The sequence below is a fragment of the Mesorhizobium sp. CA6 genome, assembly GCF_020165035.1.
Classification (GTDB): domain Bacteria; phylum Pseudomonadota; class Alphaproteobacteria; order Rhizobiales; family Rhizobiaceae; genus Mesorhizobium.
The window spans coordinates 230,687-460,605 of the sequence record NZ_JAIUHI010000002.1 but is presented as its reverse complement, the minus strand read 5'-3'; the positions used below and the strand labels follow the sequence as shown (position 1 = coordinate 460,605).

The window sequence follows — 229,919 nt, the reverse complement described above, 5'->3', positions numbered from 1 at the left end:
GACCGGCTGAGCCGCTTCTGCCCCGGTATGGTCTTCCTCTATCTCAGGATCGATCGGGAGACCGCATGGCGACGGGTCGCCGATCGCAAAGGCCATTTCATGCCCGCCAGCCTCGTCGATAGCCAGTTCGCCACTCTGGAGGAGCCTGCGTCGGACGAACGAGCCGTGACGGTCGACGGAACGCGAAGTGTAGCGGGAATCCTGCAAGAGATCATCCGCTAGATCAGTTGGTAATCAGGCTTCGTCGTTGCCGATCGCGGCTTCGGCTGGCTGCTCTGTCAGCCGCACGGCGCTCGACCAGGCCATCATCTGCTCAGGACAGAGCTTGAGCGTCTCCAGCATCCGGTCGCGCTTCGACAGGATAAATCCCGCCTGAACGACGAGGTTCTTCCCTGTCATGTCCTTGGCAGGCGATGCTGGCGCCCCTGTGGTCGCGCTCAGTTCTTTGACGATCGCCCTATACTCGCGAAAGGGCGCTATCTCGATGGTCGCCATATGAAACAGCGCAGCGCCGGCGCGCGCGGCGAAATTTGCCGGCGCCGAGGCGAGGTGGGTCCAGCCGCGCTCGCCCATGGCGGCCTCGGTGAAGGCGGAGCCGGCATAGACGGTGTTGGTCATCAGCACCACGCCGTTTGCTTTCAGCACCTTCTGGATACGCGTGGTGACCTGATAGGCGTCGGTGCGCTCAAAGACGATCCGGCTTTTCAGGAAGCGGTTCTCGAGCCTGACCAGCGGCGGGTTGATCACGCGCAGGCCGAACATGCTCGGCGAGAAGCCGTGGTAGCGCGCGCTCACCTGATGGGCATCGACGCCGGCCTCATGCAGGGCGCGCTTGCCCATGATCGTCTGCGCCGTGAACTGGTCGCACCACACGATGGCGCCGCGCCCGTTGCGCAGGGCTTGTTGCAGAGCCTCGAGGCCTTCGAGCCGGATCGCCGGCGACCAGCGCCAGCCGGCGACGAGATGCGCCGCAAGCGTCAGCCGCCGGCGGTGAACGGCGGCGAGTTGCGCCTCGAACATGCTTTTCGTGTCGACGGTATTGCCGAGCACGGCCTTCACCGCGACGTCGTACCGGGCAAACTCCTTGCGGAAGTGGCGCTTGCGCCTGAGCCTGGACACCCAGCCGCAGATCGAGCTCCACCAGGAGACCGGCAGCATCGCCGCGACGCCGAGATAGAAACAAGACAACAGGCTCTCGCGCGGATCCCGATTGGTGAAGCGACGCAATTTGCCGGGGCGCACAACCTTGCGGCTGAAGAAGCGAACGGACTCGCCGCGCTCCGGCACGTGCACGTCGGCCGTGATCTCGGTATGATAGATGTCGTTCGACGATGGTTGCCGGCTGGCCATACGGGAATTGCCAAGCCAAGGCAGCCTCATGCGTCAGAGCCCCGTTTCATCCTCCAGTCGCTTTACTGCGTGGAAAGCAGACAAGCAACCGACGGGACTGCCGTCAGGGCCGGGTCGCTTCAAATCTGAGACGTGAGCTCCGCCGGGAAATCGTCGTTGTCGGCGTCGCGCATGGCGGCGAGGCTGCGGTTGTCGAGCACCTCGGCGATCGCCTGGCGCACTTCCAGCATCATGTGGCGGACCTGGCAGGTTGCCTCATCGCAATCCTCGCAGCGCTGGTATTGCGTGCGGCTGGCGCAAGGGATCGGCGCCAGCGGCCCGTCGAGCACGCGCACGACATGGCCAATCTTGATCTCGGAAGCGGGACGGGCAAGGCGGTAACCGCCTTCCTTGCCCTTGCGGCTCTGGACGAAACCGGCATTGCGCAGCTCGCCCAGGATCGCATCCAGGAATTTCTTCGGGATGTTGTTGGCGACGGCGATGTCGTTGACGAATGCAAGCTGGCCAGCCGGCAGGCCGGAAAGATGCACGAGGGCCTTGAGGCCGTATTTGCCTTTTTTGGTCAGCATGCCCGATTCAGTTCATCAACCCCAATGCGCCTGCATCTGGCGGTTGTTTGTGTGCAAATCATGACAGTTTGACCGCCTGACGCCGCCTGGCCCAATAATTCGCACCACAGCTTAGGCACAAACGCGTTGATTCTTCGTAACGTTTTTCACATTGGGGTTGGGATTTCCCCGCGAACTCATGCAGCCCCGCTTACATGAAGAAAGCCGGCAAAGCCGGCTTTCTTGCTCTTTCTGATTGCGGAGCTTTTCAACGGCTGCCGTAGGCCTGATCGAGCAGCCCGCCGGCGGCGAAATGCTCCTTCTGCACCTTGTCCCAGCCGCCAAAGACGTCCTCCACGGTCAGCAACCGGACATCGGGGAAGTCCGCCTTGTGCTTGGCGGAGACCGTCGCGTCGCGGACCCGCAGGCCGTTCCCGGCGGCGATCTCCTGGCCCTCGGGCGTATAGAGGAAGTCGAGATAGGTCTTGGCGAGATCGCGGCTGCCATGCTCGTCGGCAACCTTGTCGACGACCGCTACGGGGAACTCGGCCAGCAGGCTGACCGAAGGCGTGACCTGCTCGAACTTGTCGTCGCCATACTCCTTGCGAATACCGCGCGTCTCCGACTCGAAAGTGATCAGCACGTCGCCGATTTCGCGCTGAACGAAAGTTGTGGTGGCGGCGCGGCCGCCGGTGTCGAAGATCGGCACGTTGCTGAAGAGCTTGGTGATGAACTCCTTCACCTTGGCGTCGTCGCCCTTGAAGGCTTCCTTGGCGTAGGCGGTGGCGGCGAGATAGGTGTAGCGCGCATTGCCTGATGTCTTCGGGTTCGGGAAGATCACCTGCACGTCGTCGCGCACCAGATCGTTCCAGTCCTTGATATGCTTGGGATTGCCGGCGCGCACCAGGAAGGACGGCAGCGAATAGAAGGGCGAGGCGTTGTCCGGGAAATCCTTCTGCCAGTCGGCCGAGACGAGGCCCTTCTTGACCAGGAAGTCGACATCGGTGACCTGGTTGAAGGTGACGACATCGGCGCCAAGGCCTTCGGCGATCGCGCGCGCCTGCGCCGAGGTGCCGGCGTGCGATTGGTCGATCGCGACGCCGGGGTGCTTGGCGATGAAGGCCTTGTTGATGTCGGCGAACAACTCGCGGCCGACATCATAGGATGCATTCAAAAGCTTGTCGGCCGACCAGGCTTGGGAGGATGCGAGGACGAGACCGGCAACAGCCGCGATGCCGAGCAACAGACGCTTCATGAAAACGGGCTCCTTGGAAATAAGATCGAAGCTAAGGCGCAACCCTAGTCGTGAAAGCCTGGTGCGAGGAGGCACGGGCTCCGGAAGGCGAGCGATGCTCTGGAAAATATATCGCCAAAACAATCCTTTTCTAGGATCTTCTTCCAAGCAAATTCGTAGATGGCGCCAGGCTCGGGCGCTGGCGTCGGGGTGAAAGTCAGCTCAGGAAGCCGGAAAAAGCTTCCAGCGTCGCGGCCTGAAAGCCACCCGGCTCTTCTGCGCCGCGGGATGGTCGACCGGCAGCTCGATCTCGACGCGCTGGCGCTCACCGCCGATCTCGAGCTCGACGCGCCTGGTGCCGGCGACGCGGCGGCTGGCGGCAACCGTGCCGGCGATGCAGCCGCTGCAGCCGTCGACCAGGTCGACGTCATGCGGACGGAAGTGGAGCACTGCCTCGCCGGACGGCGCGTGCGGCGCCGAGAGCCCGATCGGCCGGTCGGCGATCCACACCTCGCCGTTCTCGACCTTGACCGGCAGTGAGCTCGACTCGCCGATGAAGGAGTAGACGAAGGGCGAGTTCGGCGTGTCGTAGATATCGTCGGCGGTGCCGACCTGCTCGATGCGGCCCTGGCTCATGACGACGACGCGGTCGGCAAGCTCCAGCGCTTCTTCCTGGTCATGCGTGACGAAGACGGTCGTGTGGCCGGTGCGGTCGTGGATCTCGCGCAGCCAGCGGCGCAGCTCACGGCGAACCTGTGCGTCGAGCGCGCCGAACGGTTCGTCGAGCAAAAGCACCTTGGGCTCGATCGCCATGGCGCGGGCGAGCGCGACGCGCTGGCGCTGGCCGCCTGAAAGCTGAGCGGGGTAGCGTTTCTCCAGGCCCGACAGCTGGACGAGATCGAGCAATTCCAGGGCCCGGCGGCGGATTTCCTGCCCCGACGGCCTTGCGGCGCCGTGCCGGACCTTCAGGCCGAAGCCGATGTTGTCGGCAACCGTCATGTGGCGGAACAGCGCGTAATGCTGGAAGACGAAGCCGACATTGCGCTCCTGGATCGACTTCTGCGAGGCGTCCTCGTCGCCGAAGAAGATCGCGCCCTTGGTCGGCCGTTCCAGGCCGGCGATCAGCCGAAGCAGCGTCGTCTTGCCGGAGCCGGACGGCCCGAGCAGCGCGATGAGCTCGCCAGACCTGATGTCGAGCGATACATCATGGAGCGCTGGAAACCGCTCGAACTCCTTGCGCACGTTGACGACGCGAACTTCCATGCAAATCCCTCGGTTCGTTGATGCTGTCGGTGTTCCCAAACTGCCAGGCACTCTCGGGCGACAGGTAGTGTTCAGTGTCCGCGTGTCGCGGCAAGCTCGGCGCCGTAGCGCATCTCCAAAAGCGTTTTCAAGACCAGCGTCACCAGCGCCAGGCCGGCCAGCAGCGAAGCGACGGCAAAGGCGCCGACGGCGTTGTATTCGTTATAAAGGATCTCGACATGCAGCGGCATGGTGTTGGTGAGGCCGCGTATATGGCCCGAAACCACCGAGACCGCGCCGAACTCGCCCATAGCGCGCGCATTGCACAGAAGCACGCCATAGAGCAGTCCCCATTTGACGTTGGGCAGCGTCACATACCAGAAGGCCTGCCAGCCGCTGGCGCCCAGCGAAAGCGCCGCCTCTTCGTCGCCATTGCCCTGTTCCTGCATCAGCGGGATGAGCTCGCGGGCGACGAAGGGGAAGGTGACGAAGATGGTGGCCAGCACGATGCCGGGCACGGCGAAGAGGATGACGATGCCATGCGCCTTCAACCAGGCGCCGAGCAGCCCCTGCGCGCCGAAGAGCAGCACATAGACCAGGCCGGAAATGACCGGCGAGACCGAGAAGGGCAGGTCGATCAGCGTGGTCAGGAACGCCTTGCCCTTGAATTCGAACTTGGCGATGGCCCAGGCGGCAGAGATGCCGAAGACGACGTTGAGCGGCACCGAGATCGCCGCCACAAGCAATGTCAGACGGATGGCGGAGCGCGTATCGGGGCTGGAAAGGGCTTCCGTGTAGGCGCCGATGCCTTTGGCAAGCGCCTCATGAAAGACGACGATCAGCGGCAAAAGCAGGAAGACTGCAAGGAAGGCGAAGGCGATAGCCATCAGCACGGCCTTGACGGGCCGGCTTTCGGTCACCGCGGCCGACTGGCTCTCGTGATGCGGCTCGTAGGATTTGATCTCGGGATCAGCCATAGCGCTTGCGGCTCCATGTCTGGACGAGATTGACCACCAAAAGCATCACGAAGGACAGCGCCAGCATGATCGCGGCGATCGCAGTCGCCGCCTCGTAATTGTATTCCTCGAGCCTGATCACGATGAGAAGCGGCGCGATCTCGGACTTGAAGGGCAGGTTGCCGGCGATGAAGATGACCGAGCCGTATTCGCCGACGCCGCGCGCGAAGGCTAGCGAGAAGCCGGTGATGATCGCCGGCGCCAGGCCTGGGAAAAGCACGCGGGTGATGATCTGGAAACGGCTGGCGCCTAGCGTGGCGGCTGCTTCCTCGACCTCCTTGTCGATCTCTTCCATGATCGGCTGTACCGTGCGCACGACGAAGGGCAGGCCGATGAACACCAGCGCGACGACGATGCCGAGCGGCGTGTAGGCGACCTTGATGCCGAGCGGCATCAAAAGCTGGCCGATCCAGCCGTTCGGTGCATAGAGCGTGGTGAGCGCGATGCCGGCGACGGCCGTTGGCAGGGCGAAGGGCAGGTCGACCATCGCGTCGGCGATGCGGCGTCCAGGGAAGCGGTAGCGGACCAGCACCCAGGCGACGATGGTGCCGAACACGACGTTGACGACAGCCGCCAGGAAGGCGGTGCCGAAGCTTATCTTCAGCGCGTTGAGGGTGCGTCGGTCGACGGCGATCGCCCAGAAATCGGCCCAGCCGAGCGCTGCCGAACGCCAGACCAGCCCCGAAAGCGGGATAAGGATGATGAGCGTGAGGTAGGCAAGTGAGAAGCCGAGCGTCAATCCGAACCCCGGAATGACACTCGGCTGCTTGAATCGCCACCCCGCCTTGGCGGGTGCTGTGGTCATGCTGTTCTGGATCGTCCCTTCTATTCAAACCAGAATGGCTTTGCGCAGTTGCAGTCCGCCGGCATGCCCGAGGCTCACCGGCCGTCCGGCCTCACTGCGCCGGCTTGTAAATCTGGTCGAATATACCACCGTCGCCGAAATGGTAAGGCTGCGCTTTCTTCCAGCCGCCGAACTGCGGGTCGTCGATGGTGACCAGCTTGATTGCCGGCAGCTTGGCAAGGTCCTCGGCCGGCACCAGGTCGGGCTTGGCCGGGCGATAGTGGTTCTTGGCGATGATGGTCTGCGCTTCCTTGGAATAGAGCCAGCCCAGATAGGCCTCCGCGACCTTGCGCGTGCCCTTGGCGTCGACATTGGCGTCGACGACCGCGACCGGCGGCTCGGCCAGGATCGAGGTCGGCGGGTAGACGATGTCGAAATTGTCGGCGCCGAATTCGTCGAGCGCGAGATAGGCTTCATTCTCCCAGGCGATCAGCACATCGCCCAGGCCCTTCTGCGCGAAGGTCACCGTCGAGCCACGCGCGCCGGTATCGAGGACCGGGACGTTCGCATAGAGCTTGCCGACGAACTCCTTGGTCTTGGCTTCATCGTTGCCGTCATTGGCGTTTGCGTAGGCCCAGGCGGCAAGATAGTTCCAGCGGGCGCCGCCGGACGTCTTCGGGTTCGGCGTGATCACCTGGACGCCGTCCTTCACCAGATCGCTCCAGTCGTGGATGCCCTTGGGATTGCCCTTGCGCACCAGGAAGATGATGGTCGAGGTGTAAGGTGCCGAGTTGTTCTCGAACTTCGAGCGCCAATCCGGGTTGATCTTCTTCGTCTTCGAGACGATGGCGTTGATGTCGCCTTCGAGCGCCAGCGTGACGACGTCGGCGTCGAGGCCGTCGATCACCGCCCTGGCCTGCGCGCCGGAACCGCCATGCGACTGCTGGATGGTGACGGTTTCGCCGGTCTCAGCCTTCCAGTGCGCGGCAAACGCCTCATCATAGGCTTTGTAGAGTTCACGTGTCGGGTCATAGGACACATTCAGAATGGTCGTGTCGGCAAACGCGAAACCGAGTGTGCCGAACTGGACAGACGTGGCGACCAGCGCGCCGAGCAGTTTCCTGAAATGAGGTTTGGTCATTCCGGCCTCCGTTGAACTGCTGCGAACTCTACCGAGTTTATAGAATTTAGATGCATTGAATGTTGCCTTTTTCGTCTCCTCGAAGCAATTTTTCGCCGAGCTTAGGCCGGTTGAGGAAATAACTTCCTCAGCCAGCGGCCGCAGGGCTTCATCCGCCGGCCCTAATTAGAAGCGGTCAGGGTGATGACAACCCCAGGGCGCCTCAATTGGCGTTAACCGGGAAATCGAAGCGCTGTTTTGGGAAAGGCTCTTTGGCCAGGGTGAAGTGCCACCATTCGCGCGCATAGTTGCGAAAGCCGGCGGCGCGCATTGCGATCAGCAGCGTCTTGCGGTTTGCGGTGGCTTCGGCGTCGATCAAGGCGCTGGCGGTTTCGCTCTTTGGGTCAAAGCAATCGAAACCGGTGCCGAAGTCGAGCGTGTCGCCGTCCGGCGCACCGCAGGCCGGATGAACCGCGCTTTTATTGCCGGGCTCGGCGATGGCAAGGTCCACCGTCGAACCTCGAGAATGGCTGGAGAACTCGCCGATATAGCCTTTGGCGATGAGATCGCCACGCTCGGCGGTCGGATACCATTGCGGGTCAGGCCGGCCGCCTTCTCTTGTCCACCTGCCCATATCGGCAACCGCTCGCGCCGGGCGGTAGCAGTCGAAGACGACCAGCGTCAGGCCTTTGGCGGTCATGGCTTTCTGGACGCTGGAGAGCGCCTTCGCGGCCTGCGCGGTCAGGATGCAGACCGGCGCCTCATAGCCATCGGCTTTGCGGTGCAGGAAATTTTCCAGGCCGGCGTAGCGGATATCCTGGCGAATGGTCGGGTCGATGTCGGCCAGCCTGACGAAGCCGGCGGGGAGGGGATCGGCGCGGGCTGAGAGAGGGCTCGCGATTGCTAGCGCAAGCGCTGAGAAGAATGCTCTCGACAAAAGTCGGCGCGAGGCACCCCCCTCTGCCCTGCCGGGCATCTCCCCCTCAAGGGGGGAGATTGGCAGTTTCGGCGCTGGGCCCGCCTTTCCAACTTTGAAGACTAGCGAAGGCCACGAAGCGAATAATCTCCCCCCTTGAGGGGGAGATGGCCGGCAGGCCAGAGAGGGGGGCCTCGCGCCGGACATCACGCTGAGAATCGCAATCCCCTGAATCGTTTGCCGCATCCTATTCAACGAAAACCTTCACGCTCGCGGCTCGGCCCACAGCGTCGATCACCGTCAGCGTCGAATAGCCGGTGCCGTCGGGTTGCCAGGTCGCCGTGCGGCGGCGGTCGATGCCGGCGAGCAGCTTGCCGTTGGCGAGCCAGCGGAACGGCGCCCGGCCGCCTTGCAGCTTCAGCACCAGCGGCGTGGCCTCGGCCGAATTGGTGCCGAGGTCGACGCGGGCGCCGTTGGGCGGGAAGATGATGGTCGGCGCCGGCTCGGTGGCGGTGGCCTGCACCAGACCGTCGGCGCCGGCGCCGAAGCGGGCGAGCGTCACCGGCAATTCCTCGCGCTTGGGGTTGAAGACGCCCGGCGGCCGGCCGGGCAGCGGCACGCCGGCAAGACCGGAACGGACGAAGCCTTCGAACAGGATGGGTGCTGCCGAGACATAGCCCGACAGGCCGGGGATCGGGCTGGCATCGGCGCGGCCGACCCACACACCCAGCACGTAGCGGCCGTCGAAGCCGAGGGACCAGGCATCGCGATAGCCGTAAGAGGTGCCGGTCTTGTAGGCGATGCCGCGCTGCATGGCGCCTTCCGGCGGCTTCACGCCGGACAGGATGTCGTTGATCTGCCAGGCCGCCTGGTCTTCGAGGATGGTGGCGGTGATGCGCTCGGCGTCGGCCGGCTCGGTGCCGTCATGCAGCGTGTGCATCTTGCCGCCATTGGCGAGCCCCGTATAGAGCTGCACCAGGTCGCGCAAGGTCACGCCGACACCGCCAAGTCCGATCGCCAGGCCCGGCGCTTCGTTGACCGGCAGGATCGGGTTGACGCCTGCCTGGCGAAAGCGCGCCGTCAGTCGTGCCGGACCGACGGCGTCGAGCACGCGGATCGCCGGCACGTTGAGCGACAATTGCAGCGCCTGGCGGATCGACACGTCGCCCTGGTAGCCCATGTCGAAATTCTTCGGACGGTAGCCGCCGAAATCGGCGGGGCTGTCCTCGATGATCATCTCCTGCGCCACCAGCCCCTGCTCGAAGGCCAGCCCATAGATGAAGGGCTTCAGCGTCGAGCCGGGTGAGCGCACCACCTTGGTCATGTCGATCCAGCCGGAGCGGCTGGCATCGAAGAAATCGGCCGAGCCGACCTCGCCCAGAATGTCGCCGGTGCGCGCATCGGCCATGACCATGGCGACGGAAAGTTTCGGCCCGAGCTTCCTGGCGGCATCCCTTGCCACCTGTTCCAGCCCCTGCTGCACGCTTTTGCGGATGGTGAGCTGCAGCGGCTTGCCTGGCACGGCCCTGGGCAGCATGGCATAGGAAGCATGCGCGGCCAGCGCCGGCAATTTTCTGCGCAGGCCGGAGACGTCGTCCAGCGCGGCGCGCGCGGCTTCGCGTTCGCCGAGCAGGCCGGCCGAGACCATACGGGTGAGCACGCGGTCGCGCGCGGCATGAGCAATGCCGAGATTGCGGTCGGGCCGGCGCTTCTCCGGCAATTGCGGCAGCGCGACGAGCAGGGCGGCTTCCGAAACCGTAAGCCGCTTCGGCTCCTTGCCGAAATAGGCGAGCGATGCGGCGCGCACGCCTTCGAGATTGCCGCCATAGGGCGCCAGCGTCAGGTAGCGTTCGAGGATTTCCTGTTTGGTGAGCCGCCGCTCGATCTGGATGGCGCGCAGCATCTGCTTGAGCTTGGAGCCAAGGCTGCGGCTGTCGCGCGGCTCGATCAGCCGGGCAAGCTGCATCGACAAGGTTGAGCCGCCGGACACGATATGCCCGCTGGTGACGAGCTGGCCGGCGGCGCGGCAGAGCGCCAGGAGGTCGACGCCGCGGTGGTCCCAGAAGCGCTTGTCTTCATAGGTGACCAGCATGTCGACGAATTGCTTGTCGACCTGGTCGAGCCGGGTCTCGAGCCGCCAGTAGCCGTCGGGCGTGGCGAAGGCGCGCAGCAGCTGACCGTCGCGGTCCTGCACCTCCGTCGAGACCGTCAGCTTTGCCGGCAGCGGCGGCGGGAAGGCGCGGTCGAGTTCCCAAAGGGCAGCGACTGAAAGCGCCGCGAAGCCGGCTAGAGAAATCCCGGCGATGGCTGTTCGACGCAGGAATTTCCTCGAGAGCATGGCGCTGCCCCTCATTGCCCTGCCGGGCATTTCTCCCCGTATAGTGACGGGGAGAAAGGGGCCTGCGCAGAGGCTTTCGCCAATTTCCAACGCTGCAGGAAAGTGGCCAACAATCGTGACGGTCCCCTTCTCCCCGTCACTACAGGGGGAGAAGGTGCCGGCAGGTGGATGAGGGGCAGCGCCATCGTCCGGTCTATATTTCCTCGGCTCCTTACTCGGCCTTCACCTCCATCACGCCGGTGGCGGTGCGGGCCGAGTATTGCGGCCGGTACATGTCCTCCACCGTCGCCGCCGGATGGGCGTAGGTGCCCGGCGTCACGGCGCGCACGACATAGGCCAGCGTGATGTTGCGGTCGCCGTCGCCTTCGTTCGGATTGAAAGCGGCGACGAAGCGGTCGTTGCGGAACTCCAGATGCGCGGCGTCGGTTTGCGCCAGCCAGGAGAAGTTCGACAATTGCGCGCTGGAAACCAGGCTCGGATTGTCGATCTCGAAGCCGGCCGGCAACAGGTCGGTGATCAGGAGCCGCGACGGCCATTTGTTCTGCTCATAGACCTTGAGCACGACCACGTAGCGCTCGTTCTGCTTGGCCTCGGTGACGTTGGCCTCGGTACCGTCGAGCTTGTAGTAGGTGCGCGCGATGGTGAAGCCGTCGCCGCCGGCCGGCAGCGGCTCGACCGGCGCGGCGACCGCGGTCACCACCGCCTGCAGCGGCGTCGCGCCGGTATTGGCGATGGTGAGCGGGCTGTCGACAAGCTCGCTGCCGGCGACCTGGTCGGAATAGCCGCCCGAATGCGGCGCCCCGTTGACGGAAAGCGTGATGGAATCATTGCCTTCCTTCAGCGCCCGCGCGGCGAGCAGCATCCAGGATTCGTCCTGAGTGCTCGTCCAGCGGGCGTCCGCGCGTGCCACGCCCACCAGCTTGATCAGCTGCGGCATGATGCTCGGCACCGGCTTCGATTCTGCCGCCAACGCCAGCATCGCCGCGCCGTCACGCAGCCGCGAGCCGTAGTCCGAGCGGTAGTAGTCGTAGTCGGTTTCCGACTGCGCCAGCCTGAGCGCCGTCTGGAAGGTGGCTTCCGAACGCTGCGCGTCGCCGTAGAGCGCCAGGCTCGCCGCCAACTGGGCGACGGCCATCGGGCTGGAGAAGGCTTCGAGCTGCGTGTCGGCATAATAGCGCAGGTCGCCGATCGAGGCCTTCTTGTTGCGGGCGAGCACGTAGAGCGCATAGGCGATCTCGCTGCCCTTGTCCTGGACGTCCTGGTCGTAGCCGAGTGCGTTCTGCAGGTTGTTGAGCGCCTGGTTCATGGCCAGCGCCGGCACATCGTACTTCTGCTCACGCGCCCGGGTCAGGAACTCCGTGACATAGGCGTCGAGCCACAGATCGCCGGAGCCGGGGCCCCAGAGGCCGAAGCTGCCGCTTGCCGCCTGGTAGGACAGCACCTTGTAGATGGCGTCTTGGATGCGGCCATGCAGGTCCGGATCGCTCTCCATGCCGATGCTCTTGGCCATGTCGTTGACATAGAGCAGCGGCATGGTGCGGCTGGTGGTCTGCTCGGCGCAGCCATAGGGGTAGCGGTCGAGCGACATCAGAAGCGACGGGACGTCGAGCGCGGACGACTGCGAGACGCCGACGCTGACCGAAGCGCCGTCGAGCACGCTTGCGGCAAGCAGTTCCTTGTCGACGCGCAGCGAGCCGCCGTTGGGCTTGAGGTCGACAACCATGCGGTTGGTGACCGGAAGCTGCGCCGGGCGCACCGGCAAATAGAGCGTCTGCTCGACTTCCGTGCCATCGGCATGCGCGAGCTTGACCGTGACCGAAGCGTCGCCCGCGGTCTTGGCGACCAGCGGGAAGGAGAGCGACTGCCGCTTGCCCTGGGCGAGCGTCAGCTTCTCGGGCAGTGGCTTGTCGCCGGTCGACAGGTCGCCGGTCGTGGTGACCGAAAGTGCATAGTCGCCGGCCGGGCCGTCGGTGTCGGCGATGTCGAGGCGCATGGTCGTCGCATCGCCCGGCGCCAGGAAGCGCGGCAGGCCGGCGGTGATCACCACCGGATCGCGCACGATGACGTCGGTCTGGGCATGGCCGACCGCATCCTTGGTCCAGGCGACGGCCATGATGCGCACGGTGCCGTTGAACTGCGGGATGTCGAAATCGACCCGCGCCTTGCCATTGGCGTCGAGCTCGACCGGGCCGGAGAAGAAGGCGACCAGCTTTTCCGTCGGCGGGCTGCCTTGCGCCTGCATGTTCGCCCCATCACCGCCGGTGCGTATCTTGCCCATGGTGCCGAGCGAGCCGTCGATCAGGCGTCCGTAGAGATCGCGGATCTCCAGCCCCAGCATGCGCTGGCCGAAGAACCAGTCCTCGGGATCGGGCGCCTTGTAGTTGGTGAGGTTGAGGATGCCGACATCGACGGCAGCCACCATCACATAGGCATTGCTGCCGGCCTGGGCGCCGTTGACGGCGACCGGGATCGACAGCTGCTGGCGCGGCACGGTTTTTTCCGGCGGCGTCAGGCTGACCGCGAGCTTCTTCGAGCCCGGATCGACCGACAGCCATTGGATGCCGATGGCGCGGGCAGGCATGCGCGATTCCTGCGCATCGCCGGGCCGGAACAAGGTCGCCGTGACATAGGCGCCGGCGCCCCAGTCGTCGCCGACGGGGATGTCTACGGTGCTGCCGCCAGCCGGCACCGAAGCGGTGACGGTCTTCAGCAGCTTTTCGGCACCGATGGTGACCAGAAGCTCGCCGGCAAAATGCGGCGAGACCTTCAGCTTGGCGACTTCGCCGGGGGCATAAGCATCCTTGTCCAGCGCGATCTCCAGGCCGTCGGGCGTCTCGGTGGTGGTGGAGGCGACATACCAGCCGGCATCGAACTCATAGCTGGTGGCCGGACCGTCGGGATCGGCCGTCTCGACCTCGAGCCGGTAGCGGCCCCAGTCGACGGGCAGCGACACCGTCGCCTCGCCATCGGCCTTGAGGTCGACCGCGCCGTTGGCGACGGCCTTGGTGAGGCTGACCGCTTCGTAGTTCCACGAATTGTTGGAACGGTACCATTGATAGTTGCGCTCGACCTTGACCAGCGACCACTGCGCGCCTTTCAGCTCCTCGCGCTTGCCGTTGGGGTCGACGGCGATGATGCTGAACTTGGCGGTGCCGCCCTGCGGCACCTCATCGCCCTCGAAATCCGGGCGAATGCCGATGACATCGCGCTGCGGGCGAACGCCGATGTCGAGCGAGCGCTCGACGGCGCGGCCGCCGGCCTCGCGCATGCGCACGGTGACCTTGGCGTTGACCAGCTTGGTGGTCGACGGCAACTGGTCGATCGTCACCGGGAAAGTCGCCTTGCCGTCATCGCCGACCACCGGAAGGTTGGCGAGAGGCGTCACGGTCGGCTCGCCCGACTGCTCGTCGGCCAGGCCGAAGGTGAAATCCTTGAAGCTGTCCCAGGTGCTTGTGGTCGACAGCGTCAGCTCGCCTTCCAGCGCGAGGCCCGCGGCCGGCGCGCCATAGAGGAAGCGGCCGTCGACGGTAGCGTTGGCGGTCTCGCCCTGGGCGATCTCCTTCTTGTCGGCGGTCAGGTCGAATTCGATGCGATCCGGCACGAAATCCTCGACCAGGAACATCTGGCTGGCGACCGGCGACTGCTTGGGGTCGGTGTAGATCGACACCGTCCAGGTGCCGCGCATGGCGTTGGCCTCGAGCGGCAGGTCGACGGCGTGGCCGCCGGCGGACTCGCCATTGCTGATTATGCGGCGGTTCTCGACCCCGTCTGGTCGTGTGAAGATGAAGGTCAGCGGCAGGTTCTCGACCGCTTTTGCCGCGCCGTCGCGGGCGAGGGCCGCGACGTGAACGTCCTCGCCGGCGCGGTATATGCCGCGCTCCGTCCAGGCATAAACGTCGAGGGCGCCTGGCGAGGCGCGCCCCTCGACGCCGCGATCCGACAGGTCGAAGCCGGCCTTGCCCATGTCGAGGAAGACGAAGTCGTTGTCGCCCTGCTTGGCCATCAGCACGGCCGGCACCATGCCGTTCTCGCCGCGGGTGAGGCCCGGATTGAAGACGGCGTGACCCTCGGCGTCCGTCGTCGCCGTGCCGAGAATCTCGTTGTTCCTGGCAAGCAGCGCCAATTCGGCGCCGGAGATCGGCTTGGCCGAGCCCAGCGAACGGGCAAAGACGTTGAGGCCGTCCTGGCCGGTATAGGTGGAAAGGCCGATATCGGAGACGACGAACCACTGCGTGGCGCGTGAACCATAGTCGTCGCTCTTGTCGTCGACCGGCTGCGCGGTCAGCACATAGACGCCGGGCTTGCGCTGCGGGATCGCCTCATCCACCGGGAACGAAGTGGTAACCTCCTTATTGAGATCATTGGCGATTTCGAGCGTGCCCGACCAGACGGGCGAGCCCATTTGGTCGGAAATGGTGGAAATGTCATAGCCGTCGAGCTGATGCAGGAACTGATAACCGGACAGGAGCTGCGCCAGCGAACGATCGCCAATGCGGTAGAGCGTCATCTTGGCGGCGTTCATGTTGACAGTGACGACCGGGATGCCGCGGCGCGCCCCGGCCGGCAGCACGAAGCTGTCGCCGGTGAAGCGGGCGGAGGGAGCGCGGTCCTGGACGTAGATCGACAGCACGACGGGCGCGGCGATCGTCTCGCCGATCGCCGACGGCAGGCCGGCGCGGAAGGTCACGTCATAATGCTGGCCGTGTTCCAGGCCTTCGACGCAGATCTGCTTGTCCTTGGCCTCGACGGCCTTGGGCGCGGCGTTGTCGACCGTCACGAATTGCGAATAATCGACCCCGGTCTTGACCAGTTCCTCGGAAAACTGGGCGCAGATGCGCGGCGAGGAGGAATCGGCATCAACGGTGTGCTCGACGACGCGAAAACCCTTGCGCGCCTTGAGGTCGGCATAGTCGGCCTGGACGGCCGGCGAGCTCACCAACGCAAGGCTTGCCTCATAGGCCTGCAGCGAGGGCCGGTAGAGGTCGCGCTTGTCGAGGCCGGCGCCAAGCAGCGCCAGCGCCTCGGCACGGGTCTTTGCCGTGCGCACCAGCTTGTAGGCGTTGAAGGCCGCCGAGGTGACATTCATCGGCAAAGTCGAAGGTTCGGTGGTGTTCGACGCCGGCTGCACGGCCAGCGTCTCGCGCGCCAGCGCCAGCCACAGCGCGCCGTCATCGGGCAGCACCGAGACCGCGGCCTGGTATTTCTGCATGGCAAGGCGATGGTCGCCGGTAAGCGATGCCTGCTCGGCGGCGGCCTGCAGGGCGGCAAGCCCTTCGGTCGGCTTGTCATAGGCCGGATCGGTCAGCTTGTTGCGAAACTGCTGGGCCTGGTCGGCCATCCAGTTGGGGAAAAAAGCCAGTGCCGGCGGAGCGCCGATATCGGGATCGCCGTCGACATTGGCGACCTTGCCGGCGACTGCGCCGGTGAAGGATTTCAACTGGTTATAGTCGGATTTGAGAAAACACCATTTGGCCTTGGTGTTGTAGGTGAAGGCGCGGCAGGCCGGATCGCCGAGACATGCGGTCTTGCACTGGTCGAGGCTGACATTCTGCTCCGACCTCAGGTCGAAGCCGAAATAGTCGGAATTATCGATCGTCACGATTCGCCGGGCTTCTGCCGCAAAGGCCGCCCCGCCCAGGGCGAAAAAGACAAGGAGAAGGAAGAAGAGACCACGAGCCGCGCGCATTGCCATACCACCCTCCAGACATCGCCAGCGTCCGGGCATGATCAAGCTTCGTGCAGGCTTGTCAACGCCGGAGCGCCGCAGGTTTATCACCCGCGAACGGTTTCCATGCCGGCCAAAGGCCGGTATTTCGACAGAACCTCTGTGAGACGGATCACACTTTCTTGCGAAATCGCAAAAGGTGTGAATTCCAAGCCCGGTCTATTTCAGACAATTGGATTGTGGCCCCTTTACGAACGTTGCGGAACTTCATTCCAATTTTAGTTTTGTCGACTAGGTTGTCTTAATGCCGGCGCATGAAACGCAGATGTCAAAGGGGATCGCGCCAGGGCGCGGGCTTCCGCGCGCCCTGCTTTTCGCGCTCATCTGCTCGACTGTGCTGGCCACAGAGGTGCGGCAGGCGGCGGCTTTCGAGATTTTCGGCATCAAGCTTTGGGGCTCGTCCAAGGACGAGGATGCCGACATCGTCGATCCGCTGCGCTACTCGGTGACGATCAATGCGCCTGACGCCGACAAGGATTTGGTCAAGAGGCTCGAAAATGCCTCGGCGCTGAAAAATGACGAGGATCATCCGGTATCGGGATCGCTCGGCCTGATGGCCAAGGCACGCGGCGACCGCGAACAGCTCGTCGCCGCCCTCTACGCCGATGCTCGCTACGAAGGCGTGGTCACCATCACGATCGAGGGCAAGTCGATCGACGAATTGCCGCCGGATGCCGAATTCAAGGGGCCACAGCCCATTCCGGTGGTCATAACGGTTTCCCCCGGGGCGAAATTCACGCTTGGCAACATCCGGCTGAAGGGCGATGCGGCGGGGTTGGCGGCAGCCGATTTCGGCCTGATCGCCGGCGGCGATGCCGGTTCAGGCGCAGTGCTCAAGGCCGAACTGCTGATCGTGCGGGCGCTGAAGGAAGAGGGCAGGCCGCTTGCCAAGGTCACGAACCGCGAGATCGTCGCCGAGCACACCAGCTCGACGCTGGACGTGACGTTGACGGTGGCCGCCGGCCCGGTCGCCGGCTATGGCGACACGACGGTCGAGGGCACGGAAAAGGTCGATCGCGACTTCACCGAATACATGACCGGGCTGAAACGGGGCCAGCAATATTCGCCGCAGGAGATCGACGATGCGCGCGACCGGCTGCTCGGGCTCGAGGTCTTCAACAGCGTGACGATCAAGGAAGGCGACAGGCTCGACGCCAACGGCAACATTCCGATCGGCGTCCAGGTGAGCGAGCGCAAGCCGCGCTATTTCGGCGTCGGCGGCAGCTTCTCGAATACCGAAGGCCTGGGGCTCGAAGGCTACTGGGGCCATCGCAACCTGTTCGGCCAGGCGGAGAAGCTGCGCATCGACGGATCGATCAGCGGCATCGGCAACAACAGCCTTTCCGCGCTCAACTACAACGCCGGCGTCATGTTCGAGAAGCCGGGCGTGCTCGGGCCGACGTCGAAATTCTTCACCGGCATCAAGACGGTGTTCGAACACCCCGATGCCTATGACCATTTCTCGGTCAAGGGCGACGTCGGCGTTTCCTACGATCTCGACAAGAAGCAGAGGGTGTCGGCCGAATTCGACCTCGATTATTCGAGGATCACCGACGCCTTCGGCAAGCATACCTATCTGATCGCCAGCGTGCCGCTGCAATATGTCTATGACAGCCGCGACAACAAGCTGAACCCGACCAGGGGATTCCGATTCTTAGCCTATGCCGAGCCGAGCTACGACATATTGAACGGCGCGACGTTCCTGAAGCTGAAGGGCGAGGGCTACACCTACCAGTCGCTCGACACGGCAAGCCGGTTCGTGCTCGCCGAGCGCGCGACGCTGGGCTCGATCGTCGGCACCGGGCTGCAGAACGTGCCGGCCGACCGTCGCTTCTATTCCGGCGGCGGCGGCTCGGTGCGCGGCTATGCATATCAGGGCATCGGCCCGAAGGATATCAACGGCCAGCCGATCGGCGGTCTCTCCTTCTTCGAAACCTCGGTCGAGATGCGCATCGGCGTCACCGACACGATCGGCATCGTGCCCTTCGTCGATGCCGGCACCGTCTCGACCAAATCCTTCCCCGATTTCTCGAATGTGAAGGTCGGCGCCGGCGTCGGCCTGCGCTATATTACTCCCTTCGGGCCGTTGCGCATCGACGCTGCCGTGCCGCTCAACCGCGATCCGGGCGATCCGCATTTCGGCATTTATGCCGGCATCGGCCAGGCGTTCTGACGATGAAGATGGTCTGGCGCATCCTCCGTATCTGCCTCTACGCGCTGCTTGTGCTGCTCGTGGTGGCGATCGGCGCGCTTGTCGTTCTGACCGGCACCGAAGGCGGCCGGCAGAATCTTGCCGGCCTGATTTCGAAGGTGGCTTCGAGCGAGGACCGCAAGGTGACGGTCAGCGGCATCGAAGGCATCTGGTCGGGCGCGCTCAGGGTCGACCACATCGTGCTGGAAGACCGCGCCGGCCCCTGGATGGTGGCGCGCAAGGTAGCGCTCGACTGGTCGCCGGCGGCGCTGCTGTCCTGGAATTTCAATGCCAATCACTTAGCCGCCGAGCGCATCGAGCTGGCGCGGCTGCCGCAACCGAGCCAGCAGCCATCGCAAGGTGGCTCGTCCAGCCTGCCGGTGTCGATCGACGTGAAGCAGATCGACCTGCCGGAGATCGCGCTTGGACAGGAGCTTGCCGGCAGCGGCATCGCCGAACTGGCCGCCAAGGGTTCGCTCAAGGCCGATCCGTCGCCGCTGGCGATCGAAAGCGTGCTCAACGTCAGCCGCCATGACGGCAAGCAAGGCAATGTCGACGCCAAGATCCACTTTGCGCCGGCCGACAACAAGCTCGACCTCGACCTCAAGGCGTCGGAACCGGCCGGCGGCATCATCGCCAATTTGCTCAAGCTGCCGGATGCGCCGCCCGTCAACATCGTCGTTTCCGGCGGCGGGCCTTTGGCCAACTGGAGCGGCGTCGGCACCTTCATGGTCGACGGTCGGATCGTCAGCCAACTGACCGGCCGGCACCAGCTCACTGACAAGGGCCACCGCATCGAGGCCAAGGGCGACGGCCAGTTCGAAGAGTTCCTGCCGGAGAAGATAAAGGCTTTGTTTGCGGGTAAGACGAGCTTCGACCTTGCCGGAACGGCGACCGCGTCGGGTGGGATCGATATCGAGCAGGCCATCATAGAGAGCGATGCGGTGCACGGCACTGCCACCGGCAATGTCGATCCGAAGGGCGCCAGCGACCTGGCGGTCGAGCTCTCCGCCAAGGACAAGCCGGTCACCGTCGATGTCGGCAACAGCGCGGTTCCGATCCTGGTCGCGGTCGAAAAGGCCACGGTGCGCGCCTTCGGCGACGGCAAGGCGCCGATGGTCGATATCGGCACGTCGCTTACTTCGGTCGCCGTCGGGGGCACGCAGCTCAACAATATTACGGGCGAGATCCATTCCGACGGCTTCGATGTCGAGACCCTTAGCGGCCCGGTCGCCATCAAGCTCGCGGCCGCCGGCCTGAAGACCGATGTGGCGACACTGGCGCCGCTGGTGACCGGCAAGCTCGCCGCGGACCTTTCCGGCACGATCAGCCGCGAGACCGTGACCATCGACAAAGGCACCTTGCGCAGCGATGCGCTCAATGCCGGGCTGACGGCAAATGTGGTGCTGGCCGACCTTTCAATGACGCTGAAGATGAATGCCGACACCGTCTCGAAGGCATTGCCGCCGCAGATCAGCTCGCTGCTTGGCGAGCGGGTGAAATTCTCGGCCACCGCCACGCGCGATCCGCAAGGCGCGTTCGCCGCCAATTCGCTGGAGATCAGTTCCGGCTCGCTCAGCGCCAGCGGTACCGGCAGCATGCAAGGATCGGATATCCAGGCCAGCGTCAAAGGCACGTTGGGCGATGTCTCGCCACTGTCGTCGCTCGCCGGCACGCCGCTTGCCGGCGGGGTCAATTTCGCGCTGACCACGAGCGGCCCGCGCTGGGCGCCGGATTTCTCCGTTTCAGCAGACAGCGCCAGCCTGACGGCCGCCGGCCGCACCGTGAACGACATCAAACTCTCGGCCAAGGGCAAGGCCGACATCGCCAACCCGTCCGCCGAAATCTCGCTGACGGGCAGCGCCGAGGGGCAGGCGCTGGACATCGAAGCCTCGCTGGTGACGGCCGACGGCAAGCGCTCGATCAGGGGTCTCAGCCTGGCGCTGGGCGACAACAAGGTCTCGGGCGATCTCGCGCTCGACGACAAGTTCCTGCCGCTCGGCACGCTGACGCTTGCCGTGCCCGACATCGGACCGCTCGCGGTGCTCGCAAATCAGAGCGCGACCGGCGATATCAACGGCACGATCGCCTTCGCCAAGGACGGCGAGGCACCGACCGTCACCATAAATGCGGCCAGCACGTCGATCGCGCGCGGCGATCTGGCGGCGAAAGCCATCACCGTCAACGCGCTGATCGCCAACTACCTGAAAGGGCCGGCGATCTCTGGCACGATCAAGGCCGGCAGCGTGACCTCCGGCGCCACGGTCATCAGCGGCATCAGCATCGATTTGAAGCGCGACGGCGATTGGACGAACTTTACCGGCGGCGCCACGGCGTCCGGCATTCCGGCCACTGCCACCGGCCGCGTGAAGATCGCCAACGGCACGACAAGCGTGGAAATCGCTTCCGGCGAGGCGACGGTGCGCGGCATCAAGGCGGCCATCGCCGAGCCTTCCAGCCTCTCCATCGCCAATGGCGTGACCGCCATCGAGAAGCTCGCGCTCAATCTCGGCGGCGGCTCGGCAACGGTTTCCGGGAGCGCCGGTCAGGCCCTGGACCTGACAGCAAACCTCGCTAACCTCCCGTTGGCGCTCGCCAATGATTTCGTGCCCGGCCTCGACGGGGCCGGAACGCTGGAAGGCACGGCACACGTCACGGGTCCATCGTCCAATCCCGACATTCAGTTCGACGCGAAGTTGGCGGGCGCCGAGACCAGCCAGACCCGGCAGGCGGGGCTCGGGCCGCTGGATCTGGACGCTGCCGGTACCTACACGCTGGCGGGCGGCGTCGCCCTGGACCACGCCACGCTTTCGGGCGAAGGGATTTCAGGCAAGGCCGCCGGCACTCTCAACCCGAACGGCGCCAGCGATTTCTCTCTCGATCTTACCTCATCCGGAGCCAGCCTGCCGTTGACCGTCGGCAGCGCCCAAAGCCCGGTCAAGATCGCCGTCCAGTCCTTGTCGGCAAAGATGGCGGGCGAAAGCACGCAGGCGCGGCTCGATGTGTCCGCGATCCTTCCTTCCATTGCCGCCAGCCAGGCGACGGTCGACGGCCTCATCCTGGCGCTGCATTCGGATGCCTTCGACCTCAAGGGGCGGGCAGGTCAGGTTTCCGGCACGGTGTCGGTGGACAGGATTGGCCTCGACAATCCGACGATCGCGCCGCTGATCGCCGGCAAGGTCACCGCAAAGGTCAATGGCCGCCTGACGACCGATGCCGTTGCCGTCGACAGCGGCTCCTTGAGAAGCGATGCGCTCAACAGCCAGGTCGCCGGCCGGATATCGCTGGGCGACGGTTCGGTCGACCTCAATATGAACGCCAATGTCGCCTCTTCAGCCTTACCGGCGGCGGTGCGCGGCATGCTTGGCGAGAGCGCTGCGTTGAGCGCCTCGCTGAAGCGCGATGCCAATGGCAATGTCAATGTCGACAGGCTGAAGCTGAATTCCGGCGCGCTCAGCGCCGACGGGCAGGCGAGCCTTGCCGACGGCAGGTTGGCCGCCGGAATCAGAGGCGCCTTGAGCGATGTTTCGGGGCTGTCGAAAGACGCCAAGGGCGCCATCGCCTTTGTCTTGAACGCGCAAGGCCCGGTCACCACGCCGGACCTGTCGATGACGGTGAGCAGCGACCGGCTTTCCGTGGCGGCGCGCGAGATCACGGGACTGAAGCTTACGGCCAGCGGCAAGGCCGATGCCGCCAATCCGGCGGCCAATGTTGAGCTCACCGGCAATGTCGCCGGGCAGAATCTGCAAGGCAGCGCGGTGCTCGCCACGACCAATGGCAGCCGCGCGATCAATGGGCTTTTGCTGTCGCTCGGTCCGAACAAGATTGCCGGCGATCTCGCGCTCGACGATGCCTTCGTGCCGGTCGGCACCGTTTCGCTCGACTTGCCCGATATCGGGCCGCTGGCCGCGCTGGCGCTGGAAAAAGCCGAGGGCAATGTGCGCGGCACGATCGCTTTTACCAAGGCAGCCAACGGGCCCAATGTCGCCGTCAAGGCGAACACCTCCGAGATCAAGCGCGGCGATCTTTCCGCCAGGAATGTCGCCATTGACGCGCAGATCGCGAATTACATGGCAGCACCGGTCATTGCCGGTACGGTGCGCGCCGAGAGCGTGACTTCCGGCGGAACCGCCATCACCGGCATCGATGTCGATCTCAAGCGCGACGGCGACTGGACCGGTTTTTCCGGCGGCGCAACCGTCAAGAACATCCCGGCGAAGGCAGCCGGCCGGGTGAGGATCGCCAACGGCACGACGACGGTCGAGCTCGCGTCGGGCCAGGCGACGATGCAGGGCATCAAGGCCGCGATCGCGCAGGCCTCGACCGTGACCATCGCCAACGGGGTGACGACGCTCGACCGGCTGGTGCTGAATCTCGGCGGCGGCACGGCGACGGTGACGGGCAAGGTCGCGCAGACGCTCGACATCAACGCCAATCTGGCTCGGGTGCCGGTCTCGCTCGCCAACAGTTTCTCGCCGGGTCTCGACGCGGCCGGCTCGGTCTCGGGCACGGTCAAGGTCACCGGCGCGCCGGCGACCCCATCGGCCGCCTTCAAGATCGATGCCGCCGGCGTGCAGACCTCGCAGACGCGCGGCGCCGGCCTCGGCGGCATGAATGTGTCGTCGTCGGGAACCTTCGTCGGCAACAAGCTCGCCTTCGATGCCGACATCAGCGATGGCGCCGGCCTCGGCCTCAAGGGCGGCGGCACGGTGGCGACGGCAGGCACGCCCACCTTGGCGCTCGACTTCAAGGGCAAGGTGCCGTTTTCCTTCCTTGCCGCCAAGCTCGCCGCGCAAGGTCTGGCGCTCAACGGCACTGCCAATGTCGATGTGCAGGTACGCGGTCCCGCATCCGCGCCGGTGATCAGCGGCAAAGTCACGACATCCGGCGCGCGCCTTATCGATGCGCGTTCCGGCCTGGCGGTCAACGATATCGACGCCGACGTTTCGATCGGCGGCGGCGTCGCCAGGATCAATCGCTTGACCGGACAGCTGTCGACGCGCGGCAGCCTGTCGGCCAGCGGCACGGTGGGCATCACGCCGGCGCAAGGCTTTCCGGCCGACCTGTCGATCAAGCTCAGCGATGGCCGCTACACCGACGGCCGGGTGGTGACCGCCAATCTTGGCGGCGACCTGACCGTCAAGGGGCCGCTGGTCTCGGCACCGGTGATCGCCGGCACCATCAATCTGGCGAGGACGGTCATCACCGTTCCGGACAAGCTGCCCGGGTCACTCTCGGAACTCAACGTCAAGCACAAGAACGCGCCACGCGCCGTGCGGGCACAGGACAAGGCGCTGCGCCCGCCAACGTCCAGCGGCAGCAGCAAGGGCGGCAGCGGCCTGATCCTTGACGTGACGGTCAACGCGCCGAACCAGATCTTCATCCAGGGCAGGGGCGTCGACGCCGAGCTCGGCGGCTCGCTCAAACTAACCGGCCCGGCGTCGTCACCGCAGGCTGTGGGCACTTTCACCTTGCAGCGCGGACGGCTAACGATCCTTGCAAAACGGCTGACATTCACGGAGGGCACGGTCGGGTTCCAGGGATCGCTGGTGCCTTACCTCAATCTCACCGCGACCACCACGACAAGCAGTGCCACCGTGACAATCGTGGTTTCCGGCGAGGCGACCGATCCGAAATTCAACTTCTCCTCGGTGCCGGCGCTGCCCCAGGACGAGGTCCTGGCGCAGCTCATCTTCGGTCAATCCATGTCCAGACTGTCACCGCTGCAGATCGCCCAGCTCGCCGACGCCGCCGCGCAATTGGCAGGCGCCGGCGGCACGACCTCGCTGCTCGACAACCTGCGCAACGCAATCGGCGTCGACGATCTCGACGTGACGACGGACGAGAAGGGCGGCACCGCGGTTTCGGCCGGCAAATACCTTAACGACCGCACCTATGTGACCATACAGAAGGGCGACAAGCCGGGCTCCGGCAAGGCCACGATCGACCTCAATGTCGGTCGCGGCGTGAAGCTGCGCGGCGAGGCCAATGATGCCGGCGAAGCCAAGGGCGGCGTCTTCTACGAACGCGAATATTGAGGCCGCGCCGGCGCTTCTGTGTCTGCCCAGCAGGCTGGCCGCCGCGGGGACGGGGCCGTTATCCGTATAAAATGTATTGATTTAATCGCCCGCAACGATTTTTTGGGAAATCCGCCTCGCGATAACAAATTTGCGTCAAGACTGTCGCTAACGCGCGAACCGGGTTGTAGCCAAAGATGCACATTCCCTGGCATGTTCCTACTCCACACCGTGTTTTGACATCACGGTCTGGATGCGGAATGTTAAAAGGCGGAAAGCCAACAATGGGAGTAAGTCATGGCAATCTATAAGAGCAATGGTGATCGTGTTCCCGATCACATCCTGAAAATGGCTGAAGAAGCCAAATCGGGCGGTGTGGACCGCCGCGAATTCCTGGCTATGGCCAGCGTCTTCGGCGCATCGACGGCAATGGCCTATGGCATGCTCGGCCTCGCCGCGCCGACCCCGGCCCGGGCCGAGGACGTGCAGGGCAAGAAGGGCGGCGTGCTCAAGGTCGCGATGTCGATCAAAGATCCGAAGGATCCACGCACCGCCGACTGGTCCGAAATCTCCAATGCCGAGCGCCAGGCGCTCGAGCCGCTGGTGAAATACACGAAGGAATATACCTTCGCGCCGTATCTGCTGGCGAGCTGGGACATCAACGACGACGCCACCGAATACACGCTGCATGTGCGGCCGGGCGTCGAATGGAACAACGGCGACAAGTTCACCGCCGACGACGTGATCTACAATTTCACGCGCTGGGCGGATAAGGGCGCGGAAGGCAACTCCATGCCTGGCCGCCTCGGCAGCCTCGTCGACGACACGACCAAAAAGCTGCGCGAAGGCTCCGTCGTCAAGGTCGACGACATGACCGTCAAGCTCAAGCTGACCAAGCCCGACATCGCCATCATCCCGAACCTTTGCGACTATCCGGCGCTGGTCGTGCACAAGACCTTCGACGAGAAGGGCGCGAACTTCAAGAGCTGCCCGATCGGCACCGGTCCGTTCGAGCTCGTCTCCTACGACGTCGGCCAGAAGGTGGTCTACAAGCGCCGCGAGACCGGCAAGTGGTGGCAGGGCGAGGCCTTCCTCGACGGCGTCGAGTTCATCGATTACGGCACCGATCCGGCCGCGACCGTCTCGGCCTTCGAGTCGGGCGAAGTCCAGACCAACCACGAAACGACCGCCGACTACATCAAGATCATCGCCGACGTCGGCGCTCCGGTCTCGGAAGTCGTGACGGCTGCCACCGTGGTGTCGCGCTTCAACATCACCCACAAGCCCTATGACGACCAGAAGGTTCGTCAGGCGATGTTGCTTGCCGTCGACAACGCCACCGTGCTGCAGCTCGGCTACGGCAATGCCGGCACGCCGGCCGAAAACCACCACGTCGCGCCGATCCATCCGGAATACGTCAAGCTGCCGGAGGTCAAGCGCGACATCGCCAAGGCCAAGCAGATGCTGACGGAGGCCGGCGCGATCGATTTCGAGCACGAGCTGATCAGCAACGACGAGGACTACCACAAGAACACCACGGACGCGATCGCCGCCCAGCTGCGCGAAGCCGGCATCAAGGTGAAGCGCACCGTGCTGCCGAGCTCGACCTTCTGGAACGACTGGACGAAGTATCCGTTCTCGGAAACCAACTGGAACATGCGCCCGCTGGGCATCCAGGTGATCGCCATCGCTTACCGCACCGGTGAAGCTTGGAACGAGACGGCCTACGCCAATCCGAACTTCGACAAGAAGGTGAACGAGGCGCTCGGCATCGCCGATGCGGAGAAGCGCAAGGTTGTGATGAAGGATATCGAGCAGACCCTGCAAGATTCCGGCATCATCATCCAGCCTTACTGGCGCAAGCTCTACATCAACATCAAGCCCGAGGTGAAGAACCACTCGATGCACCCCACCTACGAGCACGACTTCGGCAAGGTCTGGCTCGAGCAGGCATGATCCATAGCACGATGGATACGAGGGGCCGCGGCCCCTCGTATTTGCAGCTTCGTCGCCGTTGCATATCGTGCAGCGGCGGCGGGGCGTCATCCGCTTTTCGAAACAGGGTTGAACGTATCTGACCCCAACCCGGCCGGCAGGGGGGCACATGTTCTCATTCATCGCCAGACGCATCGGCACGATACTGCTCACGATGCTGTGCCTGACGCTGGTCGTCTTCTTTCTCGTCAATCTCGAGCCCAATCTGAAGAAACTGGCGATCAGCCAGACCGAGATGCACACGCCAGCCGACCAGCTCGAAAGCTGGCTGGTCAATCATGGCTACCGGCAGAACTTCTTCGTGCGCTACGGCCAGTGGCTGGGTGTCCTGCCGAAGCATCCGATCACCGATCCGGCGACCGGCAAGACGACGCAACGCTTCTCCTTCTGCAACGACCCGGCCGAGCCGACATTCTCGGGCGTCCTGCAAGGCGATTTCGGCTGCTCAACCAAGTTCAAGACGACGGTCGCGGCCAAGCTGTTCCCGGCCCTCGGCGCCACCGGATTGTTGATGTTCTGGGTGCTGGCGGTGATGGTGCCGATCTCGCTGCTGATCGGCATTCTCGCCGGCATGCGCGAGGGCTCGCGCACCGACCGCGTGCTGTCGGTGGCCTCGATCGCCTCGACGGCGACGCCCGAATATGTGTCGGGCGTCATCTTCACCGTCATCTTCGCATCCTGGCTCGGCTGGCTGAACGGCTCGGCGGCGTCCGCCAGCCAGGGCATCACCTTCTACAATTTCACGCTGCCGGTGATCACGCTGGCGATCTACGGCATCGGCTATATCGCGCGCATGACACGCGCCTCGATGGTCGAGGTGATGACGCAGCAATATATCCGCACCGCCCGGCTAAAGGGCCTGTCCTTCAGCAGCGTGGTGATCAAGCATGCGTTGCGCAACGCGCTGATTGCGCCCTTCACCGTCATCATGTTGCAGTTCCCGTGGCTGCTCACCGGCGTCGTCATCGTCGAGGTGATGTTCCGCTACCAGGGTTTCGGCTACACGCTGGTCGAGGCCGCCGGCAACAACGACATCGACCTGCTGCTCGGCTGCTCGCTAGTCTCGGTGTTCATCGTGCTGATCACGCAGCTGATTTCCGACGTCGGCTACGCGTTTCTCAATCCGCGTATTAGGGTTCAGTAGGGGCAGGGGCCGATGCAAACCGAATATATCAGCGCCTTCAACGTGGTTATCGGCGTGCTCTGGCGGTTCTGGCCGGTGTGGGTCGGGCTCATCCTGGTGATGGGCGCCAGCTTTACCTACAAGAAGCGGCTCGGGCTCTACGGCCAGCTCTTCGACAGCGGCGTCGGCATCGCCGGCGTCTTCATCTGCCTGTTCTGGCTGTTCACGGCGATCTTCGCCTCCACCATCTCGCCCTTCGATCCGCTGGCACAGGTCTCGGTGATGAAGGACACGCTGCCCGGGGCGATCGAGCCGGCGTCGAAGCTCGTCTATTATTTCGGCGGCGACAAGCTTGCCCGCGACGTGTTCTCGCGCATGGTCTATGGCAGCCAGATCGTGCTGATCATCGCGCCGGCCGCCACCGGCTTCGCGCTGATGGTCGGCATCACGCTCGGCCTGCCGGCCGGTTATTATGGCGGCAAGATCGACACGCTCTTGTCGTTCCTTGCCAATCTGGTGCTGGCCTTCCCGGTCATCCTCTTGTTCTACCTGCTGGTAACGCCGGGCATCATGGACACGCCGATCCCCTATGGGATGGCGGGACTGTTCTTCCTGTTCCCGATCATCTTCTTCTGCGTGCTGTTCTGGACCCGCTACAAGAACCGGCCGGACCGGCTCTATATCCTGCTCGGCATCACGCTGGTCCTAGGCGGCTGGATCTATACGGGCCTCGTCTTCGACAAGGATCCGCTGCGCATCGTCCATATCGATCCCAACCAGCTCAACATCTTCGTGGCGGTGGTGTTCGCCTCCAGCCCGGGCGTGTTCCGCATCGTGCGCGGGCTGACCATGGACATCAAGACGCGCGACTATGTGGCGGCGGCGCAGACGCGCGGTGAATCGCCCTGGTACATCATGCTGTGGGAGATCCTGCCCAATGCGCGCGGTCCGCTGATCGTCGATGCCTGCCTGCGCATCGGCTACACGACGATCCTGCTCGGAACGCTCGGCTATTTCGGCCTGGGCCTGGCGCCGGAAAGCCCCGACTGGGGCACCGCGATCAAGGACGCCAGCCGCCTCTTGCGGTCCTTCATCCACCCGGCGCTGCCGCCGACGATTGCGCTGATGTCGTTCGTGCTGGGGCTGAACCTGTTGGCGGATTCGCTGCGTGAACAGTCGATGAAAGATTGATGGCGGGGTTTTCGACCCCATCTTCCAAGGACCAAGGATTGGAGCGACCCATGAACGAGGCAGTTCGAGATCCAGCCAAGGCGACCAGTCAGCCGATCATCGAGATCGAGAACCTCTCGATCTCCTTCTTCACCCGCAAGGGCGAGATCCCGGCCGTGATGGATTTTTCCTGCACGGTCATGCCCGGCGAGGCGATGGGCATCGTCGGCGAGTCCGGCTGCGGCAAGTCGACCGTGTCGCTCGGGATCATGCGCGACCTCTCCAACATCGGGAAGATCGTCGGCGGAAAGATCAAGTTCCAGGGCAAGGACATGGGCGAGCTCTCCGAGGATGAGCTGCGCTCGATCCGCGGCAACAAGATCGCCATGATCTACCAGGAGCCGATGGCGAGCCTCAATCCGGCGATGAAGATCGGCCAGCAGCTGATGGAAGTGCCGCTGATCCACGACAAGGTGTCGAAGGAAGAGGCCTACAACCGCGCCCTGGAGATGGTGCGGGCGGTGAAGCTGCCCGATCCGGAGCGCATGATGCGCTCCTATCCGCACCAGCTGTCGGGCGGGCAGCAGCAGCGCATCGTGATCGCCATGGCTCTGCTTTCCAAGCCGGCGCTCTTGTTGCTCGACGAGCCGACGACGGCGCTCGACGTCACCGTCGAGGCCGGCATCGTCGAGCTGGTCAAAGGTCTGGGCGAGAAGTTCGGCACCTCGATGATCTTCGTGTCGCACAATCTCGGCCTTATCCTCGAGACCTGCGACAAGATCACGGTGATGTATTCGGGCGAGGCGGTCGAGACCGGCAAGATCGAGGACGTGTTCGACCGGATGCGCCATCCCTACACGCAAGGGCTGTTCCGCTCGATCCCGCTGCCTGGCGCCGACAAGAACTCGCGGCCGCTGATCTCCATTCCTGGACAGTTGCCGCTGCCGCATGAGCGGCCGAAGGGCTGCAATTTCGGGCCGCGCTGCCACCATTTCGTCGAGGGCGTCTGCAACGCCGCGGAAATCCCCATGATCCCGGTCGAGGGCCATGAGGGCCATTTCTCGCGCTGCGTGCGGTTCAACGAGATCGACTGGGAGGCGCTGCCGCCCGGTGCCAAGAAGGTCAACGAAAAGGTCGAGCCCGGCGCGCCGGTGCTCAAGATCGACGATCTCAAGAAATACTACAAGGTCGGCGGCAGCGAGGTGTTCGGCTCCAGCGAAGGCCGCGTCGTCAAGGCCAACGAGACGATCTCGTTCACCGCGCGCGAATCCGAGACGGTGGCGATCGTCGGCGAATCCGGCTGCGGCAAGTCGACGCTCGCCAAGGTGTTGTTGGGCCTCGAGACCGCAAGCTCCGGCACCGTGACGCTGGGCAACAAGGAGATCCAGTCGACCGGCATCGAGCGCCGCAATGTCGAGACGGTGTCTTCGATCCAGATGGTGTTCCAGAATCCGTTCGACACGCTGAACCCCAGCCACACGGTCGGCTCGCAGATCATCCGCACGCTGGAGAAGTTCAAAGTCGGCAGGACAGTCGCCGAGCGGCGCCAGCGGATGCTGGAACTGCTCGACCTGGTGAAGCTGCCGCGCGCCTTCGAAACGCGCAAGCCGCGCCAGTTGTCGGGCGGGCAGAAGCAGCGTATCGGCGTCGCGCGCGCCTTTGCCGGCGACGCCAAGGTGGTGGTGGCCGACGAGCCGGTCTCGGCGCTCGACGTCTCGGTGCAGGCGGCGGTGACCGAGCTGTTGATGGACATCCAGCGCAAGAACAAGACCACGATGCTGTTCATCAGCCACGATCTGTCGGTGGTGCGCTACATCGCCGACCGCGTCGTCGTCATGTATCTCGGCTACATCGTCGAGCAAGGCACGACCGACCAGATCTTCTCGCCGCCTTACCACCCCTATACCGAGGCATTGCTGTCGGCGATCCCGATCGCCGACACCAGCGTGGTCAAGAAGCACATCGTGCTGGAAGGCGACATCCCGTCGGCGATGAACCCGCCGACCGGCTGCCCGTTCCAGACGCGCTGCGGCTACAAGAAGCTGGTGCCCGACAATCTGTGCGAGACCAAGGTGCCGCCGGTGAAGAATCTCGGCAACGGCCATATGAGCCTGTGCTGGCTCTCGGACGATGTCCTGGCCAAGATGGAACCGGTCATCAAGTTCGACAAGGAACATGCCGAGCGTGAAGGCGTGCCGGATGATGCGCCGCACGGCGAGGGGCCAGGCTTTGCCGGTTCGCCGCCGCAGCGGCCCGACGGCAAAAACGCCAGCGCGGAGGCCGATGCGATCGGAAAGGGCGTCGAGGAGAACGACCAGGTGCTCAAAGCCCGTCGCCACGAAGTGCGCGACGAGGATTCGGAAACCGGTGTCTCAAGGCCGAAGGACACGACAAGGCGGCACTAGACCCGGTTCCTTAACATAGAAGTTTTGACGGGTTGGCTATGTCTGCGTTGGCAAAGCCCATGCCTTGGCGATTGGCCGAGACGCCTATCGCGATCGTCATCCACGGGCGGAGCAAGGAGCATAGCGACGCGCGCAGACCCGAGGATCCATGCCGTGACATGGAAGCGCCGCGGCGGCCCAGAAATTCTGCACCGTTGCACACTTCGGTCTAGGTAACGGAATGGATTCTAGGGTCTGCGCGCGTCGCTACGCTCCTTGCTCCGCCCTAGAATGACGAGGTTCAGGAGCCTTCAGCTCATCGCCAGCGTTTGTGTTGATAGCCTTGCCCGACAAGCCTTCAATCTTTCAAAATCACCGTGTTGAGGAACTAGTTGCCGCACTGCCGCATCTGCGCGGCGTAATCGCGCGCCATCTGGTCGGTGGCGCGCGCGTAGTTTTGAATGCCGCCATCGCCGCGGTTGCCGCGGCCATAGGCGGTCCAGCCGAGATAATAGGCCAGATAGAGATTGTAGGTGTCGTTGCGGGCGACGCCGAACGTGTCGGCCGTCTTTGAGTGGTACCAGCCGACGAAATCGATGGCGTCGGCAAAGCGCGTACGGCGCGCCGCCCAGTTGCCGGTCTCGCTTTGATATTGCGACCATGTGCCGTCGAGCGCCTGCGAGTAGCCGGTGGCGCTCGAGACATGCGTCCACGGGATGAAGCCGAGCAGTTTGGTGCGCGGCGGGCGGGCATTGCTCTTGAAGCCGGATTCCTTGCGCACCGTCGCCATCAGCACGGGGACGGGAACGCCGTATTTCCGCTCGGTCCGTTCGGCGGCGGACTGCCAGTTGTCGAACCAGCCGTCATTCTGGTCGAAGACCGCGCAGACATTGTTGATGTGACTGGGCGCCGTCGCGCAGGCCGAAAGCGCCAGCAGCACGGAGACAGCGACAATTTTACTAAAACTCGACCTACGCATTGGAAGACGAATAGGCCGAAATCATAAAAGGAGTGTTGCGCGCTTTCTTAACGAGGGGTGGGAAGCGCGAAAAGCTAAGTATCGATATCACGACTACTCGTGTCGCTATTCTTTTCCTCAATTTTGAAAAATGCCGCCTTGGCTAAAATCACGCCGGCAAATGGCGAATTCCTGACAGCTCGCATGCGATGCCGGCGCTCTGATGCGCGCATGAGCGAACCAAGACGCAAGCGCGGCGCCGAGCGCACCAGCAACCGGGGACCAGCCGCCATCCCGCAACTGCCGGCGCGGCGGGTGGAGAATCCCTATCCGCCGATGGCGCTGCTGTCGGCCGAGCAGATCGAAGCCATCCACCAGGCATCGATGCACATACTGGAGAATTTCGGCATCGAGGTGATGAGCGCACGCGCCCTGTCGCTGTTCGAGCGCGCCGGCGCCAAGGTCGACCACGGCTCGATGAATGTGCGCATCGATCGCGGCATGGTCGAGGAGGCGCTGAAGTCGACGCGCTCGGCCTATACGCTGACGCCCCGAAACCCAGACCACGCCATCCATCTTGGCGGCAGCACCGTCAACTTCACGCTCGTCGCCGGGCCGCCCAATGTGCATGACATGGAACGCGGCCGCCGCGCCGGCAACCTTGCCGACTACTCGGACCTCGTCCGGCTGGCGCAGCATTTCAACTGCATCCACATGCTGGGCAACCAGGTCTGCGCCCCAGTCGAGCTGCCGGCGAACAACAGGCATATGGATACCTATTTCGCCAATCTGACGCTGACCGACAAATGTTTTCATGTCTCGGCGATCGGGCGGGGCAGGGCGCTGGACGGCATCGAGATGATGGCGATCGCGCGCGGGCTGACGCTTGAGCAGATGGGAGAGGATCCGGGCGTCACCACCATCATTTCGGTCAACTCGCCGCGCCGCTTCGACGAGATGATGGCCGAAGGGCTGATGACGATGGCCGAATACGGCCAGTCGGTGGCGGTGACGCCGTTCACGCTGATGGGGGCGATGAGCCCGGTGACGCTGGCCGGCGCGCTGGCGCAGCAGAACGCCGAGGCGCTGTTCGGCATCGTACTGACGCAACTCGTGCGTCCGGGTGCGCCGGTGATGTATGGCGCCTTCACCTCCAATGTCGACATGAAGTCGGGCGCGCCCGCCTTCGGCACGCCGGAGAACGCCAAGGCCAACATCGCTTCCGGGCAGTTGGCGCGGCGTTACAAATTGCCTTACCGCACGACGCCTGGCTCGGCCTCCAACGCCGCCGATGCGCAGGGCGCCTACGAGACGATGATGGCTCTGTGGGGCGCGGTGCTCGGCCACGGCAATCTCGTCTACCACGCCGCCGGGTGGCAGGAAGGCGGGCTGACGGCGTCGTTCGAAAAGCTCATCATCGATGTCGAGATGATCCAGCACATGATGGAGTTCCTGCGGCCGATCGTGGTCGACGAGGCGGAGCTTGCGGTCGAGGCGCTCGGCGCGGTGCCTACCGGCGGCCATTTCTTCGGCGAACCGCACACGCTGGAGCGCTACGCCACCGCCTTCTACCAGCCGATGCTTTCCAACTGGCAGAATTACGAGGCCTGGCAGGAGGCGGGTGCGCTCGACACGACGGCGCGCGCGACGCGGCTGTGGAAGAAGGCGCTGGAGGAATATGTCCAGCCGGCCATGGATCCCGCGGTGCGCGAGGCGCTCGAAGCCTATATGGCGCGCCGCAAGGAAGCGATCGGGCAGGGTGAGCCGTGAGGGAACAGCTTCCCATCCTGATTCATTTCAATCTCTCAACTTACTGAACCAACGAGAAAAGTCCATGAAGTCGCATGCAAAGGTCGTGGTCATCGGCGGCGGTGTCGTCGGATGCTCGGTGCTGTTCCATCTTGCCCGCCATGGCTGGACCGACGTCGTGCTTCTGGAGCGCGACGAGCTGACGTCCGGCTCGACCTGGCATGCGGCCGGCGGCATGCACACCATCAACGGCGACCCCAACGTTGCCAAGCTGCAGAAATACACGATCTCGCTCTACAAGGAGATCGAGGAACTGTCGGGGCAGGCCACCGGCGTGCACCTCACCGGGGGCGTGCTTCTGGCCGCGACCGAAGCGCGGCTCGACTGGCTGCGCGGCGTGGTGTCCAAGGGCCGCTATCTCGGCATCGACCTCGAAGTGATATCGGCCAAGGAAGCGGCGGAACTGATGCCGCTCATCGATCCCAGCCAGTTTGTCGGCGCCGTCCGCAACAAGGAGGACGGCCATCTTGACCCGTCCGGCGCGACGCATGCCTATGCCAAGGCGGCGCGGAAACTGGGGGCCGAGATCGAGCGCTTCACCAAGGTCGAGGACATCGTGCGCCGTCCCGACGGGCTGTGGCGGATCATCACCAACAAGGGCGATATCATTGCCGAGCACGTCGTCAATGCCGGCGGTCTGTGGGCGCGCGAGGTCGGCCGCATGGTCGGGCTCGAGCTGCCGGTGCTGGCCATGGAGCACATGTATCTGATCACCGAGGACATGCCGGAGGTCGCCGATTGGAACAAGAAGACCGGCACCGAGATCATTCATGCCGTGGACTTCGACGGCGAGCTCTATCTGCGCCAGGAGCGCGGCGGCATGCTGATGGGCACTTACGAGAAGGCCAACAAGGTCTGGTCCGAGTTCCAGACACCCTGGAATTTCGGCCATGAACTCCTGGAGCCGGACATCGACCGCATCGCGCCGTCGCTCGAAGTCGGCTTCCGCCATTTCCCCGCTTTCCAGAAAACCGGCATCAAGCAGATCATCAACGGCCCCTTCACCTTTGCGCCGGACGGCAATCCGCTGGTCGGCCCGGTGCGCGGCCTGCCGGGCTTCTGGGTCGCCTGCGGCGTCATGGCCGGATTCAGCCAGGGCGGCGGCGTGGGGCTCGCGCTCTCCAACTGGATGATCGAGGGTGATCCGGGCGCCGACATCTGGGCGATGGACGTGGCGCGCTACGGCGACTGGGCGACTATGGCCTACACCAACGCCAAGGTACGCGAGAATTATTCGCGCCGTTTCTCGATCCGCTTCCCGAATGAGGAACTGCCGGCCGGTCGGCCGCTGAAGACGACGCCGGTCTATGACACGCTGTCGGCCAAGGGCGCGCAATGGGGCGTGTCCTATGGGCTCGAAGTGCCGCTCTGGTATGCGCCGGACGGCGTCAAGGACGAGTTCTCGTGGCGGCGCTCGACCGACTTCGAGCATGTCGCCAAGGAAGTCGCGTCGGTACGCAACGGCGTCGGCCTGTCGGAGATTTCGAACTTCGCCAAATACAAGGTGACGGGCGAGGGCGCGGCCGCCTGGCTCGACCGCATGCTTGCCTGCAGGCTGCCAAAGCGCGGCCGCATGACCCTGGCGCCGATGCTGAAGGACGACGGCAGACTGATCGGCGATTTCACTTTGGCCAATATCGACGACGCAGAGTGGTTCATCGCCGGCTCCGGCATCGCCGAGCAATACCACATGCGCTGGTTCGAGGCGCATCTGCCGAAGGACGGCTCGGTGCAAATCGAGGCGCTGGGACAGAAGCTCACCGGCCTTGCGATCGCCGGGCCGAAGGCCAGGGAAGTGCTCGCCAAGGTCACCCGTGCCGATGTCTCCAACGCGGCGTTCCCTTTCATGGCGGCTGCGCGGGTGGATATCGGCATGGCACCGTGCCTGGTAGGCCGCGTCAGCTACACCGGCGATCTCGGCTACGAGATTTGGGTGGCGCCCGAATATCAGCGCGCCGCATACCAGGCGCTGCTGGCCGCGGGCGAAGCGTCAGGCATCGGCCTGTTCGGCTCGCGCGCGCTCAATGCGCTGAGACTCGAGAAGAACTATGGCTCATGGGCGCGCGAGTACCGGCCGATCTATGGGCCGCTTGAGGCCGGGCTCGACCGCTTCGTCGCCTATGGCAAGGAGGCTGATTTCATCGGCAAGGAAGCAGCACTTACCGAGCGCAAAGACGGCGGCAAGCTCAGGCTGCGCAGCTTCATCGTCGACGCCACCGATGCCGATGTGATCGGCGACGAGGCGATCTGGCATGACGGCGTTGTGCGCGGCTGGGTCACCTCGGGCGGCTATGCGCATCACTCGAAGAAGTCGGTCGCTATGGGCTATGTGCCCAAGGAGATCGCCGACAGACCGGACGGTTTCGAGATCGAGATCCTCGGCAAGCGCCATGCGGCGCGCATCCAGGCGGCGCCGCTGTTCGACGCCAATTTCGAGCGGATGCGCGGCTAGAGCAGGATGACGTTTCGTTGAATCGTCATCCTGCTCTAACTCTTTGTTGGAGCATGATCTTTTCCGAAAACCGGTTCCCACTTTTCGGGATCATGCTCTAGAGCAATTCCAGGAAAATTGCGAAGCGGTTTCCGATCCGGAATTGCGTCAAAACAAAAAGCCTCCAGGCGCGCACCCTTCGATGCTTCAGGCGCTGCGGCGGTTATCCAGCGCGAAGGCGCCGGCCCCGGCGAAGATCAGATAGAGGAAGATGAAGCAGAAGGAGATCGCCGAGTCGCCGCCGTTGTTGACGGGGAAGAAGTCGCGCGGCATGTGCGCCATGAAATAGGCGATCGCCATTTCGCCGGCCAGGAGGAAAGCGACCGGGCGGGTGAAGAGGCCGAGCGCCAGCAGGATGCCGCCGGCGAATTCGAGAATGCCGGCAGCCGTCGTCAACCCGGTGAGGGCATGTGGCTCGGCAGCGGCCGGGAAGTTGAACAGCTTCTGCGAGCCATGTTCGATGAACTGCAAGGCGGTCATGATGCGCAACACGCCCAACGCTTGCGGACGGTACTGGGCAAGGCTTTCGAAAAGCTTCATCTAAAACTCCATTGTACGCCGCTCGGGCCTTAAGTTATCGCCCGGCGACGGACCACTCACTTCCCATGGCCTGCCATCAACAATCGGTGAGTGGAAATGACTTCAATCCCCATATTTCTTCTCTCTATGGTTGCATACATATCCTTATGGTTGTATTACTAAGGGTGACGCATCAAACCAGGCAGGTCCCTTAACCATGAGAAAAGTCGTCATCAGCCTATTCGCAATCCTTGCGGGCACCAGCTTCGCCGCAGCCGCAGACACCGGCTGCGACGCCTTCAAATGGCCGGTTGAACGTGAGCAGGCCCTGTTTCCGGCCGCGCCCGCCGCCCAGTCCGGCGCCACCTTGACGGTCGGCCAAGCGGTGGATTTCTCGCTCGCGGCTGTCGACACGGTCAGCTTTGAAGTGCCGCCTGACCGTGCACCGAAAGCCGGCACCTTCGGCGCGACGGCAAATGTGACGGTGCCGCCTGAAGGCGAGCTGCAGTTCAGCTTGTCCGACGAGGCTTGGATCGATGTCGTGCAGGATGGCAAGATCGTGAAATCGGCGGCTTTCAGCGGCGTGAAGGCCTGCCCGGGCATTCGTAAAAGCGTGCGTTTCAAGCTCCAGGGCGGAGCGGCCGTCGTCCAGCTCAGCGGCGCCAAGAAAGCCGATCTGAAGCTGGCGGTGCTGACGCCGGAATGATCCAGCGCCAGCCCGCCGAGTGGTGCTATTACCGAACCGGTGCCAGCAGCGCGAAATGCGCGCCTTGCGGGTCCTGGCACTGGATGATCCACTGGCCGCTCGGCACGTCCATCGGACCCATGATGACTTTGCCGCCATTGTCGGTGACGCGCTTGGCGGCGGCGTCGATGGCGTCGACGTTGAAATAGAACTGCCAGACGGGAACCGGGATCTGCGGCGGCTTGTTCATGATGCCGCCGCCGGATTCGGGGCCGGCGCCAAAAGTCTGGTAGATGCCCATCTCGCCCATGTCGAACTGGCCGGCGCTCTCCCAGCCGAACTGGCTGGAATAGAAATCGAAGGCGGCTTTCCAGTCCGATGTGTAGAGCTCATGCCAACCGACATGGCCGGGCGTGGTCGCCGGCACCGGCGGCTGCTCGGCCTGATTAGGCTGCAGGAACATGAAGGAAGCCCCTTGCGGGTCCGCAACGACCGCGAAGCGGCCAACGCCCGGAATGTTGTCCGGTGCGCGGTGGACGGCGCCGCCGGCGTCCTTGAGCGCTTGCGTCGAGGCGTCGACATCCTTGGTGTAGATGTAGCCCATCCAGGCTGGCGGCATGCCCATCTTGGCGGGCTCTTCCGGCATCGTCATAAGCCCGCCGACGCCGCGCATGGCGGAGTTCACGACGATGTAGCGGGGCATGCCGGGCGCCTTGTCGAAGGGCTCGGCCCGCCAGCCGACAACGGCGGTGTAGAAAGCCTCGGCGGCGTCGAGGTCGGTGGTCATCAACTCGTACCAGAAGAAAGGTTGCGGGGATTTCGGCATGGTCGGTCTCCTCACCGGTTCGGGCAGCGATCGTTGTTCGATCCATCCTAAGGTATGTTGATGTCCAGGTGATGCCGGCCTGCAAACGGCGGTTTCCTGCGCTTCCGGTGCTCACGTACTTGAGTACGCTCCGCTCCGGTTCTCGAAACCCCCCGTTTCGGCGCGGCCTGACCTGAATCTCAACACACCCTAGGACGATCCTGACGACAGGAATCCGACATCTGGGCCAGAATTCGAGGACGGCAAGCGGCTTAAATCGCGTCGCGCTGAAACGGATTCAGGCGGCGCGCTTTGAGTCCTTGTCTTGATGCATGTCGTTGTCACCCAGAACCGCTGCACACTTCTCGGTGACATGCATTAGGCCCACGATCTTGCGTATCCGGCGCTTTTCGACTTTGCTGGCCTCAAAGAGGGGGCTGTCTTCATGCGTCGAATGTCACTCACGCCTGAGCTCGTGGCCTTGTGCCATCGCGACGAGGTCGACCCTGGTCCCGATGGCAGCTGGACACAGCTAAGCGATGATGATTTCCGGACGCTTGCTATGCGCCTGTCCGGCGAAGCCGACGACGGTCCGCTGTGGGTGTTCGCCTATGGCTCGCTGATCTGGAAGCCGGCCTTCGAATCGGTCGAGCAAAGGCGCGCGGCCGCGCATGGCTGGCATCGATCGTTCTGCCTCGACATAAAGCGCTGGCGCGGTAGCCGCGAGCAGCCTGGATTGATGATGGCGCTGGAACGGGGCGGGCGCTGCGACGGGGTCATCTATCGTTTGCCGGAGGGCGCGAAACCAGCCCAGATCGAGCGATTGCTGCGGCGTGAAATCGACGACCACGAAAGCGTCAGCTCGGTCCGCTGGGTTCCGGTAAGAACGGCGCAAGGGTCTTTGCGGGCGCTCGGCTTCTGGGTCGGCGTGACCGGCAAGGGCACTTCGCTCGGGCAGCCGCTGGAAAGCGTGGCGAAGATACTGGCACGCGCCTGCGGCCATGTCGGCTCCGGCGCCGAATATCTCTACAACACCGTCAGCCACCTCGAGACCTTTGGCATCCATGACCGCAATCTGTGGCGGCTGCAGGAACTGGTGGCGGACGAGATCCGGTCCATCCATGGCCACAGCGTCACAAGCCATGACACAGCAAAGGTTGCCGAGCCGGCTATAACATGACTACATTAATCATGTTTTTGCGCAAACAATACAGTGGCTTGGCCGAAAATTGACCAATTGATAAAAAAATAAAACGTGCTAGCCTTCCCCAAAACGACAACAAGGGGAACTGGAATGGCGACTGGTCATTTCATCGAAGGCATTGCCGGCGGCCGGCTGTCTTCCGAGCAATATGCCGACAATTTTTCCGACCTACATCCGCCGCTCGATCATCACGAGGCGCTGGTCGAGTCCGATCGCTGCTACTTCTGCTACGACGCGCCGTGCATGAACGCGTGCCCTACGTCGATCGACATCCCGCTATTCATTCGGCAGATCGCGACGGGCAATCCGCTGGGTTCGGCCAAGACGATCTTCGACCAGAATATTCTCGGCGGCATGTGCGCCCGCGTCTGCCCGACCGAGACGCTGTGCGAAGAGGCCTGCGTGCGCGAGGTGGCCGAAGGCAAGCCGGTGCAGATCGGCCGGCTGCAGCGCTATGCCACCGACGTCGCCATGAGCGAGAACAAGCAGTTCTACAAGCGCGCCGAACCGACCGGGAAGAGCATCGCCGTGGTCGGCGCCGGCCCGGCGGGGCTGGCGGCGGCGCATCGGCTTGCCCGCCACGGCCATGACGTAACCATCCTCGAGGCGCGGCCGAAGGCCGGCGGGCTCAACGAATACGGCATCGCCGCCTATAAGAGCGTCGACGATTTCGCCCAGGCGGAAGTGGACTATATCACCGCGATCGGCGGCATCGACATCCAGAACGGCAAGGCGCTCGGCCGCGACTTCCAGCTTGCCGACCTGATCCGCAACTATGATGCGGTTTTCCTCGGCATGGGGCTTGGCGGCGTCAACGCGCTGCGCGCCGATGGCGAGGACGCCGACGGCGTCGCCAACGCGGTGGAATTCATCTCCGAACTGCGCCAGGCGAGCGATCTTTCCAGCCTGCCGGTCGGCCGGCGCGTCGTCGTCATCGGCGGCGGCATGACGGCGATCGACGCCGCGGTGCAGTCGAAGCTGCTCGGCGCGGAAGAGGTGACGATCTGCTACCGGCGCGGCCAGGAGCACATGAATGCTTCGGAGTTCGAGCAGGATCTGGCCGCCGCCAATGGCGTCACCATCCGCCACTGGCTGCAGCCGAAGCGCGTCATTGCCGAGAACGGCAAGGTGTCGGCCATCGAGCTCGAATACACCGCCATGAGCGGCGACAAGCTTGTCGGCACCGGCGAGACGCTGCGGCTCAATGCCGACCAGGTGTTCAAGGCGATCGGCCAGAGCTTCGTGCCGGCGCATCTCAACGGCAGCGCGGAACAGATCGAGCTCGAAGGCGGCCGCATCAAGGTCGATGCCGAAGGCCGCACCTCGCTGGCCAAGGTCTGGGCCGGCGGCGACTGCATCTTCGGCGGCGACGATTTGACTGTCTCGGCGGTGGCGCAAGGGCGCGACGCGGCCGAGAGCATCCACCGGGCACTGACCTCTAACGGGAGGGCATGAGCATGGCAGACATCCGCAACAATTTCGTCGGCATCAAATCGCCCAACCCGTTCTGGCTGGCCTCGGCGCCGCCGACTGATAAGGCCTACAATGTCGAGCGCGCCTTCAAGGCCGGCTGGGGCGGCGTGGTATGGAAGACGCTGGGCGAGGAGGGCCCGCCGGTCGTCAACGTCAACGGCCCGCGCTACGGTGCTATCTGGGGCGCCGACCGCCGCCTGCTTGGCCTCAACAATATCGAACTGATCACCGACCGCGACCTGCAGACCAATCTGCGCGAGATGAAGCAGGTGAAGATGAACTGGCCGGACCGAGCGCTGATCGCCTCGATCATGGTGCCGTGCGTGGAGGAGAGTTGGAAGGCGATCCTGCCGCTGGTCGAGGAGACCGGCGCCGACGGAATCGAGCTCAATTTCGGCTGCCCGCACGGCATGAGCGAGCGCGGCATGGGCTCGGCGGTCGGCCAGGTGCCGGAATATATCGAGATGGTCGTGCGCTGGTGCAAACAGTACACGCGCATGCCGGTCATCACCAAGCTGACGCCCAACATCACCGACATCCGCAAGCCGGCGCGGGCCGCACATGCCGGCGGCACCGATGCTGTGTCGCTGATCAACACCATCAACTCGATCACCGGCGTCGATCTCGACAATTTCGCGCCGCAGCCGACCATCGACGGCAAGGGCTCGCATGGCGGCTATTGCGGCCCGGCGGTGAAGCCGATCGCCATGAACATGGTGGCCGAGATCGCGCGCGATCCGGAAACGCATGGCCTGCCGATCTCAGGCATCGGCGGCATCACCACCTGGCGCGACGCCGCCGAATTCATGGCGCTCGGCGCCGGCAACGTGCAGGTCTGCACGGCGGCGATGACCTATGGTTTCAAGATCGTGCAGGAGATGATCGCAGGGCTGGAGAACTGGATGGACGAGAAGGGTCACGCCTCGCTCTCCGACATCATTGGCCGTGCCACGCCCAATGTCACCGACTGGCAGTATCTCAACCTCAACTATGTCGCCAAGGCGCATATCGACCAGGATGCCTGCATCAAATGCGGCCGCTGCCACATCGCCTGCGAGGACACCTCGCATCAGGCGATCACCAGCATGGTCGACGGTGTCAGGCATTTCGAGGTGATCGAAGCCGAATGCGTCGGCTGCAATCTCTGCGTCAATGTCTGTCCGGTGGAGGGCTGCATCACCATGCAGCCGCTGGCCGCCGGCGTGCTGGACCAGCGCACCGGCTTGCCGGTGTCGCCGGTCTACGCCAACTGGACGACGCACCCCAACAATCCGATGGCCAAGGTGGCCGCGGAATAAAGCTTGGGTTCCGCGCCCCACGAAGTGGGGAGAGGTGGCCCGGCGAAGCCGGGACGGAGAGGGGCTTTCGCGGCGGTTGCACACCGCTGAGGCCCGTGATTGTCTTTTATCTTTCTTGCGCCTAGTCCCTGACCGGTATTGGCTTCACAAGGCGTCCCCCTCTCCATCCCGGCTTCGCCGGGCCACCTCTCCCCCGCTTTGCGGGGTGCGAGGAACCCAAGTCCCGCGAAGCGCCAATTCTCCCTCACTCTGTCATTGCGAATCGGCGGGCAACCTTCATTTTTCTATTGCAGATAAAAATTATCCATGATAAAAGATATCCATGATTAGGAGATCGGCACGATGAAGCTCGGCGATGGCGTTGAGGCGGCAATCCATTGCGCGGCGACGCTGGCCAGCGTCGATGGCAACAGCACCATGCCGGGCGCGGCGCTGGCTGAGCAATTTGGTCTGTCGCCGAGCTATCTCCTGAAACATCTCAATCAGCTCACGGCGGCGCGCATCATGGAATCGGTGCCGGGACCGGCGGGCGGCTACAGGCTGGCGCGGGCGGCCGAGCGCATCACGCTGCTCGACATTGTGCTTGCAGTGGAGGGCAGGGAGCCCGCCTTCCGTTGCGGCGAGATCCGCCAGCGCGGCCCGGTCAAGATCGACGCCTCGGCCTATGTGAAGCCTTGCGGCATCAATGCCGCGATGCTCAAGGCCGAGCGCGCTTATCGGGCGGCACTCGCCGAAGTGAAGCTGTCCGACATCGTGGCGGACTACGCGGCCGAAGGCGATCCGCGATCCTATGCCGCGAGTTGCGCCTTCGTCGAGCGTCACCAGCGGCGCCAGAAATCCGCTTCACCGAAGCAGATTTGAACCTCTGACCCCACCAAAAACCCGGAAGGAAAAGACGATGAAACAGAGACTGCAGTTCTTTGCCAAGGCGCCGGAAATCATGAAGGCGGTGTCGGCGCTCAACAAGGCCGTCGACGAATGCGGGTTGGAAGTGAGCCTGCTGCACCTGATCAAGCTCAGGGCCTCCCAGATCAATGGCTGCTCATATTGCGTCGAAATGCACAGCCGTGAGGCGAGGCGCGACGGCGAGACCGAAACGCGGCTCTATCTCGTCGCGGCCTGGAAGGAATCGCCGCTGTTTTCCGAGCGCGAGCGCGCCGCCCTTGCCTGGACCGAAGCCGTGACGCTGATCGCGAACAATGGCGTATCGGACGAGCTCTACGCCCGCACGCTCGAGCATTTCTCGGAAGAGGAACTGGTCAAGCTCTCGGTCGCGCTCGGCATGATCAATACCTGGAACCGGCTGTGCATTCCCTTCCACGCCATCCATCCGATGCCAGCCGCCAAGGCTGCCTGATCGAACGGCTTGGCGCGCGGATAAGAGATCCGCGCGCCTGTTCACGCAGCAAAGCGCAGGCCTCCGTCGCAGGTCAGCACCTGGCCGGTCATGAAGCTGTTCGAAACCAGGAAGGCGATCGCTTCGGCGACGTCCTCGGCGCGACCGATACGGCCGACCGGCGTCTTGCCGGCATATTCGGCAAACACTGCCTGCCGCTGGTCATTCGGCAAAAAATCCCACCAGGGCGTTTCGATGACGCCGGGCGCCACGACGTTGACACGCAAAGGCTTCAGCTCGACGGCCAGGATCGGCGCGACGGTCAAAAGCATGCCGTTGATGGCGCCGATGCCGGCGACGCCGGGCGCGGCGATCTGCGCCGACACGGCCGAGATGAAAGTCACCGATCCAGCTTTATTCAAGGTCGGCAGGGCCGCCTGCAGGCAGGAGAGTTGCGGCCGGATCTTTTCATCGACGCCGCTGCCGATGTCGGCGAGGTCGAGCGTCGCGAACGGTCCCAGTCCCTTGCCGCCGCTGGCGGCGAGAACAAGGTGATCGAACGGCCCGAGACGCTCGAAGAAATTCCGGACCTCGTCCGGCTTGGTGGCGTCGAACGCTGCCTTGCCGACGGTGCCGCCAAGCGTCTTCCATGCGCCTTTGAGTTTCTCCTCGTTGCGGCCGGTGATGGTCACTTTCATGCCGGGGCCGACCAGCCGTTTGGCCGTGGCGAGGCCGATGCCGGATGAGCCGCCGACGATGACGCAGTGTTCGGTGGTCTCGCTCATGAATGCTTTTCCCTGGATGTTGCGGAAGATTGTCCGATCAGCTCGAGGCTAAGCGCGCGCAACCGGCGGCGGGCTTTCTCGTCATAGGCCTGCGGGTCGGCGCGCGATTCGCGCTGGCCGTCGAAATAGAGGCCGCTGCGGCCTTCGAGCGCCGGCGATGTTGCCAGGTTGAGAATGGCGTCGGCGCCGGTCTCGACCGAGCTCCATGGCGTGACCCCGGCCTGCCGCACCATCGTTGTGTCCATGTAGCTTGCCGGGTGCAAAGCATTGACCGTGATGCCGGTGCCGTCGAGCTGCTCCGCCAGATCGACGGTGAACAGGATCTGCGCCAGCTTGCTCTGGCAGTATGCGCGCACGCCGCTATAGCTATGCGTCAGCATCACGTCGTCGAAGTCGATCGCCTGCTGGCCGGCCGAGGCGACATTGACGATGCGCGCCGGCGCGCTTGCTTTGAGCAAAGGCAAGAGCTCCGACGTCAGCAGGAAGCCGGCGAGATAGTTGACGGCGAAGCGCAACTCGTAGCCGTCGGCGCTGACCTGCCGGCTGGCGGCCTGGCCGCCGGTGCCGACGCCGGCATTGTTGATCAGGACGTCGAGCCGATCGGTCCTGGCGCGCACCGCTTCGGCGAGGCGGCGCACTTCGGCAAGCGAAGCGAGGTCGGCGGCGAGGAATTCCGCCTTGCCACCTTTTGCCTCTATGGCGGCCACAGTCGCCTTGCCGCGGCTTTCGTCGCGGCCATGCACCAGCACGTGGGAGCCGCCGGCGCCGAGCCGCTCGGCGACCACGCGGCCGACGCCATCGGTCGAGCCGGTGACGAGAATTGTCTTGTTCCTGAGTTCCATGTCCGGAGCCTCCTTGCGCTGCTCTGAATGGAAAGATGGGACATCGCGCGGGACGCAAACAGTTCAAACTTTATCCTGGTATCGGTACTGCTATAATAGGCGCATGGATGCCATCGCCCATTCTCCCGAAGATCATCGTCGGCGCGAACTCGGCGCCTTCCTGCGTTCCCGTCGCGAGCGGCTTTCGCCTGATACCGCCGGCATCGCCTGCGGCGCGCGGCGGCGCACGCCGGGCCTGCGGCGTGAGGAAGTGGCGATGATCGCCGGCGTCGGCACGACCTGGTACACCTGGCTGGAGCAGGGCAGGGACGTGCGGCCTTCGGTCGAGGTGCTGTCGGCTCTCTGCCAGGCGCTGCGGCTCGACGCCGCCGAGCAGCGGCATCTGTTCACGCTCGCCGGCCGCCAGCAGCCGGAGCGGCGCCGCATCGTGCAGGGCAAGGTCGAGGGGCCGCTGCTGCACATGCTGCAGAGCTTGGTCCTGCAGCCCGCCTATGTCGTCGGCCCGCGCTGGGACGTGCTGGCATGGAACGATGCGGCCGTCGCGATTTTCGGCGATTACGGCCTGCTGGAGGGCGACGCCCGCAACATCATCCACGGCGTGTTCACCGATCCGCGCCGGCGGCACCTGCTGGTGGATTGGGAGCAGCTGGCGCGCGCGACCCTTGCCGCTTTCCGCGCCGAAAGCGCGAAATACACCGGCGATCCGGATTTCGAGCGGCTGATCGAGTTGATGATGCGCTCAAGCCCCGAGTTCCGCGAATGGTGGCCGCAGCGCGATGTGGTGCATCGGCTCTCCGGCCTGAAGCATCTGCGGCATCCGATCGCCGGCGCGATGACGTTCGAGCATATGAGCCTGTCGATCGACGACGGCTCGGACATGCGGCTGATCGTCTACACGCCGCTGGCGGAGCAGAACTCGGTGGTGAAGCTCAAGAAGCTGCTTGACGACCTGCCATCCGAGCGTCGTAGCGCGTGAGGTTAGTAGGTCGCAGGCCCCTCAACTTCGTCATCCACGGGCGGAGCGGGAGCGAAGCGGACGCGGAGACCCGAGGATCCATTCCGTTACCTTTGCCGTGTGTGCCAGCGGTGCAGAATTCTGGATTGTCGCGTCGCTTCGAGGTCACGGAATGGATCCTCGGGTCTGCGCTGCGTCGCTTCGCTCCTTGCTCGGCCCGTGGATGACGAAGTGATGGGCGCCGCGGCCAATCTCCAAGGTCAGCAAAAACAACACGGCGGACAAGTTGGCCCCACATACGGGTCCACCTGCTAAGCCATTTTGTCGACGCTAGCCCTTCGGCTTCAGCCCATCCAGGAACAGCTGCTCCAGAAACCGCGCTGCGTCCTCGAAGCGGCCGTCGCCGCCGCGGTCGGCGCCGAGCACGGCGCGGACCTGAACGTCGAAATCGGCATAGTGCTGCGTCGTCGCCCAGATCGAGAAGATCAGGTGCCAGGGATCGGTGCGGGCGATCTTGCCGGCGCGCATCCAGCCCTTGATGACGGAGGCCTTCTCGTCGACCAGCGTCTTCAGCTCGCCCTCCAGCATCGGCTTGATGCGCGGCGCGCCCTGCAGGATCTCGTTGGCGAACAGCCGGCTTTCGCGCGGAAAATCGCGCGCCATCTCCAGCTTCCTGCGGATATAGCTTCTGAGCTCCGTCAGCGGATCGCCGATGTCGTCCAGCTCGCGCAGCGGCGCCAGCCAGGTGTCGAGCAGGCGCTGCATCAACGTCTCGTGAATGTCTTCCTTGCGGCGGAAGTAATAGAGAAGGTTGGGCTTCGACATGCCGGCGGCTTCGGCGATCTGGTCGATTGTCGAGCCGCGAAACCCGTTGGCGGAGAAGACTTCGAGCGCGGCTTCCAGGATCAGCTCGCGCTTTTCCTGCTGGATGCGGGTGCGGCGGGGAGCGGAGCCTTCCATCGCCGCCGTCATCCTGGCCGACCGTCTTCGCGCCGGCTCTCTGGACCAATTGTCTGGACCAGTTTTTCCTTGGGCTGTGGAGCGCGCTTTTTATGCCGCATTTCCGCTAGTAATCCCCTGACCGCCGACAGGCGGTGCTAACGTTTGTCCAACCGGTCAAAAATTTGCGTAGCACGAAAACGCAGCAAAGACCAAGCGTTGGCCGCACCGAAACACGCTTACAAGGGGAAGTCCTGGTCATGTCCAACCGGCTGAAAGTCACGCCGAACGATCTCAGCGCATTCTGGATGCCGTTCACGGCAAACCGCCAGTTCAAGCAGGCGCCGCGCATGTTCGTGTCCGCCAAGGACATGCACTACACCACCAGTGACGGCCGCAAGGTGCTCGACGGTACCGCGGGCCTATGGTGCGTGAACGCCGGCCACTGCCGGCCGAAGATCACCGAGGCCATCCAGAACCAGGCTGCCGAGCTCGACTACGCGCCGGCTTTCCAGATGGGCCATCCCATTGTCTTCGAGCTGGCGAACCGTCTGGTCGATATCGCGCCCAAGGGCATGGACCATGTCTTCTTCACCAATTCCGGATCGGAATCGGTGGACACCGCGCTGAAGATGGCGATCGCCTATCACCGCGTTCGCGGCGAGGGCTCGCGCACCCGCCTGATCGGCCGCGAGCGCGGCTATCACGGCGTCAATTTCGGCGGCATCTCGGTCGGCGGCATCGTCTCCAACCGCAAGATGTTCGGCACGCTGCTCGGCGGCGTCGACCACCTGCCGCACACGCATCTGCCGGAGAAGAACGCCTTCTCGAAGGGCGTTCCGGAACATGGCGCGGAGCTCGCGAACGATCTCGAGCGGCTCATCGCGCTGCATGACGCTTCGACCATCGCGGCCGTCATCGTCGAGCCGGTCGCCGGCTCCACCGGCGTCATCCTGCCGCCGAAGGGCTATCTGCAGAAACTTCGGGAAATCTGCACGAAGCACGGCATATTGTTGATTTTCGATGAAGTGATCACCGGCTTCGGCCGCCTCGGCGCGCCGTTCGCGGCGGACTATTTCGGGGTCACGCCGGACATCATGACCACCGCCAAGGGCGTCTCCAACGGCGTTATCCCGATGGGCGCGGTGTTCGTCAAGAAGGAGATCCACGACGCCTTCATGACCGGCCCGGAGCACCTGATCGAGTTCTTCCACGGCTACACCTATTCGGGCAACCCGATCGCCTGCGCCGCGGCGCTCGGCACGCTGGACACCTACAAGGAAGAGGGCCTGCTGACCCGCGGCGAGGAACTGGCGCCTTACTGGGAGGACGCGCTACATTCGCTCAAGGGCGAGCCGCATGTCATCGACATCCGCAACATCGGCCTGATCGGCGCGATCGAGCTGGCGCCGATCGCCGGCAGCCCGACCAAGCGGGCCTTCTCGGCCTTCGTCAAGGCGTTCGAACGCGGCGCGCTGATCCGCACCACCGGCGACATCATCGCGCTGTCGCCGCCGCTGATCATCACCAAGGGCCAGATCAACGAACTCATCGACCATGTGCGTGAGGTGCTGAGGTCGATCGACTGACAAGCCGGAGCGGACACTCTGCCGTGGAGGGAGGGTGTCCGCGAAGCCGCCGGCTGAGGTCGACGCCGCAGCGCCGACCTTCGGTGCGATTCAGGCCGGCTGCGCGCCAATGCCGGTCAGGATCACCCGTTTGATGTTTTCCTTGGCTTCCCGCCATTGCCGGTCGGAGAGCGACTTGCCGCCGTTCAGCGTCTCGATCTGGTGGCCGAAATCGGCGTAATGCTGGGTCGTGGCCCAGAGCATGTAAAGCAGATGACGCGGGTCGACCGGGTCCATCTTGCCCTCCTCGATCCAGCGCCTGATGATCTCGACGCGACCGTCGGTCCATTCGCGCAGCGTCGATTCCATATAGTCCTGAAGCACGGGCGCGCCGTGCATGACTTCCGAGGCCCAGACCTTCGAGCCGTCCGGGTGGCGACGCGATATTTCCATCTTGGCGTCGATGTAGGCGCTGATGCCGTCTACCGGGCCGCGCGCCGCGTCGAAGCAATTGGCCGCCTGCAGCCAGATCTCGAAAATGTTCTGGACGACGGACCGGTAGAGCTCTTCCTTGGTGGCGAAATAGTAGTGGAGATTTGCCTTTGGCAGTCCCGCCAGATCGGCGATCAGCTGCATCGTGGCGCCGCCGAACCCGGCTTCCGCAAACACCTTTTCGGCGGCGAGCAGAATTGCTTTTTCATTCTCCCGCCTTATGTCCTGTCGCCGCATGGGACGGGTGGATTCGCTCATGTCTCCCCCAAGATTCTCGTTGACCGCTTGGTCAGCTTGTGTAGTCTGAAAGCTGACCATACGGTCAGGATGCAAACCACTCAAGGGGCGACAAGACCCCTGGTGAAAATGGGAACCGCAAATGGCCGCACCTGGTGAAAATCTGCGAGTGAATTCAGACCGCTTGTGGGATTCCATCATGGAGATGGCGAAGATCGGCCCCGGCATTGCCGGCGGCAACAATCGTCAGACACTGACCGATTCCGACAAGCAAGGCCGCGAGCTGTTCAAGTCCTGGTGCGATGAGGCCGGGCTCACCATGGGCGTGGATCAGATGGGCACCATGTTCATGACGCGGGCCGGCACCGATCCGGACGCGCTGCCGGTCTATGTCGGCTCCCATCTCGACACCCAGCCGACCGGCGGCAAATATGACGGCGTGCTCGGCGTACTTTCCGGCCTGGAGGTGGTGCGCTCGCTCAACGATCTCGGCATCAAGACCAGACATCCGATCGTCGTCACCAACTGGACGAACGAGGAGGGCGCTCGTTTCGCGCCGGCGATGCTCGCCTCGGGCGTGTTCGCCGGCGTGCACACCCAGGAATATGCCTATGCCCGCAAGGATCTCGACGGCCTGACCTTCGGCGACGAGCTGAAGCGGATCGGCTGGGTGGGCGACGAGACGGTCGGCGCGCGCAAGATGCACGCCTATTTCGAATACCATATCGAGCAGGGCCCGATCCTCGAAGCCGAGAACAAGCAAATCGGCGTGGTGACCCACTGCCAGGGCCTGTGGTGGCTGGAGTTCACGCTGACCGGCAGGGAAGCGCATACCGGCTCGACGCCGATGAACATGCGCGTCAATGCAGGCCTTGCCATGGCGCGCATCCTGGAGATGGTGCAGACGGTCGCCATGGAGAACCAGCCCGGCGCCGTCGGCGGGGTGGGCCAAGTGAAGTTCTCGCCCAATTCCCGGAACGTCCTGCCAGGCACGGTGGTCTTCACCGTCGACATCCGCTCGCCGGACCAGGCCAAGCTCGACGGCATGCGCGCCCGCATCGAAAAGGAAGCGCCGAAGATCTGCGAGGCGCTTGGCGTGAAATGCTCGGTCGAGGCGGTCGGCCATTTCGACCCGGTGACCTTCGATCCGACGCTGGTCGGCCGCGTGCGCACAGCGGCCGAAAAGCTCGGTTACAGCCATATGAATATCATCTCCGGCGCCGGCCACGACGCCTGCTGGGCGGCCAAGGTGGCACCGGCGACCATGGTCATGTGCCCCTGCGTCGGCGGCCTCAGCCACAACGAGGCCGAGGAGATCTCCAAGGAATGGGCGGCGGCGGGCGCCGATGTGCTGTTCCATGCGGTGGTCGAGACAGCTGGAATCGTTGAATGATCGCCTAGACCAGTCACCTCGCAACGCCGCTCGCAAAGAAGCGCGAAAGAACAGGGGAACAGATATGACCAAAGTCATCCGGAACGGCACCATCGTTACCGCCGACCGTACCTGGAAGGCCGACGTGCTGATGCAGCATGGCAAGATCGTCGCCATCGGCTCCAACCTGCACGGCGACCATGAGTTCGACGCCACGGGGTGCTATGTCATGCCGGGCGGCATCGATCCGCACACCCATCTCGAAATGCCCTTCATGGGCACTTATTCGGCCGACGATTTCGAATCCGGCACGCGCGCGGCGCTCTCCGGCGGCACGACCATGGTGGTCGATTTCTGCCTACCGGCGCCGCAGCAGTCGCTGCTGGAAGCCCTGCAGATGTGGGACAACAAGACCTCGAAAGCCTCCTGCGACTATTCCTTTCACATGGCGATCACCTGGTGGGGCAAGCAGGTGTTCGACGAGATGGCTCAAGTCGTCGACCGGGGCATCACCTCGTTCAAGCATTTCATGGCCTATAAGGGCGCGCTGATGGTCGACGACGACGAGATGTACTCGTCGTTCCAGCGTTGCGCCGATCTCGGCGCGCTGCCGCTGGTCCATGCCGAGAATGGTGACGTGGTCGCAGCGCTCTCGCAGAAGCTTTTGGCCGCCGGCAACAATGGTCCGGAGGGACATGCCTATTCGCGGCCGCCGGAAGTGGAGGGCGAGGCGACAAACCGCGCCATCATGATCGCCGACATGGCGGGCGTGCCGCTCTATGTCGTGCATGTCTCCTGCGAGCAGAGCCACGAGGCGATCCGCCGCGCCCGGCAGAAGGGCATGCGGGTGTTCGGCGAGCCATTGATCCAGCATCTGACGCTCGACGAGACCGAGTATTTCAACAAGGACTGGGACCATGCGGCGCGCCGGGTGATGAGCCCGCCTTTCCGCAGCAAGTGGCACCAGGATTCGCTGTGGGCCGGCTTGCAGGCCGGCTCGCTGCAGGTCGTGGCGACCGATCACTGCTCTTTCACCACCAGCCAAAAGCGCAACGGCATCGGCGACTTCACCAAGATCCCGAACGGCACCGGCGGGCTCGAGGACCGCTTGCCGGTTCTATGGACGAGAGGCGTCAACACCGGGCGGTTGACGATGAACGAGTTCGTCGCGGTGACCTCGACCAACATCGCCAAGATCCTCAACATGTATCCGAAGAAGGGCGCGATCGTCGAAGGCGCCGACGCCGACATCGTCGTGTGGGATCCGAAGCGCAAGAAGACGATCTCGGCCAAGAACCAGCAGTCGGTGATCGACTACAACGTCTTCGAAGGCGTCGAGGTGACCGGTCTGCCGCGCTTCGTCTTCTCGCGCGGCGAGCTGTCGATCGAGGAAGCGGAGGTGAAGGCCAAGACCGGCCATGGCGAGTTCGTCGCCCGCGAGCCGAACGCCGCGGTCAACCGGGCGCTGTCGACCTGGAAGGAGATTTCCGCGCCGCGCAAGGTCGAGCGAACCGGCATTCCGGCCACCGGGGTCTGACCATGCGGGCTCTTCATCTTGCGATCACGGCGGCCGTGATACTTGCCGACGGCCAGGCTCTTGCCGCCGGCATCGACCTCAGCAAGCCCTATGGCGACAAATATGGCTGCATCAACCGGAACGGCCAGCAGGTCGCTGCCGACAAGATGCTGCTTTTGACCGACAAGGAACTGATCACGGCGGCCAGCGCCTGCACCTTCAGCGACCGCCAAGCGCAGGCCGATGGATCGCTGGTGGTGACGGCAAAATGCGAGGCTGAAGGCGAAGAGGGACAGCCGACCAGGTTCACCATCAAGCGCAGCGCGAAGAATGCGAAGAAGCTGGTCGTGGCTGACGAAGGCGGCAATGTGATGGGCGAAGTCGCGCGATGCAAATGACGGTCATCCCGTCAGGGTCAAGCGACGAGGCCATCCAGCTCCGGCAGCAGCACGACGCTTTCCTGTTCATTGGGATCGGTGCGGGCGATGACCGCGGAGGAGGGCGCCCCGCTCAGATTGGCGGGCAGATGCGGCACGCCCGCCGGAATGTAGAAGAGGTCGCCGGCCTTGACGACGGTGTGGTGCTCGAGCCGGTCGCCGTACCAGGTGTGGACTTCGCCGGAGAGCACGTAGATCGCCGTCTCGTGGCTTTCATGCATATGCGCCTTGGCGCGCGCGCCGGGCGGCATGGTGAGAAGATGCATGCAGATGCCGGAGGAGCCGACGGTTTCGGCGGCGATGCCGGCGAAATAGCTCAGCCCCTGCTTGCCCTGATAGGTGCTTTCGGGGCGAACGAGACGACAGGTGGGTTTAGGCGACATCAGCAAGGCTCCGGGCGGCGTCGATCGGGTGGGACAGGACGAGTGGAAAGCAACGCTATCATAAAATCAACCGGATTGCGGACGGTGCGGCAGCGGCTGCGAAAGGCAGGCTGCAGCCAATGACCGAACAGCCGCCAGCCGTCGTCTCGGCAAGCAAGCTCGGCCTCACCTTCCAGACCAATGACGGTCCGGTGCAGGCGCTGTCCAATGTCGATCTGACCATCGGCAAGGGCGAATTCGTCTCTTTCATCGGCCCGTCCGGCTGCGGCAAGACCACCTTGCTGCGCGTCATCGCCGATCTCGAGAAGGCGACCGCCGGGGCGATCTCCGTCAACGGCATGACGCCGGAGCAGGCGCGCGAGAAACGCGCCTATGGCTATGTCTTCCAGGCGGCGGCCTTGTTCCCGTGGCGCACGATCGAGCGCAACGTGGCGCTGCCGTTGGAGATCATCGGCCTCAGCCAGGTCGAGCAGGCCGAGCGCATCAAGCGCACGATGGAGTTGGTCAACCTTTCCGGCTTCGAGAAGAAATACCCCTGGCAGCTTTCCGGCGGCATGCAGCAGCGCGCCTCGATCGCGCGCGCTCTCGCCTTCGATGCGGATCTGCTCTTGATGGACGAGCCGTTCGGCGCGCTTGACGAGATCGTGCGCGACCATCTGAACGAGCAGCTCCTCGATCTCTGGGCGCGGACCAACAAGACGATCTGCTTCGTCACCCATTCGATACCCGAGGCGGTCTATCTGTCGACGCGCATTGTCGTGATGTCGCCGCGGCCCGGCCGCGTCACCGACATCATCGAATCGACGCTGCCGAGAGAGCGGCCGCTCGACATCCGCGAGACGCCTGAATTCCTGGCGATCGCCGCGCGGGTGCGGGATGGCTTGAGGGCAGGGCACAGCTATGATGATTGAGGGGCGGGAGGATGAGCTCTCTCCTCTCCCCTCCGGGGAGAGGGTGGCGGCGCAGCGGCCGGGTGAGGGGCCGGCCACTCGCGCCTTCGTCATCCTAGGGCGGAGCAGGCGCGCCACCCCGCGTGTTAAGGAAGCCGGCCATCGCGATTTCGTCATCCTAGGGCGTAGCGACGCGAACCGGAGCGCAGACCCTAGGATCCATTCCGTGACCCTGGTCGAAGGGCGTAAGCGGCTCAGAATACCCGACGAGCAGAGCGCGGCGCAGGGAACTGTATTCTGGAACGTTGCGGAGCTCAGAAGTAACGGAATGGATCCTAGGGTCTGCGCCGCGTCGCTTCGCTCCTTGCTCCGCCCTAGGATGACGAAAAATACCAGCGCCGCAGCACTCCAGTCGAACGTGCCCGGCCTTCGCTTTGCTCCGGCCACCCTCTCCCCGTGGGGGAGAGGAGAAGGGCGGCGCTAGATGGACTCCTTCCGCTCCAAGATCGTCCCCGTCACCAGCATCCTCGCCGGCGTGGTGGTGCTCTGGTATGTCTTCGCCGTCATCCTCAACGCGCCGTTCCAGCGCGATCTCGACCGCCGTGCCAATGAGACGCCGGGTATCGTCGAGTTCATCGGCAAGACGCTGTCGCAGCCGAAGCCGACGCTACCGGCGCCGCATCAGGTGGCGGTGAATTTCTTCCAAAACACCTTCCTGCGGTCCGTCACCTCGAACCGCAGCCTGGTCTACAACGCCTGGGTGACGCTGTCGTCGACGCTGCTCGGCTTTGCTTTCGGCACCGCTCTCGGCATCCTGATTGCGGTGGGCATCGTGCATGTGGCGACGCTCGACCGCAGCCTGATGCCGTGGATCATTGCTTCGCAGACCATTCCGATCCTGGCGGTGGCGCCGATGATCATCGTGGTGCTGGCCGCGATCGGCATCACCGGCCTGATCCCCAAGGCGCTGATCTCGACCTATCTGTCGTTCTTTCCGGTCGCCGTCGGCATGGTGAAGGGCCTGCGCTCACCCGAGATCATGCATCTCGACCTGATGCATACGTATAATGCCAGCGCCTCGCAGACCTTCTGGAAGCTCAGGGTGCCGGCTTCGGTGCCGTTCCTGTTCACCTCGATGAAGGTGGCGGTGGCGGCGAGCCTGGTCGGCGCCATCGTCGGCGAATTGCCGACGGGTGCGGTCGCCGGCATCGGCGCGAAGCTGCTTGCGGGCGCCTATTACAGCCAGACCATTGATATCTGGTCGGCGCTGGTCGCGGGGTCCGTCGTCGCGGCGCTGCTGGTGATGGTCGTGGGCATCGCCGGACGCCTGGTCGACCGCGCCATGGGCGGGAGGCCGGCATGAATTGGCTGAAGCCATCATGGCAATCGGTGCTGGCAATCCTGCTTTGTCTCATCGCTGTTGCGCTTGGCGCAATGACGAAGCCGGAGGCAGCCGCGCTGGCGGAGCCGGCCGCAACGCTGGCCTATCCCTATATGGGCGCCAAGGGGCTGATCATCGGGCTGCTGCTCATTGCGGCGCTGGTCTCGACCTTAAGGCTGACGCCGGTCGTTGAGGCCATCGTGCTCTTCGTCGGCGCCCATGCCGCAGCCTGGCTCTTGGTCAAAGGCATAGCCGGTTTCGAGGGCACGGCGCTGGCGCCCTATTTCCTGCTGCTTGCCGCTGCCTGGCTGCTTGCCTGGCGCTGCGTTGCCTTGCTCGCCTGGTTGCGTCCGAGCGGGAGCGTCGCAAGGAACGCGCTGCGCCTGATCATCCCGGCGATCTTCGGCGCCTGGATCCTGATCATCTGGGAGGCGGTGACGCGCGGCGCCGGCATCCCCTTCATTCTTTTGCCGCCGCCGAGCGCCATCGGCGCGCGTATTGCCAACTCACTGCCGATCCTGGGATCGGACGTGCGGCAGACGATCTTCAAGGCGGTGCTCATCGGCTATGTCGTCGGCAATCTCGCCGGCTTCACCGTCGCTATCCTCGCCGACCGTGTGCCGTTCCTGCGGCGCGGCCTGCTGCCGATCGGCAATATGGTTTCGGCGCTGCCGATCATCGGCGTGGCGCCGATCATGGTCATGTGGTTTGGCTTCGATTGGCCGTCCAAGGCCGCGGTCGTCATCATCATGACTTTCTTCCCGATGCTGGTGAATACGGTGGCGGGCCTTGCCGCGTCCGGGCATATGGAGCGCGACCTGATGCGCACTTATGCATCGGGCTATTGGCCGACCTTGCTCAAGCTCAGGCTGCCGGCGGCCATGCCGTTCATCTTCAACGCGCTGAAGATCAACTCGACGCTGGCCCTGATCGGCGCCATCGTCGCCGAGTTCTTCGGAACGCCGGTGGTCGGCATGGGATTTCGCATCTCGACGGAAGTCGGGCGGATGAACATCGACATGGTGTGGGCCGAAATCGCAGTTGCAGCACTGGCGGGTTCGGTCTTTTATGGCGTGGTCGCTCTCGTCGAGAGAGCCGTCACGTTTTGGCATCCCTCTGTCCGAGGTGGATAGGGGCGGTGGGTTTGGGTGCTAACTTCAGAGGGTAATAAGATGAAAAGACTGCTGATTTCTGCTCTGGCCGGCGCCATGTCGCTGGCCGCCTTCCAGGCGATGGCCGCCGACAAGGTGACACTGCAACTGAAATGGGTCACGCAGGCCCAGTTCGCCGGCTATTATGTCGCCAAGGCCAAGGGCTTCTATGACGCCGAAGGCCTCGACGTCGACATCAAGCCGGGCGGCCCGGACATTGCGCCCGAGCAGGTGATCGCCGGCGGCGGCGCCGACGTCATCGTCGACTGGATGGGCGGCGCGCTCGCGGCCCGCGACAAAGGCGTGATGCTCGTCAACATCGCCCAGCCGTTCAAGAAGGCCGGCATGGAGCTGGTCTGCCCCAAGAACGGCCCGATCAAGACGGAAGCCGACTTCAAGGGCCACACGCTCGGCGTCTGGTTCTTCGGCAACGAATATCCGTTCTACGCCTGGATGAACAAGATCGGCCTCAAGACCGATGGCGGCCCGGACGGCGTGACCGTGCTCAAGCAGAGTTTTGACGTGCAGCCGCTGATCCAGAAGCAGGCCGACTGCATCTCGGTGATGACCTATAATGAATACGGCCAGGTGCTGGACGCGGGCTACAAGCCGGAAGACCTGGTCGTGTTCAACTACTCCGCCATGGGCAACGACCTTCTGGAGGACGGGCTCTACACGCTCGAGGACAAGCTCAAGGATCCGGCCTTCGAGGACAAGATGGTGCGCTTCGTGCGCGCCTCGATGAAGGGCTGGAAATACGCCACGGAGAACACCGACGAGGCGGCCGAGATCGTCGTGGACGCCGGCGGCCAGGATGAGAACCACCAGAAGTTCATGATGAAGGAAGTGGCCAAGCTGGTCGACAATGCCGACGGCAAGCTGATCCCGGCCGCTTACGAGCGCACCGCCAAGGCGCTGCTGGACCAGAAGATCATCAGCAAGGAGGCGAGCGGCGCCTACACGACCGCGATCACCGACAAGGCGATCAAGTAAGGTCCGCTCTGGCGCGGAAGTTGGAAAGGGGCGGGCGACCGCCCCTTTTTTCGTGGCCCTGAGGTAAAATAACTGTGTGTGCCGGGATACATCGGGCCGCTCAGCCGTTGATTGGCGCATCCGCGCGCCGGGGAGCCGCGAAGGATGCTGCAATCAACGGAGGTTCTTCATGCGCATCCTATCCGTGCCGATGCTTTCGGCCTTGGCCGTTTCGACCGCTTTCCTTCTTGCATCGCCGGCCATGGCCGAGATGGTGAAGTACAAGGCGACGCTCGACGGCAGTCAGCAGAGCCCGCCCGTCACCACCAAGGGCAAGGGAACCGCCACACTTACCTTCGACACCACAAGCAAGAAGCTCAGCTGGAACGTCAAATATTCCGGCCTTAGCGGGCCTGCCGTGGCCGCCCACATCCACGGCCCGGCGGATATGGGCGCAAACGCGGACCCGGTCATCCCGTTCAAGAAGCTGAAGAGCCCGATCAAGGGATCGGCGACGTTGACCGACGCGCAGGCAGCCGATCTGGAAGCCGGCAAATACTACGTCAACGTCCACACCGCCAAGAACAAGGACGGCGAGATCCGCGGCCAGATCGAGAAGGCGATGTAGCGCCCGATAGGATCACGATCAATTCGGACGTCGGCGGGACAGCGCCCCCCTCTGTCCTGCCGGACATCTCCCCCACAACAAGGGGAAGATTAGCAGTTCCGTCGCCTCGCTGTTCCTGCAACGCTGCTGATTGGCGAAAGCCGGCGTGACCTCCAATCTCCCCCCAACTGGGGGACATGTCCGGCAGGACAGAGGGGGCGCGAAGGAACTCGGCCTATGCCCTGTCGGCGCTCAGCTCTTATCGCGGATCTGCGTCAGCGTGCGGGTCGGCGTGATCGCTTCGGGGTCAAGCTTGATCTCGACGATCGCCGGCTTGCCGCTGGCGCGCGCGCGTTCGAAGGCCGGCGCGAAGTCGGCGGTTTTTTCCACTGTCTCGCCATGGCCGCCATAGGCGCGAGCGAGCGCCGCAAAGTCAGGGTTCTTGAGGGTGGTGGCGACGACGCGGCTTGGATATTCCCGTTCCTGATGCATGCGGATCGTGCCGTAGATGCCGTTGTTGACGACGATCACGACGATCGGCAGATCATACTGGACAGCCGTCGCGAACTCCTGGCCGTTCATCAGGAAGCAGCCGTCGCCGGCGAAGGCCACCACGGTGCGATCCGGGAACAGCGACTTGGCGGCGACCGCGGCCGGCGTCCCGTAGCCCATCGAGCCGGACGTGGGCGCCGCCTGCGTGCCGAAGCGGCGCGAGCGGTAGAAGCGATGCACCCAGGTGGCATAATTGCCGGCGCCATTGGTGAGGATGGCATCTTCCGGCAGAACCTTTCCGAGGTAGTCCATGATCGGGCCCATCTGGACGGCGCCCGGGCCGGTCTGCGGCGGCGTCGACCATTCGAGATAGGCGGCGTGCGCCTTTTCCGTCTCGGCCGCCCAGGCAGGCTTGGCCGTTGGCTTGCGCCTGGCGAAAGCCTCGACAAAAGCGGCGGGCGACGCGTTAATCGCTATCGTCGGCCGGTAGACGCGGCCGAGCTCGCCGGCATCGGCATGGACATGCACCAGTGCCTGATCGGGGTAGGGGCTCTTCAGCAGCGTGTAGTCGGAAGACGGCATCTCGCCCAGGCGGCCGCCGATCAAAAGCACGACGTCGGCCTGCTTGATCCGCTCCCCCAGCTTGGGATTGATGCCGATGCCGACATCGCCGGCGTAATTCGGATGCAGATGGTCGAAAAGCATCTGGCGCCGGAAGGAGCAGCCGACCGGCAGTGACCAGGTCTCGGCGATCTGGCGCATATGCGCCACCGCTTCCTCGTTCCAGCGCGTGCCGCCGAGGATGACGAAGGGACGCTTGGCATTGCTCAGCAACATCTCCAGCGCGTCTAGCTCGGCTTCACCGGGACGCGTCTCGACCGGCGTGTGCGGGAGCGCTTCCGGCGCCTCGACCTCGTCGGTCAGCATGTCCTCCGGCAGCGAGATGACCACCGGGCCGGGACGGCCGGAAGTCGCCACGGCGAAGGCGCGGGTCACGAATTCCGGAATGCGCGCGGCATCGTCGATCTCGACCACCCATTTGGCAATGTCGCCGAAGAAGCGCTTGTAATCGACCTCCTGGAAGGCCTCGCGCTCCTTGGCGTGGCTGGCGACCTGGCCGATGAACAGGATCATCGGCACCGAATCCTGCATCGCGATATGGACGCCGGCCGAAGCGTTGGTGGCCCCGGGGCCGCGGGTGACGAAGCAGATACCGGGCTTGCCGGTCAGCCTTCCCTGGCAGTCGGCCATCATCGCGGCACCGCCTTCCTGGCGGCAGACGATGGTGCGGATCGAAGAGTCATGCAGCGCGTCGAGGACGGCGAGATAGGATTCGCCCGGAACACAGAAGATGCGGTCGGTGCCGTTCGCTTCGAGCGCCTCGACGATCAGTTGTCCGCCGGTTTTCATTTTGCTGCTCTCTCCAGTTCGGCAAGGATTTCTTGCGTGTGTTCGCCAAGGCGCGGCGAGGGTCGTTCATAGACGAGCGGCGTGCCCGACATCACCATCGGCGCGCGCACCGAAGGCAGGCGATTGCCGTGGCCGTCGTCGAGATCGAGCCGCATGCCGCGCGCGATGGTCTGTGGGTCGTCGAACATCTGGCCAATGGTGTTGATCGGGCTTGCCGGCACACCGGCAGCCTCGAGCTTCGCCAACAGCGGATCGCGGTCCCAGGTGCTCAGCGTCGCGATAATCAGTTCGCGCAGCTTCACCCGGTTGGCGACGCGGGCAGGGTTGGTGGCGAAATCCGGATTGGCGGGCAGATCGGTCAGGCCGACTACGGCGCAGAACTTGCCGAACTGGCCGTCATTGCCGACCGCCAGGATGATGTGGCCGTCCCTGACCGGCAGCACCTCGTAAGGGGCGATGTTCATATGCGCATTGCCCATCTGCACCGGCGACTTGCCGGAAATCAGATAGTTGAGGTTCTGGTTGCCGAGCGCCGAGATCTGGCTGTCGAAGAGCGCCATGTCGATATGCTGGCCCTCACCGGTCTTTTCGGCGTGGCGCAGTGCTGCCTGGATGGCGATCACCGAATAGAGGCCGGTGAAGAGATCCGAGATGGCGACGCCGGCCTTCTGCGGCTCGCGGCCGGGCTCGCCGGTGATCGACATCATGCCGGCCATGGCCTGGATGATGAAATCGTAGCCGGCGCGCGGCGCGTAGGGACCGTCCTGACCAAAGCCGGTGATCGAGCAATATACGAGGCGCGGATTGATCGCCTTCAGGCTCTCGTAGTCGAGGCCGTATTTCTTCAGGCCGCCGAGCTTGAAATTCTCGATCAGCACGTCGGCGGTGGCGACCAGCTTGCGCAGCGTCTCGGCACCGTCGGGCTTGGAGAAATCGACGGCGATGGAACGCTTGCCGCGATTGCAGGAGTGGTAATAGGCGGCCGACAGGTTCTCGCCGTCATGGCTCATGACGAAGGGCGGACCCCATTTGCGCGTATCGTCGCCGCCATCGGGGCTCTCGACCTTGATGACGTCGGCGCCGAGATCGGCAAGCAACTGCCCGGCCCAGGGACCGGCCAGGATGCGGGCGAGTTCGATAACGCGGATGCCTTTCAGCGGAGGTTCGGCCATGGATCACCGTAATCGGGTCGGAAACGCAGGCTCTATCAACAGCAGCCGCACCTGTCACGGCCCTTGCAGTGGGCCACGCCAGGTCAGGATTTGAGCACGCTGTCGGCCCAAGTGACGAAATCATTCATGACGGCATCGCGATTGATCTCGTTCAGGCTTTCATGGCGGGTTTGCGGGTAAACCCTTGAAACCAGATTCGAAAAGCCCATTGCCTGCATGCGAGTTGCCAGGTGATGGACCGCCTTGCCGTAGTCCGACGCAGGGTCCTTCTTGCCACCGACAAGGTTGATGGGAAGATCGCGCCGGACGCCGGCAAAGCTCTGGTCCTTGCCGGCGTGAAGCGCCATGTCGACCACATCGCGCCACATCGAGACCGACGCATCCCAGCCGCAGAGCGGGTCGGCGATATATTTGTCGACCTCGACCGGGTCGCGCGACAGCCAGTCGAACAGGGTCCGGTGATTGGGCACCGCCTTGCCCCAAGCCTGGAAGGTGAGCTTGGGCAGAAGCCGCGACGGCACGTCGGAGCCGAGCCGCATCCGCTCCCAGCCTAGAATGCCAAGCGCAAGTTGCCCGAGCCGGCCTTGCGAGAAATTGCCGTTCCAGATCGCGGCGGCATGGACACGCCCGGAATGGCGCAGGACAAAATTCAGCGCCACCGAGGCGCCCAGCGAATGTCCAAAGGCGATCACCGGCAAGCCCGGATGCTCGGCCGCGATCAGGTCGTGAACGGCGCCGACGTCGGCGATCACCTTGGCGATGCCGTCGCTGTCGGCGAATTTGCCGAGCGGCGCGTCGGGCGCCTTTGTCGCGCCATGGCCGCGATGATCATGGGCATAGACGTGGAATCCGCGCGGCGCGAGATAATCGGCAAAGCGGGCATAACGCGCCGCGTGCTCGGCCAGTCCATGGTTGATCTGGACCACGGCGCGTGGCTTCGCCTCCGCGTGTTTCACATAGAGGTTGAGGTCGGCCCCGGTCGGTGAGGCGAGCTTGGTCTTTCTGTCGAATGGCATGTGTCGCTCCCTCGGCGACTGTTGGGCGCGGCGTTTGCCGGCGTCAAGAGGATGAGCGCGCTTGCGAACATGCCAATGGGAAGCGCTCAGCTGGGGATTGTTTTTTCGAGCGGCGAAAAAGATCGCAATTCTGACACGTCGACTGTTCTAGTGTGACGTATCCAATACGGTTCAATGATCGCCGGGAGAGCGGGATGCGGGTTTGGGCATTATGGGGTTCGATGGTGCTGGCTCTGGCCGGCGCCGGGGTGGCGCATGCCGACGTGAAGATGAGCGGCACGTTCGTTGCCGACAACGCCTGCCCGGCGACGCAGGCTATCAAGAGCGGCAAGAACCCCGGCAACATCTCGACCGAAGCCGGCAAAAGCTACGACCTTCTTGCCGGCAACAAGGACGAGCCCACGCACTACCTTATCCAGGTGCCGGGCGCCGACCCAGAGCGGCGCTGGGTGAAGATCAGCTGCGGCCACGTCAACGGCGGCAGCGCGCAGATGACCCCGGCGCCTGCTGGCCAGGCCAAACCGTCGCCGTCAGCCTCGGGAAAACCCGAATATGTCTTTGCGCTGAGCTGGCAGCCGGCTTTCTGCGAGACCAAGGCGAGCAAGCCCGAATGCAAGGCACAGAGCCCGAGCGAGTTCGATGCCTCGCACTTCACGCTGCATGGGCTGTGGCCGCAGCCGAACGGCAATTTCTACTGCCAGGTCTCGGCGAACGACAAGGCCAATGACAATCCGGCGCATTGGGGAGACCTGCCGCCGGTCGATCTCGACGCAAAGACGCGTGCCGAGCTCGACCAGGTGATGCCGGGCACGGCATCCAGGCTCGAGCGCCACGAATGGATCAAGCACGGCACCTGCTACGGCAAGAACCAGCAGGACTATTTCTCAGACGCGCTGAACCTGATGCGGGCGGTGAACGCCTCGGCGGTGCGCGATCTGTTCAACAAGAACATCGGTAAGCAGCTGACGTCGGATGCGATCCGCGGCGCCTTCAACCAGGCTTTCGGTCCCGGCGCCGGGGATCGCGTACGCGTGTCCTGTCTGGTCGACCCGTCGAGCGGCAGGCGTATGATCGGCGAGATCACGCTCGGCCTGTCCGGCCCGATCGGCCCGGACAGCAAGCTGGCCGATCTCCTGATGGCGTCGGCGCCGACAGCCAAGGCCGGTTGCCCGAAGGGCACGGTCGACGCGATCGGTTTTCAATAGGCGAGAATTTTGGTCAGCCCGTTCTTTGTCAGGCTGATCGGGAGGCCGTCTGCAGGATGATAGCCTCGCTGCCAGGTTCGCCGACGACGCGGTCGCGGCCGCTCAACTTCGCCTTGTAGAGGCGCTGGTCGGCCAGCGCGAAAATGTCGGCAAGACAGCGCGTCGTCTCGCTGACGGTGGAGACGCCGGCACTCACGGTGATGTTGTAGCGGCCGGTATGCGCCGAGGTCTTCGTGGCGTTCCTGATAGTCTCGCCGAGCAGCCTGGCCGGCGCGTGCGACTGTTGCGTCAGCACGGCGAATTCCTCGCCGCCGATGCGGAACACCTGATCGTTGCCGCCGACGGTCTCGGCCAGCAGGGCAGCCATCGATTTCAGCACCTTGTCGCCCTCGGCATGACCGAAGCTGTCGTTGATCGACTTGAAATGGTCGACGTCGACGATGAGCAGGCTGAGCGGCTTGCCGATCCTGATGGCGGACGACACCGCGGACTCGCCGTCGGCATCGAAACTGCCGCGATGCAGCAGGCCGGTGAGGCCGTCGCGGCCGACATATTTGATCAGCGCTTCGTAGCGTTCGCGATAGGTGAGGGCGTCGAAAATGTCGGAGAGGCCGCGCGGCACGGCGACATCGTGGTCTTCGACCCATTTCAGATAGGCGACGAGCATGCCGCTATAGGCAAGCGCGGCGCCCATCTTGGCGAACCAGCCGCCGAAGAAGACCTCGAGCGGCGCGCCGGCGACGAAATGCAGCGCGGTGAAGAAGCCGGCCTGATCGAAGGTGAGCACGCAGGCGACCGATGCGAGGATGCGCATGAATGGCCTAGCGCGCAGATAGCTGCCGAGCTTCTCGTAGAGCAAGATGATCAGGATGGAGTCGACGAAGAGCAGCGAGGTGCCCCAGACCATCAGCCAACCCATCTCGTCGATGAAGGCGATATCGGGAAGCTTGCCGCTTGGAAGTGGAGCGATCGCGTGCAGGCGCAGGACCAGCACCAGCCCTATCATCACGGCGTTGCCAAGCAGCAGGCCGTAGATCGGCTGGCGAACCGTCGCCGCATCCTCCTTCATGTAGAGCAGAAGCAGCATGACGAGCTTGCCGGAGAAGAGCACGGCGGAGCCCGGCGACACCAGCCCGAACGGCAGCGCGACATAGAAGACGCTGGCAAGGTAGGTTTCGAGGAAGTGCATGACGCCGAGCGCGCAGATGAACACGCCAAGCCCGATGCGGCGCCGGAAACGGAAAAGCGTGACCATGGCGCCGAAATAGAGAACCGCTTCGGCAAGGAGCAGGGCACCGTTCAGCACGTCGTCGATCCGATCCTTCCCCGAAACCGCAGCATGACCGCGATTTCCCAACCTAACATCGTTTTGAAGGCGAATGGTTAAGCTCTGATTTCGCACGATCGCGAGAGCGGCGAAAAAGCCCTGAGTGAATTTGGGCGCCGCAAACCGGCGAATCCGCGCGGATTGGCGCGTTTCGCGCCGAAAGCGATTGCCGTTCGACGCTTCATCGCCTACATAGCGCCCAACCCCCATCCACCTTGACACTTCAGTTTCCAGGGAAAGCGCGCGTGGCTCGCCAGTTCATCTATCACATGTCCGGCCTGTCGAAGGCCTACGGCACCAAGAAGGTGCTCGATAACGTTCACCTGTCCTTCTATCCGGATGCCAAGATCGGCATTCTCGGCCCCAACGGCTCGGGCAAGTCGACGATCCTGCGCATCATGGCCGGGCTCGACAAGGAGTTCCAGGGCGAGGCGTGGCTGGCCGAGGGTGCCACCGTCGGCTACCTGGCGCAGGAGCCGCAGCTCGACAACACCAAGACCGTGCGCGAGAACGTCATGGACGGCGTCGCCAGGAAGACCGCCATCATCGAGCGTTACAACGAGCTGATGATGAACTATTCCGACGAGACGGCGGACGAGTCGGCCAAGCTCCAGGACGAGATGGACCGGCTCAATCTTTGGGACCTGGAGCAGCAGGTCGAAATGGCGATGGACGCGCTGCAGTGTCCACCGCCCGACTCCGAAGTGACCAACCTGTCGGGCGGCGAGCGCCGCCGCGTGGCGCTGTGCCGGCTGCTGCTCGAACAGCCCGACCTCTTGCTGCTCGACGAGCCGACCAACCATCTCGACGCCGAGACCACGCAATGGCTGGAAAAGCATCTGCGCGACTATCCGGGCTCGGTGCTGATCATCACCCACGACCGCTACTTCCTGGACAACGTGACCGGCTGGATCCTCGAGCTCGATCGCGGCCGCGGCATCCCTTACGAGGGCAATTACACCAAATATCTCGACGCCAAGGCCAAGCGCCTGATCCAGGAAGGCCGCGAGGACGACGCCCGCCAGAAGTCGATCTGGCGCGAGCGCGAGTGGATCCAGTCCTCGCCCAAGGCACGCCAGACCAAGTCCAAGGCGCGTATCAAGGCGTATGAGGAACTTGTCGAGCAGTCGCAGAACCGCAAGCCGACCGACACGCAGATCGTCATCCCGTCGAGCGAGCGCCTCGGCAATCTCGTCATCGAGGTCGAAGGCCTCAACAAGGGCTTCGGCGACGAGCTCCTGATCGAGAACCTGTCGTTCAAGCTGCCGCCGGGCGGCATCGTCGGCGTCATCGGCCCGAACGGCGCCGGCAAGACGACGCTGTTCAAGATGATCACCGGCCAGGAAACGCCGGATGCCGGCTCGATCCGCAAGGGCGAGACGGTGCGGCTCGGCTATGTCGACCAGAGCCGCGACGCGCTCGATGCGAACAAGACGGTGTGGGAAGAGATCTCCGGCGGCGCCGAAGTCATCAAGCTCGGCAAGCACGAGGTCAACAGCCGCGCCTACTGCTCGTCCTTCAACTTCCGCGGCGGCGACCAACAGCAGAAGGTCGGCAACCTGTCGGGCGGCCAGCGCAACCGCGTCCACCTGGCCAAGATGCTGAAAGGCGGCGGCAATGTTCTTCTGCTCGACGAACCGACCAACGACCTCGACACCGAAACGCTGGGCGCGCTGGAAGACGCGCTGGAAGCCTATGCCGGCTGCGCCGTCATCATCAGCCACGACCGCATGTTCCTCGATCGCATGGCCACCCACATGCTCGCCTTCGAAGGCGACGCGCATGTCGAATGGTTCGAAGGCAATTTCGAGGAATATGAGAAGGACAAGCTGCGCCGCTTGGGCGCCGAAGCGGCGACTCCGCACCGCATGACCCACAAGCGGCTGACGCGGTAGGAGCAGTCCCCAAGGGCGGCGAACAAAGCAAGGTTCTCACATGGCTGACTGGTCCGCCGCCCAATATCTGAAGTTCGAGGATGAGCGCACGCGACCCGCGCGCGATCTCGTGGCGCAGGTGCCGGTCGATTTTCCGCGCCGCGTCGCCGATATCGGCTGCGGTCCCGGCAATTCCACCGAGCTTCTGGTCGAGCGCTGGCCGGATGCTCAGGTGAGCGGCTTCGACACCTCGCCGGACATGATCGAGAAGGCGCGGGCGCGGCTGCCGAATGTCAATTTCGAGCTGGCGGATGCCGCCGGATGGCAGCCCGAGCATCCCGTCGACGTCATCTTCGCCAATGCCGTCTTCCAATGGCTGCCGGAGCATCCGGCGGTGTTCCAGCGGCTAATGGGGCTTTTGGCGCCGGGTGGCGCCTTGGCCGTGCAGATGCCGGACAATCTCGGCGAGCCGTCGCACCAGTTGATGCGCGATACGGCGGCCGAGATGCCGTTCTCGGCGAAGCTCAAGGGTGCCGCGCGCGGGCCGCTGCCGCCGGTTTCCTTCTACTACGATCTTCTGTCGCCGCTCGCCGACCGGCTCGACATCTGGCACACCATCTACAACCATCCGCTGGCCGATGCCGAGGCGATCGTCGAATGGGGCAAGGCGACGGGGCTGAAGCCCTTCCTCGATCCGCTCGACGCGGACGAGAAAAAGCTGTTTCTCTCCAACTACACCGCCAAGATCGCCAAAGCCTATCCGAAAACGGCTACCGGCAAGGTGCTGCTGCGCTTCCCGCGCATCTTCATCGTCGCCAAGCGCGCTTGAGCATCCACCACCTGAATGCCAGCGGTGGTTGTCGAATTAAGCTGGAATAAACCGGGCAAATGCGACAAGTGTAGCGCCTCGCCTCGGCACAACTTGGCGCCCCCTCGGACGGATTGGACATGCATCGCGTCATCATCAGCGGCATCGGTGCCGAAATCCCTGAACCCGTCATCACCAATGAAGAGCTGGTCGCAAGCTTCAACAGCTGGGTCGATACCGAGAATGCTCGCCGCGCCGACACCGGCGAGCCGCTCTTGCAGAAATCGGACAGCGACTTCATCGTGCATGCCTCCGGCGTGAGAAGCCGCCATGTGATCGAGCGCGAGGGCATCCTTGACCCGACCCGCATGTCGCCGCGCATTCCGGCGCGGCCAGACGACGCGTTGTCATTGGAGGCGGAGTTCGGCCTCGCCTCGGCCAGGAAGGCGCTTGCCCATGCCGGGGTCGACGGGTCGGACATCGACCTGGTGATCTGCTCGGCCTCGCACCATCAGCGGCCCTATCCGGCCATCGCCATCGAGATGCAGGAGGCGCTGGGAACCAAGGGCGCCGGCTTCGACATGGGGCTTGGCTGCTCTTCCGCCGCGGCGGCGCTGCATGTCGCGGTCAACCTGGTGAGGGCAGGGGCGCACAAGCGCATCCTGGTGTCGACGCCGGAGATCATCACCGGGCATCTCAACTTCCGCGACCGGCAGACGCATTTCATCTTCGGCGACGCTTCGGTCGCCATGGTCGTCGAGGGACTGGCGCAGGGTGAGAAGCGGCCGGGGCGCTTCGAGGTGCTCGACACGCGCACCTGGACGCAGATGTCGAACAACATCCGCACCAATCTCGGCTATTACACGCGCACCGCCCAGAACGATCCCTACATGATCAACCTGGAAGGCAACCTCATCAAGCAGGTCGGCAACAAGGTGTTCAAGGAAGTCACCGTCGCCGGCCAGAAATTCATCGTCGAGTTCCTGGCCGAGCACGGGCTGACGCCGGCAGGCATCCGCCGCTTCTGGCTGCATCAGGCCAATGCGCGCATGAATGCCATGATCCTGAAACTATCCTTCGGCCACGACGTCGACCATGACCGCGCGCCGATGGTGCTGGAGCGGCTCGGCAACACCGCCGGGGCCGGCGCGATCGTGGCGCTGTCGGAGAACCATGCCGACATGAAGGCCGGCGATTTCGGCCTGATCTGCGCCTTCGGCGCCGGCTATTCGATCGGCGGCGCGCTGCTCAGGATGCTTTAAGCCGGCGCGAAGGGCACCAGCATCGGCACGCGCCTGGCGTAGTCGTCATAGGCCGGGCCAAGCTCGCCGCGCAGGAAGCTCTCTTCCAGCCGCGCCTTGACGACGACGCCGACGAGCAGCAGCGCGGCGCCGGCGATGCCCCAGACCGTGCCCTTGACGGCCATGGTGGCGAGGACGGACAGCAGCAGTCCGGTGTAGATCGGGTGGCGGACCAGGCCGTAGGGGCCGGTATCGACGACGCGATGATCAGCCTTGGCGGTGACGTTGGCCGACCAAAGGCGGCCGAGATGCAGGCGCGCCCACCAGGCGAAAGCGATGCCGATGGCGATCAAGGCGACGCAGATCCAGGCTTCGGCAAGCGTCGGCGTCCACAGCCGCAGCCTGCCAGCATAGCCGTGCGCCGGCACGAACAGCAGGATGGTGCCAGCCAGCCAAAGGATCCGATAACGCGCCTCCGACTTGAGATCGGCGCGCTTTTGCGCCGGATCTGCCCAGGCAGCGGCAAGGAGCCAGGATACCACCCAGAACAGCCAAAGCGCCGCTACAGCGTGTCCGACCTGCATGATCGAGCCTCCTCCCTCCCGATATAGCGCGCATCGTTTATGACGGCCGCACGGCGGCAATGCGACGCGTGTGCAGCGGGGCGGCGTTTTCTGGTAATAACGTCGTGATCGCCATCAAACGATGTGATCGGATCATCAGCGCTTTCGACTGGACCGCCTTCTCAGCGGCCTTTAGACCAGCGGCATGCAGGAAACGAACCTAGAGCTTTTTCCAGCGGCCGAACCGACAATCGACATCGTGCCCGGCCGCAAGCTGACGGCAAAGGCGGCGGCGCTCTATGCCGCTCCGCACGACCATTTCGAGACGAGGGCGGTCGAAGAACTGCGGCTCGGCTTCGACGGCATCGAGGGCGATTTCCATGCCGGCGCAACGCGGCGGTCGGGCGGGCGCGAGCCTTGGTATCCGCGCGGCACCGAAATGCGCAACGAGCGGCAATTGTCGCTTGTGGCCGCGGACGAGCTCGCCATCATCGCGCAACGCATGGGGATCGAGCAGATCAAGCCGGAGTGGATCGGCGCCAATCTTGTGGTCGAGGGCGTGCCGCATCTTTCGATGCTGCCGGCCGGCTCGCTGATGTTCTTCAAGGGCGGCGTGACGCTCAAGGTCGACGGCCAGAACAAGCCGTGCCGGTTCGCCGGGCAGTCGATCGCCGAGCATGTCGGCGCAGCGGATCAGGAGGCTACCGCGCTGCTCTTCCCAAAGGAGGCGAAACGGCTGCGCGGCCTTGTCGCCTGGGTCGAGAAGCCGGGCGTCATAAGAGCTGGCGAAGAGATTTCCATCCGGGTGCCCGAGCAGTGGATCTATCGGGCCTGAACAAAGAGGCCGCGCCGCTTTCGCGGCGCGGCGTTCGCGGTTAGGCCGCCTTGCGGTTCTTGTTGGCGCCCTGCGCCATTACCGAGACGTGATCCCATTTCTCCCAAGTGGCGATGCGGTTGGCATATTCCTGCCGGATCATCGGCAGTCCGCCGTCGCCGAAGAAGACCCTGAGCGGCGGCTCTTCGGCATCGATGATCGCCAGCATCGCCGGGCCGGTCGCTTGCGGATCGCCAGCGACGGAACGGCTGCGGCGCTCGGCCATCGCTGCGCGGACCGGCTCATAGGCGTCCAACGGCTTGGAGACCCTGGCCGACGGCCCGGCCCAGTCCGTGGAGAAGCCGCCCGGCTCGACAAGGGTGACGTGGATGCCGAAGCCGGCGACCTCGAGGCTGAGCGACTGGCTGAAGGCTTCCAGCGCCCATTTTGAGGCGTGATAAAGGCCGAGCGAGGCAAAGGCGTTGACGCCGCCGATCGAGGAGATCTGGATGATGCGGCCTGAGCGTTGCGCCCGCATGACGGGAAGCACGGCCTGGGTCACCCATAGCGCGCCGAAGACGTTGGTCTCGATCTGGTCGCGCGCCTCCTGCTCGGTGACCTCCTCGATGGCGCCGAAATGGCCGTAACCGGCATTGTTGACGACCACGTCGAGCCGGCCGAAACGCCTGTGCGCCTCGGCAACAGCGGCGTCGACGGCGGGCTTGTCGGTGACATCGAGCTGCATGGCAGCGACCTTGTCGCCATATTTCTCGACGAGATCGGCGAGCGTGCCGGCATCGCGCGCAGTTGCGGCGACGCGATCGCCGCGGGCGAGAGCGGCCTCGGCCCAGACGCGGCCAAAGCCCTTCGACGATCCGGTGATGAACCAAACCTTATCAGTCATGATCTGTGATCCTTGCCCTTGGAACGGTTCTGCGGTTTACGGCATCGCCGAGCCGCTCCAAGTCCTTGTTTTTGCGTAATTCCGAACGGAAAACCACTGCGAGCGTTCCTGGAATTGCTTTGAGGACGATGTATTCCGGATATAAACGGAGGATACTCCGCTTGCTGCATGTACGGCGCTTTCGACGTTTTTCCAGAGGCGCTGGCGGATTTATTTGGCGCCGGCCAAGGATAGCGTGCTGCGCTCGGCCGGCGGGATCGTCACGCCTCTTCCAACAAGCGCCATCAGACGTCGGAGAGAGTGTCGACCTTACGAGTCCTCCTCGTCTTCCTCAAGCAACCGTGTCGCCCGCCAACGGGTGAGCACCTCATTGGTCCGCCCGATGACGAAGAAGCGCGCCGAATCCCGGTCGTAGCCTTCGGCCAGCAGCTTTTCGTAATCGGTGTGGAGGTGGCGGACATGGGCGATGGTGGCCAGCCACACCGCGATCGTCGGCGGCAAGCTCTTCATGTGCACGGAACCGGCGTCGGCGCGGATCTTTTCCATATCGGCGTAAGGCGCGAGCGGCAAAAGGGCGGTCAGCGCCTTGGCGATGGCGCGGCGGCGGCCGGTGGGGGCGCTCATGTCTCGTCTCGCCCGGCGACCGTCGCTTCGGAGAAAGCATCCGTGGAGGCGTAATAGGGCTTGACGTCGATGACCGGTGTCCCGTCGAGCACATCGATGGCGTCGATTCCGATCCGGCCGGCCTCGATGTCGAGCGCGGCGAGCTTCGCTACATGCAGGCCGACAGGGTTGGGCCGGGCAGGGGAGCGCAGCGAGAAAACGCCTTTCGCTTCAGCCGCGTGGCGCGGTTTCTGCACAATCAGATTCCGCGGCGCGTGATGGAGCCAGGACAGGATGACGACGTGGCTGGCGCGTTCCAGGTTTTGCAACCCCAGGCGATAGGGCTGGTCGATCAGGATTGTCGCGGGTCGCCCGGTTTCCCGGGCCGCGCGCATGTTCTTGGGGCAATCCTCGCGACTGGTCCATGGTGAGACGATGCGGCCGATGAAGACCACATGGCCGTCCGGTGGTAACTGCGCCGGGTCGGCCGCAAGAAGCATTTCACCTTGGCGTGTCTCAAACATCCTGCTCATCCCGCCCAGAAACTGCCTGCCGGCGCGGATCGCGGCTGCGCCATTTTCTTGTCCGGAAGCGACATAGCGCTTGCCAGGGTATCAAAATCGACATAAACATATCTTTATATCTTTCAACGAGAGCCCGCTCATGCATGTCTCGCTCGACACAATGGTAGATACATTGAAGGCGGCGGCCGAATCCAGCCGGCTGCGCATCCTGGTGCTGCTTTCGCGGGGGGATCTCACCGTCTCCGACCTCACCGAGATCCTCGGCCAGTCGCAGCCGCGCGTCTCGCGGCATCTGAAGCTGCTGCTCGACGCCGGGCTGATCGGCCGCTATCAGGAAGGGTCCTGGGCTTTTTTCAGGCTGACCGACATCGATAATTCGCGCGATTTCGTCCAGCGTCTGGTGTCGGGAATAAGCGAAGCCGATCCGCAGGTGGTGCGCGATCTCGAGCGGCTGGCGGCGGTGAAGCGCAAGCGGCAGGACCGGGCCGCCGAATATTTCTCCGAGAATGCCGCGAGCTGGGATCACATCCGCTCGCTGCATGTGCCGGACCGCGCGGTGGAGGCGGCACTCATCAGGCTCGTGGGCAAGCGGCCGTTCCAGTCAATGCTCGACCTCGGCACCGGCACGGGCAGGCTGCTCGAAATCTTCGCGCCGCTCTACCGGCGCGGCGTCGGCATCGACATGTCGCGCGAGATGCTGAGCGTGGCGCGCGCCAATCTCGACAAGGCCGGCATCGCCAATGCGCAGGTACGCCAAGGTGACATCTTCTCGCCGCCGGTCGAGCGCAACGCCTTCGATCTCGTCACAATCCACCAGGTGCTGCACTATCTCGACGATCCCGCGCGCGCCATCGCCGAGGCGGCGAGGCTGCTCAGGCCATCAGGCCGGCTGATCGTCGTCGACTTCGCGCCCCACGCGCTCGAATTCCTACGCGACCAGCACGCCCATATGCGGCTGGGCTTTTCCGACCGGCAGATGTCCGACTGGTTCGCCGAGGCCGGCCTCGATCTCGAGGACAGCCAGGAATTCGAGCCGCGTGGCGGTAACGAGGCAAGGCTTACGGTGAAGCTCTGGCTCGGCCGCGATCGGCGACTGCTGATCGCCGATCCATCCAATGACTCGCTACCTGCCAAGGCATATCCAATGGGGGAAACAGCCTGATGAACCAGTTCCGCTTTTCCCGCCGCCCCGACATCGGCGACAAGGTCAGGGTCTCCTTCGAATTCTTCCCACCGAAGACCGACGAGATGGAAGCAAGGCTCTGGGATACGGTCACCCGGCTGGAGCCGCTCAAGCCGAAATTCGTCTCGGTGACCTATGGCGCCGGCGGCTCGACCCGTGAGCGCACGGCGCGCACGGTCAAGCGCATCTTGAACGAGACGACGCTGACGCCGGCGGCGCACATGACCTGCGTCGATGCCGCGCGCGATCAGGTCGACACGGTCATCCGCGAATTTGCGGATATGGGCGTCAAACGTTTCGTCGCGTTGCGCGGCGATCCGGCGGCCGGTGTCGGCGCAAGTTACCACCCGCACCCCGATGGCTATGCCAATGGCGCCGAACTGGTCGGGGCGCTGAAGAACGCCGGCGATTTCGACATCTCGGTCTCGGCCTATCCGGAAAAGCATCCGGAAAGCCCGGATTTTGCCACCGACATTGATATGCTGAAGCGCAAGGCCGACAATGGCGCGACGCGGGCGATCACTCAGTTCTTCTTCGACAACGATCTTTACGAGCGCTATGTCGAGCGGGCCCGCCGCGCCGGCATCTACATCCCGATCGTGCCGGGCATCCTGCCGGTGCATAACTTCACCCAGGTCGCCAATTTCTCGTCGCGCTGCGGGGCGCTGGTGCCGGCCTGGCTGGCCGAGCGCTTCGAGGGGCTGGAGAACGACCCGCAGACGCATGCCCTCGTGGCCTCCGCCGTGGCCGCCGAACAGGTACTCGACCTTGTCGAGCGCGGCGTCGGCGACTTCCATTTCTACACGATGAACCGCGCCGATCTCGTCTTTGCCGTCTGCCACATGATCGGCATCCGTTCGCATGAGACGGAGGCGGCGGGTTCGGCCGCCGCATAGGGCAGGCTGCAACGGAAAAGGCCGGGTAGAACCCGGCCTTTTTGAACTGTTTGGACTATACCTCGGTACTGGTCTTCCCGGTTTTGGCGGGTCAGGGAAGAACACCTATGATAAGGGCACCGATGAATGCGAATGCGGCACAAATCATCAACGCGTTGATCGGCCTCGTCAGTCCCATGCCATAGCCTCCTCTTCAGAGCTATGGCCGGAATCTAGAGTCATTTGGGTTACAGGCAAGCGGAAAACGTGCTGCAATGCGACATGATTGTGGGATTTGCGACTTCCGATCTATCGTTAGCCGTTGAAACTCTTTGGCAAAAGCCGCCTCAGGCGTTGTGAATAAATTGTGGCGGAGCCGTGGCATGACACCGCTACCATCGGCCAAACAGGCGACCGTCTATGGTGACCAGGCCGAGTCCGATCAGCGTCATGCCGCCGATTTCGAACAGCGCCAGGCGCTCGCCGAGGAACAGGAAGCCGAGCAGCACCGCGCTGACCGGCACGACCAGGGTGACCAGCGAGGCATTGGTGGCGCCGGCCGAGGCGACGAGATTGAAATAGAGGATGTAAGCAAAGGCGGTTGAAAGCAGCGCGAGGCCCAGAACCGCGGCCCAGACGGGCGGCGAGACCGAGAAAAGCCCCGCGGGGCCATACCCAATCAGGACGAGCGGGATCATGATGATGGTCGATGCGGTCAGCTGTCCGGTGGCGATGACGGGCGACGGCACGCCCTTGAAGCGGCGCGCGATCATCAGGGCGACGGCGTAGGAGATCGAAGCGCCGATCAGTGCGAACTTGGCCCACACCGGTCCGCCAAGCCCGGCAAGCAGGCCAGGTCCGATCATCACCGCGGTGCCGGCGACACCGAGCGCGATGCCGGCGAACTTGTTCCAGGACAGCTTCTCGTCGGTTGTGAGCGCATTGGCCAGGATCAGCGTCCAGAACGGCGTCGTGGCGTTGAGCACCGAAGCGACGCCGGCGCCGAGCTGCGTCTGGCCGGCGAAAATCAGCGAGAAGGGCACGACATTGTTGGTGAGCGCCAGCAGGAAGAACAGGCCGGCATGCGGGAAGGCGAGCCGGAACGAAGGGCCGCGGGCTGGCAGATAGAGGTGAAGTGCCGCCGCGGCGATGGCGACGCGAAACAGCACCAGCGCCAGCGGATGGATCTCGGAAACGGCGATGCGGGCAAAGAAGAACGAACCGCCCCAGATCGCGCCGAGCAGGAGAAGCTGCCCCCAATCCTTGAGCGTCATCGCTCCGCGCGTCGGCGCGGCGCCGGCAGTAATTGACATGTCCTGTTCCTCCCCGGGGGCCGATCGCAACCTCGGCCCGTAAAGTATCTCAAGAACCGATATCGGGTTCGGCGGCAAGGGCCACCCGAAACCTGACGGTGGTTTAGCGTCGCCAAAATGTGCAGCAGGCCGCTCCGGATCGCCAAGACACAGAACTGTTTTCTTTGGCGGCTAGCTAGGATTAATTGTGCGCGCTCCAGACCCGAGGATTCGTCCATGCAGCGATTCGGAAATGCCCGTGAGGCGGCACTGGCGCTTCGTCCCGACGACCCGGTCTACTGTTTCCGCCCGCAGGTGCTGAAGGAGGATGCCCTGCAGTTCATGGGCATGTTTCCCGGCAAGACCGCTTACGCGGTCAAGACCAATGGCGAGCAGATCGTTCTCAAGACGCTGGTGGAAGCCGGCGTCAGCGCCTTCGACGTCGCCTCGCCCGGCGAGTTCGCCGCCGTGCGCGCCGTCTCGCCCGACGCCGAGATGCTCTACATGCACCCGGTCAAAGCGCAGTCGGACATCAAGCTGGCGCTTGAAAAATACGGCATCCGGGTGATCTCGCTCGACCATGAGGACGAGATCACCAAGCTGACGCGCGTCGTGCGTGCGCTCGATATCGATCCCGGCGCCGTCACCGTCTTCGTGCGCATCCAGACCAAGGGCCACGCGGCTTACGAATTGTCGAAGAAGTTCGGCGCGGGGCCGGCCAATGCGGTCGAGCTTGCCGAGCGGCTGAATCGCACGGGCTACAAGGTCGGCCTCTGCTTCCATGTCGGCAGCCAGATCGAGGATCCCGATACCTATGAACGCGCGCTCGCCTCGGCCGACTGGGTGCGCAACCGCCTGACTTTCGACATTGCGGGGCTCGATGTCGGCGGCGGCTTTCCCGCCGAATACGGCCATGATCCCAATCGCAGGCACATCGAGATGCCGTCGCTCGGCCAATTGATGTCGCGGCTGGCCGGCGACCTGAAAGAATATCAGTTCGACCAGATGCCCCTGGTGGCCGAGCCCGGACGCGTGATCGTGGCGCGGTGTCTCTCGCTGATCGTGCGGGTGCTGTTGCGCAAGGGCAAGCGGCTCTACATCAATGACGGCATCTGGGCCTCGCTGTCGGATTCATGGACCGGCAAGATCACGCTGCCGGCCCGCTTCATTCCCGATCCCGCGATCCGTACCCGCAACGGCAACGAAAACACTATCGTGCCCTTCAAGGTCTGCGGCGCGACCTGCGATTCCGTCGATATCCTGTCCAGGCCTTTCTGGCTGCCAGAAACGGTCGACACCGGCGACTGGATCGAGATCGGCCATATCGGCGCCTACTCGCTGTCGCTGAGAACCCGCTTCAACGGCTTCTTCCCCGACACATTCGTCGAGGTGACGACGCCCTTCGACGAGGGCGATGCGCCGCAGGGCTTTGCCAGCCTGGAGACGATGGCGGATTGAGCTCCAACTTCTCCCGCAAGGGGAGAAGGACAGGGCGCTACAGCTTCGCCAAAAGCTCCGGCGTCGGCCAACCATCCACCGGCAGGCCAAGCCGCATCTGCTCCTTGCGGACCGCCTCGCGCGTGTTGGTGCCCAGGATGCCGTCGACGGTGCCGACGTCGTAGCCCTTGGCCTCGAGCTTGGTCTGCAGCGCCTTCATCTGGTCGCCGCTCAGGCCTTGCTCGGGCGTGCGCGGATCGAATTGCGGCGCGCCGGCAAGGCGGCTCGCAAGCACTGCCGCCGTCAGCGCGTAGGTGAAGGACTGGTTCCATTCCAGATAGACGTCGAAATTGTCGTAGGTCAGGAAGGCGGGACCCTTGCGGCCCATCGGCAGCGCCAGGCCAGCCTTGAGACCATTGTCGATGAGCGGGTTGCCGTTGGGTTCGGTGACGCCCCATTGCGCCCATTGCGACAGCGGCAGCTTGTTGGTGCGGCCGGTCTGGTCCCATGGCATCTCGTCGGGGACGCGCACTTCCTGGACCCAGGGCTGGTCGCGCTTCCAGCCGCGCGACATGATCTTGTCGGCCGTGGTCATGATGACGTCCGGCACGCTGTTCCTCAGATCGACCTTGCCGTCTCCGTCGCCGTCGACGCCGCGCGCCAGATAGTCGGTCGGCAGGATCTGGGTCTGGCCGATCTCGCCGGCCCAGGCGCCCTTGACGTCGGCCGGCAGCACGCCGCGGTCGATCAAGGTAAGCAGCGGCACCAATTGCTGCCGAAACAGCTGAGGGCGGCGGCAATCATGCGAAAGCGTCACCAGCGCATTCAGCGTATGGAAGTCGCCCTGGACGGCGCCGAAGTCGGTCTCCAGCCCCCAGAAAGCAGCGATGATGGCCGGTTGCACGCCGAACTCCTTGTCGGCGCGGTCGAAGATTTCGGCATATTTCTTCAGATTGGCCGCACCCTGCTTCAGGCGGTAGGTCGAAATCATGCGGTTGGCGAATTCGGTGAAAGTCTGGGTGAAGACACCCTGGGCGCGGTCGCGCGCCAATGCCCGCTGGTCGATGGTGGCGTCCTCCAGCGCGTCGAGCCCGACGGCGCCGACGCCGGCCGCCTTGGCTTCTGCCGCGACGCCCTGTTTCCAGGCCTCGAAATCGCCGCCGCATTCCTGCGCCGCCGAGGGCAGCGCAAGCGCGCCGAGGAAGAGCGCCGCCAGGATTTCAACGCGCAATCGCATCGCTTTCCTTTCGAGACCTGCGCATGACCCGATCGCGACCCCGGACGGGATCGGACGGGCGCATGCGAGGATTTCAAAGTTCGGGAGCCGCGCCAGGCACTCATACGAGTGCGCCGCTCCGGATTACCAGCGGTTGCATGTTTCGCCGCCCGCCGTGTCGAAAAGCAGGCGCGGCGGCCGATGTCAACGGGTGTTCTGCCGCAGCCACTTCTTCCAGGCAGCTTCCGAGCCGTTGAAGACGTTGATGTCGGACTTGCCGGTCATGCCGGGCACGATGCCGGTGCCGGTGTACTGCCAGAAGGTGAAGGGGTGGCTGCCGTATTTCTCGCGCGGGTGGCCGGCGACCGAGCGCAGCCAATAGGGATACCCGCGGAAGGTCGCCAGCTGGTTGTCGTCGAAGAAGTCGACCGAGGTGTAGATGATCGGCTTCTTGCCGTAATAGCGCTCGACCATTTGCAGGAAGACGGTCATCTCGCTGCGCACCGTGGCCGGGTCGGGGCGCAGCCTGCAGGTCGGCGATTTCGGGTTCCATTCCATGTCGAGCACCGGCGGCATTGCCGACGGGTCTCTCGGGACATTGGCGATGAACCAGCGCGCCTGGGTTTCGGCCGGCGTGCAGAAATAGAAGAAATGATAGGCCGCGCGCGGGACGCCGGCGGCCCTTGTACGCGCCCAGTGCTCGTTGAAATAGTCGTCGAAACGATCGCCGCCCTCCGTCGCCTTGATGAAGGCAAAGGAGATGCCGCTGGCCTTGGCGGTCGGCCAGTCGATCGAGCTCTGGTATTTGGAGACGTCCGTGCCGTGGATGGCGTAGGTCCATGGCGCGCCGCTGTCCCACTCATGCGGCTTGGAGTCCTCGAATTTGGGCGCGCGCACGGCAACCGCCTGCGACGACGGCGACAATGGTGAGAGGTCCTCCACAGTCGAGCAGGCGCCCAGCAGCGTAAGCATCAGGATGGCCGCAAGACGGCGCATGATATTCCCCGAGCCGGGATCAGCCGGCCGCTGATGGGTCCTTCATCGATGGTGGTCGCTTACGCGGGCCCCCTCCGGACGATCGCCCCACAGGACCGTCCCGATTTATTCCGTCCAAATCGTTATCCCAAAACTGCTGCGCACTTTTGGGCGACATGGAATCATTTGATCGCCGAACATGGTTGATAATCCATTGACGGCGCTCGACGATGCCGGCGATTTTGCGGAAGCAATGGCGGCAAATCGATGACATAAATCGAGCCGGCGAATCCAAAAGGCGGGGAAAGATGCGAGCCGTCGTGAAGTTCATCAAATGGCTGCTTGGGCTTGTGGTCCTGGCGGTGGCGGCGCTCTTCGCCTGGCTCTATTTCGCGCCGCCAGAACTCATCCGCGTCGGCTCCGGCTACTCGGCCAAGATCGTCTGCTCGAACGTCTTCATCGCCGGCCGCGACGCCAAAGAGGTCCTGGCCGTCGATGTGCAGGCACCAGGCCATCCGCTGCTCAAGCTGATGAAGGTCTCCGTCGACAAGGAAAGGGGACTGGTTTCGGCCGGCCTGCTTTGGGTTTTCGGCAAGAGTGTCGCGGTCGAGCGCGACGGCGTCGGTTGCGCGTCGGTTGCCGATGGCGACACCGGCAAGGCAAGGCAGACGTCGCTGCGCGCCGCGCCGCCGGCCGCGGCGCAACCCGACGCGCTCTGGCCCGATGGCGAGCGGGTCGATGCTTCGCAGCACCCCGAGGTCGCGAAGATCGTCGACGATGCCGCGATGGCCGGCACCGGCATGCGCGCCATCGTGGTGGTGAAGAACGGCCGGATCATCGCGGAGCGCTATAGCGAGGGCTTTTCGGCCAAGACGCCGCTGCTTGGCTGGTCGATGACCAAGACGGTGAATGCCGCGATCGTCGGCACGCTGGTCAGGGACGGCAAGCTGGCGCTCGACAATAAGGGCCTGTTCAAGCCGTGGAAGGCCGACGGCCGCGCCGCCATCAGCCTTGCCGACATGATGGCGATGTCGAGCGGGCTGGCGTTCAACGAGGATTATGGGGACGTCGCCGACGTGACGCGCATGCTTTATCTCGAGCCGGACATGGCTCGCTTCGCCGAGGCACAACCGCTGGCCGGCGAGGTGGGAAAAGTGTTTTCCTATTCGAGCGGCACAGCGGTGATGCTGTCGCGGCTGTGGCAGGACGCGATCGGCGACAAGGCGAAGGCGCTGGCATGGCCGCGCACGGCGCTGTTTGAGCCGCTCGGTATGCACAGCGCGGTGCTCGAGACCGACGAGCAAGGTACCTTCGTCGGCTCGTCCTATCTCTATGCCACGGCCCATGATTGGGCGCGCTTCGGCCAGTTCCTGCTGCAGGGCGGCGTCTGGAACGGAAACCAGATCCTGCCCGCCGGTTTCGTCGACTGGATGCGCGAGGCCGCACCGGCCTCAAAGGTGTATGGCAAAGGCCAAGTCTGGATCGAGGGGCCGGGCGATGAGGAAAATCCCGGCGCGGGCGTCGCTGCAGGCCTGCCCAAGGACACCTATTGGATGGAGGGCCATGACGGCCAGACGGTGGCGATCATTCCGTCCGAGCAGTTGGTGGTGGTGAGGCTAGGTCTGACGCCGGGCAAGTTTGGCTATCGGCCACAAGCGATGGTCAGCGCGCTGGTGAAGGCCCTGCACTGATCGCGTTCTTTTATTTGCGGGATCCGATCACGGCCAGCCAGGCGTAGCCGCGATAAAGCGTTCTGAAGCGGAAGGTTGCGCCAGTGCGCTGCGATTCCGATTCAAGTACGTCGCGCAGCGAGGCGCGCGGCGCGACATGGAATTTCCGCAGCCAGCCGCGCAGCAGGGGGCGGAACCAGTGCGGCAGGCCTTCCTGTTGGCCGAAATCGACGACATGCAGCGAACCGCCGGGCGCGAGCGCCGCAAGGGCTGCCGAAACCGTCTTTTCCCAGCCGGGGATCATCGACAGCGAATAGGACACGAAGACGCGGTCGAACTGCGCGATGCCGAAGAGCGGCATGGCATCGAAGTCGGTTGCGTCGCCGCGCGACAGCCTGACTTTGTCGGACAGGCCTTCGCGAGCAATAGCCGCGCTAGCCGTCTCCAGCATCTCGGCCGAGATGTCCAAACCGAAGAAGCGCGCATCCGGATAGCGGCGGGCGGCAAGCGCAATGTTGCGGCCGGTGCCGCAGCCAAGCTCCAGCACGGTGCCGCCTTGCGGCACGTCCAGCCCGTCGATCAGCCGGTCGCGGCCGAGCAGGTAGTATTTGCGGGTCAGATCATAGATATGGCGCTGCCAGCGGTAGACGCCGTCCATCAGTTCGGCATGGCTGGCCGGCAGCTCCGTCGTGCTCATGCGGGACGCTTCACATAGAGATGGAAGCCGCCATAGATCGCCGAGCGGTCCCTTGCCGAGAATTCGCGCGAGGCGTCGGCCTCGTAGGTCCACTGGTCGAGCAACGAACTGGAGACACGGCCGGGCAGGAGGCTCGGTTCGGCCGCGGTGCGGAAGATGACGCGGGCGCCGGCCGAGGCCGTGCGAGTGATCTCGGTCCACAGCGCGTTGAGCAGGTCGTCGGTCATCCAGTCCTGCGCGTCGAGCAGGACGAAGCGATCGACGGTGCCGGCATCCTTGGCGGCCAGGAACTTGATCAGATTGGCGTGGTGGATGGCGACGCGATCGATGTTGTCGCGGATCGTCTTGTAATTGCGCTCTTCCAGATAAGCAGGCAGCGCGGCCTCGCCGGGCTGCGGATAACGGCGGGCAAAGGCCTGCCAGGCGAAATAGTTGTTCTTGAGCGGGAAATCGCAGGCGAGCTTTTCAAGGCGCGCCTTGAGCACGCTCGCCATCGAGCCGTCGCCAGAGGTGATCAGCGAGTCATACTGCGCCGGCGGAATGCCGAGGCCGAACAGCGAGGCCTTGCGCGAGGTCGCCCAGCGCAGCAGCTTCTTGTCGAAGACCGGTGCCAGTTCCTCATTGAAGAAGCGGCGCTGCTCGCCGATGTTCTCCGCCTTCATGATGCCGGCGGGATCGACGCCGAACAGTTTTGCGACGCGATGGCCCATTGCGATGAAGAGGCCGAGCAGGCCGGTCTGGTAGAAGTTGCGGTCGAAAACCGAGATGCGGCGGCGGCCGCGCCAGTTGCGGCGTTCCCAGTAATGGCGGCTGACCGGATCGAGATGCGGCGCGATGAAGCGATCATAGGCATCGGAATTGTGGCTGGTGCCGGCGGCGCCGAAGAAACGGAACAGGTCGCCCTGCGACGGCAGGTGGCGCACCGCTTCCAGCTTCATGCGGTTCAGCGCGACATGCGCGGCATTGAGATCAACGGCGTCGATCCGGGCCGGCGTGCGGGTCAGGTAAGCCAGGATGTTGCAGCCGCCCGAGGCGATCGTGACGACTCGGTGCCCGGCGCCAAGTTGCATGGCCTCCATGTCGACATCGGGATCTTCCCAGATCTGCGGATAGACGAGGCCGGAGAACAGGAAAGCGAAGAGCCGCTCGGAAATGCCGTCCTTCGACAATGCCCGGTTCTGGTAGACGGCCTTTCCGACTTCCTTGCCTCGACGATAAACGAGTTCTCCGGATACGTCCGACATGGAAAGGTGATTCCCCGTTTGCTTTGGCGCAAGCGGGTAGCGCAGCGGCATGACAGACAGGTGACAGCCTGTTGACGCTGTTTTTACGCTTTTCCGAACGCTCCGGGTGTCGGCGTGGTGACGATGACGGCCTCGCCGGCATCGAGCGTGGTCTGGTCGCAGGCCTTCAGGACGTCGACCGAGCCGTCATTGCGCCTGACCTTGGTCGAGCCGGCCTCGCCGTCGCCGCCGCCTTCGAGGCCCTGGGGCGGCCGGTTGCGGTGCGACGACAGGATCGCGCATTCCATCTTTTCGAGGAAGCGGATGGTGCGCCTGGTGCCGTCGCCGGCGTTCCACTTGCCCTTGCCGCCGGAGCCTTCGCGGATATGGAAGTCTTCCAGCACGACGGGGAAGCGCAGTTCCAGCACCTCGGGGTCGGTAAGGCGCGAATTGGTCATGTGGGTATGGACGCCGGACGTTCCGGCGAAGCCGCGCCCGGAATTCATCCGGCCCGCCGGCGAGCCGGAGCAGATCGTCTCGTAATACTGGTATTTCCTGTTGCCGAAGGTGAGGTTGTTCATCGTGCCTTGGGCGTTGGCCATCGCGCCCATCGCGCCGAACAGCGCGTTGGTGACATGCTGCGAGGTCTCGACATTGCCAGCGACGACCGCCGCCGGATAGGACGGTTTGAGCATGCAGCCATCCGGAATAACGATGTTGATCGGCCTGAGGCATCCGGCGTTCATCGGGATCATGTCCTCGACCATGACGCGGAAGGCATAAAGCACCGCGGCGCGGGCGACGGGCTCCGGCGCGTTGAAATTGTTCTTCATGACAGGCGAGGTGCCGGTGAAATCGACCGTCGCCTCGCGCTTTTGGCGGTCGACGGTGATCTTCACCTTGATCACCTGGCCGGTGTCGGTGGGGTATTCATAAGCCGCGCTGTCGGGGAGCCGCTCGATCACGCGGCGCACGCTTTCGGCGGCATTGTCCTGGACATGGCCCATATAGGCCTCGACCACATCGAGGCCGAAATGCGCGACCATCTTGCGCAGCTCCGCCACGCCCTTTTCGTTGGCGGCGATCTGCGCCTTGAGGTCGGCGATGTTCTGGACGGGATTGCGCGCCGGATAAGGATGGTCGGTAAGCAGCGTCTCCAACTCCTTCTCACGGAAGCGGCCGCGGTCGACGATGCGGAAATTGTCGAACAGCACGCCTTCCTCATCGACCGTTGTCGCAAGCGGCGTCATCGAGCCCGGCGCGGTGCCGCCGACATCGGCGTGATGGCCGCGCGAGGCCGCCCAGAACAGGATTTCCTTGCGGGCGTCGTCAAACACCGGCGTCACCACGGTGATGTCGGGCAAATGCGTGCCGCCATTATAGGGCGCGTTGAGCGCGAAGACGTCGCCGGGATGGATATCGCCGGAGTTCAAGCGGATGATTGTCTCCACCGAACGGTCCATTGAACCCAGATGCACCGGCATATGCGGCGCGTTGGCGACCAGCGCGCCATGACGGTCGAACACGGCGCAGGAGAAGTCGAGCCGTTCCTTGATGTTGACCGAATAGGCGGTGTTCTGCAGCGTCACGCCCATCTGTTCGGCGATCGACATGAAGAGATTGTTGAAGACTTCCAGCATCACCGGATCGGCCTCGGTGCCGAGTGCCGCGGCACGCGCCTTTCTTTCTGTCCGGCGTATTACGACGTGATTGAGACCGGTGATTTCGGCGCGCCAGCCCGGCTCGACGACGATGGTCTGGTTCGGCTCGATGATAAGCGCGGGCCCGGCGACCGTGTGGGACGGCCGCAGGCCTTCGCGGCGATAGACGCCGGCCTCGTGCCAGCGGCCTTCGGTGTAGATGCGCCGGCTTTCCAAGGGTTTGGCGTCAATTCCTGCCGGTCCGGCGAGCGCCGGGGCTTCAGCCTTGTCCTGTCGGGCGACTTCCATGCCTTCGACGGCGACGGTCTCGACGACGATCGGCTTATCGTCATAGACGAAACCGAACTGCGCCTTGTGCGCGGCCTCGAAATCGCTTCTGGCGCGGAAGATCGAGCCATGCTCGAAATTCACCGGCAGCGCCGTATCGGTGCCGTCATAGCGGATATGCAGGACAGGCCTCGTTGAAACCGCGTCCCCGGCAATGCCTTGCTCGCCGAGCTCGGCAATGACGTCGCCGCGCAGTGCCGCGATGAGTGCCTCGATCGCCGCGCGGGATTCTTCGGCAAGCGGCTGCAGCAGACCCTGTTGGCGCGAGGCGAAGACCGACGAGAGGCCGATGCCGTAAGCCGAGAGAAGGCCGGAGAAGGGATGGATGAGCACCGCCTCCATGCCGAGCGCATCGGCGACCAGGCAGGCGTGCTGGCCGCCGGCGCCGCCAAAACAGTTCAAAAGATATTCAGTGACGTCATAGCCGCGCTGCACCGAGATCTTCTTGATGGCGTTGGCCATGTTCTCGACGGCGATGGTGACAAAGCCTTCGGCGACCGCCTCGGGCGTCCGGCCGTCGCCGATTTCGGCGGCAAGCGCCGCGAATTTTTCGCTAACCGTGCCGATGTCGAGCGCTTGGTCTTGGCCCGCGCCGAAAATCGCCGGAAAGAAATCGGGCTGCAATTTGCCGAGCATGACATTGGCATCGGTGACGGCGAGGGGGCCGCCGCGCCGGTAGGCGGCAGGCCCGGGATTGGCGCCGGCAGAATCCGGGCCGACGCGGAAGCGGCCCGCCTCATAGTGCAGGATCGAGCCGCCGCCGGCGGCGACGGTGTGGATGCGCATCATCGGCGCGCGGATGCGAACGCCGGCGACCTCGGTGTCGAAGGCGCGCTCATATTCGCCGTCATAGTGGGCGACGTCGGTCGACGTACCGCCCATGTCGAAGCCGATGACCTTTTCGAAGCCGGCGAGCTTCGCCGTCTCGACCATGCCGACGACGCCACCCGCCGGTCCCGAAAGCAGCGCGTCCTTGCCCTGGAACATGTCGGCGGCGGTGAGGCCGCCCGACGACATCATGAACATCAGGCGCGGTCCGGCGCCCAGTTCGCCGGCCACCCGCTGCACATAGCGCGACAGGATCGGCGACAGATAGGCGTCGACCACCGTGGTGTCGCCGCGGCCGACCAGCTTGATGAGCGGAGAGACCTCGTGAGAGACCGAGATCTGGCTGAAGCCGATCTTGCGGCAGACTTTCGCCACGGCCTTTTCGTGGTCCGGGTATTTCCAGGCGTGCATGAAGACGATGGCGACCGCGTCGATGCCGTCGGCCTTCGCCTGCTCGATCGCTGGGCGGCAGGCCGCGATGTCGAGCAGGCGCTCGACGCAGCCGTCGGCGCGCACGCGTTCATTGATCTCGATCACCCGCTCGTAGAGCTGCTCCGGCAGGATGATCTCCTTGGCGAAGATATCCGGCCTTGCCTGATAGGCGATGCGCAAAGCGTCGCGGAACCCCTTGGTGATGAGCAGCAGCACACGGTCGCCCTTGCGCTCGAGCAGCGCATTGGTGGCTACGGTCGTGCCCATTTTGACGTCGCCGATCGCGTCGGCGGAGATGGCGGCGCCGGTTTTCAGGCCCAACAGGTCGCGGATGCCCTGGATGGCGGCATCCGCATACGCCTCGGGATTTTCGGACAGGAGTTTTCGGGGGTGCAGCCGGCCCCGCGGATCACGGCCGATGACGTCGGTAAAGGTGCCGCCGCGGTCGATCCAGAAGTCCCATTTCCCAGTTCCCACGGCTGCCGGCATTCTGCTTATCCATAATCTCTTTGGCGTATGTTGTGTTAGTTCGGGATTTCGGCGCCAGCAATCGCTAGTTGATGTTACACGTGGAAATGCAACGTTACGAAACCGGCAGCTGGCTGATGCATTTCCCCTGCGACCGCTCACCGAAATGTGAGCGTCTGTCGAAGGAGAGATAGCATGAAGAAGCTCATTCTGGCGTCTGTTTCGGCGCTCGCCCTGCTGGGGGTCGCGGCTTGTAGCGACAGTGGCACCGGCACTGACAATACCACCACCCAGAGCACCAATCCGCCGGCCAACGAACAGCCGATGAAACCGGCTTCGCCCGACGCTTCGAAGCCTGCTGAACCGGCTCCGGCAACAAAACCGGCTCCTACCGCGCCTGCGCAGTAAGGGCCGTCCCACAATCGAAGAAGGCCGGCACTGCCGGCCTTCTTTTTGCGCCGTCGATCCCGCGCATCGCCGGTCAACTGCGGCATCGTCCCGGCTTGATAGAACCGCCCGGTTCGCTCTATGAAGCCGACATGTCGATTTGGGACCGCCTTGGCGACTTCATCGCTCGTGTTTCGTCGTCGGCGTCCTCGGGTGTCGCGGACGTCGTTGAAGCTGTGCGCACCGTGTTTTCCGGCGATCCGGACTTGCGCCGGCGCGTAGCCTTTTCGGTGGCGATGATCGCGCTCTCGGCCAAGATGGCCAAGGCCGACGGCATCGTCACGCAGGACGAGGTGCGCGCCTTCCAGGAAATCTTCGAGGTGCCGCCGAGCGAGACGCGCAATGTGGCGCGGCTTTACGACATCGCCAAGCAGGACGTCGCCGGGTTCGAGACCTACGCCCGGCGCATGGCGCAACTCTGCGGTTCCGGCCATGCCAACTGCATGATGCTGGAAGACATACTCGACGGCCTATTCCATATCGCCAAGGCTGACGGCCTGATCCATGAGCGGGAAGGGCAGTTCCTGCATCGGATTGCGGAGATCTTCCGGATCGATGAGGCGCATTACGAGACGATCCTGTCGCGGCACGTCAATCTCGGCGCCGCCGATCCTTACGTCGTGCTGGGCATCGAGCGCGGCAAGCCGTTCGAGGAAATCAGGAAGCGCTACCGCAAGCTGATCTCGGACAATCATCCCGACAGGTTGATCGCACGCGGCTTGCCGCAAGAATTCATCAAGATCGCCACGACCAGGGTCGCGGCGATCAATGCCGCCTATGAAATGATCGAGCGGGGCCTCAGGCACGCATGAGCGGTTTCCTGCCCGACCAGCCAGGTGCCGAGGTCCGGGTGTCGCCGAATTTCGGTCCGCGCCGCGAGACGCTGCGGCCCGACATGATCGTGCTGCACTATACCGGCATGGCAACCGGCGCCGGCGCCGAGGCGTGGCTGTGCGATCCAGCAAGTGAAGTGTCCTCGCATTATCTTGTCCACGAAGATGGCCGCATCATCCAGATGGTGCGCGAGAGCGATCGCGCCTGGCATGCCGGCAAGAGCTCCTGGCTCGGGCGCACCGACATCAATTCCTGCTCGGTCGGCATCGAGATCGTCAATCCCGGGCATTCACTGGGCTACAAGGCCTTCCCGAGGCGGCAGATCGATGCCGTGATCGATTTGTGCGCGGGCATCGTGGGCCGTTATTCCATCCCAGCGACAAGGGTGCTTGCCCATTCCGACGTGGCGCCGGGCCGCAAGGTCGACCCGGGCGAAAAATTTCCGTGGAAGGTTCTGTTCGCGGCCGGTATCGGTCACCTCGTACCGGCGGCGCCGATAAAACCGGGCGCCGCGTTGAAGGCCGGCGACACCGGCTCCGACGTCGAGGCGCTGCAGTCGATGCTGGCGCTCTATGGCTATGGTATTGAGATATCGGGTATTTACGACCGGCAGACGGAAATCGCGGTGGCGGCGTTCCAGCGGCATTTCCGGCGGCGGCTGGTGGATGGCGTGGCCGACAATTCGACGATCCGCACGCTGCAGAGGCTCCTGACTTCCGTCGCGGCAGCCTCTGCCAAATAGTCGCGATAAGGTCATTAAATTACAACCTGTTATTTAAAGTGAATTGCGCCGCCTTCATTGCCGCCAATTCCGCCGCCAAATGCCTCTCCCGCAAGTTGTTGGACGTCTAGCCCCTCTGATGCTCCGATGTTGAATTGACACAACTGCGCGAAGTTCTTCACGCGGTTCTAACAGAACAGGATTACATGCAGAAATTGACCGTTGTAGCGGCAGCCGTTGCTGCCGGAGTAATAAGCTTTGCCTTCAGTCCGGCAAACAGCGCCCCCTTAAGCCTCAGGGCAGACAATGGCCTTGCCGTCGCCCCTACGACCAAGGCTGCCCCGGCGAACAAAGCGCCAAAGATCAAGAGAGCCCCGGCTAAGGTGCAGAAGGCCGCCGCGACCAGGGCGGCGAAATCGACGGCCAAGCGCGCCAAGCGCGTCAGAAAGACGATCGATCTCACCCCGACAGCCTCGATCCCCACGGGCAAGATCGCTCTGGCGACATCCGCTGCACCCGGCGGCGGCCAGTATTCGTCGATCATTGCCCGCTATGCCGCGAGCTACGGCGTGCCGGTGTCCCTGGCCAGCGCCGTCATCAAGATCGAAAGCAACTACCGGCCGAACCTGGTCGGCAGCGCCGGCGAGATCGGCCTGATGCAGATCAAGCCGGCCACGGCGCGCATGATGGGTTACACTGGTTCGGCCAAGGGACTGTTCGATCCCGACACCAATATCAAATACGGCATGAAGTACCTCGCCATGGCGCAGGGTCTCGGCGGTGGCACCACCTGCGGCACGATCCTGAAATACAATGCCGGCCACGGCGCGACGCGGATGAATCCGATTTCGGCTGCCTATTGCAGCAAGGTGAAGGTGCAGATGGCAGCGCTGGGTTCGCCGGCCTAAGCCTGTCCGGCGAAGCGGATTTGGGCGACGCGTGTCTGTTTCAAGCGCGTCGTTGTCCCAAACCGCTGCGCATTTGGGGGACGGCAACAGCTTTTTCGTTTGCGTTTTCAGGCGGGAATCCCTTTATACGCCCTTGTCAGCTGGCCGGGCGGCCGCGCCCGCGCGTGCCGAAAGGTTGCGGGTGAGGAAAGTCCGGGCTCCATGGAGACACGGTGCCGGCTAACGGCCGGCGGGGGCAACCCCAGGGAAAGTGCCACAGAAAGCAAACCGCCGCGGCTTCGGCCACGGCAAGGGTGAAAGGGTGGGGTAAGAGCCCACCGCGCGACTGGCAACAGAAGCGGCAGGGCAAACCCCACCGGGAGCAAAACCGAATAGGGGCGGTGCGAGGGGAAACCTTCGAGGGCTGTTTCCGGCCCACCGTCCGGGTAGGTTGCGTGAGGCGCGTGGCAACATGCGCCCAAGATGAATGGCCGCCACGTTCTCGCCGCGAGGCGAGGGCCATACAGAACCCGGCTTACAGGCCAGCTGGCATTTTTCTCGTAGCGATAGCTGAACGGGATCGGGAGGTTACGCCGACAGGCGTATCTTCCGATTCAAGCATTCTGCAAGACAGCTTCCGCGGCGTGGTCGAACCTGTCCTTGAGCTGGTGCGATTAAATCGTACCACACGGAAGAGCAGGAGTGCATCATGAGCCAGGTGGGTAAACGCAGTATCACGCTTTCACCGGAACTGGCGGCCGCGGTCGACGATGTCGTCGCGGCGGGCGAATACGCCTCGGCCAGCGAGGTGATCCGCGATGCGCTCAGGCAATGGAAGGAGCGGCGCGACTTGTTCGGCTACAGCGTCGAAGAGCTGCGGAAACTGGTGCAGGAGGGGATCGACAGCGGGCCCGGCCGGTTCGAATCTATGGAAGAGATCAAAGCTGAGGCGCGCAAGCGATTTCGGTCTGGCGGAGCGGTATGACACTTGCTGCGCATCGTTCGAACTTCGTACGCCGAAGAGGATTTGATTGCATCTGGCAATATGTTGCGCGTGATAGCGAAGCCGCAGTGGACCGACTGCTCGATCGCATCGAAAACCGTTGGCAACTCGCCATCTATCCGTCATCTGGTCCCTTACGCGACGATATCACTCCGGGCATTCGCCATCTCATCGTCGGCGAATATCTAACCTTTTACCGCATTGGAGAGGATGCGATCGAAATCCGCGTGCTGCACGGCCGGCGCAAGATCGAGGCTGACGATCTGATTAAGTAGGCGGACTAGGCGCCGATCTTGTCCAGAGATTCCTCGATCGCCTGCCAAAGCTCCTCGACCGGCTCGCAGCCGATGGCCAGGCGAACGAAGCCCGGCGGAACGGCGTCGCCGCGTTTCGAGCGCCGCTCGGCCGATGTGTGCACGCCGCCGAAGGACGTTGCCGATTCGATCAGCGCGCAACCGTCGATGAACGCCTCTGCCTGTTCTTCGGAGGCCAGTTCGAAGGAAATCAGGAAGCCGAAGCGCTCCATCTGAGCGCGCGCCAGATTGTGCGAGGCATCGCCCTCGAGCCCCGGAAAGCGCAGGCCGCTGACGGCGCAATGACCCTTCAGCCGCCGCGCGATGGTTTCAGCCGACGAACACATGCGATCGAAGCGCACTTCCAGCGTTTCGAGGCCGCGATGAACGAGCCATGCTTCGAACGGACCGGGGATGCCGCCGGCCGTCTCGCGCCAATCCTTCACCCTGGCGACAATGTCGGGATCGCGGCTGGCGACATGGCCGAAGAGAACGTCCGAATGGCCATTGATCGCCTTGGTGTCGGCCGAGACCACGATGTCGGCGCCAAGATCGAGCGGGCGCTGGCCGAAGGGCGTCATCGTCGTGTTGTCGACGATCAGGGTTCCGCCCTGCGCATGGACGGCGTTGGCGACGGCGGCGATGTCGCAAATGTCCAGTCGCGGGTTCGACGGACTTTCAACGAAAACCGCCCGGTAGCCGGCGAAGCCGCCATCGAGCATGCTTGCCGTCGGCCTCACGTCATAAGCGACGCCGAGCGGTTTCAGAAAACGTTCGGCCAAGGCCCGCGTCGTGTGATAACCGTCCGACGGCAAGAGGATACGGTCGCCCGATCTGACGAGCGCGAAGAAAGCCGCGGAAATCGCTGCCATTCCCGACGGAAAAATAATGCATTGCGCCCCTTCCAGATGGCCGAGCGCATGCTCGACTGCATGCCAGGTCGGATTACTGAAGCGGCCATATTGATCGAAACCCGTCGCGTCGCCCGGTGCGTGGAAGATCGAGGCCATGGTCAGCGGCAAGGGAATGGGATCACCCTTGGCGAAATCGGCGCTGCGCAAATGGGCAAGTGTCGCGGCGCGTGACTTCGCAGTGTCGGACATCGGCTCGATCCCTTGGGCAGAAAACTTCAACCGACGCTATGCGCGCCGGCTGTGCGCGGCAAGCTGGGTCTTTTTGGGCCAGAGGGTTCTAAACGCTTCGTTAGGCTTAATGGACGATAAAGACGAGACGTGTCTTCAGCCTGCGCTTTCTGGTTGTGGCGCGTTTGTTTGTGATGCCTGTTCCCGTTGACGCCCATAGTGCCCCATGATATCCCATTCAGATCAAGCTTTCGTTCCGCGTCAGGGTGAAGCGTACGCCAATCGGGCAGCCGCGGCGGCTGCGCGTTTGTCGGTTTTCGCCCCGGTGAATGAAGCGATTTGCCGCAAATGCGGCAGGGCGCGGAGAACAACATGAGGGGTGCAGCGGCAACAGCGGCTGTAGCGTTTATTGGACCGGTTTCTGTCAAACACGGTGAGCAAGATCGATGCGAAGGGGCGGGTGTCCGTTCCGGCGCATTTTCGCGCCGTGGTGCAAAAACGCGGCTATTCGGAACTCTACGCGCTACGCTGCCTGGATCTGCCGGCCATGGATGTCGGCGGGCTCGACCTGCTCGACCGCTACGAGCAGCGGATCGCGCTGGAGGATCCCTTTCTGCAGACGGCGGACGACATGTCGTTCTTTTGCCATGGCGACGGGACATTTCTGAAGCTCGACCAGGACGGCCGCATCACCATGACCGATTTCATCCGCGAGCATACGGGCATCTCGAACGAGGTGGCCTTTGTCGGTCGCGGCAATTTCTTTCAAGTCTGGGAGCCCGGACGGCTTGCCGCCTATGGGGCGCAGGCGCGGGCCAGGCTTTTGCAGCTTCGGCAGGGGACGAAGCCCGGGGAGCGATCGGAATGATGGCTGGCCACGGCGATGACCCTCACGCCGTTGGCGGACCGGCCCGTCACATTCCGGTCCTCCTTGCCGAGGTGCTCGACGCGCTTGCGCCGAAGGCCGGCGAGACAGTCGTCGACGGGACATTCGGCGCCGGCGGCTACACCAGCGCCATCCTCGAGCGCGGCGCCTCCGTCGTTGCCATCGACCGCGACCCGGACGCGATCGGGGCGGGCAGGGCGCTCGAACGACAGTCCGGCGGCAGGCTGAGGCTCGTCCAGGCACCGTTCTCAACGCTGGACGAGCATGTCGAGGGCGCCGACGGCGTGGTGCTCGACATCGGCGTTTCCTCGATGCAACTCGACCAGGCGGAGCGGGGCTTTTCCTTTCGCGCCGACGGGCCACTCGACATGCGCATGGCGCAGGCGGGTCTGTCCGCCGCCGACGTCGTCAACACCTTCAAGGGGGGCGACCTTGCCCGCATCTTCGGCTTTCTCGGCGAGGAGCGCCATGCCGGCCGCATCGCGCGCATGATCGAGAGCCGTCGCGAGAAGAAGCCCTTCGAACGCACGCTCGATCTCGCCGACGCCATCGAAACCCATATCGGACGCGGGCCGAAGGACAAGATCCATCCGGCCACGCGTGTCTTCCAGGCGCTGCGCATATTCGTCAATGACGAGCTTGGCGAGCTCGCAAGGGCGCTGCTGGCTGCCGAGCGGGCGCTGAAGCCCGGCGGACGGCTAGCCGTGGTGACGTTCCATTCGCTGGAAGACCGCATCGTCAAGCGCTTCATCGCCGACCGCTCCGAGGCGGCCAGCGGCTCGCGGCACATGCCTGACGCGCCCGTGCGCATTGCGACCTTCCGCAAGGCCGGCGGCGGCGTGACGGCGGGAGAGGCCGAGCTGGACGCCAACCCGCGGGCGCGCTCGGCCAGGCTGCGCGCCGCGATCCGCACCGAGGCGCCGGCGCGCGCCGGCGATTTTTCGATTTTCGGCCTTCCAAAGCTTCCCGCCGTCGAGCGGCCGGGGGAGAGGTGAGCACGTGTTTCGTACCAGCGACATAGTCCTGATCGCCGTCATGGTCTCGGCCGCGGCGCTGACCTACAAAACGAAGCGCGAAGCCGAAGAGCAACAGGCGGCCGTGCAGAAGATCCAGGCGCAGATCCACTACGAGGAAGAGACCATCGATCTCCTCAAGGCGGACTGGAGCCTGCTCACTCAGCCGTCGCGACTGCAGAAGCTTGCCGACGTCTATAAGAGCCAGCTCGGGCTCGAACCGGTCAACGCGCACCAGATCGGCGGGCTCGACGACATTCCGGTGAAACCCGTGACCATCGAAGACCTCTCCTCGCAGCAGCTTGGCGGCATGGCCGACAATTCGGGCAAGGAGCCCTCGGACGGCAAGGATCCGGTGGTCACCGGGAGCACCGTTCAATGATCGGCCTTCCAAGGATCGGCGGCCTGCTGACGCGCCGGAAGAAGCAGGTTGAGGACGGCTCGATCGTCGTCGACGCCGCCCGCAAGGCGACTGGCGGCAAGGCCAAGACGCGCATCGTCATGACCATGGCGGTGTTCTTCACCATCTATTCGACAATCGCCGGCAGGCTCGTCTACCTCGGGCTGCAGAACCCCGATCTTTCGGGCGGCCCGGAGAACCGCGTCACTGCATCACGTCCGGATATCGTCGACCGCAATGGCGAGGTGCTGGCGACCGACATCAAGACCGCGTCGCTGTTTGCCGAGCCGCGCCGCATCGTCGACGCCGACGAAGCGATCGAGAGATTGTCGACCGTGCTGCCGGAGATCGACTACGAGCAGACCTATCGCAAGCTCAAGAGCGGCGCCGGCTTCGTCTGGTTGCAGCGCCAGCTGACGCCGAAGCAGCAGGCCGACATCCTGGCGCTGGGCGTTCCCGGCCTCGGCTTCCGCACCGAAAAGCGCCGCTTCTATCCGAGCGGCGAGACCTCGTCCTATATCGTCGGCCTCACCAACATCGACAACCAGGGCATCTCCGGCATGGAGAAGTATATCGACGAGCAGGGGCTGAGCGACCTGCAGGCGTCGGGGCTCGCCGTGGCCAAGGATCTCAAGCCGGTCAAGCTTTCGATCGATCTGCGCGTCCAGCATGTGGTGCGCGACGAGATCGCCGCCGGCCTGGAGCGCTATCGCGCCATCGGCGCCGGCGCCGTCGTGCTGAACATCAAGACCGGCGAAGTGATGGCCATGGCCTCGGTGCCGGATTTCGATCCGAACAATCCTTACAACGCCCAGGAAAAAGACCGGCTGAACCGCATGTCGGCCGGTCTTTACGAGATGGGCTCAACCTTCAAGAGCTTCACCTCGGCCATGGCGCTCGATTCCGGCAAAGCGACGATGGCGAGCCGCTTCGACGCGTCGCATCCGATCCGGGTCGGCCATCAGGCCATTCACGATTTCCACGGCAAGAACCGCGTGCTGTCGCTGCCGGAGGTGTTCCTCTTTTCGTCCAACATCGGGTCAGCCAGAGAAGCCGAGCTGGTCGGCATCGAGGGGCATCGCGAATTCCTGCACCGCCTCGGGATTCTGGACCGGATGCAGACCGAACTGCCGGAAGTCGCCCGCCCGACCGAACCCAAGGTCTGGAAACAGGTCAACTCGTTCACCATCGCCTTCGGTCATGGCGTGTCGACGACGCCCCTGCAGGCCGCCGTCGGCTGCGCGGCGCTGATGCAGGGCTATCTGATCGAGCCGACATTCCTGGTCCGTAGCGAGGAGGAGGCCATGGCGGTGGCCAAGAGAGTGGTCAGCGACAAGACGGTCGAAGGCATGCGCTACCTCTATACGCTCAACGCCGAGAAGGGCTCGGCCAGAAACGCCAGGGCCCCCGGCTACCGGGTCGGTGGAAAGACAGGAACGGCCGAGAAGGTCATCAATGGCCGCTACTCCAAGGAGTTGAACTTCAACACCTTCGTCGCCGCCTTCCCGATGGACGATCCGCAATTTCTGGTGTTCACGATCGCCGACGCTCCTCATCCGGAAAAGCCCGGGATGACCGACGTCGCCGCCAACAATGCGGGAGTTATGGCTGGCAATATCATCAGGCGTTCTGCGGCCATGCTTGGCGTGAAGCCAGATTTCAGCCATGAAAATGGTGCAACGCTGGTTTCCTATCAGTGATTCTTGGGGCGCGCCGGCAACTGCGCGCTATTTTGTTGCGGTGAACGGGACTCAATGCATCTAAAAGATCTAGCCGGCATCCTACCTGTTGAGGGAACAGCTTCCCCCGACCTGGAGGTGACCGGACTTTCCTCCGATTCCCGCGCGGTCAAGACCGGCGTCGTCTTCTTCGCGCTTGCCGGCAGCAAGGCGGACGGCTCGACCTATGCCGCCGATGCCGCGGCCCGCGGCGCGGCTGCGATCGTCACCGGCAAGGGCGTGAGCGTCTCCAGCCTGTCGATCCCGGTCCTTCCCGTCGATGATCCGCGCCTGGCGCTGGCGCTCAGCGCCGCGCGCTTCTTCGGACGCCAGCCGCAGACCATGGTCGCCGTTACCGGCACCGCCGGCAAGACATCCGTCGCCGCCTTCACCCGCCAGATCTGGGAGCAGGCGGGTTTTGCCGCCGCCTCGATCGGCACGACCGGCGTGGTGGCGCCCGGCCGCAACGAATATGGCTCGCTGACAACGCCCGATCCGGTGGCGCTGCACCGATTGCTCAAGGAACTGGCGGATGCGGGCGTCACCCACGCCTCGATGGAAGCCTCAAGCCACGGTCTCGACCAGCGCCGCCTCGACGGGGTGAAGCTCGCGGCCGGCGCTTTTACCAATCTCGGCCGCGACCATATGGATTACCATCCCACGGTCGAGGATTATCACCGCGCCAAGCTGCGCCTGTTCGACACGCTGCTGCCGAAGGGCGCGCCCGCTATCGTCTTTGCCGACGATCCGTGGTCGGAGCCGACCATCGAAGCCGCGAAAGCGGCGGGGCTGGAAGTGCTGACCGTGGGCCGTCATGGCGATTTCCTGACGCTGAAGCGGGTCGAGCATGAGCGGCATCGCCAGCGCGCCGAAATCGTGGCCGACGGCGTGCTGCACGAGGTCGAGCTGCCTTTGGCCGGTGATTTCCAGATCGCCAACGCGCTGGTCTCGGCCGGGCTTGCTATCGCGACTGGAACACCCGCGGGCAAAGCCTTGGCGGCATTGGAGAAATTGAAGGGCGCGCCGGGCCGACTCGACCTCGTCGGCGCCACCGCGGCCGGCGCTCCCGTTTATGTCGACTACGCCCACAAGCCCGATGCGCTAGAGAATGTCCTGAACTCGGTCCGGCCTTTCACCACGGGGCGCGTCGTCGTGGTGTTCGGCTGCGGCGGCGACCGCGACCGGGGAAAAAGGCCGATCATGGGCGAGATCGCGACCCGGCTCGCCGATGTCGTCATCGTCACCGACGACAACCCGCGCACGGAAGTGCCGGAAACCATCCGCGCGGCGATCCTCGCCGCGGCACCCGGCGCCATCGAGATCGGCGATCGCCGCAAGGCAATCCACGAGGCAGTGGCGATGCTTCGCGCCGGCGACACGCTCATCGTCGCCGGCAAGGGACATGAGGAAGGCCAGACCGTCGGCACCGAAACCTTCCACTTCTCCGACCATGAGGAAGTGCGCGAGGCGCTCAAGGAGCTCGCCGCATGAACCTGCTGTGGACGTCGGAAGCGCTGGTCGAAGCCATGGGCGGCAGGCCGATCGGCTTGCTGCCGGAGGGCATCACCGGCATTTCGATCGACAGCCGCAGCCTGGAGCCGGGAAATGCCTTCTTCGCCATCAAGGGCGAAGCGATGGACGGCCATGATTTCGCGACAGCGGCGGTCAAAGCCGGAGCGGCGGTGCTGGTCGTCGCCGAGGGCAAGCTGCCGTCGCTCGGCCGGCTGACGGCGCCGATGATCGTCGTGCAGGACGTGCTCGCAGCGCTTGAGAAGCTCGGCGTCGCGGCCCGCGTCCGCTCGAAGGCCAGGACCATCGCGGTCACGGGATCGGCCGGCAAGACGACCACCAAGGAAGCGCTACGGCATGTGCTGTCGGCGGTCGGCAAGGTGCACGCTTCTGCGCAGTCGTTCAACAACCATTGGGGCGTGCCGCTGACGCTGGCGCGCATGCCGCAGGACTGCGACTATGCCGTCTTCGAGATCGGCATGAACCATCCGGGCGAGATCCGGCCGCTGGTCAAGATGGTCAGGCCGCATGTCGCCATCGTGACGATCATTGCCGCCGCTCATCTCGGCTTCTTCAAGAATCTCGACGAGATTGCCATGGCCAAGGCCGAGATTTTCGAGGGGATCGAGCCAGGTGGCGCCGCGCTGCTCAACCGCGACGATCCACGCTGGAAGCTGCTCGGCAAAATGGCGAAAGAGGCGGGCGTCGAGCATGTCTTCGGCTTCGGCGAAAATGTCCGCTCGGCGTTCCGCCTTGTCGGCTGCGAGCTTCATGCCGACCATTCCGACATCGCCGTCAAGATCGGCAAGAAAGACCTGACGGCTCGTGTCGGGGCGCCCGGCCGCCATATCGTGCAGAACGTGCTGGCGGTGCTGGGCGCCGCGCAGTTGGTCGGCGCCGACCTCGACAAGGTCGCGGCAGCACTGGCAGATCTTTCGGCCGAGCGCGGGCGGGGCCGGCGCCATATTCTGCATCATCCCAACGGGCCGATCACGCTGATCGACGAGAGCTACAACGCCAATCCGGCGTCGATGGCGGCGGCAATGGCGCTGCTCAACGCCACGCCGGTCGCGGGCGAGGGCCGGCGCATCGCCGTGCTCGGCGACATGCTGGAGCTCGGCAGCCATTCGGCAGATCTCCACGCAGCGCTTGCCAAGCTGATCGTCGGCACGGGCACGCGCAACGTCTTTCTCGGCGGGCCGGAAATGCAGGCGCTGGCCGAGGCCCTGCCGTCAGACATTGCAACCGAGTATCGATCGGGAGCGGAAGAACTGAAGCCGATCGTGATCGCCGCGCTCAGGCCCGGCGACGTGGTGATGGTCAAGTCGTCGAAGGGCATCGGGTTTTCAAAGCTGGTCGAGGCATTGCTCGGCAAATTTCCGGCGGAAGCCACAAACATTAAGCCGGCCTAGGTCGGGCTCCGGGGACGGAAGGACCATGTTCACACTGCTCGTCGATTTCGCGGACAAGATCTCGTTCTTCAACGTCTTCCGCTACATCACTTTTCGTACAGGCGGCGCGCTGATCACGTCGGCGCTGATCGTCTTCATCTTTGGGCCGACGATCATCAATTCGCTGCGTCTGCGGCAAGGCAAGGGCCAGCCGATCCGCGCCGACGGCCCGCAGACGCATTTCAAGAAGGCCGGAACGCCGACCATGGGGGGGCTGATGATCCTGTCCGGCATCATCGGTTCGTCGCTCTTATGGGCAAACCTGTCCAGCATCTATGTCTGGGTCGTGTTGCTGGTCACCGTCGGCTTCGGCTCGATCGGCTTCTACGACGACTATCTCAAGGTCACCAAGCAGTCGCATCTGGGCTTCTCCGGCAAGGCTCGCCTGGCGATCGAGTTCGTCATCGCCGCCATCGCGGCCTGGGTGATCATGCATAACGGCCAGGCGCCGTTCTCGTCGTCGCTGACGTTCCCTTTCGCCAAAGAATTCCTGATCAATCTCGGCTGGTTCTTCGTGCCGTTCTCCTGCTTCGTCATCGTCGGCGCGGGCAATGCGGTGAACCTGACCGACGGTCTCGACGGTCTGGCGATCGTGCCGATCATGATCGCGGCGGCGTCCTTCGGCGTCATCGCCTATCTTTCGGGCAACGCGGTGTTCGCCGAATATCTGCAGATCCATTTCGTTCCCGGCACCGGCGAGCTCGCCGTCGTGCTCGGCGCGGTGATCGGCGCGGGCCTCGGCTTCCTTTGGTTCAACGCGCCGCCGGCCGCGATCTTCATGGGCGACACCGGCTCGCTGGCGATGGGCGGGCTGATCGGCACCATCGCGGTCGCCACCAAGCACGAGATCGTGCTGGTCATCGTCGGCGGCCTGTTCGTGGTCGAGATCCTGTCGGTCATCATCCAGGTCGGCTATTTCAAGATGACCGGCAAGCGCGTCTTCCTGATGGCGCCGATCCATCACCATTTCGAAAAGCTCGGCTGGACCGAAAGCCAGGTGGTGATACGCTTCTGGATCATTGCCGTCATCCTGGCGCTGGTCGGCCTGTCCACCCTCAAGCTCAGATAGGACTCGCTGCTTGATCCCCGCTGCTTCCTTTTCAGGCAAACGCATTTCGCTCTTCGGGCTTGGCGGCTCGGGGATCGCCACGGCGCATGCGCTGATCGCAGGCGGCGCCGAGGTGCTGGCCTGGGACGACAATCCGGACAGCGTCGCCAAGGCAGCGGCCGCGGGGATTACGACCGGAGATCTGCGCGCGGCCGACTGGCCGCGTTTCGCCGCCTTCGTGCTGTCGCCGGGGGTGCCGCTGACGCATCCGAAGCCGCATTGGACGGTGGAGCTGGCGCGCGGCGCCAGCGTCGAGGTGATCGGCGATATCGAGCTGTTCTGCCGCGAACGCAACAGCTACGCGCCGGCAGCACCCTTCATCGCGATTACCGGCACCAACGGCAAGTCGACGACGACGGCGCTGACGGCGCATATCCTGAAGTCGGCAGGCCGCGACACGCAGATGGGCGGCAATATCGGTCGTGCCGTCATGACGCTCGATCCGCCCGAGCCGACGCGGCACTATGTGGTCGAGTGCTCGTCCTACCAGATCGATCTCGCGCCCTCCATCAATCCGACCGCCGGCATCCTGCTCAACCTTACGCCAGACCATCTCGACCGGCACGGCACGATGGCGCATTACGCCTCGATCAAGGAGAGGCTGGTCGCCGGCAGCGACACCGCGATCGTCGGCGTTGACGATTCCTGGTGCGCCCAGATCGCCGACCGGCTGGAGCGCGCCGGCCGGCAGGTCATCCGCATTTCCAAGCGCCTGCCTTTGACCGACGGCTATTTCGCCGACGGCACCAATCTGATGGAAGCCGTGCACGGCCGCTACAGCCGCGTCGCCTTCCTCGAAGGCATCGGGTCGCTGCGCGGCCAGCACAACGCGCAGAACGCGCTGGCCGCCGTCGCCGCGTGCTTGAGGATCGGGCTCGATCTCGGCGAGATCCAGGCCGGCCTCGAGAGCTTCCCGGGGCTGGCGCATCGCATGGAGCAGGTCGGCCGCAAGGACCATGTGCTGTTCGTCAACGATTCCAAGGCGACCAATGCCGATGCGGCCGCACCCGCGCTATCGAGTTTCAACCGCGTCTATTGGATCGCCGGCGGCCTGCCCAAGGAAGGCGGCATCGAGCCGCTGCGCGGCTTCTTCCCGCGCATCGCCAAGGCCTATCTGATCGGCGAGGCGGCGCCCGCCTTCTCGGCGACGCTCGGCGAGGCGGTACCCTACGAAATATCCGGAACGCTGGCGGCGGCGGTCGAGCATGCCGCCAACGACGCGGCAAAGGACACCGGCGGCGAGGCCGTGGTGCTGCTTTCGCCGGCTTGCGCCAGTTTCGACCAGTTCAAGAATTTCGAAGTTCGCGGCGAAGCCTTCAGGCAAGCTGCGACTGCTATTGATGGGGTGAAATCCATCGGAGGGCCACGTTGATGCAAAGCCGTCTCGACAAAAGTCCTGTCGCCACCTGGTGGTGGACGATCGATCGCTGGTTCCTGGCGGCATTCCTGTCGCTGATGGGACTGGGCATCGTGCTGTCCTTCGCCGCAAGTCCGGCGGTGGCCGAGCGTATCGGCCTCGATAGCTTCCACTTCGCCACGCGCCAGATCATCTTCACCATCCCGGCGCTTATCGTGATGCTGGCAGTCTCTTTCCTGGAGGCGCGGCAGATAAGGCGCATGTCGCTGGTGATGATCTGCATCATGCTGGTGCTGATGGTGGCGGTGCTCTACATCGGCGTCGAGGTGAAGGGGGCGCGGCGCTGGGTGTCGCTTGCGGGCCTTTCCATCCAGCCGTCCGAGTTCCTGAAACCGGCCTTCGTCGTCATCTGCGCCTGGCTGTTTGCGGAGCACAGGCGCCAGCCCGACATTCCCGGCAATCTGTTCGCCATGCTTTTGCTGGCGCTGGTCATCTCGCTTCTGGTAGCCCAGCCCGATCTCGGCCAGACCATGCTGGTGCTGGGCACCTGGGGCGTGATGTTCTTCATGGCCGGCCTGCCCTGGTTCTGGATCGTCGCGCTGGGGGCTGCCGGGGTCGGCGGCGTGTTCGCGGCCTATACGGTGTTTCCGCACGTCGCCGCGCGCATCGACAAGTTCATGACCGGCGAAGGCGACACCTTCCAGGTCGATATGGGCCGCGAGGCGCTGATCAATGGCGGCTGGTTCGGCGTCGGCCCGGGCGAGGGCACGGTGAAGCGGGTCATCCCCGACAGCCACGCCGACTTCGTCTTCTCGGTCGCCGGCGAGGAGTTCGGCCTCATAATGTGCTTCTTCATCATGTCGATCTTCGCCTTCATCGTGCTGCGCGGCCTGAGCATCGCGCTCAAGGAGCAGGACGATTTCACCCGCTATGGGGTGGGCGGCCTCGTCACCGTCTTCGGCCTGCAATCGGCCATCAACATGTGCGTGAACCTGCAGCTGATGCCGGCCAAGGGCATGACGCTGCCCTTCATCTCCTATGGCGGCTCCTCGCAGATCGCCATCGCCGTCTCGATGGGCATGGTGCTCGCCTTGACGCGCAAGCGTCCGGAAAAGCGCAAGCAGATGGGCTTCGTCCTTTCGCAGCGCGCAATGCCGGCGGAATGAGGCAGGATGGCGAAGGGGGTCATCCTGCTTGCGGCCGGCGGAACGGGCGGACATCTGTTTCCGGCCGAGGCGCTGGCGCATGAGCTGATCGAGCGCGGCTGGAAGGTGCATCTTGCCACCGACAATCGCGCCGAGCGCTATTCCCGCCATTTCCCGGCAGCCGACATTCACACCATCCCCTCGGCAACGCTGGGTTCGAAGAACCCGGTCGCCATGCTCTCGGCCTTCTGGAAGATCTGGCAGGGCGTGCGGGAGGCCGGCCGTGTAATCGCCAGGATCAAGCCGGAGGCTGTCGTCGGCTTCGGCGGCTATCCGACGCTGCCGCCGCTCTATGCCGCGACAAGGCGAAAAGTGCCGACGCTGATCCATGAGCAGAACGCCGTCATGGGCCGCGCCAACAAGGCGCTTGCCGGCCGCGTGGATGCAATTGCCGGCGGTTTCCTGCCGGAGGGCGCCAGCGCCGCCGGCGCAAAGACCGTGACCACCGGCAATCCGGTCAGGCCGCAGATCCTCGAAGCGGCGAAGGCGCCATATCTGGCCTCCAACGAGGGCGAGCCGTTCCGCTTCCTGGTGTTTGGCGGCAGCCAGGGCGCGCAATTCTTTTCCGATGCCGTGCCCGCGGCGATCGCGCTGCTGCCGCAAGACCTGCGCAAGCGGCTGGTGATCACCCAGCAGGCGCGCGCCGAGGATGTGGCGCGGGTGAAGGCCGCCTATGCCGATCTCGGCGTCGACGCCCAGGTTTCGCCCTTCTTTACTGACATGGCGGCGCGCATCGGGGCGGCGCATCTGGTGATGTCGCGTTCCGGCGCCTCGACGGTTTCGGAAATCGCCGTCATCGGCCGGCCGGCACTGCTGGTGCCTTATCCGCACGCGCTCGACCACGATCAGGCGGCGAATGCGGCAGCCCTTGCCGCCGCCGGGGGAGCCGAGCTCCATCCGCAGTCGACGCTGTCGGCGGCGCGCATCGCCGAGCTGGTCGGCGGGCTGGTCAAGGACCCGAACCGGCTGGCGACCATGGCCGCCGCCGCCCGCTCGGCCGGGAAACCGAACGCGGCGCGGTTGCTCGCCGATCTGACAGAGGCTATTGCGTCCGGCAAAACGGTTTCGGACTACAGGAGGACGCGCCCATGAAGATGCCGCAAACGATCGGGCTTGTGCATTTCGTCGGCATTGGCGGCATCGGCATGAGCGGCATCGCCGAGGTGCTGCACAATCTGGGCTACAAGGTGCAGGGGTCCGACCAAGCCGACGGCGCCAATGTGCAGCGGCTGCGCGACAAGGGTATCGAATGCTTCGTCGGCCACAGGGCCGAGAATCTCGGCGACGCCGAAGTGGTGGTCGTCTCGACCGCGATCAAGAAATCCAACCCGGAGCTCAAGGCCGCGCGGGAGAAGTTGCTCCCCATTGTCCGCCGCGCCGAAATGTTGGCCGAGCTGATGCGGTTCCGCCAGGCGGTCGCCATCGGCGGCACGCATGGCAAGACGACGACGACTTCGATGGTGGCGACCTTGCTCGAGGCTGGTGGGCTCGACCCGACCGTCATCAATGGCGGCATCATCAACGCCTACGGCACCAATGCGCGCATGGGCGACGGCGAGTGGATGGTGGTCGAAGCCGACGAGAGCGACGGCACCTTCCTGAAGCTGCCGGCCGACATCGCCGTCGTCACCAACATCGATCCCGAGCATCTCGACCACTATGGCAGCTTCGACAAGGTGCGCGAGGCGTTCCGCCAGTTCGTCGAGAACGTGCCGTTCTACGGTTTCGGCGTGATGTGCACCGACCATCCGGAAGTGCAGGCGCTGGTCGGCCGCATCGAGGATCGGCGCGTCATCACCTATGGCGAGAACGCGCAGGCCGACGTGCGCTTCACCAATCATCGCATGCAAGGCGCGATTTCCGAATTCGATATCGTCATCCGCGATCGCAAGGGGCGGGGCACGACCTCGATAAAGGACCTGCGCCTGCCGATGCCTGGCCGCCATAACGTCTCCAACGCGACGGCGGCCATCGCGGTCGCGCATGAGCTTGGCCTCTCGGCCGAGGCGATCAAGAAGGGCCTGTCGTCCTTCGCCGGCGTCAGGCGGCGCTTCACCCGTACCGGCTCGTGGAACGGCGTCGAGGTGTTCGACGACTACGGCCACCATCCGGTCGAGATCGCGGCGGTGCTGAAGGCCGCGCGCAGCGCGACCGAGGGACGGGTGATCGCCATCGCGCAGCCGCATCGCTTCACCCGGCTGCACGATCTCTTCGATGAATTCTCGGTCTGCTTCAACGACGCCGACACGGTGATGGTGGCGCCGGTCTATGCGGCAGGCGAGGAACCCATCGAAGGCGCGACCTCCGACGCGCTGGTGTCGCGCATCCGTTCCGGCGGCCACCGCGACGCGCGCTATATCGATGGCGCGGCGGCGATCGCGCCAGCCATTCGCGAGCTTGCCAAGCCCGGCGATTTCGTCGTCTTCCTCGGCGCCGGCAACATCACGCAATGGGCTTACGCGCTGCCCAAGGAACTTGGTGGAACGCCCTCATGATGCGCGGCCAGGACCTGATCGATAAACTCGGCGACAAGCTTGCCGGCCTGCGTGGCCGTATCACGCCGAACGCCGAGATGGACAAGATCACCTGGTTCCGGGCCGGTGGCCTCGCCGAGGCGTTGTTCCAGCCGGCCGACGAGGAGGACCTCGCGGCCTTCCTGCGCGCGGTGCCGGAAGAGATACCGGTCGTGGTGGTCGGCGTCGGCTCGAACCTTCTGGTGCGCGACGGCGGCATTCCGGGTTTTGTCGTCAGGCTCTCGGCCAAGGGTTTCGGCGAGGCCGAGACCACCGGGCCGACCACGATCAAAGCCGGCGCGGCGACGCCGGACAAGCGCCTCGCGGCGGTGGCGTATGAAGCCGGCATTGGCGGCTTCCATTTCTATCACGGCATTCCTGGCGCTGTCGGCGGCGCGCTCAGGATGAATGCCGGCGCCAACGGCGTCGAGACGCGTGAGCGGGTCGTCGAGGTGAGGGCCCTGGACCGCAGGGGCAATCTCCATACGCTGAGCAATGCCGATATGGGCTATGCCTATCGCCATTCGTCCGCGCCTGCAGGACTGATCTTCACCTCGGCCATTTTCGAAGGGTTTGCGGAAGACAAGGCGGCGATCAAGGCGGCAATGGATGCCGTGCAGAACCATCGCGAGACGGTGCAGCCGATCAGGGAGAAGACCGGCGGCTCGACCTTCCAGAATCCGGGAGGCACCTCGGCGTGGAAGGAGATCGACAAGGCCGGCTGCCGCGGGCTGATGATCGGCGGCGCGCAGATGTCGCCGATGCATTGCAACTTCATGATCAACACCGGCACGGCCACCGGCTACGACCTCGAATATCTGGGCGAGACGGTGCGGGCGCGGGTGCTCGAGAATTCGGGCATCCGGCTGCACTGGGAGATCAAGCGCCTCGGCAATTTCAGGCCCGGCCATGCGGTGCAGGAGTTTCTCGGGCAGCTTCTTTAGCTTAGGCTTAAGTTCATGTGATGCTTGAACTTCCAGTGATCTGAAACAGCCGTAGAACCGTTGCCTCAAAGACTCACAATTCACTTTTTGCGGCTGTTTTCGCGGAAAGTGAATCTCTCGGAATCATAGGTACTTGCCAGCGAATCAACTCTCTGATTCTCTGCCCTAAAGCGTTTCCTGATTTGAGTCGTTCGACGCGTTAAGCCGCGTTTTCCGTCTGGGGGGGCAACCTGCCGGAGGGCTCGGACTCAATGTTTGGAAATGCGGTGCGGGAATATCGGTTGCAGGCCCGGCGTGAGAGGGGATGACGGGATGAAGAAGAAACATGTGGCTGTCCTCCTGGGTGGATTCTCCTCGGAGCGGCCCGTGTCTCTGTCCTCGGGGAAGGCGTGTGCGGATGCGCTCGAGAATGAAGGCTATCAGGTCACCCGGGTCGATGTTTCGCGCGATGTCGGGTCTGTGCTTGCCGAGCTCAAGCCTGACGTCGCCTTCAACGCGCTGCACGGCCCGTTCGGCGAGGACGGCACCATCCAGGGAATTCTCGAATATCTCGCAATTCCCTACACCCATTCGGGTGTGCTCGCTTCGGCCCTGGCCATGAACAAGGAGCAGGCCAAGAAAATCGCCAAGGCGTCCGGCATTCCGGTCGCGGAGTCGAAGGTGGTCAACCGTTTCGCCGTCCAGAACAAGCATCCGATGAAGCCGCCTTATGTGGTCAAGCCGGTCAATGAGGGGTCGAGCTTCGGCGTGGTCATTGTGCATGAGGGGCAGTCGCATCCGCCGCAGGTGATCAGCTCCACGGAATGGCAATATGGCGAGATCGTTATGGTCGAGCGCTACATTCATGGCCGCGAATTGACCTGCGCGGTGATGGGCGATGTGGCGCTCGGCGTCTGCGAGATCATCCCGACCGGGCATTCCTTCTACGATTACGATTCAAAATACGTTCCCGGCGGATCAAAACACGAAATCCCTGCTAAAATTTCACCGAATATTTACCAAAAAATACAGACACTGGCCCTCAAGGCTCATCTTGCCATTGGTTGCCGGGGCGTCTCCCGATCGGACTTCCGTTACGACGATCGCCACTCCGAAAACGGCGAGGTTGTCTGGCTCGAGGTCAACACTCAGCCGGGCATGACGCCGACGTCTCTGGTGCCTGAAATCGCCGCGCAAGCGGGACATTCGTTCGGCGATTTGTTGAGTTGGATGGTGGAGGACGCTTCGTGTCTGCGTTGAGGTTGCGGCAGGGTAATGGCGTCGGCGCGGCTGGTCTCGCGCTGTTCGGTATGTCGCTGTCATTCGACCGTTTCGTTTTGCCGCGTCAGCTCCGCCGGCCGATGCGCGTGCTGGCGCGCCTGTGCGGCGGCGAGTATGAGGCGCCGCGCTTTTCGGCGGCGATCCTTTCCGCCGCGCTGATCGCGTCCAGCAGCGCCTACGGCGCCTATCTCGGCGGCTACGCCGACAGCATCGTGCAGGGCGTGACGGCGCGCACCGGCTTTGCCGTCGACCAGATCAAGGTGGTCGGCAACCGCCAGACCTCCGAGATCGATGTGCTCGACCGGCTCGGCCTCGACGGCTGGACCTCGCTGATCGGCTTCGATGCCGAGGCCGCGCGCGCGCGCATCGCGACGCTGCCGTGGGTCGAGGGAGCCGCTGTGCGCAAGATCTACCCGCATACGCTGGAAGTGCGCATAGAGGAGCGCCAACCCTTCGCGCTTTGGCAGCAGGGCACCTCGGTCTCGGTCATCGAGCGATCGGGCGAGATGATCGCGCCGTTCTCGGGCGGCAAGCAGGCGCTGCTGCCGCTGATCATCGGCACCGGCGCGCCGGCCATGGCGCCGGCCTTCCTCGCCAAGATCGAGCGCTTTCCCGAGCTTGCGGCGCGGGTCAAAGGCTACATTCGGGTCGGCGAACGGCGCTGGGACCTGAGGCTTGAGAACGGCATCACGATCAAGCTGCCGGAAGACGGCGAGGACCAGGCGATCGCCGAGCTCGTCAAGATCGACCATGACAACGGATTGCTGACCCGCGACATCGCCGCCGTCGACATGCGGCTTTCCGACCGGCTGGTCGTGGAGCTGTCGCCGGAAGCGGCGACACAGCGCGAAGCAGCGCTCAGCGACAAGCCGAAGTCCCTGGCCAAGCGCAAGGTGGAGAGAAAGATATGAGCTGGCTTGGCGGCGGCAGCGACGCTTCTTCGCGCCGGTCGGGCACGCTCACGGTGCTCGATGTCGGCTCCAGCAAGGTCTGCTGCGTCGTGGCGAAGCTGAAGCCGAACGAGGACGGCAAGCTGCTGCGCGGACGTTCGCATCGCATCCAGGTGATCGGCATCGGCCACCAGAAATCGCAAGGCGTGAAGTCCGGCGTGGTGGTCGATCTCGATCGCGCCGAGCATGCCATCCGGCTTGCCGTCGATGCGGCCGAGCGCATGGCCGGGCTCACCGTCGATTCCCTCATCGTCAACATGACGGCCGGCCGGCTGAAGAGCGAAGCCTTCTCGGCGACGATCAATCTCGGCGGCCATCAGGTCGAGGAAGTCGACATCAAGCGCGTGCTCGCCGCCGGCGCCAAGCAGGCGCTCCGGGCCGAGCGCGAGGTGATCCACTCGTTGCCCGTCGGTTTCTCGCTCGACGGCGAGCGCGGCATGCGCGACCCGCGCGGCATGATGGGCGATGCGCTTGGCGTCGACATGCATGTGCTGACGGGCGACGCGGCGCCGATGCGAAATTTGGAGCTTTGCATCAACCGCTCGCATCTGTCGGTCGAGCGCATGGTGGCGACGCCCTATGCCAGCGGGCTTGCCTCGCTGGTCGACGACGAGCTCGAAATGGGCGCAGCCTGCATCGATATGGGCGGCGGCACGACGACCATCTCGGTGTTCTCGGAGGGCAAGTTCGTTCATGGCGACGCGATCGCCATCGGCGGCAACCATGTGACGCTCGACATGGCCAAGGGCCTGTCGACCTCGCTCGATGCCGCGGAACGGCTGAAGGTGATGCATGGCTCGGCGCTGCCCGGCAGCGCCGACGACCGCGACCTCGTCTCGATCCAGCCGATCGGCGAGGAAGGCGATATACCGCTGCAGATCCCGCGCTCGGTAATGACGCGCATCATCCGCGCCCGTATCGACGAGACGCTGGAGCTTCTGCGCGACCGGCTGAACAAGTCCGGCTACGGCAATGCCGTCGGCAAGCGGGTGGTGCTCACCGGCGGCGCAAGCCAGCTCGCCGGTCTGCCGGAAGCGGCGCGCCGCATTCTCGGGCGCAATGTGCGCATCGGCCGGCCGCTCGGCGTCGCAGGCCTGCCGGAGGCGGCCAAGGGACCGGCGTTCTCGACCCCGGTCGGACTGATGATCTATCCGCAGATGGCGAGCTTCGAGAGCCATTCGGCGAAAGGACTTTCCGGTTTCAGGATGACCGGAACGGGCGGAAAACTGCATCGCATGAGTCAGTGGTTGAGAGACAGTTTTTGATTTGACGGGGACAGCCCCATAGGCGGCCGCAGCGGCGAGGCGGCGGGAAAGGCAAAGGACGGAGACAATGACCATCAATCTGCAGAAGCCGGACATCACCGAGCTCAAGCCACGCATCACCGTGTTCGGTGTCGGCGGCGGCGGCGGCAATGCCGTGAACAACATGATCACAGCCGGCCTGCGCGGCGTCGAGTTCGTGGTGGCCAACACCGACGCGCAGGCGTTGACGATGTCCAAGGCCGAGCGGCTGATCCAGCTCGGCGCGCATGTCACCGAAGGCCTCGGCGCCGGCTCGCAGCCGGAAGTCGGCCGCGCGGCGGCGGAAGAGTGCATCGACGAGATCATCGATCATCTCTCCAACACCCATATGTGCTTCGTCACCGCCGGCATGGGCGGCGGCACCGGCACGGGCGCCGCTCCGGTCGTTGCCCGCGCGGCGCGCGAGAAGGGCATCCTCACCGTCGGCGTCGTCACCAAGCCGTTCCATTTCGAGGGCCAGCGCCGCATGAAGACGGCCGACATGGGCATCGAGGAACTGCAGAAATGCGTCGACACGCTGATCGTCATCCCCAACCAGAACCTGTTCCGGCTGGCCAATGACAAGACCACCTTCGCCGATGCCTTCGCAATGGCCGACCAGGTGCTCTATTCGGGCGTCGCCTGCATCACCGACCTGATGGTCAAGGAAGGCCTGATCAACCTCGACTTCGCCGACGTCCGCTCGGTGATGCGCGAGATGGGCAAGGCGATGATGGGCACGGGCGAGGCTTCGGGCGAGGGCCGCGCGATGGCCGCCGCTGAAGCCGCCATCGCCAACCCGCTGCTCGACGAGACCTCGATGAAGGGCGCCAAGGGCCTGCTGATCTCGATCACCGGCGGCCGCGATCTCACCCTGTTCGAGGTGGACGAGGCCGCGACCCGCATCCGCGAGGAAGTCGACCAGGACGCCAACATCATCCTGGGCGCCACCTTCGACGAAGAGCTGGAAGGCGTGATCCGCGTGTCGGTCGTCGCCACCGGCATCGACAAGTCGGCGGCCGAAATCGCGGCTGCGCCGATCTCGATCCGCGCGCCGCAGAAGCCAGCCGCCCGCCCGGCGGTGGCTCCGGTTGCCGAAATCCGCCCCGCTCCGGTTCAGCCGCAGGCTTATGAGCCGCGCGCGGTCGATCCGGTCGCGGAAGCGATCCAGCTTGCCGAGGCCAACGCCGCCGCCATGGCGCAGCCGCGCCCCGTGCCGGTCGACGACTTCCGGCCGCAGAGCAAGATCTTTCAGGCCCCGCCCGCCCAGCCGCAGCCGCAACCGGTGGTGCCGCAGCAGGTGATGCAGCAGCCCGCGCCGCAGCGCGAGATGCCGCAGCCGTTGGCCGCGGCCCCGCAGCGCATGCCGCGCGTGGAAGACTTTCCGCCGGTGGTAAGGGCTGAAGTCGAAGCCAAGAGCCGGCCCGCGGACCATGAGAACAGCGGTCCGATGGGGCTGATCAAGCGGCTGACCAACGGCCTTACCCGCCGCGAGGAAGAGCCTGCCCGGCTCCAGCCGGCGCAGCCGCGCGAGCCGAAGCTGCGCCAGGCCGCGCCCGAGATGCGCCGTCTCGCCAGCCAGGATCCTGCGCTCTATGCGCCGCGCCGCGGCCAGCTCGACGACCAGGGCCGGCTGACGCCGCAGGCCCGCACAGTCCAGGAAGACGACCAGCTGGAAATCCCGGCCTTCCTGCGCCGCCAGGCCAACTGATCGATACGGCGGACCGCCGATCGTTAACGGTATATAACAGTTGTTAACAGGCAGACGAGAAATCGTCTGCCTGTTGCTTTTGCAAAAGACATTTAAAACAAGGCTTTACGAGCTGTTTCTGACGCATTTCCGTGGTTACACGGGGTAAGAAACCGTGATTTGGAGTCTCCAGGGCGGGCCATTATCTTCGCCACGGACTAAAGTCGGTTTGCCGGGACGGGGAGTAGCCCTGCCTGCCGATTATACAGAGCCGCATGCTCTTGCTTATTTTGCCGCCTTTGCGCGAGCGTCAGACGTCAGTCTGGCTGCAAGATACCCAAGGCCGATGGAGCGGACGCAGGCATTCAGGGCGTATGGGGTTACTCTTGCACGACTATCAGACGACAGTGAAATCGCGCGTGACGCTGGCTGGCATCGGCGTCCATAGCGGCAAAACCGTGACCGTTCATTTCCTGCCGGCCGATGCCGATACGGGCATCGTCTTTCATCTTTCGAATGGCGGCGAAGCCCGGGAGCTCCGCGCCCTGGTCGCGGAAGTCGGCGCCACCGATCTCTGCACCATGCTTGGCGATCCGGCCGGCGATCATATCGGCACCGTCGAGCATCTGATGGCCACAGTGTTCGGTCTCGGCATAGACAATTTGATCATCGAGATCGACGGTTCGGAAGTCCCCATTCTCGACGGCAGCGCCACGGCTTTCGTCGAAGCCATCGACCAAGCCGGCATCGAGACGCTGGCGGTGAAGCGCCGCTATATCCGCATCGTCAAGCCGGTGCGCGTGGAAGCCGGCGCATCCTGGGCGGAATTCCGCCCCTATGACGGCACGCGATTCGAGGTCGAGATCGATTTCGAAAGCCCGGCGATCGGCCGCCAGCAATTCGCCTCCGACATCAATCCCGACATCTTCCGCCGCGACATCGCGCGGGCGCGGACCTTCGGCTTCATGAAGGATGTCGAACGGCTTTGGGCCGCCGGCTACGCGCTCGGCTCGTCGCTGGAAAACTCGCTGGTCATCGGCGACGACAACCGTGTCATCAATGTCGGCGGGCTGCGCTATCCCAATGAATTCGCCCGCCACAAGACGCTCGATGCGATGGGCGACCTGGCGCTGGCCGGCGCGCGCTTCATCGGCTGTTTCCGTTCCTATCGCGGCGGCCACCGGATGAACGCGTCTGCGTTGCGCCGGCTGCTTTCCGACCACACGGCCTTCGAGATTGTCGAGACGAGGCGCCGCGAGCGCGGCCGCGTCGCCGAGATGATCGCTGTCAGCCGGCCGGTCTACGCACCTTGGGTGATCTGATTTTTAACCGTTTTCTGGTTTTTTAGGGCGGCTTGTGTTGCATGATTGCATCACGAATCGCTGAAATTGCACAACCTCCGGCGTAGCGTCAGCCCGCCACAAAAATGTGCGATTGGCCGGACATAGCGTTGCCGGGCAAGGGGATAATGGTTTATGGCTTCGGCCCGGGACCGAAACGACGCCGAAGGGGCGGAATCCAAACATGTTTTTTTCGCGAGTTGGTCAATCGGTAGCGCCGCGTCGGGGTGTTTTGCTGGCGCTGTCGCTGGTTGCTCCCGCGCTCGTGCTGTCGGCCTGCATGTCTTCCGAGAAGGATGTCAACCTGGCGACCTATGTCGACCAGACCGAACCGGCCGACGTTCTCTACAATCAGGGCCTGGCCAATATGAATGCCGGCCGCCTCGATGAGGCCAGCAAGAAGTTCGATGCCGTCGATCGCCAGCATCCCTATTCGGAATTCGCGCGCAAATCGATGGTGATGGGCGCTTTCGCCGATTATCGCGCCGGCAATTACGACGAGGCGATCGGTTCGGCCAAGCGCTACCTGACCCTCTATCCCTCGACAGACGACGCGGCTTACGCACAGTACATCATCGGCCTCTCCTACTATCGGCAGATCAAGGACGTCACCCAGGACCAGAAGGAAGCGCGCCAGACCATCCAGACCATGCAGGATCTGGTGACGCGCTGGCCGAACTCCGAATATGTCGGCGACGCCAAGGACAAGATCCGCTTCGCCAGCGACCAGCTCGCCGGCAAGGAGATGCAGGTCGGCCGCTACTATCTCGAGCGGCGCGAATACATCGCCGCCGTGAAGCGTTTCCGCACCGTGGTCGAGAACTATTCCAACACCCGCCATGTCGAGGAGGCGCTCGCGCGCCTGACCGAGTCCTATTATGCGATGGGCCTGACCTCGGAAGCGCAGACGGCAGCGGCGGTGCTTGGTCACAATTATCCGGACAGCCCGTGGTACAAGGATTCCTACAAGCTCCTGCAGAGCAACGGGCTTGAACCCCGCGAAAATGCCGGATCGTGGATTTCCAAGGCCGGGAAGCTGATCACCGGCGCCTGAAACTTGCGATGCTGTCCAGACTGTCGATCCGCGATATCGTCCTGATCGAGAAGCTGGACATCGACTTCCTGCCTGGGCTTTCGGTGCTGACCGGCGAAACCGGCGCCGGCAAATCCATCCTGCTCGATGCGTTGTCGCTGGCGCTTGGGGCGCGCGGCGATGCCTCGCTCGTCCGCCATGGCGCCGCGCAAGGCCAGGTCATTGCGGTGTTCGACGTGCCGCGCAACCATCCGGCACGCGCGTTGCTCGCCGGAAACGACATCGAGGATGATGGCGACATCATCCTGCGCCGCGTGCAGACGGCCGATGGCCGAACCCGCGTCTTCGTCAACGACCAGCCCTCCAGCGTCACCCTGATGCGCGATGTCGGCCGCGCGCTGGTCGAGATCCATGGCCAGCATGACGAGCGGGCGCTGGTCGATCCCGGCGCGCATCGCGAATTGCTGGACAGTTTCGGCGGCCATCTGGGCGCCGTGCGCGGCACGGGCGAAGCCTGGCGGTACTGGCGAAACTGCGAGCAGGAGCTTTCCCGGCATCGCGCCAAGGTCGAGGCGGCGGCGCGCGAAGCCGATTATCTGCGCGCTTCCGTGGCCGAGCTCGCAAGACTCGACCCGCAGCCGGGCGAGGAAACGGAGCTTGCGGAATTGCGCGCGACGATGATGCGCGTCGAAAAGATCGCCGCCGAGATCCATGATGCGCAGGATGCGCTGTCGGGGTCGTCCTCGCCCTTGCCGCAACTCGCCAGCCTGTTGCGGCGGCTGCAGCGCAAGTCCAGCGAAGCCCCCGGCCTGCTCGACGACGTGGTGAAATCGCTCGACGAAGCGATGATCTCGCTCGACGCCGCGCAGTCCGGCGTGGAAGCGGCGCTTCGCGCCACCGAATATGATCCGCAGCGTCTGGAGAAAGCGGAAGAGCGTCTGTTTGCGTTGCGCGCCGCCTCTCGCAAGCACAGTGTCGCGGTCGACGATCTGGCGCAGCTGCGCGACACGATGGTGGCCGATCTTGCCGACCTCGATGCCGGCGAGGAGCGGCTGCACGCGCTGGCCAAGCAGGCCGCCGCGGCGCGCGAGGCCTACGATATTTCCGCGGCGCAGCTGTCGTCGCTGCGCCATGCGGCGGCGGCGGGCCTGACCAAGGCTGTGATGGCGGAACTGCCGGCGCTCAAGCTCGAACGGGCCGAGTTCATCGTCGAGATGGGAAGCGATGCCGAAAGCCGCATGGAAGAAGGCATCGACCAGGTCGAATTCTGGGTGCGCACCAATCCGGGCACCCGGCCGGGACCGATGATGAAGGTCGCTTCCGGCGGCGAGCTCTCGCGCTTCCTTTTGGCGCTGAAGGTGGCACTGGCCGATCGCGGCTCGGCGCCGACGCTCGTGTTCGACGAGATCGACACCGGCGTCGGCGGCGCGGTGGCCGACGCCATCGGCCAGCGGCTGGCGCGGTTGTCGAAGCGGGTGCAGGTGCTTTCCGTGACGCATGCGCCGCAGGTTGCGGCACGCGCCGCCACGCATTTCCTGATCTCCAAATCCGGCGGCAAGGACCGCGTCGCCACCGGCATTGCCGAAATGGACCGCACGGCGCGCCAGGAAGAAATCGCGCGCATGCTGGCCGGCGCCACCATCACCGACGAAGCGCGCGCGGCAGCGGAGCGGTTGCTGCGCGAGAACACGGCCGCCGCTTAGAAAGTTGGGCCTCTTCGGTTCCAATCCGAGTCAGCAGATGGCTGCATCGTGCTGTTCAGCAATGATTTGTGCGCAAGCCCACTCCCTGCCGTCAAATCCTGATTTATAGTGGCGCGCCACAATCCAAGGACTGATGCATGTCGGAAAAACCCGTCGATTCGTTGAGCGAAGGCGAAGCCGCGGATGAGCTGAAGCAACTGGCGGCGGAGATTGCCGAGCATGACCGGCGTTATCACACCGAGGACGCGCCGACGATCACCGACGCCGAGTATGATGCGCTGCGCCGGCGCAACCTCGCCATCGAAGAGCGCTTCCCCGATCTCGTGCGTGAGGATTCACCGACGCGGCGGGTCGGCGCCCCGCCCGCGGAGGGCTTCACCAAGGTGCGGCACGCGGTGCCGATGCTGAGCCTCGCCAAGGCCTATACCGACCAGGACGTCGCCGATTTCATTGAGCGCGGAAGGCGTTTCTTCGACCGCGACAAGGACCTCGACATCGCCTTCACCGCCGAACCGAAGATCGACGGGCTGTCGGCCTCGTTGCGCTACGAGAGCGGCGTGTTCGTGCAGGGCGCGACGCGTGGCGACGGCACGGTCGGCGAGGACATCACCGCCAATTTGAAAACGATTGCCGACATCCCGAAGAAGTTGCAGGGTTCGGGCTGGCCGGAAATCATCGAGATCCGCGGCGAGGTCTACATGACCTATGCCGAATTCGAGGCTTTGAAGCAGCGTTCAGCGGCGGTCGGCGGCCAGGATTACGTCAATCCGCGCAACACGGCTGCAGGGTCGCTGCGCCAGAAGGATCCATCGGTCACCGCCAGCCGCAATCTGAAATTCTTCGCCTATGCCTGGGGCTATACGACAGCGGACCCAGCGCCGACGCAGTTCGATTCCGTACGGAAGTTCAAGGAATGGGGCTTCAAGGTCAGCCCGCTGATGGTGCGGGCGAAGTCCATCGACGACCTGATCGCGCATTACCACCGCATCGAGGAGCAGCGCTCCTCGCTCGGCTACGACATAGACGGCGTCGTCTACAAGGTCGACCAGCTCGAGCTGCAGCGCCGCTGGGGTTTCGTCACCGGCGAGCCGCGCTGGGCGGTCGCCCACAAATTTCCGGCCGAGCAGGCGATGACGACCGTCGAGAGGATCGACATCCAGGTCGGCCGTACCGGCACGCTGGCGCCGGTGGCGCGGCTTGCGCCGGTCACGGTCGGCGGCGTGGTGGTCGAGAATGTCACGCTGCACAATGAAGACTACATCAAAGGTTTCGACAGCAACGGCCAGCCGATCCGCGACGGCATCGACGTGCGTATCGGTGACACGGTGGTCATCCAGCGGGCAGGGGATGTCATCCCGCAGATTGTCAGCGTCGTCATCGATAAGCGGCCCGCTGGCGCGGTGCCCTATGAATTCCCGCATACCTGCCCGGTCTGCGGCTCGCCGGCGACGCGCGAGATCAACGAGAAGACGGGCAAGGAGGATTCGCGGCGGCGCTGCACCGGCGAGATGATCTGCGCCGCGCAGGCGGTCGAAAGGCTGCGTCACTTCGTGTCGCGCGGCGCGCTCGACATCGAAGGCCTCGGTGCCGAAAACATCGACCTGTTCTTCAATTCTGGGCTGGTGAAGACCGCCGCCGATATTTTCACGCTGAAGGACCGAAGGCCCGCCGTCACCAGGGCGCTAGCCGAGCGACGGGAGGAGCAGGCGAGGCTGCGCGAGGAAGCCTCGGGCAAGGCGCGCAAGAATGTTCGCAGCGTCGAGGAGCGTAATTATGAAGGTCTCGACAAGTTGTTTTCGGCCATCGACGCGCGCCGCGAGCCGGAGCTCGACCGTTTCATCTTCGCACTCGGTATCCGCCATATCGGCGAGACCACGGCGGCCGTGCTTGCCCGCCAATTCTCGACCATCGAGGAGCTGATCCGTATCGGCAAGGAGACGGCGAAGGCCGAGGATCCGCACAGCGTGTTCCCATCGATCAACGGCATCGGCGATACGGTGATCAACGCGTTGCGCGACTTCTTCGGCAATGAGCGCAATGACGACGTGCTGGACGCATTGCTGGCGCAGGTTCATCCGAAACCCTACGTCATGGAAATCTCGGCCGGCAGCGAAGTCTCGGGCAAGACCGTGGTGTTCACCGGCTCGCTGGAAAAGATGACGCGATCCGAAGCCAAGGCGATGGCGGAGCGGCTCGGCGCCAAGGTCGCTGGCTCGGTTTCGGCCAAAACCGACCTGGTAGTGGCGGGTCCCGGCGCCGGCTCGAAGCTGAAAGTTGCGAGCGATCTCGGCATCGAGGTGATCGACGAGGACACATGGCTGCAGCGGATCGGCAGGGGCGGCTAATGACTGGAGCGTTCAAGGGTTTTGGGCCGAAGGCCATTCCGTTCCTGAAGGCGCTCGACTTCCACCAGAGCCGTGAGTGGTTCCAGGAAAACCGCGACCTTTACGACAGCGAGCTGCATGGGCCGTTCTGCGATCTGGTCGAGACGCTCACAGAGCGTTTCGAGGCGGCCAAGCTCGGCTTGCGCGGTGACCGCAAGAAATCGCTGTTCCGCATCAATCGCGACGTGCGCTTTTCCAAGGACAAGCGGCCCTACAACCGGCATCTCTCGGCGATTCTGTCGCCCGACGGCACCAAGATGGAGCAGGGGGTCTTCTATGTGCATATCGGTCTGGAGCGCTGCTTTGCCGGTGTGGCCTGGTGGCAGCCGGCGCCTGAATTGCTGCAGGCGATGCGCAAGGCGATCGTGACCAAGCCGGCCGCGTTCCGCGGCATGGTCGCATTGCTCAACAAGGCCGGCCTGGAGCTCGATGCGGAAGACCGCCTGAAGCGGGCGCCGCGCGGTTTCGAGGATGTCGGTGACGAGGATCTCGGCCAGGCGGTGCGCAACCGGCATTTCGTGGTCCGGCACGACATCGATCCGGCGACGATCCATTCGCCGGCGCTGGTCGACGATCTCGTCGGCTTCACGCTTGGCGCCAAGCCGCTGCTCGACTGGGGCCGGGCGATCCAGGGGACGGCTGTCGCGGCCTGACGCCGCCTCCGGCTGTCGCCGGGCTTACATCCGCATCAGCAGGCCGCCGTCGACGGCAAGCTCGATGCCGGTGATATAGCTCGCGGCGTCCGAGAGCAGGAAGAGCGCGGCGTGTGCCATGTCCTGCGGCGTGCCGATGCGGCCGAGCGGCGTATAATTCGCCACGGCGGCACGCTTTTCGTCGGTGTCCCAGCGCGCCTGCAGCGGCGTCAGCGCCATGCCGGGGCAGATCGCGTTGGAGCGTATGCCGTCGCCGGCAAGCTGCATGGCAAGCGACTTCGACAGCGCGCAGACGCCTGCCTTCGAGGCCTGATAGGCATCCTGAGGCTTCAGGTCACCGCGATACCATTGAATGGTCGAGAAATGCACCATGGCGCCGCCGCGGCCGCCGGCGCGCATCTGCGGAACGACCGCGCGTGCGGTGCGCACGAAGGATTTCAAGTTGATGTTGAAGACCTGATCCCAGACATCGAGGTCCATTTCGAGCGCCGATTTGTCGCGACCGAACCACAATACGCCGGCGACATTGGCGAGATAGTCGATGCCGCCACGCTCGCGGCCCGCCGCACCGATGGTCCGTTCCACGAAGGCCGCGTCGGTCAAATCGCCCTGGGCGAAGGTGAGCCGCTCGTCATACGAGGCGAGGGAGGCCGGACGCGGCTTGATGTCGATGGCGGTGACGGAGGCGCCGGCATCGAGCAGCGCCAGCGCGATCGCTTCGCCCATCCCGCCGCCAGCTCCGGTGACGACCGCATGCCGGCCCGTGAAATCATAGATGACCATTCATCCCCCCTCGGTTCTTGCTGCAAGGCGCGGCGCTATCTCTGCGCCAAGGCGCGATGGCGGGACAATAGGGGCCGACAAAAAATCCATCAAGCCGTATTCGAAAAAATTTGCCAAAATAGAAAATCACGATATCGTGCCGTGGCTGACAGCTTCCTTTTGGGTGGATTCCAAGACCATGACCCTGCATTCCGGCGCGCGGACCTTCTCGGTGACCTCTCCTGTCGACGGCTCGATCTATGCCCAGCGCAACTATGCGGACGGGGCCGCGATCGAGTCGGCCGTCGCCCGCGCTCGCGCGGCGCTGCCGGGCTGGCGGCGCACGCCGCTGGCCGAGCGCCTGGCGATCCTTCTGCACTTCGGCGAGGAGATGAAGGCGCGCGCCGCTCCGCTGGCCGAGGCGGTGGCGTGGCAGATCGGCAGGCCCTTGTGGCAAGCCGACGAGACGCCGCGCCTGGCGCTGATCGGCGAGCTGCTTGCAGGCGCTGCACCGGACACGCTGGCCGACATGCCCTATCCGTCGGACGAGAACATCCGCCGCTATGCCAAGCCGGTGGCCGGCGGCCTACATCTTTCGATCTGCGCCTGGAACTACCCGACCGCCATGCTCGGCTATCTGGTCACGTCGCCGCTTGCCGCGGGCAATGTGGTGATCTTCAAGCATTCGCCGCAGACGCCGCTGATCGCGGAGCTCGCCGAGGAGGCTTTTCGCGCGGCCGGCGGGCCGGAAGGGGTCTTCCAGTGTCTGCACCTCGACCATCCGGATGCGGAGCGGCTGATCGCTTCCGGCGTCTTCAACGCCGTCAATTTCATCGGTTCGGTCAATGGCGGCCGGCGCGTGCATGCGGCGGCGGCCGGCACCTTCACCCAGGTCCATCTCGAGCTTGGCGGCAAGGATCCGACCTATGTGCGCTCCGACGCCGACCTCGAGGCGGCGGTTCCGCTGATCGCAGAGGGTACCTACTCCAACGCCGGCCAGTCCTGCTGCTCGGTGGAACGAATCTATGTCGACGGCCTGATTCACGACCGTTTTGTCGAGGCGCTGGTCGCCGAGACGGGGAAGTGGTCGATCGGCCATCCGATCGCTGAAAAGCCGATGGTCGGCTCGGTGGTGCGCGCGGTCGCGGCCGACACCATCCGCGGCCTCACCGAAAGCGCGGTGCGGGCAGGGGCGAAGCGCCTGATGCCGCAGGATGGCGCGCGCAAGGCGGCAAGCCTCGGGACCGCCTATGTCGCGCCGGAGGTGCTGACTGGCGTCGACCACAGCATGCCGATCATGCGCGACGAGTTGTTCGGGCCGGTGGCCTGCGTCCAGGCCGTCGGCGGCGACGACGAGGCGATCCGCCTGATGAACGACAGCGACTACGGCCTCAGCGCTTCGATCTGGACGCGCGATGTCGAACGCGGCGTGGCCTTGCTCGACGAGGTCGAGGCCGGCACCGTCTATCTCAATCGATGCGATCACGCCGACCTTTATCTGCCCTGGGGCGGCATCAAGAATTCCGGTCTTGGCCGCGCCAACGGGCGCGCCGGCCTCATCGAGGCGACGGCGGCGAAGGCTTATCATGTCCGCTCCGTCATCGCCTGACCGCCGGCGGCATCCGGTCGTGCGGGACCTTGAAAAGCTTGGCGACACGGCCGTCGCGGCGCTTGCCGCGGCCGGGGTGGAACGATTGCTGCCGGATGCGGCCAGCCCCTATCTTCTGATTGCCGAGCATGCCGGCAACGTCGTGCCGGCGCCGTGGCGCGACCTTGGCCTGGCGGAGCCTTATCTCGGCACGCATTTCGCGGTGGACATCGGCGTCGGCGCGCTGACGCGCCGGCTCTCGCGAACGCTGCGGGCGCCGGCGGTGATCGCGCGCTATTCACGGCTGTTCCTCGACTATAACCGCCCCGCCGAGGAGTGGGACTTCATGCGGCCCGACCTCGGCGGCATCCCTGTGCCGGGCAATCTCGCTGTGGACGCGGCGGATGCGAGGCTGCGCAAGCTCGTCGCCTGGGCGCCGGTCGAACGGACAATCATCGAAGCCGCTGCCGGCAGGCGGGCGCTGATCTCGGTGCACTCCTTCACGCCGGTGATGGGCGGCGTGAAGCGCAATGTGGATATCGGCGTGCTGTGGCGGGAACAGTCGCCCTTCGTCGCCCCGGTGCTGAAAACGCTTAGGGCCCAAGGCCCGGAAGCAGGCTTCAGAATCGGCGATAATGAACCTTACGACTGGCGCCAGGCTGTCGGCTACACCTTGAACCGGCACGGGCTGCAGCAGGGCCGGCCCTGCCTCTACCTCGAGCTGCGCAACGACTTGCTTGCCGATCCGGAAACTTTCGAACGCGTCAGCCGCGTCCTAGAGGCTGCCTTTGCCACCGTCGCGATATCCCTATGGCCGCAATCAGCCGTAGCCGTCTGAAGGCTGGACGCTCAAATATCGGAACGCTAGAGCTTGTCGAATTGGAAACACGACAGCCAAGGGCGTGGACGATGCAAGGCAATGTGGGCAGCAAGATCCGCGACGCGCGCAAGCAGCAGAACATCACCTTGCGCGATCTCAGCGAGCGCTCCGGCCTTTCCGTGTCCCAGCTCTCGAAGCTGGAGAACGGCAAGGCCAGGTTGACCGTCGATATCGCGCTGATGATTGCCGGCGTGCTGCACGTGCCGGTGGCCTCCTTCCTGTTCAGCCCGAAGCCCGGGCCGCAGGCGCGCCGCTCGATCACGCGCGCCGGCAGCGGCATCCTGCACGAAGGCAACGCCATGGAATTCGAGGTCTTGTGCAGCGATTTCCGCGACAAGACCAATATTTTCTGGCGCGTGACGTTGCGCGCCAGAACCTTCGAGGAAAACGGCGGCTGGCGCAGCCATTCGGGTGAGGAGTTCATCCATGTGTTGAGCGGCAGCCTGCAGCTCCACACGCTCCACTACGACCCGAGCGTCCTGCAGCCCGGCGACAGCATCCTGTTCGACGGCGAAATGCAGCACGCCTATGTGGCGCTCGGCGACGAGCCCGTCATCATGCTGATGTCGAACACGGTGCCGCGCGACGGGCTGCCGCCGGGAGCAGGCGTCTGACCGACGGGCCTCAGCCCTTCCGCTCAAGAATTTTTCTAGAATGGAAAAAAATACTTGTTATGGAAAAGTCGGGGGACTAGCATCCTTTTGACCGGCCGACAGGAGAACAGCCAGCGGCCGGGAATGGGAGAGATTACCGATGCTGTCGGTTGGGGCAGTCAGCAAGACATTCGGCGGCGTGCAGGCGTTGCGCAGCGCCTCGCTGACCTGCGAGGCCGGCGAGATCCTCGGTCTCATCGGTCCGAACGGCGCCGGCAAATCCACCCTCGTCAACGCCATTTCGGGCGTGCTCAAGCCGGACAGCGGCAGCGTGCGCCTCGCGGGCGAAGAGATCACGGGCCGCAGCCCAGAGCATTGCGCGCGGGCAGGGGTCGGCCGCACCTTCCAGACCATCAGATTATTCAAGGACCTGACTGTACGGCAGAATGTCGAGGTCGCGCATATCACTTGTCGGGCCGTGCGCCCCGATGCCGCCATGCGCATCGGCGTCGATCAGCTTCTGCAGCAATATGAGCTCGCAGGCTTCGCCGACAGCCCGGCCGGAACGCTGCCCTATGGCAGCCAGCGCCGGCTCGAGATCGCACGCGCGCTGGCGCTTGGGCCGTCGCTGTTGTTGCTCGACGAACCGGCCGCCGGTCTCAACGAGGCCGAGTCGGAGACGCTGGCCATCGCCATCGAAGGCATTCGCCGCGACGTCGGCTGCGCGACCATCGTCATCGATCACGACCTGCGCTTCATCAACCGGCTCTGCGACCGGCTTTGCGTGATGGACCAGGGCCAGGTGATCGCCTCGGGCGAGACGGAAGACGTGTGGCGCGATCCGCGCGTCATCGAGGTCTATGTCGGGCAGTCGGAGACGGCCTGAAGGCCCGGAAGAACAACCGCAATGAGAGGAAGGAGGGGTAGAATGGAAAAGATTTTGCTAGGAGCCGCGGTGCTGACCGCGGGACTGCTGCAGGCCGGGCATGCGGGCGCCGCCGATCTGAAGATCGGGCTAGCGGTCGCCATGACCGGCGCCTACGCGCCCTATAGCGAGGCCGAGGGCGCGCGCTGCATGGCCGACAGGCTGAACAAGGCTGCCGGCGCCAACGACCCCAAGGTCGAACTGATGATTGAGGACAACCGCTCCGATCCGCAGCTTTCGGTCTCGCTCGGCCAGAAATTCCTCGATGCCGGCGCGCAGGTGATCACCGGCGTGCCGTTTCCCGATGCGCTGATCCCGATGGCGCAGACCGCGCAGCCTTATGGCGCAACCGTGTTCTCGGCTCCGAACACGCAGCTCGAGATGCAGCAGGCTGGGCTCGACAACTTCATCGCCGGCGCCGTGCCCGATCCGATCAATGCCTCGGCCACCGCCAACGCGCTTTACGGCAAAGGCGCGCGGACCGTCGCGCTGATGGTGTCACCCGATGCCGGGTCCTACTCGGAGAAGCTGCCGGAGTGGTTCGGCGAGGTGTTCGAGCATCTCGGTGGCAAGGTGGTCGGCAAATTCAACTATTCCTACGGCACCACCGACTGGTCGCCGCAGATCGCCTCGATCAAGGCGTTGCCACAGAAGCCGGACGCGATCCATATCTGCGCAGTGCTGCCCGATGTCGGCATCCTGATCCGGCAATTGCGCGCCAACGGCTACGAGGGGTGGGTGGCGGGCTGCGATGCCTTCGACGACAAGTCGCTGGAAGGCACGGTCGGCGATCCGAAGTCGCTGGAAAAGGTGATGTTCGCGACCCATGGCGCGACCGGCGTCGACGGCCCGATCGACAAGTTCCTCGCCCAGTGCAAGGCCGACGGCTACAAGATCAACGGCATCTTCGACGCGCTCGGCGCCGACATGGTGCAGATCAGCTACGAAGCGGCGAAAAAGGCCGGCACCGTCGACCCCGCCGCCTTACGCGAGGCGATCCGCGCGCCTGGCGGCTATCCGGGCACCACCGCGCCGACGATCTCCTTCGCCGAGAAGAAGGGCTATCCGGTCAAGGCCGTGCCGGTGATGGGCTTTGCCGACGGCAAGCGGGTGCTGATCACCGACACGCCGCCGACCTTCGTTCCGGCGCTGAACTAAGCGGGGCCGGGAACACGTGCTGAAGGTCGAGAAGCTTGTCGTGCGCTATGGCGCCGTCACGGCGGTGCGCGAGTTGTCGCTCGAGGTCGGGCAGGGCGAGCTTGTCGCCCTGCTCGGGCCCAACGGCGCCGGCAAGAGCTCGACCATCAACGCGCTGACCGGGCTGGTCACGCCGGCTTCGGGGCACATCGTGCTCGACGGCAAGGACATCTCGCATGTCCGCACCGAGGACCGCATCCGCGCCGGACTGACCGCGACGCCGGAAGGCCGGCACATCTTCTCCAACCTGAGCGTCGGCGAGAACCTGCGGCTAGGAGCCGCGACAAGGCGCGACCCCGCCGGCGTGCGCCAGGATATCGAGCGGTTCCTGTCGCTGTTCCCGGTGCTGTCCGAACGCTTCGGCCAGGCGGCCGGCACGCTTTCGGGCGGGGAGCAGCAGATGCTGGCGATCGCCCGTTCGCTGATGTCGCGGCCGAAGCTGCTGCTGCTCGACGAGCCGTCGCTCGGGCTCGCGCCCAAGATCGTGGCGCGCATCTTCGATTTCATCGGCGAGCTCAAGGCGCAAGGGCTGACGCTGCTGGTGGTCGAGCAGAACGCCAAACAGGCGCTGCGCTTCGCCGACCGCGTCTATGTCGTGAGCTCGGGCACGCTGCGCTATGACGGACCGCCGGCCAGGCTCGCCGACGAGCACGGCCTGTTCAACCTTTATATCGGCGGGTAGGCGGCGATGGATTACGCCTTGCAGCAACTCCTCAACGCGCTCGCCTTCGGTGCGGAATATTCCCTGGTGGCGCTCGGGCTCGCCGTCGTCTTCTCGATCATGGGGCTGGTGAATTTCGCCCATGGCGAGATCATCGGGGTCTCGGCCTACAGCGTGTTCCTGGCTGCCGCGCTCGGGCTGACCTCGCCCTTCGTCGCGGTGCTGCTTGCCGTCGGCATGGCGGCGCTGGCGGCGGTGGTGTTCGAACGCGTCGCCTTCCGGCCGGTGCGCTATGCGCCTACCACCACCGGGCTGCTCACCGCCTTCGGCGTGTCGATCGTGGTGCAGAACCTTTTCATGCTTTTGGTCTCGCCAAAGCCGCAGTCGGTCTCGATCCTCAACGGCTTGAACCAGATGTGGTTCTTCGGCCCCTTCGCCGTCTCCTCGCTGCAAGTGATGGAACTGATCGTGTCGGGCCTGACCATCCTTGCGCTCGTGCTCTTCCTCAACCGCTCGACGCTCGGGCTCGCCATTCGCGCTGCCGCGCGCGACTTCGCCACCGTGCGGCTGATGGGGATCAAGGCAAACCGGGTGATTGCCACGGCGTTTGCGATTTCGGGCGCGCTGGCGGGCATCGCCGCCGTCTTCATCCTGGCGCGGCGCGGCAGCGTCTCACCCGATCTCGGCTTCGGCCTGGTGCTGAAGGCCTTTGTCGCCTGCGTCATCGGCGGCTTCGGCTCGCTGCCGGGTGCTGCGGTCGGCGGCATGCTGCTCGGCTTCATCGAAGTCGGCCTGCTCGTCGCGCTGCCGCAGGAATATGCGGGCTTCCGGGACGCGCTCACCTACGCCATCATCGTCGCGCTGCTCGTCTACCGGCCGGAAGGCCTGCTCGGCCAGCGCATCGAACTCGGCGACAAAGAGATTTAGGGCGGGAGATCTGACGTGGCAGGCTCCGAACTCTCGCAAGCGGTCGAACAGATGGCGGCGCCGGCCGCCACCGCGCAGCCCGGCAACGCGATCCTCCGCTCGCTGATCGGCGGGCTGGTGACAGCGCTGCCGGTGCTGGCGATCGGGCTCCTGGTGCTGAACTTCGCGCCGACCTACTACACCTTCCTCGCACTCGGCGCCTTCGTAAACCTGATCGTCGTGGTCGGCCTGCAAGTGTCCATGGGCAATTCCAACATCGCCAATCTCGGCCACAGCGCCTTTGTCGGGCTCGGCGCCTATAGCGTCGCCATCCTGTCGACGCCGCTTGCCATGAAGAAGCTGTCGATCCCCAACGCGCCGTTCGGCTTTGCGACGCTGGAGCTCGATCCGGTTTCGTCGGCGCTCATTGCGCTCTTGGTGGTCGGCATCGTGGCGCTGGTCAGCGGCAAGGTGATCAGCCGGCTGTCGGGGGTCGCTGCGACCATCGTCAGCCTGGCGCTGCTGATCATCGTCCATTCGGTTTTCCTCAACTGGACCAATCTGTTCAAGGGCAACCAGGCTTTCTTCGGCATTCCGAAAGTGGTCGGCCTGCCGTGGATGCTGGTCTTCGCGGTGATGGCGATCGTGGCGGCGCGACTGTTCAAGGACAGCCGCTGGGGCTTGCAGCTGCGGGCCAGCGCGCAGAGCCCTCAGGCTGCGGCTGCGCTCGGCATCGATGCGAAGAAACTGCGGCTTATGTCATGGGTGCTGTCGGCGCTGATCTGCGGGCTCGCCGGCGTGCTCTACGCCTATTTCGCCGGCACGATCAGCCCAAAACTGTTCTATTTCCAGATGATCTTCAACACGCTGGCGATGCTGATCCTCGGCGGCATGGCAACGGTGACTGGGGCGGTCACCGGCGTCATCGTGCTTTCGATCGGGCTGGAATTCATCCGCAGCATTGAGTCCGGCGTGACGGTCGCGGGTATCCAGATGCCGCAGCTGCTCGGCCTGTCGGGCGTGGCGCTCGGCGTTGTCATCGTGCTTTGCATGGCGTTCCGGCCGAGCGGCATCAGCGGACGGCACGAGCTCGACGAGCTGCTGTCGCTTCTTTTGCGGCGCAGGGCCAAATAGCTTTTCCTGGTGGAGGTTGAACGTGGAATTTGAGGACAGGGTGGCGGAGTATGCGCCGAAGCTCGACGCGTTGCAGGCCGAGCTCGCATCGCGCGGCGTCGAGTTCATCGAGGTGCATACGGTCGACACGTCAGGCGTCGTGCGCTCCAAGATCGCGCCGCTGAAGCTTTCCACCTATGGCGAATCGATCAATGCCATCCTTTATTGCGTCACGCATGGCGACGGCCAGCCGATGGGCGACGTCGCCTTCGCCTCGCCGAGCGCCAATGAGGAGAACGGCTTTCCCAACATCAAGGGTATCATCGATCCGGATACGGTGGTGCAGCATGGCTGGAAGCCGAAATTCGCTTCCGCCATCACGCGCTCCTACATGCTGGACGGCGCCGTCTGTCCGTATGACCCGCGCGGCGTGCTGGCGCGCGTCGAGGAGCGCGCGAGGGCGCTTGGCTATGAGCCGAAATTCGCGCTCGAATACGAGTTCGGCATTTTCCACGCCGACCATGATCTGATGCGCGCCGGCCGTTATCGCGAGCTGAAGCCATGGGGCCATTCGCTGATCAACTACGACCTCGTGCGCAGTGGCGAATACCAGGATTTCGCCGCCGAGTTCATTACGCGCATGAAGAGCATCGACATCGGCGTCGCCTCGCTGGTGACCGAATATGGCTACGGCATGTATGAATACGCGCTAATGCCGAAGAGCGCGTTGGCGGCGGCGGATGCCGCGATGCGCGCCAAGCTGCATCTGCGCGAGCTGTGCGCCGAGCGTGGCTTGGTGGCGACCTTCATGACGCGCTTCCAGCCGCCGGGCAAGGAAAGCGCCTGCGGCGCGCACCATCATGTCAGCCTGTGGCGGGACGGCAAGCCGGCCTTCGCGGCTGGACCGAACCGGCTGACGCCGGTCGCCGAGAAATTCCTCGCCGGCGTGCTCAACCGCATGCAGGAGACCCATATTTTCTTCCGGCCGACGGTCAACTCCTACCGCCGCTTCGATCGCGGCGCGTGGTCGCCGGAAGACGTCGCCTGGGGCTTCGAGAACCGCACCGCGCCGATCCGCGCCATCACCACGCCGAACGATGCCGCGTGCCGGTTCGAGCACCGGGCGCCTGGCGCCGACGTCAATCCCTATCTCTCGATCGCCGCGATCCTGGCGGCCGGCTGCGAAGGCATCGAGAAGGATTTGCCGCTCGAGGCGCCGGTGACGAGCAACCTCGCCAATCTCGACAAGCCGAAGCTGCCGCGCACGCTGAATGCTTCTATTGAAGCCTTCGCCGCATCCGATTTCTGCGCCGAGGCGTTCGGCGAAGCGTTCCGCGACAACTACGCCGAAAGCCGCCGCGCCGAGCAGGCGGCCTTCGATGTCTGGCAGGCCTCGCATATCACGGACTTCGAGTGGCAGCGCTATTTCGTCAGCTGAGCTGCCTGAAGATTTCCAACGTTTCGCAACCCGGCGATCAGTTCCGCTGATCGCTGGGTCAAGCGAATTGGTGTGACATTGGAGGCGACGCTCTCTAAATCAAGCCGCTCTTAAAGCGCGTGCGCTGAACGAATCCAGGCGACGCGCTTTAAGTCTTTTGTTGATGCATGTCGTTGTCCCAGAACCGCTGCGCACTTCTGGGCGACATGCACGAGGAGCGGCGCATGGCAGCGGAAGCAATCTCTGAAGGCAGAACGGGCGGCGATTTCTGGGACGGCGTGCGGCTTTCAATGCCGGTGGTCGTCGCCTCGCGCCGTTCGCGATCCTGTTCGGCACGATCGCCGTCGACAATGGGTTTTCCGTCCTCGAAGCCTTCCTGATGAGCGCCATGATCTATGGCGGCGCCAGCCAGATGGTCGGCATCGAACTGTTCGGCCAGCATGTCGCGCCATGGCTGATCGTGCTGTCGATCTTCGCGGTGAACTTTCGCCACGTGCTCTATTCGGCCGGCATCGGCAGGCGCATCGCGCATTGGCCGGTGCTCCAGCAGGCGCTCGGCTATTTCATCCTGACGGATCCGCAATTCGCCATCGCTGAGGCAAGGGCCGAGTCCGGCCGGCCCGTCGGCTTCGTCTGGTATCTCGGGCTCGGCCTGCCGGTCTATGCGTTTTGGGTGATCGAAAGCGGATTGGGCGCGGTGTTCGGCAAGATGATCCCGGACACGCATGCGCTGGGCATCGATTTCCTTTTGCCGATCTATTTCCTCGGCCTGGTGCTCGGCTTCCGCAAACGGCCGCTCTGGGGCCCTGTCGTCGCCGCCAGCGCCGTCGCCTCGATCATCGCCTATCGGACCGTCGGCTCGCCCTGGCATGTCTCGATCGGCGCGGTCGCCGGCGTTCTCCTGGCGGTGATCCTGCCGCCGCATCACAGCGGCGTGGGCAAGCGGCCATGAGCACGACCTTCTGGATCATCCTGGCCGGCGCCGTCGCCACCTATCTGACCCGCGTCGGCGGCCACCTCGTCATCTCGCGCTTTGAGACCATCCATCCGCGCGTCGAAGCTGGGCTCAACGCCGTGCCGGCCGCGGTGCTGACGACCTTGGTGGCGCCCGAGCTGCTGCATGCCGGGCCCGCTGAGTGGGCGGCGCTGATCGTCACCGTGCTGGTGTCGCTGCGCGGCGGCCTGATGGCGATGTTTCTGGCTGGAGCCGCTGTCCTGATTCTGGCGAGGCAGTTCGTCGGATAGCTTTCCATCCTGAATGGCTGGCGCTGCCCCTCATTGTCCTGCCCGTCCTCCGCAGCAGCTTCGGAGGATGAACTGGGCATTTCTCGCTGTGGAGCGCTAGGGGATGCACACATTTCCCAAGCGGCTGGTCTTTGGACGATAGCGTGCATAGCAGCTTGGCGCATGCATTGTCTTACGCTGCGCTGGTCGACCCCCACTCCGTCTCGGCTTCGCCGAGCCACCTCTCCCCCGATCGACGGGGGAGAGGAAGGGCGCCGAGCTTTTTGCCGCCAACGCTCGTCCAGCAAGGCTCCCTTCCTTTCCCTCCGGGGGGGAAAGGTGGCGCTGCGAAGCAGCGACGGATTGGGGGAACCACGTGGCAATCAAGGCTTCGGCCTGATCAGTCGCGCCAGTCACAGAAGATGTGTGCATGGCGTAGCCGTCGAACCGGGAGACAGAAACTCACCTCAAATCTTCGCATCGTGCGGCAGCGGTGCTGTCGCCTTCTCCAGCCAGGCCAGCGTTTCGCCGTCGACCATCGGGCCGATCTCGGCCAGCACCCGGGCATGATAGCGGTCGAGCCACTGCAACTCGTCCCGGTGCAACAGATCGGTGCGGATGAGCCGCTTGTCGATCGGCGCCAGCGTCAGCGTCTCGAAGCCATGCATGGCGATGTCGCCGCCCTCGATCTGCTCCGCCGGCGTGACCAGGATCAGGTTCTCGATGCGGATGCCGTAGGCGCCTTCCTTGTAGTAGCCCGGTTCGTTGGACAGCATCATGCCGGCCAGCAGCTTTTCTGTGCCGGTGCGGGCGATGCGCTGCGGCCCTTCATGCACGGCAAGGTAGGAGCCGACGCCGTGGCCGGTGCCGTGGGCGAAGTCGCAGCCATGCTTCCATAGGGCCACGCGGGCAACGGCGTCGATCTCCGAACCGCGCGTGCCGGCGGGGAAGCGCAGCGTCGAGATGCCGATCATGCCCTTCAGCACGAGGGTGAAGCGCTCGCGCATCTCCTCGCTCGGCTGGCCGATCGGCACGGTGCGGGTGATGTCGGTCGTGCCGTCCTGATACTGGCCGCCGGAATCGAGCAGGAACAGCTCGCCGCTTTCAAGCTTGCGGCTGGTGGCGCGCGAGACGCGGTAGTGCATGATGGCGCCGTTCGGGCCGGCGCCGGAAATCGTGTCGAAGGACACGTCGCGCAGCGGCATCTGCGTTTCCTCGCCGGTCTGCCGGCGCACCTCCTCAAGCTTGGTGACGACGGCGATTTCGTCCAGCGTGCCGGGCTTCTGGCGGTCGAGCCAGCACAGCAACTTGGCGACCGCGGCGCCGTCGCGGCGATGCGCGGCGCGGCTGCCAGCGATCTCGGCCTGGTTCTTGGTCGCGCGGGGGATACGCGCCGGGTCGGCCGCCAAGACGACCGTGCCGCCATTGTCCTCGACCAGCATGCGGAGCTTCTCCGCCGCCAGCACCGGATCGAGCGCGATCTTGGCGCCGTCCTTGGCTAGCGCGACGATGGCGGCTTCGAACTCGCCCGGATCATGCGGATCGGCAAGCTGGGTGAGATAGGCTGCGACCTGGCGCGGGAATTTACGCTGGTCCATGAACAGCTGATGCTTGCTATCGGCGGCGAGGATGGCGAAGCCGAGCGCCAGGGGCGTATGCGGCACGTCGCCGCCACGGATGTTGAAGGCCCAGGCTATCGAGGAAGGATCGGTCAGCACCGCATGGGCGGCGCCGTCCTTTTCGATCGCGCCCGCCAGCCGCTTGAGCTTGTCCTTGGCGAGCTCGCCGGCAAGATTCTGCGGATGGATCTCGACAGGCGCGCGGGGCGGGTCCGGCTGATCCGTCCAGATGATGTCGATGGGATTCCTGTCGAGCGGCACCAATGTCGCGCCGGATTGCTCGGCCGATGCCTTCAGCGCCTTGATCTCGCCGATCGTGTGCAGCCAGGGGTCGAAGCCGAGCCTTGCGCCCTTGCCGAGATTGTCCTTGATCCAGCTGGCCGGCGGATTGTCGACAAGGCTTTCGACGGTGAAGATCGACAGGTCGACTTCATTGCGCACCTGCAGCGTGTAGCGGCCGTCGACGAAGATGAAGGCGCGGTCGCGCAGCACGATCGCGACGCCGGCCGAACCGGAAAAGCCGGTCAGCCACTTCAGCCGCGCCGAGCGGTCGGCGACATATTCGCCCTGGTGCTCGTCCGCGCGGGGAACAAGGAAGCCATCCAAACCATTCTCAGCCAGCCATTGCCGCAGCTGCGCCACACGCGGCTTACCGACGGCAGGATCACCAGCGGAATCAAAGGTCTGGAACATTTTTGGCCTCTCTTCGATGCTTGTTGCGAGCGTAGCGCATGACCCCGGAAATCGGAATCGATTTCGGCAGGGCCAGATCGGCTGGATGCAACCCGGCCTCAGCGCTTGAGGTGGATGGTCACCCAGCCCTCGCGATGCAAGGTGCGCACGTGGCGGAAAGCCTGTCCGACATAGGCCGAGATCACCGCGTCGCGCTGCCGGTCGAGGATGCCGGAGAGCACCAGCGAGCCGCCGAGGCTGATGTGCTTGGCCATTTCGGGCGCGAGCCGCATCAGCGGCCGGGCCAGGATGTTGGCGACGATGAGGTCGAAAGGCGCGCGCCTGGCGAAGATCGGATGATGGAAGCCGGGCGCCGTCACCGTCTCGACCAGCGCCTTGACGTGGTTGAGGCGGGCATTGGCGGCGGCGACGCGGACGGCGACCGGATCGATGTCGGTCGCCAGCACCCGGATATGCGCGAGCTTGGCCAGCGCAATCGCAAGCACGGCGCTGCCGGTGCCGAGGTCGAGCGCGTTGCGCGGCCGCTCGCGCAGCACCACCTGCTCCAGCACTTCGAGGCAGCCGGCGGTGGTGCCGTGGTGTCCGGTGCCGAAGGCAAGGCCCGCCTCGATCTCGATGGCGAGGTCGCCACTGCGACGCTTGGCCCGGTCGTGCGAGCCGTGGACTAAGAAGCGTCCGGCGCGGACCGGCTTCAACCCTTCCAGCGAGCGCGACACCCAGTCGACGTCGGGAAGGACCTCACGTTCGACAGGCTTCGACAGGCCGAGACCGGCGAGGACATCCCTGACCCGGACCTCCACGGGATCGACGTCGCCATCGGCATAAAGCGACACTTCGTGGATGTCTTTTTCCTCGTCGAGCTCCAGCACGGCGACCGGCAGGCCGTCCTCCTCGAAGGCGGCGTCCAGTGCGGCAAAGATGCGGTCGGCCTCGAGCTTGTTGGCGGTGAAGTGGAGCCTAGTCTGGCCCATCAGGTTTGCCCACCCGCAGCCAGCCGCTTCAGCTTGGCTATCGCGGTGTCGGCGCTCTCCCCATAGGCGATGGTGCCGGCGAAATCGCCCTTGGCGTTGAGCAGCAGCACCGAGGCCGTGTGGTCCATCGTGTAGTCGCCGTCGCCGGTGTCGACCTTCTTCCAATAGATACCGAAGGCCTTGGCCATGGCGTGCACCTTGTCCGGCTCGCCGGTGATGCCGGTGATCCGGTCGGAGAAGTTGCTGACATAGGTGTTCATCGTCTCCGGCGTGTCGCGTTCCGGATCGACCGTGACGAAATAGGCGTTGAGGTCCTTGCCGCTGTCGCCCATCGTCTTCAGCCAGCCGGCGAGCTCAAACAGTGTCGTCGGGCAGACTTCAGGGCAATGGGTGAAGCCGAAGAACACGACGCTGGGGTGTCCCCTGAAGGCGGCTTCGGTGATCGGCGCGCCTTTCTGGTCGACCAGCGTGAAGGGCGCGCCGAAGGGCTCGCCGCCATAGTGGCCCCGGTACCAGTCGAATGTCAGCCAGCCGATGCCCGCCGCCATCAGGACGAGAATGCCGATCAGGATGGAGCGCATCATCAGTGAATGTCCGTTGCTTTGGCTGGAAGCCAGTTCGGCGACAGTCTTAGCGGGTCGGCGCCGGGCGCGCAAAGATGTCGCGTTGCCGCAAGCCGCCGGGCGGCCGATCGGCTTGCAAACGCCACGATCCTGTCCCACCTGACATCGGCAAACGTGAACCGAGGAGGCTTCCTTGCGAAAACTGATCGGCTTGTTCGCCGCCTGTCTTGCCCTGAGCGCCGGCGCGGCCATGGCTGACGAAGTGGGTAAAGTGGGTGTCGACTGGGTCGGCAACGACATCATGGTCGACGCGATCAAGGACCCGAAGGTCGACGGCGTCACCTGCCATGTCGCCTATTTCGACCGCAGCATCATCGACCGGCTGCATAAGGGCAACTGGTTCGAGGATCCTTCCGATTCGTCGATCTCCTGCCGCCAGACCGGGCCGATCACCATCGGCGACATCGACATGGGCGAGAGCGGCGAGGAGGTGTTCAAGCAGGGCCTCAGCCTGATCTGGAAAAAGCAGGTGGTGAACCGCATCTACGACAAGAAGAACGAGACGCTGATCTATCTGTCGCATTCGCGCCAGGTGCAGAACGGCTCGGCGAAGATGTCGGTCACGACCGTGCCGCTTTACGGCCAGAACGTGGTGTGGGCCAAAGGCAAGCCGCAATAGGCTCCTACAGGCTTGCCGGGGACAGGTCACGCTTGCGGGCAATCTCCCGCCGGCGTAAAGCCGCTTCATGGATCGTCCTGAAAACCTCATCCTCAAGGACCCCGAGCCGCGCATCCATCCGACCGCGGAGCTGAAGGCATGCAGGCTCGGCCGCTATGCCTCGATCGGCGAGCGGGTGATCCTGCGCGAGGTGAGCGTCGGCGACTTTTCCTATTTCGAACGCCATTGCGAGGCGATCTACACGACGATCGGCAAGTTCTGCTCGATCGCTGCGAACAGCCGCATCAACGCGCTCGAGCATCCGATCGAGCGGCTGACACAGCACAAGGTCAGCTACCGGCCGAACGAGTATTTTCGCTGGCTGGGCGTCGACACGGCTTTTCGCGCGCGACGGCAAGCAAAATCGGTCATCATCGGCCATGATGTCTGGATCGGACACGGCGCGGTGATCATGCCGGGTGTCGCGATCGGCAACGGCGCGGTCATCGGCGCCAATGCGGTGGTGACACATGACGTCGCGCCCTACACGATCGTCGCAGGCGTTCCGGCAAAGCCGCTGCGCCGGCGGTTCTCCGCCACCGTCGCGTCGCGCATCGAAGCCCTTGCCTGGTGGGACTGGCAGCCCGAGAAACTGGCGAGCGCAATCCCCGATATGCAGGCCATGCCGATCGAAGCCTTTCTCGATCGTTGGCAAGAAACGCTCACCGACACGGGCGGAACGCCGTCGAGCACATGACCGGCGCTGTCTGACCTGGTCCCCTTCCACTCTCGGAACTAAATGCCCCTTCCGCCATGCGGGGGTGGCGCGGCGGAAGGGGCTGGAGGTAAACCGCCGTGAAGCGGAAGGAACAGGCTTTCGGCCTGCACCGGCACTATTGCAAATAAACGGATAAGGTGTTTTTTCGCGAAACTGCGCTTTCTGCGTGTAGCCGATTGCGTGCACGTGTCGGCACAAAATTCGATCCCGCGGAACCGGAGCGGGCGGCAGCTTGTTTCTTCGCAAATGCCAGCACATCCACGGTTCGAGGGACTTGCATGATCGAGAAGGTTTTCACGCGGATAGCTAACCAGGTGGCACATCTGGCGGGGCTGCCGCCCACCTTCGCCATCTGTGTGGCGATCGTGGTTGTATGGGCGTTGAGTGGACCGCTCTTCGGGTTCTCGGACACTTGGCAATTGGTCATCAACACCGGCACCACCATCATCACCTTTCTGATGGTGTTCCTGATCCAGAACACGCAAAATCGCGATGGCGCGGCGATCCAGGCCAAGCTGGACGAACTGATCAGGGTGAGCCGCGCCCATAACCATTTCATCGGAATCGAACACCTGACGGAGTCAGAGGTGGAGGAGATCCGCTCGAAATGCGAGGCGGCGGCAAAACGGCATGACAGCGAGATCGCCGAAAAGGCGGCCAAGAAGGCCGTCGCCGGAAAGAACGGCACCAGGCATGCGCCGAAGACAGCCGGCGCGGCCACAAAGAAGACCGCGGCCGGGAAGAACGCATCCAAGAAGAAAGCCGCGGCTTGACAGGGCCGTCAGCGGTTCATGAAGGCCGCGAAGGCATCCTTGTGATCGGGATGCCAGCGCGACAGGGCAGGGCGGTTCTCGATGATGTCTCCCATCGCCCAGGCCATTCGCTTTTCGTCGATCGGCCGCGTCACTTCGTTGTCCGGGCAGAGTATGTAGAAGTCGTCCTCCATCAGCGATGTCAGCATGAAGTCGATCACCTGTTCGCCGGTCCAGGCGCCGGCGGGCTTTTCCGTCGCGCCTTCGGTCAGGCCGGTATAGGTGAAGCCCGGGATCAGCAGATGCGCCGACACCTTGGCTCCCGGCTCGTTGCGCAGCGCATGCGCCAGTCCTTCGGTAAAGGTCTTCACGCCGGCCTTGGAGACGTTGTAGGCGAGATTGCCGGGCGGCGTGGTGATGCCCTGCTTGGACCCGGTGTTGATGATCAGGCCCGGCTTTCCGGCGGCGAGCATACGCGGCGCGAAGGCTTCGACGCCATGCACGACGCCCCAGAAATTGATGTCCAGCAGCCGCTTCCAGGCGTCGCGGTTCTCCCACGGCTTGCCGGGATTGTTGCCGACGCCGGCATTGTTCATCAGCACCGACACCGCACCGAAGGCACCGTAAGCGAGCTCCGCGAGCCGGTCGACCTCTTCCGCCCTGGAGACATCGGTCGGGATTGGGAGGACGGCATCCTCGCCGCCGATCGCGGCGACCGCCTGCTTCGCCTGGTCGAGGCGCATGCCGCCGATGTCGGCAAGCACCACCTTCATGCCCATTGCCACGAACCGTTTTGCGGCGGCAAGGCCGATGCCGCTGGCGCCGCCGGTGATGACGGCGACATTGCCGGAGGCGAAGGCGGGCAGGGCGGTCTGGATCTGGGCGTCGCTGGTCATGAGTTCCATCCTTGTTCGGGTCGGGCCGAACTTAACGCCAGGCGCCGCCGAGGCAAGGCCGGTTCGTCCGGTGATTACGGCGAAAGCCGCAACGGGTTGACGGCGAAAGCCGCAACGGGTTGACCATCGCAGCGCACGCCGCGCATGTTGTCCCAAAAAGGAGTTCGGCATTTGACCGACTGGATCGGAATCCTGAAGGAGCAAACCGTCAACGGCGACCAGATGAGCCGCGAGGTGCCGAAGATGCTCGCCAATCCCGACATCAGCGAGACGCAGGTGAAGACGCTGTTTGCGGCGTTGGAGAAGCAGGCGGATTTCGCCGAGAAGCTAAGGCTGGCGCTGGAGAAATTCGGCCATGACTTTCCGATCATCAAGGCGGCCGAGAGGCTGGAGGAGCGCTATGCCGACCTTGCCGCCTCGGCGGCGGAAAAGCTGAAAACCATGCGGAAGTAAGCGTTATTTCTCGACCAACCGTTCGAAGCGCTTGTCCGGCACAAACCAGATGGTCGCTACAAGCACATAGATCGCCACGCTGATCCACTGGTTGAGGAAGCTGAGCAGGACTGCGGCGATATAGAGCGCCAGCGAGATCTTGCCTTTGTTGTCACGGCCGACGGCCTTGGCGAAAGTCGTGTCGGCGCCGTGCAGATGGCGCAACTTGAGGACCAGGATGGTGTAGGCGACGGCGCAAAGCGCGAGGTCGATGCCATAGACGGCGACCGGTACGGGCGCGAAGTGGTTCTCTCCCATGAACGCGGTGGTCACCGGCATCAGCGACAGCCAGAACAAAAGGTTCAGGTTGGCCCACAGCACGCGTCCATCGACCCGCTGCACGGTGTGGAACATGTTGTGCAGGTTGTTCCAGTAGATGCCGACATTGATGAAGGACAGCACATAGCAGAAGAAGACCGGCCACAGCGGCAGAAGCGCTGAGAAATCTTCGCCATGCGGCACTTTCAGCTCCAGCACCATGATGGTGATGATGATGGCGACGACGCCATCGGTGAATGCCTCGACCCGTCCCTTGCCCATGGTTCCTCCTCGTCGGCCGACAAAAGCTACGCGAGGATTTCGCACAAGACCATCCTGTCAGGATTGTCAGGAGGACATTCGGTGGCTGGAACAGCGCCATTATATAGGCGTTGGGCTTGCAACCCCCGGAGGTTGCCATGACCAGCTACGCTCAAACCATGACGCGTGACAATGAGCTTGGCGGCGGCGCCGCAATGGCCGTCGTCGCCGCCATGATCGCCGCGCTTTTTGCCGGCAGCACCGCGCTGACGCCGCTATACGTGATCTACAAGCAGGCCTTCGGCTTCTCGCAGGTCACGCTGACGCTGGTTTACGCCGTCTATGTGGTCGGCAATCTGGCGGCGTTGCTGTTTTTCGGCCGCGTGTCGGATGTCGTCGGCCGCCGCCCCGCCGCGCTAGCGGCGATGGGCGTTGCCGTGGTCAGCGCGTTGTTTTTCCTCTTCGCCGAAAACCTCGCCTGGCTCGACATCGCCCGCATCCTCAGCGGGCTCGGCATCGGTGTCGGCGCGGGGGCGGGCACGGCCTGGCTGGCCGAGCTGATCGAGGGCAAGGACAAGTCGCGCGCCGCCGTCATCGCCACCAGCACCAACTTTGTCGGTCTCGGGGCCGGCGCGCTCATGTCGGGGCTGCTCGCCCAATATGCGCCCTGGCCGCTCAGGCTGACATTCGCCGTCTATCTCGTCCTGCTTGCCTTGGTCACCCTGCTGATCTGGCGCACGCAGGAAACCGTCTCCAGGCCCGGACGGTTTTCCGAGGTCTCGCTGAGGCCGCGGCTTTCGGTGCCGGACAACATCCGCGCGCAATTCGTGGCGCCGGCGGTGACCGGCTTCGGCGCCATGGCGCTGGTCGGCTTCTACGCGGCGCTGGCGCCGAGCATCCTGGCGCAGCAGCTGCATGTGACCAATCATGCCGAGGCTGGTGGGCTTTTCTTCGAGCTGTCGATTGTGGCGGCCATCACCATCGTCGCCACCACATGGCTCTCCAGCCGCTCCACCATGCTTGCCGCGCTGGTGCTGATGATCCCGACCGTGGCGCTGATCGTGGCGGCGCAGGTCTATGCCTCGATGGTCCTGATGATCGTTGCGACGGCGCTCTGCGGCGTGGCGGCGGCGCTCGGCTATCGCGGCGGCCTGCAAGTGGTGAATCAGATCGCGCCGGCCGACCGCCGCGCCGAGGTGGTCTCGGCCTTCTTCATCTGTTGCTTCTGCGGCAACGCGCTGCCGGTGATCGGCATCGGCATCCTGTCGAGCCTGGCGAACGCAACCATCGCAAGCCTGGCCTTTGCCGGCATGATCGTCGTCTTCTCGCTGGTGGCGCTTGGCTTCGGCGCCAAATACGCGCGGTAGCGGATTTTCACGTTTTCCTGTCGTCGCGGATTTTAGCCGTTCGGCGTCTCCGGCAGGAGCTGCGCGCGCTGGCGCGGCACGCCGAGGCCCGTGTCGGGCGGCTCGCCGGCCGCCGGCCTGTCCTCAATCATGTGCATCGTGCGCCAGCGGCCGAAGCGGTAATAGGCGGCGGCGAGCGCCAGCGAGGCGATCGAACCTGCCGGAAAGCTCCACCACAGCGCCTCCTGGCCGATGACGCTGCGCATGGAATAGGCAAAGCCGGTGCGAATGATCAACACCGAGATGATCAGGATGATCAGCGGCGGCATGACAGCGCCGGTGGCGCGCACCGTGGCGAACAGCACGATCGTGACGCCGAACAGGATGAACGACCAGGACGCCACCTTGTTGATGTGGGCGGCGATGTCGATCGCGGCGCTGTCGGTGCTGAGGAAGAGGCTGAGCACTGCGCGGTCGAAGACGAAAAGCAGCGCCACCAGCGCGCCGGTCAGCACCAGGTTGAAGCCGACGCCCGACGCCGCGACCCTGCCGATGCGGTCCCAGCGCCCGGCGCCGACATTCTGCGCCGCCATCGAGGAGACGGCGGCGCCGATCGCCAGAGCCGGCATCTGGATGTAGGTCCAGAGCTGCGCGGCGATGCCGTAAGCGGCGGCGACCTGGGAGCCGTAGGAATTGACGATGCCCATCACGGTCAACGCCGCCGCCGAGATGACGATCATCTGCAGCCCCATCGGGATGCCCTTGGAGACGACGATGCGCAGCAATTTCGGGTCGGGCCGCAGCAGCGCGAGATCGCTGCCCGCCAGCCGCAGCGGATGTTTGCGCACATAAAGCACAATCAGGATGGCGATCACGCCCACCGTCTGGCCAACAAGCGTCGACATTGCCGAGCCGGCAATGCCGAGCTCGGGAAAGGGGCCGATGCCGCGGATCAGCAGCGGATTGAGCACGACGTCGAGCACGACCGCCAGCGCCATGAAGACGAACGGGGTTCGCGAGTCGCCGGCGCCGCGCAGCACGGTCATGACGAAGGATAAAAGGTTCATCATCGGCACCGCGACGAAGATGATGCGCAAATAGGCGCGCGCCAAAGGCAAGGCATCGGCCGGCGTGCCGAGCCCGGTCAGGATGACATCGACCCAGATCCAGCCGCAGACGGCGAACACGACCGAGACGAGGAAGAAGAAGGTGGCGCTGGTGCCGACGATGCGCTTTGCCTCGGGGAGGTCGCGGGCGCCGACCGATTGCGCCACCAGGATGGTTGCCGCCATGCCGATGCCGAAGACGGTGCCGAGGATGAGGAACAGCACCAGATTGGCGTTGGAGGTCGCCGTCAGCGCCGCCTCGCCGAGGAAGCGGCCGACCCAGACCGCGTTGATCGAGCCGTTGAGCGACTGCAGCACGTTGGAGCCCAGCACCGGCAGCGCGAACAACAGCAGCGTGCGCGAAATGGGGCCGCTGGTCAGGTCGCCGGTCCGCCGGCGGGTGGGCTGTTTGTCATCCATGTTGTTACCCATGGTGGTGGGGCCGAAACTGAATCAGGCCCGCGATGCTATCGCAGGCCTGATGCTCATGCATCCCTTCAGAAAGGGTCGGCTGCCGCGGCAGCCGACCGCATCCCATTACTGAGTGGTGTTTCCAGAAAGGCCAGGCAGGGTGACCTGATAGACCAGGAAGGTGGTGTCGACATCTGCGCCGTCCTCGGCCTTGTACGAAGCGCCGACCTGGAAGCCGTCCTGGGTGAGGAAGTCGTTGTCGTTGGCGACGAACAGGAAATAGTCGTCGGGCAGCTTCGCATCGAGCACCGGCGCCAGCGACATCGCCTCCCACTTCTCCGAGAGGTTGTCCCTGTCGTTCGGCGCGCCATTGTGCATGCCGAAACGGCCGAGCTCGCCCTTGTCGTTGATGTCGATGAACGGCGTCAGCTTGGCCGGCGTCACCGACGGGTCGAGCATGCCCTTCGGCGCGACCGGCTTGTCGGCGGCGTCGAACGGGCCGTTGGCGATATCGGTGGCGGCGGAGAGGTCGACGATCTCGATCTTGCGGTAGAGCGACTCGTCGCCCTTAACGCCCTGGCCGTTGCCTGAGTCGCGCGCCAGCATCAGAAAGCTCTTGTCGGAGAGTGCGACGATCTCGCTCTGAGCGGCCACCTTGGTCTTGCCCTTGGCATCCTTGAACACCGGCAACGGCACGACATATTCATGCGCCAGCTTGAGGTGGGCGAGATCGGAAGCGTCGTAAACCAGCGCGCGGGTGTTCTGGCGGGTCGAGCCGGAATCGCCGCCGTCCTGGCGGGGCGCCGACTGCAGCACGGCGATCAGGAACCTGCCGTCCGGCGTCATCGACATGCCTTCGAGGCCCTGGTTGTTCTGGCGGCCGGTTTCGGGATCCTTCGGATCGGGCTCGGCAGCGCCCGGGCCCGGGTTGTCGGACGCGAAGTTCGGCTTGCCATGGCGCATCGGCACCAGCGCCGCGGGCGGTTGGGTCGCCGACATCAGACGGCCTTCGGCCGAGAAGCGGTAGATGTTGGGACCATATTCGTCGGAGATGAACATCGTGCCGTCCGGCAGCCGCACGATCGCTTCGTCATCGAGCGCCAGCTTGCCATTGGCCTCAGGCAGGATCGGCATGTCGCCGGCGGCGGCGCGCACGCCGTTCAACGGATCGAGGCCGGTGGCGTCGGCGCCCTTGTCGTCGGTCAGAAGCATCGTGTCGGCGAGCGTCGCCTTAACGCCCGACTGTTCCTGTCCGGCAGCGGGCGCCGCGCCGGGAGCGGTCGGCGCCAGCTCGATCGAGATGGTGTTGAGGCGCGGGCGATAATCGGTGGTTCCGACGATATTGTAGCCGCGGTCCGGCAGCAGCCAGAGCGAGCCCTTGTAGCCGGCGCCGTCGCGCGCCCAGGATTTGGTGTCGATCGCCATGCCGGAACCTGAACCGAAGGTCTCGCCGAACTTGTCCTTCTGGTTGGCCGGGATGCGGCCGATGCCGACGAGCCCCTTGTTGACGTAAGCGACGCCGTCGGCGAGCGCCGGCGTCAGGGAAGTGAACAAGGCAAGTGCCGCGCCGAGCGCGACGGTCCGGTTGAGATGTTTCATCGATATCCCCTTCTTGACGAGCAGAGCGGCCAATGCCTGGAGGGACGCGCATCGGCGATGCGGCGAGCCGGTTCCCGTCTAGCGGTCTAGGACGTGAACGTGATGGTTGCATGACAGTTTCCTTCTCCCCTTGTGGAAGAAGGTGGATCGGCGCGTAGCGCCGAGACGGATGAGGGGTGCTCCAGCGGAGTGAGACGCTGGTGCCATCTGGAGCACCCCTCATCCGTCGCCTTCGGCGACACCTTCTCCCACAGGGGGGAGAAGGGAAAGCGCCTCCGCTCAATCGCTCTCTCTTGCGATCAGCTCCAGCGGCCAGACTTCGCGGATGATGCGTGTGCCCTCAGGGCCGGCGAATGCGGGAAGCGAAGCGAGCAGCATCTCGGCCAGCCGCCGGCCCATGGGCTCCAGCGACGGACGGAAGGCGGTCAGCGTCGGCGAAAAGTAGCGGCAGAGCGGCGTGTCGACGATGACGATCACGGCCATGTCATGGCCCGGCTTGATACCCATCTCGGCCAGCGCCTTGCAGCCGCCGAGCGCCATCGCGTCATTGTTGAAGATGATCGCCGTCGGCGGGTTTTTAGAGCGCATTACTTGCGGCGTCACCTGGTAGCCGCCGGTCTCGTTGATGAAGCCGTCGGCGATCAGGTCGGGGTCCACCTCGATACCGTGCCGCTTCAGCGCCTTGCGGTAGCCGTCGAGGAACAGGTAGCCGAAGTTGAGATCAAGCGAAGGGCGGATAGCGGCAATGCGGCGGTGGCCGCGCGCGACCAGCCGGTCGACGGCTTCATCACCCGCCCTCTCGAAATCGATATCGAGTGAAGGATACGTGTCGCCGCCGGACTGACTTCGGCCAAGCGTGGCGAAGGGAAAGCCGGCCTTGCTGAGATAATCGATCCGATCGTCTTCCCTTCGCGTATTGGCCAACACGACCGCGTCGGCCCGGCGCGTCTCGACCACGCGGCGCAACCGCTCCTGCTGATATTGGCCCGGCTCACCCATGACGACCATCAGATCCAGGTCATGCTCGGCGAGCCGCGCCTGCAGGCCCGTCAGGAACGGGATGAAGAACGGCTCGCCATATTGCTGGTCGCCGGGATGCGGCTGCAGCATGAAGGCGATCGAACGGGTGGCGCCTTGCCTGAGACTGCGGCCTGACTGATTGGGCGAATAGTTCAGCTTCCTGGCTGCTTCGAGCACACGCTGGCGTGTGTCGGCATTGACGTCGGCACGGCCGTTCAGCGCGCGCGACACGGTGCCGATCGAGATGTTCAGGTGACGCGCGAGATCGTGGATGCTTGACGCCAAGGACGGATTCTCCCCCTGCCTTGGCTAGCACCGGCTGCCGCTCAGGCCAAGGCTTCGGGACGATTTTTGCAAGCAGCCGGTTGACATTCTACGCCATCGGGTGTGTTCTCGTAAACGTTTACGGCGACGCCGTGACGTCCGGTCTGGAGGGACCGGCGGAGGAGGAGCGCTGGATGATGAGGGTCGTCCTGGCCGGGTGCGGAGCGATGAGCAAGCACTGGCTCGATGCCGTGAAGCAGATCGACGGGCTCGCCATTGTCGGCCTCGTCGACCTCGATGCCGAGCGGGCCCAGGCGAGGGCGCGCGAATACGCGCTGTCCGACGCCATCATCGGCACCAACCTCGACGCCGTCCTCGACCAGACCAAGCCCGATGCCGTGTTCGACGTCGTGGTTCCCGCCGCACGCCGCGAGGTCGCGCTTTCGGCCTTCGCGCACGACTGCCATCTGCTCACCGAGAAGCCGCTGGCCGACAGCCCCGAGAATGCGCGCGCCATCGTCGAGGCAGCGCGCAAGGCGAGGCGCATCCACGCCGTCGTCCAGAACCGCCGCTATGTCCCCAATGTCAGGCGCATCAGGCGCTTCCTGGACTCCGGCGTCATCGGTAAGCCGACCAGCATCCACGCCGACTTCTTCGTCGCGCCGCATTTCGGCGGTTTTCGCGAGGAGATGGCCCATGTGCTCTTGCTCGACATGGCGATCCACACGTTCGATGCCGCGCGTTACATGGTCGCCGGCGAGCCGGCCAGCGTCTATTGCCAGGAATGGGAACCCGTGAATTCCTGGTATCGGCAGGGGTCGTCGGCCAGCGCCGTCTTCGACCTCGGCGGCGGCAAGGTCTTCACCTATGCCGGTTCCTGGTGCGCCGACGGTTTCCGCACGAGTTGGGAGGGAAGCTGGCGCATCGTCGCCGAGCGCGGCAGCCTCTTGTGGGACGGCCACGACGGGCTGAAGGCGGAGGTGATTGCGTCCGGCCGCGACGGGATCATCGACAAGACCCAGCCCATCGAAGTGCCGCCGCTCGATCCCGCCGACCGTGTCGACGGCCATCTCGGCATCATCCGGGATTTCATGCACGCGATCGAGACCGGCGCCGAGCCGGAGACGCGCGGCGCCGACAACATCAAAAGCCTGGCCATGGTCTTCGGCGCCATCGAGAGCGCGGAGAGCGGGCGGCGCGTGACAATCGCCAAGGAAGCACAATGACGGCAAACCCGCTTCTCGATATCAGGATCGGCACCATGGTGCGGGCCAATCTCGAAGATCCGGCCGCATACGTCAGACAGATCCTGCCGCTCGGCTTCGAGAGCATCCAGCCCTTCTTCTGGCAGACGCTGGGCGGCAAGGACCTGAAGCGCCTGGCGGGCGAGATCCGCGAGGCGATCGGCGATGCCGATGTGACCGTGTCCTCGATCGGGGTGTTCGGCAACCCGCTCGAGAATGGAGAGGTCGATCGCGGTGTGCTGGCGGCCTGGGAGACGGTGATCGACAATGCGCATCTGTTCGGCGCGTCGACGGTGAGCGGCTTCACCGGCCGCATCCGAGGCAAGAAGCTGACCGACAGCCTGCCGCGCTTCCGCGAGGTGTGGGGGCCGCTGGCCAAGCGTGCCGCCGACAAGGGCGTGCGCATCGCTTTCGAGAATTGCGCGATGGACGGCAACTGGGCGAGCGGCGATTGGAATATCGCGCATAACCCGGACGCCTGGGAGCTGATGTTCAACGAATTGCCAAACGACAATCTCGGGCTGGAATGGGAGCCGTGCCATCAGCTCGTGTATCTGATCGATCCGATACCGCAGATCCGCAAATGGGCGCAGCGCATCTTCCATGTCCACGGCAAGGACGCGACGGTGCGCTGGGACGTCATCCGCGAGCATGGCGTGTTCGGCCGACTGCCTTTCGTGCAGATGCGCACGCCAGGCTTCGGCGACAGCGACTGGACGCGGGTGATCAGCGAGTTGCGGCTGGCCGGCTACAAGGGCGCCATCGACATCGAGGGCTGGCACGATCCGGTCTATCGCGGCGACCTCGAGATCACCGGACAGGCGCGCGCGCTCGACTATCTGAAGCAATGCCGGGGAGGGAACAGCTACGTGCCCAATCCGGCTTGAGGCCAGATTCGATGTGAGGATTGGCCGGCGGGAGGAGCCGGCCGACCGAGGACGCAGATCAATTCGAAACCCTCCATCGGGAGGGATCTAAAAGGGAGGAACGTGCATGACGACCAGAAGGACTGTTCTGCGCTCGACCGTCGTGGCGGCTGCCACGGCGCTCTGCGCCTCGATCTCTGCCTTGCCGGCGCACGCGCTCGACGCGCAATGGTGCAAGGACGTACACATCCGCTTCTTCGTCGGTGGCGCCGAGGGCGACGCCTTCGGCACCATCGTCTATAATGGCGCCAAGCAGGCGGCGGCCGATCTCGGGCCGAAGGTCGACTACATCTTCTCCCAGTGGGACGTCGAGAAGATGGTGCAGCAATTGCGCGAGGCGGTCGCGGTCAAGCCGCAGGGCATCGCCATGATGGGCCATCCGGGCGACGCGGCGATCATGCCTTTGGCCGAACAGGCGCATAAGGACGGCATCAAGATGATGTACCAGAACGTGCCGGTGCCGAAAGTGGTGGCGGCGTTCGGCGGCGGCTATGTCGGCGCGCAGCAGGAGCAGCAAGGCCGCGCGCTCGGTGCCGAGGCGTTCAAGCTCGGCAAGCTCAAGGCGGGCGACAAGGCGATCATGATCGGTCCGTTCGAGAACGAGAACCGCGGCGCGCGCGAGCGCGGCACTGTCGCGGCCCTAAAGGAGGCGGGCGTCGAGGTGATCCAGTTGTCCTCGCCACCGAGCGGCGAATGGGCGTCCGATCCGAACCTCGCCATTCCGGTGATCACGGCGGCACTGCTCAACCACCCCGACGTCAAGGCGGTCGGCTATCCCGGCGGCCAGATGCTCGGCAATGTCGCCACCTACATGCAGGCGGCGGGCAGGAAGCCGGGCGACATCTTCAATTTCGGCTTCGACACCAGTCCGCAGATCGTCGAAGGCTTCAAGGGCGGCTGGGTGCAACTGACCGCCGACCAGCAACCGTTCCTCCAGGGCTATCTGCCGATCCTCAGCCTTTGCCAGCAGGTGGTGCTGGGGCTGGCGCCGATGAATGTCGACACCGGCGCCGGCTTCGTCACGCCGCAGAACTATGAGATCGTCTCCGAGCTCGCCAAGCAAGCATTGCGTTGACCTCCCAAGCCGCCGGCCGGGATTATTGCCCGGCCGGCGAGATGACCGGCAGACAGACAATTCCAGCGAGGATCGCATGGGCGAACGCATCATCGAACTGCGCGACATCAAGAAATCCTACGGCCAGGTCTATGCGCTGGGCGGGGTCAACCTCAGTGTCGACCGCGGCGAGGTGGTCGGCCTTATCGGCGACAACGGCGCCGGCAAGTCGACGCTGATCAAGATCCTGTCCGGCGTGGTCAAGCCGACCAGCGGCGAGATCCTGGTGCGCGACAAGCCGGTCACCGGGTGGAGCGCGGCGCGCTCGCGCGACGCCGGCATCGAGACGGTGTTCCAGGACCGCGCGCTGGCCGTGCAGCAGACCATCGTGCGCAACATCTTCATGGGTCGCGAGCTGACCAGCTTCATGGGCTGGCTTAAGGTCGACAAGGAGATCGAGGAGGCCAGCCGGCTGATGCGCGAGATCGGCTTCACCTCGAAAGTGTTCACGCCGCACTCGATCGTCGGCCAGCTTTCCGGCGGCGAACGCCAGGGCGTGGCGATCGCACGCGCCATCTACAAGCAGGCGGAACTGATCATCCTCGACGAGCCGACCACGGCCCTGTCGCTGACCGAGACCGCCAAGGTCTTCCATTTCGTGCGCCAGGTGCGGGCGAGCGGCCGCTCGATCCTGTTCATCGGGCACAACATCCACCATGTCTTCGACATTGCCGACCGCTTCGTGGTCCTTGACCGCGGCAAGGTGGCGCTCGCGGCCGACCGCAACGAGGTCAAGTCGGCAGAAGACCTCATCAATTTCATGGAAGACGTAGCACACCCCGGCGGATTGCCGGGACTGCATGAGGACGCGGAGCAGGGAGCGCAATGAGCAAGGCGATGGAACCCGATCTGCAAACGCCTCTGGGAACGGCAAGCGGCAAGGCGGCCAACGGACCGGCCAAGGAATGGAGCCATCCGTCCAATCACTGGCTGCGCGGCTTCGTCATCGACAACCGCGCCTCGCTCGGCACGCTCGCGGTGTTCATCGTCATGATGGCGGTGTTCATGATCGCCAACCCCACCGTCTTCACCACCTGGTATCTCTACAGCTCGGTGCTGACGACGCTTCCCGTGGCGCTGTTCGTGGTCGTGCCGCTGGTCTTCGTCGTCACCTGCGGCGAGATCGACCTGTCATTTCCCGCGACAATGGGCTTTGCCTCCTGGGTCTTCGCGCTGGTGGTGCAGGCCGGCTACGATCCGTTTATCGGCATCGCGGCGGCGCTTCTTACCGGCACGCTGCTCGGCTTCCTGGTCGGCTCGCTGGTCGTCTATGGCGGGCTGTCGTCGCTGATCGCCACGCTCGGCATGAACTTCCTGCTGCGCGGGCTGATCCAGATCATCAACGAAGGCAGGTCGACGGCGCTGACCGGCCTTGCCGACAGCTCGGCCTACAAGATCTTCTCCAGCCAGGTCTGGGGCATCCCGGTGCAGGTCTTCTGGGCGATCGCCTTCGTCGTCTTCTCGGCGCTGCTCTACAACCGCCACCGCTTCGGCGCTCAAGTGAAAGTGGTCGGCGACAATCCCGACAGCGCAAGACAGATGGGCATTGACGTCAAATGGGTGCGGGTGAAGGTGTTCGTCTTCGTCGGGATCGGCGCGGCGATCGCCGGCACCTTCTCGGTGATGATCAATTTCACCTGGTGGCCGACGGCGGGCGACGGCTATCTGCTGCCGGTGCTGGCCTCGGTGTTCGTCGGCGGCACGCCGACCTGGGGCGGCATCGGCACCGTGGTCGGCGGCGCGATCGGCGCAGTTACGGTGTCGTTCATCCAGACCGGCGTGGTGGCGGCGGGCCTGAGCGGCTTCTACGTGCAGTTCTTCAACGGGCTGATCATCATCCTGTCGCTGCTCGGCCATAAGTGGAACCAGGCGCGGTACAGGTGAGGAGGCCGGTCACACCGGCGCGACAAACCCGTCCAGCACGCGCTTCTGGCCGGCCTTGTCGAAATCGATGGTGAGCTTGTTGCCGTCGATGGCCGCGATGTTGCCGTTGCCGAATTTCTGGTGGAAGACGCGGTCGCCGACATTGAAGGCGGACGGCGTGTCGGCGACGGATTTGGCGACCAGCTCGCCCTCGATGGTGCGGCCCTTCACCGAGGTGCGGCCGGCGCCGTAGCCCGAATCGGTTTCGCCATAGCCGATGCGCTCGACCTGGTGGCCGGAGCGCGTGCCCCAGTTGCGGTCGGTCGCCTCGGTGCGGTTCGCCTGCGCGCGCTGCCAGCCGGGCGTGGCATAGGTGTTGGAGAAGCTGCCCTGGTCCTTGGCGCCGATATTGTCGAAGCGCGAGGCGCCGTAGGGGTTCTGTCGTCCGCCGCCGCGGCCGGAGGCGAACGAGCCGCCGCCATAGGGATTGCCATAGCCGCCGTAGCTGTTGCCGCTGTCGGCGATATCGACATGGGTTTCCGGCAATTCGTCGACGAAGCGCGACGGGATCGTCGATTGCCACAGGCCGTGAATCTGGCGGTTGGAGACGAACCAGATGTGCAGGTTCTTTTTCGCCCGCGTCAGGCCGACATAGGCGAGCCGGCGCTCTTCCTCGAGGCCGGAGCGTCCGCCTTCATCCAGCGCGCGCTGATGCGGGAACAGGCCTTCCTCCCAGCCGGGCAGGAAGACGGTCTCGAATTCGAGGCCCTTGGCCGAATGCAGGGTCATGATCGAGACCGCATCCTCCGATTCGCCTTGCTCGGCCTCCATCACCAGCGCGACATGCTCGAGGAAGGAACGCAGCGATTCATACTCCTCCATGGAGCGGATCAGCTCCTTGAGGTTTTCCAGCCGCCCGGGCGCCTCCGCCGAACGATCGTTCTTCCACATATCGGTGTAGCCGCTTTCCTCCAGAATGGTCTCGGCAAGCTCGATGTGCGGGGTGGTTTCCAGCGCCTTCTGCCAGCGCTCGAAATTGGCCGCGACCTCACGCAGTGCGGCGCGCGGCTTCGGCTTCAGCTCGTCGCTTTCGGCAAGTGTTGCGGCGGCCTCGAGCATCGGGACGCGCATGGCCCGCGCCGTGTCGTGGATCTGGCGGATGGTGGCTTCGCCCAATCCGCGCTTCGGCACGTTGACGATGCGCTCGAAGGCGAGGTCGTCGCCGCCATTGGCGACGACGCGGAAGAAGGCCAACGCATCGCGGATTTCCAGGCGCTCATAGAAGCGCGGGCCTCCGATGACGCGGTAATTGAGGCCCAGCGTAATGAAACGGTCTTCGAAGGCACGCATCTGGAAGGAGGCGCGCACCAGGATCGCCATGTCGTTGAGATTGTGTTTTTGGCGCTGGTAGGCCTCGATGGCATCGCCGATGGCCCGAGCCTCTTCCTCCGAGTCCCAGGCGGCGTGGACGTGAACCTTGTCGTCCTCGGGGTCGTCGCGGTCCGTGAACAGCGTCTTGCCGAAGCGGCCTTCATTGTGGGCGATGAGATGCGAGGCCGCGCCCAAAATATGCGCGGTGGACCGGTAGTTGCGCTCCAGCCGGATGATGGTGGCGCCCGGAAAATCCTTGTCGAAGCGCAGGATGTTGTCGACCTCGGCGCCGCGCCAGCCATAGATCGACTGATCGTCGTCGCCGACGCAGCAGATGTTGACTTTGTTCTCGCTCACGGCCGCGCGCTCGCTTCGCTCGCTGGCCTCCGCGGGGGCGGCCTGGCCGGCCGACGCCCGGTCGGGCTTGCGGCCTTCGGCCGATGGGCTGCGCCCAGAATGCGGCCTCTGCGCCAGGAGCCGCAGCCACATGTATTGCGCGGTGTTGGTGTCTTGATACTCGTCGACGAGGATGTATTTGAACTTGCGGTGGTAATCCTTCAGCACGTCCGGATAGGCGCGAAAGATGCGGATCGGGTGATAGAGCAGGTCGCCGAAGTCGCAGGAATTCAGCGTCTGCAGCCGTTCCTGGTAGGCCTTGTAGAGCTGGCGGCCCTTGCCGTTGCCGAAGCTGCGCGCATCGCCTTCCGCTATTTCGTCCGGGCCGAGGCCCTTGTTCTTCCAGTTGTCGAGCATCTGGGCGAAGGTCTTGGCCGGCCAGCGCTTGTCGTCCAGCCCTTCGGCCTGGATCAGTTGCTTGATCAGCCGCACCACGTCGTCGGTGTCGAGAATGGTGAAATCCGATTTCAGCCCGGCGAGCTCGGCATGTCTGCGAAGCAGCTTCACGCCGATCGAGTGAAAGGTGCCGAGCCAAGGCATGCCCTCGACATTGCCTTCGCCGATCAGGATGCCGATGCGCTGCTTCATCTCGCGCGCGGCCTTGTTGGTGAAGGTTACGGCCAGGATCTGCGAGGGGAAGGCCCTGCCGGTGGCAAGGATGTGAGCGATGCGCGTGGTGAGCACCCGCGTCTTGCCGGTGCCCGCGCCGGCTAGCACCAGAACCGGGCCTTCGGTCGTCTCGACCGCGAGACGCTGCTCCGGGTTCAGGCCCTTGAGATAATCGGGCACGCCGTTCTGGCCGCTGCGGGCGGCCATGGCGCGCGCGGCTATGCCGGATGGAGCCGCTGCCGGCCGCGCATTCGGTTCATCGAAAAAAGGCATGTCTTCGGAAAAGCCCGACATCGCTCCCGAATGTAGTGATTCGGCAGCGAAAGACCAGAACTGTCTACGGTTTGTTCTAGTTTCGCGTGTCTGCCCCCAACTTGACAGCCGGAGCGGGTGAGGGAAAGCTGCCGCAGGGCAGGGACGGCTCGGCGTCGCCTGAGAGCGGCCGCAAAGGCGCAACAGTCGAAGGAGCACCGTCTTGGCTGTCACCATCACCTCCCTTGTCCTTTTCCTCATCGGTCTCATTCTCGGCGGCGGCGGCATCTGGCTCATCGCACTGGGCGGCAGTTGGTACTACCTGATCGCCGGCCTGGTCTTCCTGATCACCGCCTGGCTGTTGTTCAGGCGCAGGTCGACCTCGCTCTGGCTCTACGCGCTGTTCGTGCTCGCCACTTTGTGCTGGGCAGTCTGGGAAATCGGCTTCGACTGGTGGCAGCTCGGTCCGCGCGGCGGCGTCATCGTGCTCATTGCCCTGTGGCTTTTGACGCCGTGGGCAATGCGGGGGCTGCGGGGGCCGGACGGACGCGCGCCGCTGATCCTGGCCGTGCTCGCCTCGCTCGCGGTCGCCGGTTATTCGATGACCGCCGATCCCATGGATATCGGCGGCACGCTGAGCACCGAAAAGGCGGCGACGGCCGCCAATCTCGGCGGCGACATCCCGGCCGGCGAGTGGCAGTTCTACGGCCGCACGCCCTTCGGCCAGCGCTATTCGCCGCTCGACCAGATCACGCCGGACAACGTCGCCAAGCTGCAGCCGGCCTGGACCTATCGCACCGGCGACGTGAAAGGCCCCGACGATATCGGCGAGACGACCTATCAGGTGACGCCGCTGAAGATCGGCGATGCGCTGTTCATTTGCACGCCGCATAATTTCGCCATCGCCATCGATGCCGCGAGCGGCAAGGAGAAGTGGCGCTACGATCCGAAGATCAAGCTCGACCCCAACCGCCAGCACCAGACCTGCCGCGGCGTGTCCTATTACGCCGACGCCAAGATCGCCGCCGGCCAGCCTTGCGCACAGCGCATCTATCTGCCGACGTCGGACGCCCGGCTGATCGCGCTCGATGCCGCGAACGGGCAGGTGTGTCCGTCCTTCGCCGAGGGCGGCACGCTGAACCTGATGGCCAACATGCCCTATCCGAAGTCGGGCTATTACTATTCGACGTCGGCGCCGCTGATCGTCGCCGGCAAGATCATCGTCGGCGGCGCGGTCAACGACAATTATTCGACCGAGGAGCCGTCGGGCGTCATCCGCGCCTTCGACGCCGGCACCGGCGCGCTGCTATGGAATTGGGATTCCGGCAATCCGGACGCGACGACGCCGCTGCCCGCCGGGCAAACCTACACCCACAACTCGCCCAACATGTGGTCGACGGCGAGCGCCGACGAGAAGCTGGGACTGCTCTACGTTCCGCTCGGCAACCAGACGCCGGACCAGCTCGGCATGGGCCGCAGCGCCAATGTCGAGAAATTCTCCTCCTCGATCACCGCGCTCGATCTCAACACCGGGCAATTGCGCTGGGTCCGGCAGACCGTGCATCACGATCTGTGGGACATGGACGTGCCGGCGCAGCCGTCGCTGGTCGACATCACCACCGCGAACGGCGTCGTGCCGGCGCTGGTCGGGCCGACCAAGCAGGGCGATCTCTACGTGCTCGACCGGCGCACCGGCGAGCCGATCATCCCGGTGAAGGACGTGCCGGCGCCCGGCGGCGCGATCGAGGGCGATCATGCCTCGCCGACGCAGCCGGCCTCGGACCTGTCCTTCAATCCCAAGCCGCTGACCGGCGCCGACATGTGGGGCATCACCATGTTCGACCAACTGGCGTGCCGGATCGAATTGAAGAAGCTGCGCTATGAGGGACGCTACACGCCGCCCTCGCTGCAGGGCTCGCTGATCTATCCCGGCAATTTCGGCGTCTTCAACTGGGGCGGCGTCGCGGTCGATCCGGTGCGGCAGGTGATGTTCGGCATGCCGACCTACCTCGCCTTCACCTCGAAGCTCGTCCCGCGCGCGGACGTGCCGCCGCCGGGCGATACCAAGGGCAGCGAGCAGGGGCTGAACCGCAATGAAGGCGCGCCTTACGCGGTGGTGATGGGACCGTTCCTGTCGCCGCTCGGCATTCCCTGCCAGGCGCCGCCCTGGGGCTATGTCGCCGGCGTCGACCTCAAGACGGGAAACATCGCCTACAAGCACCGCAACGGCACCGTCTACGACATGACGCCGCTGCCTTTGCCGCTGAAGGTCGGCGTTCCCGGCATAGGCGGGCCGATGATCACGGCTGGCGGCGTCGCTTTCCTGGGCGCCGCGGTGGACGACTATCTGCGCGCCTACGACCTCACCACCGGCAGGCAGCTCTGGCGGGCGAGGCTGCCGGCGGGCGGCCAGTCGACGCCGATGACCTATACGGTGGCCGACGGCCGCCAGTTCGTCGTCATCGTCGCCGGCGGGCACGGCTCGGTCGGCACCAAGCCGGGCGATTACGTGATGGCCTACACGCTGCCGAAATAGGACAGGACGAGGCCGGCCTGCTACGAAAGCAAGAAGCCGGCCAGCAGGACGGTCAGGAGAAGCGACGCGGGTACGGCGAGAAGCCAACGAGCCTCCAGGACACTGTTCCGATAGTCTTTCATTTTCTCGCTCCAACCTTTTAAGACGGCTCCAGCGCGTAACCCGCCAGCGCTGGAGCCTCTGCTTTGTGCTCAACCGCTGTAGCGGGAGCTTCCGGCAGTGGGTCAACGGAGGGTCGGTTGGTTCGTTCCTGGCGCAAGTCCCCAGTCGGGCTATCGGTTCCGACTGAAGTCGCACATCACAAGCATTGGTCCCAAGGACGAAACATACAGCCCACTATCTCACTGCCGCCTGGATATTCCGCCCTAACAATCACCCGAGGCACAAAGACTACGAACTATCTTGTTCCCCATAAGGTGGACTAATCGATTTCGCCGGTGGGAGGTCTTCGGTCGTCAAAAGCGGATCAGCTTTGCCGTCGAAAGGCCGAGCCGCTCAAGACCGGTTCGGAATGCTTCAAAGCCCGAGATGACCCCGCAAGCTGGGCACCTGGTCCAGCACCTGATTGGTGAGGTCGGGGCCGGCGGCAACCTCGGCCTGCTTGATCAAGGTCTCGCCGGCCTGACGGATCTGCGCTATGTCGAGGCCGGAGGCCTTGAGCGCGGCGATGCCGTTGATCAGCGCGCCGGCCTTTTCGCCCAGAACGCCGCCAAGCGCGCCCTGCAGTGACGACAGAAGTCCGCCGCCCGAATTGGCCGCCGCGCCGGCGGCCATCACGTCATATTTCTGGGCCAACTCACCGGCGCCGGGGATCTGGTTGAAGAAGGACGAAATGCTGGTGCCTTCAGCCTCATGCTCGAGCACGGAAAAAATGGTGCCGACAACCTTCTCGGTGGTCGGCTCGTCGAGGCCGGCCTTCGAGGAAACGGTGTTGATGATATCCTGGATGTTCATGGCATTCCCCTTTTCGTCATTCGTTTCGGTAGGGCGCTCAGGCAACTTCACGTCCTAATGTGACAGCACCATCAAGCCTTTCGGAAATGACCAAAATGTGATGAATCGCGCTGGCTTGTCGGCGCGACGGCGGGTTGGCTCCACCAGGGTTCCGCCCATATGGGTCGTCACCGGGGCGTGACTGGACCATGCGATACTCGACCCTATCTTGCGGTCCACCGCCAACCGTCGAGGAAAATCATGACCAGCCCCGTTGCCAAGCCCATCGTCACTCAGCCTGTCGTCACGCAGCCTGTCATCACGCAGGCGATGATCGATGCCTATGACGAATACACGCATCTGACGCTCGACCGCCGCCGCTTCATGGAGCAGTTGACGAAGCTGGCGGGCTCTGGTGCCGCGGCGGCCGCGATCGCGCCGATGCTGGCGGCCAATTCCGCTCAAGCGGCGATCGTCGCCGAGGACGACAGCCGCGTTAAGGGCGAGGACATCACCTATCCCGGCTCAAGCGGCGAGATGAAGGGCTATCTGGTCAAGCCCGCGAACCAGTCAGGCAAGCTCGGCTGCGTCATCGTCATCCACGAGAACAGGGGGCTGAACCCGCATATCCGCGATGTCACCCGGCGCGTGGCGCTGGAGGGGTTCATCGCGTTGGCGCCGGACTTCCTGTCGCCGCTTGGCGGAACGCCCTCCGACGAGGACAAGGCGCGCGACATGTTCACCAAGCTCGACGTGGCCAGAGTCGCCGCCGACGGCGTGGCGACGATCGCCTATCTCAAGGGCCTCAAGGACGGCAACGGCAAGGTCGGGGCGGTCGGCTTCTGCTGGGGTGGCGGCGCGGTGAACCAACTCGCCGTCCATGCGCCCGACCTCAGCGCCGGCGTCGCCTATTACGGCATGCAGCCCGAGGCCGGGGACGCTCAAAAGATCAAGGCGCCGCTGCTGCTCCACTATGCCGGGTTGGACGAACGCACCAACGCCGGCATCGACACCTACAAGAAGGCGCTCGACGCCGCCCATGTCGAATACAAGGTCTATGTCTATGAGGGTGCCAACCACGCCTTCAACAACGACACCTCGGCCGCGCGCTATGACAAGAAAGCCGCCGATCTCGCCTGGGACCGGACGGCGGCGTTTCTTAAGGAGAAGCTCGCCTAGTCGAACAATTCATGTATTTGCCACCGGCTTATGCATGGCCACCCCGGCGATCACCAGCGCAATGCCAAAGCAATCGGTGAGGCTTGGCACCTGGCGCAGCACGATGACGCCGATCAGCGTTGCGGTGAGCGGCAGGAGCGAGAGCATCAATGCGAAGCTCGCGCGCGGCAACCTCGCCATGGCGAGCTGGTCGCAGATGTAGGGGATGACCGAAGAGCAGATGCCGACGCCGATCGCGGCGCCGAGCAGCTGCGGCGACGCGAAGGCGGGCAGCGCCTCGCGAAAGCCAATGGGCAACACGGCGAGGAAAGCGACCGCCATAGCGGCGCCGAGGCCACCGATGCCGATGCCTGCCTGGGCGACGCGGTGACCGATCACGATGTAGCCGACGAAGAGGGCGCCGTTCAAAAAGGCCCAGAACAAGCCGACCGGATCGCTGGACCATTTCACGTCGATGAGCAGCAAGGTGCCGATAACGGCAATGGCGAGCGCGGCAAAGTTACGCCGGCTGCGCAGGCCAACCAGCGCGACCGCGATCGTGCCGACGAATTCGATCGCCGCCACCAGCGAGATCGGCAACCGGTCGAGCGCCAGATAGAACGAGCAGTTCATCACCGCCAGGCAGATGCCGAATGCGAGCAGCAGAAGTCGTTGAGCGCGATCGGCGCCGGCGAAAACGCGCCAAGGCCTGGTCAATGGGGCGAAGATGAGAGCGGCGGTGGCGATGCGCAGCCAGGCCATGCCGAGCACGCCGACCTGAGCGAAAAGCAGCACGGCGAAGGCCGGCCCGAGATAATGGAACACGGCGCTGACGCAGAACCAGACATGCGGCGGCAACGCGTTGGCCATTCCAGCAAGCATGGTGGGGCCGGCGAGAGCGGGGTGCGCATCGGCGGCGGCCCGGTTTGCAGCTGGAATTTGCGTTTGCGTTTTCATGTGAGCATTATCGCAGGCGAAACTCGTGGATTACATGTGTGATGAATGGCCTGATTGACGGTTTGCTTTCTGATGGAAGAGGTTTGGCTTGAAAAACCTTCGAAGTGAAAATGTCGATCTGGACGCGATCGATCTGAAGCTCCTGCGGTTCCTGGAAAAGGATGCGCGCATCAGCACGGCGGAACTGGCGCGCGCGGTCGGGCTGTCGGCGCCGAGCGTGGCTGAGCGCATCCGCAAGCTGCAGGATAACGGCGTGATCGAAGCCTATACAGTCAGGATCAATCCGGCTGCCCTCGGCATGAGGCTGTCGGCATGGCTCAGAATCCGGCCGGTGCCGGGACAGCTTTCTGTGGTGGCGGACATCATCCGCGAGCTGCCGGAAATCGCGCAATGCGACCGGGTAACCGGCGAAGACTGCTTCATCGCGCTCGCCCATGTCGGCTCGGTGAGCGAGCTCGAGCGGGTGATCGACCGGATCATTCCCTATGCGATGACCAACACCGCGATCATCCAGTCGTCACCGGTCAAGCCGCGCTCACCTCTGTGCGGGTTCAAGCAGCCCTGATTCGGCGGTTATGACTCGGCAGCTATAGCTGGTCAGGGAGGATGAGACAGCGACGATGAATCAAGCGTGGCCGCGCTTCATGCGCGCCTGCTTCAGAATCATGCGCCAGCGGATCATGTCGAACGGGATGGGTTCGTTGTTGTTGGCGATGTGGAAGATCTCATTGTTGACGTTCTTCAGCGATCGCCAGAAATCATAGTCGGTGATGCGTGGATCGGCCGCCAACCGTTCCACTTCGACCTTGATGTCGGTTTTCATGCACTGTCCTCGCACCGCATTCTGCCAGCCGCCCCCGCGCAAACCCGGTACGGCGGTTTTCGAACGCGCCAGTGAGTCGTTCAACGGACTCAACCGACTTGTTCACGTTAAAACCTTGGTAAGGTTAACGCGGGCGTGCGGGTTTTCAAGCGCCCTTGCGCTTGATGCCGATCGAGCGGCCGGCGCGCTCCGGCATCGGCAGTCCGGCATGGGCGGTGCGCATGGCCTCGACCTGGGCCATCACGTCGGCGGGGAAGGGAGCGACCTTCGGTCCTTCCATGTCGACATGCAGCGATAGCGATTCGGACGTCGCCGCCAGCCAGCCGTCGACGTGGCGGATTTCCTGATAGGCACGCAGCCGCTTCTCGTCATGATCGATCAGCTGGAACGAGACGTTGACCTTGTGATCGAGGTGCAACTCCTGCACGTAGCAGACGTGAACTTCGGCCGTGTAGATGGTGAGGCGTCGCTCCTTGGCGTAGTTCGGCCCCATGCCCATCAACTCGAACGCCTGGTCCGAGCAGCGGTCGAACAGCACGTTGTAGTAGGCCATATTGAGATGGCCGTTATAGTCGATCCATTCCTTCTCGATCGCCATTGGGCCGGAAATGATCGGTGCGGGGATCGTCATTTTGGTTTTCCTCGATGGTCGCTGGACGGGGCGTGGTTGCTAAGATTCTCGCTGCTCTGGCGCAAAGTCGCCGAGCCTAATCGCTTGGCACTTTTCCTAGGATTGCTTTAGGCATCATTCATAGCTGCACTACAAGCGTGGCCACTGGTCCATTCGCGGAGGAAATCATGGCTTTGAGCGACCTCAATCCCGTCGAACGCAATGAGGAAGGCATCGCCGCGGTGCTCGGCATTCTCAAGCAGCGCTTCGGGGAGCGCTTCCAGACCGGCGAGGCGATCCGCGGCCAGCACGCGCACACCACCACCTATATCCCGACCCAGGCGCCGGACGGTGTCGCTTTCGTCGAGACGAGCGCGGACGTGCAGGAGATCGTGCGCGCCTGCGCCGCCCACCGCGTGCCTGTCATCGCCTTCGGCGTCGGCTCCTCGCTGGAGGGCCACACCAATGCGCCGGGCGGCGGCATTTCCATCGATACGTCGCGCATGAACCGGATTCTCGCCGTTAATCCGCAGGATCTCGACTGCACGGTCGAACCCGGGGTGACGCGCGAGGACCTTAACCGGCACCTACGCGATACCGGCCTGTTCTTTCCGATCGATCCTGGCGCCAATGCGTCGCTGGGCGGCATGGCGGCGACCAGGGCGTCCGGCACCAACGCGGTGCGCTACGGCACGATGCGCGAAAACGTGCTGTCGCTGACCGCCGTCATGGCCGACGGCGAGACGGTGACGACCGGCAAGCGAGCAAAGAAAAGCTCGGCCGGCTACGACCTGACGCGGCTTTTGGTCGGCTCCGAAGGCACGCTCGGCGTCATCACCTCGCTGACGCTGAGGCTGCAGGGCATTCCGCAGGCGATCTCCGGCGGCGTCTGCCCGTTTCCGAGCCTCGAGGCCGCCTGCAACACGGTGATCGCGACCATCCAGATGGGCATCCCGGTGGCGCGCATCGAATTGGTGAACGCGCTGCAGATGCGGGCGATGAAGAACTATTCCAAGCTCGACTATCCGGAGAGTCCGTGCCTGTTCGTCGAGTTCCACGGCAGCGACGCGGGCGTCGCCGAGCAGGCCGAGATGTTCGGCATGATCGCCGAGGAGCAGGGTGGCGGGCCGTTCCTATGGACCAGCGTCGCGGAAGAGCGGACAAAGCTCTGGAAGGGGCGGCACGACGCCTATTGGTCGTCACTGACGCTGCGCCCCGGCGCCAAGGGGCTGTCGACCGACGTCTGCGTGCCGATCTCGCGGCTTGCCGAATGCGTCACGGAGACCGAGGCCGACATTGCCGAGATGGGGCTTGTCGCGCCGATCGTCGGCCACGCCGGCGACGGCAATTTCCATGTGCTGGTGCTGATGGATGTCGACAACCCGCAAGAGATCGCGCTCGCCGAGAAATTCGTCGCCCGGCTCAACATGCGCGCGATCGCCATGGAAGGCACCTGCACCGGCGAGCACGGCATCGGCCAGGGCAAAGTCGGCTTCCTCCGCCACGAGCTCGGCCATGGCGTCGATGTCATGCGCACGATCAAGCAGGCGCTCGATCCGCTGAACATCATGAACCCGGGCAAGATCCTGCCGGGCGCAGGACACTAGTCATGGCCGCGGTAGAAGCTTTGCTGCCGATCGACCTGCCGTCAGTATCGGCGGGCGCTCCGTTGCCGCATGTTTTCGCAGATGAACAGCGGCTGCTGGTCGCCTACATCGCCAATGGTCCCGACCCGTCCTTCGACGTCACCAGTCCGCGTTCGGTTTCAGCAGTTGCGGAGGGGGAGGCCGTCGCAATCCTGACGATGGACCCTTATGTCGCATTCCAATTCGGCCCGCCAAACGACGAGGCGCTCAGCGGGCATCGGCTCTACGCGCTCGGCCTGCAGCCATATTCCGCGTTCGAGGTCCTCAATTCGTCTTGGATTGCTTCTCTGGAAAAAGCGAACCGGGTTCACCCGCGCCATGTGCCGGAGCTGTTTTCCGGTCGCCGGCATTTCATTCTCACGTTCCACGAGTCGACCCTGGAATTCATCGCGCGAGATTTCCGGGTAGGCCTGCGAAAGGGAGCGGTGTTGAAGGCTATGATCGAAGCGATGAACGACTGATCGACCCGCTGCGGCGCCTTGCGGTCGCTTATTCCTGTGCCCCTTCGGCCAGCTTCTGCAGCATCGGCCGTGTCGGCGCGAAGAAGGTCGTACCTGTATGCGGGGTCGAGAAATCGAGCAGCCGGTCATAGGCGCCGGGGGGCTCGCCGACATACATGCGCTGCAGCATCTTCTCGATCACCCACAGATAGCGCGTATAGCCGATGAAATAGGTGCCGAACTCGTTCTGACCCGGGCGGCCGAACGGCATGTTGTCGCGCAAGATGTCGTGTTCGTTGCCGGCATCGTCCTCGATGGTAGCCAGCGATTTGTGAGACTTTCGCGGCTTGTCGTCGTCATCGATCTCGATGTTGTCGATCTTGGTGCGGCCGATGATCTCTTCCTGGACATGCGTCGGCGTCTCTTTCCAGGCTGCCATGTTGTGCAGGTATTTCTGCACGACGACATAGCTGCCGCCGGCAAAGTCGCCGTCCTCGTCGCCGATCAAAGCAGAGGCGGGCAGGTCGAGGCCGGTCGGATTGGCGGTGCCGTCGACAAAGCCCAGGAGGTCGCGCGCGTCGAAATAGCGGAAGCCGGACACCTCGTCGGCGACGGTCACGCTGCCGGCCAGGCGGTCCAGCAGGATGCGCTCGAGCTCGAAGCACATGTCGGGCCGCTCGGCGCGGATGTGGAAGAGGAGATCGCCCGGCGTCGAGGGCGCCGAATGCGCCGAGCCCTTGATCGGCGCGAAGGGTTTCAGCTCGCGCGGCCGGCGGCCGGGCGACAGACGGTTCCAGAGCGCGGCGCCGATGCCGGCGATGCAGGACAGGCGTCCCGACAAGTCGCGGAAGCCGACGTTCTTGACGAGATCGTCGAGCTCGCCCAGCACCGAAGCGACATTCGAAAGCGCGGCCTCGTCGCTGCCGACGGTCACAACAAGGAAAATCGCAGCCGTCGAGAGCGGAGCGTCGACGCTCTGCGCGTCGATCGGCACTCTGTCCCAGTTCTTGCCTGACATCGGGAACGCTCCGTATTGGGTTCGGATTTTGGGTGGTCACGATCGTGACCGGAAGGGCAGGGGATTTGCAAAAGAGATATCGCGAGCGCGAGCCTTCGCGCAACTGGAGACGTTGGCCGTTGCCGCGCGTTGAATTGCCTCTTTATCGACACGCGGATGCGGGTAGAGTGCGGCTGACTTTCAACCCGGGAAACAGATGCTCGCCCGCCTGTTCGTGATCTTCGGTGGCCTGTTCGTGCTGGTGCTGTGCGCGGCGCTGGTGGTGCCGTATTTCATCGATTGGACGGGTTACCGGGGCGATTTCGAGCGCGAGGCGAGCGCCGTCCTCGGCCGCAAGGTGACGGTGAAGGGCGACGCGACAGCGCGGCTGTTGCCGTTTCCGTCGGTGACCTTCTCGAATGTCGAGGTCGCGGGCGGGCCGGAAGGCCAGCCGGCGATGACGGTCGAGACCTTCTCCATGGATGCGGAGCTCGCGCCGTTCCTGCGCGGCGAGGTGCTGATCTTCGACATGCGGCTGGTGCACCCGAAAGCCGTCATCAATATCGCCGGTGACGGCACCGTCGACTGGACGCTCCGGCCCTCGGCTCCCTTCGATCCGGGCCAGATCGCGATCGAGAAGCTGTCGGTGAGCGAAGGGGAGATCGAACTGCGCCATGCCGCCGGCGGGCGCAGCCACCTGATCTCGGAGATCAACATGACGATTTCGGCCAAGGCGCTCACCGGCCCGTGGCGCATGGACGGAACGCTGCGCTTCGACGGCCTGCGGGCCGACGTCTCGGCTTCCACCGGCAAGGTGGAGCCGGACGGCCAGATGCGGCTCCGGCTGAAAGCGGATCCCGATGCCTATCCGCTGATCATCGAAGCCGACGGCAATGCCGGCATCGTCAAGGGCGCCGCGGTCTATTCCGGCCAGTTCAAGATTTCGGGCGACGACAGGAATTCGGCCGAGCTGCGCGGCAACGAGGGCGAGCCGGTCAAGGTCAGCACCGGCAAACCCGACCCGGGCTTCCGGCTGAACGGCAAGTTCGCGCTCGACCACCAGAAGCTCGATGTCGACGAGTTCCGCTTCGAGACCGGGCCGCTCGACAATCCCTATACCGCCGACGGCAAGGCATCGGTCGATCTCGGCCTGAAGCCGCATTTCTCGGTCGAGGCCAGCGGGGCGCAGGTGCAGTTCGACGAGGCCGTCGGCGGGGCCACCGGCGCCGGCTTCACGCTCGACCAGCGCATTGCGGCGTTCGAGCGGACGCTGCAGCACATGCCAAAGCCGACCATACCGGGCAAGGTCGAGGTCAGGCTGCCGGCGGTGGTGGCGGGCGACACGACGGTGCGCGACGTGCGGCTGTCGGCAGAGCCGGCCGAAGGGGGTTGGTCGGTCAAGTCGCTTGCCGCGACGCTGCCGGGCCGCACAACGCTCGAAGCCGACGGCATGTTGAGCATCGAAGATCATTTCGGCTTCACCGGCTCGTTGCTGCTGGCCGTCGGACAGCCTTCCGGCTTTGCCGCCTGGCTGTCGAAGGATGTCGACGAGGCGATCCGTAGGCTCCCGGCGGCAGGCTTCAAGGCCAAGGTCGATCTCAGCGAGAACCGGCAGTCGTTCAGCGATCTCGAACTCATCCTCGGCAAGGCGAAATTTTCGGGTAGCATCGATTCCAGCCAGCCGGACGGCGCCAGGCCATCGGTGCTGATGCGGCTGACGGGCGGCGAGATGGATCTGGACGGGCTCGCGGCGTTCGCCTCGATCTTCATCAGCGACAAGGGCGCCAACCGCTTTTCGGATCGCGATCTCGATTTCCAGATCAAGGCGGGTCCGGTCAGCGCCGGCGGGTTCAGCGCCGATAGTGTCGACACGGCGCTGCGGCTGCGCGAGGGCCTGCTCGAGATCGACCGGCTCTCGATCGGCGGCCTGGCCGGCGCCTCGATCAGCGCCACGGGCCGGATCAAGGATTTCCCGCAAAGCCCGACGGGCAAGCTCAACGCTTCCGTGGTGGCGGTGGACCTCAAGCCGCTGATCGATGTCGCGGCCCAGCACTATCCCGGCAATGGCGCGCTCAAAGGCCTGGCCAGCCGTGCGGCGGCCTATCCCGAACTGTTCCAGGACGCGCGCATCGATCTCTTGACCAGCGCCGCCGACAATGGCGACGGCACCACGGGCCTGGCGCTCTCGGCCCAGGGCAAGGCCGGCGGCTCGGCCTTCTCGGCTTCGCTTTCCGGCAAGGGAACCGTGGGCAAGCTGTCCGAGGCGCCGGTGGCGATCACCTTCAACGCCCGCAACGACAATGCCGCCACGCTGCTTGCGCTTTACGGCCTGCCGGCGCTGCCGCTCGGGATGCTCGGCCACGCCAGCACCGAGGTCTCGGCGAAGGGCTCGGTCGCCGGCGGTCTCGCGACCAGCTTCAACCTGACGGCCGACGACTTCAGGGCAAGCTTCGACGGAATCGTCGCCGAGACGGCGCAAGGCGCCACCGCCAAGGGCAAGGTCAATCTTAGTGCCGCCGATATCGAGCCGTGGCTGATGACGACGGGGGTAGGCTTGCCCGGCATGGGAACGGGAACATCGACGTCGCTGGCGGCCGATGCCGATTTCGGCAATGGGCTGCTGGTGCTGAGCGGCCTCACCGGTTCGATCAACAAGGCGGCGGTGTCCGGCGACGTCAATATCGACGCCAAGGACGGGCTGCCGCATGTTGCGGGAGCGCTGGCGCTCGACGAGCTCGACCTCGATCCGCTGGCGGTCTCGCTGTTCGGCGACCAGTCCTTCGCGCCCGCCAAGGGCGGCTGGCCGACGACGCCGTTCAGCCAGAAGTCGACCTTGCCCTTCAACGCCGACCTCGATCTCAACACATCGGCGCTCGCCGTCGGGCCCTTCGCGACGGCGCATGACGCTTCATTCTCGCTGAAGCTCGACCGCGAAGGCATCCATGTCTCCGACCTCAAGGCGAAGCTCTATGGCGGCGAGCTGACCGGCCTGTTCGACCTGAAGAACACGGACGGCACCGGCCTGTTCTCCGGCCAGATGAGGCTGGCCGGCAGCGATCTTTCCGCAGTCCTGCCAGGCGCCGGTATCGGCGGCAGCGGCGATCTTTCGGCGGCGTTGTCGACCAGCGGCAAATCTGTCGATGCCATGATTGCGGCCCTGTCCGGGTCCGGCACCGCGGCGCTGAAGGGATTGAAAGTGGACGGCATCAATCCGGACGGCTTCGGCGCCATCATCGCCAAGGCCGATGCGATCGGACGCGATATCGACACGGCCAAGACCGCGGAGTTCGCGCCGCAGATCGCAAGCGACGGCAGCTTTGCCGCCGGTGACACCGATGTGGCCTTCACCATCGCCAATGGGACACTGCGCGTGCCGCCGGTCAGCCTCGATAATCCCGGCGCGACCTTGTCCGCCGACGTGACCGCCGATCTCAACACGAGCACCGTCACGGCAAAGGGGACGCTGACCTATCGTCCCGGCGAGGAGGCACTGGTCGGTTCCGAGCCGGCCGTCAATTTCAGCCTGGCCGGTCCGCTCGGGGCCGCGCCCCAGTTCGACAGCGGCCCTCTGGCACAGTTCCTGACGCAGCGCGCTCTGGAGAAGGAACAGCAGCGGGTCGAGGCGATGCAGGCAGCGCTGCTGGAGAAGCAGCGGCTGCGGCGCGAGGTACGCTATTACGCGGCGCTGCAGACGGAGCGCGACAAGGCGGCCGAGGAGCTGCGCCGGCAAGAGGAGGAGGCGCGGCAGAAGGCCGAGGCGGAAGCCAAGGCAAAAGCCGAGGCTGAAGCGCAGGCACAAGCGGAGGCCGAGGCAAAAGCCAGGGCCGACGAAGAGGCGAGGGCCAAGGCGGAAGCCGACGCCAAGGCTCAGGCCGAAGCACAGGCGAAGGCCGAGACCGAGCAGCGGGCCGCGGATGAGGCGGCCAAGGCGCAGGCCGAAGCCGATCGCAAGAAGGCGGAGCAGGAGAAGCTGGAGGCGGAGCGCAAGGCGGCCGAGCCGAAGACCGATCGGTCGCTGCCCGGTGTCAACGGCGGTGCGACCCCGGCGCCGGCAAAGCCGAAGGCCAACCCGTTCACAATCGACAATCTGTTGAAATCGCTCGACGGCGGTTGAGCCTTACGTCACACGTAGCGAAACCAGCCACCGCGCCTAGGACTCTTCCTGGCGGGAGAGCAGGCGCCGCAGCATCGGCTCGATGCGCGAAAGCTCGTCGAGATGCGCGGCCGACAAGTCGGCCAGGCGATCGTCGGCCAAAGGGGTGAGCTGCAGCAGCACGCGGCGGTGATCGCTCTTGTCCTGATCGCGTATGACCAGGCCGGCCTCGGCGAGGCGGTTCACCAGTTCCACCGCGCTGTGATGGCGGATGCGCAGCCGCTCGGCAAGGTCGCCCACCGCCACCGGTCCGCCGCCTGGAAATCCCTTGATCGATAGCAGCGCCTGGTGCTGGCGCGGCGTGAGGCCCGCCTCGTTGGCCTGGACCTGGCTGAATTCGAGAAAACGGCGGATCAGATAACGGAACTGCGATAGCCGCTGGTAGTCGGCCTTGCTGATGGCGGGACGTGGTTTTGGCGGCGTCATTTCCCGACTTATGGTCTTTTCGTGCAAAAGCTCAACTGGCCGTCGCGATCCCTGTCCAAAATGACGCGGCGCAGCGATTGAAAACAGCCTTGCAGATTTATATCGTGTTACGATATGAGGCCACTTGAAACCGGGCGGTCTACGTGCCGTCAGAAAGTTCAGGCTCCCAAAATGAAATCCGCTCGTGCCGGCAACGGCCATCTTCGCGACTTCACGACCGATCCGCGCGTGCTGTTTATTGCAGCCATCGCCGTAGTGGTGGCGACCGCCGGGCTTTTTGCCGGCATCGTGCTCCTGCAGCTCATCCGGCTTGCCACCAACATCGCCTATTTCGGCCAGTTTTCGCTGGCCGAGCTAAGGCTCGAGGACACGCCGCTTGGGCTCGCCGCGGTGCTCGTGCCGGTGGTGGGCGCGCTGATCATCGGCTTGATGGCGCGCTTCGGCAGCGAGAAAATCCGCGGCCACGGCATTCCTGAAGCCATCGAGGCAATCCTGCTCGGGCGCTCGCGGCTCGACGCCAAGGTCGCGGTGCTGAAGCCGCTATCGTCGGCGATCTCGATCGGCTCGGGCGGACCGTTCGGCGCCGAAGGCCCGATCATCATGACCGGTGGCGCCATCGGCTCGCTGATCGCGCAGATGCTGCCGGTCAGCGACAATGAGCGCAAGACGCTGCTGGTGGCGGGTGCAGCGGCCGGCATGACGACGGTGTTCGGCACGCCGATCGCCGCCATCATGCTTGCGGTCGAACTGCTCCTGTTCGAATGGACGCCGCGCAGCTTCATCCCCGTCGCCGTCGCGGCAATCGTCGCGGAAGTCGAGCGCAGCCTGCTTCACCTGCCGAGCCCGATCTTTCCGTTCTCAGGCAGCATGGATTCATCGATCGCCGGGCTGGGCGGCTGGGTGTTGGTCGGCATCGCCGCCGGGCTGCTTTCGGGACTGCTGACGCAATTGGTCTATGCCTGCGAGGATGCCTTCCTGAAGCTGCCGATACACTGGATGTGGTGGCCGATGATCGGCGGCCTGGTGGTCGGCATCGGCGGACTTATCGAGCCGCACGCGCTTGGCGTCGGCTACGACAACATCGCCAACATGCTCGACGGCCGCACCGTCGCCACCGCCGCGCTGCTGCTTTTGGTGGTGAAGGCCGTCATCTGGTCGGTTGCGCTGGGGTCTGGGACCTCGGGAGGCGTGCTGGCGCCGCTGCTCATCATGGGCGGCGCGATGGGCGCGGTGCTTTCGGGTATCCTGCCCGAGGCAAGCCCCGGCTTCTGGCCGCTGCTGGCGATGGCGGCGACGATGGGCGGCACCATGCGCGCGCCGCTGACCGCGACCTTCTTTGCCACCGAGCTTACCGGCAACACGCATGTGCTGGTGCCGCTGATTGCGGCCTCCGCCACCGCGCATGCGGTCACCGTGCTGTTGATGAAGCGCTCGATCCTGACCGAAAAAGTGGCGCGGCGTGGGCACCATCTCGTGCGCGAATATCGTGTCGATCCTTTCGCCCTGACCAGGGTCAAGGAAGTGATGACCACCAAGGTCCAGAGCGTGCCGGGAACGATGACGCTACATGGCGCGGCAGCCTTCCTGACCGCTCCGGACACGCGGCATCCGAGCTTCCCGGTCATCGATGAAGCGGGGCATGTGCTCGGCGTCATCGATCCGCCGGCGATCCTGCGCTGGCGCCGTAACGGCAAGCATCGCAAGGCGACGCTGGGCGAATTGCTGGCCGGCAACAAGATCACGCTGGCCTATCCGGACGAATATCTCGAAGCGCTTTCCGACAAGCTTTTGCTCGCCAATGTCTCGCATCTGCCGGTCGTCTCACGCGAGGATGAACGGCTCGTCGGCTATATCGGCTGGAAAGACATGATGCGGGTAAGGTCGAAAAAGCAGGCGGAGGAACGCGACCGCACGGCATTGCTGAGCTTCGGCGCAAAGCGCAAGACGCAACAAAGCATCAGCGATAGCGCGGTCTAGGACGCGGCGCCGCCGCGTTTTGCCCAGGCCAGCACGTAGAGCCTCAGCGCGGATGACAGGTTCGCATCGCGGGTCCGAGTCTCGTCGATCTCCGCGACCAAGGCCGCGAGCGACAGCGAGCGCTCGGCGGCGATGGCGATGAGGTCGTCATAGAAGGGCTGTTCCAGGGAAAAGCTGGTGCGGTGACCGCGGATCGTTACCGAACGTTTCTCGACCGCGGCCATTGCAGGACTCAGCGCTCGCCAGGGTCGTCGGGTTTTTCCCGGCGATGGCCGGCCACGAATTTCTCGGCCTTCTGCGATGTCAGCCTGTCACGCTCGCGCTCTGTCTTCGAGCGGCCGTGCAGCGCCCGGTTCTCGCCGGCCCGGCGTTCCTTCTCGGTGCGCGCTTTATGCTTGCGGGCCTGGCGGAGATTGATGACCTCGCCCATGGCGCCGGGCTACTTCTTGCGGAAGGCGTCGAGCGAAACGACGTCGGCGCCCTTGGCGCCGGTCTCGGCGACCGCCTGCTTCTTTTCGGCCTCGGCGGCCTTCTTCTTGTTTTCCGCCTTCTTCTCGGGAACGACGGCGACCGGTTCGGGGGCCGGAGCCGCGGCCTCGTCTTCGGCGCTTTCCGTCTTGACGTCGAATTCGAGCTCGAAATTGACCGACGGATCGTAGAAGCCGCGCACGGCGGAGAAGGGGATTTCGAGCTTTTCCGGCACGTCGGAGAAGGAAAGCCCGACCTCGAAGCCGGCATCCGTCACCTTGAGGTCCCAGTACTGGAACTGAATGACAATGGTCATCTGCTCCGGATAGCGCTCGCGCAGCCTGGACGAAATGCGCACGCCCGGCGCGCCGGTCAGGAAGGTGATGAAGAAATGATGATTTCCCGGAAGGCCGGTGCGCGCGACCTCGGCCAGGACCTTGCGCATGACACCGCGCAGAGCCTCCTGGGCCAGAATGTCGTAGCGGATGTGGTCGTCGGCCATCTGATGGTCGGGTTCCGTTGAATCGTCCGCATAGCTGTAATCAAGCTTGAGCGCGGCGTAAACCGCATATAGGCGCAAAGCCGTGAGGCCAAGAGGGGTGCCGGCGATTTGATGGCTCAGGCGTGAGCGAGCGCAGCCTGCTTGGCGGCTGGCGATTTCCTTCTGGCGAAGGCGCCGAGAAAGGTCCGCACGCCGTTCGTGGCCGAGCGCAGCACCTCTTCCTCGGTGGGCACGCCGCCCAGCATGAAAGTGATCTGAAGCTCGGCGTTGACGAGGGCGAAGAACTGACGCGCCGCGACGTCGGGGTCGCCGATCGACAGGTGGCCGGCGAAGGCAAGCCGGGCAAAGCGCGCGGCAAGCGCCGACCAGGTACGGCCCGGGCCTTGCTCGCGCCATTCGGCAAACAGCTCCGGATAACGCTCGCCTTCGGCCTGGATCAGCTTGCGCAGGAAACGGCCGTCGCGGTTGCAGATGCAGTTGCGGTTCATGCGCACGGCGAAGGCGATCAGGTCGGCTTCCAGGTCCGTGGGCTGATCGGGAAAGCTGGCGATGGTGGCGAAGATGCCGGCATTGCAGCGCTCCGTCAGGTCGCGTACGACCGCGACGAACAGCTTTTCCTTGTCGCCATGGTGGTTGTAGACGGTCTGCCGTGAAACGCCGGCCTCGGCCGCGATCAGGTCGATATTGGCGCCGGCATAGCCTTCGCGGCAGAAAACGGAAGCGGCGGCGTCGACCACCGACACGCGCTTGGCCTCGTGGCTGCGTGGCGGGAAAGTGTCAGGAGAAACGCCGTGCTTCATGAAAAATCTATATAGCGGTGATTGACGAATTGGACAAGCCTGTCTAAATTTGTGGACACAATAAAGGAAGCCCGCACGGAAAGGGCGAAGAAATTCGCCCTTGGACGTAGGATTTCCGCGGGATGGAACGTCCTGGGTTCAGACGCCGGCATTTTGCGGCGGCAACCAGATCCGAAAGAGCCTTATCATGAGTCCCAAATTCCTCCGCATCGCGGTCGTGCTCGGCTTGTTGTCCGCGATCGGCCCATTTGCGATCGATATGTATCTTCCCGCGCTGCCTTCGATCGGCCAGGACCTGCATGCCGGCACCGCCGCCGTGCAGATGAGCCTTCTGATCTTCTTTCTGTCGATGGGTTTTGGGCAGATCGTCGTCGGCCCGATCTCCGACATGGTCGGCCGCAAGACGCCGCTTTACGCCGGCCTAGCGCTGTTCATGGTCGGCGGCGTCGGCTCGGCGATGGCGCCGACCATCGAGTGGCTGATCGCCTTCCGCTTTCTGCAAGGGCTTGGCGCCAGCGCCGGCATGGCGGTGCCGCGCGCCATCGTGCGCGACCTGCACACCGGCAACGAGGCCGCCAAGCTGATGTCGCTCTTGATGCTGGTCTTCTCGGTGTCGCCGATTCTGGCGCCGCTGACCGGCAGCCAGATCATCGAGAGCTTCGGCTGGCGCGCCGTGTTCTGGACGGTGACGGGCGCGGCCGCTTTGGCCACCATCCTGCTTGCCACCTCGCTCAAGGAGACGCGGCCCGTCGAAGAGCGCGCCGGTTCATCCTTCGGCACGGCGCTTGCCGGCTACCGCTACCTGATGGGCGACCGCAACTTCCTCGGCCTGGTGGCGATCGCCGGCTTCGGCATTGCGAGCTTCTTCGTCTATCTGTCGAGCTCGTCCTTCATCCTGATCGACCATTACGGCCTGTCGCCGTCGGTCTACAGCGTGTTCTTCTCGATCAACGCGGTCGCGTTCATCGGCATGTCGCAGCTGACCGGGTTGCTGGCCGACCGCTTCGGGTTGAAGCGCGTCGTCTGGGTGGCGGTCACCGGCTATGCCACGGTAATGGTGGCGCTGTTCGCGATCATGGCCTCCGGCGTCGACCGGCTCGACGTGATGGCCGCGCTGCTTTTTGTCGGCTACGGTTTCCTCGGCCTCGTCATCCCCACCACCTCGGTGCTGGCGATGGAAGAGCATGGCGAGATCGCCGGCACGGCCTCGGCGCTGATGGGCACGCTGCACTTCGCCATCGGCGCGCTGGCGATGGGCGTCGCCGGTATCTTCTTCGACGGCACGCCGCTGCCGATGGTGGCGGGCATCGCGCTGTGCGCCGTGATCTCCTTCACTCTGGCCAAGCTGACGCTCGGCCGCGCGCGCGAAGCGGTCGAAGCGCCGGCGGAGTAGGACAGCCGTTGAGAAGATAGAAAGGCCGGGTCGATCCCGGCCTTTTTCATGTCCTTCGCGAAGCTGTTTGATCGAGGACGAAGCGCACCCGTTCATCGACCGCAGCGAGAGGCAACGGCACCAGATCGTAGCCGAGCTCCGCATACACGCCCGTCACCGAACGGAATGTGCGCTCGGCTTCGTCGAGCGTTTGCCGGCGCTCCTCGTCCTGAGTGAAAATCTCCGGCCATGGCGGGGCGACGAAGACGCGGCGCGCGTAGCGGAATTTTTCAGCCGCGCTCGTGATGTGGTCCGGCACCGGCAGGCCGCAGAGCCTGAGGTAGCCGATCGTGTCGGGCGCGCCGCGGTCGAAGAACACCCGGCCGGGTTCGTTATGTGCGGCGTGCCAGGAGCGCAGCTCCCAAGACAGCATCAGCTCGGCAAAGAACGCGCGGTCCTGCCAGGGAAGGGCAGGGCCGCCGATGGCCATCTGGTCGCGGATGATGCCGCGCCCGGCTTCGGGCGCGGTCGCGAACCCCGCAGCTTTCAGCGCCTCGATCAGCGTGGTCTTGCCGGAGCCGGGGCCGCCGGTCAGCACGAAAAATCGATCGGTATCGTCTTGCATCGCCTGTCCATGGATGATGGGCGGCAAGGCTGTGTCCGCGCATCAGGCGCCGGACGAGCCTTGGCCGTTCGGTTGGTTGGAGAAGCAAAGAGGGGAAAGGTGGAGGTTTCTGTTGCCAGGTACCTCCGAACCCCGCCTAGAAGTGCGAACCCCTAGGGCTTGATTTGAAGCGTTCGCGCCGCATTAAGCAGCGAGACGAGCTTCCGCATAGTTGTCGTTGGCAACTATAAGTTTAGCCCGATAACGGTGGTACAATGCCGGGCAAAAGTACGATCTTTACACCTTCGTCGATCCTATTTCGCCCCCAGCAAAAGCCGCTCCGTCAGCCAGAGCGGTTTTTGGTGGAGGCGCCGGGTACCGCCCCCGGGTCCGAACGGCTTATTTCATCGCCTGTTTATCGCCATAGTCGGTCAAACCGACGAACCGTATATAGGGAGCGGCGAGGGAAAAATAAAGGCCAAAACCGGCGCTTAACCGGTTGTGCCAAACGGCAGCCAAGGGTTGACTTGCGCGCCTACTCAATCAAATCTCGCTGCCGGTGAGGAGTCTCTGACCTAGCGCACAGGTTGCGCGGCGCGCCACAACCCTCATCGACCGGATCCGTGGCGCCGACGAGGGGAAGTTTGATGGCCGACTATCTTGCGGATGTGAAGAAATATGATGCCGGCGCCAGCGCCGACGCGGTCGATAAGATCGTCAAGCATCTGGGCATTGCGCTCAGGAACCGCGATTCCTCGCTGGTGTCCTGCACCGACCCGAAGGAACTCGATCGCGTGCGGGAGAACTGGATCGGCAAGAAGCTCGGCATCGCCGATGCCGCAAAGGCGAATGCCTCGATCGAGAAGACCTGCAAGGCGATGCAGGCCGACAACACCAAGAGCCGCGTGACCTTCTATTATCTGGTTGCCAAGGATCTCGGCAAACTCGGCTCTCTGTAGGACCTTTTGATAATTCTACTCTGGCGGCCGACTAGCGCGGTTTTCTGCGCTTCCGGTGCTCACGTACTTTAAGTACGCTCCGCTCCGGTTCTCGAAAACCACGCTATTCGACTCGCCAGAGCGAATTCTGAAAAGGTCCTGCCGCCTCGCGTAGGGAAGGATTTCAGACAGACGTGGCGTCGGCGCGCACATTCGCTATGATTATATGTCACCCGAATCGAGGCGGAGCCGATGCGCCAATATCTCGACCTGTTGAAGCATGTGCTGGAGAATGGCATCGACCGTGGCGACCGTACGGGGACAGGCACGCGCTCGGTGTTCGGCTACCAGATGCGCTTCGACCTTTCGCGCGGCTTTCCGGTTACGACCACCAAGAAGCTGCATCTGAAGTCGATCATCCACGAGCTTTTGTGGTTTCTGGCCGGCGACACCAACATCAAATATCTCAATGATCATGGCGTCACCATCTGGGACGAATGGGCCGACGAGAACGGCGATCTCGGGCCGGTCTATGGCAAGCAATGGCGCTCATGGCCGGACGGGCGTGGCGGCGAGATCGACCAGATTGCGGGCCTTTTGAAGGAGATACGCCGGAATCCTAACTCGCGCCGGCTGATCGTCTCGGCCTGGAACCCGGCCGAAGTCGAGGCGATGGCGCTGCCGCCCTGCCACTGCCTGTTCCAGTTCTATGTTTCGGAAGGCCGGCTCTCGTGCCAGCTTTACCAGCGCTCGGGCGATATTTTCCTCGGCGTGCCGTTCAACATCGCCTCCTATGCCTTGCTCACCCTCATGGTGGCGCAGGTCACCGGGCTGAAGCCCGGCGACTTCGTTCACACGCTGGGCGATGCGCATCTTTATTCGAACCATTTCGAGCAGGCGCGCGAGCAGCTCCGGCGCACGCCCAAGGCCTTGCCGACGATGTGGATCAATCCGGAGGTGAAGGACCTCTTCGCCTTCCGCTTCGAGGATTTCCGCCTCGAGAATTATTTCGCGGACGCGAATATCAAGGCGCCTATCGCGGTATGAGCCAGCTTCGGCTTAATCGATGCCAACCATGACGTCCGAGGCCTTGATTACCGCATAGGCCTGCTTGCCCTTCTCGAGCGCGAGGTCGGCGACCGCTTGGTGATTGACGCGGTGACTGACGCGTCGCCGCCGATGTCGATCTGACATGCGAAGCGGTGGCTTCCCTTGACGATCTCGGTCACCTTGCCCTTGAGGTGTTGCAGGCGCTGATCTTCACGCGTCTCTCTTTGAGCTTCGCCCTTCCGTTTCGCATTCACCGTAGGCTGAGATCGCGCCGGCGCACAATGCCGCGACAGGTGAAAAGCCTTCCCTTGTTATGTTCAGACGGATATATCGGTCCAAGGCTTTGGGCGGTACGGATTTTGAAACCACGGAGAGACTGCATGACGGGCAAGGGTTTCGGGTTGAAGGCGGCCGCAATTGGCGGTCTGACAGCGATGCTGATGACGGCGGTGCCGACGGCCCATGCCGACGACAAGGTGGTCGTGTTTGCCGCGGCCAGCCTCAAGGAAGCGCTCGACGCGGTCAACAAGGCCTGCGAGCCGGAAGTCGGCGAAGCAGCGACCATTTCCTACGCGGCGAGCTCGGCGCTCGCCAAGCAGATCGAAGGCGGCGCGCCGGCCGACATCTTCGTCTCGGCCGACCTCGACTGGATGAAATATCTCTCCGACAAGAAGCTGACCAAGCCTGATACCGAAGTGAAGCTGCTCGGCAACCAGATCGTGCTGGTGGCGCCGAAGGATTCCGCGGTCGAGACCAAGATCGAGAAGGGCTTCGACCTCGCCAAGCTGATCGGCGACGGCAGGCTTGCCATGGGCGATTTCAAGGCCGTGCCGGCCGGCAAATACGGCAAGGCGGCGTTGGAATCGCTGGGCGTCTGGTCGTCGGTCGAGGGCAAGATCGCGCAGGCCGAGAATGTGCGTGCAGCTCTCAAGCTGGTGTCGACGGGCGAGGCGGCTCTGGGCATCGTCTACGCCACCGACGCGCATGCCGAAAAGGGCGTCAAGGTCGTCGGCACCTTCCCGGAAGATTCGCATCCGCCGATCATCTACCCGATTGCCCAGACCGCCGATTCGAAGGACAAGGATGCGGCGGCCTTCCTGAAATGCGTCGAGTCGGCCAAGGCCGCCGACCTGTTCAAGGAGCAGGGCTTCACGGTGCTCGCACCGAGCAACTGAGAAAGGCCGCGCAAACACAATTATGAACTGGCTGCTGGACCTCACTCCCGACGAATGGAATGCGGTGCGGCTGTCGATCAAGGTGGCGACGGTGGCGATGATCGCCAGCCTGCCGCCGGGCATCCTGATCGCGCTCCTGCTCGCGCGGGGGCGTTTCTGGGGCAAGACGCTGCTCAACGGGCTGGTGCATCTGCCGCTGATCCTGCCGCCGGTGGTGACCGGTTATCTGCTGTTGCTCACCTTCGGCCGGCGCGGGCCGGCCGGCGCTTTCCTTGCCGAGCATTTCGGCATTGTCTTCTCGTTCCGCTGGACGGGCGCGGCACTGGCCTGCGGGGTCATGGGCTTCCCGTTGATGGTGCGCGCCATCCGACTGTCGATCGAGGCGGTCGACCGCAAGATGGAGGCCGCCGCCGGCACACTCGGCGCCAACTCGCTCTGGGTGTTCGCCACCATCACGCTGCCGTTGATCCTGCCCGGCCTGATCGCCGGCGCGATCCTTTCCTTCGCCAAGGCGATGGGCGAATTCGGCGCCACCATCACCTTTGTCTCCAACATCCCCAACGAGACACAGACGCTGCCCTCGGCGATCTACACCTTCACGCAGGTGCCTGGCGGCGACGAAGGCGCGCTCAGGCTGACGCTGATCTCGATCGTCATCTCAATGGTCGCGCTAATCGCCTCGGAAGTGCTGGCGCGCCGCGTCGGCCGGCGGATGGACATCGAATGACGGTCTCCGTCGATATCCGCCATCAGCTGGGCGAATTCGCCCTGGAGACGCGTTTCGAGAGCGCCGGCCGGCTGACGGCGCTGTTCGGGCCATCGGGCTCGGGCAAGTCGACGCTGATCAACCTGATCGCGGGCCTGATCCGTCCGGACACGGGGCGCATCTCGGCCGACGGCAACGTGCTGGTCGACACCGCCGCGCGGATCTTCGTGCCCATGCACAAGCGGCGCATCGGCATGGTGTTCCAGGATGCGCGGCTGTTCCCGCATATGAGCGTCGCCGGCAATCTGCGCTACGGTCGCTGGTTCACGCCGGCGTCCGAACGCTACGCCAAGATGGATGCGGTGGTCGACCTGCTCGGCATCGGTCACCTGCTCGACCGTCGGCCGGCGAAACTGTCGGGCGGCGAAAAGCAGCGTGTCGCGATCGGCCGCGCGCTGCTTGCCAGCCCGAAACTGCTTCTGATGGACGAGCCGCTCGCATCGCTCGACGAAGCGCGCAAGGCCGAGATCCTGCCCTATATCGAACGGCTGCGCGACGAGACGAAGATCCCGATCGTCTATGTCAGCCATTCCGTCGCCGAGGTGGCGCGGCTCGCGAGCGACGTCGTGGTGCTTTCGCAAGGCAAGGTCGCGGCCGCGGGGCCGACCGAGGCGATCATGCAGCGGCTGGATCTGCTGCCGGCGGAGGAGCGCGGCGAGGGCGGAGCGGTGCTCGACACCAAAGTCCTGCGTCACGACGAGGTCTTTGGCATGACGGTGCTTGCCTCGCAGGCCGGCGAAATCCGCGTGCCGAAACTGGCGCGGGCGGCGGGCGCTCCGGTGCGCATTCGCATCCGGGCCCGCGACGTGATGGTCGCCACCGAGAAACCCGCCGGCCTCAGCGCGCTCAATATCCTGTCGGGAACGATCGTCGGCATGAAGCCGGGCGAGGGGCCCGAGGTCGAGATCGGCATCGATTGCCATGGCGCGGTTGTGATCGCGCGGATCACCGAGCAATCGCGGCAGGCGCTTGGCCTCAAGCTGGGAAACCAGGTCTTCGCGGTCATCAAGACGGTGAGCTTCGATCGCGCAAACACCGGCGCCGGCCTGCCTGCCGAAGTCGGCGTTTGAGGATCTCGATCATGTCGCTATGTATATTTGGAATAGCGCGTCCTTCCCATAGGGACTATTGTCGTGCGGTGGAATCCGAGGAGATGAAATGCCGTCGCTCAGCCTGCGGATAAACCTCGACCCCGATGGCCGGATCGGCCCGGGCAAGATCGAATTGCTGGAGCAGATCGCCGCCTTCGGCTCGATCTCGGCCGCGGCGCGCGGCATGGAGATGTCCTATAAGCACGCCTGGGATCTGGTCGAGGACATGAACCGCGTGTTCGGCAAGCCGCTGGTCGCGGCGCAGACCGGCGGCCGCAAGGGCGGCGGCGCGCAATTGACATCGGCGGGTTTGGCGGTCGTCAGCCGGTTTCGCGCCATAGAGCGCGCCGCTTCATCGGCCGCCGCCGTCCATATGCAGGCTCTGCAGGCGGAGATCGATGCTGGATGAGGCAGTAGGCAGTAGGCAGTAGGCAGAAGGACAAGATGTCTTGGATGCTTGAAAACCGAGGCCTCCAATTGCCCATTATTCTACTGCCTATTCCCTATTCCCTACTGCCTGATTCCCTGATTTCTCAGCAGATAAATGTCCATGATCCAGCCCTTCTTTCGTCTGGCGTCTTCACGAACCCTTTCGATTTCGGCACCGACGTCGCCCAGGCGTCCGGAGATGACGATCTCGTCGGGCGTGCCGAGATAGGCGCCCCACTGGATAAGGACGTCCTTGTCGGCAAGCGTGTTGAAGGCGCATTTGCCGTCGAGCATGACGACGGTGGAGCCGGCATTGGCTGGCAGTCCTTCTTCGGTTAACCGGCGACCGGTCGTCACCAGGATCGAATCGCCGATGCGGTTGAGCGCGGTCGCGTGGGCGGCGGCCAGCGCCTGGATCGCGGTGATGCCGGGGATGACCTCGAGCTCGAAACCGACATTGCCTCTCAGGCGCACGCGCTCGAGGATGCGCAGCGCGCTGTCATAGAGCGACGGATCGCCCCAGATCAGGAACGCGCCGCAGCCATCTTCGGCAAGCTCGTCGCGGATCAGAGCCTCATAGATATCGGCGATCGCTTCGTGCCAGTCGTCGACTGTCACACGATAGGACGATGTCGGTTCGGCCCGAACCGGCACATCGAACTCGACCCGGCGCGATTTCGGATTGGTGACGAAGCGGTCGCAGATCTGCCGGCGCAGATCGGCAAGATCGTTCTTCTTCGCTCCCTTGTCGGGAATGAACAGCGCGTCGGCGCGGTTCAGGCCGTCGATGGCCTGGACCGTCATGTGGTCGGGATTGCCGGCGCCGATGCCGATGACGAGAAGCTTGCGCATGGCGATCTCCTGCCCGATCGGCGACGCGGTGTCCAGAAGTACCCGTATCCGGTGACGAAGGGCTTTGAAACGCTATCTTGAACGGGTAGATGGAAGAGCGCATCCGGCTGATCCGGGTATCGCGGCACAGAGGAGGGGGTCCATGTTACGCACCGTAACGACCGCAGCGCTTGTAATAACGGCCGCTCCGGCCTTCGCCAATGATTCCGTCGCCGAGCTCGGCACAGGCGGGCTGATCCTGTCGCGCAGCGACGCCGTCGCCATGCAGAGCGAGGACCTTTTCATCTCGCCGGAGAAGGTGACGGTCGACTATGTCTTCCGCAACAACACCGACAAGGATGTCAGCTCCATAGTCGCGTTCCCGATGCCCGACATCGAGGGCGATCCGAACGAGATGCCGGCAATCCCGGAGGCTCAGAGCGATAATTTCCTCGGCTTCGAGGTGACGATCGACGGCGTCGATGCGAAGCCGCAGCTGGAGCAAAAGGCGCTGGCGCTCGGCATCGACATCACCGCCGACCTCAAGGCGCAGAACGTGCCGCTCTATCCATTCGGCGGCGCCGCCAAGGCGGCGCTGGCGAAGCTGCCCAAGGATATCGCCAAGGACTGGGAAGATCGCGGCATCATCATCGAAGATACCGCCGATGACGGCTCGGGCATGCAAACCACCTTTGCGCCGTTCTGGCAGCTGCGCTCGACCTACTGGTGGCGCTCGACCTTCCCGGCCAACAAGGAGGTTCATGTCTCGCACCGCTACAAGCCCAGCGTCGGGGGCACCTCCTCGGTCAGCTTTTTCTATGATGGGCAGTTCCAGGGCCAGTATGCGGCCTACAAGACCCGCTATTGCATGGATCAGACGTTCGAGAACGCGGTGCGCAAGGCGGCCAAGGCAAATCCGGACGGTTATCCGAAATATTACGAGAGCCGCATCGCCTATATCCTGACCACCGGCGGCAACTGGGCGGCCGGGACGATTGGCGATTTCAAGCTCACTATCGACAAGGGCAGCCCAAAAAACCTCGTCTCCTTTTGCGGCGACAATGTCAAAAAGGTCGGGCCGACGACGTTCGAGGTCACCGCGAAGGATTTTTATCCCGAGCACGATATCGACATCCTTCTGCTTGAGCCGTCGGACAATGGCGGGAACGGCGGCTGATGGATATCGCGATCTATGTCGCCATCGCCGAAAACGGCGTGATCGGCCGCGAAGGCGGCCTGCCGTGGCGGCTTTCCACCGATCTCAAGCGCTTCAAGGCCGACACGATGGGCAAGCCGATCATCATGGGCCGCAAGACCTATGAAGGCATCGGCCGGCCGCTGCCCGGCCGGCTCAATATCGTGGTGACGCGCGACAAGGCCTGGCGCGCCGAGGGCATCGAGGTGGCCCACTCGCTGGATGACGCGATCGCGCTGGCCAGGGTGCGCGGACGCTGCATGGCGGGAGCTGAGGAGGTCTGCGTGGTCGGTGGCGGCGAGATCTATGCCCAGGCCTTGCCGCTTGCCGACCGGCTGCATGTGACCCATGTGCTGGCCAGCGTCGATGGCGATGCGCATTTCCCGCCGATCGATCCAAGCATCTGGCAAGTCGTCAGCGCCGAGGATTTTCCTGCCGGAGAGAAAGACAGCCACGCCACGCGTTACACGGTTTACGAGCGCCGGCGCGACGATCGTTGACGACGACAAAGGGTCGCTATCCGTCCAAATCGCACGGGACGATGGCACATCGCGTTGAAAGCGGGTCAAGGCGTCCCTATAGAAGAACGGTGTTGCAGCGGCGCGCGTCCAACCGGACGCGCAACAGGCCGCCGTAATACTTTGATTTTGGGGCATGATTCCTTTTCGAAAACCGATATGGGTTTTCGTGGTCATGCGCTAGGATTGCGCCGCAAGGCCCGAGGGAACCGAAGCGAAAGGACATTCATGCCCTGGAACGACAAGAGCGGTGGCGGCGGCCCATGGGGCGGCGGCGGCAATCAGGGGCCCTGGGGGCAGGGACCGAAAGGGCCAAGCGGCCCGCAGGGTTCGCCCCCCGATCTCGAGGACATCATCCGCCGCGGCCAGGACAGGCTGCGACGCGCGCTTCCGGGCGGCGGCGGCGCGAGCCCGGCCGTGCTCGGGCTGATCGCGGTGGCGCTCATCGTGCTGTGGGCCTTCAAGGCGATCTACACCGTGCAGCCCGACGAGGTTGCGGTCGAACTGCGCTTCGGCCAGCCGAAGTCCGAGCTTTCGCAGCCGGGCCTGCATTTCCACTGGTGGCCGATCGAAACGGTCGAGACCGCCAAGATCTCCGAGCAGCTCGTCAGCATCGGCGGCGGGTCGAGCAGCGGCTCCGGGCTGATGCTCTCCGGCGACCAGAACATCGTCAACGTGCAGTTCTCGGTCGCCTACCAGGTCTCCGATCCCAAAGCCTATCTGTTCGATGTTTCAGATCCTGACGGCATGCTGACCCAGGTCGCCGAGAGCGCCATGCGCGAAGTCGTCGGCCGGCGGCCGGCGCAGGACATCTTCCGCGACGACCGCCAGGGTATCGCAACCGGGGTGCGCGAGATCATCCAGGGCACGCTCGACGGCTACAAGACCGGTCTCCAGGTCAACGCAGTCTCGATCGAGGACGCAGCGCCCCCGCGCGAGGTGGCCGATGCGTTCGACGAGGTGCAGCGCGCCGAGCAGGACGAGGACAAGTTCGTCGAGCAGGCCAACCAGTATTCCAACCAGAAGCTCGGCCAGGCGCGCGGCCAGGCGGCTCAGGTCCGCGAGGACGCCGCCGCCTACAAGAACCGCGTGGTGCAGGAGGCGGAAGGCGAGGCGCAGCGCTTCATCTCCGTCTACAACGAATATGCCAAGGCGCCCGACGTCACGCGCAAGCGCCTCTACCTCGAAACCATGGAGAAGATCCTGAAGGACTCCAACAAGGTCGTCGTCGAGCAGGGGAACGGTCAGGGCGTGCTGCCTTACCTGCCGCTGCCGGCTTTGCAGCCGAAAGCGCAGCCGGCGCCGGCCCCACTGAGCGGCGTCACGACCGGAGGCAACCAGTGATGGCCAACCGTCTTCCCATCATCGCCGTCATCGCGGCTGTCCTTCTGTTCCTGCTCTACTCCGCGGTGTTCGTCGTCAATGCCGGCCAGCAGGCGATCGTGCTCAGGTTCGGCGAGATCATCGACGTCAAGAACGAGCCCGGCATCTACTTCAAGGCGCCGTTCGCCTTCTTCGATGCCGACAGCGTGCAGATGGTCGAGAAGCGGGTGATGCGCTTCGACCTCGACAACATCCGCGTCCAGGTCTCGGGCGGCAAGTTCTACGAGGTCGACGCCTTCATCGCCTATCGCATCTCGGATCCGCGCACGTTCCGCGCGGCGGTGTCCGGTCAGGTTGAACTGGCCGAGGCACGGCTGCGGACACGTCTCGATGCGGCGCTTCGCCGTGTCTACGGCCTGCGCGACTTCGAGGCCGCGCTTTCGGAGGAACGCGGCGTCATGATGCGCGAGGTGCGCGATCAGCTTCGCCCCGATGCGACCTCACTCGGCCTCGACATCGAGGATGTGCGCATCCGCCGGACCGACCTGACGGCGGAGGTCTCGCAGCAGACCTATGACCGCATGAAGGCCGAGCGCCTGGCGGAAGCCGAGCGTCTGAGGGCGCGCGGCAACGAGGCGGCGCAGCGCATCAGGGCGCGTGCCGACCGCGAGGTCGTCGAGATCGTCGCCGAGGCGCAGAAGGAATCGGAGATCCTGCGCGGTGAGGGCGAGGCGCAGCGCAGCGCGACCTTCGCGGACGCCTATAAGCGCGACCCGGCCTTCTTCGATTTCTATCGCTCGATGAATGCCTACGGCACGGCGCTGGACAGCACCGGAACGACGATGGTGCTCTCGCCCGAATCCGAGTTCTTCCGCTACTTCCGCGATCCGGGCAGCAAGCCTCAGCCCGGGCAGCCGGCCGCGCCCGCGACGCCTGCCGCACCGGCCGCGCAACCCGGCACCGCCCAGTAGCGGCGGTGCAGGACTTTGTCGCGGCGATCGGGCTGGTCCTGGTGATAGAGGGCCTGGTCTATGGCGGGTTTCCGGGCCTTGCCCGGAAACTGGCGAGCGAAATGCAGTCGATGCCCGAGAACGCGCTGCGGTTCGGAGGATTGGCGGCAATCGCGGTTGGCGTCGCCATTGTGTGGCTGGTTCGCGGCTGATGAAATTCATTGGTGCCGCGGCGACGGACGATTTATCCTGAGAAGATTGGCATAGCCGCAAACGTGCCGTATTTCTTGCCAACATGAGCCGAACAGGGCGTCTTTGCGGAAAACGCCTGCCCTTTTCAGACACACCGGGAGGCCACGATGATATCCGACACCCTGTTGCGCGCGGCGCGGCGCATGGTCTTCGCCGGCGCCACCGCATTCGCGGTCGGCATTGTTGCCGTCCCGTCCTTCGTCACGCCGACGATCGCCTCCGACGGGCCGCCCTCGGTCGCCGATCTCGCCGAGCGCCTGCTTGGCGCGGTGGTCAACATCTCGACCTCACAGACGGTGAAAGGCACGGAAGGGCCGGGCGCGGTGCCGATGCCGCAGCTGCCCGAGGGCTCGCCGTTCCAGGACTTCTTCGACGATTTCTTCAAGAACCGTGGCGGCGACAAGGGCGGCGCCGGGCAGAAGGTGCAGTCGCTCGGCTCCGGCTTCGTCGTCGACGCCGAGCAGGGTATTGTGGTGACCAACAACCACGTCATCGCCGATGCCGACGATATCGAGGTCAATTTCTCCGACGGCGTCACGCTGAAGGCGACGCTCGTCGGCACCGACACCAAGACCGATGTCGCGGTGCTGAAGGTCGACCCCAAGGGTCACAAGCTGACGGCGGTGAAATTCGGCGATTCCACCAAGATGCGCGTCGGCGACTGGGTGATGGCGATTGGCAATCCGTTCGGCCTGGGCGGCACGGTGACGGTCGGCATCGTCTCGGCGCGCAACCGCGACATCAATTCCGGCCCCTATGACGACTTCATCCAGACCGACGCCGCCATCAACCGCGGCAATTCCGGCGGCCCGCTGTTCAATGCCGAGGGCGAGGTCATCGGCATCAATACGGCAATCATCTCGCCGTCGGGTGGCTCGATCGGCATCGGTTTTTCCATCCCTTCGCAGCTTGCCGCCGGCGTCGTCGATCAGCTTCGCCAATATGGCGAGACGCGGCGCGGCTGGCTTGGCGTGCGCATCCAGCCGGTGACGGCGGACATCGCCGAAAGCCTCGGCATGGCGACCGCAAAGGGCGCGCTGGTGGCCGGCGTCATCAAGGGCGGGCCGGTCGACAACGGGTCGGTGCAGGCCGGCGACGTCATCATCAAGTTCGACGGCAAGGATATCCATGAAATGCGCGACTTGCCGCGTGTCGTCGCCGAAAGCCCGGTCGGCAAGGCGGTCGACGTCGTCATCGTGCGCAAGGGCGTCGAGCAGACCGTCAAGGTGACGCTCGGACGGCTGGAGGACGGCGAGAAGCTGGCCAGCGGCGAGAACGGCAACACCGACCAGGACAAGGGCGACAAGGCGACGCCTCCGGTGTCGACGGCCTCGGTGCTTGGCATGACGGTCGGCGAGCTCAACGACCAGACACGGCAGAAGTTCGGCATCGCGGCCGATGTGTCCGGCGTGGTCATCACCGACGTCGCCAAGAATTCGGCGGCGGCCGAGCGGGGCATCCAGCCCGGCGAGGTGATCACCGAGATCGCGCAGGAATCGGTCGGCACGCCGAAGGACGTGATGGACCGGATCGGCGCGCTGAAGGAGCAGGGCCGCAAGAACGCGCTCTTGATGCTGGCGTCGAAGACCGGCGAACTGCGCTTCGTAACGATCCGGATGGATTGAGTCCGGAACGTCCGGTAACCGATTGGTGTTTCAATGAATAGGGCGGCTAGCGAGCCGCCCTTTTTCGTGCCTGCCAGTCGCGGCGCGACAGCCTGTAGAGGACATGCCGCTTGAGATGCGGATGGCTGTCGGGAACGCTCGGATGATCGAAATCGGCGCCCGCATCGGCTTGCATGCCGAGTCGCTTCATGACTGCGACCGAACGATGATTGTCGGCGACCGCGAACGATACGATTTCGTCGACGCCAAACGTTTCGAAGCCATAGGCGAGCCAGGCTTCAGCCGCTTCGGTGACATAGCCCTTGCCCCAGAATTCCGGCGCCAGCCGCCAGCCGATCTCGATCGTGCCTTCCGGTAGCGATGGCACATCATCCGTATCCAGGAGGCCGACGAAGCCGATGCATTCGCCGGTGGCCACTATCTCGGCGGCGGCGAAGCCGTAGCCATCCTCCTCGATCCAGCCGCGGAATTCGTCCATCATGGCGTCGGCGGTCGCACGGTCGCGGCGGAACGGGAAGAATTCCATCACGCGCTCGTCGGAGTTGATGCGGTGGAAAAGCGCGCGGTCGCGCTCTTCCCAGTTGCGCAAGATCAGGCGCTCGGTGCGGATCGGCTTCATTCTGAAAACTCATCCCGGCGATAGCCCTGGAGATAGAGCAGCGCGGTCAGATCGCCGTGATCGATGCGGATGCGGGCCTGCTCGGCCACCGTCGGCTTGGCGTGAAGCGCGATGCCAGTGCCGGCAAGACGGATCATATCGAGGTCGTTGGCGCCGTCCCCAACCGCAATCGCGTCCTCGGTGGTCAGTCCGAGCCTCTTCGCGATGTTGAGCAGCGCTTCGGCCTTGGCGGCGCGGCCGAGGATCGGCTCGGCCACCATGCCGGTGAACGTGCCGTCTTTCTCTATCAGGCGGTTGGCGCGGTTTTCCTGGAAGCCCAGCATGGCGGCGATGCGGCTGGTGAAGACGTCGAAGCCGCCGGAGACCAGCGCCGTCCAGGCGCCATGGGCGCGCATCGTTTGCACCAGCGCCCGGCCGCCGGCGGCGAGCGTCAGCCGGTTGGCGATGATGCGGTCGACCACGGCTGTGTCGAGGCCTTTCAGCAAGGCCACGCGCTCGCGCAAGGCGGGCTCGAAGGCGATCTCGCCATTCATCGAGCGCGCGGTGATCGCCGCCACATGATCCTTGACGCCGATCTCGTCGGCAAGCTCGTCGATGCATTCCTGGTCGATCATGGTCGAATCCATATCGGCGAGCAGGATCTTCTTGCGCCTGCCTTCGGCCGGTTGGACGATGACGTCGACCGGCTCGGAAGCCAGCGCCGCGCGCAGATTGGCGGTCATTTTGCCGATATCCGGCGTCTGCGGCAAAACGAGGTCGCAGGCGACGTCCTCAGCCAGCCAATGAACGGCGCTTGCGCCGGCGGCCCGCAAGGCCATATTCGCAAGCGAGGCCGGCACGGCGCGGGCTTCTGGACGGGACACTAAAGTGGCGATCAGCGGCATCGAAGATTCCGGCAGGCAGGCGGGCGAAGGCCGCATCAAGAACGCGACCCTGATAGCCGGGCCGACCGCCAGCGGCAAGTCGGCGCTGGCGCTCGATCTCGCCGAACGCAATGGCGGGATCATCGTCAACACCGATTCCATGCAGGGCTATTCGGTGCTCGACGTCCTGACGGCGCGGCCGAGCGCCGCCGAAATGGCACGCGTTCCGCATTTCCTTTACGGCCATGTCCATCCCGCCACCGCCTATTCCACCGGCGCCTGGCTGCGCGACGTGACAAAGCTGATCGAAGACGGCGTGCTGTCGGGCCGTCCGGTCGCTTTCGTCGGCGGCACCGGGCTCTACTTCCGCGCGCTGACCGAAGGCATCTCGGATATGCCGGACATTCCGGCGTCCGTCCGCGAGCGCTGGCGCTACGAGCTCAAGGAGCAAGGGGCCGAAAGGCTGCATCGCCTGCTGATGCACGAGGATTCGGCTATGGCCATGCAACTCAGGCCGACCGACGGCCAGCGTATCGTGCGGGCGCTCGAAGTGCTCGACGCCTCCGGGCGCTCGATCCTCGAATGGCAGGCGGTGCGCGGACGGCCGCTGATCGATCGCGACAGCGCGCGCTTCCTGGTCATTGAGCCGGACCGCGAGCAACTGGTCCGGCGCATCGAGGCGCGTTTCGACCAGATGCTCGACAAGGGCGCTCTCGACGAAGTGCGTCGACTCACCGCGCTCGGCCTCGACCCGGACCTGCCGGCTATGAAAGCGATCGGCGTGCGGGAGCTGCAGGCGGCGATGGCCGGACAATCGGATTTTCCCGAAGCCATTGAGCGCGCCAAGATCGCGACCCGGCAATATGCCAAGCGCCAGTCGACATGGTTCAGGCATCAGCTGGGCGGGGAGTGGCGCAGGCTGCGGCCGGGCGACGAACCGGCTGTTCAGGACTGACTAAAAGCTTTTTCAATCAGCGCCTTAAAATCGCCGGCTCCAATTCTCGCCAAGGTTGTTCGGATTAACGGTCCGTAAGGTCGGCCATGCCATAACCTTTGGGGCTACAGTGCCGCGGGGAGTTGATGCGTTTCCACAAGGCGGAATCCGCATTTTTCGTCTTTATTTTTGTGATCCTGGCCGCGGGCCTGGTGACCTTCCATGCCTATGGCCAGTTGCAGGACATCGCCGCCGACCTCGATGCCGCATCGCGCGTCGACAGAATCGTCTATCTCAACAAACTTCTGTTCGTCACCGGGGCGCTGCTGGCAACCGCGCTGTTCTTCGGCACCTTCTTCATCTACCCGCTGATCCGCGGCCAGGTGCGGGAAGAGGGCAAGCTCAGGGCCATGACGGTTTCGCTAAGTGCCCGCTCGCAGACGCTCGAGCAGGCGGCGCTCACCGACAGTCTGACCGGAATGCAGAACCGCCGCTATTTCGATGATGCGCTGCGCGAATATCTCCACGAGTTTCGCCGCATCGACAGGCCGGTCGGGCTGATGATCCTCGATCTCGACCATTTCAAGCAGGTCAACGATACGCATGGCCATGACGTCGGCGACGAGGTGCTGAGGGCCGTCGCCACCTGCCTGCGGGGCATGACGCGCTATCACGATGTGGTGGCGCGGCTGGGCGGTGAGGAGTTTGCCGTCGTCACCCCCAACATGGATGTCGAATTGCTCGCCAGGTTCGCCGAGCGCATCCGCAAGGCGGTCGCCAACATGTCGATCATGTCGGGCAATGTGCGGCTGAAGGTCACCACCAGCGTCGGCCTCGCCGTCTGGGACCACAAGGAGAGCGCGGAGGATTTCTACCGCCGCGCCGACCGCCAGCTCTATGAGGCGAAGAAGCAGGGCCGCAACCGCGTCTGCGCCTAAAATTCCGACATGAATTCATGAGGCCGGTCAACTGACGCGCCTTTCTCGACTTCCGGTGCTCACGGACTACATGTCCGCTCCGCTCCGGCTTCTCGAAGGCCACGTCATTCGATCCGGCCTGATGAATTCCTGTTCGGAATCTGGCTGTGCTTGCGAAGTTGGTCGTTCAATCGTTGAGCTGGCGCATGCCGAAGGTCGAGGGCTTCAGGCCGTAGCGCGTGTCGAAGTCGTCGTCCGGCTGCACGCGCGCGGCGGTGGCCGGCTTCTTGTAGTCCGGGTCGCCGGCCTGGCGGGAGGAATCCACAGCCTCAGCGAAGGCCATGGCCTGCTGCGGCTTCGGCACGTTGCGCAGCCGCTCGACGATCATGGCGAGATCGACGTCGTTGCCATCCACGGAAGACTCGATCTTCTCGCCCTTAGCGGTGCCCGGGATGAACTCCTGCGGCAGCTTCTCGAACTTCAGCCGCATGGTGGTCGCCACGCCTTCGCCGAAGGCGATGGCTTCGCGCTGCCCCATCGAGGAGAGGAACGCCAGGGTCGAGGCCGAGGAATCGGCGATTGCCGAGCGGATGATGGCCTGGTCCTGCTCGTTGGCAAGCCGCATGGCGAAGAAGGTCGAGCATTGCGACAGGATGGTCGGGTCGAGCTCGCCCGGGCGCTGGGTGACGACGCCGAGATAGCAGCCATATTTGCGGCCTTCCTTGGCGATGCGCGACAGCGCGTGCCTTGTCGGCGCGAAGCCGAGACGCGGATCGGCCGGCATGTAGCGATGGGCTTCCTCGCAAAGCAGCAGCAGCTTCAGCCGGCCCTCGCTCCACAGCGCCAGGTCGAAGGCCAGGCGTGCCAGCACCGAGCAGACCGAGTTGACGACTTCCGAAGGCATGCCCGCCATCTCGAAGCAGGTGACCGGTCGACCATGGTTGGGGACGCGGAAAATGTTGCCGATCGTTTCGTGGATGGTGTCCTCGATCAGCCGCGAATTGAACATGAAGCGGTAGCGCGGATCGGCCGCCGCCGATTCGATGCGTGTCTTCAGCGACTTCAAGGTCGGGCGGTCGTTCTTGCTTTCGAGCATGCCCATGCGCTCGTCGATCTGCTTGATGAGATCAGCGATGCGGTAGGGCACCGGCGTGTCCGCCGTCAGCGCGTCGCTGCCGCGCCTGACATAGGTGCCGGAATTCGGGTTGCGGTAAAGGTTCTTGGCGGCGGGGATCAGATCGCGCAGGACATCCACTTCCTCCGGCACCGTCTCGCGGCCGCGAAACAGCACTTCGGCGAACTCCTCCAGCCTGAACATCCAGAACGGCAGGTCGAGCGTCTTGGAATCGACCTTCACGCAATATTCCGGCAGCGAGGCGGCGAACTCGTTATGCGGGTCGAGGATGAGCACGCGCAGATCGGGACGCGCTTCGATCGTCTTGCGCAACAGCAGCGAGACAGCTGTCGACTTGCCGACACCGGTGGTGCCGACGATGGCGAAATGACGCGCCAGCGTGTCGTCGATGGCGATGTTGGCATCGATCGATTCATCCTGCGACAAGGTACCGATGGTCACTGAATGGCGCCCGGCCAGATCGTAGACCGCCTGCAGGTCGCGGGTTCGGATGCGGTGAGCAATGGCGCCAATATGCGGGTAGGTGGTGATGCCACGGTCGAACACCGGCTTGGCGCCGGGCTCGACGCCGTCGCGAACCTCGCCGACCAGTTCGACGCTGACCTCGATCGGATTCTGCCCTTCGTGGTTCCAGGCGCGATCCGATTTGCCGATGGCGTAGACAAGGCCGACCGTTCGCGTCGAACCGAGATTGATGGAAATCATCTTACCGACGGTCCAAAGGCCGCTGATCGCGCCTTCGGTGTCTTCGGCATGGGCACTGATGGTGGCGCGCGCGCCGTCGCATTGCACGACATTGCCCAGAATCCGCTTGTCGTTCTGCTGGATATTGCGGCGCTCCTGCGAAGTCGGTTCGCCAACGGAGGCTTCGCGTTCGACAAACATGGCTGACCTGATCCCATTCCCCTGGAGCCTCGACCCTACCCAATCGGGGTTAAAGTCAGGTGAGGTCGGATGGTGTAGGCGGCGTTAAACCTGGCGCGACAATTCGATCGACTGGCCTCTTTCCAGGCCGAGAAAATCCGATATATTGGACGGATGGATGATATATCGAATAGCATTACCGCCACGATCGGCAGGCGGATACGCTCCGAAAGAACGCTGAGGGGCTGGTCGCTTGCCGAATTGGCCGAGCGCTCGGACGTTTCGAAGGCGATGCTGAGCGCCATCGAACGCGGTACGACCAGTCCGACCGCGGCGCTTCTGGTGCGCATCGCGGCGGCCTTCGGCATGACGCTGTCGACGCTGATCGCGCGGGCCGAGATGCAAGGCGGCGGCATTTCGCGCCGGGACGAGCAGCCGATCTGGCAGGATCCGGCAACCGGGTACATCAGGCGTCATCTATCGCCGGCATCGCAGATGCCGCTGGAACTGGTCAGGGTCAGCCTTCCGGCAGGTGCCAAGGTCAGTCTGCCGGCGGCGTCCTACGCCTTCATCAAACAGCAGATATGGCTGATCGACGGAAGGCTGGATTTCACCGAGGGCGATGTGGTGCACCGGCTCGAGCCTGGCGACTGCCTGGCGCTGGGCGCGCCCTCGGATTGCGTCTTTCATGCTCCCGGACCGGATGCGGCGGAGTATCTCGTGGCACTGGTCAGGGACTGACTCCGATGTCTCGCCGGCCAAAACGCTCGCACAATGGCGGGCCGCCGCTCGACGACTATGACGGCCCGCCCTGGGGCAAGGGCGATGCCTACATTTTCCTCGCCTGGCGCGCCGCCCACGACGAGGCTTGGAAGGCGCCAAGCCACGCCGTCATGCTGATGCGGCTGGAGAGAGCCGAACGGCTCGGTTTGACCTACGAGGAATATACGCTCGAGATACTGGAGCGTGGCCGCCATCTCGGCGAGGACGACGCCGACCGTATCGCCGAAATCAGGCGGGCGCGACGGCGGAAACGCATCAGCCATTTCGAATGACCTCGTCAACGACATATCATCACCTGGAGAGCACCAGCATGAACTCCCTTGAAATCCGGGCGCTGAGCGACGATGCGGCGACCATCGCGATGCTCACCGATCTGCTGATCGAGACGGTCGCCGCCGGCGGATCGGTGAGCTTCATGCATCCATTGTCGGCGGAGGCCGCGCGGGAATTCTGGCGCAAGTCGCTTGCCGCGGCGGCGCGCGGCGAAAGGGCGGTGCTGGGCCTATGGCGGGGCGAGGTGTTTGCCGGCACCGTCACGTTGTTGCTCGACTTCCCGCCCAACCAACCGCACCGCGCCGAGATCGCCAAGCTGATGACCGGCCGCGACCATCGTGGCAAAGGCGTCGCGACCGCCCTGATGCGGGCAGCGGAGAAACTGGCCGTCGAGAAAGGCCGTACGCTGCTGGTGCTGGACACGGCCAGCGAAGAGGGCGCGGCCGGGCTTTATGAGAAACTTGGTTTCACCTTGGCCGGTGAGATCCCCGATTTCGCGCTTAAGCCACACGGCGGGCTCACCGGCACCCTTATCTACTGGAAACGGATCGGGGCAGCGGCCGACACGCTATCCTGAACTTCCGGCAATGTGCGACAGGAGCCAGCGGCGGAAATCCTGCTCGGCGCCGGAGAGTCGCGACGATGACGGTCTCGTCAGGAAATGGCCCGATGGGCTCGAAAGCTCGAAATCGGAAAGCCTGACGAGAACCTTGTCCTTGAGGGCCGCGTCGATCAGCGGCCGCGAGCCGAGCAGCGCCCCGGCGCCGACCTTCGCGGCTTCCATGGCGGCGACGAAACTGTCGAAGCGGTGCGAGCGCCGGGGATGGCCGGAAACTCCCGCGGCTGCGAACCATTCCGCCCACATCTCGCGCGCGCCCGCCACCAGGAGAAGCGGCAACGACGTCCACTCGCCACCTTGGGCGAGCGGCGGAGCCGCGACCGGGACAAGCCGCTCGACGGTCAGCCGGTCGGCCTCGCGCCCGGGAAAGGATCCGTTGCCGAAACGTATGTCGAGCGCCGAGCCCGGCTGGTCGTAGTCGGTCGGCCGATGGATGGTCACCAGATCGAGCCGGATCTGCGGCAGCACCTTTGCCAGATCAGGAAGAGCCGGGACCAGCACCAGCATCGCGAAGGAGATGGGGACGCGGATGCTGACGATCTGCACGGCACGCGGCTCGAACAGCTCGTTCGTGCTGTTGCCGATAGTCGCGAATGCCGACTGGATGTGCGGGAGATAGGCTGCGCCTTCTGGCGACAGAGCCACGCCGCGTGCCAGGCGCGCGAACAATCGCGTCCTGAGCCGCTCCTCCAGAAAACGGATGTGCTGGCTCACCGCTGCCTGGGTGAGCCCGAGCTCAGCGGCCGCGGCGGTGAAGTTCGAGAGGCGGGCGGCCGCCTCGAAACTGCGCAGCCAATCGAGCGGAGGCATCGTATCGAGAGCTCTTCCAGCCATCAGAAATTTAGCGCCAATACCCATAAAACGATAATTTGAATTATGCCTTTGATGAAGCCAGCATGCAATCCGTACCCGCAGCCGCGGATGTAGGATGGGAGGTTTTGGACATGTTGACGACAGTGACGCTGGGCGACGAGGGACGAACCATCGAGCTTGGCTGGAAGGACGGAGCGCGCAGCCGCTTCCATGCCATATGGCTGCGCGACAACGCGCTGGACGACAAGACGCGCAGCGCCGGCAACGGACAGCGGCTGATCACCATCCTCGACATTCCGGCCGAGACGCGGATCGGCGCGGCTGAGATCAGGGGCGGAGCGCTGGAGGTCACATTCGCTCCTGAAGGCAAGGCCGTCAGCTTTCCCTCAAGCTGGCTCCGCTCTCATGCCTATGATCGCCAGCAGGCGCGCGAACCCGGCTGGACGGGAGGCGACATAGAGCGCTGGACGAAAGCCACGATGCAGAATTCCGTGCCGCGCGCGACCTATGCGGAGGCCAGCCGCGACAGCAACGTCTTGCGGCAATGGCTCGCCGCGGTCCGCAGCTTCGGCTTCGCTATCATGGACGGCCTGTCCGCCGAATCCGGCGCGCTGTGCAAGGTGGCGGACCTGTTCGGCTATATCAGGGAGACCAATTATGGGCGCTGGTTCGAGGTGCGGGCCGAGATCAATCCGAACAACCTCGCCTACACCAATCTTGGGCTGCAGGCGCATACCGACAACCCCTATCGCGATCCGGTGCCGACGCTGCAGATCCTCGCCTGCATCGAGAACACGGTCGAAGGCGGCGAGTCCAGCGTCATCGACGGGTTCGCGGTGGCTGCCGCACTTCAGTCGGAAAATCCGGAGGGCTTCCGGCTGCTCTCTTCCCATCCGGCGCGTTTCGAATATGCCGGCTCGTCGGGCGTACGGCTGCAGTCCAAGCGGCCGATGATCGAGCTCGGGCCCGATGGGGAGCTCATCTGCATCCGCTTCAACAACCGCTCGCTGGCGCCGGCGGTCGACGTGCCCTTCGCCGCGATGGACAAATACTATGCGGCCTACCGCCGGTTTGCCGAGCTGATCGAGGATCCTGCTTTCGAGGTGACGTTCAAGCTCGAGGCGGGGCAATCCTTCATCGTCGACAACACCCGCGTCATGCATGCGCGCAAGGCGTTTTCCGGCAGCGGCAAGCGCTGGCTGCAGGGCTGCTACGCCGACAAGGACGGCCTGCTGTCGACGTTTGCCGCGATCGAGCATGGTTTCAAGGAGGCGGCGGAATGAAGCCCAACGAATTGAACGCAGGCAACATCGTCGAATTCATCGCTGATATTTTCGAGCGTCGCGGCGCCGAATCCTATCTCGGCGAGCCGGTCACCATGTCGGAGCATATGCTGCAGGGCGCGTGGCTGGCCGAGCAGGACGGCGCGCCCGAGGAGCTTGTGGCGGCGGCGCTGCTGCACGACATCGGCCACTACACCAGTGAGTTCGGCACCTATTCGCCCGACGACGTCGAGGACAAGCACCATGACGAGGCGGGCGGTGAGGTGCTGGCGCCCTTCTTCCCGCCGGTCATCGTCGAATGCGTCAGGCTGCATGTCTCGGCCAAGCGCTATCTCTGCGCCACCGATCCGACCTATTTCGGCAAGCTGTCGCCGGCTTCGGTGCATACGCTGTCGCTGCAGGGCGGGCCGATGAGCGCGGAGGAGGTGGCTGAGTTCCGCAGCAATCCCTTCCACGACGAAGCGGTGCGCGTGCGCATCTGGGACGAAGGCGGCAAGGTCGCCGACATGAAGACGCGGGCCTTTCGCGACTACGTGCCGTTGCTCGAGCGAGTGGTGAAGAAGTTCGCGGCTGAGAAGGCGGCATAAATGGCAGAAGCCCGGCCCGTTGGGCTTCTGCCATCCGCGAGAGCGCCGTGCGTCAGCTCTTGTGGTACACCTCCTGCAGCCCGTAGACAGGCGTCGGCAGGCCAACTTGGCGCGCCTTCAGCTGCAGCGACAGATATTGCGAATAGTGACGCGACTGGTGCAGGTTGCCGCCGTGGAACCAGAGCGCTTCCTGCTGCGTCGGCTTCCACATGTTGCGCTGCTCGCCCTCCCAGGGACCCGGATCCTTGGTGGTGGCGGAGCCGAGGCCCCAGACCTTGCCGACCTTGTCCGCCACCTCTTGCGAGATGAGGTCGGCGGCCCAGCCGTTCATCGAGCCGTAGCCGGTGGCATAGATGACGAGGTCGGCCGGCAATTCGGTGCCGTCGACGAATTTGACGCCGGTTTCGGTGAGTTCCTGCACCGCGGCGCCCGGTCCGCTCTTCAGCTTGATCGAGCCGTCGATGACGAGGTCGCAGGCGCCGACATCGATATAGTAGCCGGAGCCGCGGCGCAGATATTTCATGAACAGGCCCGAGCCGTCGTCGCCCCAGTCGAGCATGAAGCCGGCCTTTTCCAGGTCGTCGTAGAATTTCGCGTCGCGTTCCTTCATCTGCCGGTAAAGTGGGATCTGGAACTCGTGCAGGATGCGGTAGGGCAACGAAGCGAAGATCATGTCGGCCTTGCCCGTCGTCATGCCGTTCTCCACCGCCTGCTCGGAGTAGAGCGCGCCAAGCCCGATATCCATCAGCGTGTCCGACTTGACGATGTGGGTCGACGAGCGCTGCACCATGGTCACGTCGGCGCCGCCTTCCCACAGCGCCGCGCAGATGTCGTGGGCCGAGTTGTTGGAGCCGATGACCACCACCTTCTTGCCGCGGTATTTGTCCGGTCCGGGATGGGTCGAGGAGTGCTGTTGCTCGCCCTTGAAGATGTCCTGGCCTTTGTATTTCGGCCAGTTCGCCTTGCCCGACATGCCGGTCGCCAGCACCAGTTGCTTCGGCTTGAGCACGATCTCCTTGCCGCCGCGCTCGACGACGATCGTCCATTCCTTGGCCTTCTCGTCGTATTTGGCGGATTTGGCGGTGGTGGAAGACCAATAGTTCAGCTCCATCACCTTGGTGTACATTTCCAGCCAGTCGCCGATCTTGTCCTTGGGCGCGAAGACCGGCCAGTTCTTCGGGAAGTCGATATAGGGCAGGTGATCGTACCAGACCGGGTCGTGCAGGCAGAGCGACTTGTAGCGCTTGCGCCAAGAGTCGCCCGGACGCTCGTTCTTCTCGACGATGATGGTGGGCACGCCGAGTTGTTTCAGCCGGGCGCCGAGCGCGATACCGCCCTGGCCTCCGCCGATGATCACGACATAGGGTTGCTTGGTGTGGCCGATCTCGGCGATCTCGTCGTCGCGCTCCTCACGCCACGTCTTGCGGCCCTTGCCGTGGCCGTGCTTGGCGCCGAGAGGACGCGTGAAGCCGGCCTTCTCCTCATGGCCTTTCAGCTCCGCCATGGTGGTGAGCAGGGTCCAGATCAGGTCGCCCTTGAACCGCACGAGGCCAAAGCCGCGCGCAACGCTCGTCTCGAAGGTGATCCAGGCAGTGGTGACGCCGCTGTCCTCGCTCGCTTCCTCGCCCTTGGCCACTGCCCATCCGGTCGGCCTGGTGCTGGCCAGCGTCGTCTGCAGCATGTCGCGGATCTGGTCCTGGCCCTCCATCGTCTTCAGGTTCCAGGTGAAGGTGACGAGGTCGCGCCAGTAGCAATCGGCCTGGAAGCAGTTGACGGCGCTGTCGATGTCGCCGGCTTCCAGCGCCTTGCCGAACTTGTCGAGCAGCGCTTGCGCCTTGGTGGTGGGTGTTCTCTCGAGCATTTGTTCTCCTCCACTTTGCTAGAGTCCGGCATGAGCAGCAAGCAGCCTGCCAACCGCGATGCTCATGAGCGATTGCAATGAAATCAATCTGTTAGGACGATATGGGCTTGGATCGGCCGTGCCGGGTCGAGTCGATGGGTATCGATGCAGCGCAGCCAGGATTGAACTATGACATCGTCGCGAGACGATCGCACGCCGGACAGGACCTGCTCGATCTCGCATATGTGCTCGCCAGCCATGCGTCCTCCTCGCACGTCTTTTGCCCGCGTATAGTGGTGCGTCGGAGAGCGACGCTCAACTGTACTATGGTAGCTGTGGGGTGGTTGCGCGCAGGCGCCGTCTCTCACAGGCGAGTGAATTCGCGCTGGACCCCATTGACGAGCCCGCGTTTTGGCCCTTATTGTCCGCGCCCATGAAAACGGCACTCATTCTCGTAGGCTGGCGCGTGGGCAAGGCGGTGTAACCGCCGGGCGAAAACCTCCCATGCGCATCACACAGGCTCCCTCGGGGGCCTTTTTTATTGCCTTGAACACGACTAAACGACCAGCAAATCGCCAGGCGGCGAACATTACGGGACAAGACCGATGAGCAACGGACAGAACGAGCGGCGCGAAATGACGGGCGCTGAAATGGTGGTGCAGGCGCTGAAGGACAACGGCGTCAAGCATGTGTTCGGCTATCCGGGCGGCGCCGTTCTTCCGATCTACGACGAGATCTTCCAGCAGGACGAGGTCGAGCACATTCTGGTGCGGCACGAGCAGGGCGCCGGCCACGCGGCCGAAGGCTATGCGCGCTCGACCGGCAAGGCCGGCGTGCTTTTGGTGACGTCCGGTCCCGGGGCCACCAATGCGGTGACGCCGCTACAGGACGCGCTGATGGATTCCATCCCACTGGTCTGCCTCACCGGCCAGGTGCCGACCTCGCTGATCGGCTCCGACGCCTTCCAGGAATGCGACACGGTTGGCATCACGCGACCCTGCACCAAGCACAACTGGCTGGTGAAGGACGTCAACGAGCTCGCCGCCACCATCCATGAGGCGTTCCATGTCGCGACGACCGGCCGACCCGGCCCGGTCGTGGTCGATATTCCGAAGGACGTGCAGTTCGCCAAGGGCACCTACGTGCCGCCGCAAACGGCGCCGCGCACCAGCTACCAGCCGAAGGTCCAGGGTGACCTGGAAAAGGTGAAGGCCGCGGTCGAGCTGATGGCCGGCGCGAAGAGGCCGATCATCTATTCGGGCGGCGGCGTCATCAATTCCGGTCCGGAAGCCAGCCATCTGCTGCGCGAGCTGGTCGATCTCACCGGTTTTCCGATCACCTCGACGCTGATGGGCCTCGGCGCCTATCCGGCCTCCGGCAAGAACTGGGTCGGGATGCTCGGCATGCACGGTACCTACGAAGCCAACATGACCATGCATGACTGCGACGTGATGGTCTGCATCGGCGCGCGCTTCGACGATCGCATCACCGGCCGGCTCAACGCATTCTCGCCGAACTCGAAGAAGATCCACATCGATATCGACCCGTCGTCGATCAACAAAAACGTTCACACAGAGGTGCCGATCATCGGCGATGTCGGCCGGGTGCTCGAAGATATGGTGCGGCTGTGGCGGGCGACCGCCAAGGTCGACAAGAAGGCGCTCTATCCCTGGTGGGAGCAGATCGCGAAATGGCGGGCGCGGGATTCGCTCGCCTACAAGATGAACAACGACGTCATCATGCCGCAATACGCGATCCAGCGGCTCTACGAACTGACCAAGGATAAGGACACCTACATCACCACCGAGGTCGGCCAGCACCAGATGTGGGCGGCGCAGCACTATCATTTCGACAAGCCGAACCGCTGGATGACGTCGGGCGGCCTCGGCACGATGGGCTATGGCCTGCCGGCCGCGCTCGGCGTGCAGATCGCGCATCCCGACGCGCTGGTCATCGACATTGCCGGCGACGCTTCGGTGCAGATGACCATGCAGGAGATGAGCTCGGCGGTGCAGTATGAAGCGCCGATCAAGATCTTCATCCTCAACAACCAGTATATGGGCATGGTGCGCCAATGGCAGCAGCTGCTGCACGGCAACCGGCTGTCGCATTCCTACACCGAGGCGATGCCGGATTTCGTCAAGCTGGCGGAAGCCTATGGCGGCCACGGCATACGCTGCGACAAGCCGGACGAGCTCGACGACGCGATCAAGGAGATGATCTCGGTCAAGAAGCCGGTGCTGTTCGACTGCCGCGTGGCGACCTTGGCCAACTGCTTCCCGATGATCCCGTCGGGCAAGGCGCACAACGAGATGCTTCTGCCCGACGAAGCGACCGACGAGGCGGTGGCCAACGCCATCGACGCCAAGGGCAGGGAACTGGTGTAGGCAGCCATCAAGGCGGGGCTGTCGCGAGAAAGCCGTGCGCAAACAGAGAATTAGCTCAAAAGTTTGAAATCGAGATTCACGTCATGAACGCACAGCACCTTCAACCGACCGGCTCCGCCTATTTTATCGCCAAGGAAACCGAAAAGCCGGAAACGCACACGCTTTCAGTGCTGGTCGACAACGAGCCGGGCGTGCTTGCCCGCGTCATCGGCCTGTTCTCAGGCCGTGGCTACAACATCGAAAGCCTTACCGTTTCCGAGACCGAGCATGAGAAACATCTGTCGCGCATCACCATCGTGACGCGCGGCACGCCGCATGTGATGGAGCAGATCAAGCACCAGCTCGAGCGCATCGTGCCGGTGCACCGGGTGGTTGACCTGACCGTGCGCTCGCATGAGCTTGGGCAGGAGCGGCCGCTGGAGCGGGAGCTGGCGCTGGTCAAGGTCGCCGGCACCGGCGACGCCCGGGTCGAGGCGCTGAGGCTCGCGGATGCTTTCCGCGCCTCGGTCATCGACGCCAACACCGAGCATTTCATCTTCGAGATCACCGGCAAGGGGTCCAAGCTCGACCAGTTCATCGCCATCATGAAGCCGCTCGGCCTGGTCGAGATCTGCCGCACCGGCGTCGCCGCGATGAACCGCGGCCCGCAGGGAATGTGAACAGGGCGACCGTCCTGTTTCAAAAATTTGGCCCGGCGGTTGCCCGCTTCTGGCTTTTGCGCATTTGCTAAAAGGACAGTAAGGCTGACATATCTGGGAGGATAACATGTCGCTCGACACATTCCTTGCCCTGTTGGTCTATGCCTTCGTGACTTCGATCACGCCGGGGCCGAACAACCTCATGCTGCTCGCTTCCGGCGTCAATTTCGGCATCGCCAGGACGGTTCCGCATATGCTGGGCATCAGCATCGGCTTTCTGGTCCTGCTGCTGGCCGTCGGCTTCGGGCTCGGCGCGGTGTTGACCGCGGTGCCGGCGCTGCATACGGCGCTGAAGATCGCCGGCGCCGCCTACCTGCTCTACCTCGCCTGGAAGATCGCCATGTCGCGCTCGATAAGCGACGGAAAGGGGGCGCAGGGACGGCCGATGCGCTTCATCGACGCCGCCGCATTCCAGTGGGTCAATCCCAAGGCATGGGTGATGGCGATCACCGCGATGGCCGTCTACACCAATGCCGATCACCCGTTCGTCTCGGTGGCGCTGATCTCGATCGCCTTCACCATCGTCAACCTGCCCAGCGTTTCGGTATGGGCCGGCTTCGGCACGGCGCTGCGCGGCTTCCTGTCGGATCCGGTGCGGCTGAAATGGTTCAACATCGCCATGGGCGTGCTCTTGGCGGCGACGCTGTGGCCGATGCTCCGTTAGATGTGCCGATATTCAGGTGAGGCCGGCCTGCAAACGCTGGCTTTCTGCGCTTCCGATGCTCACGTACGAAAAGTACGCTCCGCTCCGGTTCTCGAAAACCATCGTTTTCGATTCGGCCTGACCTGAATCTCAACACATCTGACAGTTTTCGGACTGGTCGCAGAGGCGTTCGTTGAGTTCGTTTGCCGGCTGCTTAGCTATTGTGCAGTGCACATTAAATCTTCGTAATGCCCCGTTTTGGCCCTTTTCGGCCAAAGCCTTGTCCTATCTACTCCACGAAAATCGCGGCACGAGGCCGTGAAGCGAGCTAGAATGGACCACCGGGATCGGCGTGTCGGGTAGAAGGCTTATTTGTCGATGCGCGGAAAAATCGCCTTTGCAGTTGTTGCGGTCGCCGGTCTGGCGGGCGCCGGGCTCTATCTTTCGCCCACTACGTCGGCCAAGGTCCAGCAGCTGATTTCGGGCAAGCAGGCCAGCGTGGCCGCCACGGACAAGACGGCGAGCGGCGATAAAGCGGCCGGTGCCCCGGACAATACGAAAAGCGACAATGCGAAAGGCGGTGGTCCGCGTTCGGCCTCGATCGTCTCCGCCACCGCGACGACAGCCGATTTTCCGATCCGCCGCTATGCCATCGGCTTCGTCTCGTCACCGGAGGTGGTCAATATCAATGCCCGTGTTTCCAGCCAGATCGTCTCGATCGCGGTCAAGGACGGGCAGATGGTCAAGGCCGGCGATCTGCTCATTTCGCTCGATGACCGCGCGCTGAAGGCGCAGCTCGCCAAGGATCAGGCGCAGCTCGCCAAGGACCAGGCGATGCTGGTAAGCGCCCAGGCCGATCTGCAGCGCGCCAAGGACCTCGTCGCCAAGCAGGCCGGCACGCAGCAGACCTACGATCAGGCGCTGGCGGCGCAGAAGGCCGCTGCCGCCACCATCGACGCCGACAAGGCGACCATCGATGCCGACACCGTGCAATTGAGCTATGCAACGATTACGGCGCCGATCTCGGGCCGGCTCGGCGCGGTCAACGTGTCGGTCGGCGATCTCGTCACCACCAGCAACGGCAACTCGAGCAGCTCGACGCCGCTGGTCACCATCACGCAGATGGATCCGCTGCAGGTGAACTTCACGCTGCCCGAGAGCAACCTTGCCCTGTTGCACAAGGCGCTCGCCGACCCGCAGCAAGGCGACGTGACGCTGACCAAGACCGGCGATCCCACGCCGATCGGCAAGGGCACACTCGATTTCGTCGATTCCAGCGTCGATACGGCCTCCGGCACCATCGCCACGCGGGCGAGCATACCGAATCCGGATCTTTCGCTGTGGCCTGGGCAGTATGTGAACGTCGTGCTCGAGGCCGGCATGATGCCGCAGATGACCTCGGTTCCGACGGTCGCGGTGCAGCCCAGTCAGAAGGGGCCGTTCGTCTATGTCGTCAAGCCGGACAACACCGTCGAGATGCGGCCGGTGCAGGTGGCGCTGACGGAAGGCCAAAACAGCGCTATCAGCGACGGGCTCAAGAGCGGCGAGAAGGTCGTCGTCGAAGGCCAGACACGGTTGAAAAACGGCGCGGCGGTGCATGAAGGCAAAGCCGCCGCGGGATCCGGTGAACAGGCATCGCCCAAGGTCGCGGAGGCCGATAAGGCCGGCGGGGCGAGCCAATGATCTCCGAATTCTGCATCCGCAAGCCTGTCGCCACCCTTCTGATGTCGTTCGCCCTCATTCTGGGCGGTATTTTTGCCTACAAGTTCCTGCCGGTGGCGGCGCTGCCCAGCGCTGAATTTCCGGTGGTCAACGTTTCGGCCAGCCTTCCCGGCGCTTCGCCGGAGACGATGGCGACATCGGTGGCGACGCCGCTGATCAAGCAATTCGCGACGATCGCCGGAATCGATTCGATCTCGACCACCAATTCGCTCGGCCAGACCTCGATCGCCATCCAGTTCGTGCTCAACCGCGACATCGATGCCGCGGCCGCGGATGTCCAGGCGGCGATCGCGCGCACGCAAAGATCGCTGCCGCCGGAAATGACGTCGCCGCCAAGCTATCGCAAGGTCAATCCGGCCGACGCCCCGATCCTTCTGATGTCGCTGGTCAGCGACACCGTCCCGCTGACCGATCTGGACGCCTTCGCAGAAAACGTCATGTCACCGTCGCTGTCGACCATCGACGGCGTGGCCCAGGTCTCGATCTTCGGCCAGCAGAAATACGCCGTGCGCATCCAGATCGATCCGACCGCGCTGGCCGCGCGCGGCATCTCGATCGATCAGCTGCAGGCCGCAATCACCTCGGCCAACAGCAACACTCCGCTCGGCGTGCTGCAGAACAACAAGCAGCAGCTGACGATTACCGCCAACACGCAGCTTACCGACGCCGCAGGCTTCTCCAACCTCATCATCGCAACCAAGAACGGCCGTCCGGTGCGGCTGGGCGACGTGACGCGCGTCGTCGATTCCGTGCAGACCACGACGACGGCGAGCTGGTATGACGGCACGCGCGCGATCATCATGGCCGTGCAGCGCCAGCCCGACGCCAACACCGTCGACGTCGTCGACAAGGTCAAGGCGATGCTGCCGTCCTTCCAGGACCAGATGCCGGGCGCCGCCCAGATCAAGCTGCTCAATGACCGCTCGACATCGATCCGCCAGGCCGTCGACGACGTCCAGTTCACGCTGCTCTTGACCATTGCGCTTGTGGTGCTGGTGATCTTCGTATTCCTGCGCCGGGTGACGGCGACGATCATCCCGGCGGTGGCGGTGCCGATCTCGCTGATCGCCACGCTTGGCGCGATGTTCCTGTTCGGCTTCTCGATCGACAATATCTCGCTGATGGGATTGACTTTGGCCGTCGGTCTCGTCGTCGACGACGCCATCGTCATGCTGGAAAACATCTTCCGCCATATGGAAGAGGACGGGCTGTCCGCCTTCGACGCTTCGTTGAAGGGAGCGCGCGAAATCGGCTTCACCATCATCTCGATCTCGATCTCGCTTGTGGCGGTGTTCATTCCGGTGCTTCTGATGGGCGGCGTCATCGGCCGCATCTTCAACGAATTCGCCGTCGTGGTGACCGTCGCCATTCTGGCCTCGATGTTCGTGTCGCTGACGCTGACGCCAATGCTCTGCTCGCGTCTGTTGTCGGTGACCAAGGCCGATCGCGAAAAGCACGCCCCCGGTCATAAGCCGGACCTCATCACGCGCGGCTATGACCGGATCCTGGGCTTCTGCCTGCGAAACACTTTCCTGGTGTTCCTCGTCTTCATCGCGACCGCCGCGGCGTCGGTGTGGGTGATCCAGGTCTCCCCGAAGGGCTTCTTTCCGCAGGAGGATATCGGCCAGATATCGGTGACCACGATCGCGCGCCAGGACATCTCGTTCGACGCCATGGCGAAGCTGCAAGGGCAGGTGGCCAGCGTGTTTTCGAAGTCGCCCTATGTCGACCATGTGGCCTGGTCGGCGGGCAGCGGCAACAACGCGCTCAACCAGGGCCAGCTCTTCGTCCAGCTCAAGGGCAAGGATCAGCGGCCCAACATCGAGAAGGTGCTTTCGGATCTCAGACGCCAGCTGGCCGGCGTGGCGGGCATTGAGACTTACATGCAGCCCGTGCAGAACCTGCGGCTCGGCTCGCGGTCGTCGGCCAGCGCCTATCAGCTCGTGGTGCAGGGCCTGGATACCCGCCAGACCGACATCTGGGCGCAGAAGCTGAACGACGCGATGGCGGCGGACCATACGATGTTCACCGACGTCACCAGCGACCTGCAGAACAACGCATTGCAGGCATCGCTTGTGATCGACCGTGACAAGGCCGCCCAGCTCGGCATCGACACCGACACGCTGCGCTCCGCGCTTTATGGCGGCTTCGGCACCGACCAGGTTTCGACGATCTTCGGTTCTGCCGACAGCTATGAGGTCATCACCGAGCTCGATCCCAAGATCGAATGGTCGCCCGAGCGGATGCTTGCCATCCAGATGCGGACGGCGAGCGGCAGCCTGGTGCCTCTCGGCGCCTTCGCCCATGTCGACCGCACGGCCGGCGCGCTGACGATCAATCAGCTCGGCCAGCTTCCGGCGGTGACGATCTCCTACAACCTGCCGCAAGGCGTATCGCTCGGCGACACGGTGACCCGCATCGACCAGCTCAAAGAACAGATCGGCATGCCGAAGGAGATCTCGACGAGCTTTGCCGGCACGGCCAAGACCTTCCAGGATTCGCTGGCCAATCAGGGGCTGCTGATCGGCGGCGCGATCCTGACGATCTATATCGTGCTTGGCATGCTCTATGAGAGCTTCATCCACCCGCTCACCATCCTCACCGGCCTGCCGTCGGCGGTGCTGGGCGCCGTGGTGGCGCTGCGCTTCGCCGGCATGGATCTGTCGGTGATCGCGGTGATCGGCATCCTGATGCTGATCGGCATCGTCAAGAAGAACGGCATCATGATGGTCGACGTCGCGCTGGAGCTCAGGCGGCAGGGCATGTCGGCGAGGGATTCCATCCACAAAGCCTGCCTGATGCGCTTCCGGCCGATCATGATGACGACGCTTGCGGCGTTGATGGGCACGTTCCCGATCGCGCTCGGCACCGGCGCCAGCGCCGAATTGCGCCAGCCGCTCGGCGTTGCCGTGGTCGGCGGCCTGCTCGCCTCGCAGGCGCTGACGCTGTTCGTCACGCCGGTGATCTACGTCTATTTCGAGAATTTCTCGGGCTGGCTGCTCAGCTTCTCGTCGAAGAAGAGCCGGCCGGCGCTGCATGTGGTGGAAAGCGGCGAGCAAGCCTCGCTGTTCGACGGCGAACCCGAGCCGCAGAAGACGGCAGCCGAGTAGATCGCTCCGACTGGCCCAAGCCGTGGCGCTTGCGGCCGGCGGCAGCCGATCCTAGTCTGTGACCATGTCCCACGATCATGACCACGACAACGAGCTCGATCCGTTCGCGGCGCGCGTGCGCGCGCTGGAGACGATCCTGACCCAAAAGGGCCTGATCGACCCTGCGGCCATCGACGTCATCGTCGACACCTATGAGACGAAGATCGGCCCGCGCAACGGGGCGCGGGTGGTGGCGAAGGCCTGGAACGATCCAGCCTATGCCGAATGGCTCAAGCGCGACGCGACCGCGGCAATCGCGTCGCTGGGCTACACCGGCCGGCAGGGCGAGCACATGCAGGCCGTGTTCAACAACGAGGAGACGCACAACCTCGTCGTTTGCACGCTCTGCTCCTGCTATCCGTGGTCGGTGCTCGGCCTGCCGCCGGTCTGGTACAAGGCGCCGCCCTACAGATCGCGGGCGGTGATCGATCCGCGCGGCGTGCTGGAGGAGTTCGGGCTGATACTGCCGGCGGAGAAGAAGATCCGTGTGTGGGATTCGACAGCCGAGCTTCGCTACCTGGTGGTGCCGATGCGTCCCAAGGGAACCGAGGGCTGGAGCGAAGAGCAGCTCGCCGGACTGGTCAGCCGCGACGCGATGATCGGCACCGCGCTTGCCAAAGAGCCGGAAGGGGAACCGGCATGAACGGACCGCAGGATCTCGGCGGTCAAATGGGTTTCGGGCCGGTCGCGCCGGAAAAGGACGAGTCCTATTTCCACGCAGCATGGGAGCGGCGGGCGCTGGGCGTGACGCTCACCGCCGGGTCCATGGGCGCCTGGAATATCGACGAGAGCCGGCATGCGCGGGAATCGCTGCATCCCGCCGACTATTACTCCTCGAGCTACTACCAGATCTGGATCAAGGCGCTGGAAACGCTCCTGAAACGCCACGGCTTCGTCACCGAGCGCGACCTTGCCGCCGGCAAGGCCGTCGATCCCGCCGCGACGCCGAAAAGAGTGCTGAAGGCGGCGGATGTGCCCGCGGTGCTCGCCAAGGGCGGGCCTTGCAACCGGCCGGTCGCCACGCCGGCGCGTTTTCAGCCGGGCGACCGGGTGCGGACGAAGAATTTCAATCCGACCGGACATACGCGCCTGCCGCGCTATGCGCGCAGCAAAAACGGGAGGATCGAGGCGGTGCGGGATGGTTTCGTCTTCCCCGACAGCAATGCGCACGGCAAGGGCGAGAACCCGCAATGGGTCTACACGGTGGTGTTCGACGGGGCCGAGATCTGGGGCGAAGGCGCCGATCCGACGCTCAGCGTCTCGATCGACGCCTGGGAGAGCTATCTTGAGCCGGCATGAAGGTGCGTTGCCGGCCGGTTTCGACGAGCCGGTCTTTGCCGAGCCGTGGCAGGCGGAAGCTTTCGCCCTGACGGTTGCGCTGCACGACAAAGGCCTGTTCTCGTGGAGCGAATGGGCGGAGGCCTTATCCGCCGAGGTGAAGAAGCCGGGCGCCGCGAGCGACGGGCACGATTACTACGAGCATTGGCTGGCGGCGCTGGAGAAGCTTTTGTCCAGGAAAGGTGTCGCCCGCAAGGGCGAGGTGGATGAACTGGCCGCCGCCTGGGAACGTGCCGCGCACGCCACACCGCATGGCAAGCCGATCCTGCTGGAGAACGATCCAGGGCCCTGACGGCGGACTATGTGCTGCCGGACTAAAAGGTCAGTTTATATTTCCGTTATCCCAGTTCGGGTTCCGTATGCGCACTCGGTTGCAAATATTAAAGCTGCCTGCGACCATGCAATTATGATGAAAATATCCGGCGCGCCATGGCCTTTGCTGCAAATCGCGATCGAGGCGAAGTCGAGAGCCGATGAGGAGAAGTTACGTGTCGCCCTGTCGACGCTGGCCGAGGAGGATCCGTCCTTCCGCGTCAAGACCGACGCGGAAAGTGGCCAGACCATCATTTTCGGCACAGGCGAGCTTCACCTCGACATCATCGTCGACCGCATCCGCCGCGAGTTCAAGGTCGAGGTCAATGTCGGCGCGCCGCAGGTGGCTTATCGCGAGGCGATCACCCACAAGCAGGAGCAGGACTACACGCACAAGAAGCAGACTGGCGGTACGGATCAGTTTGCTCGCGTCAAGATATTGTTCGAACCGAGCCCGAAAGGCATTGAGTTCGAGTTCGAATCGAAGATCGTCGGTGGCGCGGTTCCGAAGGAATACATCCCGGGTGTCGAGAAGGGCATCGGCAGCGTCATGAGGTCCGGCCCGTTTGCGGGCTTCCCGATGATCGGCGTAAAGGCGACACTTATGGACGGCGCCTATCATCATACCGACTCTTCGGCGCTCGCATTCGAGATCGCCGGCCGCGCCTGTTTCCGTGAAGCCGCACCCAAGCTTGGCGTACAATTGCTCGAACCGATCATGAAGGTCGAGGTGGTGACGCCGGAAATCTATGTCGTCAGCATTATCGGCGACCTGCACGGCCGCCGCGGTCTGGTCAAGAGTCGGATAAGCCGCGGCGAGGCCATCGTGGTCAACGCGATGGTGCCGCTGGCCACCATGTTCAAGTACGTCGACAATCTCCGCTCGATGAGCCTGGACCGCGCGGCCTACACGATGCAGTTCGACCACTACGCGCCCGTTCCGAGACCTGACCGCGACCCGCCGCCGCCGGCAGTGGCTGCCTACGGCTGACTTGTTCTTCGTCGGAGCCAACCGAGGTACTGCGAGTTGTTCTCCTTACGTTCCAGTTCGTGACTGATAGCCTGAGTTGTTGGAGGCGGTAGCGATCGTCGCCGACAACGGTCGATATGGCGGCCAATCTTGTCTTTCGCCTGCGAATCCGGTCTGTCGCACTGATGGAATTTTCTCCCCAGCAGGATGAGGCTTTGAAAGCGGTCGGGCGTTGGCTCAAGGAGGGCCGGCCGCAGGTCTTTCGGCTATTCGGCTATGCCGGCACCGGCAAGACCACGCTGGCGCGCTATTTCGCCGAGCATGTCGACGGCCAGGTGCAGTTCGCCGCCTTCACCGGCAAGGCGGCGCAGGTGCTGCGCTCGAAGGGGGCGACCAACGCTCGCACCATCCATTCGCTGATCTATAGGCCGAAGGGCGAGGAATCGGTTGAGGACGAGGTGACCGGCAAGACATCGATGTCGCCGACCTTCTCGCTCAACCGGCAAAGCCCGATTTCGCGCGCCAAGCTTGTCGTCATCGACGAATGCTCGATGGTCGACGAGCAGCTCGGTCGCGACCTGCAGAGTTTCGGCACGCCGATCCTGGTGCTCGGCGACCCGGCGCAGCTGCCGCCGATCTCGGGCGGCGGCTTCTTCACCGAGCATGAGCCGGACGTTCTGTTGACCGAGATCCATCGCCAAGCGCGCGACAATCCGATCATCCGGCTGGCGCTCGACGTGCGCGAGGGCCGCGAATTCATGCATGGCGACTACGGCACGGCCCAGGTGATCGGCAGGGAAGCAGTCAACCAGGAGCTGGTTCTCAAGGCCGATCAGGTGCTGGTCGGCACCAACCGCACGCGCCGACGCTACAATCAAAGGCTGCGCGAGTTGAAGGGGTTTATCGCCGACTTCCCGCAAGCGGGCGACAAGCTGGTCTGCCTGCGCAACGATCCGGCCAAGGGGCTGCTCAACGGTTCGCTGTGGAAAGTGATGACCTCGTCGCGCGAGACGGTGAAGCCCGGCATCAACCTTTTGGTCTCGCCGGAAGAGGACGATCCCGACCGCGGCGTCGCCAAGATCAAGCTGCTCAAGGCGGCGTTCGAGGATCCGGATGCCGAGATCCCCTGGCAGCAGAAGAAGCGCTTCGATGATTTCGATTACGGCTATGCGCTGACTGTGCACAAGGCGCAGGGCTCGCAGTGGAACGACGTGGTGCTGTTCGACGAGAGCTGGGCGTTCAAGGAAACCAGGCAGCGCTGGCTTTATACCGCCATCACCCGCGCCGCCGAGCGGCTGACGGTCGTGCGCTAGAGTTGTTGGGATTCAGGTGAGGCCGGCCTGCAAATGGCGGCCTCCTGCGCTTCCGGTGCTCACATGCGTCAAGTACGCTCTGCTCCGGCCTTCGCCGGCCGAAGCTCTCATAAGCGTCTCCGCTCTATGAAGGCTACGGCCGGCGTAGGCCGGTTCCCGGAAACCATTCAGTTTGGTCGCTTCGCGCCCGTCTTCGACTCCGGCTCGGCCTGACCTGAATCTCAACAACCCTAGTCCGTTGGTCTTGCGCCAAGCCATTGCCAGGCGGCTTCCTCGTTGTCGACGCCAAAGCGCCTGAATTCGAAAGGCAGCGTCTTGGGGAAAAGGCCGGCGACGAGGGGGGCCCCACTCGGCTCGCCGATGGCCGCGCAGCGCACGACATGTTGCATCGCATCGGCCACGCCCTGCTTGAGCGTGTCTTGCTTGATATTGGCCCAGTCGACGCTTTCCTCGTCGGTCAACCTGACCAGCACGTCGATCCTGGGATGCAGCGCGTAGGCGGCCTCCAGCAGGCCGAACAGGTTTTCCGCGTCGGCCGGCGAGACATCGCCGACGACATCGATGGCGAAAAGCGCATCGCGATTGGTCTCGATGCGGCGGATCGCCGGCACGGCTTCGAGGAAATTCACTGGCAAATCCTTATCTTAGCCTCCATCTATCCCCTGGAACACGCGAAACCCTCTATCTGTTCCCGTCAAAGGCGCTATAGATGCGCGCCGATCCACTGGACCCAGCTCATGCCCGCCAAGCTTTCGGTCAATCTCAACGCCGTCGCCATGCTGCGCAATCGTCGCGACCTGCCATGGCCGAGCGTGACCGGACTTGGCCGCATAGCGCTTGCCGCCGGCGCGCACGGGCTGACGGTGCATCCGCGCCCTGACGAGCGGCACACCAGGCATTCCGACCTGCCGGAGATCAGGGCGCTGATCGACGACGAGTTTCCGGGCGCGGAGTTCAATATCGAGGGCTATCCGACCGAGGATTTCCTGGCGCTTGTCGAAAAGAACCAGCCCGAGCAAGTGACGCTGGTGCCGGACGACCCGGCGCAGGCGACTTCTGACCATGGCTGGAACTTCGTCGCCCAGGCGGCGTTCCTCACTCCGATCGTCAAGCGGTTGAAGAAGGGCGGGTTTCGCGTGTCTTTGTTTTCCGACGCGGATCCGGACGCGGTCAGTGCGGCTCGCGACACCGGCGCCGACCGCATCGAGCTCTATACCGGGCCATATGGAGGTTACCATTCTGATTCCGCAAAGGCGGCGAAAGAACTGGAAAGGTTGGGAAAAACCGCTGATGCGGCGTTCGCGGCCGGGCTCGGTGTCAATGCCGGCCACGATCTGACCGTGAAGAACCTGCCGCCGCTGGCCAAACGCATTCCGGCATTAGCCGAAGTATCGATCGGACATGGGTTGACAGCGGATGCGCTGGAGTATGGCATGGCCGGCACTGTCGGGCGGTTCTTGAAGGCCTGCGGATGGTAGGGCGCCTTGCGTAACTCCGGCAGTTTCGGTGCGTCCCGCGCGTTGCGGCGACCTCGAAGCGTGGCGAATCTGATGAAATGGGGTTCATGGTGCTAGCCAACGCCAGCGAGACGGAATCCCTCGAACGCTCGGGCCATGCCGAAACCGAGCGGCAGCACAGCACCAAGGTTCTCATGCTTGGCGCGCTGGGCGTCGTCTACGGCGATATCGGCACGAGCCCGATCTACGCCTTCCGCGAGGCGCTGCATGCCTCGTCGAGCTCGGTCGCCCGCCATGACGTGCTCGGCGTGCTGTCGCTGATCGTCTGGGCGCTCACCATCATTGTCACGATAAAATATGTCGCCTTCGTGCTCAGAGCCGACAACAAGGGCGAAGGCGGCACGCTGTCGCTGATGTCGCTGGCGCGCAGCGCCTACCCCCCGGGCTCGCGTTTCATCCTGGTTATCGGCCTTTGCGGCGCGGCATTGTTCTTCGGCGATTCGATCATCACGCCGGCGATCTCGGTGCTTTCGGCGGTTGAGGGCCTGAAAGTCGTCACCCCGGCGCTCGATGCCTATGTGGTCCCGATCACGCTGGTCATCCTGGCCGTGCTTTTCGCCGTGCAACGCTTCGGCACGGGCAAGGTGGCGGCGGTGTTCGGACCGGTGACGGCGACATGGTTCGTGGCCATCGGAGCGGCTGGGGTCTATCATATCGTCGACGACCCGTCCGTCTTCCTGGCGATCAATCCATATTACGCGATCTATTATCTCGCCACCACGCCGACGGGCGCCTTCGTCACCGTGGGTGCCGTGTTCCTGGCCGTCACCGGCGCCGAGGCGCTCTATGTCGACCTCGGCCATTTCGGCCGCAAGCCGATCGTGATGGCCTGGTTCGCAATCGTTTTCCCTTGCCTGCTCCTGAATTATTTCGGGCAGGGCGCCTTCGTGCTCTCGCATGGCGGCAAGCCCACCAACCCGTTCTTCCAGATGCTGCCCGAATGGGCGCTGATGCCGATGGTGGGCCTGGCGACCGCGGCCACCGTCATCGCCAGCCAGGCCGTCATTTCCGGCGCCTTCTCGCTGACAAGGCAGGCCGTGCAGCTCAACCTTCTGCCCCGTATCGAGGTGCAGCATACTTCCGAGATGCAGAGCGGCCAGATCTATATGCCGAGGGTGAACCTCCTGGTCGCGCTCGGCGTCATGCTTCTGGTCGTCGGTTTCGGCAGCTCGAGCGCGCTCGCCTCGGCCTACGGCATTTCGGTGACCGGCGAGATGCTGATGACGACGATCCTTTTGTTCGTCGTCATGCGCTGGCTCTGGAGATGGCAGGTTGCGGCCGCACTGGCGCTGGCATTGCTGTTCGGCGTCATCGATCTCGGCTTCTTCTCGGCCAATGTCGTCAAGATCGTCGAAGGGGGCTGGGTGTCGATCACCGTCGCCTGCCTCATGGGCCTGATCATGTGGACCTGGATCCGCGGAACCCGCTACCTCTTCGACAAGACGCGGCGCAACGAGATCCCGCTCGATTTCCTGGCGGGAAACCTGTTGAAGAAGAAGCCGCAGCTGGTCTCGGGCACCGCCGTGTTCCTGACCAGCGATCCGCTGAGCGCGCCGACGGCGCTGATGCACAGTCTCAAGCACTACAAGGTGCTGCACGAAAAGAACGTCATCCTGTCGGTGGTGACGGCGCCGCAGCCTGTGGTGCCCGACAGCGAGCGCGTCAAGCTGGAGACGGTCAACGAGCTTTTCATGCGCGTGACGCTGACCTTCGGCTACATGGAGCAGCCGAACATTCCGCGTGCGCTGGCCATCTGCCGCAAGCAGGGCTGGAAGTTTGACATCATGACGACGTCCTTCTTCCTGTCGCGCCGTTCGCTTAAGGCCTCGCCCAATTCCGGCATGCCGGTCTGGCAGGACCGGCTGTTCATCGGCCTCGCGCGGACGGCTGCGGATGCGACGGAGTATTTCCAGATTCCCACCGGACGCGTGGTCGAGATCGGCACGCAGGTCGCTATCTGACGAGGCCGTTTCTATCGGATGCGATGCAGGCGCGCTCCGTGCACAGTGAAGCCGTGCGTCGGCGGCATGGGAGCCCTCACGCTAGGGCACTTGATATTGCACTGCAGCAAGCGTAGAGCACCGCGCGTTTTATCGGAGTGTGGTCCATGGCCCTTGCCAATGGTGCTGAGGCAGAACCCGTCGACCAATCGAGCCATCCAGAGATCGAACAGCACAGCGCCAAGGTGTTGATGCTGGGGGCGCTCGGCGTCGTCTATGGCGATATCGGCACGAGCCCGATCTACGCCTTCCGCGAGGCGCTGCACGCCTCGTCGGGCGGCGACGTGGCCAACCGCGCCGACATTCTCGGCGTGCTGTCGCTGATTATCTGGTCGCTCACCATCACGGTCACGGTGAAGTACATCATGTTCGTGCTGCGCGCCGACAACCGCGGCGAGGGCGGCGTGCTGTCGCTAATGGCGCTGGCGCGCGGCACTTTTCCGACACGCTCGGCGATCGTGCTCGGCATCGGCATCGTCGGCGCGTCGCTGTTCTTCGGCGATGCCGTCATCACGCCAGCCATCTCGGTGCTGTCGGCGGTCGAGGGCATGAACGTCGTCACACCCGCCTTCCAGCCCTATGTGGTGCCGCTGACATTGCTCATTCTCGCAGCCGTGTTTGCCGTGCAGCGTTTCGGCACGGGCGGTGTGGGCCTGGTGTTCGGGCCGGTCACCGCCATATGGTTCCTTGCCATCGGCGTTTCCGGGCTGAAGCACATCATCTCGGACCCGGAAATCCTGTGGGCCATAAGCCCGCACTACATCGTGGCCTTCTTCATCAATTCGCCCGACGTGTCCTTCGTCACGGTCGGCGCCGTCTTCCTGGCCGTCACCGGCGCCGAGGCGCTCTATGCCGACCTCGGCCATTTCGGCCGCAAGCCGATCGTGCTGGCCTGGCTTGCGATCGTGTTTCCCTGTCTGCTTTTGAACTATGCCGGGCAGGGCGCCTATGTGCTTGCCAAGGGGGGCACGGTCGGCCACCCGTTTTTCGAGATGAATGAGGGCTGGGCGCTGATCCCCATGGTGGTCCTTGCGACCGCAGCGACCGTGATTGCCAGCCAGGCCGTCATCTCCGGCGCCTATTCGCTGACCAGACAGGCGGTGCAGCTCAACATGCTGCCGCGGCTTGAAATCCTGCATACGTCGGAGAAGCAGTCCGGCCAGGTTTATATGCCGCGCGTCAACATGCTCCTGGCGCTGGTGGTGATGCTGCTGGTGGTTGGCTTCGGCGAATCCAGCAGGCTCGCCTCGGCCTATGGCATTTCCGTCACAGGCAACATGCTGGTGACGACGACGTTGCTGTTCATCGTCATGACACGCATCTGGAAGTGGAATATCTGGCCGGCGATCGGCCTGACGGCGGTGTTCGCCCTGATCGACATAGGCTTCTTCGCCTCCAACATCGTCAAGGTGTTCGAGGGGGGCTGGGCCTCTCTCGCGGTCGCCTTCGCCATCATCCTCGGCATGTGGACCTGGGTGCGCGGCAGCCGTTATTTGTTCGACAAGACGCGCCGCAACGAGATCCCGCTCGATTTCCTGGCGGCGAACCTGTTGAAGAAGAAGCCGCAGCTCGTCTCCGGCACCGCCGTGTTCCTGACCAGCGATCCGCTGAGCGCCCCCACGGCTTTGATGCACAGCCTGAAGCACTACAAGGTGCTGCACGAAAAGAATGTCATCCTGTCGGTGGTGACGGCGCCGCAGCCGGTCGTGCCCGACAGCGAGCGCGTCAAGCTGGAGACGGTCAACGAGCTTTTCATGCGCGTGACGCTGACCTTCGGCTACATGGAGCAGCCGAACATTCCGCGCGCCTTGGCCATCTGCCGCAAGCAGGGCTGGAAGTTCGACATCATGACGACGTCGTTCTTCCTGTCGCGCCGTTCGCTGAAAGCCTCGCCCAATTCCGGCATGCCGATCTGGCAGGACCGGCTGTTCATCGGCCTGGCGAAGACTGCGTCGGACGCGACCGAGTATTTCCAGATTCCCACCGGACGCGTGGTGGAGATTGGCACGCAGGTCGCGATCTGAGAGGCTGGGCCATGCCTGCCGCGGCTGGACACCGCATCTCGGAGAGGCGCGCTTGTCGCGACCGCTGAGAGCCTGATCCGGCTCGGATGCCTAAGAAATCGAAGTGAAGCGCGCCGGGGGGACGACCTCCCAGGCGCGCCAGACTTCAACCGAGCAATGCGGCCTTGTTCGCTTCGAGGAACTGTTTCAGCGTCCGCGGCTTGCGGCCTGAGAGCTTCTCGACCGCATCGGTCACCTCGCCTATGCGGCCGGCGCGGGTGTTGGCATCGAAGGAGACGATGATGCGGGCGAAGTCCTCGGGAACGCCCGCCGCTTTCACCCCTTCGGTCAGCGCCTCGTCCGGCAACTGGATGACCTCCAGCGGCTTGCCGGTCACTTCGCTTACCAGCGCCGCAATTTCATTCGTGGTATAGGCCTGCGGGCCGGTCAGCGTGTAGATGTGGCTTTCCTTGGAGCCGGATGCGAGGCCGGCGGCGATGGCGGCCGCCATATCGTCGCGCGCGCCGTGAGCGATGCGGCCGTCGGCGGCCGAGCTGTACCACTTGCCCGACGAAATGGCATGCGGCAGCGACATGAACAGGTTCTCCTGATACCAGCCGTTGCGGAAGATGGTGTAGGGGATGCCGCTCGCCTTGATCGCCTCTTCGGTGCCGTAATGGTCGCTAGCAAACAGCACCGGCGAGCCGGGCTCCGGATTGGGCATTGAGGTATAGAGCAGGTGCGAGACCTTGGCCGCCTTGGCGGCGGCCACCGCTGCCTGGTGCTGCTTCAGGCGCCGGTCGCTTTTCAGGTCGAGCTCGCCGGTCGAGATGACAAGCACCCGGTCGGCGCCCGTGAATGCTTCTTCCAGCGAAGCCTTATCGTCGAAGTCGGCAACTCTCACAGCGACGCCCCGCGCAGCCAGATCGGCGAGATTTTCCGGGTTGCGTGTGGCGGCGATGATATTGGCTGGCGCGACTTTCCGTTCGCCAAGCAGATGATTGATGACGGCGCGGCCAAGATGGCCGGAAGCACCGGTTACGAGAAGGGTTTCGGTCATCGGGTATCCCTTGAAAATGCCAATGGCGGGTCTGATTGATGGTCTCAAAAAGAGACCAGCGCTAAAATAGGAATTGACCGCAGGCCGTAAAGAAGGCAGTTTTTCGGGAGGTAGGCACTGCCAGGGAACCACTCCGGCCGGCCTAAAGCGCGTCGCGATCTTTCAGATTCGCTCCATGCGCTTTATGTTTTTGGTTTACGCATGTCTTTATCCCGAAACCGGTTCCCACTTTCGGGAGATGCTTTAGTTTCGATCAGCGGGTGTCGCGATGGACAGCAAGATCTTCAATCTGAAAGCCAAGCTCGAGGTCTACAAGGCCATGACGAACGGCGCCAATTTCGCCGATTGTCCGGTCCGCGACGTGATCCAGGGCATTAGCGGCAAATGGAGCTCGCTGCTGGTGATGGCGCTGGCCGAGAAGCCCTATCGCTTTGGCGAGCTGCGCCGGCTGGTTCCCGACATCTCGCAGCGCATGCTGACGCAGACGCTCCATGATCTGCAGCGGGACGGCTACGTGCACCGCGAGGTGTTCCCGACCAAGCCGCCGAGCGTCGAATACAGCCTGACCGATCTTGGACGTTCGATGTTCCTGCCTCTGCAACAGCTCGTTCAATGGGCCGAACTCAATCATGACGCGGTGCGCGATGCGCGCGCCGCCTTCGACACCGCCCAGGGCTGATCTCTCGACACAAGCGTCAAAGCGCCCGATTGATCCGGCGCGTTCCAAGCGGGATTGTCCCCGCAGGGTCGGGTTGGGGGACGATGGGCAAGTCCTACGAGATCGCGATTGCCGGCGCTGGTCCGGCCGGGCTGGCGGCAGCGCTTTACCTCAAGCGGGCCGGACACAAGGTCACCATTTTCGAGCGTTTCGACGCGCCGAGGCCTGTCGGCTCAGGCCTCATCCTGCAGCCGACCGGGCTGACCGTGCTCGCCGATCTCAGCCTGCTCGACGAGATCCTTTCACTTGGCAGCCGCATCGAGCGGCTGCACGGCACTGACGCCGGCAGCGGGCGCACGGTGCTCGAAGTCCGCTATGACGCGCGGCGCGGCCGTCGCTTCGGCCTCGCCGTGCATCGGGCGGCGCTGTTCGGGGTGCTCTACCGCGCCGCCTTGCGCGAAGCGATTGCCATCGAAACCAATGTCGAGGTCGAAACGCTGGAAGTCGGCGAACGGGCGACGCTGGTCTGCGGCAACGGCAGGCGGCTCGGGCCGTTCGACCTCATTGTCGATGCCAGCGGCGCGCGCTCGAAACTGCGGTCATATCTCGGCGATAACGCCATGCCACGGCCGCTCGCCTATGGCGCATTCTGGGCGTCGCTTGGATGGCGGGACGGCTTTGACAGAAGCGCGCTGCTGCAGCGCTATGACAAGGCGAGCGTCATGGTCGGCGTGCTGCCGATCGGCCGGCCGGAGCCCGGCGCGCAAGACATGGTGGCCTTCTTCTGGAGCCTCAAGCCGGCCGATGCCGAACAGATAAAGGCGAAGGGACTCGATGCCTGGAAAGCGAGGGTGGTCTCTGTGTGGCCAGAGTGCGAGGCTTTCACTAGCCAGATCGACAGTTTCGAGCAGCTCTCGCTCGCCCGCTATGGCCACCACACGATGAGGCTGCCGGCCGGCCGGCGGCTCGCCGTCATCGGCGATGCCGCGCATTCGACCAGCCCGCAGCTCGGGCAAGGCGCGAACATGGCGCTGCTTGACGCGGCGGCGCTCAGCCACACGCTGGCGCACGCGAACGGCATAGATGAAGCGCTGGCGACCTATGTAAGTGCGCGCCGTTGGCATGTGCGGGTCTTCCAGGCGCTGTCGCTGTCGCTGACGCCGTTCTATCAATCGGACTCCGCGGCCTTGCCCTTCGTCCGCGACCCATATGGTGGCGGCGCTGGCGAGAGTTCCGCCAGGGCCACAATTCCTTGCGGCCATGGTTGCCGGAACCGTGATGATCCGTTCAGGCGGATCGGGCTTGCGGAGTTGCAATGGCCTGTAGCCGGATGATCTCGGACAGGTAAGATCCCTTTGCCCGCAGGAAGGCATGCAGCCGCTGCGGATAGTCCAGGCCGACGGCTTCCTTCACCGACCGGCGTTTGCTCAAGGCCGCGCGCCATGCCTGGACGAGCGGCTTGCCGTCGAGAATGCCGAAGTCGCCGATGCTGTCGAACGTGTCGAAATAGCGGAAGACCGGTCCGTAGACGGCGTCGACCAGCGAGAAGCGCTCGCCGGCGAACCACGGGCCGCTTTGCCTTGCCGCGAGTTCTGCCTCCACACGCGCGAACATCTCGGACAAGCCTCCGCTTTCATGGAGGAAAGCGGCTTCGTTGGCAGCGGAATAGAAGCGGCCGATGGCATTGAGGATCGCCGAGCCGAATTCGATCCAGGCGCGATGCCTGGCCCGTAGCAGCGGATCGGCAGGGTGCAAGGGATTGGCCTCCGTGTCCTCGAGGAATTCGAGGATGACGGCGGATTCGAAAATGACTTCCTGCGCGTCGCCATGCCGGACGCGCAGCAGCGGCACCTTGCCGAGCGGCGAGACCGCCTTGAACCAGTCGGGCTTGTTGGCAAGGTCGACATCGAGCCGTTCAAACGGCACGCCTTTCTCGGCAAGCGAGATCGCGGCGCGCTGGACGTAGGGGCAGAGGTGATGGCTGACGAGGGTGAGCCTGGCGGTCATCTCATTCCCCCCAGACATAGTTCAGCGCGCCGTCTTCGACGCGGGTCGACAGGAACATCAGGCGGGAGCCCTTCGGCGCCGGGCCTTCCAGGCGCTCGCCGCTTGCCAGGTCGAATTTCGCGCCATGCCATTGGCAGACAAGTGAGCCGTCCTTGCATTCCAGCGGCCCGCCGAAATGCAGGCAGGCATTGGCCGCGGCGCGGATGCGCTCGCCGCTGCGCCAGACATGGACCTCGCGGCCGAAGAACGGCGCGATCAGGCTGCCGGTTTGCGGGATGTCGGCGATCTTGCAGATTTCATGTTTCATCGGAGAACTCCATATCGATGCGTTTGCATTTACATAGATGCATTTGCATCGATCGTCAAGCTTGATGCATTTGCATCTATCCGCTAGGCTGCGCCGATGACGAAGAGATCCCCATCGCCCGAAGCCGTCACCGCCTGGGCGCGCCTCATGCGCGTCTCGCGCCAACTGGTCGAAAAGACCGAGGACGCGCTGAAAGCCGGCGGGCTGCCGCCGCTCGGCTGGTATGACGTGCTGCACGAGCTGGCGGAGGCGGGCGAGAACGGGCTGCGCCCGTTCGAGCTGATCGATCGCGTTCTGTTGGCACAGTACGGCGTTTCAAGGCTGCTGGCCCGGCTGGAAGTGGATGGCCTGGTCGAAAAGTTGCCGGTCTCGGATGATGGCCGGGGCCAGACCGTTCGCATCACGCAAAGCGGTCGGAACATGCGCCGCCGCATCTGGGCTGTCTATGGCGCTTCGATCGCGGAACTGATGGGCGACAGGCTTTCAGCCCAGGACCTGAAGACATTGGCCAGCCTGCTCGGACAGCTTCGCGATCCACCGACAAGCGATTAGCTGCCGAACTCTTCGCTGTTTCCGCCGGTCATTTTTCGCCGCGGCCCCTTGCATCGGAAACCGGAATGCGCAATAAGCCGAACCGTAACGTACGGTACGCATCCGAGCGACCGGAAAAACGGGACAGAACGTGTTGCAGGCAGGCGTCGATACCGACAACAGCGAGACGCTCACCGAGCGTCAGCAGGCCGTTCTGGATGCAGCGCTTCGCCTGCTGGTCGAGGAGGGCGACAACCTGACCATGACTGCGGTGGCGCGGCGGGCAAGCTGCTCCAAGGAGACGCTCTACAAGTGGTTTGGCGACCGCGACGGGCTGCTGACGGCGACAGTGCAGTGGCAGGCGTCCAAAGTGCGCGTGGCGCCGGTCGATCGCAAAGGGCTCGACCTTGCTTCGCTGACCGCGAGCCTCGAACGCTTCGCATCCGACTGGCTCAAGGTGATTTCCAGCGACACCTCGATCGCGCTCAACCGTGTCGCGGTCAGCCATGCCGGCTCGGGCAAGGACGATCTCGGCGCCGTCGTGCTGCAGAACGGCCGCTTTGCCTTGGCGAAGCGCCTGAAGCCTGTGCTCGAAGCCGGACGCCTGGCAGGACTGCTCGATTTCGAGGACGCCGAGACGGCGTTCCGGACCTTTTTCGGCCTGGTCGGCCGCGACGTGCAGATACGTCTGCTGCTCGGCGATCGGGTGGAATTGACTGGCGCGACGATCGGCGGCGATGCCGCGCGGGCGACGCGACAGTTTCTCGCTCTTTTCGGAGCAAAAACCGGGCCGCAGGCCCTCTGATCTTCAAACGGGAAGGAAAACCACAATGCGTGTATATTACGATCGTGACGCCGATCTCAATCTGATCAAGGGCAAGAAGGTTGCCATCATCGGCTATGGCAGCCAAGGCCGGGCGCACGCGCTCAATCTCAAGGATTCCGGCGTCAAGGAAATCGCCATCGGCCTGAAGGCCGGCTCGGCGACCGCCAAGAAGGTCGAGGCCGACGGGCTCAAGGTGATGAGCGTGGCCGACGCCGCCAAATGGGCCGACCTGATGATGATGGCGACGCCCGACGAGCTGCAGGCCGACATCTACAAAAACGAGATCGCGCCGAACATCCGCGATGGCGCCGCGATCGCCTTCGCGCACGGCCTCAACGTGCATTTCGGCCTGATCGAGCCGAAGGCGTCGGTCGACGTCGTCATGATCGCGCCGAAGGGCCCGGGCCACACGGTGCGCGGGGAATACCAGAAGGGCGGCGGCGTGCCGTGCCTGGTGGCCGTCAACCAGGACGCTTCGGGCAACGCGCTCGACCTCGCGCTCTCCTACGCCTGCGGCGTCGGCGGCGGCCGTTCGGGCATCATCGAGACCAATTTCCGCGAGGAGTGCGAGACCGACCTGTTCGGCGAGCAGGTGGTGCTGTGCGGCGGCCTGGTCGAGCTGATCCGCGCCGGTTTCGAGACGCTGGTGGAAGCCGGCTACGCGCCGGAGATGGCCTATTTCGAGTGCCTGCACGAGGTGAAGCTGATCGTCGACCTGATCTATGAAGGCGGCATCGCCAACATGAACTACTCGATCTCGAACACCGCCGAATGGGGCGAATATGTCTCGGGTCCGCGCATCATCACCGCCGAGACCAAGGCCGAGATGAAGCGCATCTTGAAGGACATCCAGACCGGCAAGTTCACCTCGGAATGGATGCAGGAATATCGCGCCGGCCTGTCGCGCTTCAAGGGCATCCGCCGCGGCAACGACAGCCACCAGATCGAGGAAGTCGGCGCCAAGCTGCGCGCCATGATGCCGTGGATCGCCAAGAACAAGCTGGTCGACAAGGCGAAGAACTAAGGCGATCCACGTCTTTTTGCCTGCGCGTCCTCGGGCTTTGCCCCACGGTCGCGCGGGTGATCGCCAAGAACAAGCTCGTCGACAAGGCGAAGAACTAAGGCGAGTTTTTGTGTCAGATATCAAAGCCGGCGGAGCGATCCGCCGGCTTTTTTTGCCACGCAAGCTGGTCGGGTCCGGAATTAGCCGTAATGCCAATTCGGCTTCGGCTCGGTGCCGGTGAACTCGACGCCGATGCGGTCCTCGCGGCGCCAACGCACCACCGCCTTGTAGCCGATGCCGTCGACCGGCACATAGAGCAGGAATTCGTCGGGCACGCGTGCATCGATCGACACTTTCAGCTCCGCGCCGTTCGCATGCATGTTGCGCACCGTGCATCTGACCTCGGAATTGTTGATGCCGGTCAGGATCGCCGCGCCTTTAAGCACGCGTTGCCTGTGTTGGTTTCTGTTTTCGTTATCGGCCATGGCGCGCACGTCTCGCACTCCGTTCGCGCGAATCGACATATTGGGGGACATCGGCATGGACGAATAGCCGCCGCTGATGAATTTAGGGTTATCGGCCGATGGCGGACACAGCTTGCGGCAAATAAAACGGCGCCCGCGATGGGCGCCGTCTCATCCGTCCTGCCGACGGGCTCAGATATAGGGCGAGATGCACTGCCGGCGCGGGCCGTAGTTGGGCTGGAACGTGTTGTCCCAGGCCCGATAGGACCGGTAGCGGTCGTAGCACCATTGGACATGGGCCCTGGAAAGCCGCTCGGTCCGGTAGATGCGCCGCGGCTGAACGTAGCGCGGGTAAGGGTCGTAATAATATGGATCGTAGTAGTTGTTGTAGGCGAGGCTACCCAGGCCCAGGCCTAGGCCCAGCCCGAGAAGGGCGGCATCACCATTGTCGAAACGCCGGTGATGGCGATGATGCCGCCAGCGCCAGTCGCCATCCCCATCCCAGTTGCGGGAGAAATGACGGGAGCGGAAGTCGTCGCCGCGCCATCTGAAATCCCGGCCCCGCCAGTCGCCACCGCGCCGCCAGCGCCAATCATACATCCCCCCTCGGTCATTGCCGCCGGCCCAGCTGTCGCGGATGGGTATGATGGTTGCCGCCGTGCTGGTTGCGGTCGACAGATCGGGTTGCAGGATCGGTCCAGCGACCGACGGTGCCGTCACGCCGGTAACGAGGCCCAAGGCCAGGAGCCCGGATCGAAGGGAAGAAAAAAGCGGTTTCATTTCACTCTCCAAGGAGCAAAGGCCCCACGCCCAGCACACCCCGGGAAGAGGCCCATTGTTGGAACTTTCCGTCTGAACGGAGGATGAACGGAAAGGTTCCATCAACCATAACGAGTATCGCGCCTGGCTCTTGTTTTCGTCCCCGCTTGCGGGCAAAGGTCACGGCCATGTCGCTGCGGCTTGCCACCTTCAACGTCGAGAACCTGATGAGCAGGTTCGATTTCTCGGGCTATCGCAACCAGCTCAATGAAGACCGCACGCTGGCGCTGTTCGATATCCAGAGCGAGGCCGAATACCGGCTTCTCGAGCAGGCCCGTACCATCGCCCAGTCCGACGACATCCGCCAGTTGACGGCGCTCGCCATAGCAGCCACCCGCGCCGACATCATCTGCATGCAGGAGGTCGACAACATCGAGGCGCTGAAGGCCTTCGAATATGGCTATCTGTTCAAGATGGTCGGGCAGGGCTACAGGCAGAAATACACCACCGCCGGCAACGATACGCGCGGCATCGATGTCGCGGTGATGATGCGCAACGAAACCGCGCAAGGGCAGCCGATCGACTTCGTGCGCATGACCAGCCACGCCTATGTCACCTTCGAGGAGTTCGGGCTGTTCACGCCGGAACTCGCCGCGCTCGGCTATCTCGCCAATGAGCGGGTCTTTCGCCGCGACTGCCTGGAGATCGACCTGAGGGTCGGCGGCGTGCCGTTGACGCTCTATCTGGTGCATTTCAAATCGATGGGGCCGCCGCGCAACGGGCTGGATGGCCGCCAGGCGTCAATGCCGCTGCGTATCGCCGAAGCGCAGGCGGTGCGCCGCATCGTCGAGGAGCGTTTCGGCAAGGACCATGCCGCCGACAAGCGTTGGGCGATCTGCGGCGACCTCAACGACTACCGGCAGCGCGTGAAGATCGATGGCGACGCCATCGACGGCTACCGTTTCGAGGTCATCGACGAAGCCCGGTCCTCGATCGATGTGCTCACCGCCGGCGGCTTTTGCGAGAATGTCGTCGAGCGGCGGCCGGAGATGGACCGTTGGAGCTTCTACCATACGCGCGGCCCGGAGGAGCGGCATCTTTGCCAGCTCGACTATATCCTGCTGTCGAAGGCGCTGGCCGCGAAGAACGCCACCGCCGTTCCCGACATCATCCGCAACGGCCAGCCCTGGCGCACCATCTTCCCGCCCGGACAAGAGGTCGAGCGTTTTCCGCGCGTTGGGTGGGACCGGCCGAAAGCGTCGGACCATTGCCCGGTGGCGATCACACTGGACATGGCATGACGCTGTTGAATTTCGACCTGCCACGCAACGTCATCCTTCCGGTCGATGCGGTCGATGTCCGCCTCGATCCCGGCCCGCATCCCTTCGCGCTGAGCAATGCGGCAGCCATCGCCGAGAACTGGCGGCGGGAGATCGCCGCCAATCCGGCATTGTTCGACGGTGCCGTGGTGCTGCTTGCCGAGCTTGCCTACCGCGACGGCCGCCTCGTCGGCCGCTGCCATGCGGTCAACTATTCGACCTTCATGTTGTGGCGCAAGCGGCGCGAGAATTCCGGCGCCGAGCACGCCTACGCGCATGCCGTGCTGGTCGCCGGCGACAATGCGCTGGTCGCGATCCGCATGGGGCCGCACACTGTCAATGCCGGCCGCGTGTATTTCGCCGCCGGCTCCTTCGAGCCGATCGATTTCCGCGACGGACTGGTCGATGTCGACTTCAACATGATCCGCGAGGTGAGGGAGGAGACCGGCCTCGACCTTTCGACGGCTGAACGCGGACAGCGCTATCACGCGCTATCGACGGCAAGCGGTACGGTCATCTTCCGCCGCTACCGGGTCGCGGAGTCCGCCGACGAGTTGGCGCGGCGTATCAGCGCCTTCGTCGCTACCGAGACAGACCCGGAGATCGAAGGGCCGGTGATCATCCGCCACGCCGGCGATCTGCCCGCCGGCCTGATGCCGCACATGAAGCCGCTGGTCGAGTGGCATTTCGGCGGCGATCGTTAGCAGCACCCCCCGCTCTTTCAGCGCCGCCTCACCGCAAGATCAGGGGCACAGGCGCGGAACGTTGTTTTCTGACTATTCATGCCTCAGCGCATCGATCGGATCGAGGCGGGCGCCGCGCAGCGCCGGGAAGAAGCCGAACACCATGCCGATCAGCGCCGAGAAGCCGACGGCGAGCAGGACGACGGCGGGGCTTGGCGCGAAAGGTATCGTCAGCGCCATCGAGGCCATGCCGGCCAGCGACAGGCCGATCAGGATGCCGATGATGCCGCCAAAGAGCGACAGCACCGTCGCCTCGACCAGGAATTGGATGAGGATATGTTTTTCGTGCGCGCCGATGGCCAGCCTGATGCCGATCTCGCGCGTGCGCTCGGTGACCGAGACCAGCATGATATTCATGATGCCAATGCCGCCGACCAGCAGGCTGACGCCGGCAACGGCGCCCAGCATGCCGGTCATGGTGGTGGTGGCGCTGGTCATCGCATCGGCGATCTGGGTCATGTCGCGGATGGCGAAATCGGGATCGCGGTCGGGCGTGATGCGGCGTGTGTCGCGCAAAATGTCCTCTACGTGCGGCTGCAGCTCGGTGGTCGGGGTGCGGTCGTCGGCGGCGATATAGATGTTGTCGATGTCGCGGTTGCCGGTGATGCGCCGTTGATAGGCGTGCAGCGGCGTCAGCACGACATTGTCCTGGTCCTGGCCGAAGCCGGTATAGCCCTTGGGCTCAAGCAGGCCGATGATCTTGCAGGAGGTGCGGTTGACGCGGATGATCTCGCCCTCCGGATCGCCGGCGCCGAAGAATTGCTGGCGCACGGTTTCGCCGATCAGGCACACACCCGCGCCGGCGCGCGTTTCGGAATCGCTGAACGGGCGGCCTGACACCAGCTTCCAGTCGCGGGCATCGAGATAGGCGCTGTCGGTGCCGGTCACGCCCGAAGTCAGGCTTTCGGTGCCGAAGATGACGCGGACCTGCTTTTGCGAGGCCGGCGAAATCGCGCGGGCGCCGCTCAGATGCGCGACGAGCGCCGCGACATCCTTTTCCGCCAGCGGCCGCACCGCCTGGTCGAGCCCTCCCGGTCCGCCGGGTCCCGCCGGCCGGCCGGCGCGGACGACGAGCAGGTTGCTGCCGAGCTTGGAAATATCGGCCTTGACCTTCTCAGTCGTGCCGGAGCCGATGGTGAGCATGGCGATGACGGCGGCGACGCCGATGACGATGCCAAGCAGCGTCAGGAACGAGCGCAATACGTTGCGGCGGATCGAGCGAAGCGAGAGGCGGACGGTCTCCCAGATCATGCCGCTTGCTCCGCTAAGGTGTCGGAGGCGACATGGCCGTCGAGGAAACGGACGGTGCGGCCGGCATAGTTCGCGACGTCGGCCTCATGCGTGACCATGACGATGGAGAGCCCGAGCTCGGCATTGAGCCTGGTCAGCAGCTCCATGATCTCGTGCGTGCGCGCGGTGTCGAGGTTGCCGGTCGGTTCGTCGGCGACAAGCAGCGTCGGCCTGGTGACGATGGCGCGGGCGATCGCCACGCGCTGTTGCTGGCCGCCGGAAAGCTCGGCCGGCGTGTGGTGCTCGCGCCCGACCAGTCCGACCTCGGCCAGCGCCTGCATGGCCAGATCGCGGCGCTCGCGCGCGGCAACGCCGCGATAGATCAGCGGCAGCTCGACATTTTCCGCGGCGGTGGTGCGCGGCAGCAGATTGTAGCCCTGGAAGACGAAGCCGATATAGAGGTTGCGCAAAAGCGCGCGGCGGTTGCGGTCGAGGCGGCCCGCATCGATGCCCATGAAACAGTAGGTTCCGGCCGTCGGCGTATCGAGGCAGCCGATGATGTTCATCGCCGTCGATTTGCCCGAGCCCGAGGGACCCATGATGGCGACGAATTCGCCGCGCCGGATGGCGAGATCGACGCCGGCCAGCGCGCGCACGCGAGCCTCGCCCTCGCCGTAGGTTTTCCATACCTGGTCGAAAGTGATGAGCAGGGGAGCCGACATCTCGTTAGCTCCGCTGCTGCGCGCCGGTGATGACTTGCGCGCCTTCGTCGAGGCCGGAGGTGATCTCGGTCAGCTCGCCGTCGGTCGAGCCGATCCTGACGTTGACCGGACGTGGCCGGCCGTTCTCCAGCACATAGAGCGTGCGCGAGCCGTCGGTCGGCGCCTTCGTTGCCTCGCGCTGCCGGTTGGGGCGGCCCATGCGGCCGGTGAAGAGGTCGCTAAGGCTCCAGCCGCGTGCCTGCTGTTGCATCGGGCGATAGCGGAAAGCGGTCGACGGGACGGTAAGCACGCTTTTGGCCTGCCGAGTCACCACCGAGACCGTGGCCGTCATACCGGGCCTCAAGAGAAGCTCGCCATTGTCGACTTCGAGGCGGGCATTGTAGGTGACAACGCCGTCGGTGGTGACCGAGGCGTAGGAGATGTCGCGGATCTCGGCGTCGAAGGGTCGGTCCGGGAAAGCGTCGACGGTGAAGCGGGCGTGCTGGCCGGGCTTGACCTCGCCGATATCGGCCTCGTCGACCGCAGCCTGCAATTCCATGTTGCGAAGGTCGGCGGCGATGACGAAGAGCACCGGCGCCTGCAGCGAGGACGCGACGGTCTGGCCAGGGTCGACCGAGCGCGTCAGCACGATGCCGTCGATCGGCGCATAGATGGTGCTCTTGGCGAGATCGGTCTGCTGCGCCTTGAGATCTGCCTGAGCGATGGCGAGATTGGCTTCGGCGCTGTCGAGCGCCGCCTTCGAGCGGTCGCGCGTCGCCGTCGCCGCTTCGAGCGACTGGTCCGTCGCCATGCCGCGCTTGGTCAGCGCGTTTGCGCGCACAACCGCGTTCTCGTTTTCCTGCAAGGTCACCTTGGCGTCCTCGACGGCGGCCGCCGCCGCCTTGGCGGAGGCGGTGGCGCGCTCGATCTGGACCTCCAGCTTGGCGGTGTCGAGCGTCGCCAGCACGTCGCCCTTCTTGACCTGCTGGTTTTCATTGGCCGCGACCGAGCGGACGATGCCGGAAAGCTCGCTGGAGATGTCGACCTGGGTCAGCGGCTGCAGCGTGCCGGTGGCCGATACCGCGACAGTGAGGTCGGCGACCGCCGCGGGCACGGCGGTGTATTCGATCCTGGGAGGTGCTGCGGCATACGACCGATAGAGGGCAATGCCGGCCGTGATGATCGCTATCGTCAGCAGCGCGTAGAACCAGAAGCGGCGACGCTTGCGGCTCACGCCCTTGCGGTCGAGCCCGAGCGCTGCCTCTATGGAAGTACCGGATTCCGCGTTTGGCGGATTGACAAGCTGGTCCACGCCGGACCCCTATGCTGAAAATGAATGTCCCTATCCGTCCACAAATCAGGCCTTAAGGTTCGAATTTCAAATTAAATTTCCCTCATGTTTGGATTGAGGCAGAAATTCGGAGCGAGGCGAAAGGTTTTCTCCATGGCGCGCAATTACTTGCTTTACGATGTGTTTACCACCGAAAGGCTGGCTGGAAATCCGCTTGCGGTGGTGCTGGACAGCGACGGGCTCGACACTGTCGGCATGCAGGCGATCGCACGTGAATTCAATCTGTCTGAGACAGTGTTCGTGCTGCCTCCCGACAATCCGAAGCATCGCAACCGCATACGCATCTTCACGCCCGACTATGAGATGCCTTTCGCGGGGCATCCGACGGTCGGCTCGGCGATCGCGCTGGCCGAACTCGCCGGCGAGGCCGCCGGCATTTTCGTGCTGGAGGAGAATATCGGGCCGGTGCGTTGCGCGGTGAGCAAGCATGACGGCTCGACATTCGCTGAGTTCGACCTGGCGAAACTGCCGGAACCGCTGGAGCTCAAGGCTGACCCGGACGCGATCGGCGCCGCGCTCGGCCTTGCCCCGCACGAGATCGGCTTCGAGAATCACCGCGTCGCCTTCTGGTCGGCCGGCGTGCCTTATGTGACGATTCCCGTTGCCGGCCTGGAGGAGGCGGCCAAGATCCGGCTCGACAACCAGGCGTGGTCGGAATTGGCGCCGCGCAAGAGCGAATGGGCCTTCGCCAGCCCCTATGTCTATTGCCGCGAGACGGTGCATCACGACAGCGCCTTCCATGCCCGCATGATCGTGCCCGGCACGCCTTCCTATGAGGACCCGGCGACCGGTTCGGCCGCGGCCGCCTTTGCCGGCGCCATCATGCATTTCGACGCCCCGACCGACGGCATCTCGCAGCTCTGGATCGAGCAGGGGCTGGAAATGGGCCGGCCGTCGCGCATCCGGCTCGAGCTCAATGTCGATGGCGGGAAACTGGCCTCTGCGCGCATTGGCGGCCACGCGGTCAAGGTGGCTGAAGGCAAGCTATTCGTGTGACACCTGCGGGCTTTTTTTTCAGGCATGATCTTTTCCCGAAAAACCGGAATCCACTTTTCGCGATCATGCCGTGTCGATTTGTCGGGAAATGATCCGGCAGGGCCTAGACACAGCCGAAAGCGGCGGCTATATGCGCCGCCGACGCTGAGTTTTCCGGCGGTGTGGGTGTGTAGCTCAGTTGGTAGAGCAGCTGACTCTTAATCAGCGGGTCCACAGTTCGATCCTGTGCACACCCACCATTTTTTCCGATGGTATTTCTCCTTTTTAGCCCGCCTTCGCGGCGGATTGAGCTGTTAAAGCTCAAGACCTGCAACGATCGCCCGTCAGACAGCTCTCATGACGATTGATGCCCAACCGGCGATCGAAGGATCAAGCCGCAAGTGCCAATGCCGCACTAGCGCACGGAAAATGTCCGCTACGCCTGGAAGAATTCCTCGATGTCATCCAGAACGGTGATGGTCGCAACGATGTCCAATGGGTTGTCCCAGTCGACATGAAGAAGGAATTCAACGCCTCCTGCTTCCCCGCCGGCCACGCCGTGGGGGCCAACATTGGTCACATAAATATTAGCTGAGCCAAGATTTGGGCGCCCAAGCGTCTTCGGTCCGCCACCAAAGCCACCGAAGGCAGGTATAAATTCCGCTGCTGTTATGATCACCACCGAGTCTAGGTTGATCGGGTCCCAATTGAAGTTCTGACGAATTGTACCTTTCATTCCCCGGTAGAGTACTCTAATTGAACGAGCCATGCCTTCCTCCTTTTCTGAAGAAACCTCAATTATTGGGTAATAACGAGGTATGATTTGGCATGGCGTCAGAGTTTGATCTGTGAGGATGATCACAAATCATTTGCAATTGTTGGTAAGAGGATCTTTAAATGATCCGGCGTCAGATCAGTGCAGCCGTCAAATCCGCTAAATTTAGATAATATTAAGCCGATTTGCAGAAACAGAAATTGCGCAAGGGCGACCAATCCCCTCACTTTTCAGAAACGCCGGCCTCGGCAAAGCTCGCCATCTTCGCGTGGCATTCCAGTGCCGAACGCACGATGTTGACGGCAAGGCAGGCGCCGGAGCCTTCGCCGAGCCGCATGCCGAGATCGAGCAGCGGCGGCAGGCCGAGCGCTTCGAGCAGGCGGCGGTGGCCGGCTTCGGCCGAGACATGGGCGGCGATGGTGTGGGCGAGGCCGGTCGGATGCAGCCTCGCCAGAGGTGCTGCGGCTGCGGTGCAGACGAAGCCGTCAAGCAGCACCGGCACGTTATTCTTGCGCGCGGCGAGCGTGGCGCCGAGGATTGCCGCCAGCTCGCGCCCGCCAAGGGCGGCAGCGATCTTCAGCGGGTCGGAGAGCGCATCGGGATGGCGCTTGAGGCCGGCCTCGATGGCCACGACCTTGCGCAGCAGCCCGGCATCGTCGACTCCGGTGCCGCGGCCGGTCCATTTTTCCGCGCCGCCGCCGAAAAGCGCCGTCGAGATCGCCGCCGCCGGCGTGGTGTTGCCGATGCCCATCTCGCCGAAGCAGACGAGGTCGAGATCCTTGGTTACCGTGTCGTAGCCGGCCGAGACGGCGGCGAGGAACGCCTTTTCGTCCATCGCCGGCACTTGCGTGAAATCGCCGGTCGGATGGTCGAGGTCGAGCGGGATGACGTCGAGCTTGGCGCCGGCAATGCGGGCAAGCTGGTTGATGGCCGCGCCGCCGCCGGCGAAATTCGCCACCATCTGTACGGTGACTTCCGAAGGATAGGCCGACACGCCCTGCGCGGTGACGCCGTGATTGCCGGCGAAGACGACGACCTTCACATGGTCGAGCTTCGGCATGTCGCGGGCCTGCCAGCGGCCGAGCCAAGCGGCGATCGCTTCCAGCCGGCCGAGACTGCCCTGCGGTTTGGTCAGCGTGTCCTGGCGCCTCGCGACGGCGCTGGCGGCCGCATCGCTGCCGGACGGGACGTCGAGGCAGGCGGCGCGAAGGTCTTCGAGGGATTTGAAGCTCATGGGGGCAAGGTCTCCGAAAGTGAATCAGGAAAGGCAGATGGAAGCGACGAGCAGCACGGCGATCTCGCCGAGCTGCTGCAGCGCGCCGATCGTGTCGCCGGTCTGCCCGCCGATCTGGCTGAGGCAAAGAGCGCGGAACGCCATGAAGACCAGGCCGAGCAGGATCAGCGCCGCGATCGTGCCGCCAAGGCCGAGCGCCAGCAGCGCCACGGCACCAAGCGCAGCACCTATGACGGCGGTCTCGGTGGTGACGGTGCCTGCGCCCGCCGACAGACCGTCGCTGCGGGCCGGCGGCAGAAGATGCATAAAGGCGCCGAACAGGCCGCGCGAGCCGGCATGCGCGGCAAGCAGCGCCAGGAAGACGTGGCCTGGACCGGCGAGTTCGGAAAGAGCGCTCCAGCGGATGAGCAGTGACAGCCCAAGCGCTGCAGCGCCATAGGCGCCGATGCGGCTGTCGCGCATGATCTCCAATTTCCTGTCGCGCGTCCTGCCGCCCCAAAAGCCGTCGGCGATATCTGAAAGCCCGTCCTCGTGCAGGCAGCCGGTGACGAGCATCGTCGCGGCGAGCGTGAGCGCCGCGGCCGGTGCTGTGGCGAGGCCGAAGACGGCGGCGATCGCATAGACGAGTGCGCCGATGGTCGCCACGGCGAGACCGGCGAAGGGCGCCGCCCAGATCGCATCCGCGAGGCTGCGGCCGCCGAAATCGCTTGAGGGCAATCTCAATCTGGTGAAGAAGACGAGGCTGAGGCCGATATCGTCAAGCACTTGCCGGGGCGCGGAAGGGCCGCTCATGCGCTCCTCGCAATGGCATGGAAGAAGGTGCCGCTGACATGGCCGCGCCGGTAGCCGGAGGCGCCGAGCGGATTGCCCTGGCCGTCGGCGAGATCGGCCAAGGGCTCGTCATTGCCGGCAGCAAGCATCTGCGCGTAGTGGAATTC

Annotated in this window: 199 protein-coding genes, 1 tRNA gene, 2 other RNA genes and 5 pseudogenes (2 of these 207 running past the window's edge); 132 read left to right on the top strand and 75 right to left on the bottom strand. The window is 64.2% G+C overall.

The annotated features are described in order from the left end of the window. A protein-coding gene (locus tag LB526_RS04345; protein ID WP_224626357.1) for a gluconokinase crosses the window boundary here: on the top strand, positions 1-222 show its end. 282 nt of this gene lie to the left of the window's left edge; the window shows 222 of its 504 coding nt (coding positions 283-504); the start codon falls outside the window, past its left edge; it ends in the stop codon at positions 220-222. Between the two features lie 12 nt (positions 223-234). On the opposite strand, the gene LB526_RS04340 is transcribed toward LB526_RS04345, so the two are convergent. The 10 genes from LB526_RS04340 to LB526_RS04295 form a co-directional block, all read right to left on the bottom strand. Next, a complete protein-coding gene (locus LB526_RS04340) occupies positions 235-1,380 on the bottom strand; it encodes a hypothetical protein (protein ID WP_224626355.1) in 1,146 nt (381 codons plus the stop codon). An 89-nt stretch (positions 1,381-1,469) separates the two neighbouring features. Further along, complete coding sequence (locus LB526_RS04335; protein WP_040984137.1) at positions 1,470-1,919, bottom strand: RrF2 family transcriptional regulator; 450 nt, start codon at positions 1,917-1,919, stop codon at positions 1,470-1,472. Between the two features lie 247 nt (positions 1,920-2,166). Continuing rightward, on the bottom strand, positions 2,167-3,153 hold the full coding sequence (locus LB526_RS04330) for a sulfate ABC transporter substrate-binding protein (RefSeq protein ID WP_224626353.1): 987 nt from the start codon (positions 3,151-3,153) through the stop codon (positions 2,167-2,169). Positions 3,154-3,354: 201 nt separating this feature from the next. Further along, positions 3,355-4,395, bottom strand: coding sequence for a sulfate/molybdate ABC transporter ATP-binding protein (locus LB526_RS04325; protein WP_140839568.1), 1,041 nt, complete (start codon positions 4,393-4,395; stop codon positions 3,355-3,357). Between the two features lie 71 nt (positions 4,396-4,466). Continuing rightward, a complete protein-coding gene (gene cysW / locus LB526_RS04320) occupies positions 4,467-5,351 on the bottom strand; it encodes a sulfate ABC transporter permease subunit CysW (protein WP_224544882.1) in 885 nt (294 codons plus the stop codon). Continuing rightward, the gene (gene cysT / locus LB526_RS04315) at positions 5,344-6,195 is read right to left on the bottom strand and encodes a sulfate ABC transporter permease subunit CysT (RefSeq protein WP_224544881.1); all 852 of its coding nucleotides are present in this window, start codon (positions 6,193-6,195) and stop codon (positions 5,344-5,346) included. The genes cysW and cysT overlap by 8 nt, the downstream gene beginning before the upstream one ends. Positions 6,196-6,286: 91 nt before the next feature. Then, positions 6,287-7,315: a sulfate ABC transporter substrate-binding protein gene (locus LB526_RS04310; RefSeq protein WP_095768927.1), complete on the bottom strand. Its 1,029-nt coding sequence runs from the start codon at positions 7,313-7,315 to the stop codon at positions 6,287-6,289. A 202-nt stretch (positions 7,316-7,517) separates the two neighbouring features. Next, positions 7,518-8,270: a M15 family metallopeptidase gene (locus tag LB526_RS04305; RefSeq protein ID WP_224626350.1), complete on the bottom strand. Its 753-nt coding sequence runs from the start codon at positions 8,268-8,270 to the stop codon at positions 7,518-7,520. A gap of 187 nt (positions 8,271-8,457) precedes the next feature. Further along, positions 8,458-10,548, bottom strand: a complete 2,091-nt coding sequence (gene pbpC, locus LB526_RS04300) for a penicillin-binding protein 1C (RefSeq protein ID WP_224626348.1) — start codon at positions 10,546-10,548, stop codon at positions 8,458-8,460. Positions 10,549-10,759: 211 nt separating this feature from the next. Continuing rightward, positions 10,760-16,240: an alpha-2-macroglobulin family protein gene (locus LB526_RS04295; RefSeq protein ID WP_224626347.1), complete on the bottom strand. Its 5,481-nt coding sequence runs from the start codon at positions 16,238-16,240 to the stop codon at positions 10,760-10,762. A gap of 277 nt (positions 16,241-16,517) precedes the next feature. On the opposite strand from LB526_RS04295, the gene LB526_RS04290 reads away from it, so the two are divergent. The 6 genes from LB526_RS04290 (at position 16,518) to LB526_RS04265 (ending at position 31,174) form a co-directional block, all read left to right on the top strand. Next, a complete protein-coding gene (locus tag LB526_RS04290; RefSeq protein WP_224626344.1) occupies positions 16,518-18,446 on the top strand; it encodes an autotransporter assembly complex protein TamA in 1,929 nt (642 codons plus the stop codon). A 2-nt stretch (positions 18,447-18,448) separates the two neighbouring features. After that, positions 18,449-24,502, top strand: coding sequence for a translocation/assembly module TamB domain-containing protein (locus LB526_RS04285; protein ID WP_224626341.1), 6,054 nt, complete (start codon positions 18,449-18,451; stop codon positions 24,500-24,502). 276 nt (positions 24,503-24,778) lie between these two features. Continuing rightward, complete coding sequence (locus tag LB526_RS04280) at positions 24,779-26,437, top strand: ABC transporter substrate-binding protein (protein ID WP_224626339.1); 1,659 nt, start codon at positions 24,779-24,781, stop codon at positions 26,435-26,437. Between the two features lie 148 nt (positions 26,438-26,585). Further along, positions 26,586-27,620, top strand: coding sequence for an ABC transporter permease (locus LB526_RS04275; protein WP_140699362.1), 1,035 nt, complete (start codon positions 26,586-26,588; stop codon positions 27,618-27,620). 12 nt (positions 27,621-27,632) lie between these two features. Continuing rightward, positions 27,633-28,790: an ABC transporter permease gene (locus LB526_RS04270; RefSeq protein ID WP_140839587.1), complete on the top strand. Its 1,158-nt coding sequence runs from the start codon at positions 27,633-27,635 to the stop codon at positions 28,788-28,790. A gap of 50 nt (positions 28,791-28,840) precedes the next feature. After that, positions 28,841-31,174: an ABC transporter ATP-binding protein gene (locus tag LB526_RS04265; RefSeq protein ID WP_224626337.1), complete on the top strand. Its 2,334-nt coding sequence runs from the start codon at positions 28,841-28,843 to the stop codon at positions 31,172-31,174. Between the two features lie 367 nt (positions 31,175-31,541). Here LB526_RS04265 and LB526_RS04260 read toward each other — a convergent pair whose 3' ends face one another. Beyond that, a complete protein-coding gene (locus LB526_RS04260) occupies positions 31,542-32,132 on the bottom strand; it encodes a hypothetical protein (protein ID WP_224626335.1) in 591 nt (196 codons plus the stop codon). 210 nt (positions 32,133-32,342) lie between these two features. Between LB526_RS04260 and LB526_RS04255 the strand changes: the two genes are divergently transcribed. Next, positions 32,343-33,881, top strand: coding sequence for a trimethylamine methyltransferase family protein (locus LB526_RS04255; RefSeq protein ID WP_224626334.1), 1,539 nt, complete (start codon positions 32,343-32,345; stop codon positions 33,879-33,881). 64 nt (positions 33,882-33,945) lie between these two features. After that, the gene (locus tag LB526_RS04250; RefSeq protein WP_224626332.1) at positions 33,946-36,372 is read left to right on the top strand and encodes an FAD-dependent oxidoreductase; all 2,427 of its coding nucleotides are present in this window, start codon (positions 33,946-33,948) and stop codon (positions 36,370-36,372) included. A gap of 186 nt (positions 36,373-36,558) precedes the next feature. Here LB526_RS04250 and LB526_RS04245 read toward each other — a convergent pair whose 3' ends face one another. Beyond that, positions 36,559-36,951, bottom strand: coding sequence for a DoxX family protein (locus LB526_RS04245; RefSeq protein ID WP_224600748.1), 393 nt, complete (start codon positions 36,949-36,951; stop codon positions 36,559-36,561). 196 nt (positions 36,952-37,147) lie between these two features. Here LB526_RS04245 and LB526_RS04240 point away from each other — a divergent pair, with 196 nt between their 5' ends. Beyond that, positions 37,148-37,636 (top strand): hypothetical protein, encoded by a 489-nt coding sequence (locus tag LB526_RS04240; RefSeq protein ID WP_224626331.1) that lies wholly within the window; start codon positions 37,148-37,150, stop codon positions 37,634-37,636. Positions 37,637-37,664: 28 nt separating this feature from the next. Here LB526_RS04240 and LB526_RS04235 read toward each other — a convergent pair whose 3' ends face one another. Further along, on the bottom strand, positions 37,665-38,441 hold the full coding sequence (locus LB526_RS04235; RefSeq protein ID WP_224626329.1) for a VOC family protein: 777 nt from the start codon (positions 38,439-38,441) through the stop codon (positions 37,665-37,667). A 424-nt stretch (positions 38,442-38,865) separates the two neighbouring features. On the opposite strand from LB526_RS04235, the gene LB526_RS04230 reads away from it, so the two are divergent. The 5 genes from LB526_RS04230 (at position 38,866) to LB526_RS04210 (ending at position 43,752) form a co-directional block, all read left to right on the top strand. Further along, the gene (locus LB526_RS04230; RefSeq protein ID WP_224626327.1) at positions 38,866-39,600 is read left to right on the top strand and encodes a gamma-glutamylcyclotransferase; all 735 of its coding nucleotides are present in this window, start codon (positions 38,866-38,868) and stop codon (positions 39,598-39,600) included. 114 nt (positions 39,601-39,714) lie between these two features. Next, the gene (locus LB526_RS04225; RefSeq protein ID WP_224626325.1) at positions 39,715-41,079 is read left to right on the top strand and encodes an NAD(P)-dependent oxidoreductase; all 1,365 of its coding nucleotides are present in this window, start codon (positions 39,715-39,717) and stop codon (positions 41,077-41,079) included. 2 nt (positions 41,080-41,081) lie between these two features. Continuing rightward, entirely contained in the window at positions 41,082-42,395 is a 1,314-nt protein-coding gene (gene preA, locus LB526_RS04220; protein WP_224626322.1) for an NAD-dependent dihydropyrimidine dehydrogenase subunit PreA, read from the top strand. 342 nt (positions 42,396-42,737) lie between these two features. Further along, entirely contained in the window at positions 42,738-43,256 is a 519-nt protein-coding gene (locus tag LB526_RS04215; protein WP_224626320.1) for an RrF2 family transcriptional regulator, read from the top strand. A 37-nt stretch (positions 43,257-43,293) separates the two neighbouring features. Continuing rightward, positions 43,294-43,752 (top strand): carboxymuconolactone decarboxylase family protein, encoded by a 459-nt coding sequence (locus LB526_RS04210; RefSeq protein WP_224544866.1) that lies wholly within the window; start codon positions 43,294-43,296, stop codon positions 43,750-43,752. Between the two features lie 41 nt (positions 43,753-43,793). Here the strand turns inward: LB526_RS04210 and LB526_RS04205 are convergent, their stop codons facing one another. Continuing rightward, positions 43,794-44,516, bottom strand: coding sequence for an SDR family oxidoreductase (locus LB526_RS04205; RefSeq protein WP_224544865.1), 723 nt, complete (start codon positions 44,514-44,516; stop codon positions 43,794-43,796). Continuing rightward, positions 44,513-45,358 carry an SDR family oxidoreductase gene (locus LB526_RS04200; protein ID WP_224626317.1) on the bottom strand — a complete coding sequence of 282 codons (846 nt, stop codon included), beginning with the start codon at positions 45,356-45,358 and terminating at the stop codon, positions 44,513-44,515. The genes LB526_RS04205 and LB526_RS04200 overlap by 4 nt, the downstream gene beginning before the upstream one ends. A gap of 103 nt (positions 45,359-45,461) precedes the next feature. Here LB526_RS04200 and LB526_RS04195 point away from each other — a divergent pair, with 103 nt between their 5' ends. After that, complete coding sequence (locus LB526_RS04195; protein WP_224626314.1) at positions 45,462-46,334, top strand: helix-turn-helix transcriptional regulator; 873 nt, start codon at positions 45,462-45,464, stop codon at positions 46,332-46,334. Positions 46,335-46,643: 309 nt separating this feature from the next. Here the strand turns inward: LB526_RS04195 and LB526_RS04190 are convergent, their stop codons facing one another. Then, complete coding sequence (locus tag LB526_RS04190; protein ID WP_224626311.1) at positions 46,644-47,273, bottom strand: TetR family transcriptional regulator C-terminal domain-containing protein; 630 nt, start codon at positions 47,271-47,273, stop codon at positions 46,644-46,646. Between the two features lie 239 nt (positions 47,274-47,512). On the opposite strand from LB526_RS04190, the gene LB526_RS04185 reads away from it, so the two are divergent. After that, the gene (locus LB526_RS04185) at positions 47,513-48,841 is read left to right on the top strand and encodes an aspartate aminotransferase family protein (protein ID WP_224626309.1); all 1,329 of its coding nucleotides are present in this window, start codon (positions 47,513-47,515) and stop codon (positions 48,839-48,841) included. A gap of 90 nt (positions 48,842-48,931) precedes the next feature. Here the strand turns inward: LB526_RS04185 and LB526_RS04180 are convergent, their stop codons facing one another. After that, positions 48,932-49,570 (bottom strand): TetR/AcrR family transcriptional regulator, encoded by a 639-nt coding sequence (locus LB526_RS04180; RefSeq protein ID WP_095768951.1) that lies wholly within the window; start codon positions 49,568-49,570, stop codon positions 48,932-48,934. Positions 49,571-49,691: 121 nt separating this feature from the next. Here LB526_RS04180 and LB526_RS04175 point away from each other — a divergent pair, with 121 nt between their 5' ends. The 3 genes from LB526_RS04175 (at position 49,692) to LB526_RS04165 (ending at position 52,835) form a co-directional block, all read left to right on the top strand. Then, positions 49,692-50,942, top strand: a complete 1,251-nt coding sequence (locus LB526_RS04175) for a Zn-dependent hydrolase (RefSeq protein ID WP_224544860.1) — start codon at positions 49,692-49,694, stop codon at positions 50,940-50,942. Between the two features lie 64 nt (positions 50,943-51,006). Continuing rightward, a complete protein-coding gene (gene hydA / locus LB526_RS04170) occupies positions 51,007-52,458 on the top strand; it encodes a dihydropyrimidinase (protein WP_140839617.1) in 1,452 nt (483 codons plus the stop codon). Between the two features lie 2 nt (positions 52,459-52,460). Next, a complete protein-coding gene (locus LB526_RS04165; protein ID WP_224544859.1) occupies positions 52,461-52,835 on the top strand; it encodes a hypothetical protein in 375 nt (124 codons plus the stop codon). A gap of 17 nt (positions 52,836-52,852) precedes the next feature. On the opposite strand, the gene LB526_RS04160 is transcribed toward LB526_RS04165, so the two are convergent. Beyond that, positions 52,853-53,257 carry a cupin domain-containing protein gene (locus LB526_RS04160; RefSeq protein WP_140839621.1) on the bottom strand — a complete coding sequence of 135 codons (405 nt, stop codon included), beginning with the start codon at positions 53,255-53,257 and terminating at the stop codon, positions 52,853-52,855. A 119-nt stretch (positions 53,258-53,376) separates the two neighbouring features. On the opposite strand from LB526_RS04160, the gene LB526_RS04155 reads away from it, so the two are divergent. The 5 genes from LB526_RS04155 (at position 53,377) to LB526_RS04135 (ending at position 58,279) form a co-directional block, all read left to right on the top strand. Continuing rightward, a complete protein-coding gene (locus tag LB526_RS04155) occupies positions 53,377-54,168 on the top strand; it encodes an ABC transporter ATP-binding protein (RefSeq protein WP_095768956.1) in 792 nt (263 codons plus the stop codon). Between the two features lie 463 nt (positions 54,169-54,631). Then, the gene (locus LB526_RS04150) at positions 54,632-55,510 is read left to right on the top strand and encodes an ABC transporter permease (RefSeq protein ID WP_224544857.1); all 879 of its coding nucleotides are present in this window, start codon (positions 54,632-54,634) and stop codon (positions 55,508-55,510) included. Next, a complete protein-coding gene (locus LB526_RS04145; RefSeq protein WP_224544856.1) occupies positions 55,507-56,661 on the top strand; it encodes an ABC transporter permease in 1,155 nt (384 codons plus the stop codon). Before LB526_RS04150 ends, LB526_RS04145 begins: the two co-directional genes overlap by 4 nt. Before the next feature lie 39 nt (positions 56,662-56,700). Continuing rightward, on the top strand, positions 56,701-57,672 hold the full coding sequence (locus LB526_RS04140) for an ABC transporter substrate-binding protein (RefSeq protein WP_095768959.1): 972 nt from the start codon (positions 56,701-56,703) through the stop codon (positions 57,670-57,672). Between the two features lie 169 nt (positions 57,673-57,841). After that, entirely contained in the window at positions 57,842-58,279 is a 438-nt protein-coding gene (locus LB526_RS04135; RefSeq protein WP_140839627.1) for a CHRD domain-containing protein, read from the top strand. Between the two features lie 231 nt (positions 58,280-58,510). Here LB526_RS04135 and LB526_RS04130 read toward each other — a convergent pair whose 3' ends face one another. From LB526_RS04130 to LB526_RS04120, 3 genes are all read right to left on the bottom strand, one after another. After that, entirely contained in the window at positions 58,511-60,160 is a 1,650-nt protein-coding gene (locus LB526_RS04130; RefSeq protein WP_224626306.1) for a thiamine pyrophosphate-binding protein, read from the bottom strand. Further along, on the bottom strand, positions 60,157-61,332 hold the full coding sequence (locus LB526_RS04125; protein ID WP_224626304.1) for a CaiB/BaiF CoA transferase family protein: 1,176 nt from the start codon (positions 61,330-61,332) through the stop codon (positions 60,157-60,159). Before LB526_RS04125 ends, LB526_RS04130 begins: the two co-directional genes overlap by 4 nt. An 83-nt stretch (positions 61,333-61,415) precedes the next feature. After that, positions 61,416-62,348, bottom strand: coding sequence for an alpha/beta fold hydrolase (locus LB526_RS04120; RefSeq protein ID WP_224626302.1), 933 nt, complete (start codon positions 62,346-62,348; stop codon positions 61,416-61,418). Positions 62,349-62,542: 194 nt separating this feature from the next. Between LB526_RS04120 and LB526_RS04115 the strand changes: the two genes are divergently transcribed. Further along, positions 62,543-63,553: a ribonuclease T2 family protein gene (locus tag LB526_RS04115; protein ID WP_224626300.1), complete on the top strand. Its 1,011-nt coding sequence runs from the start codon at positions 62,543-62,545 to the stop codon at positions 63,551-63,553. Between the two features lie 28 nt (positions 63,554-63,581). Here LB526_RS04115 and LB526_RS04110 read toward each other — a convergent pair whose 3' ends face one another. Continuing rightward, positions 63,582-64,859, bottom strand: a complete 1,278-nt coding sequence (locus LB526_RS04110) for a sensor domain-containing diguanylate cyclase (protein ID WP_224626298.1) — start codon at positions 64,857-64,859, stop codon at positions 63,582-63,584. A gap of 266 nt (positions 64,860-65,125) precedes the next feature. Between LB526_RS04110 and ettA the strand changes: the two genes are divergently transcribed. From ettA to LB526_RS04095, 3 genes are all read left to right on the top strand, one after another. Beyond that, positions 65,126-66,775: an energy-dependent translational throttle protein EttA gene (gene ettA, locus LB526_RS04105; protein WP_095768965.1), complete on the top strand. Its 1,650-nt coding sequence runs from the start codon at positions 65,126-65,128 to the stop codon at positions 66,773-66,775. Positions 66,776-66,815: 40 nt separating this feature from the next. Next, the gene (tam, locus tag LB526_RS04100; RefSeq protein ID WP_224626296.1) at positions 66,816-67,583 is read left to right on the top strand and encodes a trans-aconitate 2-methyltransferase; all 768 of its coding nucleotides are present in this window, start codon (positions 66,816-66,818) and stop codon (positions 67,581-67,583) included. A 119-nt stretch (positions 67,584-67,702) separates the two neighbouring features. Continuing rightward, positions 67,703-68,824 (top strand): beta-ketoacyl-ACP synthase III, encoded by a 1,122-nt coding sequence (locus tag LB526_RS04095; protein ID WP_224600765.1) that lies wholly within the window; start codon positions 67,703-67,705, stop codon positions 68,822-68,824. Here the strand turns inward: LB526_RS04095 and LB526_RS04090 are convergent. Further along, the gene (locus tag LB526_RS04090) at positions 68,821-69,387 is read right to left on the bottom strand and encodes a methyltransferase family protein (RefSeq protein WP_224626294.1); all 567 of its coding nucleotides are present in this window, start codon (positions 69,385-69,387) and stop codon (positions 68,821-68,823) included. The genes LB526_RS04095 and LB526_RS04090 overlap by 4 nt on opposite strands. A gap of 184 nt (positions 69,388-69,571) precedes the next feature. Here LB526_RS04090 and LB526_RS04085 point away from each other — a divergent pair, with 184 nt between their 5' ends. Continuing rightward, positions 69,572-70,201, top strand: coding sequence for an MOSC domain-containing protein (locus LB526_RS04085; RefSeq protein WP_224626291.1), 630 nt, complete (start codon positions 69,572-69,574; stop codon positions 70,199-70,201). Between the two features lie 40 nt (positions 70,202-70,241). On the opposite strand, the gene LB526_RS04080 is transcribed toward LB526_RS04085, so the two are convergent. The 3 genes from LB526_RS04080 to tsaA form a co-directional block, all read right to left on the bottom strand. After that, entirely contained in the window at positions 70,242-71,084 is an 843-nt protein-coding gene (locus LB526_RS04080) for an SDR family oxidoreductase (RefSeq protein ID WP_224626289.1), read from the bottom strand. Between the two features lie 309 nt (positions 71,085-71,393). Beyond that, positions 71,394-71,708, bottom strand: a complete 315-nt coding sequence (locus LB526_RS04075; protein ID WP_224626287.1) for a DUF2293 domain-containing protein — start codon at positions 71,706-71,708, stop codon at positions 71,394-71,396. Further along, positions 71,705-72,211 (bottom strand): tRNA (N6-threonylcarbamoyladenosine(37)-N6)-methyltransferase TrmO, encoded by a 507-nt coding sequence (gene tsaA, locus LB526_RS04070; RefSeq protein ID WP_224626283.1) that lies wholly within the window; start codon positions 72,209-72,211, stop codon positions 71,705-71,707. Before tsaA ends, LB526_RS04075 begins: the two co-directional genes overlap by 4 nt. A 139-nt stretch (positions 72,212-72,350) precedes the next feature. Here tsaA and LB526_RS04065 point away from each other — a divergent pair, with 139 nt between their 5' ends. After that, positions 72,351-73,373 carry an ArsR/SmtB family transcription factor gene (locus LB526_RS04065; protein WP_224626280.1) on the top strand — a complete coding sequence of 341 codons (1,023 nt, stop codon included), beginning with the start codon at positions 72,351-72,353 and terminating at the stop codon, positions 73,371-73,373. Continuing rightward, on the top strand, positions 73,373-74,290 hold the full coding sequence (gene metF / locus LB526_RS04060) for a methylenetetrahydrofolate reductase [NAD(P)H] (RefSeq protein WP_140839663.1): 918 nt from the start codon (positions 73,373-73,375) through the stop codon (positions 74,288-74,290). Before LB526_RS04065 ends, metF begins: the two co-directional genes overlap by 1 nt. 371 nt (positions 74,291-74,661) lie before the next feature. Here the strand turns inward: metF and LB526_RS04055 are convergent, their stop codons facing one another. Then, entirely contained in the window at positions 74,662-75,582 is a 921-nt protein-coding gene (locus tag LB526_RS04055; protein WP_224626278.1) for a DMT family transporter, read from the bottom strand. Between the two features lie 216 nt (positions 75,583-75,798). Between LB526_RS04055 and LB526_RS04050 the strand changes: the two genes are divergently transcribed. Beyond that, positions 75,799-77,019, top strand: coding sequence for an alanine racemase (locus LB526_RS04050; protein WP_224626275.1), 1,221 nt, complete (start codon positions 75,799-75,801; stop codon positions 77,017-77,019). Between the two features lie 37 nt (positions 77,020-77,056). On the opposite strand, the gene LB526_RS04045 is transcribed toward LB526_RS04050, so the two are convergent. Together LB526_RS04045 and LB526_RS04040 are read right to left on the bottom strand one after the other, a co-directional pair. Continuing rightward, entirely contained in the window at positions 77,057-78,235 is a 1,179-nt protein-coding gene (locus LB526_RS04045; RefSeq protein WP_224626272.1) for a lytic murein transglycosylase, read from the bottom strand. Positions 78,236-78,418: 183 nt separating this feature from the next. After that, positions 78,419-79,210 (bottom strand): GH25 family lysozyme, encoded by a 792-nt coding sequence (locus LB526_RS04040; protein WP_140839671.1) that lies wholly within the window; start codon positions 79,208-79,210, stop codon positions 78,419-78,421. Between the two features lie 287 nt (positions 79,211-79,497). Between LB526_RS04040 and LB526_RS04035 the strand changes: the two genes are divergently transcribed. Then, a complete protein-coding gene (locus LB526_RS04035; RefSeq protein ID WP_224626271.1) occupies positions 79,498-80,880 on the top strand; it encodes a serine hydrolase domain-containing protein in 1,383 nt (460 codons plus the stop codon). 10 nt (positions 80,881-80,890) lie between these two features. Here LB526_RS04035 and LB526_RS04030 read toward each other — a convergent pair whose 3' ends face one another. From LB526_RS04030 to LB526_RS04020, 3 genes are read right to left on the bottom strand one after another with little or no spacing between them, the layout of a single operon-like run. Then, positions 80,891-81,556, bottom strand: coding sequence for a class I SAM-dependent methyltransferase (locus LB526_RS04030; RefSeq protein WP_224626269.1), 666 nt, complete (start codon positions 81,554-81,556; stop codon positions 80,891-80,893). After that, positions 81,553-82,851 carry a DUF3419 family protein gene (locus LB526_RS04025; RefSeq protein WP_224626267.1) on the bottom strand — a complete coding sequence of 433 codons (1,299 nt, stop codon included), beginning with the start codon at positions 82,849-82,851 and terminating at the stop codon, positions 81,553-81,555. Before LB526_RS04025 ends, LB526_RS04030 begins: the two co-directional genes overlap by 4 nt. A gap of 32 nt (positions 82,852-82,883) precedes the next feature. Continuing rightward, complete coding sequence (locus tag LB526_RS04020; RefSeq protein ID WP_224626265.1) at positions 82,884-86,516, bottom strand: hydantoinase B/oxoprolinase family protein; 3,633 nt, start codon at positions 86,514-86,516, stop codon at positions 82,884-82,886. Between the two features lie 174 nt (positions 86,517-86,690). On the opposite strand from LB526_RS04020, the gene LB526_RS04015 reads away from it, so the two are divergent. From LB526_RS04015 to LB526_RS03985, 7 genes are all read left to right on the top strand, one after another. Further along, positions 86,691-86,903: a hypothetical protein gene (locus LB526_RS04015; protein WP_095768981.1), complete on the top strand. Its 213-nt coding sequence runs from the start codon at positions 86,691-86,693 to the stop codon at positions 86,901-86,903. A 131-nt stretch (positions 86,904-87,034) separates the two neighbouring features. Next, complete coding sequence (locus LB526_RS04010; RefSeq protein WP_224522878.1) at positions 87,035-87,754, top strand: J domain-containing protein; 720 nt, start codon at positions 87,035-87,037, stop codon at positions 87,752-87,754. Then, the gene (locus LB526_RS04005; RefSeq protein ID WP_224522877.1) at positions 87,751-88,518 is read left to right on the top strand and encodes an N-acetylmuramoyl-L-alanine amidase; all 768 of its coding nucleotides are present in this window, start codon (positions 87,751-87,753) and stop codon (positions 88,516-88,518) included. The genes LB526_RS04010 and LB526_RS04005 overlap by 4 nt, the downstream gene beginning before the upstream one ends. 185 nt (positions 88,519-88,703) lie before the next feature. Then, positions 88,704-89,405, top strand: coding sequence for a lytic transglycosylase domain-containing protein (locus tag LB526_RS04000; RefSeq protein ID WP_224522876.1), 702 nt, complete (start codon positions 88,704-88,706; stop codon positions 89,403-89,405). Positions 89,406-89,541: 136 nt separating this feature from the next. Beyond that, an RNA gene (rnpB, locus tag LB526_RS03995) (RNase P RNA component class A) lies at positions 89,542-89,938 on the top strand. A gap of 155 nt (positions 89,939-90,093) precedes the next feature. Further along, complete coding sequence (locus LB526_RS03990) at positions 90,094-90,369, top strand: type II toxin-antitoxin system ParD family antitoxin (RefSeq protein WP_224522875.1); 276 nt, start codon at positions 90,094-90,096, stop codon at positions 90,367-90,369. Beyond that, positions 90,366-90,662 (top strand): type II toxin-antitoxin system RelE/ParE family toxin, encoded by a 297-nt coding sequence (locus tag LB526_RS03985; protein WP_224522874.1) that lies wholly within the window; start codon positions 90,366-90,368, stop codon positions 90,660-90,662. Before LB526_RS03990 ends, LB526_RS03985 begins: the two co-directional genes overlap by 4 nt. A 5-nt stretch (positions 90,663-90,667) precedes the next feature. Here LB526_RS03985 and LB526_RS03980 read toward each other — a convergent pair whose 3' ends face one another. Then, on the bottom strand, positions 90,668-91,783 hold the full coding sequence (locus tag LB526_RS03980) for a cystathionine gamma-lyase (RefSeq protein ID WP_224522873.1): 1,116 nt from the start codon (positions 91,781-91,783) through the stop codon (positions 90,668-90,670). Positions 91,784-92,171: 388 nt separating this feature from the next. Here LB526_RS03980 and mraZ point away from each other — a divergent pair, with 388 nt between their 5' ends. From mraZ to LB526_RS03875, 21 genes are all read left to right on the top strand, one after another. Beyond that, positions 92,172-92,630: a division/cell wall cluster transcriptional repressor MraZ gene (gene mraZ / locus LB526_RS03975; protein WP_140839693.1), complete on the top strand. Its 459-nt coding sequence runs from the start codon at positions 92,172-92,174 to the stop codon at positions 92,628-92,630. Further along, the gene (gene rsmH, locus LB526_RS03970) at positions 92,627-93,643 is read left to right on the top strand and encodes a 16S rRNA (cytosine(1402)-N(4))-methyltransferase RsmH (RefSeq protein ID WP_224522872.1); all 1,017 of its coding nucleotides are present in this window, start codon (positions 92,627-92,629) and stop codon (positions 93,641-93,643) included. Before mraZ ends, rsmH begins: the two co-directional genes overlap by 4 nt. A 4-nt stretch (positions 93,644-93,647) precedes the next feature. Next, the gene (locus tag LB526_RS03965; protein ID WP_095768987.1) at positions 93,648-94,043 is read left to right on the top strand and encodes a hypothetical protein; all 396 of its coding nucleotides are present in this window, start codon (positions 93,648-93,650) and stop codon (positions 94,041-94,043) included. Beyond that, positions 94,040-95,761 carry a peptidoglycan D,D-transpeptidase FtsI family protein gene (locus LB526_RS03960; protein ID WP_224522871.1) on the top strand — a complete coding sequence of 574 codons (1,722 nt, stop codon included), beginning with the start codon at positions 94,040-94,042 and terminating at the stop codon, positions 95,759-95,761. The genes LB526_RS03965 and LB526_RS03960 overlap by 4 nt, the downstream gene beginning before the upstream one ends. 54 nt (positions 95,762-95,815) lie before the next feature. Then, positions 95,816-97,270 carry a UDP-N-acetylmuramoyl-L-alanyl-D-glutamate--2,6-diaminopimelate ligase gene (locus LB526_RS03955; protein WP_224522870.1) on the top strand — a complete coding sequence of 485 codons (1,455 nt, stop codon included), beginning with the start codon at positions 95,816-95,818 and terminating at the stop codon, positions 97,268-97,270. Continuing rightward, positions 97,267-98,700, top strand: coding sequence for a UDP-N-acetylmuramoylalanyl-D-glutamyl-2,6-diaminopimelate--D-alanyl-D-alanine ligase (locus tag LB526_RS03950; RefSeq protein WP_095768990.1), 1,434 nt, complete (start codon positions 97,267-97,269; stop codon positions 98,698-98,700). Before LB526_RS03955 ends, LB526_RS03950 begins: the two co-directional genes overlap by 4 nt. A gap of 25 nt (positions 98,701-98,725) precedes the next feature. After that, positions 98,726-99,808, top strand: a complete 1,083-nt coding sequence (mraY, locus tag LB526_RS03945) for a phospho-N-acetylmuramoyl-pentapeptide-transferase (RefSeq protein ID WP_095768991.1) — start codon at positions 98,726-98,728, stop codon at positions 99,806-99,808. Between the two features lie 10 nt (positions 99,809-99,818). Then, positions 99,819-101,219, top strand: a complete 1,401-nt coding sequence (gene murD / locus LB526_RS03940; protein WP_224626263.1) for a UDP-N-acetylmuramoyl-L-alanine--D-glutamate ligase — start codon at positions 99,819-99,821, stop codon at positions 101,217-101,219. Next, positions 101,219-102,370, top strand: a complete 1,152-nt coding sequence (gene ftsW / locus LB526_RS03935; protein ID WP_224626261.1) for a putative lipid II flippase FtsW — start codon at positions 101,219-101,221, stop codon at positions 102,368-102,370. The genes murD and ftsW overlap by 1 nt, the downstream gene beginning before the upstream one ends. Before the next feature lie 6 nt (positions 102,371-102,376). Continuing rightward, complete coding sequence (gene murG / locus LB526_RS03930; RefSeq protein ID WP_224626259.1) at positions 102,377-103,501, top strand: undecaprenyldiphospho-muramoylpentapeptide beta-N-acetylglucosaminyltransferase; 1,125 nt, start codon at positions 102,377-102,379, stop codon at positions 103,499-103,501. Next, entirely contained in the window at positions 103,498-104,904 is a 1,407-nt protein-coding gene (murC, locus tag LB526_RS03925; protein ID WP_224626257.1) for a UDP-N-acetylmuramate--L-alanine ligase, read from the top strand. The genes murG and murC overlap by 4 nt, the downstream gene beginning before the upstream one ends. Beyond that, positions 104,901-105,866 carry a UDP-N-acetylmuramate dehydrogenase gene (murB, locus tag LB526_RS03920; protein WP_224626256.1) on the top strand — a complete coding sequence of 322 codons (966 nt, stop codon included), beginning with the start codon at positions 104,901-104,903 and terminating at the stop codon, positions 105,864-105,866. Before murC ends, murB begins: the two co-directional genes overlap by 4 nt. A 312-nt stretch (positions 105,867-106,178) precedes the next feature. Next, positions 106,179-107,105 carry a D-alanine--D-alanine ligase gene (locus LB526_RS03915; protein WP_224626254.1) on the top strand — a complete coding sequence of 309 codons (927 nt, stop codon included), beginning with the start codon at positions 106,179-106,181 and terminating at the stop codon, positions 107,103-107,105. Continuing rightward, positions 107,093-108,037: a cell division protein FtsQ/DivIB gene (locus tag LB526_RS03910; protein ID WP_224626253.1), complete on the top strand. Its 945-nt coding sequence runs from the start codon at positions 107,093-107,095 to the stop codon at positions 108,035-108,037. The genes LB526_RS03915 and LB526_RS03910 overlap by 13 nt, the downstream gene beginning before the upstream one ends. Then, positions 108,034-109,341: a cell division protein FtsA gene (gene ftsA, locus LB526_RS03905; RefSeq protein WP_224626251.1), complete on the top strand. Its 1,308-nt coding sequence runs from the start codon at positions 108,034-108,036 to the stop codon at positions 109,339-109,341. Before LB526_RS03910 ends, ftsA begins: the two co-directional genes overlap by 4 nt. Positions 109,342-109,408: 67 nt before the next feature. Then, positions 109,409-111,070 carry a cell division protein FtsZ gene (ftsZ, locus tag LB526_RS03900; protein ID WP_224522863.1) on the top strand — a complete coding sequence of 554 codons (1,662 nt, stop codon included), beginning with the start codon at positions 109,409-109,411 and terminating at the stop codon, positions 111,068-111,070. Between the two features lie 353 nt (positions 111,071-111,423). Further along, positions 111,424-112,371 (top strand): UDP-3-O-acyl-N-acetylglucosamine deacetylase, encoded by a 948-nt coding sequence (lpxC, locus tag LB526_RS03895; protein WP_224626249.1) that lies wholly within the window; start codon positions 111,424-111,426, stop codon positions 112,369-112,371. Positions 112,372-112,573: 202 nt separating this feature from the next. After that, positions 112,574-113,443, top strand: a complete 870-nt coding sequence (locus tag LB526_RS03890) for an outer membrane protein assembly factor BamD (protein WP_224626247.1) — start codon at positions 112,574-112,576, stop codon at positions 113,441-113,443. Between the two features lie 8 nt (positions 113,444-113,451). Next, the gene (gene recN, locus LB526_RS03885; RefSeq protein WP_224626245.1) at positions 113,452-115,125 is read left to right on the top strand and encodes a DNA repair protein RecN; all 1,674 of its coding nucleotides are present in this window, start codon (positions 113,452-113,454) and stop codon (positions 115,123-115,125) included. Between the two features lie 137 nt (positions 115,126-115,262). Continuing rightward, the gene (gene ligA, locus LB526_RS03880) at positions 115,263-117,470 is read left to right on the top strand and encodes an NAD-dependent DNA ligase LigA (protein WP_224626243.1); all 2,208 of its coding nucleotides are present in this window, start codon (positions 115,263-115,265) and stop codon (positions 117,468-117,470) included. Then, entirely contained in the window at positions 117,470-118,162 is a 693-nt protein-coding gene (locus LB526_RS03875) for a DUF2461 domain-containing protein (protein WP_224626241.1), read from the top strand. Before ligA ends, LB526_RS03875 begins: the two co-directional genes overlap by 1 nt. Before the next feature lie 24 nt (positions 118,163-118,186). Here the strand turns inward: LB526_RS03875 and LB526_RS03870 are convergent, their stop codons facing one another. Continuing rightward, positions 118,187-118,945, bottom strand: a complete 759-nt coding sequence (locus tag LB526_RS03870) for an SDR family NAD(P)-dependent oxidoreductase (protein WP_224626239.1) — start codon at positions 118,943-118,945, stop codon at positions 118,187-118,189. A gap of 178 nt (positions 118,946-119,123) precedes the next feature. Between LB526_RS03870 and LB526_RS03865 the strand changes: the two genes are divergently transcribed. The 11 genes and pseudogenes from LB526_RS03865 (at position 119,124) to LB526_RS03815 (ending at position 129,470) form a co-directional block, all read left to right on the top strand. Next, positions 119,124-120,533 (top strand): aldehyde dehydrogenase family protein, encoded by a 1,410-nt coding sequence (locus LB526_RS03865; protein ID WP_224626237.1) that lies wholly within the window; start codon positions 119,124-119,126, stop codon positions 120,531-120,533. Then, positions 120,511-121,350, top strand: a complete 840-nt coding sequence (locus tag LB526_RS03860) for an N-formylglutamate amidohydrolase (RefSeq protein WP_224626236.1) — start codon at positions 120,511-120,513, stop codon at positions 121,348-121,350. The genes LB526_RS03865 and LB526_RS03860 overlap by 23 nt, the downstream gene beginning before the upstream one ends. A gap of 71 nt (positions 121,351-121,421) precedes the next feature. After that, a complete protein-coding gene (locus tag LB526_RS03855; protein ID WP_095769008.1) occupies positions 121,422-122,006 on the top strand; it encodes a helix-turn-helix domain-containing protein in 585 nt (194 codons plus the stop codon). A gap of 199 nt (positions 122,007-122,205) precedes the next feature. Further along, a pseudogene (locus LB526_RS03850) lies at positions 122,206-122,871 on the top strand (ABC transporter ATP-binding protein); the annotation flags it as partial. A 42-nt stretch (positions 122,872-122,913) separates the two neighbouring features. Next, on the top strand, positions 122,914-124,068 hold the full coding sequence (locus LB526_RS03845; RefSeq protein ID WP_224522855.1) for an ABC transporter substrate-binding protein: 1,155 nt from the start codon (positions 122,914-122,916) through the stop codon (positions 124,066-124,068). A gap of 16 nt (positions 124,069-124,084) precedes the next feature. Further along, positions 124,085-124,789: an ABC transporter ATP-binding protein gene (locus LB526_RS03840; protein ID WP_224522854.1), complete on the top strand. Its 705-nt coding sequence runs from the start codon at positions 124,085-124,087 to the stop codon at positions 124,787-124,789. Positions 124,790-124,795: 6 nt separating this feature from the next. After that, a complete protein-coding gene (locus LB526_RS03835) occupies positions 124,796-125,695 on the top strand; it encodes a branched-chain amino acid ABC transporter permease (protein WP_224522853.1) in 900 nt (299 codons plus the stop codon). A gap of 15 nt (positions 125,696-125,710) precedes the next feature. Beyond that, positions 125,711-126,808, top strand: coding sequence for a branched-chain amino acid ABC transporter permease (locus LB526_RS03830; protein WP_224626232.1), 1,098 nt, complete (start codon positions 125,711-125,713; stop codon positions 126,806-126,808). Positions 126,809-126,830: 22 nt separating this feature from the next. Next, positions 126,831-128,225, top strand: a complete 1,395-nt coding sequence (locus tag LB526_RS03825; RefSeq protein ID WP_224626230.1) for a glutamine synthetase family protein — start codon at positions 126,831-126,833, stop codon at positions 128,223-128,225. 224 nt (positions 128,226-128,449) lie between these two features. After that, positions 128,450-129,177: pseudogene (locus LB526_RS03820) on the top strand (AzlC family ABC transporter permease). Continuing rightward, complete coding sequence (locus LB526_RS03815) at positions 129,174-129,470, top strand: AzlD family protein (protein ID WP_140806929.1); 297 nt, start codon at positions 129,174-129,176, stop codon at positions 129,468-129,470. Before LB526_RS03820 ends, LB526_RS03815 begins: the two are co-directional and overlap by 4 nt. Positions 129,471-129,916: 446 nt before the next feature. On the opposite strand, the gene LB526_RS03810 is transcribed toward LB526_RS03815, so the two are convergent. The 3 genes from LB526_RS03810 to LB526_RS03800 all read right to left on the bottom strand — a co-directional run bounded on the left by LB526_RS03810 (position 129,917) and on the right by LB526_RS03800 (position 133,316). Next, entirely contained in the window at positions 129,917-131,761 is a 1,845-nt protein-coding gene (locus tag LB526_RS03810) for an aminopeptidase P family protein (RefSeq protein WP_224626226.1), read from the bottom strand. 98 nt (positions 131,762-131,859) lie between these two features. Beyond that, positions 131,860-132,732: a 50S ribosomal protein L11 methyltransferase gene (locus LB526_RS03805; protein WP_224626223.1), complete on the bottom strand. Its 873-nt coding sequence runs from the start codon at positions 132,730-132,732 to the stop codon at positions 131,860-131,862. Beyond that, positions 132,732-133,316: an SCO family protein gene (locus LB526_RS03800; protein ID WP_318013249.1), complete on the bottom strand. Its 585-nt coding sequence runs from the start codon at positions 133,314-133,316 to the stop codon at positions 132,732-132,734. The genes LB526_RS03805 and LB526_RS03800 overlap by 1 nt, the downstream gene beginning before the upstream one ends. Before the next feature lie 229 nt (positions 133,317-133,545). Between LB526_RS03800 and LB526_RS03795 the strand changes: the two genes are divergently transcribed. The 3 genes from LB526_RS03795 (at position 133,546) to LB526_RS03785 (ending at position 135,504) form a co-directional block, all read left to right on the top strand. After that, on the top strand, positions 133,546-133,974 hold the full coding sequence (locus tag LB526_RS03795) for a CreA family protein (protein WP_224626417.1): 429 nt from the start codon (positions 133,546-133,548) through the stop codon (positions 133,972-133,974). A 67-nt stretch (positions 133,975-134,041) separates the two neighbouring features. Further along, positions 134,042-134,710 (top strand): DapH/DapD/GlmU-related protein, encoded by a 669-nt coding sequence (locus LB526_RS03790; protein ID WP_224626220.1) that lies wholly within the window; start codon positions 134,042-134,044, stop codon positions 134,708-134,710. Positions 134,711-135,009: 299 nt separating this feature from the next. Further along, positions 135,010-135,504, top strand: a complete 495-nt coding sequence (locus tag LB526_RS03785) for a low affinity iron permease family protein (protein WP_224522895.1) — start codon at positions 135,010-135,012, stop codon at positions 135,502-135,504. A gap of 8 nt (positions 135,505-135,512) precedes the next feature. Here LB526_RS03785 and LB526_RS03780 read toward each other — a convergent pair whose 3' ends face one another. After that, entirely contained in the window at positions 135,513-136,379 is an 867-nt protein-coding gene (locus LB526_RS03780) for an SDR family NAD(P)-dependent oxidoreductase (protein ID WP_224626217.1), read from the bottom strand. Between the two features lie 171 nt (positions 136,380-136,550). On the opposite strand from LB526_RS03780, the gene LB526_RS03775 reads away from it, so the two are divergent. Further along, a complete protein-coding gene (locus LB526_RS03775) occupies positions 136,551-136,832 on the top strand; it encodes a hypothetical protein (RefSeq protein WP_140626825.1) in 282 nt (93 codons plus the stop codon). 3 nt (positions 136,833-136,835) lie between these two features. Here LB526_RS03775 and LB526_RS03770 read toward each other — a convergent pair whose 3' ends face one another. Then, the gene (locus LB526_RS03770) at positions 136,836-137,411 is read right to left on the bottom strand and encodes a TMEM175 family protein (RefSeq protein WP_140839754.1); all 576 of its coding nucleotides are present in this window, start codon (positions 137,409-137,411) and stop codon (positions 136,836-136,838) included. Between the two features lie 137 nt (positions 137,412-137,548). Here LB526_RS03770 and LB526_RS03765 point away from each other — a divergent pair, with 137 nt between their 5' ends. Then, entirely contained in the window at positions 137,549-138,757 is a 1,209-nt protein-coding gene (locus LB526_RS03765; protein ID WP_224626213.1) for an MFS transporter, read from the top strand. 32 nt (positions 138,758-138,789) lie between these two features. Here the strand turns inward: LB526_RS03765 and LB526_RS03760 are convergent, their stop codons facing one another. The 3 genes from LB526_RS03760 to LB526_RS03750 form a co-directional block, all read right to left on the bottom strand. After that, positions 138,790-140,262, bottom strand: coding sequence for an MATE family efflux transporter (locus tag LB526_RS03760; protein WP_224626210.1), 1,473 nt, complete (start codon positions 140,260-140,262; stop codon positions 138,790-138,792). A gap of 117 nt (positions 140,263-140,379) precedes the next feature. Further along, positions 140,380-141,852: an esterase-like activity of phytase family protein gene (locus LB526_RS03755; RefSeq protein WP_224626207.1), complete on the bottom strand. Its 1,473-nt coding sequence runs from the start codon at positions 141,850-141,852 to the stop codon at positions 140,380-140,382. A gap of 279 nt (positions 141,853-142,131) precedes the next feature. Then, on the bottom strand, positions 142,132-143,157 hold the full coding sequence (locus LB526_RS03750; RefSeq protein ID WP_224581456.1) for a LacI family DNA-binding transcriptional regulator: 1,026 nt from the start codon (positions 143,155-143,157) through the stop codon (positions 142,132-142,134). 173 nt (positions 143,158-143,330) lie between these two features. Between LB526_RS03750 and LB526_RS03745 the strand changes: the two genes are divergently transcribed. From LB526_RS03745 to LB526_RS03725, 5 genes are all read left to right on the top strand, one after another. Then, positions 143,331-144,362 carry a Gfo/Idh/MocA family protein gene (locus LB526_RS03745; RefSeq protein WP_224626203.1) on the top strand — a complete coding sequence of 344 codons (1,032 nt, stop codon included), beginning with the start codon at positions 143,331-143,333 and terminating at the stop codon, positions 144,360-144,362. Next, the gene (locus tag LB526_RS03740; protein ID WP_224626201.1) at positions 144,359-145,267 is read left to right on the top strand and encodes a sugar phosphate isomerase/epimerase family protein; all 909 of its coding nucleotides are present in this window, start codon (positions 144,359-144,361) and stop codon (positions 145,265-145,267) included. Before LB526_RS03745 ends, LB526_RS03740 begins: the two co-directional genes overlap by 4 nt. A 106-nt stretch (positions 145,268-145,373) precedes the next feature. Next, positions 145,374-146,381: a substrate-binding domain-containing protein gene (locus LB526_RS03735; protein ID WP_224626199.1), complete on the top strand. Its 1,008-nt coding sequence runs from the start codon at positions 145,374-145,376 to the stop codon at positions 146,379-146,381. A 76-nt stretch (positions 146,382-146,457) separates the two neighbouring features. Beyond that, positions 146,458-147,249: an ATP-binding cassette domain-containing protein gene (locus LB526_RS03730; protein WP_140543322.1), complete on the top strand. Its 792-nt coding sequence runs from the start codon at positions 146,458-146,460 to the stop codon at positions 147,247-147,249. Further along, the gene (locus LB526_RS03725) at positions 147,246-148,304 is read left to right on the top strand and encodes an ABC transporter permease (protein WP_224626197.1); all 1,059 of its coding nucleotides are present in this window, start codon (positions 147,246-147,248) and stop codon (positions 148,302-148,304) included. Before LB526_RS03730 ends, LB526_RS03725 begins: the two co-directional genes overlap by 4 nt. Positions 148,305-148,313: 9 nt before the next feature. Here LB526_RS03725 and LB526_RS03720 read toward each other — a convergent pair whose 3' ends face one another. After that, the gene (locus tag LB526_RS03720) at positions 148,314-150,953 is read right to left on the bottom strand and encodes an ATP-dependent helicase (protein WP_224626196.1); all 2,640 of its coding nucleotides are present in this window, start codon (positions 150,951-150,953) and stop codon (positions 148,314-148,316) included. A gap of 181 nt (positions 150,954-151,134) precedes the next feature. Between LB526_RS03720 and LB526_RS03715 the strand changes: the two genes are divergently transcribed. Continuing rightward, positions 151,135-153,447 (top strand): glucose/quinate/shikimate family membrane-bound PQQ-dependent dehydrogenase, encoded by a 2,313-nt coding sequence (locus tag LB526_RS03715; RefSeq protein ID WP_224626194.1) that lies wholly within the window; start codon positions 151,135-151,137, stop codon positions 153,445-153,447. A gap of 516 nt (positions 153,448-153,963) precedes the next feature. Here LB526_RS03715 and LB526_RS03710 read toward each other — a convergent pair. Next, positions 153,964-154,401, bottom strand: coding sequence for a hypothetical protein (locus LB526_RS03710; protein ID WP_224626192.1), 438 nt, complete (start codon positions 154,399-154,401; stop codon positions 153,964-153,966). A 240-nt stretch (positions 154,402-154,641) separates the two neighbouring features. Here LB526_RS03710 and LB526_RS03705 point away from each other — a divergent pair, with 240 nt between their 5' ends. Continuing rightward, the gene (locus LB526_RS03705) at positions 154,642-155,559 is read left to right on the top strand and encodes a dienelactone hydrolase family protein (protein WP_224626190.1); all 918 of its coding nucleotides are present in this window, start codon (positions 154,642-154,644) and stop codon (positions 155,557-155,559) included. 9 nt (positions 155,560-155,568) lie between these two features. Here the strand turns inward: LB526_RS03705 and LB526_RS03700 are convergent, their stop codons facing one another. Next, the gene (locus LB526_RS03700; RefSeq protein WP_411967066.1) at positions 155,569-156,495 is read right to left on the bottom strand and encodes an EamA family transporter; all 927 of its coding nucleotides are present in this window, start codon (positions 156,493-156,495) and stop codon (positions 155,569-155,571) included. Positions 156,496-156,583: 88 nt separating this feature from the next. Here LB526_RS03700 and LB526_RS03695 point away from each other — a divergent pair, with 88 nt between their 5' ends. Continuing rightward, positions 156,584-157,060, top strand: coding sequence for an Lrp/AsnC family transcriptional regulator (locus LB526_RS03695; protein ID WP_224626188.1), 477 nt, complete (start codon positions 156,584-156,586; stop codon positions 157,058-157,060). Positions 157,061-157,120: 60 nt separating this feature from the next. Here the strand turns inward: LB526_RS03695 and LB526_RS03690 are convergent, their stop codons facing one another. After that, positions 157,121-157,318, bottom strand: coding sequence for a hypothetical protein (locus tag LB526_RS03690; RefSeq protein WP_140839787.1), 198 nt, complete (start codon positions 157,316-157,318; stop codon positions 157,121-157,123). A 145-nt stretch (positions 157,319-157,463) separates the two neighbouring features. Then, the gene (locus LB526_RS03685) at positions 157,464-157,949 is read right to left on the bottom strand and encodes a thioesterase family protein (RefSeq protein ID WP_224626185.1); all 486 of its coding nucleotides are present in this window, start codon (positions 157,947-157,949) and stop codon (positions 157,464-157,466) included. Between the two features lie 167 nt (positions 157,950-158,116). Here LB526_RS03685 and LB526_RS03680 point away from each other — a divergent pair, with 167 nt between their 5' ends. Both LB526_RS03680 and LB526_RS03675 read left to right on the top strand, forming a co-directional pair. Beyond that, positions 158,117-159,535 (top strand): FAD-binding oxidoreductase, encoded by a 1,419-nt coding sequence (locus LB526_RS03680; RefSeq protein WP_224626181.1) that lies wholly within the window; start codon positions 158,117-158,119, stop codon positions 159,533-159,535. Positions 159,536-159,537: 2 nt separating this feature from the next. Then, complete coding sequence (locus tag LB526_RS03675) at positions 159,538-160,035, top strand: hypothetical protein (protein ID WP_224626179.1); 498 nt, start codon at positions 159,538-159,540, stop codon at positions 160,033-160,035. A 28-nt stretch (positions 160,036-160,063) separates the two neighbouring features. Here LB526_RS03675 and LB526_RS03670 read toward each other — a convergent pair whose 3' ends face one another. Continuing rightward, on the bottom strand, positions 160,064-161,032 hold the full coding sequence (locus LB526_RS03670) for a Dyp-type peroxidase (RefSeq protein WP_224626176.1): 969 nt from the start codon (positions 161,030-161,032) through the stop codon (positions 160,064-160,066). A 196-nt stretch (positions 161,033-161,228) separates the two neighbouring features. Here LB526_RS03670 and LB526_RS03665 point away from each other — a divergent pair, with 196 nt between their 5' ends. Next, positions 161,229-165,125 carry an AsmA family protein gene (locus LB526_RS03665; protein WP_224626173.1) on the top strand — a complete coding sequence of 1,299 codons (3,897 nt, stop codon included), beginning with the start codon at positions 161,229-161,231 and terminating at the stop codon, positions 165,123-165,125. 36 nt (positions 165,126-165,161) lie between these two features. On the opposite strand, the gene LB526_RS03660 is transcribed toward LB526_RS03665, so the two are convergent. Then, positions 165,162-165,590 carry a MarR family winged helix-turn-helix transcriptional regulator gene (locus LB526_RS03660; protein ID WP_224626172.1) on the bottom strand — a complete coding sequence of 143 codons (429 nt, stop codon included), beginning with the start codon at positions 165,588-165,590 and terminating at the stop codon, positions 165,162-165,164. Between the two features lie 171 nt (positions 165,591-165,761). Here LB526_RS03660 and LB526_RS03655 point away from each other — a divergent pair, with 171 nt between their 5' ends. Then, a complete protein-coding gene (locus LB526_RS03655) occupies positions 165,762-167,567 on the top strand; it encodes a chloride channel protein (protein ID WP_224626169.1) in 1,806 nt (601 codons plus the stop codon). Here LB526_RS03655 and LB526_RS03650 read toward each other — a convergent pair. The 4 genes from LB526_RS03650 to LB526_RS03635 all read right to left on the bottom strand — a co-directional run bounded on the left by LB526_RS03650 (position 167,564) and on the right by LB526_RS03635 (position 169,337). Next, a complete protein-coding gene (locus tag LB526_RS03650) occupies positions 167,564-167,791 on the bottom strand; it encodes a ribbon-helix-helix domain-containing protein (RefSeq protein WP_140727872.1) in 228 nt (75 codons plus the stop codon). The genes LB526_RS03655 and LB526_RS03650 overlap by 4 nt on opposite strands. 8 nt (positions 167,792-167,799) lie before the next feature. Continuing rightward, complete coding sequence (locus LB526_RS03645; RefSeq protein WP_224626165.1) at positions 167,800-167,997, bottom strand: DUF4169 family protein; 198 nt, start codon at positions 167,995-167,997, stop codon at positions 167,800-167,802. A gap of 9 nt (positions 167,998-168,006) precedes the next feature. Further along, positions 168,007-168,537 (bottom strand): SspB family protein, encoded by a 531-nt coding sequence (locus tag LB526_RS03640; protein ID WP_095765528.1) that lies wholly within the window; start codon positions 168,535-168,537, stop codon positions 168,007-168,009. A gap of 116 nt (positions 168,538-168,653) precedes the next feature. Beyond that, positions 168,654-169,337, bottom strand: a complete 684-nt coding sequence (locus tag LB526_RS03635) for a TetR/AcrR family transcriptional regulator (protein WP_095764764.1) — start codon at positions 169,335-169,337, stop codon at positions 168,654-168,656. A 187-nt stretch (positions 169,338-169,524) separates the two neighbouring features. On the opposite strand from LB526_RS03635, the gene LB526_RS03630 reads away from it, so the two are divergent. Further along, positions 169,525-170,730, top strand: a complete 1,206-nt coding sequence (locus LB526_RS03630; RefSeq protein WP_224626163.1) for a multidrug effflux MFS transporter — start codon at positions 169,525-169,527, stop codon at positions 170,728-170,730. A 46-nt stretch (positions 170,731-170,776) separates the two neighbouring features. Here the strand turns inward: LB526_RS03630 and LB526_RS03625 are convergent, their stop codons facing one another. Next, positions 170,777-171,334 (bottom strand): AAA family ATPase, encoded by a 558-nt coding sequence (locus LB526_RS03625; protein ID WP_224626161.1) that lies wholly within the window; start codon positions 171,332-171,334, stop codon positions 170,777-170,779. A gap of 98 nt (positions 171,335-171,432) precedes the next feature. Further along, positions 171,433-171,793: a transfer-messenger RNA gene (gene ssrA / locus LB526_RS03620) on the bottom strand. Positions 171,794-171,960: 167 nt separating this feature from the next. On the opposite strand from ssrA, the gene LB526_RS03615 reads away from it, so the two are divergent. Both LB526_RS03615 and LB526_RS03610 read left to right on the top strand, forming a co-directional pair. Next, positions 171,961-172,272, top strand: a complete 312-nt coding sequence (locus LB526_RS03615; protein ID WP_042644091.1) for a DUF2853 family protein — start codon at positions 171,961-171,963, stop codon at positions 172,270-172,272. A 231-nt stretch (positions 172,273-172,503) separates the two neighbouring features. Next, on the top strand, positions 172,504-173,298 hold the full coding sequence (locus tag LB526_RS03610) for a thymidylate synthase (protein WP_224602043.1): 795 nt from the start codon (positions 172,504-172,506) through the stop codon (positions 173,296-173,298). A 12-nt stretch (positions 173,299-173,310) separates the two neighbouring features. On the opposite strand, the pseudogene LB526_RS03605 reads toward LB526_RS03610, so the two are convergent. Continuing rightward, positions 173,311-173,515, bottom strand: a pseudogene (locus tag LB526_RS03605) (TOBE domain-containing protein). Between the two features lie 166 nt (positions 173,516-173,681). Here LB526_RS03605 and modA point away from each other — a divergent pair. From modA to LB526_RS03585, 4 genes are all read left to right on the top strand, one after another. Beyond that, positions 173,682-174,476, top strand: a complete 795-nt coding sequence (gene modA, locus LB526_RS03600; protein ID WP_224626159.1) for a molybdate ABC transporter substrate-binding protein — start codon at positions 173,682-173,684, stop codon at positions 174,474-174,476. 22 nt (positions 174,477-174,498) lie between these two features. Further along, positions 174,499-175,203: a molybdate ABC transporter permease subunit gene (modB, locus tag LB526_RS03595; RefSeq protein ID WP_224626158.1), complete on the top strand. Its 705-nt coding sequence runs from the start codon at positions 174,499-174,501 to the stop codon at positions 175,201-175,203. Beyond that, on the top strand, positions 175,200-176,312 hold the full coding sequence (modC, locus tag LB526_RS03590) for a molybdenum ABC transporter ATP-binding protein (RefSeq protein WP_224626156.1): 1,113 nt from the start codon (positions 175,200-175,202) through the stop codon (positions 176,310-176,312). Before modB ends, modC begins: the two co-directional genes overlap by 4 nt. Positions 176,313-176,400: 88 nt before the next feature. Then, complete coding sequence (locus LB526_RS03585) at positions 176,401-176,742, top strand: winged helix-turn-helix domain-containing protein (protein WP_140839820.1); 342 nt, start codon at positions 176,401-176,403, stop codon at positions 176,740-176,742. A gap of 101 nt (positions 176,743-176,843) precedes the next feature. On the opposite strand, the gene cobF is transcribed toward LB526_RS03585, so the two are convergent. Beyond that, positions 176,844-177,614 (bottom strand): precorrin-6A synthase (deacetylating), encoded by a 771-nt coding sequence (gene cobF, locus LB526_RS03580; protein WP_224626154.1) that lies wholly within the window; start codon positions 177,612-177,614, stop codon positions 176,844-176,846. Positions 177,615-177,756: 142 nt separating this feature from the next. Here cobF and LB526_RS03575 point away from each other — a divergent pair, with 142 nt between their 5' ends. The 6 genes from LB526_RS03575 (at position 177,757) to LB526_RS03550 (ending at position 183,456) form a co-directional block, all read left to right on the top strand. After that, positions 177,757-178,770, top strand: coding sequence for a DUF4424 domain-containing protein (locus LB526_RS03575; protein ID WP_224626152.1), 1,014 nt, complete (start codon positions 177,757-177,759; stop codon positions 178,768-178,770). Then, entirely contained in the window at positions 178,770-179,288 is a 519-nt protein-coding gene (locus LB526_RS03570; protein WP_095764774.1) for a dihydrofolate reductase, read from the top strand. The genes LB526_RS03575 and LB526_RS03570 overlap by 1 nt, the downstream gene beginning before the upstream one ends. Positions 179,289-179,534: 246 nt before the next feature. After that, positions 179,535-180,650, top strand: coding sequence for an FtsH protease activity modulator HflK (gene hflK / locus LB526_RS03565; RefSeq protein ID WP_140839826.1), 1,116 nt, complete (start codon positions 179,535-179,537; stop codon positions 180,648-180,650). Then, on the top strand, positions 180,650-181,600 hold the full coding sequence (gene hflC / locus LB526_RS03560; protein ID WP_224626149.1) for a protease modulator HflC: 951 nt from the start codon (positions 180,650-180,652) through the stop codon (positions 181,598-181,600). Before hflK ends, hflC begins: the two co-directional genes overlap by 1 nt. 5 nt (positions 181,601-181,605) lie before the next feature. Then, positions 181,606-181,791 carry a DUF2065 domain-containing protein gene (locus tag LB526_RS03555; protein WP_095764777.1) on the top strand — a complete coding sequence of 62 codons (186 nt, stop codon included), beginning with the start codon at positions 181,606-181,608 and terminating at the stop codon, positions 181,789-181,791. A 147-nt stretch (positions 181,792-181,938) separates the two neighbouring features. Beyond that, positions 181,939-183,456 (top strand): DegQ family serine endoprotease, encoded by a 1,518-nt coding sequence (locus tag LB526_RS03550; RefSeq protein WP_224626145.1) that lies wholly within the window; start codon positions 181,939-181,941, stop codon positions 183,454-183,456. A 46-nt stretch (positions 183,457-183,502) separates the two neighbouring features. Here LB526_RS03550 and LB526_RS03545 read toward each other — a convergent pair whose 3' ends face one another. Then, positions 183,503-184,075: a GNAT family N-acetyltransferase gene (locus LB526_RS03545; protein ID WP_224626143.1), complete on the bottom strand. Its 573-nt coding sequence runs from the start codon at positions 184,073-184,075 to the stop codon at positions 183,503-183,505. Then, positions 184,072-184,959, bottom strand: a complete 888-nt coding sequence (serB, locus tag LB526_RS03540) for a phosphoserine phosphatase SerB (protein WP_224626141.1) — start codon at positions 184,957-184,959, stop codon at positions 184,072-184,074. The genes LB526_RS03545 and serB overlap by 4 nt, the downstream gene beginning before the upstream one ends. Here serB and miaA point away from each other — a divergent pair. Next, positions 184,949-185,893 (top strand): tRNA (adenosine(37)-N6)-dimethylallyltransferase MiaA, encoded by a 945-nt coding sequence (gene miaA, locus LB526_RS03535; protein WP_224626412.1) that lies wholly within the window; start codon positions 184,949-184,951, stop codon positions 185,891-185,893. The genes serB and miaA overlap by 11 nt on opposite strands. A gap of 125 nt (positions 185,894-186,018) precedes the next feature. Next, positions 186,019-186,810 (top strand): GGDEF domain-containing protein, encoded by a 792-nt coding sequence (locus LB526_RS03530; protein WP_140839836.1) that lies wholly within the window; start codon positions 186,019-186,021, stop codon positions 186,808-186,810. Between the two features lie 166 nt (positions 186,811-186,976). Here LB526_RS03530 and LB526_RS03525 read toward each other — a convergent pair whose 3' ends face one another. Continuing rightward, on the bottom strand, positions 186,977-188,809 hold the full coding sequence (locus tag LB526_RS03525; protein WP_224522810.1) for an ATP-binding protein: 1,833 nt from the start codon (positions 188,807-188,809) through the stop codon (positions 186,977-186,979). 153 nt (positions 188,810-188,962) lie between these two features. Between LB526_RS03525 and LB526_RS03520 the strand changes: the two genes are divergently transcribed. The 3 genes from LB526_RS03520 to LB526_RS03510 are packed head-to-tail and all read left to right on the top strand — an operon-like array spanning position 188,963 to position 190,421. Further along, positions 188,963-189,529 (top strand): helix-turn-helix domain-containing protein, encoded by a 567-nt coding sequence (locus tag LB526_RS03520; RefSeq protein ID WP_224626139.1) that lies wholly within the window; start codon positions 188,963-188,965, stop codon positions 189,527-189,529. Positions 189,530-189,534: 5 nt separating this feature from the next. After that, a complete protein-coding gene (locus LB526_RS03515; RefSeq protein WP_224626136.1) occupies positions 189,535-189,843 on the top strand; it encodes a hypothetical protein in 309 nt (102 codons plus the stop codon). Between the two features lie 38 nt (positions 189,844-189,881). Next, positions 189,882-190,421 carry a GNAT family N-acetyltransferase gene (locus tag LB526_RS03510; protein WP_224626133.1) on the top strand — a complete coding sequence of 180 codons (540 nt, stop codon included), beginning with the start codon at positions 189,882-189,884 and terminating at the stop codon, positions 190,419-190,421. Here LB526_RS03510 and LB526_RS03505 read toward each other — a convergent pair. Further along, a complete protein-coding gene (locus LB526_RS03505) occupies positions 190,413-191,297 on the bottom strand; it encodes a LysR family transcriptional regulator (RefSeq protein WP_224626129.1) in 885 nt (294 codons plus the stop codon). The two genes, LB526_RS03510 and LB526_RS03505, sit on opposite strands and share 9 nt — an antisense overlap. A 110-nt stretch (positions 191,298-191,407) precedes the next feature. Here LB526_RS03505 and LB526_RS03500 point away from each other — a divergent pair, with 110 nt between their 5' ends. Both LB526_RS03500 and LB526_RS03495 read left to right on the top strand, forming a co-directional pair. Further along, positions 191,408-192,559 (top strand): gamma-butyrobetaine dioxygenase, encoded by a 1,152-nt coding sequence (locus tag LB526_RS03500; protein WP_224626126.1) that lies wholly within the window; start codon positions 191,408-191,410, stop codon positions 192,557-192,559. Further along, positions 192,556-193,146, top strand: a complete 591-nt coding sequence (locus tag LB526_RS03495) for an HD domain-containing protein (protein ID WP_224626122.1) — start codon at positions 192,556-192,558, stop codon at positions 193,144-193,146. The genes LB526_RS03500 and LB526_RS03495 overlap by 4 nt, the downstream gene beginning before the upstream one ends. A 52-nt stretch (positions 193,147-193,198) precedes the next feature. On the opposite strand, the gene LB526_RS03490 is transcribed toward LB526_RS03495, so the two are convergent. Continuing rightward, the gene (locus LB526_RS03490) at positions 193,199-195,007 is read right to left on the bottom strand and encodes an NAD(P)/FAD-dependent oxidoreductase (RefSeq protein WP_224626120.1); all 1,809 of its coding nucleotides are present in this window, start codon (positions 195,005-195,007) and stop codon (positions 193,199-193,201) included. Between the two features lie 584 nt (positions 195,008-195,591). Here LB526_RS03490 and LB526_RS03485 point away from each other — a divergent pair. The 10 genes and pseudogenes from LB526_RS03485 (at position 195,592) to LB526_RS03440 (ending at position 207,518) form a co-directional block, all read left to right on the top strand. After that, complete coding sequence (locus LB526_RS03485; protein ID WP_224626117.1) at positions 195,592-197,373, top strand: acetolactate synthase 3 large subunit; 1,782 nt, start codon at positions 195,592-195,594, stop codon at positions 197,371-197,373. 83 nt (positions 197,374-197,456) lie between these two features. Beyond that, a complete protein-coding gene (gene ilvN, locus LB526_RS03480; RefSeq protein ID WP_027169049.1) occupies positions 197,457-198,032 on the top strand; it encodes an acetolactate synthase small subunit in 576 nt (191 codons plus the stop codon). 106 nt (positions 198,033-198,138) lie between these two features. Beyond that, positions 198,139-198,735, top strand: a complete 597-nt coding sequence (locus LB526_RS03475) for a LysE family translocator (RefSeq protein ID WP_095764789.1) — start codon at positions 198,139-198,141, stop codon at positions 198,733-198,735. 357 nt (positions 198,736-199,092) lie between these two features. Further along, entirely contained in the window at positions 199,093-200,397 is a 1,305-nt protein-coding gene (locus LB526_RS03470) for an efflux RND transporter periplasmic adaptor subunit (protein WP_224626114.1), read from the top strand. After that, positions 200,394-203,546 carry an efflux RND transporter permease subunit gene (locus tag LB526_RS03465; RefSeq protein ID WP_224626111.1) on the top strand — a complete coding sequence of 1,051 codons (3,153 nt, stop codon included), beginning with the start codon at positions 200,394-200,396 and terminating at the stop codon, positions 203,544-203,546. The genes LB526_RS03470 and LB526_RS03465 overlap by 4 nt, the downstream gene beginning before the upstream one ends. A 64-nt stretch (positions 203,547-203,610) precedes the next feature. After that, positions 203,611-204,228 carry a nitrile hydratase subunit alpha gene (nthA, locus tag LB526_RS03460; RefSeq protein WP_224626110.1) on the top strand — a complete coding sequence of 206 codons (618 nt, stop codon included), beginning with the start codon at positions 203,611-203,613 and terminating at the stop codon, positions 204,226-204,228. Then, positions 204,225-204,884 carry a nitrile hydratase subunit beta gene (nthB, locus tag LB526_RS03455; protein WP_224626108.1) on the top strand — a complete coding sequence of 220 codons (660 nt, stop codon included), beginning with the start codon at positions 204,225-204,227 and terminating at the stop codon, positions 204,882-204,884. Before nthA ends, nthB begins: the two co-directional genes overlap by 4 nt. Next, complete coding sequence (locus LB526_RS03450) at positions 204,871-205,215, top strand: nitrile hydratase accessory protein (RefSeq protein WP_224626106.1); 345 nt, start codon at positions 204,871-204,873, stop codon at positions 205,213-205,215. Before nthB ends, LB526_RS03450 begins: the two co-directional genes overlap by 14 nt. A 135-nt stretch (positions 205,216-205,350) precedes the next feature. Next, positions 205,351-206,226 (top strand): annotated as a pseudogene (gene fusA, locus LB526_RS03445) (elongation factor G); the annotation flags it as partial. A 164-nt stretch (positions 206,227-206,390) separates the two neighbouring features. Continuing rightward, entirely contained in the window at positions 206,391-207,518 is a 1,128-nt protein-coding gene (locus tag LB526_RS03440; protein ID WP_224626105.1) for an ATP-dependent RecD-like DNA helicase, read from the top strand. 230 nt (positions 207,519-207,748) lie between these two features. On the opposite strand, the gene LB526_RS03435 is transcribed toward LB526_RS03440, so the two are convergent. Further along, complete coding sequence (locus tag LB526_RS03435) at positions 207,749-208,147, bottom strand: STAS/SEC14 domain-containing protein (protein WP_224626103.1); 399 nt, start codon at positions 208,145-208,147, stop codon at positions 207,749-207,751. A gap of 108 nt (positions 208,148-208,255) precedes the next feature. Here LB526_RS03435 and LB526_RS03430 point away from each other — a divergent pair, with 108 nt between their 5' ends. The 3 genes from LB526_RS03430 (at position 208,256) to LB526_RS03420 (ending at position 213,059) form a co-directional block, all read left to right on the top strand. Next, on the top strand, positions 208,256-208,996 hold the full coding sequence (locus LB526_RS03430; protein ID WP_095764797.1) for a pyridoxine 5'-phosphate synthase: 741 nt from the start codon (positions 208,256-208,258) through the stop codon (positions 208,994-208,996). Between the two features lie 86 nt (positions 208,997-209,082). Beyond that, the gene (locus LB526_RS03425; protein WP_224626101.1) at positions 209,083-210,996 is read left to right on the top strand and encodes a potassium transporter Kup; all 1,914 of its coding nucleotides are present in this window, start codon (positions 209,083-209,085) and stop codon (positions 210,994-210,996) included. Between the two features lie 146 nt (positions 210,997-211,142). Further along, positions 211,143-213,059: a potassium transporter Kup gene (locus LB526_RS03420; protein WP_224626099.1), complete on the top strand. Its 1,917-nt coding sequence runs from the start codon at positions 211,143-211,145 to the stop codon at positions 213,057-213,059. Between the two features lie 145 nt (positions 213,060-213,204). On the opposite strand, the gene LB526_RS03415 is transcribed toward LB526_RS03420, so the two are convergent. Next, positions 213,205-214,098, bottom strand: coding sequence for an SDR family oxidoreductase (locus LB526_RS03415; protein ID WP_224626097.1), 894 nt, complete (start codon positions 214,096-214,098; stop codon positions 213,205-213,207). A 268-nt stretch (positions 214,099-214,366) separates the two neighbouring features. On the opposite strand from LB526_RS03415, the gene LB526_RS03410 reads away from it, so the two are divergent. Together LB526_RS03410 and LB526_RS03405 are read left to right on the top strand one after the other, a co-directional pair. Then, positions 214,367-214,777, top strand: a complete 411-nt coding sequence (locus LB526_RS03410; protein ID WP_095764800.1) for a winged helix-turn-helix transcriptional regulator — start codon at positions 214,367-214,369, stop codon at positions 214,775-214,777. Between the two features lie 83 nt (positions 214,778-214,860). Then, a pseudogene (locus LB526_RS03405) lies at positions 214,861-216,090 on the top strand (FAD-dependent oxidoreductase). Here LB526_RS03405 and LB526_RS03400 read toward each other — a convergent pair. Together LB526_RS03400 and LB526_RS03395 are read right to left on the bottom strand one after the other, a co-directional pair. Beyond that, positions 216,044-216,763 carry a glutathione S-transferase family protein gene (locus LB526_RS03400; protein ID WP_224626096.1) on the bottom strand — a complete coding sequence of 240 codons (720 nt, stop codon included), beginning with the start codon at positions 216,761-216,763 and terminating at the stop codon, positions 216,044-216,046. The pseudogene LB526_RS03405 and the gene LB526_RS03400 overlap by 47 nt on opposite strands. A 1-nt stretch (position 216,764) precedes the next feature. Then, positions 216,765-217,070, bottom strand: a complete 306-nt coding sequence (locus LB526_RS03395; protein ID WP_224626095.1) for a Rieske (2Fe-2S) protein — start codon at positions 217,068-217,070, stop codon at positions 216,765-216,767. Between the two features lie 96 nt (positions 217,071-217,166). Here LB526_RS03395 and LB526_RS03390 point away from each other — a divergent pair, with 96 nt between their 5' ends. The 3 genes from LB526_RS03390 to ilvC all read left to right on the top strand — a co-directional run bounded on the left by LB526_RS03390 (position 217,167) and on the right by ilvC (position 219,451). Next, on the top strand, positions 217,167-217,622 hold the full coding sequence (locus tag LB526_RS03390; protein WP_224626094.1) for a MarR family winged helix-turn-helix transcriptional regulator: 456 nt from the start codon (positions 217,167-217,169) through the stop codon (positions 217,620-217,622). A gap of 130 nt (positions 217,623-217,752) precedes the next feature. Next, complete coding sequence (locus LB526_RS03385) at positions 217,753-218,406, top strand: TetR/AcrR family transcriptional regulator (RefSeq protein ID WP_224626093.1); 654 nt, start codon at positions 217,753-217,755, stop codon at positions 218,404-218,406. Between the two features lie 25 nt (positions 218,407-218,431). Continuing rightward, the gene (ilvC, locus tag LB526_RS03380; RefSeq protein WP_140724924.1) at positions 218,432-219,451 is read left to right on the top strand and encodes a ketol-acid reductoisomerase; all 1,020 of its coding nucleotides are present in this window, start codon (positions 218,432-218,434) and stop codon (positions 219,449-219,451) included. A 179-nt stretch (positions 219,452-219,630) separates the two neighbouring features. Here ilvC and LB526_RS03375 read toward each other — a convergent pair whose 3' ends face one another. After that, on the bottom strand, positions 219,631-219,915 hold the full coding sequence (locus LB526_RS03375) for a PilZ domain-containing protein (protein ID WP_224626092.1): 285 nt from the start codon (positions 219,913-219,915) through the stop codon (positions 219,631-219,633). 171 nt (positions 219,916-220,086) lie between these two features. Then, on the bottom strand, positions 220,087-220,674 hold the full coding sequence (locus tag LB526_RS03370; RefSeq protein ID WP_224626091.1) for a BA14K family protein: 588 nt from the start codon (positions 220,672-220,674) through the stop codon (positions 220,087-220,089). Between the two features lie 167 nt (positions 220,675-220,841). Here LB526_RS03370 and LB526_RS03365 point away from each other — a divergent pair, with 167 nt between their 5' ends. Further along, complete coding sequence (locus tag LB526_RS03365; protein ID WP_224626090.1) at positions 220,842-221,954, top strand: endonuclease/exonuclease/phosphatase family protein; 1,113 nt, start codon at positions 220,842-220,844, stop codon at positions 221,952-221,954. A 5-nt stretch (positions 221,955-221,959) separates the two neighbouring features. After that, complete coding sequence (locus LB526_RS03360; protein WP_224626410.1) at positions 221,960-222,676, top strand: hypothetical protein; 717 nt, start codon at positions 221,960-221,962, stop codon at positions 222,674-222,676. 72 nt (positions 222,677-222,748) lie between these two features. Here the strand turns inward: LB526_RS03360 and LB526_RS03355 are convergent, their stop codons facing one another. Genes LB526_RS03355 through LB526_RS03345 form a run of 3 tightly spaced genes read right to left on the bottom strand, consistent with a single transcriptional unit; the run spans position 222,749 to position 225,958 of the window. After that, entirely contained in the window at positions 222,749-223,966 is a 1,218-nt protein-coding gene (locus LB526_RS03355; protein ID WP_224626089.1) for an ABC transporter permease, read from the bottom strand. Beyond that, a complete protein-coding gene (locus LB526_RS03350) occupies positions 223,963-224,667 on the bottom strand; it encodes an ABC transporter ATP-binding protein (protein ID WP_224626087.1) in 705 nt (234 codons plus the stop codon). The genes LB526_RS03355 and LB526_RS03350 overlap by 4 nt, the downstream gene beginning before the upstream one ends. A gap of 4 nt (positions 224,668-224,671) precedes the next feature. After that, positions 224,672-225,958, bottom strand: coding sequence for an efflux RND transporter periplasmic adaptor subunit (locus tag LB526_RS03345; protein WP_224626086.1), 1,287 nt, complete (start codon positions 225,956-225,958; stop codon positions 224,672-224,674). Between the two features lie 132 nt (positions 225,959-226,090). Between LB526_RS03345 and LB526_RS03340 the strand changes: the two genes are divergently transcribed. Together LB526_RS03340 and LB526_RS03335 are read left to right on the top strand one after the other, a co-directional pair. Continuing rightward, a complete protein-coding gene (locus LB526_RS03340; RefSeq protein WP_224626085.1) occupies positions 226,091-226,993 on the top strand; it encodes a PhzF family phenazine biosynthesis protein in 903 nt (300 codons plus the stop codon). Positions 226,994-227,156: 163 nt separating this feature from the next. Next, positions 227,157-227,232 (top strand) — tRNA-Lys (locus LB526_RS03335). A gap of 176 nt (positions 227,233-227,408) precedes the next feature. Here the strand turns inward: LB526_RS03335 and LB526_RS03330 are convergent. From LB526_RS03330 to LB526_RS03315, 4 genes are all read right to left on the bottom strand, one after another. Then, entirely contained in the window at positions 227,409-227,741 is a 333-nt protein-coding gene (locus LB526_RS03330; protein ID WP_224600876.1) for a hypothetical protein, read from the bottom strand. A 229-nt stretch (positions 227,742-227,970) separates the two neighbouring features. Then, on the bottom strand, positions 227,971-228,981 hold the full coding sequence (cobT, locus tag LB526_RS03325) for a nicotinate-nucleotide--dimethylbenzimidazole phosphoribosyltransferase (protein ID WP_224626084.1): 1,011 nt from the start codon (positions 228,979-228,981) through the stop codon (positions 227,971-227,973). 24 nt (positions 228,982-229,005) lie between these two features. Continuing rightward, on the bottom strand, positions 229,006-229,773 hold the full coding sequence (gene cobS / locus LB526_RS03320) for an adenosylcobinamide-GDP ribazoletransferase (protein WP_224626083.1): 768 nt from the start codon (positions 229,771-229,773) through the stop codon (positions 229,006-229,008). Next, positions 229,770-229,919: the 3' end of a cobyrinate a,c-diamide synthase gene (locus LB526_RS03315; RefSeq protein ID WP_224626082.1), read on the bottom strand. It continues 1,167 nt past the right edge of the window; only the last 150 of its 1,317 coding nucleotides appear in the window; its start codon lies beyond the right edge, outside the window; its stop codon occupies positions 229,770-229,772. Before LB526_RS03315 ends, cobS begins: the two co-directional genes overlap by 4 nt.

Bases quoted from the DNA above. Each gene is read 5' to 3' on its own strand.
- LB526_RS04340 (WP_224626355.1), bottom strand. From the start codon at position 1,380: ATGAGGCTGCCTTGGCTTGGCAATTCCCGTATGGCCAGCCGGCAACCA.
- LB526_RS04335 (WP_040984137.1), bottom strand. From the start codon at position 1,919: ATGCTGACCAAAAAAGGCAAATACGGCCTCAAGGCCCTCGTGCATCTT.
- LB526_RS04330 (WP_224626353.1), bottom strand. From the start codon at position 3,153: ATGAAGCGTCTGTTGCTCGGCATCGCGGCTGTTGCCGGTCTCGTCCTC.
- LB526_RS04325 (WP_140839568.1), bottom strand. From the start codon at position 4,395: ATGGAAGTTCGCGTCGTCAACGTGCGCAAGGAGTTCGAGCGGTTTCCA.
- cysW (WP_224544882.1), bottom strand. From the start codon at position 5,351: ATGGCTGATCCCGAGATCAAATCCTACGAGCCGCATCACGAGAGCCAG.
- cysT (WP_224544881.1), bottom strand. From the start codon at position 6,195: ATGACCACAGCACCCGCCAAGGCGGGGTGGCGATTCAAGCAGCCGAGT.
- LB526_RS04310 (WP_095768927.1), bottom strand. From the start codon at position 7,315: ATGACCAAACCTCATTTCAGGAAACTGCTCGGCGCGCTGGTCGCCACG.
- LB526_RS04305 (WP_224626350.1), bottom strand. From the start codon at position 8,270: ATGCCCGGCAGGGCAGAGGGGGGTGCCTCGCGCCGACTTTTGTCGAGA.
- pbpC (WP_224626348.1), bottom strand. From the start codon at position 10,548: ATGCTCTCGAGGAAATTCCTGCGTCGAACAGCCATCGCCGGGATTTCT.
- LB526_RS04295 (WP_224626347.1), bottom strand. From the start codon at position 16,240: ATGGCAATGCGCGCGGCTCGTGGTCTCTTCTTCCTTCTCCTTGTCTTT.
- LB526_RS04290 (WP_224626344.1), top strand. From the start codon at position 16,518: ATGCCGGCGCATGAAACGCAGATGTCAAAGGGGATCGCGCCAGGGCGC.
- LB526_RS04285 (WP_224626341.1), top strand. From the start codon at position 18,449: ATGAAGATGGTCTGGCGCATCCTCCGTATCTGCCTCTACGCGCTGCTT.
- LB526_RS04280 (WP_224626339.1), top strand. From the start codon at position 24,779: ATGGCAATCTATAAGAGCAATGGTGATCGTGTTCCCGATCACATCCTG.
- LB526_RS04275 (WP_140699362.1), top strand. From the start codon at position 26,586: ATGTTCTCATTCATCGCCAGACGCATCGGCACGATACTGCTCACGATG.
- LB526_RS04270 (WP_140839587.1), top strand. From the start codon at position 27,633: ATGCAAACCGAATATATCAGCGCCTTCAACGTGGTTATCGGCGTGCTC.
- LB526_RS04265 (WP_224626337.1), top strand. From the start codon at position 28,841: ATGAACGAGGCAGTTCGAGATCCAGCCAAGGCGACCAGTCAGCCGATC.
- LB526_RS04260 (WP_224626335.1), bottom strand. From the start codon at position 32,132: ATGCGTAGGTCGAGTTTTAGTAAAATTGTCGCTGTCTCCGTGCTGCTG.
- LB526_RS04255 (WP_224626334.1), top strand. From the start codon at position 32,343: ATGAGCGAACCAAGACGCAAGCGCGGCGCCGAGCGCACCAGCAACCGG.
- LB526_RS04250 (WP_224626332.1), top strand. From the start codon at position 33,946: ATGAAGTCGCATGCAAAGGTCGTGGTCATCGGCGGCGGTGTCGTCGGA.
- LB526_RS04245 (WP_224600748.1), bottom strand. From the start codon at position 36,951: ATGAAGCTTTTCGAAAGCCTTGCCCAGTACCGTCCGCAAGCGTTGGGC.
- LB526_RS04240 (WP_224626331.1), top strand. From the start codon at position 37,148: ATGAGAAAAGTCGTCATCAGCCTATTCGCAATCCTTGCGGGCACCAGC.
- LB526_RS04235 (WP_224626329.1), bottom strand. From the start codon at position 38,441: ATGCCGAAATCCCCGCAACCTTTCTTCTGGTACGAGTTGATGACCACC.
- LB526_RS04230 (WP_224626327.1), top strand. From the start codon at position 38,866: ATGCGTCGAATGTCACTCACGCCTGAGCTCGTGGCCTTGTGCCATCGC.
- LB526_RS04225 (WP_224626325.1), top strand. From the start codon at position 39,715: ATGGCGACTGGTCATTTCATCGAAGGCATTGCCGGCGGCCGGCTGTCT.
- preA (WP_224626322.1), top strand. From the start codon at position 41,082: ATGGCAGACATCCGCAACAATTTCGTCGGCATCAAATCGCCCAACCCG.
- LB526_RS04215 (WP_224626320.1), top strand. From the start codon at position 42,738: ATGAAGCTCGGCGATGGCGTTGAGGCGGCAATCCATTGCGCGGCGACG.
- LB526_RS04210 (WP_224544866.1), top strand. From the start codon at position 43,294: ATGAAACAGAGACTGCAGTTCTTTGCCAAGGCGCCGGAAATCATGAAG.
- LB526_RS04205 (WP_224544865.1), bottom strand. From the start codon at position 44,516: ATGAGCGAGACCACCGAACACTGCGTCATCGTCGGCGGCTCATCCGGC.
- LB526_RS04200 (WP_224626317.1), bottom strand. From the start codon at position 45,358: ATGGAACTCAGGAACAAGACAATTCTCGTCACCGGCTCGACCGATGGC.
- LB526_RS04195 (WP_224626314.1), top strand. From the start codon at position 45,462: ATGGATGCCATCGCCCATTCTCCCGAAGATCATCGTCGGCGCGAACTC.
- LB526_RS04190 (WP_224626311.1), bottom strand. From the start codon at position 47,273: ATGGAAGGCTCCGCTCCCCGCCGCACCCGCATCCAGCAGGAAAAGCGC.
- LB526_RS04185 (WP_224626309.1), top strand. From the start codon at position 47,513: ATGTCCAACCGGCTGAAAGTCACGCCGAACGATCTCAGCGCATTCTGG.
- LB526_RS04180 (WP_095768951.1), bottom strand. From the start codon at position 49,570: ATGAGCGAATCCACCCGTCCCATGCGGCGACAGGACATAAGGCGGGAG.
- LB526_RS04175 (WP_224544860.1), top strand. From the start codon at position 49,692: ATGGCCGCACCTGGTGAAAATCTGCGAGTGAATTCAGACCGCTTGTGG.
- hydA (WP_140839617.1), top strand. From the start codon at position 51,007: ATGACCAAAGTCATCCGGAACGGCACCATCGTTACCGCCGACCGTACC.
- LB526_RS04165 (WP_224544859.1), top strand. From the start codon at position 52,461: ATGCGGGCTCTTCATCTTGCGATCACGGCGGCCGTGATACTTGCCGAC.
- LB526_RS04160 (WP_140839621.1), bottom strand. From the start codon at position 53,257: ATGTCGCCTAAACCCACCTGTCGTCTCGTTCGCCCCGAAAGCACCTAT.
- LB526_RS04155 (WP_095768956.1), top strand. From the start codon at position 53,377: ATGACCGAACAGCCGCCAGCCGTCGTCTCGGCAAGCAAGCTCGGCCTC.
- LB526_RS04150 (WP_224544857.1), top strand. From the start codon at position 54,632: ATGGACTCCTTCCGCTCCAAGATCGTCCCCGTCACCAGCATCCTCGCC.
- LB526_RS04145 (WP_224544856.1), top strand. From the start codon at position 55,507: ATGAATTGGCTGAAGCCATCATGGCAATCGGTGCTGGCAATCCTGCTT.
- LB526_RS04140 (WP_095768959.1), top strand. From the start codon at position 56,701: ATGAAAAGACTGCTGATTTCTGCTCTGGCCGGCGCCATGTCGCTGGCC.
- LB526_RS04135 (WP_140839627.1), top strand. From the start codon at position 57,842: ATGCGCATCCTATCCGTGCCGATGCTTTCGGCCTTGGCCGTTTCGACC.
- LB526_RS04130 (WP_224626306.1), bottom strand. From the start codon at position 60,160: ATGAAAACCGGCGGACAACTGATCGTCGAGGCGCTCGAAGCGAACGGC.
- LB526_RS04125 (WP_224626304.1), bottom strand. From the start codon at position 61,332: ATGGCCGAACCTCCGCTGAAAGGCATCCGCGTTATCGAACTCGCCCGC.
- LB526_RS04120 (WP_224626302.1), bottom strand. From the start codon at position 62,348: ATGCCATTCGACAGAAAGACCAAGCTCGCCTCACCGACCGGGGCCGAC.
- LB526_RS04115 (WP_224626300.1), top strand. From the start codon at position 62,543: ATGCGGGTTTGGGCATTATGGGGTTCGATGGTGCTGGCTCTGGCCGGC.
- tam (WP_224626296.1), top strand. From the start codon at position 66,816: ATGGCTGACTGGTCCGCCGCCCAATATCTGAAGTTCGAGGATGAGCGC.
- LB526_RS04095 (WP_224600765.1), top strand. From the start codon at position 67,703: ATGCATCGCGTCATCATCAGCGGCATCGGTGCCGAAATCCCTGAACCC.
- LB526_RS04090 (WP_224626294.1), bottom strand. From the start codon at position 69,387: ATGCAGGTCGGACACGCTGTAGCGGCGCTTTGGCTGTTCTGGGTGGTA.
- LB526_RS04085 (WP_224626291.1), top strand. From the start codon at position 69,572: ATGCAGGAAACGAACCTAGAGCTTTTTCCAGCGGCCGAACCGACAATC.
- LB526_RS04080 (WP_224626289.1), bottom strand. From the start codon at position 71,084: ATGACTGATAAGGTTTGGTTCATCACCGGATCGTCGAAGGGCTTTGGC.
- LB526_RS04075 (WP_224626287.1), bottom strand. From the start codon at position 71,708: ATGAGCGCCCCCACCGGCCGCCGCCGCGCCATCGCCAAGGCGCTGACC.
- tsaA (WP_224626283.1), bottom strand. From the start codon at position 72,211: ATGTTTGAGACACGCCAAGGTGAAATGCTTCTTGCGGCCGACCCGGCG.
- LB526_RS04065 (WP_224626280.1), top strand. From the start codon at position 72,351: ATGCATGTCTCGCTCGACACAATGGTAGATACATTGAAGGCGGCGGCC.
- metF (WP_140839663.1), top strand. From the start codon at position 73,373: ATGAACCAGTTCCGCTTTTCCCGCCGCCCCGACATCGGCGACAAGGTC.
- LB526_RS04055 (WP_224626278.1), bottom strand. From the start codon at position 75,582: ATGTCAATTACTGCCGGCGCCGCGCCGACGCGCGGAGCGATGACGCTC.
- LB526_RS04050 (WP_224626275.1), top strand. From the start codon at position 75,799: ATGCAGCGATTCGGAAATGCCCGTGAGGCGGCACTGGCGCTTCGTCCC.
- LB526_RS04045 (WP_224626272.1), bottom strand. From the start codon at position 78,235: ATGCGATTGCGCGTTGAAATCCTGGCGGCGCTCTTCCTCGGCGCGCTT.
- LB526_RS04040 (WP_140839671.1), bottom strand. From the start codon at position 79,210: ATGCGCCGTCTTGCGGCCATCCTGATGCTTACGCTGCTGGGCGCCTGC.
- LB526_RS04035 (WP_224626271.1), top strand. From the start codon at position 79,498: ATGCGAGCCGTCGTGAAGTTCATCAAATGGCTGCTTGGGCTTGTGGTC.
- LB526_RS04030 (WP_224626269.1), bottom strand. From the start codon at position 81,556: ATGAGCACGACGGAGCTGCCGGCCAGCCATGCCGAACTGATGGACGGC.
- LB526_RS04025 (WP_224626267.1), bottom strand. From the start codon at position 82,851: ATGCCGCTGCGCTACCCGCTTGCGCCAAAGCAAACGGGGAATCACCTT.
- LB526_RS04020 (WP_224626265.1), bottom strand. From the start codon at position 86,516: ATGCCGGCAGCCGTGGGAACTGGGAAATGGGACTTCTGGATCGACCGC.
- LB526_RS04015 (WP_095768981.1), top strand. From the start codon at position 86,691: ATGAAGAAGCTCATTCTGGCGTCTGTTTCGGCGCTCGCCCTGCTGGGG.
- LB526_RS04010 (WP_224522878.1), top strand. From the start codon at position 87,035: ATGTCGATTTGGGACCGCCTTGGCGACTTCATCGCTCGTGTTTCGTCG.
- LB526_RS04005 (WP_224522877.1), top strand. From the start codon at position 87,751: ATGAGCGGTTTCCTGCCCGACCAGCCAGGTGCCGAGGTCCGGGTGTCG.
- LB526_RS04000 (WP_224522876.1), top strand. From the start codon at position 88,704: ATGCAGAAATTGACCGTTGTAGCGGCAGCCGTTGCTGCCGGAGTAATA.
- LB526_RS03990 (WP_224522875.1), top strand. From the start codon at position 90,094: ATGAGCCAGGTGGGTAAACGCAGTATCACGCTTTCACCGGAACTGGCG.
- LB526_RS03985 (WP_224522874.1), top strand. From the start codon at position 90,366: ATGACACTTGCTGCGCATCGTTCGAACTTCGTACGCCGAAGAGGATTT.
- LB526_RS03980 (WP_224522873.1), bottom strand. From the start codon at position 91,783: ATGTCCGACACTGCGAAGTCACGCGCCGCGACACTTGCCCATTTGCGC.
- rsmH (WP_224522872.1), top strand. From the start codon at position 92,627: ATGATGGCTGGCCACGGCGATGACCCTCACGCCGTTGGCGGACCGGCC.
- LB526_RS03960 (WP_224522871.1), top strand. From the start codon at position 94,040: ATGATCGGCCTTCCAAGGATCGGCGGCCTGCTGACGCGCCGGAAGAAG.
- LB526_RS03955 (WP_224522870.1), top strand. From the start codon at position 95,816: ATGCATCTAAAAGATCTAGCCGGCATCCTACCTGTTGAGGGAACAGCT.
- LB526_RS03950 (WP_095768990.1), top strand. From the start codon at position 97,267: ATGAACCTGCTGTGGACGTCGGAAGCGCTGGTCGAAGCCATGGGCGGC.
- mraY (WP_095768991.1), top strand. From the start codon at position 98,726: ATGTTCACACTGCTCGTCGATTTCGCGGACAAGATCTCGTTCTTCAAC.
- ftsW (WP_224626261.1), top strand. From the start codon at position 101,219: ATGCAAAGCCGTCTCGACAAAAGTCCTGTCGCCACCTGGTGGTGGACG.
- murG (WP_224626259.1), top strand. From the start codon at position 102,377: ATGGCGAAGGGGGTCATCCTGCTTGCGGCCGGCGGAACGGGCGGACAT.
- murC (WP_224626257.1), top strand. From the start codon at position 103,498: ATGAAGATGCCGCAAACGATCGGGCTTGTGCATTTCGTCGGCATTGGC.
- murB (WP_224626256.1), top strand. From the start codon at position 104,901: ATGATGCGCGGCCAGGACCTGATCGATAAACTCGGCGACAAGCTTGCC.
- LB526_RS03915 (WP_224626254.1), top strand. From the start codon at position 106,179: ATGAAGAAGAAACATGTGGCTGTCCTCCTGGGTGGATTCTCCTCGGAG.
- ftsA (WP_224626251.1), top strand. From the start codon at position 108,034: ATGAGCTGGCTTGGCGGCGGCAGCGACGCTTCTTCGCGCCGGTCGGGC.
- ftsZ (WP_224522863.1), top strand. From the start codon at position 109,409: ATGACCATCAATCTGCAGAAGCCGGACATCACCGAGCTCAAGCCACGC.
- lpxC (WP_224626249.1), top strand. From the start codon at position 111,424: ATGGGGTTACTCTTGCACGACTATCAGACGACAGTGAAATCGCGCGTG.
- LB526_RS03890 (WP_224626247.1), top strand. From the start codon at position 112,574: ATGTTTTTTTCGCGAGTTGGTCAATCGGTAGCGCCGCGTCGGGGTGTT.
- recN (WP_224626245.1), top strand. From the start codon at position 113,452: ATGCTGTCCAGACTGTCGATCCGCGATATCGTCCTGATCGAGAAGCTG.
- ligA (WP_224626243.1), top strand. From the start codon at position 115,263: ATGTCGGAAAAACCCGTCGATTCGTTGAGCGAAGGCGAAGCCGCGGAT.
- LB526_RS03875 (WP_224626241.1), top strand. From the start codon at position 117,470: ATGACTGGAGCGTTCAAGGGTTTTGGGCCGAAGGCCATTCCGTTCCTG.
- LB526_RS03870 (WP_224626239.1), bottom strand. From the start codon at position 118,945: ATGGTCATCTATGATTTCACGGGCCGGCATGCGGTCGTCACCGGAGCT.
- LB526_RS03865 (WP_224626237.1), top strand. From the start codon at position 119,124: ATGACCCTGCATTCCGGCGCGCGGACCTTCTCGGTGACCTCTCCTGTC.
- LB526_RS03860 (WP_224626236.1), top strand. From the start codon at position 120,511: ATGTCCGCTCCGTCATCGCCTGACCGCCGGCGGCATCCGGTCGTGCGG.
- LB526_RS03855 (WP_095769008.1), top strand. From the start codon at position 121,422: ATGCAAGGCAATGTGGGCAGCAAGATCCGCGACGCGCGCAAGCAGCAG.
- LB526_RS03845 (WP_224522855.1), top strand. From the start codon at position 122,914: ATGGAAAAGATTTTGCTAGGAGCCGCGGTGCTGACCGCGGGACTGCTG.
- LB526_RS03835 (WP_224522853.1), top strand. From the start codon at position 124,796: ATGGATTACGCCTTGCAGCAACTCCTCAACGCGCTCGCCTTCGGTGCG.
- LB526_RS03815 (WP_140806929.1), top strand. From the start codon at position 129,174: ATGAGCACGACCTTCTGGATCATCCTGGCCGGCGCCGTCGCCACCTAT.
- LB526_RS03810 (WP_224626226.1), bottom strand. From the start codon at position 131,761: ATGTTCCAGACCTTTGATTCCGCTGGTGATCCTGCCGTCGGTAAGCCG.
- LB526_RS03805 (WP_224626223.1), bottom strand. From the start codon at position 132,732: ATGGGCCAGACTAGGCTCCACTTCACCGCCAACAAGCTCGAGGCCGAC.
- LB526_RS03800 (WP_318013249.1), bottom strand. From the start codon at position 133,316: ATGATGCGCTCCATCCTGATCGGCATTCTCGTCCTGATGGCGGCGGGC.
- LB526_RS03795 (WP_224626417.1), top strand. From the start codon at position 133,546: ATGGCTGACGAAGTGGGTAAAGTGGGTGTCGACTGGGTCGGCAACGAC.
- LB526_RS03790 (WP_224626220.1), top strand. From the start codon at position 134,042: ATGGATCGTCCTGAAAACCTCATCCTCAAGGACCCCGAGCCGCGCATC.
- LB526_RS03785 (WP_224522895.1), top strand. From the start codon at position 135,010: ATGATCGAGAAGGTTTTCACGCGGATAGCTAACCAGGTGGCACATCTG.
- LB526_RS03780 (WP_224626217.1), bottom strand. From the start codon at position 136,379: ATGACCAGCGACGCCCAGATCCAGACCGCCCTGCCCGCCTTCGCCTCC.
- LB526_RS03770 (WP_140839754.1), bottom strand. From the start codon at position 137,411: ATGGGCAAGGGACGGGTCGAGGCATTCACCGATGGCGTCGTCGCCATC.
- LB526_RS03765 (WP_224626213.1), top strand. From the start codon at position 137,549: ATGACCAGCTACGCTCAAACCATGACGCGTGACAATGAGCTTGGCGGC.
- LB526_RS03760 (WP_224626210.1), bottom strand. From the start codon at position 140,262: ATGGATGACAAACAGCCCACCCGCCGGCGGACCGGCGACCTGACCAGC.
- LB526_RS03755 (WP_224626207.1), bottom strand. From the start codon at position 141,852: ATGAAACATCTCAACCGGACCGTCGCGCTCGGCGCGGCACTTGCCTTG.
- LB526_RS03745 (WP_224626203.1), top strand. From the start codon at position 143,331: ATGATGAGGGTCGTCCTGGCCGGGTGCGGAGCGATGAGCAAGCACTGG.
- LB526_RS03740 (WP_224626201.1), top strand. From the start codon at position 144,359: ATGACGGCAAACCCGCTTCTCGATATCAGGATCGGCACCATGGTGCGG.
- LB526_RS03735 (WP_224626199.1), top strand. From the start codon at position 145,374: ATGACGACCAGAAGGACTGTTCTGCGCTCGACCGTCGTGGCGGCTGCC.
- LB526_RS03730 (WP_140543322.1), top strand. From the start codon at position 146,458: ATGGGCGAACGCATCATCGAACTGCGCGACATCAAGAAATCCTACGGC.
- LB526_RS03725 (WP_224626197.1), top strand. From the start codon at position 147,246: ATGAGCAAGGCGATGGAACCCGATCTGCAAACGCCTCTGGGAACGGCA.
- LB526_RS03720 (WP_224626196.1), bottom strand. From the start codon at position 150,953: ATGTCGGGCTTTTCCGAAGACATGCCTTTTTTCGATGAACCGAATGCG.
- LB526_RS03710 (WP_224626192.1), bottom strand. From the start codon at position 154,401: ATGAACATCCAGGATATCATCAACACCGTTTCCTCGAAGGCCGGCCTC.
- LB526_RS03705 (WP_224626190.1), top strand. From the start codon at position 154,642: ATGACCAGCCCCGTTGCCAAGCCCATCGTCACTCAGCCTGTCGTCACG.
- LB526_RS03700 (WP_411967066.1), bottom strand. From the start codon at position 156,495: ATGAAAACGCAAACGCAAATTCCAGCTGCAAACCGGGCCGCCGCCGAT.
- LB526_RS03690 (WP_140839787.1), bottom strand. From the start codon at position 157,318: ATGAAAACCGACATCAAGGTCGAAGTGGAACGGTTGGCGGCCGATCCA.
- LB526_RS03685 (WP_224626185.1), bottom strand. From the start codon at position 157,949: ATGACGATCCCCGCACCGATCATTTCCGGCCCAATGGCGATCGAGAAG.
- LB526_RS03680 (WP_224626181.1), top strand. From the start codon at position 158,117: ATGGCTTTGAGCGACCTCAATCCCGTCGAACGCAATGAGGAAGGCATC.
- LB526_RS03675 (WP_224626179.1), top strand. From the start codon at position 159,538: ATGGCCGCGGTAGAAGCTTTGCTGCCGATCGACCTGCCGTCAGTATCG.
- LB526_RS03670 (WP_224626176.1), bottom strand. From the start codon at position 161,032: ATGTCAGGCAAGAACTGGGACAGAGTGCCGATCGACGCGCAGAGCGTC.
- LB526_RS03665 (WP_224626173.1), top strand. From the start codon at position 161,229: ATGCTCGCCCGCCTGTTCGTGATCTTCGGTGGCCTGTTCGTGCTGGTG.
- LB526_RS03660 (WP_224626172.1), bottom strand. From the start codon at position 165,590: ATGACGCCGCCAAAACCACGTCCCGCCATCAGCAAGGCCGACTACCAG.
- LB526_RS03655 (WP_224626169.1), top strand. From the start codon at position 165,762: ATGAAATCCGCTCGTGCCGGCAACGGCCATCTTCGCGACTTCACGACC.
- LB526_RS03650 (WP_140727872.1), bottom strand. From the start codon at position 167,791: ATGGCCGCGGTCGAGAAACGTTCGGTAACGATCCGCGGTCACCGCACC.
- LB526_RS03645 (WP_224626165.1), bottom strand. From the start codon at position 167,997: ATGGGCGAGGTCATCAATCTCCGCCAGGCCCGCAAGCATAAAGCGCGC.
- LB526_RS03640 (WP_095765528.1), bottom strand. From the start codon at position 168,537: ATGGCCGACGACCACATCCGCTACGACATTCTGGCCCAGGAGGCTCTG.
- LB526_RS03635 (WP_095764764.1), bottom strand. From the start codon at position 169,337: ATGAAGCACGGCGTTTCTCCTGACACTTTCCCGCCACGCAGCCACGAG.
- LB526_RS03630 (WP_224626163.1), top strand. From the start codon at position 169,525: ATGAGTCCCAAATTCCTCCGCATCGCGGTCGTGCTCGGCTTGTTGTCC.
- LB526_RS03625 (WP_224626161.1), bottom strand. From the start codon at position 171,334: ATGCAAGACGATACCGATCGATTTTTCGTGCTGACCGGCGGCCCCGGC.
- LB526_RS03615 (WP_042644091.1), top strand. From the start codon at position 171,961: ATGGCCGACTATCTTGCGGATGTGAAGAAATATGATGCCGGCGCCAGC.
- LB526_RS03610 (WP_224602043.1), top strand. From the start codon at position 172,504: ATGCGCCAATATCTCGACCTGTTGAAGCATGTGCTGGAGAATGGCATC.
- modA (WP_224626159.1), top strand. From the start codon at position 173,682: ATGACGGGCAAGGGTTTCGGGTTGAAGGCGGCCGCAATTGGCGGTCTG.
- modB (WP_224626158.1), top strand. From the start codon at position 174,499: ATGAACTGGCTGCTGGACCTCACTCCCGACGAATGGAATGCGGTGCGG.
- modC (WP_224626156.1), top strand. From the start codon at position 175,200: ATGACGGTCTCCGTCGATATCCGCCATCAGCTGGGCGAATTCGCCCTG.
- LB526_RS03585 (WP_140839820.1), top strand. From the start codon at position 176,401: ATGCCGTCGCTCAGCCTGCGGATAAACCTCGACCCCGATGGCCGGATC.
- cobF (WP_224626154.1), bottom strand. From the start codon at position 177,614: ATGCGCAAGCTTCTCGTCATCGGCATCGGCGCCGGCAATCCCGACCAC.
- LB526_RS03575 (WP_224626152.1), top strand. From the start codon at position 177,757: ATGTTACGCACCGTAACGACCGCAGCGCTTGTAATAACGGCCGCTCCG.
- LB526_RS03570 (WP_095764774.1), top strand. From the start codon at position 178,770: ATGGATATCGCGATCTATGTCGCCATCGCCGAAAACGGCGTGATCGGC.
- hflK (WP_140839826.1), top strand. From the start codon at position 179,535: ATGCCCTGGAACGACAAGAGCGGTGGCGGCGGCCCATGGGGCGGCGGC.
- hflC (WP_224626149.1), top strand. From the start codon at position 180,650: ATGGCCAACCGTCTTCCCATCATCGCCGTCATCGCGGCTGTCCTTCTG.
- LB526_RS03550 (WP_224626145.1), top strand. From the start codon at position 181,939: ATGATATCCGACACCCTGTTGCGCGCGGCGCGGCGCATGGTCTTCGCC.
- LB526_RS03545 (WP_224626143.1), bottom strand. From the start codon at position 184,075: ATGAAGCCGATCCGCACCGAGCGCCTGATCTTGCGCAACTGGGAAGAG.
- serB (WP_224626141.1), bottom strand. From the start codon at position 184,959: ATGCCGCTGATCGCCACTTTAGTGTCCCGTCCAGAAGCCCGCGCCGTG.
- LB526_RS03530 (WP_140839836.1), top strand. From the start codon at position 186,019: ATGCGTTTCCACAAGGCGGAATCCGCATTTTTCGTCTTTATTTTTGTG.
- LB526_RS03525 (WP_224522810.1), bottom strand. From the start codon at position 188,809: ATGTTTGTCGAACGCGAAGCCTCCGTTGGCGAACCGACTTCGCAGGAG.
- LB526_RS03520 (WP_224626139.1), top strand. From the start codon at position 188,963: ATGGATGATATATCGAATAGCATTACCGCCACGATCGGCAGGCGGATA.
- LB526_RS03515 (WP_224626136.1), top strand. From the start codon at position 189,535: ATGTCTCGCCGGCCAAAACGCTCGCACAATGGCGGGCCGCCGCTCGAC.
- LB526_RS03510 (WP_224626133.1), top strand. From the start codon at position 189,882: ATGAACTCCCTTGAAATCCGGGCGCTGAGCGACGATGCGGCGACCATC.
- LB526_RS03505 (WP_224626129.1), bottom strand. From the start codon at position 191,297: ATGGCTGGAAGAGCTCTCGATACGATGCCTCCGCTCGATTGGCTGCGC.
- LB526_RS03500 (WP_224626126.1), top strand. From the start codon at position 191,408: ATGTTGACGACAGTGACGCTGGGCGACGAGGGACGAACCATCGAGCTT.
- LB526_RS03495 (WP_224626122.1), top strand. From the start codon at position 192,556: ATGAAGCCCAACGAATTGAACGCAGGCAACATCGTCGAATTCATCGCT.
- LB526_RS03490 (WP_224626120.1), bottom strand. From the start codon at position 195,007: ATGCTCGAGAGAACACCCACCACCAAGGCGCAAGCGCTGCTCGACAAG.
- LB526_RS03485 (WP_224626117.1), top strand. From the start codon at position 195,592: ATGAGCAACGGACAGAACGAGCGGCGCGAAATGACGGGCGCTGAAATG.
- ilvN (WP_027169049.1), top strand. From the start codon at position 197,457: ATGAACGCACAGCACCTTCAACCGACCGGCTCCGCCTATTTTATCGCC.
- LB526_RS03475 (WP_095764789.1), top strand. From the start codon at position 198,139: ATGTCGCTCGACACATTCCTTGCCCTGTTGGTCTATGCCTTCGTGACT.
- LB526_RS03470 (WP_224626114.1), top strand. From the start codon at position 199,093: ATGCGCGGAAAAATCGCCTTTGCAGTTGTTGCGGTCGCCGGTCTGGCG.
- LB526_RS03465 (WP_224626111.1), top strand. From the start codon at position 200,394: ATGATCTCCGAATTCTGCATCCGCAAGCCTGTCGCCACCCTTCTGATG.
- nthA (WP_224626110.1), top strand. From the start codon at position 203,611: ATGTCCCACGATCATGACCACGACAACGAGCTCGATCCGTTCGCGGCG.
- nthB (WP_224626108.1), top strand. From the start codon at position 204,225: ATGAACGGACCGCAGGATCTCGGCGGTCAAATGGGTTTCGGGCCGGTC.
- LB526_RS03440 (WP_224626105.1), top strand. From the start codon at position 206,391: ATGGAATTTTCTCCCCAGCAGGATGAGGCTTTGAAAGCGGTCGGGCGT.
- LB526_RS03430 (WP_095764797.1), top strand. From the start codon at position 208,256: ATGCCCGCCAAGCTTTCGGTCAATCTCAACGCCGTCGCCATGCTGCGC.
- LB526_RS03425 (WP_224626101.1), top strand. From the start codon at position 209,083: ATGGTGCTAGCCAACGCCAGCGAGACGGAATCCCTCGAACGCTCGGGC.
- LB526_RS03420 (WP_224626099.1), top strand. From the start codon at position 211,143: ATGGCCCTTGCCAATGGTGCTGAGGCAGAACCCGTCGACCAATCGAGC.
- LB526_RS03415 (WP_224626097.1), bottom strand. From the start codon at position 214,098: ATGACCGAAACCCTTCTCGTAACCGGTGCTTCCGGCCATCTTGGCCGC.
- LB526_RS03410 (WP_095764800.1), top strand. From the start codon at position 214,367: ATGGACAGCAAGATCTTCAATCTGAAAGCCAAGCTCGAGGTCTACAAG.
- LB526_RS03400 (WP_224626096.1), bottom strand. From the start codon at position 216,763: ATGACCGCCAGGCTCACCCTCGTCAGCCATCACCTCTGCCCCTACGTC.
- LB526_RS03395 (WP_224626095.1), bottom strand. From the start codon at position 217,070: ATGAAACATGAAATCTGCAAGATCGCCGACATCCCGCAAACCGGCAGC.
- LB526_RS03390 (WP_224626094.1), top strand. From the start codon at position 217,167: ATGACGAAGAGATCCCCATCGCCCGAAGCCGTCACCGCCTGGGCGCGC.
- ilvC (WP_140724924.1), top strand. From the start codon at position 218,432: ATGCGTGTATATTACGATCGTGACGCCGATCTCAATCTGATCAAGGGC.
- LB526_RS03375 (WP_224626092.1), bottom strand. From the start codon at position 219,915: ATGGCCGATAACGAAAACAGAAACCAACACAGGCAACGCGTGCTTAAA.
- LB526_RS03370 (WP_224626091.1), bottom strand. From the start codon at position 220,674: ATGAAACCGCTTTTTTCTTCCCTTCGATCCGGGCTCCTGGCCTTGGGC.
- LB526_RS03365 (WP_224626090.1), top strand. From the start codon at position 220,842: ATGTCGCTGCGGCTTGCCACCTTCAACGTCGAGAACCTGATGAGCAGG.
- LB526_RS03355 (WP_224626089.1), bottom strand. From the start codon at position 223,966: ATGATCTGGGAGACCGTCCGCCTCTCGCTTCGCTCGATCCGCCGCAAC.
- LB526_RS03350 (WP_224626087.1), bottom strand. From the start codon at position 224,667: ATGTCGGCTCCCCTGCTCATCACTTTCGACCAGGTATGGAAAACCTAC.
- LB526_RS03340 (WP_224626085.1), top strand. From the start codon at position 226,091: ATGGCGCGCAATTACTTGCTTTACGATGTGTTTACCACCGAAAGGCTG.
- LB526_RS03330 (WP_224600876.1), bottom strand. From the start codon at position 227,741: ATGGCTCGTTCAATTAGAGTACTCTACCGGGGAATGAAAGGTACAATT.
- cobT (WP_224626084.1), bottom strand. From the start codon at position 228,981: ATGAGCTTCAAATCCCTCGAAGACCTTCGCGCCGCCTGCCTCGACGTC.
- cobS (WP_224626083.1), bottom strand. From the start codon at position 229,773: ATGAGCGGCCCTTCCGCGCCCCGGCAAGTGCTTGACGATATCGGCCTC.